This is a genomic window from Lentzea sp. NPDC102401 (genome assembly GCF_044765805.1).
GTDB lineage: Bacteria > Actinomycetota > Actinomycetes > Mycobacteriales > Pseudonocardiaceae > Lentzea > Lentzea sokolovensis.
In genome coordinates, this window is sequence record NZ_JBIWKS010000007.1 from 220685 (window position 1) to 432925 (window position 212241).

The 212241-nt window shown below is 69.2% G+C and carries 182 protein-coding genes and 7 pseudogenes (1 of these 189 running past the window's edge); 101 read left to right on the plus strand and 88 right to left on the minus strand.

Features of this window, described 5'->3' with window-relative positions; all coding sequences use genetic code 11:
- The 13 genes from ACIRG5_RS25295 to ACIRG5_RS25355 form a co-directional block, all read right to left on the minus strand.
- A protein-coding gene (locus ACIRG5_RS25295) for a nickel-dependent hydrogenase large subunit (protein WP_402908646.1) crosses the window boundary here: on the minus strand, positions 1 to 991 show its 5' portion. Its footprint begins 494 nt before the window's first position; the window shows 991 of its 1485 coding nt (coding positions 1–991); its start codon is at positions 989 to 991; its stop codon lies off the left edge, out of view.
- Entirely contained in the window at positions 988 to 2442 is a 1455-nt protein-coding gene (locus tag ACIRG5_RS25300) for a proton-conducting transporter membrane subunit (protein WP_402908648.1), read from the minus strand. The genes ACIRG5_RS25295 and ACIRG5_RS25300 overlap by 4 nt, the downstream gene beginning before the upstream one ends.
- Entirely contained in the window at positions 2442 to 3104 is a 663-nt protein-coding gene (locus ACIRG5_RS25305) for a hypothetical protein (RefSeq protein WP_402908650.1), read from the minus strand. The genes ACIRG5_RS25300 and ACIRG5_RS25305 overlap by 1 nt, the downstream gene beginning before the upstream one ends.
- An 11-nt stretch (positions 3105 to 3115) precedes the next feature.
- The gene (locus tag ACIRG5_RS25310) at positions 3116 to 4063 is read right to left on the minus strand and encodes a respiratory chain complex I subunit 1 family protein (RefSeq protein WP_402908652.1); all 948 of its coding nucleotides are present in this window, start codon (positions 4061 to 4063) and stop codon (positions 3116 to 3118) included.
- Complete coding sequence (locus ACIRG5_RS25315) at positions 4060 to 6060, minus strand: proton-conducting transporter membrane subunit (protein ID WP_402908654.1); 2001 nt, start codon at positions 6058 to 6060, stop codon at positions 4060 to 4062. Before ACIRG5_RS25315 ends, ACIRG5_RS25310 begins: the two co-directional genes overlap by 4 nt.
- Positions 6057 to 6542 (minus strand): NADH-quinone oxidoreductase subunit B family protein, encoded by a 486-nt coding sequence (locus ACIRG5_RS25320; RefSeq protein ID WP_402908656.1) that lies wholly within the window; start codon positions 6540 to 6542, stop codon positions 6057 to 6059. The genes ACIRG5_RS25315 and ACIRG5_RS25320 overlap by 4 nt, the downstream gene beginning before the upstream one ends.
- An 84-nt stretch (positions 6543 to 6626) precedes the next feature.
- Positions 6627 to 6977, minus strand: a complete 351-nt coding sequence (locus tag ACIRG5_RS25325) for an ArsR/SmtB family transcription factor (protein ID WP_402908658.1) — start codon at positions 6975 to 6977, stop codon at positions 6627 to 6629.
- Between the two features lie 326 nt (positions 6978 to 7303).
- Positions 7304 to 9502, minus strand: a complete 2199-nt coding sequence (gene hypF / locus ACIRG5_RS25330) for a carbamoyltransferase HypF (protein WP_402908660.1) — start codon at positions 9500 to 9502, stop codon at positions 7304 to 7306.
- Positions 9499 to 10131 carry a DUF6084 family protein gene (locus tag ACIRG5_RS25335; protein WP_402908662.1) on the minus strand — a complete coding sequence of 211 codons (633 nt, stop codon included), beginning with the start codon at positions 10129 to 10131 and terminating at the stop codon, positions 9499 to 9501. Before ACIRG5_RS25335 ends, hypF begins: the two co-directional genes overlap by 4 nt.
- Positions 10131 to 10778, minus strand: a complete 648-nt coding sequence (locus tag ACIRG5_RS25340; protein ID WP_402908664.1) for a DUF5947 family protein — start codon at positions 10776 to 10778, stop codon at positions 10131 to 10133. Before ACIRG5_RS25340 ends, ACIRG5_RS25335 begins: the two co-directional genes overlap by 1 nt.
- Entirely contained in the window at positions 10775 to 11281 is a 507-nt protein-coding gene (locus tag ACIRG5_RS25345) for a NifU family protein (RefSeq protein WP_402908666.1), read from the minus strand. The genes ACIRG5_RS25340 and ACIRG5_RS25345 overlap by 4 nt, the downstream gene beginning before the upstream one ends.
- Entirely contained in the window at positions 11278 to 13041 is a 1764-nt protein-coding gene (locus ACIRG5_RS25350) for a nickel-dependent hydrogenase large subunit (protein ID WP_402908668.1), read from the minus strand. The genes ACIRG5_RS25345 and ACIRG5_RS25350 overlap by 4 nt, the downstream gene beginning before the upstream one ends.
- A complete protein-coding gene (locus tag ACIRG5_RS25355; protein WP_402908670.1) occupies positions 13038 to 14051 on the minus strand; it encodes a hydrogenase expression protein HypE in 1014 nt (337 codons plus the stop codon). The genes ACIRG5_RS25350 and ACIRG5_RS25355 overlap by 4 nt, the downstream gene beginning before the upstream one ends.
- Positions 14052 to 14248: 197 nt before the next feature.
- Between ACIRG5_RS25355 and ACIRG5_RS25360 the strand changes: the two genes are divergently transcribed.
- The 11 genes from ACIRG5_RS25360 to hypB all read left to right on the plus strand — a co-directional run bounded on the left by ACIRG5_RS25360 (position 14249) and on the right by hypB (position 21613).
- Positions 14249 to 14779 carry a multiprotein-bridging factor 1 family protein gene (locus tag ACIRG5_RS25360; RefSeq protein WP_402908672.1) on the plus strand — a complete coding sequence of 177 codons (531 nt, stop codon included), beginning with the start codon at positions 14249 to 14251 and terminating at the stop codon, positions 14777 to 14779.
- Between the two features lie 158 nt (positions 14780 to 14937).
- The gene (locus ACIRG5_RS25365) at positions 14938 to 15546 is read left to right on the plus strand and encodes an SIS domain-containing protein (protein ID WP_402908674.1); all 609 of its coding nucleotides are present in this window, start codon (positions 14938 to 14940) and stop codon (positions 15544 to 15546) included.
- Positions 15543 to 15761, plus strand: a complete 219-nt coding sequence (locus ACIRG5_RS25370) for a HypC/HybG/HupF family hydrogenase formation chaperone (RefSeq protein WP_402908676.1) — start codon at positions 15543 to 15545, stop codon at positions 15759 to 15761. The genes ACIRG5_RS25365 and ACIRG5_RS25370 overlap by 4 nt, the downstream gene beginning before the upstream one ends.
- A complete protein-coding gene (locus ACIRG5_RS25375; RefSeq protein ID WP_402908678.1) occupies positions 15758 to 16384 on the plus strand; it encodes an SIS domain-containing protein in 627 nt (208 codons plus the stop codon). The genes ACIRG5_RS25370 and ACIRG5_RS25375 overlap by 4 nt, the downstream gene beginning before the upstream one ends.
- Positions 16381 to 17634, plus strand: a complete 1254-nt coding sequence (locus ACIRG5_RS25380; RefSeq protein ID WP_402908679.1) for a hypothetical protein — start codon at positions 16381 to 16383, stop codon at positions 17632 to 17634. The genes ACIRG5_RS25375 and ACIRG5_RS25380 overlap by 4 nt, the downstream gene beginning before the upstream one ends.
- Positions 17631 to 18119, plus strand: a complete 489-nt coding sequence (locus tag ACIRG5_RS25385; protein WP_402908681.1) for a hydrogenase maturation protease — start codon at positions 17631 to 17633, stop codon at positions 18117 to 18119. Before ACIRG5_RS25380 ends, ACIRG5_RS25385 begins: the two co-directional genes overlap by 4 nt.
- A gap of 9 nt (positions 18120 to 18128) precedes the next feature.
- Positions 18129 to 18401, plus strand: coding sequence for a HypC/HybG/HupF family hydrogenase formation chaperone (locus ACIRG5_RS25390; RefSeq protein WP_402908683.1), 273 nt, complete (start codon positions 18129 to 18131; stop codon positions 18399 to 18401).
- 13 nt (positions 18402 to 18414) lie between these two features.
- Complete coding sequence (gene hypD, locus ACIRG5_RS25395) at positions 18415 to 19533, plus strand: hydrogenase formation protein HypD (protein WP_402908685.1); 1119 nt, start codon at positions 18415 to 18417, stop codon at positions 19531 to 19533.
- Positions 19530 to 20609, plus strand: a complete 1080-nt coding sequence (gene hypE / locus ACIRG5_RS25400; RefSeq protein WP_402908687.1) for a hydrogenase expression/formation protein HypE — start codon at positions 19530 to 19532, stop codon at positions 20607 to 20609. Before hypD ends, hypE begins: the two co-directional genes overlap by 4 nt.
- Positions 20610 to 20975, plus strand: coding sequence for a hydrogenase maturation nickel metallochaperone HypA (locus ACIRG5_RS25405; RefSeq protein WP_402908689.1), 366 nt, complete (start codon positions 20610 to 20612; stop codon positions 20973 to 20975). It abuts the gene before it with no gap.
- The gene (hypB, locus tag ACIRG5_RS25410) at positions 20945 to 21613 is read left to right on the plus strand and encodes a hydrogenase nickel incorporation protein HypB (protein ID WP_402908691.1); all 669 of its coding nucleotides are present in this window, start codon (positions 20945 to 20947) and stop codon (positions 21611 to 21613) included. The genes ACIRG5_RS25405 and hypB overlap by 31 nt, the downstream gene beginning before the upstream one ends.
- A gap of 1 nt (position 21614) precedes the next feature.
- Here hypB and ACIRG5_RS25415 read toward each other — a convergent pair whose 3' ends face one another.
- Entirely contained in the window at positions 21615 to 22592 is a 978-nt protein-coding gene (locus ACIRG5_RS25415) for an anti-sigma factor RsbA family regulatory protein (RefSeq protein ID WP_402908693.1), read from the minus strand.
- A gap of 418 nt (positions 22593 to 23010) precedes the next feature.
- On the opposite strand from ACIRG5_RS25415, the gene ACIRG5_RS25420 reads away from it, so the two are divergent.
- A complete protein-coding gene (locus tag ACIRG5_RS25420) occupies positions 23011 to 23229 on the plus strand; it encodes a hypothetical protein (protein WP_402908695.1) in 219 nt (72 codons plus the stop codon).
- A 719-nt stretch (positions 23230 to 23948) separates the two neighbouring features.
- Here ACIRG5_RS25420 and ACIRG5_RS25425 read toward each other — a convergent pair.
- Entirely contained in the window at positions 23949 to 24863 is a 915-nt protein-coding gene (locus ACIRG5_RS25425; RefSeq protein WP_402908975.1) for an NAD(P)/FAD-dependent oxidoreductase, read from the minus strand.
- A gap of 214 nt (positions 24864 to 25077) precedes the next feature.
- On the opposite strand from ACIRG5_RS25425, the pseudogene ACIRG5_RS25430 reads away from it, so the two are divergent.
- Positions 25078 to 25332: pseudogene (locus ACIRG5_RS25430) on the plus strand (IS630 family transposase); the annotation flags it as partial.
- A gap of 412 nt (positions 25333 to 25744) precedes the next feature.
- Here the strand turns inward: ACIRG5_RS25430 and ACIRG5_RS25435 are convergent.
- The gene (locus ACIRG5_RS25435; RefSeq protein WP_402908697.1) at positions 25745 to 26629 is read right to left on the minus strand and encodes a hypothetical protein; all 885 of its coding nucleotides are present in this window, start codon (positions 26627 to 26629) and stop codon (positions 25745 to 25747) included.
- 1420 nt (positions 26630 to 28049) lie between these two features.
- Between ACIRG5_RS25435 and ACIRG5_RS25440 the strand changes: the two genes are divergently transcribed.
- From ACIRG5_RS25440 to ACIRG5_RS25455, 4 genes are read left to right on the plus strand one after another with little or no spacing between them, the layout of a single operon-like run.
- Complete coding sequence (locus tag ACIRG5_RS25440; protein ID WP_402908699.1) at positions 28050 to 28835, plus strand: helix-turn-helix domain-containing protein; 786 nt, start codon at positions 28050 to 28052, stop codon at positions 28833 to 28835.
- Complete coding sequence (locus ACIRG5_RS25445; protein ID WP_402908701.1) at positions 28823 to 29824, plus strand: hypothetical protein; 1002 nt, start codon at positions 28823 to 28825, stop codon at positions 29822 to 29824. Before ACIRG5_RS25440 ends, ACIRG5_RS25445 begins: the two co-directional genes overlap by 13 nt.
- Positions 29821 to 30900, plus strand: coding sequence for a hypothetical protein (locus ACIRG5_RS25450; protein ID WP_402908703.1), 1080 nt, complete (start codon positions 29821 to 29823; stop codon positions 30898 to 30900). Before ACIRG5_RS25445 ends, ACIRG5_RS25450 begins: the two co-directional genes overlap by 4 nt.
- Positions 30888 to 31469: a hypothetical protein gene (locus tag ACIRG5_RS25455; protein WP_402908705.1), complete on the plus strand. Its 582-nt coding sequence runs from the start codon at positions 30888 to 30890 to the stop codon at positions 31467 to 31469. The genes ACIRG5_RS25450 and ACIRG5_RS25455 overlap by 13 nt, the downstream gene beginning before the upstream one ends.
- Here ACIRG5_RS25455 and ACIRG5_RS25460 read toward each other — a convergent pair.
- The 3 genes from ACIRG5_RS25460 to truD are packed head-to-tail and all read right to left on the minus strand — an operon-like array spanning position 31435 to position 34495.
- Positions 31435 to 32115, minus strand: a complete 681-nt coding sequence (locus ACIRG5_RS25460; protein ID WP_402908707.1) for a 2OG-Fe(II) oxygenase — start codon at positions 32113 to 32115, stop codon at positions 31435 to 31437. The two genes, ACIRG5_RS25455 and ACIRG5_RS25460, sit on opposite strands and share 35 nt — an antisense overlap.
- A gap of 29 nt (positions 32116 to 32144) precedes the next feature.
- Positions 32145 to 33470: a hypothetical protein gene (locus ACIRG5_RS25465; RefSeq protein ID WP_402908708.1), complete on the minus strand. Its 1326-nt coding sequence runs from the start codon at positions 33468 to 33470 to the stop codon at positions 32145 to 32147.
- Positions 33470 to 34495: a tRNA pseudouridine(13) synthase TruD gene (gene truD / locus ACIRG5_RS25470; protein WP_402908710.1), complete on the minus strand. Its 1026-nt coding sequence runs from the start codon at positions 34493 to 34495 to the stop codon at positions 33470 to 33472. The genes ACIRG5_RS25465 and truD overlap by 1 nt, the downstream gene beginning before the upstream one ends.
- A 305-nt stretch (positions 34496 to 34800) precedes the next feature.
- On the opposite strand from truD, the gene ACIRG5_RS25475 reads away from it, so the two are divergent.
- Genes ACIRG5_RS25475 through ACIRG5_RS25510 form a run of 8 tightly spaced genes read left to right on the plus strand, consistent with a single transcriptional unit; the run spans position 34801 to position 41830 of the window.
- A complete protein-coding gene (locus tag ACIRG5_RS25475) occupies positions 34801 to 36132 on the plus strand; it encodes a B12-binding domain-containing radical SAM protein (protein WP_402908712.1) in 1332 nt (443 codons plus the stop codon).
- Positions 36129 to 37241, plus strand: a complete 1113-nt coding sequence (locus ACIRG5_RS25480) for an aminotransferase class I/II-fold pyridoxal phosphate-dependent enzyme (protein ID WP_402908714.1) — start codon at positions 36129 to 36131, stop codon at positions 37239 to 37241. Before ACIRG5_RS25475 ends, ACIRG5_RS25480 begins: the two co-directional genes overlap by 4 nt.
- Positions 37225 to 37857, plus strand: coding sequence for a hypothetical protein (locus tag ACIRG5_RS25485; protein WP_402908716.1), 633 nt, complete (start codon positions 37225 to 37227; stop codon positions 37855 to 37857). The genes ACIRG5_RS25480 and ACIRG5_RS25485 overlap by 17 nt, the downstream gene beginning before the upstream one ends.
- A gap of 11 nt (positions 37858 to 37868) precedes the next feature.
- Positions 37869 to 39020: a hypothetical protein gene (locus ACIRG5_RS25490; protein WP_402908718.1), complete on the plus strand. Its 1152-nt coding sequence runs from the start codon at positions 37869 to 37871 to the stop codon at positions 39018 to 39020.
- 5 nt (positions 39021 to 39025) lie between these two features.
- Positions 39026 to 39733 carry a tyrosine-protein phosphatase gene (locus ACIRG5_RS25495; protein ID WP_402908720.1) on the plus strand — a complete coding sequence of 236 codons (708 nt, stop codon included), beginning with the start codon at positions 39026 to 39028 and terminating at the stop codon, positions 39731 to 39733.
- Positions 39730 to 40734 (plus strand): GNAT family N-acetyltransferase, encoded by a 1005-nt coding sequence (locus ACIRG5_RS25500; RefSeq protein WP_402908721.1) that lies wholly within the window; start codon positions 39730 to 39732, stop codon positions 40732 to 40734. Before ACIRG5_RS25495 ends, ACIRG5_RS25500 begins: the two co-directional genes overlap by 4 nt.
- Positions 40731 to 41225: a hypothetical protein gene (locus ACIRG5_RS25505; protein WP_360044672.1), complete on the plus strand. Its 495-nt coding sequence runs from the start codon at positions 40731 to 40733 to the stop codon at positions 41223 to 41225. Before ACIRG5_RS25500 ends, ACIRG5_RS25505 begins: the two co-directional genes overlap by 4 nt.
- Positions 41222 to 41830, plus strand: coding sequence for a 2OG-Fe(II) oxygenase (locus ACIRG5_RS25510; RefSeq protein WP_402908723.1), 609 nt, complete (start codon positions 41222 to 41224; stop codon positions 41828 to 41830). Before ACIRG5_RS25505 ends, ACIRG5_RS25510 begins: the two co-directional genes overlap by 4 nt.
- Before the next feature lie 13 nt (positions 41831 to 41843).
- Here the strand turns inward: ACIRG5_RS25510 and ACIRG5_RS25515 are convergent, their stop codons facing one another.
- Positions 41844 to 42299, minus strand: a complete 456-nt coding sequence (locus ACIRG5_RS25515) for a nucleoside-diphosphate kinase (RefSeq protein ID WP_402908725.1) — start codon at positions 42297 to 42299, stop codon at positions 41844 to 41846.
- 355 nt (positions 42300 to 42654) lie between these two features.
- Between ACIRG5_RS25515 and ACIRG5_RS25520 the strand changes: the two genes are divergently transcribed.
- The 7 genes from ACIRG5_RS25520 to ACIRG5_RS25550 all read left to right on the plus strand — a co-directional run bounded on the left by ACIRG5_RS25520 (position 42655) and on the right by ACIRG5_RS25550 (position 48836).
- Positions 42655 to 43845, plus strand: a complete 1191-nt coding sequence (locus ACIRG5_RS25520) for a M16 family metallopeptidase (protein ID WP_402908727.1) — start codon at positions 42655 to 42657, stop codon at positions 43843 to 43845.
- Positions 43842 to 44630 carry a hypothetical protein gene (locus tag ACIRG5_RS25525; protein WP_402908729.1) on the plus strand — a complete coding sequence of 263 codons (789 nt, stop codon included), beginning with the start codon at positions 43842 to 43844 and terminating at the stop codon, positions 44628 to 44630. Before ACIRG5_RS25520 ends, ACIRG5_RS25525 begins: the two co-directional genes overlap by 4 nt.
- The gene (locus ACIRG5_RS25530) at positions 44627 to 45703 is read left to right on the plus strand and encodes a hypothetical protein (RefSeq protein WP_402908731.1); all 1077 of its coding nucleotides are present in this window, start codon (positions 44627 to 44629) and stop codon (positions 45701 to 45703) included. The genes ACIRG5_RS25525 and ACIRG5_RS25530 overlap by 4 nt, the downstream gene beginning before the upstream one ends.
- Complete coding sequence (locus ACIRG5_RS25535; protein WP_402908733.1) at positions 45700 to 46650, plus strand: ABC transporter ATP-binding protein; 951 nt, start codon at positions 45700 to 45702, stop codon at positions 46648 to 46650. Before ACIRG5_RS25530 ends, ACIRG5_RS25535 begins: the two co-directional genes overlap by 4 nt.
- Complete coding sequence (locus ACIRG5_RS25540; RefSeq protein WP_402908735.1) at positions 46647 to 47414, plus strand: ABC transporter permease; 768 nt, start codon at positions 46647 to 46649, stop codon at positions 47412 to 47414. The genes ACIRG5_RS25535 and ACIRG5_RS25540 overlap by 4 nt, the downstream gene beginning before the upstream one ends.
- Before the next feature lie 10 nt (positions 47415 to 47424).
- Positions 47425 to 48228 (plus strand): ABC transporter permease, encoded by an 804-nt coding sequence (locus ACIRG5_RS25545; RefSeq protein WP_402908737.1) that lies wholly within the window; start codon positions 47425 to 47427, stop codon positions 48226 to 48228.
- A 71-nt stretch (positions 48229 to 48299) separates the two neighbouring features.
- Positions 48300 to 48836 (plus strand): GrpB family protein, encoded by a 537-nt coding sequence (locus tag ACIRG5_RS25550; RefSeq protein ID WP_402908739.1) that lies wholly within the window; start codon positions 48300 to 48302, stop codon positions 48834 to 48836.
- Between the two features lie 42 nt (positions 48837 to 48878).
- Here the strand turns inward: ACIRG5_RS25550 and ACIRG5_RS25555 are convergent, their stop codons facing one another.
- From ACIRG5_RS25555 to mycP, 3 genes are all read right to left on the minus strand, one after another.
- Positions 48879 to 50951 (minus strand): PhoX family protein, encoded by a 2073-nt coding sequence (locus ACIRG5_RS25555; protein WP_402908741.1) that lies wholly within the window; start codon positions 50949 to 50951, stop codon positions 48879 to 48881.
- A 45-nt stretch (positions 50952 to 50996) separates the two neighbouring features.
- Positions 50997 to 51728 carry a methyltransferase domain-containing protein gene (locus ACIRG5_RS25560; protein ID WP_402908743.1) on the minus strand — a complete coding sequence of 244 codons (732 nt, stop codon included), beginning with the start codon at positions 51726 to 51728 and terminating at the stop codon, positions 50997 to 50999.
- Between the two features lie 644 nt (positions 51729 to 52372).
- Positions 52373 to 53854: a type VII secretion-associated serine protease mycosin gene (gene mycP, locus ACIRG5_RS25565; protein ID WP_402908745.1), complete on the minus strand. Its 1482-nt coding sequence runs from the start codon at positions 53852 to 53854 to the stop codon at positions 52373 to 52375.
- Positions 53855 to 54234: 380 nt separating this feature from the next.
- Here mycP and ACIRG5_RS25570 point away from each other — a divergent pair.
- A pseudogene (locus ACIRG5_RS25570) lies at positions 54235 to 54438 on the plus strand (transposase); the annotation flags it as partial.
- A 746-nt stretch (positions 54439 to 55184) separates the two neighbouring features.
- On the opposite strand, the gene ACIRG5_RS25575 reads toward ACIRG5_RS25570, so the two are convergent.
- Together ACIRG5_RS25575 and ACIRG5_RS25580 are read right to left on the minus strand one after the other, a co-directional pair.
- Positions 55185 to 55715 (minus strand): hypothetical protein, encoded by a 531-nt coding sequence (locus ACIRG5_RS25575; protein ID WP_402908747.1) that lies wholly within the window; start codon positions 55713 to 55715, stop codon positions 55185 to 55187.
- A 153-nt stretch (positions 55716 to 55868) separates the two neighbouring features.
- On the minus strand, positions 55869 to 57257 hold the full coding sequence (locus tag ACIRG5_RS25580; protein WP_402908749.1) for an MFS transporter: 1389 nt from the start codon (positions 57255 to 57257) through the stop codon (positions 55869 to 55871).
- A 127-nt stretch (positions 57258 to 57384) separates the two neighbouring features.
- On the opposite strand from ACIRG5_RS25580, the gene ACIRG5_RS25585 reads away from it, so the two are divergent.
- A complete protein-coding gene (locus ACIRG5_RS25585; protein ID WP_402908751.1) occupies positions 57385 to 58278 on the plus strand; it encodes a LysR family transcriptional regulator in 894 nt (297 codons plus the stop codon).
- A gap of 135 nt (positions 58279 to 58413) precedes the next feature.
- Here the strand turns inward: ACIRG5_RS25585 and ACIRG5_RS25590 are convergent, their stop codons facing one another.
- The 4 genes from ACIRG5_RS25590 to ACIRG5_RS25605 all read right to left on the minus strand — a co-directional run bounded on the left by ACIRG5_RS25590 (position 58414) and on the right by ACIRG5_RS25605 (position 61401).
- On the minus strand, positions 58414 to 58908 hold the full coding sequence (locus tag ACIRG5_RS25590) for a cyclophilin-like fold protein (RefSeq protein ID WP_402908753.1): 495 nt from the start codon (positions 58906 to 58908) through the stop codon (positions 58414 to 58416).
- Positions 58905 to 59330, minus strand: coding sequence for a cupin domain-containing protein (locus ACIRG5_RS25595; RefSeq protein ID WP_402908755.1), 426 nt, complete (start codon positions 59328 to 59330; stop codon positions 58905 to 58907). Before ACIRG5_RS25595 ends, ACIRG5_RS25590 begins: the two co-directional genes overlap by 4 nt.
- Before the next feature lie 67 nt (positions 59331 to 59397).
- Positions 59398 to 60414 (minus strand): zinc-dependent alcohol dehydrogenase family protein, encoded by a 1017-nt coding sequence (locus tag ACIRG5_RS25600; protein WP_402908977.1) that lies wholly within the window; start codon positions 60412 to 60414, stop codon positions 59398 to 59400.
- A gap of 111 nt (positions 60415 to 60525) precedes the next feature.
- Positions 60526 to 61401, minus strand: coding sequence for a helix-turn-helix transcriptional regulator (locus tag ACIRG5_RS25605; protein WP_402908757.1), 876 nt, complete (start codon positions 61399 to 61401; stop codon positions 60526 to 60528).
- 102 nt (positions 61402 to 61503) lie between these two features.
- Between ACIRG5_RS25605 and ACIRG5_RS25610 the strand changes: the two genes are divergently transcribed.
- Positions 61504 to 62781, plus strand: a complete 1278-nt coding sequence (locus ACIRG5_RS25610) for a multidrug effflux MFS transporter (RefSeq protein ID WP_402908759.1) — start codon at positions 61504 to 61506, stop codon at positions 62779 to 62781.
- A 64-nt stretch (positions 62782 to 62845) separates the two neighbouring features.
- Positions 62846 to 63949 carry an alpha/beta hydrolase gene (locus ACIRG5_RS25615; protein ID WP_402908761.1) on the plus strand — a complete coding sequence of 368 codons (1104 nt, stop codon included), beginning with the start codon at positions 62846 to 62848 and terminating at the stop codon, positions 63947 to 63949.
- Positions 63950 to 64176: 227 nt separating this feature from the next.
- On the opposite strand, the gene ACIRG5_RS25620 is transcribed toward ACIRG5_RS25615, so the two are convergent.
- The gene (locus ACIRG5_RS25620; RefSeq protein ID WP_402908763.1) at positions 64177 to 64524 is read right to left on the minus strand and encodes a hypothetical protein; all 348 of its coding nucleotides are present in this window, start codon (positions 64522 to 64524) and stop codon (positions 64177 to 64179) included.
- 168 nt (positions 64525 to 64692) lie between these two features.
- Here ACIRG5_RS25620 and ACIRG5_RS25625 point away from each other — a divergent pair, with 168 nt between their 5' ends.
- Positions 64693 to 64971 (plus strand): hypothetical protein, encoded by a 279-nt coding sequence (locus tag ACIRG5_RS25625; protein WP_402908765.1) that lies wholly within the window; start codon positions 64693 to 64695, stop codon positions 64969 to 64971.
- Positions 64972 to 65073: 102 nt separating this feature from the next.
- Here ACIRG5_RS25625 and ACIRG5_RS25630 read toward each other — a convergent pair whose 3' ends face one another.
- Both ACIRG5_RS25630 and ACIRG5_RS25635 read right to left on the minus strand, forming a co-directional pair.
- Positions 65074 to 66555: a carboxylesterase/lipase family protein gene (locus ACIRG5_RS25630; RefSeq protein ID WP_402908766.1), complete on the minus strand. Its 1482-nt coding sequence runs from the start codon at positions 66553 to 66555 to the stop codon at positions 65074 to 65076.
- 5 nt (positions 66556 to 66560) lie between these two features.
- The gene (locus ACIRG5_RS25635) at positions 66561 to 67478 is read right to left on the minus strand and encodes an MBL fold metallo-hydrolase (RefSeq protein ID WP_402908768.1); all 918 of its coding nucleotides are present in this window, start codon (positions 67476 to 67478) and stop codon (positions 66561 to 66563) included.
- 101 nt (positions 67479 to 67579) lie between these two features.
- Between ACIRG5_RS25635 and ACIRG5_RS25640 the strand changes: the two genes are divergently transcribed.
- Together ACIRG5_RS25640 and ACIRG5_RS25645 are read left to right on the plus strand one after the other, a co-directional pair.
- Positions 67580 to 68470, plus strand: a complete 891-nt coding sequence (locus tag ACIRG5_RS25640; RefSeq protein ID WP_402908770.1) for a helix-turn-helix domain-containing protein — start codon at positions 67580 to 67582, stop codon at positions 68468 to 68470.
- A 180-nt stretch (positions 68471 to 68650) separates the two neighbouring features.
- Complete coding sequence (locus ACIRG5_RS25645; RefSeq protein WP_402908772.1) at positions 68651 to 68809, plus strand: hypothetical protein; 159 nt, start codon at positions 68651 to 68653, stop codon at positions 68807 to 68809.
- Positions 68810 to 68847: 38 nt separating this feature from the next.
- On the opposite strand, the gene ACIRG5_RS25650 is transcribed toward ACIRG5_RS25645, so the two are convergent.
- Entirely contained in the window at positions 68848 to 69828 is a 981-nt protein-coding gene (locus tag ACIRG5_RS25650; RefSeq protein ID WP_402908774.1) for a cupin domain-containing protein, read from the minus strand.
- A gap of 137 nt (positions 69829 to 69965) precedes the next feature.
- Between ACIRG5_RS25650 and ACIRG5_RS25655 the strand changes: the two genes are divergently transcribed.
- Both ACIRG5_RS25655 and ACIRG5_RS25660 read left to right on the plus strand, forming a co-directional pair.
- The gene (locus ACIRG5_RS25655) at positions 69966 to 70844 is read left to right on the plus strand and encodes an enoyl-CoA hydratase/isomerase family protein (protein ID WP_402908776.1); all 879 of its coding nucleotides are present in this window, start codon (positions 69966 to 69968) and stop codon (positions 70842 to 70844) included.
- 553 nt (positions 70845 to 71397) lie between these two features.
- Positions 71398 to 72306 carry an FG-GAP repeat domain-containing protein gene (locus ACIRG5_RS25660; protein WP_402908778.1) on the plus strand — a complete coding sequence of 303 codons (909 nt, stop codon included), beginning with the start codon at positions 71398 to 71400 and terminating at the stop codon, positions 72304 to 72306.
- Positions 72307 to 72373: 67 nt separating this feature from the next.
- Here ACIRG5_RS25660 and ACIRG5_RS25665 read toward each other — a convergent pair whose 3' ends face one another.
- Positions 72374 to 72832, minus strand: a complete 459-nt coding sequence (locus ACIRG5_RS25665) for an enoyl-CoA hydratase-related protein (RefSeq protein WP_402908780.1) — start codon at positions 72830 to 72832, stop codon at positions 72374 to 72376.
- 91 nt (positions 72833 to 72923) lie between these two features.
- Between ACIRG5_RS25665 and ACIRG5_RS25670 the strand changes: the two genes are divergently transcribed.
- Positions 72924 to 73301, plus strand: a complete 378-nt coding sequence (locus ACIRG5_RS25670; RefSeq protein WP_402908979.1) for a LysR family transcriptional regulator substrate-binding protein — start codon at positions 72924 to 72926, stop codon at positions 73299 to 73301.
- A gap of 174 nt (positions 73302 to 73475) precedes the next feature.
- On the opposite strand, the gene ACIRG5_RS25675 is transcribed toward ACIRG5_RS25670, so the two are convergent.
- On the minus strand, positions 73476 to 74105 hold the full coding sequence (locus ACIRG5_RS25675; RefSeq protein WP_402908782.1) for an NADPH-dependent F420 reductase: 630 nt from the start codon (positions 74103 to 74105) through the stop codon (positions 73476 to 73478).
- 139 nt (positions 74106 to 74244) lie between these two features.
- Between ACIRG5_RS25675 and ACIRG5_RS25680 the strand changes: the two genes are divergently transcribed.
- A complete protein-coding gene (locus ACIRG5_RS25680) occupies positions 74245 to 74517 on the plus strand; it encodes a winged helix-turn-helix transcriptional regulator (RefSeq protein WP_402908784.1) in 273 nt (90 codons plus the stop codon).
- A gap of 54 nt (positions 74518 to 74571) precedes the next feature.
- Positions 74572 to 74775 (plus strand): hypothetical protein, encoded by a 204-nt coding sequence (locus ACIRG5_RS25685; protein ID WP_402908786.1) that lies wholly within the window; start codon positions 74572 to 74574, stop codon positions 74773 to 74775.
- A 420-nt stretch (positions 74776 to 75195) separates the two neighbouring features.
- Here ACIRG5_RS25685 and ACIRG5_RS25690 read toward each other — a convergent pair whose 3' ends face one another.
- Complete coding sequence (locus tag ACIRG5_RS25690; RefSeq protein ID WP_402908788.1) at positions 75196 to 77388, minus strand: hypothetical protein; 2193 nt, start codon at positions 77386 to 77388, stop codon at positions 75196 to 75198.
- 215 nt (positions 77389 to 77603) lie between these two features.
- Positions 77604 to 77804, minus strand: a complete 201-nt coding sequence (locus ACIRG5_RS25695) for a hypothetical protein (protein WP_402908790.1) — start codon at positions 77802 to 77804, stop codon at positions 77604 to 77606.
- Positions 77805 to 77923: 119 nt separating this feature from the next.
- Here ACIRG5_RS25695 and ACIRG5_RS25700 point away from each other — a divergent pair, with 119 nt between their 5' ends.
- Entirely contained in the window at positions 77924 to 78064 is a 141-nt protein-coding gene (locus ACIRG5_RS25700; protein WP_402908792.1) for a hypothetical protein, read from the plus strand.
- A 24-nt stretch (positions 78065 to 78088) separates the two neighbouring features.
- Here the strand turns inward: ACIRG5_RS25700 and ACIRG5_RS25705 are convergent, their stop codons facing one another.
- Entirely contained in the window at positions 78089 to 78436 is a 348-nt protein-coding gene (locus ACIRG5_RS25705) for a ferritin-like domain-containing protein (protein ID WP_402908794.1), read from the minus strand.
- A gap of 103 nt (positions 78437 to 78539) precedes the next feature.
- Here ACIRG5_RS25705 and ACIRG5_RS25710 point away from each other — a divergent pair.
- From ACIRG5_RS25710 to ACIRG5_RS25735, 6 genes and pseudogenes are all read left to right on the plus strand, one after another.
- A pseudogene (locus ACIRG5_RS25710) lies at positions 78540 to 79286 on the plus strand (transposase); the annotation flags it as partial.
- 315 nt (positions 79287 to 79601) lie between these two features.
- A complete protein-coding gene (locus ACIRG5_RS25715) occupies positions 79602 to 80144 on the plus strand; it encodes a nitroreductase family deazaflavin-dependent oxidoreductase (protein WP_402908796.1) in 543 nt (180 codons plus the stop codon).
- Positions 80145 to 80246: 102 nt separating this feature from the next.
- On the plus strand, positions 80247 to 80480 hold the full coding sequence (locus ACIRG5_RS25720) for a hypothetical protein (RefSeq protein ID WP_402908798.1): 234 nt from the start codon (positions 80247 to 80249) through the stop codon (positions 80478 to 80480).
- A gap of 110 nt (positions 80481 to 80590) precedes the next feature.
- Entirely contained in the window at positions 80591 to 80956 is a 366-nt protein-coding gene (locus ACIRG5_RS25725) for an enoyl-CoA hydratase/isomerase family protein (protein WP_402908800.1), read from the plus strand.
- Between the two features lie 381 nt (positions 80957 to 81337).
- Positions 81338 to 84208: a BTAD domain-containing putative transcriptional regulator gene (locus tag ACIRG5_RS25730; protein ID WP_402908801.1), complete on the plus strand. Its 2871-nt coding sequence runs from the start codon at positions 81338 to 81340 to the stop codon at positions 84206 to 84208.
- Complete coding sequence (locus ACIRG5_RS25735; RefSeq protein WP_402908803.1) at positions 84201 to 86285, plus strand: BTAD domain-containing putative transcriptional regulator; 2085 nt, start codon at positions 84201 to 84203, stop codon at positions 86283 to 86285. The genes ACIRG5_RS25730 and ACIRG5_RS25735 overlap by 8 nt, the downstream gene beginning before the upstream one ends.
- Positions 86286 to 86288: 3 nt before the next feature.
- Here ACIRG5_RS25735 and ACIRG5_RS25740 read toward each other — a convergent pair whose 3' ends face one another.
- The 12 genes and pseudogenes from ACIRG5_RS25740 to ACIRG5_RS25795 form a co-directional block, all read right to left on the minus strand.
- Positions 86289 to 86912: a response regulator transcription factor gene (locus ACIRG5_RS25740; protein ID WP_402908805.1), complete on the minus strand. Its 624-nt coding sequence runs from the start codon at positions 86910 to 86912 to the stop codon at positions 86289 to 86291.
- 304 nt (positions 86913 to 87216) lie between these two features.
- A pseudogene (locus tag ACIRG5_RS25745) lies at positions 87217 to 87663 on the minus strand (peroxiredoxin); the annotation flags it as partial.
- Between the two features lie 33 nt (positions 87664 to 87696).
- On the minus strand, positions 87697 to 88080 hold the full coding sequence (locus ACIRG5_RS25750; protein WP_330275179.1) for a thioredoxin family protein: 384 nt from the start codon (positions 88078 to 88080) through the stop codon (positions 87697 to 87699).
- Between the two features lie 138 nt (positions 88081 to 88218).
- A complete protein-coding gene (locus ACIRG5_RS25755) occupies positions 88219 to 88824 on the minus strand; it encodes a GTP-binding protein (protein ID WP_402908808.1) in 606 nt (201 codons plus the stop codon).
- Positions 88825 to 88850: 26 nt separating this feature from the next.
- A complete protein-coding gene (locus ACIRG5_RS25760; protein WP_402908981.1) occupies positions 88851 to 89282 on the minus strand; it encodes a roadblock/LC7 domain-containing protein in 432 nt (143 codons plus the stop codon).
- Between the two features lie 23 nt (positions 89283 to 89305).
- Positions 89306 to 91147: an ATP-binding protein gene (locus tag ACIRG5_RS25765; protein WP_402908810.1), complete on the minus strand. Its 1842-nt coding sequence runs from the start codon at positions 91145 to 91147 to the stop codon at positions 89306 to 89308.
- Positions 91148 to 91262: 115 nt separating this feature from the next.
- Complete coding sequence (locus ACIRG5_RS25770) at positions 91263 to 91937, minus strand: DUF742 domain-containing protein (protein ID WP_402908812.1); 675 nt, start codon at positions 91935 to 91937, stop codon at positions 91263 to 91265.
- Positions 91937 to 92212, minus strand: a complete 276-nt coding sequence (locus tag ACIRG5_RS25775; RefSeq protein WP_402908814.1) for a hypothetical protein — start codon at positions 92210 to 92212, stop codon at positions 91937 to 91939. Before ACIRG5_RS25775 ends, ACIRG5_RS25770 begins: the two co-directional genes overlap by 1 nt.
- A 31-nt stretch (positions 92213 to 92243) precedes the next feature.
- Positions 92244 to 93464: an NAD(P)/FAD-dependent oxidoreductase gene (locus tag ACIRG5_RS25780; protein ID WP_402908816.1), complete on the minus strand. Its 1221-nt coding sequence runs from the start codon at positions 93462 to 93464 to the stop codon at positions 92244 to 92246.
- Positions 93461 to 94294 carry a 4Fe-4S domain-containing protein gene (locus ACIRG5_RS25785; RefSeq protein ID WP_402908818.1) on the minus strand — a complete coding sequence of 278 codons (834 nt, stop codon included), beginning with the start codon at positions 94292 to 94294 and terminating at the stop codon, positions 93461 to 93463. Before ACIRG5_RS25785 ends, ACIRG5_RS25780 begins: the two co-directional genes overlap by 4 nt.
- Entirely contained in the window at positions 94285 to 95097 is an 813-nt protein-coding gene (locus ACIRG5_RS25790; protein ID WP_402908820.1) for a DUF4142 domain-containing protein, read from the minus strand. The genes ACIRG5_RS25785 and ACIRG5_RS25790 overlap by 10 nt, the downstream gene beginning before the upstream one ends.
- A gap of 205 nt (positions 95098 to 95302) precedes the next feature.
- Positions 95303 to 95929, minus strand: coding sequence for a response regulator transcription factor (locus ACIRG5_RS25795; RefSeq protein ID WP_402908822.1), 627 nt, complete (start codon positions 95927 to 95929; stop codon positions 95303 to 95305).
- Positions 95930 to 96407: 478 nt separating this feature from the next.
- On the opposite strand from ACIRG5_RS25795, the gene ACIRG5_RS25800 reads away from it, so the two are divergent.
- A complete protein-coding gene (locus ACIRG5_RS25800; protein WP_402908824.1) occupies positions 96408 to 96647 on the plus strand; it encodes a radical SAM protein in 240 nt (79 codons plus the stop codon).
- 134 nt (positions 96648 to 96781) lie between these two features.
- Here ACIRG5_RS25800 and ACIRG5_RS25805 read toward each other — a convergent pair whose 3' ends face one another.
- Positions 96782 to 97402, minus strand: a complete 621-nt coding sequence (locus ACIRG5_RS25805) for a hypothetical protein (protein WP_402908826.1) — start codon at positions 97400 to 97402, stop codon at positions 96782 to 96784.
- Between the two features lie 171 nt (positions 97403 to 97573).
- Positions 97574 to 98029 carry a hypothetical protein gene (locus ACIRG5_RS25810; RefSeq protein WP_402908828.1) on the minus strand — a complete coding sequence of 152 codons (456 nt, stop codon included), beginning with the start codon at positions 98027 to 98029 and terminating at the stop codon, positions 97574 to 97576.
- A gap of 277 nt (positions 98030 to 98306) precedes the next feature.
- On the opposite strand from ACIRG5_RS25810, the gene ACIRG5_RS25815 reads away from it, so the two are divergent.
- Positions 98307 to 101093: a BTAD domain-containing putative transcriptional regulator gene (locus tag ACIRG5_RS25815; protein ID WP_402908830.1), complete on the plus strand. Its 2787-nt coding sequence runs from the start codon at positions 98307 to 98309 to the stop codon at positions 101091 to 101093.
- Between the two features lie 502 nt (positions 101094 to 101595).
- On the opposite strand, the gene ACIRG5_RS25820 is transcribed toward ACIRG5_RS25815, so the two are convergent.
- Complete coding sequence (locus tag ACIRG5_RS25820) at positions 101596 to 102540, minus strand: AraC family transcriptional regulator (protein WP_402908832.1); 945 nt, start codon at positions 102538 to 102540, stop codon at positions 101596 to 101598.
- Between the two features lie 212 nt (positions 102541 to 102752).
- Here ACIRG5_RS25820 and fabG point away from each other — a divergent pair, with 212 nt between their 5' ends.
- Complete coding sequence (fabG, locus tag ACIRG5_RS25825; RefSeq protein ID WP_402908834.1) at positions 102753 to 103457, plus strand: 3-oxoacyl-ACP reductase FabG; 705 nt, start codon at positions 102753 to 102755, stop codon at positions 103455 to 103457.
- Positions 103457 to 104089 carry a LuxR C-terminal-related transcriptional regulator gene (locus ACIRG5_RS25830; RefSeq protein WP_402908836.1) on the plus strand — a complete coding sequence of 211 codons (633 nt, stop codon included), beginning with the start codon at positions 103457 to 103459 and terminating at the stop codon, positions 104087 to 104089. Before fabG ends, ACIRG5_RS25830 begins: the two co-directional genes overlap by 1 nt.
- On the opposite strand, the gene ACIRG5_RS25835 is transcribed toward ACIRG5_RS25830, so the two are convergent.
- Complete coding sequence (locus ACIRG5_RS25835; RefSeq protein ID WP_402908838.1) at positions 104073 to 105353, minus strand: beta-ketoacyl-[acyl-carrier-protein] synthase family protein; 1281 nt, start codon at positions 105351 to 105353, stop codon at positions 104073 to 104075. The two genes, ACIRG5_RS25830 and ACIRG5_RS25835, sit on opposite strands and share 17 nt — an antisense overlap.
- 175 nt (positions 105354 to 105528) lie before the next feature.
- Between ACIRG5_RS25835 and ACIRG5_RS25840 the strand changes: the two genes are divergently transcribed.
- Both ACIRG5_RS25840 and ACIRG5_RS25845 read left to right on the plus strand, forming a co-directional pair.
- A complete protein-coding gene (locus ACIRG5_RS25840) occupies positions 105529 to 107211 on the plus strand; it encodes a fatty acyl-AMP ligase (RefSeq protein WP_402908840.1) in 1683 nt (560 codons plus the stop codon).
- A complete protein-coding gene (locus ACIRG5_RS25845) occupies positions 107211 to 108965 on the plus strand; it encodes a fatty acyl-AMP ligase (protein WP_402908842.1) in 1755 nt (584 codons plus the stop codon). The genes ACIRG5_RS25840 and ACIRG5_RS25845 overlap by 1 nt, the downstream gene beginning before the upstream one ends.
- Before the next feature lie 146 nt (positions 108966 to 109111).
- On the opposite strand, the gene ACIRG5_RS25850 is transcribed toward ACIRG5_RS25845, so the two are convergent.
- Positions 109112 to 109513: an SRPBCC family protein gene (locus ACIRG5_RS25850; RefSeq protein ID WP_402908844.1), complete on the minus strand. Its 402-nt coding sequence runs from the start codon at positions 109511 to 109513 to the stop codon at positions 109112 to 109114.
- Positions 109497 to 112430, minus strand: a complete 2934-nt coding sequence (locus ACIRG5_RS25855) for an AAA family ATPase (protein WP_402908846.1) — start codon at positions 112428 to 112430, stop codon at positions 109497 to 109499. Before ACIRG5_RS25855 ends, ACIRG5_RS25850 begins: the two co-directional genes overlap by 17 nt.
- Positions 112431 to 112541: 111 nt before the next feature.
- Between ACIRG5_RS25855 and ACIRG5_RS25860 the strand changes: the two genes are divergently transcribed.
- The 8 genes from ACIRG5_RS25860 to ACIRG5_RS25895 all read left to right on the plus strand — a co-directional run bounded on the left by ACIRG5_RS25860 (position 112542) and on the right by ACIRG5_RS25895 (position 117432).
- Positions 112542 to 112910, plus strand: a complete 369-nt coding sequence (locus tag ACIRG5_RS25860) for a nuclear transport factor 2 family protein (RefSeq protein ID WP_402908848.1) — start codon at positions 112542 to 112544, stop codon at positions 112908 to 112910.
- The gene (locus tag ACIRG5_RS25865) at positions 112907 to 113266 is read left to right on the plus strand and encodes a cupin domain-containing protein (RefSeq protein WP_402908850.1); all 360 of its coding nucleotides are present in this window, start codon (positions 112907 to 112909) and stop codon (positions 113264 to 113266) included. The genes ACIRG5_RS25860 and ACIRG5_RS25865 overlap by 4 nt, the downstream gene beginning before the upstream one ends.
- Before the next feature lie 86 nt (positions 113267 to 113352).
- Positions 113353 to 114057: a flavodoxin family protein gene (locus ACIRG5_RS25870; RefSeq protein ID WP_402908852.1), complete on the plus strand. Its 705-nt coding sequence runs from the start codon at positions 113353 to 113355 to the stop codon at positions 114055 to 114057.
- A gap of 25 nt (positions 114058 to 114082) precedes the next feature.
- On the plus strand, positions 114083 to 114418 hold the full coding sequence (locus ACIRG5_RS25875) for a hypothetical protein (RefSeq protein ID WP_402908853.1): 336 nt from the start codon (positions 114083 to 114085) through the stop codon (positions 114416 to 114418).
- A gap of 10 nt (positions 114419 to 114428) precedes the next feature.
- On the plus strand, positions 114429 to 115037 hold the full coding sequence (locus tag ACIRG5_RS25880) for an RNA polymerase sigma factor (RefSeq protein WP_402908855.1): 609 nt from the start codon (positions 114429 to 114431) through the stop codon (positions 115035 to 115037).
- Entirely contained in the window at positions 115034 to 115264 is a 231-nt protein-coding gene (locus tag ACIRG5_RS25885; protein ID WP_402908857.1) for an anti-sigma factor family protein, read from the plus strand. Before ACIRG5_RS25880 ends, ACIRG5_RS25885 begins: the two co-directional genes overlap by 4 nt.
- Positions 115265 to 115295: 31 nt before the next feature.
- Positions 115296 to 116156, plus strand: a complete 861-nt coding sequence (locus ACIRG5_RS25890; protein ID WP_402908859.1) for a cation:proton antiporter — start codon at positions 115296 to 115298, stop codon at positions 116154 to 116156.
- Positions 116157 to 116193: 37 nt separating this feature from the next.
- Positions 116194 to 117432: a hypothetical protein gene (locus ACIRG5_RS25895; protein WP_402908861.1), complete on the plus strand. Its 1239-nt coding sequence runs from the start codon at positions 116194 to 116196 to the stop codon at positions 117430 to 117432.
- A gap of 1252 nt (positions 117433 to 118684) precedes the next feature.
- On the opposite strand, the gene ACIRG5_RS25900 is transcribed toward ACIRG5_RS25895, so the two are convergent.
- A complete protein-coding gene (locus ACIRG5_RS25900; protein WP_402908863.1) occupies positions 118685 to 118903 on the minus strand; it encodes a hypothetical protein in 219 nt (72 codons plus the stop codon).
- Positions 118904 to 119163: 260 nt separating this feature from the next.
- On the opposite strand from ACIRG5_RS25900, the gene ACIRG5_RS25905 reads away from it, so the two are divergent.
- Both ACIRG5_RS25905 and ACIRG5_RS25910 read left to right on the plus strand, forming a co-directional pair.
- Positions 119164 to 121314 (plus strand): tachylectin-related carbohydrate-binding protein, encoded by a 2151-nt coding sequence (locus ACIRG5_RS25905; RefSeq protein WP_402908865.1) that lies wholly within the window; start codon positions 119164 to 119166, stop codon positions 121312 to 121314.
- A gap of 14 nt (positions 121315 to 121328) precedes the next feature.
- Positions 121329 to 121523: a hypothetical protein gene (locus ACIRG5_RS25910; protein ID WP_402908867.1), complete on the plus strand. Its 195-nt coding sequence runs from the start codon at positions 121329 to 121331 to the stop codon at positions 121521 to 121523.
- Between the two features lie 390 nt (positions 121524 to 121913).
- On the opposite strand, the gene ACIRG5_RS25915 is transcribed toward ACIRG5_RS25910, so the two are convergent.
- The 4 genes from ACIRG5_RS25915 to ACIRG5_RS25930 are packed head-to-tail and all read right to left on the minus strand — an operon-like array spanning position 121914 to position 127148.
- On the minus strand, positions 121914 to 124409 hold the full coding sequence (locus ACIRG5_RS25915) for a CHAT domain-containing protein (RefSeq protein ID WP_402908869.1): 2496 nt from the start codon (positions 124407 to 124409) through the stop codon (positions 121914 to 121916).
- Positions 124410 to 124418: 9 nt separating this feature from the next.
- Entirely contained in the window at positions 124419 to 124877 is a 459-nt protein-coding gene (locus ACIRG5_RS25920; protein ID WP_402908871.1) for a hypothetical protein, read from the minus strand.
- A complete protein-coding gene (locus ACIRG5_RS25925; RefSeq protein WP_402908873.1) occupies positions 124864 to 125466 on the minus strand; it encodes an RNA polymerase sigma factor in 603 nt (200 codons plus the stop codon). The genes ACIRG5_RS25920 and ACIRG5_RS25925 overlap by 14 nt, the downstream gene beginning before the upstream one ends.
- Positions 125463 to 127148 (minus strand): S8 family peptidase, encoded by a 1686-nt coding sequence (locus tag ACIRG5_RS25930; protein ID WP_402908875.1) that lies wholly within the window; start codon positions 127146 to 127148, stop codon positions 125463 to 125465. Before ACIRG5_RS25930 ends, ACIRG5_RS25925 begins: the two co-directional genes overlap by 4 nt.
- Before the next feature lie 185 nt (positions 127149 to 127333).
- Here ACIRG5_RS25930 and ACIRG5_RS25935 point away from each other — a divergent pair, with 185 nt between their 5' ends.
- From ACIRG5_RS25935 to ACIRG5_RS25955, 5 genes and pseudogenes are all read left to right on the plus strand, one after another.
- A complete protein-coding gene (locus ACIRG5_RS25935) occupies positions 127334 to 128965 on the plus strand; it encodes a hypothetical protein (RefSeq protein ID WP_402908877.1) in 1632 nt (543 codons plus the stop codon).
- Between the two features lie 265 nt (positions 128966 to 129230).
- A pseudogene (locus tag ACIRG5_RS25940) lies at positions 129231 to 129497 on the plus strand (transposase); the annotation flags it as partial.
- Between the two features lie 16 nt (positions 129498 to 129513).
- A pseudogene (locus ACIRG5_RS25945) lies at positions 129514 to 129807 on the plus strand (transposase); the annotation flags it as partial.
- Between the two features lie 704 nt (positions 129808 to 130511).
- A pseudogene (locus tag ACIRG5_RS25950) lies at positions 130512 to 130592 on the plus strand (hypothetical protein); the annotation flags it as partial.
- Positions 130593 to 130857: 265 nt separating this feature from the next.
- Positions 130858 to 131235 carry a hypothetical protein gene (locus ACIRG5_RS25955; RefSeq protein ID WP_402908987.1) on the plus strand — a complete coding sequence of 126 codons (378 nt, stop codon included), beginning with the start codon at positions 130858 to 130860 and terminating at the stop codon, positions 131233 to 131235.
- Positions 131236 to 131285: 50 nt separating this feature from the next.
- Here ACIRG5_RS25955 and ACIRG5_RS25960 read toward each other — a convergent pair whose 3' ends face one another.
- Positions 131286 to 131633, minus strand: coding sequence for a hypothetical protein (locus tag ACIRG5_RS25960; protein ID WP_402908989.1), 348 nt, complete (start codon positions 131631 to 131633; stop codon positions 131286 to 131288).
- A 465-nt stretch (positions 131634 to 132098) separates the two neighbouring features.
- Between ACIRG5_RS25960 and ACIRG5_RS25965 the strand changes: the two genes are divergently transcribed.
- Positions 132099 to 132692, plus strand: coding sequence for a lipocalin family protein (locus ACIRG5_RS25965; RefSeq protein ID WP_402908983.1), 594 nt, complete (start codon positions 132099 to 132101; stop codon positions 132690 to 132692).
- A 599-nt stretch (positions 132693 to 133291) separates the two neighbouring features.
- Here the strand turns inward: ACIRG5_RS25965 and ACIRG5_RS25970 are convergent.
- Positions 133292 to 133882 carry a TetR/AcrR family transcriptional regulator gene (locus ACIRG5_RS25970; protein WP_402908879.1) on the minus strand — a complete coding sequence of 197 codons (591 nt, stop codon included), beginning with the start codon at positions 133880 to 133882 and terminating at the stop codon, positions 133292 to 133294.
- 182 nt (positions 133883 to 134064) lie between these two features.
- Here ACIRG5_RS25970 and ACIRG5_RS25975 point away from each other — a divergent pair, with 182 nt between their 5' ends.
- The 5 genes from ACIRG5_RS25975 (at position 134065) to ACIRG5_RS25995 (ending at position 138367) form a co-directional block, all read left to right on the plus strand.
- Positions 134065 to 134952 carry a lysostaphin resistance A-like protein gene (locus ACIRG5_RS25975; protein WP_402908881.1) on the plus strand — a complete coding sequence of 296 codons (888 nt, stop codon included), beginning with the start codon at positions 134065 to 134067 and terminating at the stop codon, positions 134950 to 134952.
- 499 nt (positions 134953 to 135451) lie between these two features.
- Entirely contained in the window at positions 135452 to 136105 is a 654-nt protein-coding gene (locus ACIRG5_RS25980; protein ID WP_402908883.1) for a hypothetical protein, read from the plus strand.
- Between the two features lie 176 nt (positions 136106 to 136281).
- Positions 136282 to 137319 (plus strand): integrase core domain-containing protein, encoded by a 1038-nt coding sequence (locus ACIRG5_RS25985; protein WP_402908885.1) that lies wholly within the window; start codon positions 136282 to 136284, stop codon positions 137317 to 137319.
- A gap of 5 nt (positions 137320 to 137324) precedes the next feature.
- The gene (locus ACIRG5_RS25990) at positions 137325 to 137741 is read left to right on the plus strand and encodes a DUF1028 domain-containing protein (RefSeq protein WP_402908887.1); all 417 of its coding nucleotides are present in this window, start codon (positions 137325 to 137327) and stop codon (positions 137739 to 137741) included.
- The gene (locus ACIRG5_RS25995) at positions 137738 to 138367 is read left to right on the plus strand and encodes a hypothetical protein (protein ID WP_402908889.1); all 630 of its coding nucleotides are present in this window, start codon (positions 137738 to 137740) and stop codon (positions 138365 to 138367) included. The genes ACIRG5_RS25990 and ACIRG5_RS25995 overlap by 4 nt, the downstream gene beginning before the upstream one ends.
- 22 nt (positions 138368 to 138389) lie before the next feature.
- Here ACIRG5_RS25995 and ACIRG5_RS26000 read toward each other — a convergent pair whose 3' ends face one another.
- From ACIRG5_RS26000 to ACIRG5_RS26040, 9 genes are read right to left on the minus strand one after another with little or no spacing between them, the layout of a single operon-like run.
- Positions 138390 to 146834, minus strand: a complete 8445-nt coding sequence (locus ACIRG5_RS26000; protein ID WP_402908891.1) for an amino acid adenylation domain-containing protein — start codon at positions 146832 to 146834, stop codon at positions 138390 to 138392.
- 15 nt (positions 146835 to 146849) lie between these two features.
- Positions 146850 to 148079: an MFS transporter gene (locus ACIRG5_RS26005; RefSeq protein WP_319973839.1), complete on the minus strand. Its 1230-nt coding sequence runs from the start codon at positions 148077 to 148079 to the stop codon at positions 146850 to 146852.
- Between the two features lie 15 nt (positions 148080 to 148094).
- A complete protein-coding gene (locus tag ACIRG5_RS26010; protein ID WP_402908894.1) occupies positions 148095 to 149270 on the minus strand; it encodes a cytochrome P450 in 1176 nt (391 codons plus the stop codon).
- Positions 149251 to 150018, minus strand: coding sequence for a thioesterase II family protein (locus ACIRG5_RS26015; RefSeq protein ID WP_402908895.1), 768 nt, complete (start codon positions 150016 to 150018; stop codon positions 149251 to 149253). Before ACIRG5_RS26015 ends, ACIRG5_RS26010 begins: the two co-directional genes overlap by 20 nt.
- A complete protein-coding gene (locus ACIRG5_RS26020; protein WP_319973836.1) occupies positions 150015 to 150305 on the minus strand; it encodes a phosphopantetheine-binding protein in 291 nt (96 codons plus the stop codon). The genes ACIRG5_RS26015 and ACIRG5_RS26020 overlap by 4 nt, the downstream gene beginning before the upstream one ends.
- Before the next feature lies 1 nt (position 150306).
- On the minus strand, positions 150307 to 150501 hold the full coding sequence (locus ACIRG5_RS26025) for an MbtH family NRPS accessory protein (RefSeq protein ID WP_319973835.1): 195 nt from the start codon (positions 150499 to 150501) through the stop codon (positions 150307 to 150309).
- Between the two features lie 33 nt (positions 150502 to 150534).
- Positions 150535 to 154977 carry an amino acid adenylation domain-containing protein gene (locus tag ACIRG5_RS26030; RefSeq protein ID WP_402908898.1) on the minus strand — a complete coding sequence of 1481 codons (4443 nt, stop codon included), beginning with the start codon at positions 154975 to 154977 and terminating at the stop codon, positions 150535 to 150537.
- Entirely contained in the window at positions 154974 to 159614 is a 4641-nt protein-coding gene (locus ACIRG5_RS26035) for an amino acid adenylation domain-containing protein (protein WP_402908900.1), read from the minus strand. The genes ACIRG5_RS26030 and ACIRG5_RS26035 overlap by 4 nt, the downstream gene beginning before the upstream one ends.
- Positions 159615 to 159659: 45 nt before the next feature.
- A complete protein-coding gene (locus ACIRG5_RS26040; RefSeq protein WP_319973832.1) occupies positions 159660 to 159785 on the minus strand; it encodes a hypothetical protein in 126 nt (41 codons plus the stop codon).
- Positions 159786 to 159806: 21 nt separating this feature from the next.
- Here ACIRG5_RS26040 and ACIRG5_RS26045 point away from each other — a divergent pair, with 21 nt between their 5' ends.
- From ACIRG5_RS26045 to ACIRG5_RS26055, 3 genes are read left to right on the plus strand one after another with little or no spacing between them, the layout of a single operon-like run.
- Complete coding sequence (locus tag ACIRG5_RS26045) at positions 159807 to 160847, plus strand: TauD/TfdA family dioxygenase (protein ID WP_402908903.1); 1041 nt, start codon at positions 159807 to 159809, stop codon at positions 160845 to 160847.
- Positions 160844 to 162514, plus strand: a complete 1671-nt coding sequence (locus ACIRG5_RS26050; protein WP_402908905.1) for an amino acid adenylation domain-containing protein — start codon at positions 160844 to 160846, stop codon at positions 162512 to 162514. Before ACIRG5_RS26045 ends, ACIRG5_RS26050 begins: the two co-directional genes overlap by 4 nt.
- A gap of 8 nt (positions 162515 to 162522) precedes the next feature.
- Positions 162523 to 163287 carry a thioesterase II family protein gene (locus ACIRG5_RS26055; protein ID WP_402908907.1) on the plus strand — a complete coding sequence of 255 codons (765 nt, stop codon included), beginning with the start codon at positions 162523 to 162525 and terminating at the stop codon, positions 163285 to 163287.
- A gap of 48 nt (positions 163288 to 163335) precedes the next feature.
- On the opposite strand, the gene ACIRG5_RS26060 is transcribed toward ACIRG5_RS26055, so the two are convergent.
- A complete protein-coding gene (locus ACIRG5_RS26060) occupies positions 163336 to 166182 on the minus strand; it encodes an AfsR/SARP family transcriptional regulator (protein ID WP_402908909.1) in 2847 nt (948 codons plus the stop codon).
- A 138-nt stretch (positions 166183 to 166320) separates the two neighbouring features.
- Between ACIRG5_RS26060 and ACIRG5_RS26065 the strand changes: the two genes are divergently transcribed.
- From ACIRG5_RS26065 to ACIRG5_RS26085, 5 genes are all read left to right on the plus strand, one after another.
- The gene (locus ACIRG5_RS26065) at positions 166321 to 166686 is read left to right on the plus strand and encodes a nuclear transport factor 2 family protein (RefSeq protein ID WP_402908911.1); all 366 of its coding nucleotides are present in this window, start codon (positions 166321 to 166323) and stop codon (positions 166684 to 166686) included.
- 102 nt (positions 166687 to 166788) lie between these two features.
- Positions 166789 to 167226, plus strand: a complete 438-nt coding sequence (locus tag ACIRG5_RS26070; protein WP_402908913.1) for a cobalamin B12-binding domain-containing protein — start codon at positions 166789 to 166791, stop codon at positions 167224 to 167226.
- Positions 167223 to 168458, plus strand: a complete 1236-nt coding sequence (locus tag ACIRG5_RS26075) for a methylaspartate mutase (RefSeq protein ID WP_402908915.1) — start codon at positions 167223 to 167225, stop codon at positions 168456 to 168458. Before ACIRG5_RS26070 ends, ACIRG5_RS26075 begins: the two co-directional genes overlap by 4 nt.
- Positions 168459 to 168492: 34 nt before the next feature.
- Positions 168493 to 169485, plus strand: coding sequence for an asparagine synthetase A (locus ACIRG5_RS26080; RefSeq protein ID WP_319973824.1), 993 nt, complete (start codon positions 168493 to 168495; stop codon positions 169483 to 169485).
- Positions 169482 to 170744, plus strand: coding sequence for a glutamate synthase-related protein (locus tag ACIRG5_RS26085; protein ID WP_319973823.1), 1263 nt, complete (start codon positions 169482 to 169484; stop codon positions 170742 to 170744). Before ACIRG5_RS26080 ends, ACIRG5_RS26085 begins: the two co-directional genes overlap by 4 nt.
- Positions 170745 to 170817: 73 nt before the next feature.
- Here the strand turns inward: ACIRG5_RS26085 and ACIRG5_RS26090 are convergent, their stop codons facing one another.
- Complete coding sequence (locus tag ACIRG5_RS26090) at positions 170818 to 171078, minus strand: hypothetical protein (protein ID WP_319973822.1); 261 nt, start codon at positions 171076 to 171078, stop codon at positions 170818 to 170820.
- Between the two features lie 181 nt (positions 171079 to 171259).
- Positions 171260 to 172393, minus strand: coding sequence for a helix-turn-helix domain-containing protein (locus ACIRG5_RS26095; protein ID WP_402908918.1), 1134 nt, complete (start codon positions 172391 to 172393; stop codon positions 171260 to 171262).
- A gap of 250 nt (positions 172394 to 172643) precedes the next feature.
- Between ACIRG5_RS26095 and ACIRG5_RS26100 the strand changes: the two genes are divergently transcribed.
- Together ACIRG5_RS26100 and ACIRG5_RS26105 are read left to right on the plus strand one after the other, a co-directional pair.
- On the plus strand, positions 172644 to 172781 hold the full coding sequence (locus tag ACIRG5_RS26100; protein ID WP_319973820.1) for a hypothetical protein: 138 nt from the start codon (positions 172644 to 172646) through the stop codon (positions 172779 to 172781).
- A 123-nt stretch (positions 172782 to 172904) separates the two neighbouring features.
- A complete protein-coding gene (locus ACIRG5_RS26105) occupies positions 172905 to 174626 on the plus strand; it encodes a hypothetical protein (protein WP_402908921.1) in 1722 nt (573 codons plus the stop codon).
- 86 nt (positions 174627 to 174712) lie between these two features.
- Here ACIRG5_RS26105 and ACIRG5_RS26110 read toward each other — a convergent pair whose 3' ends face one another.
- Positions 174713 to 175300 carry a DUF5753 domain-containing protein gene (locus ACIRG5_RS26110; protein WP_402908923.1) on the minus strand — a complete coding sequence of 196 codons (588 nt, stop codon included), beginning with the start codon at positions 175298 to 175300 and terminating at the stop codon, positions 174713 to 174715.
- Positions 175301 to 175400: 100 nt separating this feature from the next.
- Here ACIRG5_RS26110 and ACIRG5_RS26115 point away from each other — a divergent pair, with 100 nt between their 5' ends.
- The 3 genes from ACIRG5_RS26115 to ACIRG5_RS26125 are packed head-to-tail and all read left to right on the plus strand — an operon-like array spanning position 175401 to position 178074.
- The gene (locus tag ACIRG5_RS26115; RefSeq protein ID WP_402908925.1) at positions 175401 to 175919 is read left to right on the plus strand and encodes a helix-turn-helix domain-containing protein; all 519 of its coding nucleotides are present in this window, start codon (positions 175401 to 175403) and stop codon (positions 175917 to 175919) included.
- A 42-nt stretch (positions 175920 to 175961) separates the two neighbouring features.
- Positions 175962 to 176837 carry an integrase core domain-containing protein gene (locus ACIRG5_RS26120; RefSeq protein WP_402908927.1) on the plus strand — a complete coding sequence of 292 codons (876 nt, stop codon included), beginning with the start codon at positions 175962 to 175964 and terminating at the stop codon, positions 176835 to 176837.
- Between the two features lie 58 nt (positions 176838 to 176895).
- Entirely contained in the window at positions 176896 to 178074 is a 1179-nt protein-coding gene (locus ACIRG5_RS26125) for a tetratricopeptide repeat protein (RefSeq protein WP_402908928.1), read from the plus strand.
- Between the two features lie 733 nt (positions 178075 to 178807).
- On the opposite strand, the gene ACIRG5_RS26130 is transcribed toward ACIRG5_RS26125, so the two are convergent.
- The 3 genes from ACIRG5_RS26130 to ACIRG5_RS26140 form a co-directional block, all read right to left on the minus strand.
- The gene (locus tag ACIRG5_RS26130; RefSeq protein ID WP_402908930.1) at positions 178808 to 179776 is read right to left on the minus strand and encodes a restriction endonuclease; all 969 of its coding nucleotides are present in this window, start codon (positions 179774 to 179776) and stop codon (positions 178808 to 178810) included.
- Between the two features lie 411 nt (positions 179777 to 180187).
- Positions 180188 to 181612: an EVE domain-containing protein gene (locus ACIRG5_RS26135; RefSeq protein WP_402908932.1), complete on the minus strand. Its 1425-nt coding sequence runs from the start codon at positions 181610 to 181612 to the stop codon at positions 180188 to 180190.
- A 43-nt stretch (positions 181613 to 181655) separates the two neighbouring features.
- On the minus strand, positions 181656 to 183527 hold the full coding sequence (locus ACIRG5_RS26140; protein WP_402908934.1) for a DNA/RNA helicase domain-containing protein: 1872 nt from the start codon (positions 183525 to 183527) through the stop codon (positions 181656 to 181658).
- Positions 183528 to 184589: 1062 nt separating this feature from the next.
- On the opposite strand from ACIRG5_RS26140, the gene ACIRG5_RS26145 reads away from it, so the two are divergent.
- Positions 184590 to 185144 (plus strand): hypothetical protein, encoded by a 555-nt coding sequence (locus ACIRG5_RS26145; RefSeq protein WP_402908936.1) that lies wholly within the window; start codon positions 184590 to 184592, stop codon positions 185142 to 185144.
- A 72-nt stretch (positions 185145 to 185216) separates the two neighbouring features.
- Here ACIRG5_RS26145 and ACIRG5_RS26150 read toward each other — a convergent pair whose 3' ends face one another.
- Positions 185217 to 186161, minus strand: coding sequence for a hypothetical protein (locus ACIRG5_RS26150; RefSeq protein ID WP_402908938.1), 945 nt, complete (start codon positions 186159 to 186161; stop codon positions 185217 to 185219).
- Between the two features lie 97 nt (positions 186162 to 186258).
- Between ACIRG5_RS26150 and ACIRG5_RS26155 the strand changes: the two genes are divergently transcribed.
- The 4 genes from ACIRG5_RS26155 (at position 186259) to ACIRG5_RS26170 (ending at position 191316) form a co-directional block, all read left to right on the plus strand.
- Positions 186259 to 186393 carry a hypothetical protein gene (locus ACIRG5_RS26155; protein WP_402908940.1) on the plus strand — a complete coding sequence of 45 codons (135 nt, stop codon included), beginning with the start codon at positions 186259 to 186261 and terminating at the stop codon, positions 186391 to 186393.
- A gap of 650 nt (positions 186394 to 187043) precedes the next feature.
- Positions 187044 to 188789 (plus strand): translation initiation factor IF-2 N-terminal domain-containing protein, encoded by a 1746-nt coding sequence (locus ACIRG5_RS26160; protein WP_402908942.1) that lies wholly within the window; start codon positions 187044 to 187046, stop codon positions 188787 to 188789.
- Positions 188786 to 189931 carry a hypothetical protein gene (locus ACIRG5_RS26165; RefSeq protein WP_402908944.1) on the plus strand — a complete coding sequence of 382 codons (1146 nt, stop codon included), beginning with the start codon at positions 188786 to 188788 and terminating at the stop codon, positions 189929 to 189931. The genes ACIRG5_RS26160 and ACIRG5_RS26165 overlap by 4 nt, the downstream gene beginning before the upstream one ends.
- 398 nt (positions 189932 to 190329) lie before the next feature.
- Positions 190330 to 191316, plus strand: coding sequence for a hypothetical protein (locus ACIRG5_RS26170; protein ID WP_402908946.1), 987 nt, complete (start codon positions 190330 to 190332; stop codon positions 191314 to 191316).
- A gap of 6 nt (positions 191317 to 191322) precedes the next feature.
- Here ACIRG5_RS26170 and ACIRG5_RS26175 read toward each other — a convergent pair whose 3' ends face one another.
- The 6 genes from ACIRG5_RS26175 to ACIRG5_RS26200 form a co-directional block, all read right to left on the minus strand.
- Positions 191323 to 192051: an SAVMC3_10250 family protein gene (locus ACIRG5_RS26175; protein ID WP_402908948.1), complete on the minus strand. Its 729-nt coding sequence runs from the start codon at positions 192049 to 192051 to the stop codon at positions 191323 to 191325.
- A 19-nt stretch (positions 192052 to 192070) separates the two neighbouring features.
- Complete coding sequence (locus tag ACIRG5_RS26180) at positions 192071 to 193894, minus strand: serine/threonine protein kinase (protein WP_402908950.1); 1824 nt, start codon at positions 193892 to 193894, stop codon at positions 192071 to 192073.
- A gap of 3 nt (positions 193895 to 193897) precedes the next feature.
- Positions 193898 to 195724 (minus strand): VWA domain-containing protein, encoded by a 1827-nt coding sequence (locus ACIRG5_RS26185; protein ID WP_402908952.1) that lies wholly within the window; start codon positions 195722 to 195724, stop codon positions 193898 to 193900.
- The gene (locus ACIRG5_RS26190) at positions 195721 to 197004 is read right to left on the minus strand and encodes a hypothetical protein (RefSeq protein ID WP_402908954.1); all 1284 of its coding nucleotides are present in this window, start codon (positions 197002 to 197004) and stop codon (positions 195721 to 195723) included. Before ACIRG5_RS26190 ends, ACIRG5_RS26185 begins: the two co-directional genes overlap by 4 nt.
- Positions 197001 to 198305, minus strand: a complete 1305-nt coding sequence (locus tag ACIRG5_RS26195) for a hypothetical protein (RefSeq protein ID WP_402908956.1) — start codon at positions 198303 to 198305, stop codon at positions 197001 to 197003. The genes ACIRG5_RS26190 and ACIRG5_RS26195 overlap by 4 nt, the downstream gene beginning before the upstream one ends.
- Positions 198306 to 198549: 244 nt before the next feature.
- Positions 198550 to 198870: a hypothetical protein gene (locus ACIRG5_RS26200; protein WP_402908958.1), complete on the minus strand. Its 321-nt coding sequence runs from the start codon at positions 198868 to 198870 to the stop codon at positions 198550 to 198552.
- A 681-nt stretch (positions 198871 to 199551) separates the two neighbouring features.
- Here ACIRG5_RS26200 and ACIRG5_RS26205 point away from each other — a divergent pair.
- Complete coding sequence (locus ACIRG5_RS26205; protein WP_402908960.1) at positions 199552 to 201327, plus strand: IS481 family transposase; 1776 nt, start codon at positions 199552 to 199554, stop codon at positions 201325 to 201327.
- 389 nt (positions 201328 to 201716) lie between these two features.
- Here the strand turns inward: ACIRG5_RS26205 and ACIRG5_RS26210 are convergent, their stop codons facing one another.
- A complete protein-coding gene (locus ACIRG5_RS26210; protein ID WP_402908962.1) occupies positions 201717 to 204266 on the minus strand; it encodes a tetratricopeptide repeat protein in 2550 nt (849 codons plus the stop codon).
- Entirely contained in the window at positions 204263 to 205714 is a 1452-nt protein-coding gene (locus tag ACIRG5_RS26215; protein WP_402908963.1) for a hypothetical protein, read from the minus strand. The genes ACIRG5_RS26210 and ACIRG5_RS26215 overlap by 4 nt, the downstream gene beginning before the upstream one ends.
- A 9-nt stretch (positions 205715 to 205723) precedes the next feature.
- Between ACIRG5_RS26215 and ACIRG5_RS26220 the strand changes: the two genes are divergently transcribed.
- The 4 genes from ACIRG5_RS26220 to ACIRG5_RS26235 all read left to right on the plus strand — a co-directional run bounded on the left by ACIRG5_RS26220 (position 205724) and on the right by ACIRG5_RS26235 (position 212168).
- Positions 205724 to 206353 carry a hypothetical protein gene (locus tag ACIRG5_RS26220; RefSeq protein WP_402908965.1) on the plus strand — a complete coding sequence of 210 codons (630 nt, stop codon included), beginning with the start codon at positions 205724 to 205726 and terminating at the stop codon, positions 206351 to 206353.
- A 71-nt stretch (positions 206354 to 206424) separates the two neighbouring features.
- Complete coding sequence (locus tag ACIRG5_RS26225; RefSeq protein WP_402908967.1) at positions 206425 to 208680, plus strand: tetratricopeptide repeat protein; 2256 nt, start codon at positions 206425 to 206427, stop codon at positions 208678 to 208680.
- Between the two features lie 740 nt (positions 208681 to 209420).
- Positions 209421 to 210509, plus strand: a complete 1089-nt coding sequence (locus ACIRG5_RS26230; RefSeq protein ID WP_402908969.1) for an integrase core domain-containing protein — start codon at positions 209421 to 209423, stop codon at positions 210507 to 210509.
- A 273-nt stretch (positions 210510 to 210782) separates the two neighbouring features.
- Positions 210783 to 212168 (plus strand): hypothetical protein, encoded by a 1386-nt coding sequence (locus ACIRG5_RS26235; RefSeq protein ID WP_402908971.1) that lies wholly within the window; start codon positions 210783 to 210785, stop codon positions 212166 to 212168.
- Positions 212169 to 212241 lie beyond the last annotated feature (73 nt).

Consider the following 212241-nt stretch of genomic DNA (forward strand, 5'->3'; position numbering starts at 1 on the left):
AGCGGTCGGCGACCACGGTGTTGGACAGGGCGAGGTCGACGAGCTCGGCGATGTCAGTGCCGATCGCGGCCAGTTCCGCGGGGTCGGGCAGCGCGGTCACGGTGGCGCCGCCGGGGTGGATGGCGCCGCGCAGCAGCCGGTGGCCGGTGACGCGGTCGTTGATCCGCAGCAGTTGTTCGCGTACACGTTGGGCGTGGGCGTTGAGCACGCCGTAGGCGACGTCGTTGCACAGTGCGCCGATGTCGGTGATGTGGTTGTAGAGGCGTTCCAGCTCCAGCAGGATCGCGCGGATCCGTTGCGCGGCCGGTGGCACGGTGAACTGGTGAGCGTCCTCGACGGCCAGGCAGAAAGCCAGTGTGTGCCCGACGGTGGTGTCGCCGCTGACGCGTTCGGCCAGCTCGATCGCATCCTCGGGGCTGCGGCCCTGGAACAGCTTTTCCAGTCCACGATGGACGAACCAGAGGCGGGCCTTGAGGTTGAGGATGGTCTCGCCGACCACGGAGAACCGGAAGTGGCCGGGGCCGATCATGCCGGCGTGCACCGGTCCGACCGGGATCTCGTACACGCCAGGGCCTTCCACCGTCCGGAAGGGATACGGGCCGTCGACGTCACCGAACCGCGGTGGCTCGCCGGCCGCGGCGAGCATCGGGTACCAGCCCTGTGGCCAGTGGAAGTGGCGCACCAGACGCTGTGGCAGCGGATGGTCGGTGGGCACGATGCCGAACAGGTCGCGCATCTCGCGTTCGAACCGTCCTGCCGGGAATGACAGGCGGGCCAGGCTCGGTACCGCGGGATGGTCGAGGTCCAGCGGGACGTGCAGCTCGACCCGCCGGTCCGGGGCGGCCGCGATGAACAGGTACACCGCGCGCAGCCCGCCGGTGTCGCTGTGGCCGCTGTCGTCGTGTCCCGCGGCGAGGGCGAGCCGGAAGCCCTGCTCCAGCAGGGAAACGGCGTGCTCGGGCAGTTCATCGGGAGAGATGGTTCTGATCATCGTGTCACCACCAGGACGTGTGTGGCCGAGTCCAGCAGGACCGGAAGCGGCCCCGCCGCGATGCCCAGTGCGGCGCAGGCCAGCAGTCCCGCCAACAGCGCCACCGGGGTGGGGGAGGCGGCGGGGGGCGCGCCCGCGGGTGCTGTGCCGAGCAGCATCCGGCTTGCGTGGGTGACCAGCGCGGCGGCGATCACGAGGACCAGCGCCAGCGCCACGATGGTCGGCCACGCGAGTCCGGCGGCGAAACCGGCGCGGGCGATGCCGAGCTCGCTGGCGAACAGGCTGAACGGTGGCAGCCCGACCAAGGCGAGCACACCGAGACCGACGGTTCCCGCCAGGACGGGATGACGGGCCATCAAGCCACGAACGCCGTCGACGCGAGTGGTGCCGGTGAGCTGCAGGACCTGTCCGGCGCCGAGGAACAGCACCGCCTTGGCCAGGCCGTGACCGAGTACGTGCAGCAGCGCCGCGGCCAGCGCGAGCGGGCTGCCGATCGCGGCGCCGAACGCGACCAGGCCGAGGTGCTCGATGCTGGAATAGGCCAGCATCCGCTTGTAGTCGCGGATCCCGATGAGCAGCGACGCGGCCAGTATCAGCGATGCCAAGGCCATGACGATCAACAGCGTGCGGGCGAACCCGGCACCCAGCGCGCCGTCAGCGATCACCTTGACCCGCAGGATCGCGTAGAACGCCACCGACAACAGCACTCCTGACATCAACGCCGACACCGGCGCCGGTGCCTGTGAGTGCGCGTCGGGCAGCCACGCGTGCAACGGCGCGAGCCCGGCCTTGGTGCCGAACCCGAGGATCAGCAGCACGACCGCGATCCGGGTGACACCGGCATCCAACCCGTGCGCGCCGGCGGCGAGCGCGGCCAGATCCAGCCCAGCCGCACCAGGTGCGTTGGCGGAGGCGAAGTTGAGCACGACAGCGCCCATCAGTGCCAGCGCGATCCCGGTTGAGCAGATCACCACGTACTTCCACGCCGCTTCGATCGCGGCGCGGGTGCGGCGCTGCCCGACCAGGAACGCGGTGACGATGGTGGTCGCCTCGATCGCCACCCACACCACGCCGAGGTTCGCTGCCAGCACCGCCAGTGCCATCGCGGCCAGGAACAGTTGCACGAGCAGGCTGTGCCGGGCGCCGGTGCGGGCCGTGGCTCTGCCTGCGGTGATCTCGGCTCGCAGGTACGCAGGTGTGGCGGCGGTGGCCAGCACGGCGACCGTGGCGATGACCAGGAGCATGAACGCCGACAGCGCGTCGGCGCGCAGCAGCCCGGCGACCGCGGTCTGCGGACCGGCGCGGGTCACGTGGACAGCGAGCACGACCGCGGCCGCGAGCAGCAGGCCGGAGCCGAGGGCGCTGACCCAGGCGGTGGCGCGGCGCCACCCGAAGACGAGATGGACGAGTGCGCCGAGCACCGGCAGCACGACAGGAACCAGCAGCGTCATCAGTCGCGCAACTCCCGCAGTTCGTCGAGGTCGGTGTCGCCGAAGGTCTCCCGCATCCGGGAGGTGAGGATCTGCAGGACCAGCACTGCCAGCAGCACGTCCAGCGACACCCCCAGTTCGACGGCCAGGCCGACGCCGGCGGTGGTGAGGAACCCGATCGCGGTGATCCCGTTGTCCATCAGCAGGAACCCGACGAGCTGTGACAGGGCGCGGCGTCGGGTCACCAGCACGAAGAACCCGATCAGCACCACCGTCACGGCGACCGGGATCGCACGGGTCGCCGCCGATGGCGCGAGCGTCACCAGCGGCTGTGACACCGCGTAGGCGAGCAGGGCCAGTGCGGCAGCGGCCAGCAACGAGGTCGCCACGTTCACCAGCGGGCGGGTTTCCCGTTGCGCCTCACCGGCACCGGCCATGGCCCGGCGCAGCAGGTAGGGCAGCAGGCCCGCGCGCAGGACCAGCACGCCGGCGGCGACCACCCACAACTCGGCGGCGCCCTCGTGCGCCGCGAGCACCGCCACCAGCACGGCCAGCGCGACTCCCTGCACCGCGAACATCCGGATGATGACCGCGAGTTCACGGCGCCACAGCACGAGCACCGCGGTCAGCAGCAGCCCACCACAAGTCAGGTTGAGCAGCTGTTCGTACAGGGTCTGGTTCACCGGAACCTCTTTCACGCCAAGAAGAACGAGGCCGCGACGGCCAACAGTGCGAGCAGGAAGGAGCCGGCCAGCAGCTCTGGCACCCGGAACAACCGCAGCTTGGCCAGGAACACCTCGCCCGCGGCCAGCGCCGCACCGAGCAGACCGACCTTCACGACCAGGGCCAGCACGCCGGCCAGCAGCGCCATCGGAGTGGCCGTCGTCGCGACACCCCACGGCAGGAACAGGTTCGCCAGCAGCCCGAGGAACACCGACAGCCGCATCGCCGACGCCAGTTCGATCAGCGCGAGGTCGGGGCCCGCGTACTCCAGCACCATCGCCTCGTGCACCATCGTCAGCTCCAGGTGCGTGGACGGGTTGTCCACCGGAATCCGCCCGGTCTCGGCCACGATCACCACGATCAGCGCGACCGCGGCCAGCAGACTCGCCGGCGAGATCACCCGCGCCGGGTCGTGCAGGGTCGAGGACACGATCGCGCCCAGGTTGGTGGAGCCGACTCGCACCGACAACGCGAAGATCGCCACCAGCAACGTCGGCTCCACCAACGCGAGGATCGTCATCTCCCGGCTCGCGCCCATCCCGCCGAACGCCGTCCCGGTGTCCAGGCCCGCCAGCGCCAGCGCCACCGCACCCAGTGCCAGCAGCGCCACCACCGCGAACAGGTCGGCCACCGGATCCACCGCCGAGTCCGTGGTCACGAACGGCACCACCACGACGACCACCAGCGTGGTGGCCACCAGCACCAGCGGCGCGAACCGGAACACCTCGCTGGTGCCGCGCGGAGCGATCGGCTCCTTGCGCATCAACTTGCGCAGATCCCGCCACGGCTGCAAGGCACCAGCCCCGGCACGGCCCTCGATCCTGGCCCGGACCTGCCGCATCACCCCGACCAGCAACGGTGACCCAGCGACGATCAGCACCGGCTGCACCACCCCGCCGACCACGCCCAGCGCACTCACCGCGTCACCGCCAGCAGGATCAGCAGCCCGCACACGCTGTAGAAGCCGTAACCGAGATAGCGGTGCACGCTCCCGGTGGCCAGCCGGCGCCCGGCCTGGCCCCACGCGGCGACCAGCCTCAGCACCGGTTCGTAGAGCCGCCGTTCGATCCGGTCCGGCACCTTCCGCCGGTACTCCACCGCCTGCACGAGGTATCGCGACTCCGCGTGATGGGACACGTCCACATCCAGTTCGGGCTGCACCACGTCGTCGAACACCCGCTGCAACGGCTCGGCGAACGACGTCGCCGTGTACTCCATCCGTGCCGACATCGGGCCACCGCCGCAGTCCCACGACCGCGCCACCCGGCGTACCCGGTGTGTCGCGACCACCCGCACCACACCAGCCGCCGCGACCACGGCCACGACCAGTGCGAGGCCGAGCAGCAGCGGCGACAATGCGCCGGTCACCCCGGCCAGCCGCACCGTCACCGCACCTGACACCGCCGGGTCACCCGCGGCACCGGCGGCGGCGGTGATCGCGGGCAGCACCACCCCAGGCGTCAACGCCAGCACCACGCACGCCACGCCCGCGAGGCCCATGCCGGCCAGCATGCCGGCCGGACTCTCGTGCGCTTCCGCCGCGGCCGGGCTGCGCGGCTTGGCCAGGAACCCGACGCCGAACGCCTTCACGAACGTCGCCACTGCCAGCCCCGCCGTCAACGCCACTACGGCCACCGCCACCGGCATCGCGACCGCCGCCGCCACCCCACCGGAGGGCAGGCCGTGGATCAACGCCTGCAGCAGCAGCCACTCCGACACGAAGGCCGTGCCCGGCGGGAGCGCCGACGCCGCCAGCGCGCCGAGGCCGAACGCTGCCGTCGTCACCGGCATCACCGGCCGCAGTCCGCCCAGCGCGTCGAGATCACGACTCCCGGTCGCGTGCAGCACCGACCCCGCCGCGAGGAACAACAGCGTCTTGAACGCCGCATGCCCGACCACGTGCAGCAAGGCCGCCACCAGCGCCAGCCCGGCCAGCACCCGGTTGCCGGAGGAAGCGAACATCCCGGCCGCGCCGATCCCGACCAGCACCAGCCCCATGTTCTCCGTCGTCGACTGCCCCAGCAGCCGCTTCAGGTCGGTGCTCATCGCGGCCTGCAGAATCCCGTACACCGCCGACACCGCCCCCAGCGCGAGCACCAGCAGCCACCACCACCGCGCCCCACCGCCGAGCAGGTCGAACCCGACCCGCACCAGCCCGTACACCCCGAGGTTGACCATCGCCGCCGACATCAACGCCGACACGTGACTCGGCGCCTCCGGATGCGCCCGCGGCAGCCACGCGTGCAACGGCACGATGCCCGCCTTCGACGCGAACCCCGCCAGCGTCACCACGAACACCACCCCCGCGACTCCCTCAGACAGCCGGGCCTCCCGCAACGCGGCGAACGAGTCGTCCCCGGCATGCGCGACGAACACCATCAGTCCAATGAGGACGGACACGAACCCGAGGTGGGTCATCACCGCGTACCAGCGGCCCGCCGACGCCACTTCCGGTCGGCGTCGATGCTCGGCCACCACCAGCAGCAGCGAGAACAGGGCCATCAGTTCCCAGCACACCAGGAACGTGCCCACACTGGCCGCCGCGGGCACCAGCACCATCGCCACCACGAACAGCGGCAGCACCGCCTGCACACCGCGTGCCCGCAGATCCGGTGCACGGGTGTAGGAGATGCCGTACACACCGGCCGCCACCGCGACGGCCCCGGTCACCGCGACGAACAACCCGCCCAGTGCGTCGAGCGTGAACGACACCCCGGACAGCGGTAGCAGTGCAGGCGCCACCATCGCGAACGACACGCCACCGGTTGCCGCGATCCCGGCGACCATCGCCGCCACACCGGTCAGCACCGTCCCGGCGCCCACCGCCGCCGAACGCGCGGGCACCACCAAGGCTGCCAGTGCGGTCAGCACACCCACGGCCACGGCACACGCCAGGCCTGTCGCCGCGAGGTTCATCGGCCGGTCAGCTTCCGCAGTCCGTCGACGATCGCCTCTGGTCGCGGCGGGCATCCCGCGATCTCCAGGTCGACCGGCACGATGTCGCGCACCGCACCGGCCACTCCGTACGCACCGGCGAACACGCCGCAGTTGCGCGCACAGTCCCCGACCGCCACGACCAGCTTCGGTGCCGGGACCGCGTCGAAGGTGCGCCGCAACGGCTCGGCCATGTTCCGGGTGACCACACCGGTCACCATCAGGGCATCGGCGTGGCGAGGTGACGCCACCAGCCGCGCCCCGTAGCGCTCGCCGTCGTACACCGGCCCGAACGCCGAGCCGATCTCCACCTCGCAGCCGTTGCACGAGCCCGCGTCCACGTGCCGGATCTGTACCGACCCGGACAGCACAGCCGCGGCGGGTGGCTGCTCGCCCGTCGGCAGGGGCGGTGCCGGTTCGGCCACCCGGCCGATGGTGCGGATCTTGCGCCACAACTTCAGCACATCGTGCTCCCGCGAGGAGTTCGGATCAGACGAAGGGGAAGCGGCCACCCCGCCCCGGGGGACAGGTGCGGGATGGCCGCGGGCTCAACCGCTGCGCTGGACAGGAGGGACTGGCGTGTGCAGGTCGGCGAGCAGTTCGATCTGCCCGGACAGCACACCGGACAGGATCTGACGCGCGACGACCAGCAGCTCGGCAACCTGCGGGCTGGTCAGCGTGTAATAGACGGTGGACCCGGCCTTGCGGGTGGTCACCAGGCCCGCCCGGCGCAACACCGCCAGCTGCTGCGACAGGTTCGCCGGCTCGATGCCCACCTCCGCCACCATCTCGGCGACCGCGTGCTCCCGCTCGCTGAGCAGCTCCAGCACCCTGATCCGCGCCGGATGGCCCAGCGTCTTGAAGAACTCCGCCTTGAGCTGATAGAGCGGCGTGCTCATCCGTGGCCCCCCTCCTCGCCGACACCCGAACCGGCGACTGCACACGGTGCACACAGGTTCAGTAATTGCCAACCTTAGCAAGTGCGCAAAGCAGCACGACACGCTGTCGGCTCTCTCTGATCGAGGTGGGCTGTGAGCCGGTGCGGCTGACACCGCGGGCGAACATGCGGCTGGTCACCGTCGTCCGAGGGGTGTCCGGCATCGCCGAACACCTCCCACAGGCCTGCTGCGGGTGCCCGGTGTTCGTCTGAGAGATCGCTTCGGCGTTCGCGGCCAGTGCGCCGTTGCGGACCCAAGGCTGGCCCGAGAAGCCGCTGGGACAGCGGTCAGCCGCCCGTGAGGCGGGCGGCGACGGCTGCCTGGCCCAGGCTGATGCCTCCGTCGTTCGCCGGCACACGCTGATGAGTGAGGACGCGGAACCCGTTCCGGTGCAACCCGGCCACGGTTCTGCGCAGCAGCAACGCGTTCTGGAAGACGCCTCCGGAGAGTGCGACCGTTTTCAGGCCGGTGTTCTCCCGCAGCCGTGCACAACAGGTCACGACAGCATCGGCGAGGCCGTTGTGGAACCGTGCCGCGATCACCGCACGATCGACTCCCGCGTGCAGGTCTGCCACGACCGCGTGCAGCAGATCCTCGCCGCGCACCACCAGGTCGTCGGCACCCGCCGGATAGCCGTCCGAAGTGGACGGATCCGCGCACTGCTCCAACTCGATCGCTGCCTGGCCCTCGTAGGTGATTTCGTCTCGCACGCCCAGCAGGGCGGCGGCGGCGTCGAACAACCGGCCGGCGCTGGACGTCAGTGGCGCGTTCACGCCGTTGCGTGCCATTGTCACCACTGCGGCCCACTGTGTCGTATGGCGTTGTGCCACCGGTAGGTCCACGTCCGGCAGATAGGCGGCTGCCATCCGCCATGGCTGCCTGACCGCCGCATCCCCACCCGGCATGGGGACGGGGCGCAGGTGTCCGGCCCGCTCGTATCCGGACAGGTCGGCGATCAGGAACTCGCCGCCCCAGATCGTGCCGTCGGGCCCGTAGCCGGTGCCGTCGAACGCCACGCCGATGACCGGACCCGTTTCGCCGTTGTCCGCGAGGCAGGACGCGATGTGGGCGTGGTGGTGCTGGACACCGACCAGGTCGACGTCGTCGAGTCCGGTGGCGTATCTGGTGGAGAGGTAGTCGGGGTGCAGGTCGTGCGCCACGACCCGCGGGGTGATGCCGAACAGGCGCTGGAAGTGCTGGATGCTCTCGGTGAACGAGGTGTACGTCTCGTGATCGGTGAGGTCGCCGATGTGCTGGGACAGGAACGCGTGCGAATCCCTGGTGAGACAGAACGTGTTCTTGAGTTCCGCGCCGCATGCCAGCACCGGCTGGGCACAGGACAGCGGCAGGACGAGCGGTTCGGGTGCGTAGCCTCTGGAACGGCGCAGTACCGTGCCCGCGCGCACGACCGAGTCGTCGGCGCGGACGTGGATGGGGCGGTTGTGGGTCAGCACCGCGTCGGCGATGCCGGTCAAGCGGTCCGCGTTCCGGTGGGCGATGGGTTCGTCGGGGATGTTCCCGCTGGTGAGCACGATGGGCTCGCCCAGGTCGCGCAGCAGCAGATGGTGCAGCGGGGTGTAGGGCAGCATCAGCCCGAGTTCGCCCGTTGCGGGCGCCACCGCGGGGGAGACCGCTGCGCCTGGACGGCGTGGCAGCAGGACGATCGGACGGCGAGGGCTGGTCAGCTCGCGTTCGCCCGTCTCGTCCACCTCGCAGAGAGCGGTCGCCTGACGGAGATCGGCGACCATCACCGCGAACGGTTTGTCCGCACGGTGTTTGCGGTTGCGCAACACCGACGCGGCGGTGTGGTGGGCCGCGAGCACCGCGAGGTGGAAGCCACCCAACCCCTTGATCGCGAGCACCTGCCCGTCGGCGAGCCGGGTGACGGCGTCGCCCAGCGGGTCGGTGCTGCCGCCGAGTTCGAGGCGAGGCCCGCAGCGGGGGCAGCACGTCGGCTCGGCGTGGAACCGCCGATCGGTGGGATCGGTGTACTCGGCCCCGCACGCCGCGCACATCGGGAAGTCCGCCATGGTGGTCCGCGGCCGGTCGTACGGCACGTCGCGGACGATGGTGAACCGTGGTCCGCAGTGCGTGCAGTTGACGAACGGGTACCGGTAGCGACGATCCGCGGGGTCGAACAACTCACGCAGGCAGTCCGCGCACGTGGCGAAGTCCGCCGACACCAGGGCGTCGTTCGCGCCGCCGCCCCGGCTCGCGACGATCTCGAACCCGCCGGCTCCGCGAGCCGCGCGGGTCGTGACCTCGACCCTGTCGATCCGTGCCGGCGGAGGGGCGTCGCGGGGGAGCGCGGACAGGAACTCGGTCACGTTCTCCTGCGTGCCCTCGATCTCGATGAACACCCCGGCGACGTCGTTGCCGACGCGGCCCGACAGCCGCAGCCCGGTGGCGAGCCGGTGCACGTACGGGCGGAAACCGACCCCCTGCACGATGCCGGCGACGCGGAGATCCCTTCCTACGCGACTCACCCGTCGGTGGCCGCGAGCATGGCGGTCATCGCGTCGTCCCAGGTGGCGAAGGCGTGCTCGGATCTGAAGCGCTGCAGGGCATCCATCGTGTCGCGCCGGACCCGCAGCCACGCGCTGCCGGGGAAGTGCAGGTCCACGGTCTCCCGCCACACGCTGACCGGCAGCGCGAAGGCGGCCTCGTTGCTCCACGGCACCTGCCACACCCGAAGCTTGCCGTCCTGGCTGCCGAACACCGTGCCGCTGAACAACAACAGCAGCGGGACCGAGCCGTCGTCGAGCGCGTTGAAGTACTTGGTCGACGCGACCTCGAGGTCGTAGGTGCACGGCACGTCCAGGTCGACGGACGTGCTTCCGGCGAAACCCGGCACCATGGTCGAGACAGTCGAGAACGACACCGGTTTGAGGGTCTTCGCCCAACGCCCCGTGTCCCCGAAGAGATCGCTCAAGCGTCGTGCCTCGCCGGCCGAGTACGTCCTGCGTTGCGGTTCGATGCGGATCTGGCAGCGCAGTGCCACCGCTTCGACGGGCGCACCGGATCTCTCGACGATGCGCAGCCGCAGAGTCAGCCCCGGCACGGCCGCGTAGCGGGTGGGCCAGGCGCCCTCGCACTCGAAGTGCAGCATGTCCATCAGCGCGCACCTCCCGCGAACGCGCCCGCCTTGGCGCGGATCTCCGCGAACAGCGCGTCGATGTGGTCGCGCACCTGGTCGCCACCGTCCATTCCGGACCAGTACAGCCGGACGGTGCCGACGAGCCGGTAGCACACGTCGATCGGCACCAGGAAGCAGTCGACCTCGTCCGCGCGGCAGCGGAAGAGGATCGCCTCCACGTCGGATTCCGCGACCGCCACCAGCGGGTGCGCGGCGGCGAACTCGGTCCAGAAACCGGGGTTGAGCGGCCGTTCGGTGGCCCCGGCGGGACTGGGGTGGAACGCGGTGATGCCGGTGTCGGCGCGGAGCACGAACGCCGAGCTCACCGGGATGTCCAGCCGCTCCCACTCGTTCCGGGTGACCGGTCGCGGCGGATCCCACAGGTAGCGCTCCGGCACCGCCCGGTACCTGCTGCGCCGAGCCGCGCCCCTGGTGAACAACAGGAAGCAGGCGCGGCACGCGCACATCAGGCTGCGGCGCTTGGTGTCCACGACGTGGCCGTGGCGGGCGGCGACAGGGGTCCCGCACATCTCGCACTGCTCCAGCTGACGCATCTGCGCGGAACGCTGCTCCAGCAGGGATCCCGGCGGGCCGGCGAAGCGCTGCAGTCCGTGGCTCCCGTTCATGACGCGACCTCCAGCCGCCACCCTGGCGGTGGCCGCATGCCGATCTGCAGCAACGTGGCGGGGGCGGCGGTGACGACCTCCACCCTCGTGGCCTCCGGCACCGCGTCGAGCACCGCCTGTTCGACCGTGCGCACCGCCGCGGACTGGTGGCAGCCGCTCGCGGTGAGGCGGACGCGGACAACCCCTTCGGCGTCGATGCCCAGGTGCTCGAGCGGGCCGAGGGAGGCCAGCCCGTCGAGCACCTGGCGGACGCGCGCCGAGGTGTCGAGCGGGTGCAGGTCGTGCAGCACCAGCAGGTCCGCCAGCAGGTCGTCCCCGGCGAGCCGGGCGACCAGTGCGGGATCGTGCTCGCGCAGGATCGCGAGAACCCGCGCGAGTCCTTCGCCGTACAGGGCCATCAGCAAGCGGACGAGCTCCTCGGCGGTGTCCTTGGCCGACCCGGCCCGCAGGGCCGCGAGCAGCACCTCGATGCGGTCGCCCGCCGCGCGAACGTCGTGGTTCACGACTCACCGCTGAAGGCGTGCGGGGTGTGGATCCTGGTCAGCGTCTTGCCCGCACCGACCGTCATGTGGACACCGCAGGGCATGCACGGGTCGAAGCTTCGGATCGCGCGCATGATGTCGATTCCCTTGAAGTTCTCCTTCGAGTTCTCCTCGAAGATCGGCGTGTTCTGCACGGCGTCCTCGAATGGGCCGGGCGTTCCGAAGCTGTCGCGCACGCTGGCGTTCCACGGCGTCGGCGGATACGGCTGGTAGTTCGCGATCTTGCCGTCCTTGATCACCATGTGGTGCGACAGCCCGCCGCGCACCGCCTCGGTGAACCCGACGCTGAACGCGTCGTCGGGCACCGTGAACTCCGACCAGGTGTCGGTCCGGCCGCCGCGCACCTCGGCCAGCGCCCGTTCGGAGAAGTGCAGTGCGAGCCCCGCCGTGTAGGCCTGGAAGTAGGTGCGGGCCCGGTTGCGTTCGATCGCGTTGCTCCACCGCGGAATCCGCCACTCGAAGGTGGTCTCGGGCTTGGTCATGGTGCGCGGCAACGTGATCCGCACGCTGTGACCGGTCGACTTCACGTAGTCGGTCTGCACCAGGCCCGCCAGCGCGGTGGACCAGAGCCGGGCGAGCGGGCCGCCACCGGTGTCCAGCGGGAGGTGGTCCGTGCCGTCGAACCAGCGCGGTGACATCGTCCAGGAGTACTTGTCGCCGAAGTCGCGTCTGCCCGGCTTCGGGATGGTGTGCTGGTTCCAGGGGTGCCGCGCGTCGATCGGGTTGCCGAGTTCGTCGTGCGTGACGAACCGGTCCATGCCCTCCCAGTCTTCGTAGAAGGAGGAGCCGAGCAGGATCCGCATGCCGAGGTTGATGTCGACGAGGTCGGTCGTGACGAGCTTGCCGTCCACGACGATGCCGGGAGTGATGAACATCTTGCGGCCCCACGTCGCCATGTTGCGATACGTGAAGTCGCAGTGCTCGGGATCGTTGAGGCCACCCCAGCACGCCAGCAACACCCGCCGCCGGCCGACCTCCTCGTAGCCGGGCAGCGCGGCGTAGACGAAGTCGAAGAGGTCGTCGTGCATCGGCACGACCTTCTTCATGAACTCCACGTACCGCATCAGCCGGGTGAGGTAGTCGGTGAACAGCTGCATCGTGGCCACCGTGCCGACCCCGCCGGGGTACAAAGTGGACGGATGGACGTGCCTGCCCTCCATGAGACAGAACATCTCCCTGGCGTGCCGGGAGACCTGCAGCGCCTCGCGGTAGAACTCGCCCTCCAGCGGGTTGAGCGAGCGCATGATGTCGCCGATCGTGCGGTACCCGTGCTCACGGGCGTGCGGCGCCTCGGTGCGGTTGGCCAGGTCGAGCACGCCGGGATTGGTCTCGCGGACCATCTTCTCGCAGTAGTCCACGCCGACCAGGTTCTCCTGGAAGATGTTGTGGTCGAACATGAACTCGGCGGCCTCACCCAGGTTGATGATCCACTCCGCGAGGTGCGGCGGGCGGACGCCGTAGGCCATGTTCTGCGCGTAGACCGAGCAGGTGGCGTGGTTGTCACCGCAGATCCCGCAGATGCGGCTGGTGATGAAGTGCGCGTCCCGCGGGTCCTTGCCCTTCATGAACACGCTGTAGCCGCGGAAGATCGACGACGTGCTGTAGCACTCCACGACGCGCTTCTGAGCCCAGTCGATCTTCGTGTGGATGCCGAGGCTGCCCACGATCCGGGTGATCGGGTCCCAGGTCATCTCGACCAGGCCGGGTTTCTCGGAGCTCATCGCGCCACCCGGATCTCCCGCAGCACGCGGATCGCGGTGCCGGACACGGCACGGACGGGCGCGGGTGTGTTCCCGCCTGCCGGATGTTCCATGAACGGCATGAACTTGTCCGGGAAGCCGGGCATGGTGCAGGCGATGCAGATGCCGCCCACGTTCGGACAGCCGCCGATGCCGTTGATCCAGCCGCGCTTGGGCACGTTGCACTTGACCACCTGGCCCCAGCACCCGAGTTTCACCAGGCACTTGGGCGAGCCGTGCCGTTCGGCGAACTCGTCCTGCTCGTAGTAGCCGGCGCGGTCGCACCCTTCGTGCACCGTCGTCTCGAACAGCCAGCGCGGCCGCAGGGCCTCGTCGAGGTCGATCGCGGGCGCGCGGCCGGCGACCTGGTAGAGCAGGTGCAGGATGGTCTCCGAGAGGTTGTCGGGCTGGACGGGACAGCCGGGCACCACCACGATCGGGATGCCGTCCTTGGACTTCCAGTCCCAGCCGAGGTGGTCCGGCACGCCCATCGCACCGGTCGGGTTGCCCGCCATCGCGTGGATGCCGCCGTAGCCGGCGCAGGTGCCGACGGCGAGCACCGCGGTGGCCTTGGGCGCCAGGCGGTCGAGCCATTCGCTGGTGGTCACCGGCTGGCCGGTGACCGGGTCGGTGCCGAAGCCGCACCAGTAGCCCTCGGCCTTGTTCGTCTCGTCCGGCACCGAGCCTTCGACGACGAGCACGAACGGGTCGAGCTCACCGCGGTCGGCCTTGTGCCACCACTCGATGAAGCTGTCCGCGCCGCTGTCGGGACCGCACTCGAAGTCGAGGAACGGCCAGTGCATGGCGATGCGGGGCAGTCCGGGCAACCCGCCGAGGACTATCTCCTCGATGCTGGGCTGGGTGGCGGCGGTCAGCGCCACGGATTCGCCATCGCAGCCGAGGCCGCCGTTCAGCCACAGCACGTGCACGACGGGTTCGGGGTCGACCTGGGCCTGTGGTCTGTCGCCGGGCTCCTGCTCGGCCCTGGTCATCTCGGTTCACCTCCGCTGGAAACGCCGCGGAGAAGCAAGGACGGTGATTCTATTCCTGCCGGTCCGGGGCGAGGCAACGCTAGACCTTTCCTCGCATCCAGGGCAAGACTGAACTGTCATTGGACTGGACAATGCTGACCCGCTGGAGAATTCGGGCGGAGGGGTAGGCTCGTACGTCGCGGGAAGGGGCCGGGTGCGTGGGTGAGTCGATCGAGATCATGCCGGTCGTGGTGCTCACGCGTGTGTTCCGTGCCAGGCCGTCCTCGGTGTCGGAGATTCACGAGTTCCTGCGCGATTGTTTGGCCGACGCGCCGTTGTCCGAGGTGGACAACCGCGAGCTGGGCAGGACGGTGCTGCGGGTGCTGCTCGAGGCCGCCGGCCCGTCCGGGCAGATCCAGGTTTCCTGCCGGACCTATCCCGACCGGGTCGAGTTCGACGTGCTGCCGTCGGAGACCGCGCACCTTCACTCGGATGGCCGCCCTCCGGACGGGTCTACTACGCCCAGGTCAGAAGTGTCCCAGGCGACGGATCCGGTGGCCGCGGTGGCGAGTTTCGCCGAATGGATCACCGAGGTGCTGCGCCGCGAGGGGATGACCAGGGAGGCGGCCGCGAAGCAGCTCGGCGTGTCGGTCAAGACCGTGAGTCGCTGGGCGGGCGGGGAGACCGAACCGAGGCTGCGCGAGCTGCGCCGTGTCCAGGACAGGTTCGGCGACCTGCCGTTTCGCTGAGTGCCGAAAAAGCATCCGGTGTTTCTGAAACTTCTTCAAGTGCGACCACTGGACTTCTTCTCCACCAGGAATATTCGCGCTCTTGCGTGCGCGTGCGGTCGTGAAGTAGAAATCCTCCCTGCGGCTGCGGAATCCGCTCCGACATCGAAGAAGGGCTCGTGGCAAAACCCTCGACTACAGATCGTGCTGACCGATTCAACGAATTGTCACGACGTCGAACCGGTCCTCTGATCGACCTCGCCGAGCAGGCTGGTGAAATCACGCGAACCTGTCGTCGGATGGCTGAACGGTTCAGGGCCGGCGGCAAGCTCGTCGTCTTCGGCAACGGCGGCCCCAGCACGGACGCCCAGCACGTCGCGGTGGAGTTCGTGCATCCGGTGATCATGGGCAAGCGCGCCCTGCCGGCGCTTTCGCTGACTTCGGACGTCGCCACGCTCACGGGCGTCGCGGCCCGCGCCGGGTTCGCTGAGGCGTTCGCACACCAGATTCGTTGCCTGGGCGAACCTTCGGACATCGCGCTGGGCCTGTCCGCCGACGGCGAGTGCGAGAACGTACTGCGCGCGCTGGAGGTCGCACGAGAAGCGGGGATGCTCACCGTCGCACTGGCCGGCGGCGACGGAGGGACGATCGCCGCGATCGGAGCGGCTGATCACGTGCTGACCGCGAGGTCCGCGGATCCGTTGGTGGTGAAGGAGGTCCACGTGACGACGTACCACCTGCTGTGGGAGCTGACGCACGTGTTCCTCGAACGATCGGGTGTGGCATGAGCACGCCGGGCTGCTCGGACGATGTCTGCGTCACGTGCTCGGACACGGCCACGCCCGCGACGGTGCTGAGCCTGCTCGGCGACGAGATGGCGATCGTGCGGTTCGAGGACGGCGAACGCGAGGTGAGCATCGCGCTCGTGACCGCCGACGTCGGCGACCAGGTACTCGTGCACGCGGGGGAGGCCATCTCCTTACTGCCTGGTGGTACCGCGTGACCGAGTCCCTGTACCCGTTCCTGCGCGCCCCGTCGTCCGATGTGGACGAACTGGTGGCGCTGGTGCGCGCGTCGACGGTGACCAAGGTGCACGAGACGATCCGGTTGCGCGAAGAGGTGTTCGAACGGGAACGGGACCGCCTCGCGGTGTGCGCGCGTGAGATGGCCGAACGGTTCGCGGCGGGGGGACGGCTGCTCGCGTTCGGCAACGGCGGCAGCTCCACCGATGCCCAGGACCTGGCGAGCCTGTTCCTCAACCCGCCCGGGGAGGCGCGGCCGTTGCCCGCCTTCGGGCTGACCAACGACATCGCGGTGATCACCGCGCTCAGCAACGACGTCGGGTTCGACGTGGTGTTCTCCCGCCAGGTCGCGGCCTTCTGCCGAAACGGCGACATAGCGGTGGGACTGTCCACCAGCGGCAACTCGACGAACCTGTTGCCGGCCTTCGACGAGGCACGCAGACGTGGGTTGCTCACCGTGGGCTTCGCGGGTGGCGACGGAGGCAGGATGGCCGAGTCGCCCGCCATCGACCACCTGTTCGTCGTGCCGTCCGCCTCGGTGCACCGGATCCAGGAGGCGCAGACAGCGCTCTACCACGTGCTGTGGGAGCTGGTGGCGTCATGACGGACGTGATGGCACAGGCGAAGGCGATCGCCGATGCCGTCCTGTACGAGGGGTACCTGCTCTACCCGTACCGCGCGTCCGCGGCCAAGAACCAGCTGCGCTGGCAGTGGGGTGTGCTCATGCCGCCGTCGTACGTCGGCACCGGAGAGCACCACGACACGCGGGCGGAACTGCTGATGGTGCCGGCGGCGGCCGCGACCCTGCACGTGCGGCTTCGGTTCCTGCACCTGCAGTCGCGTGTGGTGGAGGTGCCGGATGGAGCCGGGCACCGCGCGGTGCCGTCCGTGACGGTCGCGGGTCTCGAGCACACCACCTGGGAGGAGGCGGTGGAGCGCGAGATCGACCTGGAGGTCGGCGTGACCGACCTCGTCGAGCGCGGCACCCGCGTGCCCTTCGAGGTGGACGGTGGCGGAGAGATCGAGGAGATCGCGGGAGGAGGCGGTGCGCGGGTCGTGCGCACGCGCTGGACCCTGCGGGGTGATCTGCGGCTACGTGCGGATCCGGTGCCGGGGCGCCCCGACGCGCTGCGGCTGCGGGTGTGGGTGCGGAACACCTCCACCTGGACTGCCGCGGAGGTCAGCCGGCAGGACGCGCTCAAGCGGGCGTTGATCGCCACCCACACCCTGCTCAGGGTGTCGGACGGAGGTTTCGTGTCGCTGGTGGACCCGCCGGAGTGGGCGGCCGCCGCGGTGCGTGGCTGCCGCAACGAGCGGACCTGGCCGGTGCTGGTGGGGGAGCCGGGGCGGGACGACACGGTGCTGTGCGCTCCGATCATCCTGTACGACCATCCGAGAATCGCCGAGCAGAGCCCCGGCGAGACCTTCGACGCCACCGAGATCGACGAGCTGCTCACGTTGAGAACCATGACGCTCACACCGGAGGAGAAGCGCCAGGCACGGGCGACCGATGCCAGAGCGGCGGAGTTGCTCGACCGGGTCGACGACCTGCGACCGGAGCAGTGGGAACGGCTGCACGGCACCCTGCGCCGAGAGCCGGTGGAGGAAGAACGTCTGGTGCTCCACGGAGTGTTGGTGGGCAGGGGATCCAGGGTGCGGTTGCGGCCCGTCCGCAAGGCCGACGCGCAGGACATGTTCCTGACCGGCCGCATCGCCGTGGTGCACAAGATCATGTCCGATGTGGACGGTGGCACCCACCTCGCGGTGACGCTGGAGGACGACCTCGGCGCGGATCTGCTCGCCGTGACCGGGCTGTACCGGTACTTCGGCCCGGAGGAGGTCGATCCGCTGTGAGCAGCCCGTCTTCCCGTTCCAGCGGTGTGCTGGTCGCCGGGATCGGCAACATCTTCCTCGGCGACGACGGATTCGGCGTCGAGGTCGCGCGCAGACTGGCCGGCGTCGAGCTGCCGCCGTGGGTCACCGTCGCCGACTACGGCGTGCGCGGCATGCACCTGGCCTACGACCTGGCCGCCGCGGATCACGAACTGACGATCCTGGTCGACGCGACCGAACGGGGTGACGAGGCGGGCACCGTCTACGTCGTCGAACTCGACACCACGTCACGCACCGCGCGGCCGTGCCTGGACGCGCACGGCATGCAACCGGACGTCGTGCTCGACCTGCTGGCACTGCTCGGCCACACGCCGAAGCGCGTGCTGCTGGTCGGCTGCGAGCCCGCGGTGGTCGACCACCGGATGGGCCTGAGCCCCGTCGTCGAGCGGGCCGTCGGTACCGCGGTGGCCGCGGTGACCGAGCTCGTCACGAACCACGACAGGTGAGGAGCGGACATGTGCCTCGGGATCCCAGGGGAGGTCGTGGAGATCCTCACCGACCGCCAGGACCTCGCGAAGGTCGACGTGTGCGGCGTGCGGCGCGCCATCAACATCGGCCTGCTCGCCGACGAGGACGTGCGACCCGGCGACTGGGTGCTGATCCACGTCGGCTTCGCGCTCTCCAAGATCGACGAGGAGGAAGCCCGGGCGGCACTGGACTTCCTCGAAGGTCTCGGCAAGGCCTACCAGGACGAGATGGACGCACTGCGGGACTCCCGCATCGACTAGAAGGTTGCGCGACATGCGTTTCGTCGACGAGTACCGCGACGCCGGTCAGGCCAGAGCCCTCGCGGCCGAGATCGCCGCGCTGTGCGAACCGGGCCGCGAGTACAAGTTCATGGAGGTGTGCGGCGGGCACACGCACACGATCTACAAGCACGGCATCGAGGACTACCTGCCGGAGAGCATCACCCTGGTGCACGGGCCCGGCTGCCCGGTCTGCGTCATCCCGATGGGGCGCGTCGACGACGCGATCCACATCGCCCGCCAGCCCGGTGTGCTGATGACCTCGTTCGGCGACATGATGCGGGTGCCCGGCAGCGGCGGGAACTTCTTCGACGCCAACGCCGAGGGCACGAACATCCGGATGGTGTACTCGCCGCTCGACGCGTTGAAGATCGCACGTGAACAGCCGGACCTGCAGGTGGTGTTCATGGCGATCGGGTTCGAGACCACCGCCCCGTCGACCGCGATGACCGTGCTGCGTGCGGCGAGGGAAGGAATCGACAACTTCGCGGTGTTCTGCAACCACGTCACGATCCTGCCCGCGATCAAGGCCATCCTCGACTCGCCGGATCTGCGGCTGGACGGGTTCCTCGGGCCCGGCCACGTCTCCACGGTGATCGGCTGCGCGCCCTACGAGTTCATCGCCCGTCACTACGGCAAACCGCTCGTCGTGGCAGGTTTCGAACCGTTGGACGTGCTGCAGTCGATCTACCTGCTGATGCGTCAGCTGAAGGACGGCCGCTCGGAGGTGGAGAACCAGTACACGAGAGTCGTTCCGTGGCAGGGGAATCCCACGGCGCTGCGAGTGATCGGCGAGGTCATGGAACTGCGTCCGTACTTCGAGTGGCGCGGCCTCGGCTTCATCTCCCACTCCGCCCTGCGGCTGCGCGCCGCGTACGCGGACTTCGACGCGGAGCTGCGTTACGAGCTGCCGGACGTGCGGGTGGCCGACCCGAAGGCGTGTCAGTGCGGCGAGGTGCTCAAGGGCGTGCTGAAACCCTGGGAGTGCAAGGTCTTCGGGACCGCGTGCACCCCGGAGACACCGATCGGCACGTGCATGGTGTCTCCGGAGGGTGCCTGCGCCGCCTACTACAACTTCGGCCGGTTCACCCGAGAACGGGTGAGCACGAGATGACCACCTCCGACCGCGAGCGCCAGGTGCTGGACCGGATAGAGCGAACCCGCAGACGCCGCCCCAAGGTGCGTGAGGAGCGGATCACCCTCGCGCACGGCGCGGGCGGCAAGGCCACGCAGACACTGGTCGACGCGGTGTTCCTGGAGGCGTTCCGCAACCCGATGCTTGAACCGCTCGGTGACGCGGCGGTGCTGGAGGTCGGCGCTTCGCGGCTGGCGCTGACCACGGACTCGTTCGTGGTGACACCGTTGTTCTTTCCCGGTGGCGACATCGGGCACCTGGCGATCAACGGCACGGTGAACGATCTCGCCGTGTCCGGGGCCAGGCCGCTGTACCTGACCGCCGGCTTCATCATCGAGGAGGGCTTCCCGGTCGCGGACCTGATCAGAATCGCCACGTCGATGAGCGAGGCGGCCGACGCGGCGGACGTCCGCGTCGTCACCGGTGACACGAAGGTGGTGCAACGAGGCAAGGGCGACGGGTGTTACGTCAACACCGCGGGTGTCGGGGTCATCGAGCACGACCGGCGGCTCGGCCCGCCCGAGGTGAGACCGGGTGACGCGGTGATCGTGTCCGGGCCGATCGGCGATCACGGGATCACGATCATGCTGGCCCGTGGGGACCTGGGTATCGAGTCTGACCTGGTGTCGGACACCGCATCGTTGCACGAGCTGGCGGCCGCGCTGCTGGACGCGGCACCTGGTGTCCGGATGATGCGGGACGCCACCCGCGGCGGCGTCGCGACGGTGCTGAACGAGGTGGCGCGGGCGGCCGAGGTGGCCGTCGTGGTGGAGGAGGAGGCGATCCCGGTGCGGCCTGAGGTGCGTGGTGCGGCCGAACTCCTCGGCATCGATCCCCTCTACGTTGCCTGTGAAGGACGGTTCGTGGCCGTTGTGGCCGGTGCCGAGTCGGACCGCGCGGTCGACGCACTGCGTCGTCATCCGCTGGGCGCGCAGGCGGCGGTGATCGGGCGGGTCGGCGAAGCTCCGGCCGGACTGGTGCTGCTGAAGACGGCGTTCGGCGGCACCAGGATCTGCGACGTGCTGGTCGGCGACCCGTTGCCGAGGATCTGCTGAATGCACGAGCTGGCCGTCACGCAGGCGATCATCGACGCGATCACCGAGAAGATGGGCGAGGCCCGGATCTGCTCGGTGCGGCTGGAGATCGGCGTGTTGTCCGGCGTGCTGGTGGACGCCGTGCGGTTCTGCTTCGACCTGGTGGCGGAGGGCACGCCCGTCGAGGGCGCGGTGCTCGTGGTGGACGAGCCACCGGGACGTGCCCGCTGCCGGGACTGCGACGAGGTGTTCGGTTCCGACCACCTGATCCTGTTGTGCCCGGCGTGCGGCTCCGCGCACGCCGAAGTGTTGTCCGGCAGGGAACTGCTGATCAAGTCCGTGGAGGTGAGTCCGGCATGTGCGCCACCTGCGGGTGCTCAGGGGTGACGGTGGAGCTGGAACAGCGGGTGCTGGCCCACAACGACGACCTCGCGCACCGCAACCGTGAATGGTTCGCCGAGCGCGAGGTGCTCGCGGTGAACCTGATGAGTTCGCCGGGCGCAGGCAAGACGACGTTGCTGGAACGCACGATCCGCCACCTGGACGGCGCAGTGGCGATCTCCGTGGTCGAAGGCGACCAGGAGACGGCGTTCGACGCCGAGCGGATCCGGGCGACCGGCTGCCGGGCCGTGCAGATCAACACGGGCGCGGGCTGCCACCTCGACGCGGCCATGCTCGCTCGCGCGGTGCGCGAGCTCGACCCGCCCACTCGGTCGTTGGTGTTCGTGGAGAACGTGGGCAACCTCGTGTGCCCGGCGCTGTTCGACCTGGGGGAGTCCTACCGCGTGGTGATCATGTCTGTCACCGAGGGCGCGGACAAGCCGCTCAAGTACCCGCACATGTTCGGCACCGCGGACCTCGTCGTGCTCAACAAGGTGGACCTGGCGCCACATCTGGATTTCGCCGTGGACGCCTTCGTCCGGTACCTGCGTCAAGTGAACCAGCGAGCCGAGATCCTGCCGCTGTCCGCGACCACCGGTGCGGGCATCGGCGGGTGGTGCGGACAGCTGCGCGACTGGATGTGACTCAGGAGCCGAACGACAACCGGGAGTTCTCCGCCCGGCGCAGGTCATCGGCGGCCTGTGCCGGCATGGCCAGTTCGATGGTGCACCCGGAGGCGTCGGAGGTCACGTCGAGCCACTCGCAGATCTGGTTGGTCAGCCAGAGCCCGTCACCCGGCCGCTCGATGGCACCTGGCGGTCGATAACCCACGAACGGGTGAACGTGGTCGAGCGGTGTGTCGCTGTGCAGCGTGCACACCACCCGGTCGGCGGCGGGACGTACCCACACCGCCGCCCGGTCCACGCCCTGCCTGGCCAGGTAGGTGATGGCCTCGCCGACCGCGATGCCGAACATGCCGACGGCGTCCTCGTCCGACCGCAGCAGGGCAGTGGCCGTGTTCAGCACGTACCGCCGCACCGCCGCCAGTTCGCCCTCGAAGCGGAAGAGATCGGCCGCGATGCTCTGGGGCTGCGAGCTTGACCGCAACCTCGCGAACTCCTCGGGCGCCATGAACTGCGACGAGGGCTCGGCCCGGCCTCCCACCACGCATTCCGGGTGGGTGCGGCGGACGTCCTCGAGGACGTCGGCTTCGACCACCCTGGTGTCGTACGGGCAGATCATCCAGATCTCGGTGTCGGCCAGCACGACGTTGAGCGCCGCCTCCATCCGGTTGAACGCCTCCATCTCGCGGCCGGACCTGCCGGTCCACTCGGGCTCGGCGAGGACGCGCACGGCTCCGGCGGATTGATGGCGGCTCCAGTAGTGGTGGATGGCAGTCGCGTGCTGCGGAGGCCGGTGGCCGAGATGGCCGTCATCGGCGTACTCGACACCCTCTGTCTTCCAGCCGATCACGTCACGCAGCAGGTCCTGGTTCGGCCGCGTGGTGGCCACCAGCACCGGCTCTCCCCGGCGCTGCCCGTCCTGCACGAACGGGACCGCCATCGCGAGGAATTCCGCGTCGCTGCCGTAGATGCAGCCCTGGTGCAGAAAGCTTTCCTTCATCGCACCTCCTGGGCGGCGGAATCGCGAGTCCTGCCGAATTCATCGAACTTGCAGTGCGTAGGGCACTTCAGGGAAATCACGCTCCCACACATCGACTCGCTTCTTCGGTAACTTCCACCGATATGACTCTCGAATCCGTTTTCAGGTTCCGGCGGACGTCGTCACAGTTCAGGCGCGGATCCGCCGGGCAAGACGGAAGCGCCGTGCTGGATGTTAACGGTGTTGCGACAGTTGGGTAACTCCCATTTGTGACCGTGCTGAAGGGCCTGCTCGGCATGGTGCGGGACACTTATGTCCAGGGCAGGACAGCTGTGTCGCAATTCGCGGCCGGACTTCCTTCAAGCAGCTACGGGAAGCCGACACGGAGATCACCCGGATCCGCTTCGCGTTCTTCTTCGGCGCGGCACTCGCCGTCGCCATGACGTTGGGACTGGTCGCGGCGGGTGAAGCGCATGCGGCGATGCGGCTGTCGGCGGGCGCCGGCTGGTACTGGTGGCTCGTCGGGCACAAGTCCGAAGGCCTGGAGCTGATCCTGGCGGCCACCGAGACTCCGGGCGAGGTGTCAGGCTGTAGATCCGTACGTCGTCGGCGAGTGCTTGGCGGCTTGATCAACGAGTACGAACCTGCAGCAGCGTGATCCGCGGGGCAGGCACGTTGAGCCATGTTTTGGCACCCCACAGGGTCATCCACGAGTATCACCGCGCCGCCTGACCAGAGCGGATGCGGTTTTCGGCACGCACAACGGCACCACCGGTGTCCGGTGACCTTGGAGACGTGGTCCGCGGGGTGCACGCGGTGACGCGGTCATCGGCGGTGCAGTCGGCACGCGACTCACTTCCGGCGAGACCCAGGTATCAGCGGGATCGAGACGTTGGTCCTCGATGACCGGGAACCTCCACGCGCAAGCGTGGATGCAGGAGGTGAACCATGATCGCGACATCGACGTCCAGGCTCGTCCGTCAAGCCTTCCCTCATCGCAACGAACTCCCGACACTCGGCGATCGGTTCGAGTCTGTTTCCCTCTGTTCCCTGCTGGTCACGTGAAGGATCAGAGCCGTTCTGCGAGCGACTGCAGCGTGCGTTGGAGGCTGATTGTGCGGTCCAGGCGTCGAGCGCTGCTCGCGATGTGCGACATGTGGGTTCGTTCGCTGCGCCGGAGAACTGTTACCTGGGCCGACTTTTTGCGCTCACAGGCTGACGCGATCCTGGCGAAGGACTTCATCGACACTGTCACGCCGGCCGGGCCGCTCCAGCACGTTCTCGCCGCCATTCACTCACGCGAGCCGGCGGGTATGACTGATGCGACAGTCACCGAGGCCCGGTTCCGGTCGCGGGTGGGCGAGCCGTGACCACTGCTCACCCACTGAGGAGGGCGCTGGCCACGGCGCGGCCGGAGAGCCAGGCCGTTTGCACGCGTGGGCGTCCGAACGCGTCTCCGCACAACCACACCTGGCCGTCCCTCGCGTACGGGGCCTCGGACGCCTTCTCGGGCTGGGCGTAGGTCCACCGGTGCACCTCGATCTCCGGCGGGGCGGTGATGCCGAGCAGTTCCCCCACGGCCGCGGCGATGATCGAACCGGCCCTGGTGGGCGCGTCCAGGTGTTCGGAGGCCAGTTCGGCGGTGGAGTGGGCGACGAGGACCGGAGCGGCGTCGCCTCGGCGATCACCGTCGTCGCACACGGTGGCGAGCACCGGGTGGTCGTTGGCGAACGCGCCGCGAAGTCCGGTCCACGAGCGGGCCGGATAGGTGAGGACTGCGGCGATGACCGGCAGCCAGCTCTGCGAGGCCGCGGCGGAGGTGATCGCCGGCGGCGGGGACAGCCTCAGGGCCTGGGGTCCGGGCATGGCCAGCACCACCGCGTCCGCGTGCTGCGAGACGGATTCGACAGAGGCGACGGAGGCGGAGAGGCGGACGTCGAGTCCGTCGGCGAGATCGGCGGCGAGGCTGCGCAGTCCGCCGGGCGCGGCCCAGCGCACGGGACCGCGCGTGTCCGTGCCCGCGGGGTAGACCCGCAAGGTGTCGGTCCAGGGACGAGCGAGGCCCCGCGCGTGCCAGGACTCGGTCTGCTCCACGAACGCGGGGTCGTCGGCGACCAGGTAGGCGGCACCGATGTCCACGTACCTGCCGTTGACACGTCGGCTGGCCAACCGCCCGCCCACAACACGGCCACGTTCGAGGACCCGTACTCGTGCTCCGCCGTCTGCCAGCGCACGTGCGCACGAGAGACCCGCTATACCTGCCCCGACCACGACGACGTCCACGAAAGACACATTAGGTGCCGCGCCGTGAGGCCACAGGACGACGGCGCCCAGGTGGTGAGCATCAGCATGGGCGTGGACGATCGGCCTGACGCCGACCGACGCCGACCCGATGGGGAAGAGATGATCGACCACCTCGCGCGGGAGCATGGCGCGCTGTTCGTGCTGAGGCCTGCCCCCTAACGCGGACTTCAACGGCGAGACGATGGCCTGAGCGGGCTTGTGACATCCGCGGTTCACCGTGCACTTCACCCCGACGTCGAGTTCCTGACTCGACCTCGTCGAACGCTGGTTCTCCGAGCTGACGACCAAGAGGCCTCAACGCACGAGTCACACCAGCGTCCGCGTGCTCAACCGTGACATCCGCGCGTGGATCGAGACCTGGAACGACGAACCGCGGCCCAACGTCTGGACCAAGACCGCCGACCAGATCCTCGACTCCGTCGCACGCCACCGCACACGAATCAAGAACTCAGGACACCAGACGTCGACGTGCAGACCTTGTGGACAGCTGCGTCGCACTTTTCGTTTCTACAAAGGGCATCGCCACTACTCCGGCAGCTTTGGTCAGCACGCGAGAACGGCCTCGTCCTGCCGAGTCGCGGTTGGAGTTGGCGTGGCTGTTGTTCGCGGACTTCGACCGATCAGTGCGCGGCATCGTCGCGCGGCCGTTCCCCCTGGAGACGGAGATCGACGGCCGGCGCCTCAGACACGTGCCGGACTACCTACTGCTCACCGACTCCGACCGCCACTGTGCCCGCCTCCATGACCTCGGACGCGGGCACGGTGTCAGACGGCTACTCGACGTCGTAGCGGTGCGGATCCTGCGGATCGTCACCAACCAGTGCTGCGATTCGCCCAGTGACGTTCGGGCTGACCTACTTTCGGCCCGGCTACCAGCTGTTGGTCTCGCATTTCTTGGCCGCCAACGACCTGCCGCCATAGCCCGGGAGGTAGGACGAGCCCTCGATCACGGTGCACCACTCCTGGTTGCCGTCCACGTCCGCCTGCGTCGTCGAGCCGTAGCAGGCGATCGTGTCGACACATTTGATGGACGTCCAGCCCTGACGAATACCGTTTCGGTAGCGCAAGACCGCGTACTCGTGCCGCTCGCCGAACAACGCCGAGCCCAGTGGGATGCCGCGACGATCGTCGAAGGTGCGACCCTGGCGGAACGGACGCTCGGCACCGGGCCGATCGGGCAGTACCAGCTGCAGGCGGCCATTGCCGCGGTGCACGACGAGGCCGCCAGCGCACAGGACGCGGATTGGCCGCAGATCCTGGCGTTGTAAGACGTGCTCGCCCAGTGCGCGCCGGGCCCAGTGGTCATGCTCAGCCGAGCGGTCGCGGTTGCCGAGGTGCATGGTCCTCGTGCGGGTCTCGCGGTGCTCGGGACGTTGGAGGGAGATGATCGCCTGGTGCACAGCCACCGTTCGGAGGCGGTACGGGCGCATCTGCTCGAACAGGTAGGAGAGCTGGCCGGGGCTCGTGAGTCGTACGGGCCTCCGAGTCAGTGGCCGCCGGTGAGTTCGCCGCTGAGGGCCATCGGGATGCCGGGCACGACCGGGCCGAACGCGATGTACAGGGATCATCAGGAACGGGCCTGCGAGGGACGTCGAGAGCTGTGTGCGGGCAACGGAGGTCTTCAGGTTGATCATCGTTTGACCGATCATGGCGCCACCGCCCATGTCGCCGAAGAGGCCGATGGCGACGTCGCGATGCCGGCGCTGATTCGTGAGCGCGGTCAGCGCGATGATCGATACCAGGGGTGCGGGCACGATCCTGGTCAGCTTCGGGAACAGCACTATGTGTCGACGACGTGGAAACCGTGCCGGGGGTAGACGCGTCGTGCCGGGTTCTTGTCGATGACCACCAGGCTGACCGTCGACAGCCCCGCGCGCGAGCACCCGCCGGTGTCGTCAGTAGTTCGCTTCCCGCGGCAGTTACCAGAAACCGATGGTGCGCACCGAATCGGGCGTTGGTACGCCCTGTGTTGACGATGCCGGAGTGGGCACGCGGGGTCGCGGACACGATCAGGTGGTCGCCCGGTTGAGGAACCGGGGCAGCAGGGGAGCGGCATCATCGGGCACGGGAACTCAGACGTCGGCACCCAGCCGGGTTGCAACGCGGCGAGGACCGCAGGCACGCCGAGCATCTCTGTCGTGTGCTGTGCGGGCACGCTCGGCGTGTGCGTCGACAGGGCGGTGATCTTGCCGCGGACGCCGCGATACCCATGCCGCGTCCGCGAGTTGCTTGCCTTCTGATGACCTCCTGGGCGGTGGGAATGTGGTGAGAGGGGTGATCCATGATCACTGCGGATCGGAAGACGTCTGCTGATCGAGTTGAGCACCGCACCTGCCCTGTCGAACGCGGAAAGTGAAATCGCTTGAGTGTGGGTCGTAGCGCAAACGGTGAAAGCGCGTTCTCCGCCGGGGCTGGCAGCGGCAAGCGAGAGCGCGTGCGAATGTGCGGAAAGAGCAGAACCGAAGTCAACGCTCGCCGTCCTGGCTGGAGCAATTCGTCACGTCAACCAGGTGTCCGGCAACCGACGGCAATGCTCCCGGATCTGTGAAAGTTTCCTGATGTCCGACCTGGAAACACATCACCTGACTCGCTTGTCGGTACGGGTCGAATGATGCACGACCGATGTGTGCTCGGCACATCGGACATTCCGGCCAAATCCCGTTCAACCAGGCCATTCCCGGCATGTTCGGCGAACGACGAAATCCTTCAGATTTGCTCCGACTGCCAATCGAGACATGTCGCAGATCTCGGCTGGTAGTCGTCTTTTCGTGAAGCCGAAGGACGAACACTCACGTTTCCGCCCTTTGTTCGGCGATTGACGGCGGGGTGAGTGTGCGCGTTCTCCGCGTGCGAATGCTGGAGCCGGGATACGCCTTTCGGGGTAGGTGTACGTCGTTGTCCTGGCCTTTTGCGCGGAAAGGGTTGAGCCGACGCTTCCGCGTGATCATTCGGGTCGTCTTCCGGGGATCGGGAAGGTATTGGAGCGGGAACCGGTGCGGCCACGATCGAAGGTGACGGCAACCACGGAAAACGGGTCGATCGAGTCTCGCAACCGGTCGCCGGCTTCGGTCGCCGGCGCAATTGCACGAATGTGTGGGTTCGTTTGCCCGGATGCTTCCCGTCCGGGTCGTGACCGCGACGTCGGATGTTCCCCGCGAAAAGAGAGGTGGCGTGATGTTCACTCAGGACGCGTCCATTGCCGTGGTGGGGGGCCGATGCGACAGTGGTGGCCCCAAACGATCGATGCTCTCGCGGGCGCTCGCGATTCTCTGCGTTTTCGGTCCCGCGGATGCCACTCTCACCCTCACCGAGCTTTCCCAGCGAGCCGGTCTTTCCAAACCGACGGCGCACCGGCTGGTCGCCGAACTGGTGCAGTGGGGCCTGTTGGAGCGCAGTGGCCGCGACCTGCGGCTCGGTGCCCGGTGCTCGGTGCTCGGTTCCCGGGTCGTCCGGCACCGCGTGCTGCGCGACGCCGCGGTACCGCTGCTGGTCAGGACGAGCGGGCTCACCGGCGGGTCCGCCCACCTGTTCATCCGCGAGGGCAGAGGGGTGGTGCAACTCGACCGGTTCGGGGAGCAGAGCGCGGGCGATGCGGTGCCGGGGGAGGAGCGGAGCCGGGAACGGATCGCTGCTCACGCCGCGATGTCCGCGGTCTCTGCGTTCGACCACCCGGCACGTACGGCCGGTGTGACCGCGCAGCTCGACGCCGAGCGGATCCGTCGCATCAGGACGATCAGGTCTCTGGGCTACGCCGCCGTCGAACACGGACAGGAACCCGGCCGGGTGCTGGCCGTCGCGTGTCCCGTGCTGATCCCCGGCGCGGGCGCGGTCGCCGCTCTCGCCGTCGCCGGTACCGCACCGGGGTGCGAGGTCGGCCGGGTCGCCCCCGTGCTCCTCGCCTCCGCCGGTTCGCTCGGCCGCTCGCTCAGCGAGACCACCGATCTCGAATGGGCGAGCTGATGTCCGTCACGGCGGCGTGGGGACCGTTGAGCTTCCGGTTCGACAGCCCGGACGAGACCGAGCTCGCGTGGGTCGACGCGCATCTGCACGTGAGCACGCTCTCATCATCTCTGCTCCGGCGATTCGCCGGTGTCCAGTCGGTCCGTGACGACGAGCAGCTCGGTTTCCTCGCCGCGCGGCCGTCCGAGCGCAGGCAGGTGCGCATCCGGGACACCTGGTACCGCGATGTCGACGGCGGGCGTGCCTGGGTCACCGAACAGAGCGGGGACCTGCCCGCGCACGCGTTCGTCCGGCACGCCCACGACCGCTGGTCGGTCGTCACGGCCGGAGGACGGCGGACGCCACGGCTCCCCGAGATCCTCCTCCGCGCGCTGATCGTCGACGAGCTGGTGCGCGCGGGCGGCGTGACACTGCACGCCGCCGCAGCGACGAACCCTTCCGGCACAACGGTGTTCTGCGGAGACGGCGGCGTGGGCAAGTCGACCCTCGCGGTGTGGTTCGCCAGGTCCGGCGGACAGCTGATCGCCGGTGATCGGACCGTGGTGCTGCCGGGTGGTACGGCGGTCGGGGCGGCGATCGCGCCCCGGTTCGGGTGGGGCACCGTGGCCGCGCTGGGCGCCACCGGCCGGGTCAGGACCGCCCGCCTCGTCCGGCCGGACGCGGTGCGCGCGGACAAGGTCGTGCTCACCCAGCGGGAGATCGGCGACCTCATCGGTGTCGGCACGGCCGACGCGGCCGAGGTCGACGCCTTCGTGCACGTGGTCAGGGAACCGGGTCCGCCCGTGGTCGAGCGGGTCTCCGCGCGAGAGGCTCCCGCTCTCCTGCTGCGGCATCGGGTGCCCGCGGACGCGGGCTGGACCGCCGAGCGGGACGAGGCCGGGCACGCGTTCGGTCTGCTCGCCGCCGCCCGTCCGGTGTTCCGGCTCCGCTGGGACCCGCGCAGCCACGCCGCCGAGGACGCGCTCGCACGTCTGAGGGAGGCGAGATGACGGTGTTCGCCGTCGTGGCGGCCGGGCTGCCCGCGGCGCTCGCGCCGGTGGCCGCGGTCGTGTTCGCGGCTCACCACGCCTGGGTTTGCTGTGTGCTGGCACTGATGTGTGATCCCGTACTGGCGGAGTGGCGCGACACCCGCGCGCGGGTGCTGGGCAGGAGTGTCAACCGCACCGCCCAGCGGCGGCTGCTGACCGAGATGCGGCGGATCGCGGTCAGGGGTGTGCGGATCGAGCCGGACGGGCCGCTGCGGCACGCCGTGCACGCCGCGGCCGGGGTCGCCATCCGCTCGGAACCGAAGCCCGGCAGCGCCTGGCCCGTCCTGGCCGTCGCGGCCTCGGAGGGCGCGGTGGTGCTGGCACTCGTCACGCTGACGGTCTCGGTAGCCGCCGCCGCGGTCGCCGTACTCGTGCTCTGCGTGCTCGCGGCCTGGCCGGTCCCGGCGGCTCGTGACGCCGCGAGCTGGTGGGCGGCAACGCGTTTCGACGTACGGCGGCGGGGAATGGCGGTGCTGCTCACCGCCGGCTGCGCCGCGCTCGTGGTGTCGGCGGGTTCGTCGGCGTGGCACCTCCTCGCAGCCGTACTGGCCGCCAGGTCGGCGTTCGCGGTCGCGACCTCGACCCTGTCCGGCGTCGCCCTCGCCGGAGCCGCCCGGCGCCGGATCCGTGACGTGGCGGCGTTGGCGTCCCAGTCCCGCACCTCGGATCCGCTGGCGTTCGTCGTTCCGCGTGACCAGCCCCGGCTCGGATTCGCCACTGTCGCGGAGAACGTGCTGCCGGTCTGCGCGCCGGACGACGTGGCGCGGCGCGTGCCGATCACCGTCGAGCTGTGCGGGCTTGAGGACGTGGTCACCGCACTGGACCACGGGTGGGACACGGTGCTGTCGGCGGAGTTCCACGGCGGATGCGACGTCGGCCGGCACGTCTGGGACCGCGTGCTCGCCGCCAGGGTCAGCGCTCGGATCGAGCTGGGGGCGCGACGAGTGCTGCTGGCCGCGGAGCCCGAGGGACTTCTCGCGGCCGTGCTGGAGGAATGGCGGCGACGAGAGGACGTGCGGGTCGAATGGCCGCGATGATCGTGGACGCGCTGAGGCTGACGGCGGGAGCGGCCACCGGTCTCGCCGCGTTCTGGGCGTTGTCGGGCGGTGGCGTGCTCGCCCTCACGCTCTTCGTCCTGTGCGTCGCCTGCCTGGTGACCGCGCCGCGCCGGACGCCGGGCGGGCTGGTGGCCGACCGGTTGCTGCGGCTGGCGGCGGCGGGGTTCGCGGGTGTCGTGTTCGTTCCCGCCTTCCTGCCGTTGCTGCTGATCGTTCCCGCCCACCCGGAGCCGCCTCTCTCCCCGGCCGGGGCCGACGCGTCCCGTGCCGTGCGCAGGATCGTCCGCGCGGCCACCGAACCGGAGGTGGCCGACCCCGGCCTGATCGCCTTTCTCCTGCACCGGCACGAGACGCTGTCCGATGTCATCGCCGCCGACGGCGCCGTTCAGGTGAGAACGGTGTTCCTCCGCCGCTTGCTTCAGCGCGGTCCCCAGGCGCTCACGTTGCTCGTGGTGGCCGTCCTCTGCCAGTTCGGCACACCGCTGCCGGATGCCGGCGTGGTGGCGCTGGTGCTCACCGCGGTGACGGCTCCGCGTTCCCAGGCCTGACGAAGTGCAGCAGCAGCACCCTGCGGTCGACGGGAGTGGACTCCGCCACCGGGGCGACCGCGTGCCACGAGTTCTCCGACGGGCACAGCACGACCGAGTCACCCGCGCCGGGCAGCACCTCGGTCCGCACGTCCGTCACGTCGTCGGAACCCAGGACGAGGAGCTGGCCGCGGTACTCCGGCGACCAGTCGCTGTTGAAGTACCAGGTCTGCGTGACGACCTTGTCGGCCCGGTCGGTGTGCGGGTCGATCCACGCCCCCGCCGGGTAGCGGACGGCCCGGATCTCGAGCTCGCACCCGGTCACGTCCCGGCCGGTCAGCGCGGTCACCGCGGCGCGGTACTCCGGTGACCGCAGGCCGTCCAGCAGCGCCCGCCACAACGGCGTCAGCAGGCTCGCGGCCCGTTCGTCCAGCCTGTCGGCGGTGACCAGGGGCAGGTTGTGGGTCCGGTAGCCCTTCGCGCCGGGCGTGCCGCTCGGCCGCTCGGTCACCACGAATCCCTCGCTCGGGAACTGCTCCTCGATCGCCGATGCGGTGACGGGGTCGAACGTGTCGCGGATCAGGCACCAGCCGAACGGTTCCTCGGCGAGCACGCCGTCGCGCACGGCGGTCCAGTCGATCAGGGGTGTTCCGGTGGTGTGGGTCATGGTCCCTCCTCCTCGAACGGGATGTGTGGTCACGCGGCGATGCGTTCGGACGTCTCGATGTGAGCGCCCAGCCTCGTCAGCTTCTCCGGCAGGCCTTCGTAACCGCGGCCGATGTGCTCGACACCGTGCACGCGGTGCCGCCCGCCCGCGACCAGCGCGCCGAGGACGACGGTCGCGACCGCGCGCAGGTCACCGGCGTGGAGATCCTCTCCACTCGGGCGCAGCGTGCTCGGGCGCACCTCGAGCGCGTGACCGCGCACGGTCAGGTCGGCGCCCAGCTTGCCGAGACCGTCGGCGTAGCCGAACCTGTTGTGCCACACGGCATCCGTCAGCACCGACGGTCCGGTGGCACGCGAGAGCATGAGGGCGAACAGCGGTTGTGCGTCGCTGTAGGCGAGGTGTGAGGCGGCGACGATCCGCGCGGGCCGGATCTCGTGCGCGCCCTCGACGTCCAGCAGGTCGCCGTCCCAGCGCAGTGGCACGCCCATCTCCGCGAGGTGGCCCAGTTCCGGTGCAAGCCCTTCGCGCACCAGCTCCGGCCGGTCCAGTCGCAGTCGCACGGCCCGGCGGGCCGCCACGGCGATCGCGACGAACGTGACGAGTTCCATGAGGTCGGACGGGAGATGCGCCGCGGCGGCGCCGATCGGGCCTCCCGCGCCCTCCACGACGATCAGGTCCCGCTCGACCTGCGCGCCGAGAATCCTGGCCAGCTCGACGGTGTCCGGCTTCGGGTACGGGTTGCGCAGCACCGTGGTGCCCCTGGCCGCGGCGGCCAGCAACAGCGCCGTCTTGCTCGCGCCGGAGTAGTGCGGCCCGGTCAGCGTGCCGCTGACCGGCTCGACCTCCGCGAAGTCGGCCAGGTCGATCTCGGTGCCGCGCAGCCCACCGGCGGGCGCGGTCGCCGTGACCGCGTCACCGTCCACTTCGCACACCGCGCCGAAGCGGCTCATCACCTCGGCCAGGTGGGCGATAGGACGCTTGCCGCTGCCGCCGCCGATCTGGCAGCCGCCGTGCGCCCCCGACTCGGCACGCCCAGTCGCCGCGAGCAGCGCGGGCAGCAGGTAGGTGCCGCCGTGGACCTGGGTGGACCACCTGGAGTCGATCCGGTGGCGCGTCAGCGATCGCGCGTCGACCGTCATCGACCGGTTCGTGGTGTCCAGGACGACCTCCGCGCCCGCGTCGCGCAACATCGCCGCGAGCATGTGGGAGTCCCTGATGTCGGGCACGTTGGTGACCGACCACGGCCGGCCGGACATCGCCGCCGCCGCCAGCACCGGGGCGAGCAGGTGCTTGAAGCCGCCGAGCCGGATCGGCCCGCACTCGCCGAGGAGGTCCCCCGTGACGTCCCAGTGCATCACGTCACCTGCAGGAGCAGCTGGGCGACCGCGTTCGTCGCGTAACAGCCGGACGGCAGGAAGAACGACAGCCCGGCCCGCCACCGGCCGGGGAACAGCTCGTCCCGCGCCGCCGAGGAGACCGTCACCTCTGTCTGGACGACCGTGCGGCGGCTGGACACCGTGTGCCGCATCGCTTCGCCGGTCCAGCGGTACTTGTCGTAGCCGGCCGACCGCTGCTCGCGGGCCAGCGCGAGGACCGCGCCGGGGCTCGTGGGGAGCAGGAAACCGATGCCCTCCTTGGTCGTCGGCACCGCCTGGTCACCCGCGGTCGTGGCGACCAACTCCGCCACGCGGTTGTTCCAGTCGAACGAGGAGTGCGCGCACAGGTAGAAGGACACGACCCGCTGGTCGAGCCCGGCGAAGAACGACTCACCGTCGCCCTCGTGCCTCAGCGCCTTCTCGCCCTCCGCCGAGCCGGACGCGCGGACCAGCTCCAACGCGGTGTCGTGGTCGCCCGCGAGCAGCGCGCCGCCGATCAGGTGAGTCTGCTTCGGTCCGCCGGGGACGCCGAAGCGCTGGGTGTCGTAGTAGTTCACGAAGAACAGGTCGATCGTGCGCTCGTCGCGCAGCCGGCTCACGAGATCCTCGCCGAGGTCGCGCAGGGTCAGCGCGAACACGTTGCCCACCAGCTCGCCGATCTCGACGGCGCGGTCACCGCGGCCCGCCGGGGACACCGTGACCCACCGCGATCCGTCCTGAGTGGACTCGTTGAACGCCGCGAGCGCCTGCGGGGTCGTGGTGCCGTCGAGGGAGATCGTCTGCTCGGTGACTCCGTCCTCGTCCTTGAGTCCCGCCGCGGAGATCGCCGACCGCGGCACGCCGAACCCGGCGGCCACGCGTTCGATCGCCTCGAAGGTGGTGAACCCCCGCTTGCGCAGCCGGAGGTACTCGTACCTGCCCCCGTCACCGGAGCCGGGAGAGGGCAGTGCGGCTTCGCTCACGACGAAGTCCTCTGGCACGGCCTTGAGCACTGCGGAATGCATCGGGTTCTCCTTATGGCTGGGAAACCGGCGAAGCCCATGACCGGGGTATCACTGCGCAGCGGTCTTCCTGGGCCTCCGATGGATGCCGGTCAGGAATGGGTGGCATCGCGCTTCACTCCGTCCGAAGTGGACTCCGCCGGGTTCGCCTCGACCGTACGGGCCCGTGCCGGCCGCTGTCGCGCCGCATTCCGCACTGCGAAACCGGGCGCGGAATCGTTCCGTGGTGAGAAACCGCGGCCCATCGGCGCGCCGGAACGGCCGACGATGACGCCGAAACCTCGGTAGTAGCGAGCGAAGGAGTGGGCATGCTCAGGGTTCTCGTCGTGTGGCCGCCGCACGTGCCCAGCTATTTCAACGCAGGCCACCACACGCCGTTGTTCGGCGTGGCCGGCTATCTGCGCCGGATGCCGGAGGTCGAGCACGTCGACACGTGCGAGGCGGGCGTGCTCAACATGAACTGGAAGGCCGTCGGAGACCTGCTGTACCAGGGCCGCTACGACGTGATCGCGGTGATGAACGACTTCGACGCCGTCGACGGGCTGGACCGCTTCGTGATGTACGCCCGCGAGCTGGCGCCCGCCGCGAAGCTGATCACCTTCGGCAGGTTGAGCAGCATGAACCCGGGCTACTTCGCCAACTACGACCTGGACGCGATCGTGCGGTCCGGTGACTACGAGACGGGCGTCGCCCACTTCGTGCGCGCGGTCGCCGCCGGTGGGCCCGCCGGGGCGCTGCCCGGCACCGCGGTCAGGACCGGTGGCGAGTGGCAGGTGCCGACGGTCGCCGGTGACGCGCTGCAGCCCGACGAGTGGGCGCTGCCCGACATCAGCGAGATCCCCTACGAGGCCTACGACCGGCTCTACGCCCGCGACGACCACAAGTTCTGCGGCATCCCCTTCCGGCGCGAACTGGTCGTCACCGCGGCACGGGGCTGCCCGATCGGCTGCTCGTTCTGCGAGGTCCCGCAGATCTTCGGCCTTCGCGAACGCCGGCTGTCCGTGGACCAGGTCGTCGAGTACATCGGCCGCAGCTTCGCCGTCGCGCCGTTCGAGTACGTCGCGTTCTACGCGCCCACGTTCACGCTCGACCGGAAGTGGACCGAGGAACTGTGCAGGCGGTTCATCGCGGGCCCGGTCTCGCCGAAGTGGAAGTGCGCCACGACCGTCCGCCACCTCAGCGCCGACCTCGTCAGGTTGATGGGGGAGTCCGGGTGCGTGCGCATCTCGGTGGGCCTGGAGACGCTGGAGTCCGACGGCCACGGCAGCCTGCCGCGCGTCAAGCGCACTGAGGAGGAACGCTTCCGGCAGCTGTCCGAGTGGTGCGTGGCGGCGGGGATCGAGCTCAACGCGTTCGTCATCGTCGGGCTGCCCGGCACCACACCGGAAGGCATCCGCCGCACGGTGGAGGTCGCCCGTGAGGTCGGCGCCCGCGTGCGTCCGACGATGTACGCGCCATTCCACGACCTCCACCCGGCGATGACCCCGCTGGAGATCAGCCGGTACAACCGCCAGCTCATCGCCGCGGCCGGGGATCCCGCGGAGAGGGCCGAGCTGTACTCGTTCCTCTTCGGCCGGGAGGACCGGCTGACCGCGGTGCACGAGAACGTCCCGCGGAAGCGGGAGGTGGCACCGCTATGACCGGCCGGCTCGCCGCGACGGCCTTTCCCGTCGTGCCGGGAGCGCGCGGCCTGCGCCGTCCGCCGCGACCGGACACGCCGGGCCTCGTCAACCTGAAGAGCTGCGAGCTCCAGCATCCCGTCGCGGACGACCTGGTGCGCGACGCGATGCGCGACCTGCGGGCCGGGCTCGTGCGGAGCTACCCGCAGCAGCGGGACCTGCTCGCGGCGCTCGCCGCCTACCACGGCGTCGACGAGCCGGCACTCGTGCTGACCGCGGGATCGGACCTCGCGATCGGCCTGCTGGTGGACGCGTTCGCCGTGGCGGCGGGCGGACTGATCCTGCCGGAGCCGTCGTTCGAGGCGTGGCGGTACTACGCGGCGCTGCGCGGTGTCCCGGTGGCCGCCGTTCCTCAGCTCACCGGGCCGCCGCACGCGCTGGACTGCGCGCCGTTGCTCGCGGCGATGCGGTCGAGCCCACCCCGCGTCGTCGCGGTGACCAACCCGGCCAGCCCCAGCGGCCTGCTGTTGTCCCGGCACCAGGTCGTGGAACTGGCCGAGGCGGCGGAGGCCCACGGCCATCTCCTGGTGGTCGACGAGTGCTATGGCGCCTACACCTCGACGACCCACGTCGATCTGCTGGGCAGATTCCGCCGGCTCGTCGTCGTCCGGTCCTACTCGAAGTCCTTCGCGCTGGCGGGCGCGCGCATCGCCGCCGTGTTCGCGCACGAGCCGATCGCGGCGCAGCTCGGTGCCTTCCACCCCGCCGGACCCGTGTCCGGACCCGCCATCGGACTGCTGCGCGGACTGCTGGACCGGGCGGACGAGTTCGCCCGCGTCTGGCGCGACGTGGCGGCGATCAGGGACGACTTCGCCGCCCGCGTCCTGCGCACTCATCCGGCGTGGTCCGCGCTACGGCCCGGCGGCAACTTCGTCACCCTGGCGACGGGCTCGCCCGACGCGCCCGTGCGGGTCGCGGAGTTCCTGCGCGCCAGGGGTTTCCGGATCCGTGCCCTGGACGGGCTACCCGGTCTCACCGGATGCCTGCGGGTGTCGATGGCCGACGCCGCGACCATGAGCCTGGTCGCGGCGACCCTCGCCGAGGTGGACGACGATGGCCTTCCCCTCTGACCTCCCGGCACCCCGCCGCATCGCGGTCCTGGGCAGTCCCGGCAGCGGCAAGTCGGCCTTCTGCCACCGGCTCGCCGCAGCGGGCCCGCCGCTCTTCCACCTCGACGACCTCTACTGGTGGCCCGGCTGGCGCCGGACGCCGGAGCCGCGGTGGCGAGCACTCGTCCAGCGGCTCGCGGCACAGCCCGAGTGGATCATCGACGGCAACTACGCGCCGACGGCGGGCTTCCGGCTGGAGCGAGCGGACCTGGTGGTGCTGCTCGACTACCACCCGCTGCTGTGCGCGTGGCGCGTGTTGCGCCGCAGCGTGCGCCTGCGGCGGGGAAGCGCGGAGGAGTACCTGCCGCGGCGCCTGCGTGCCACCGCCGACCCGTACGTGCGTGACCTGAAGGCGTTGCTGGGCAAGGTGCTCGCGTTCCGCCGGAAGGACCTGGCCGCGATGCGACCCGTCCTGCGCGCGGCGGCCGGGCGCGTGGTGGTGTGCCGGACCCCGGCGCGGGCCGAGCGGGTACTGGCCGAGCTGACGTCCGCGATCAGCGCGTCGCCGCAGCCGGGGGCCACGGCCGGACCAGGCCTGGTGCCCTGCGACTGCGTCGCGCGACCACCGAAACGATGAGGGGAAGAACCATGTCCGCACCGCCGTCCACGAGGTCGGTGTTCGCGTTGTCCTGCCTGACGGCACAGATCGACGTCCACACCGACCTGCCCGAGATCCAGCTGATGGCCACGAGGGCCCTCAGTCCCAACGTGACGGTCCACGACACGTTGCTGGACGCACAGGTGCGCGTCCACGTCACCCAGGAACCGGGGCTGGGGCTGCCCGCCCGGGACTCGCTGGCAAGGCTGCCCCAGATGTGGATCCACGGCGACGGGCCCCGGTTCGTCGTGCTGGAGAAGGACCCGGACCGCACCGTGCTGGTACGCGACAGCGAGCCGGACTCGGAACCGATGCTGGTCTCGACCCGGCCGGGCAGCGGCGACATCCACCTGACCATCGACGGGGAGCTCGGCGCGCCGACGTTGCGGGCGGTCGTCCGCTTCCTGCGGTTCGTGGTCGGGGCACAGCTCGTCGGCGCCGGGGTGCCCATGCACCACGGTTCGTCGGTGTCGGTCGACGGCCGTGCCGTGCTGCTGATGGGCCGCAAGAACAGCGGGAAGTCCACCCTCTCGTTCCTCGCGAGCACTTTGGCGGGCAACGACTTCGTCAGTGACGACACCGTGGCCACCTGGACCGGTGATGCGGGCGGTCTGGTCACCTCCGGATGGCCGAAGAGGGTCGCGATCAGCGTCGCGGTGCTCGCGGAGCATCCCAGCGGTCCGAGGTTCGCGGCCGCGCCCCTGCGCCGGCCGGGCCAGCCGGAGATCCCCCTCCCCGGCGAGGTGACGTCGTGGGCGCTCGGGGACCGGCGGCGCATCCACGTGGACATGGACGAGTTCGTGGAGTACGCGGGGATCAACGCGGTGACCGGGGTCCAGCCGGCCGCCGTGGTCCTGCCGACGGCGGACTTCCGGCAGAAGGGCTGGCGGATCGAGGACGCCACCGGTGAAGGGTGGTGCGGCGAGCACGAGATCACCAACGACGCCCTGCGCGACCTCACCGACTACCTCGGCCTGCTCCCGCCCGCGAAGGCGCATCGCGACACCAGGGCGTGGGTGCTGGCCGAACTGCGCGGCCTGCCGGTCGTGCGGGTGCGGTACGGGCCGGACGTGAACGCGGACTTCCCGGCGTTCTGGGCCGAGGTGACCGGTGCCGCCGGTCTGCCGGGGGGCCCGAGGTGACCGGCGTGACGGCGGCGGGCGGGGTGAACTTCCGCGTCGTCACCGCCGGGGGAGCACCGGGGGGACGGCTGCTGCGCTCCGGTGACAGCACGGCGTTCACCGCCGCCCAGGCCGAGAACCTGGCGGCGGAGCTGGGTTTGCGCACGGTGGTGGACCTGCGTTCCCCCGCCGAGATCGACCGCTACGGCCCGCCGCTCGCGTTGGTCGGCGCAGGGGTGAGGTGGCTTTCCGTGCCGTTGGACGGTTATCCGCGTGAGTCGGTTTCCGCGCGCAGGCCCGGTGTCGGCGACCGCGTCGAGTACCTGCGGGCGATCCTCACGTCTTCGGCGCCCGGCCGGTGGGCCGCGCTGGTCGCGGGGCTCGCGGAGGTGGCGGCCGAGCCGTTCCTGCTCACCTGCCACTTCGGCAAGGACCGGACCGGGGTCGCGGTGATGCTCGCGCTCGCGCTCGCGGGTGCGTCCGAAGAGGACATCGCGGCCGACTACGCGGCGGGTGCCGCCGATCTCGCCGCGAACGTGGACCGCTTCCAGGACAAGTGGATCCGGCGCGGGCACAGCCGCGAGGACTACCTGAGCCGGATGCGCACCAGCCCCGAGACCGCGATCGAGTGGCTGAGCTGGGTGCGGCGGACCTACGGCGGCGCGGAGGCCGCGCTGGTCGCCGCGGGCGCCGCACCGGCGGACGCCGCACGCCTTCGAGAGGTGCTGTCGTGACCGCGCCGGAGATCGTGAGCCCGGCGCCGCGTGACGCCTGGCAGTCCATTGTGGACTCCGACGTGGCCGCAACGCCGGTGTCGCAGACCCCGCAGTGGCGCGACGCGGTCTGCGGCGCCCGGCGGGGCAGGGACGTGAGCCGCCTCTACCGGTGGGACGACGGCACCAGCCTGGTCGTGCCGCTGGTGCGCGGGAGGCTGCGTCCCGCGGCGATGGCGGAGCAGTCGTCCTGGCCGCTCGGCTGGGGGATCGGCGGTGCGCTGACCCGCGGCGACCTGCGCGAGGACAAGGCCGCCGCCGTCGTCCGCGACCTGATGGCGCAGCCGGTGCGGTCCACCTACCTGCGCCCGGACCCCCGTGACGACGCGGTCTGGCGTGCGGTGCTGCCGCCGACCGTCGTCGCGAACCCCCGCATGATGCAGGTCCTGGACCTGTCCGGCGGCTTCGGGCACGTGTGGAAGCACCGCTACACCTCGGCCCGGCGCAACGACGTCCGCCGGGCGGAACGCGCGGGACTGGACATCGAGGTGGACGACACCGGCCGGTCCCTGCCGCTGTTCGAACAGTTCTACCGGCAGGCGGTCGACCGCTGGGCGCGACGCGACGGCGTGCCACTGGCCAGGGCGAGGTGGCAGGCGTGGCGCAGGAACCCGCCGCGCAAGTTCGCCGCGGTCGTCCGCCACCTCGGCCCGGCGTGCAGGTTGTGGGTCGCGAGCCTGCGCGGAGAGCCGGTGGCCGTGACGATGATGTTGCACCAGGGCACGCACGTCACCTACTGGCAGAGCGCGATGGACAAGGAGATCGCCGCGCGCTCGTGCGCCGTTCCCTATCTGGTGTCCCTCGCGATCGAACGGGCCTGTGCGGAGGGCGGGGCCTGGTTCAGCTTCGGCGACACCCATCCCGGCACGTCCGTCACGCGGTTCAAGACCGGGTTCGGCCCCACCGAACACCACAGCGCGGGGTACTGGATTCCCGGCGCCGGGAGGAGCGGCAGGAGATGAAGGACAGGCACTGGAGGACCGAGTACCGGGTCGGGCCGTTCGTGGTCTGGGCGACCTCGCTCGACTCCGAGGAACGCCGCCGCGGCGCCGCCTCGGCCGAACCCGCGGACGTGGGGCTGTACCTCGACGAACGCTGGTACGGCCACGCGGACGCGAGGAATCGCTGGTTCGTGCCGTGGGAACAACTGCGCGCACCGGACGACGTCGACGTTCTGGTCGAGCGGCTCGCGGACGTGGTGCTCGCCCTACGGGGCGGTGCCACCGTCGAGGTCGCGTGCTTCGCCGGGCACGGCCGGACCGGGAGTGTGCTCGCGTCACTCGACATCGCGCTGGGCGCCGAACCGGCAGCGGCCGTCGCGCGCGTCCGCGAGCAGTACTGCGGGCGGGCGATCGGCACCGAGGAGCTGGAGGAGTTCGTCCACCGCGTTCCCGCACTGCTGGCGGCCAGAGGGCCGCAGTCCACGTCCGATGTGATCGAAGGAGTGTCATGACCGCCGACCTGGTCCGTTTCACCTCCGCCGCCCGGCGCGAGGACCCGTTCCCCTGGTACCACGTCACCGAGACGCTGGCACCGGAGTGGGCGGAGCTGTTGCTGAAGACCTTCCCAGAGGACGGTTTCACCAAGGTGGGCCGCGCCGGCGGCGAGAAGTCGTACACGATGCGGGTGCGCCGGCTGCATCCCGCCGCGACCGGCGACCTGCCGCAGCCGTGGGACGAGTTCCTCGGCCACGTCGTCGGGACCGCCTACCGGGAGAACGTCGAGCGGCTCACCGGTCTGTCCCTGGAAGGGCTGCGGATCGAGGTCAACCTGTGGCGCTACGACCAGGAAAGCTGGCTCGACCCTCACGTGGACAAGCAGAACAAGGTCGTCACGCAGGTGTTCTACTTCAACCGGGACTGGCCGTCGGACGGGGGCGGCGACCTGTTGCTGCTCGGCTCCTCCTCGGTCGGTGACGTGCGCGAGCGCGTGGCGCCCGAGCTCGGCAGCAGCGTGATCCTGGTGCGCGGCGAGAACTCGTGGCACGCGGTGGCGAAAGGTGGCCGCGCGGGAGGCGGCGAACGCCTCTCCGCACAGGTCGTCTTCCACCACGACTGATCCGTCACGACAGTCACGGGGTGGACGCCTTCCACGGCGTCCACCCCGTTCGTCGTCTCAGGGCGGTCACGAAGACCGCGCGCTCGTGGTCGCGTTCCCCCACCGTTTCGGGGCAGTGCATGACGTTGTGGCGTTCGTCGGTCGCGAACTCCGCCCGGATGGCGCGCTTGACCGCGCCGGTGCGGCGCAGCGCGTCCTCGCCCAGCACCGCGAGCAACAGCATCGGCCCGCTCACCAGGTACTCGAGGGTGAGCGGGCCGTCGGCTTCGTCGAGCTTGTCCGGGTACCACCGCGCGGCGATGTCCGTGGTCAGCCAGAGCGTGCCGACCCGCTGGACCTCCAGACCGTCGTCGAGCAGTCGCGAGTGCACGGTGCCCGACAGCCCGCGGCGCACGCCGTCGGGCTTCACCAGGGCGTGACCGGAGCCGGCGAGACCTGCCGGCCCGTGGAAGAAAGCCGAGTAGGACATCCGTCCATTGATTGACCGGAAAGCCCGCCGTGTCAAGTCCGGTTTCGAGGTGCGGAATATTGCTCCGGTTTTCCTGTGGATCGCGGAATCGATTGATAGAAATGTCCTGTACCAAAACCGGCCGCCCCCGCGGAGAGCGGGAAGGCCTCTCACGAGAAAGAGGTACCGATATGACCCGCAACCACGCCTCCCTGCTCCGTCCCCGCCTGGACAAGATCCAGCCCCGCAAGGTCTGAGCTGCGGTAACTGATTGACCGCGCCGCCGCGGAAAGGGAACTCCCTTTCCGCGGCGGCGCCGATGAAGCACACTTCCGACGAAGGCGGGATTTCCATGGTTGTATCCGGACGGAGCCCGGTGGAGGCTCCCCGTGTGCCGGTGGTCGCCGTGGTCGACGAAAGGCTCCAGACCACCAGTCTGAGCCTGACGGTCGGTTACGGGGCCCGCAACGACCCGCCCGGTCTCGGCGGTGTCGCCCATTTGCTCGAACACCTGTTGATGTCGGTGCCGGCAGGCGGCGTGCCCTCGTTCTGCGAGCACGTCGAACGGCTCGGCGGCCACGCCAACGCCCTGACCGGCCCGGAGCTCATGCAGTTCTACGCGCAGGTCCACGCCGACGACGCCGACGAGATCGCCGAGCTGCTGCTGACGGCCGTGCTGACCCCGGACATCGGCGCCGGCCACCTCGACGCGGAACGGGCCGTCGTCCTCCAGGAGCTCGCGACCGGTGCGGCCGACCCCGCCGACGCCGTGCAGGACGGCTTCGCCGCGGAGCTGTTCGCGGGCCACGAACTCGGCCGCCCCGTGGGCGGCGTTCCCGCGGAGCTCGGCGCCGTGACCGTTGAGGACGTGCGCCGCGAACACGCGGAGTCCTTCCTCTCCGCCCCGATGACGCTCGTCGTCGTGGGACCACGCGTGCCCAAGCCGCTCATCGGGGCACCCAGCGAGCCACCGGGCACCCGTCTGGCGGCCCGCACGGCACCGGTCCCCGTCCGTCAGACGGCCCCTCCGGTCTGGCCCGCGGGCGAAAGCCTGTGCTGGGTCTGCGTGGGCGCGCCGTCACCTCCGGCGGGTCATCCGGACCAGCCCGCCTTCACGGTGCTCGCGAAGCTGCTGGGGTCCAGCCCGTCGTCCCTGCTCTACCGGGCGCTGCGCGGCGAGGAGGGGCTGGCGTACTCGTTCCAGGCCTGGAACCGCGGCTACAGCGACACCGGTCTCTGGCGCCTGCTCGCGGGCGTCGATCCCGGTAACGCGGGCAGGCTCCTCGAGGTCGTACGTGAGCTGCTCGACGGCCTCGCGAGTGAGGGGCCGTCGCCGGACGACCTCGACGCGGCACGCAGGCAGGCCACGATGAGCCTGGTGTGCGACGCCGAGGTGCCGCTGGAGTACGCGAACCTCATCGGCGCGCGCGGATACGCGGGCACCGTCGCCTGGTCGGTGCGGGACGAGCTCGCGTGCCTGGCCGCGGTCACCACGGACGACGTCCGCGCCGCCGCCGCACGGGTGGCGGCCGGTCTGCGCGTCAGCGTGCGCCCGGAGGCGTCATGAGCGCCCCCGTCGTCTCCGGCTACCTCGCCTGGGCCGGGGAGTCCGGCCTGCTGGGCGACTTCCGCGGACTGTCCTATGTGGCCGATGCCTACACCGACCCGCTGACGGGCCGCAGGCAGGTGCTGGTCGAGCACTGCGAGCAGGCACTGACCGAGGACGCTGATCTCCTGGCGGCCTTCACCTCCGAGCTCGCCCGCCTGCACCCCGGCGCGACGGCCGCGCTGCTGCGCCTGGCCCCCGAGGTCGTCCTGCCCGAGCCGTGGCGCAGGCAGATCACCTACATCCGGCTGGACGTCGACGCCCACCCCGCCGGTGCCCTCGACGTGACGAGGGCGGATGCCCGCCACGACGGGCTGATCCGCGACTGGCTGATGACCGCCTTCGAGGCGGCGTGCCGGGAGACCGCTCAGCCCGTCGCCGACGCCCGCGCGGTCGCCGAGAACCTGCTGTCCCAGCCGGATCGGGTGTCGCTGCTGGTCTGGAACGGGGACGTGCCCGCCGGTCACGTCACGCTGCTGTGCGAGGCGCGGGACGAGGTGACCGGCGAGGACTTCGTCGAGCTGGTCGACAGCCTCGTCGAATCCGTCGTGGACGTCCGTCAGGCCACGACCGCCCTGAGCCGTGCGGCGGCCGACCACGCGACGGCGCTGGGACTGCCGTTGTACGGCAACGTGGTGCACGACGTCTCGACCGGCAAGGCCGACCGCGTCCTCGCCTCGCTGGCGAGGCTCGGCTGGAGGCCGTCCCACCGGTTCTGGCACGCACCGCTGGGGGAGTCGTCATGACGCCGTTCGTGGACCGCCTCGACCTGGGGTTGATGCGCGACCTGCTCGGTGTCGGCGAGCACGAGTCCGATCGCGCTGTGGTGCGCGCGGCCCGGTCCGCGTCGCCACCGCTCACACAGACCGTGATCTCGGTCGCCGCGCGCGGCAAGACGCCGATCGGGACCGGGAGCACCGACGAACTGCGCCGTGCCCGTTCCCGCGCCGCCCGGTACGCGTCGCTGCACGAGGCGATCAGCGCCGTCACGCCGGCGCGGATGCTCAAGGGATCCTCCATCGCCCGCTTCTATCCGCCCGGCCTGGTCCGCGCCGGCAACGACGTCGACCTGCTCGTGCCGGACGAGGTCTCGCTGTGGAAGGCCGCGCGCGTGGTGGGCGACCGTGCCGAGATCACGTCGGCCGACGTCTCGGTGCTCTGCCTCGACGGCCGGGCGCACCTGGTGCTCGGCCTGTCGTGGGAGTCGGAGGACCCGCTGCTGGACCGGGACTTCCGTGCCGAGATCAGCACGCTCGCGCTCGTCGGCGACTACCTCCGGGTGAGGCCCAGGACGACGTTGCCGGACGACGGAGCGCTGGCGGCACTGGTGTGCCTGGCGGAGGAGCGCTTCCAGCGCGAGTTCGGCGTCAGGGACGTCCTGGACACGCTGTTGATGTTCGACCACCACCCGCCGGGGCCCGCCGAGATCGCGGCCACCGCCGCCGAGTACCAGCGCGCCCCGGAACTGCTGGAGCTGCTGACGGCGGCGCTCGCCGTCCACGACTCGCCCGGGCTCGCGCAGGGCGTCGAGGCGCTGCGCGAGCCCGCCGCGACCGAGGAACGGCGGCGGTCCGCGGCGACGCCCGACGTGCTCCCGGTCGTCGACGCCCGGCTCGCGGCAGGACTGCCGGTGTACGGCCTGCCCCTGCGTGAGGCGCGGCGGGACTGGCCGGTGAGTCACCTGCATCGCGCGGACGGCCTGCACCTGCTCCGCACGCCCGTGGGCGACTTCCTGATGGTGGCGACCGAGGTCGTGTCCCCGCAGGACCACGAGGCGGCGTTGCGGGAACTGGACGCGCTGGACGAGGAGGAGCGGTGAACGTCGCCGTCGAGACTCAGGCTCTGCGCAGGGTGTTCGAGGGACGTGGCGGAGAGGTCGTCGCACTCGGCTCGGTCGACCTGGCCATCGGCACGGGCGAGGTGCGCGGCCTGCTCGGTCCCAACGGGGCCGGCAAGACCACGCTATGCAAGATCCTCTCCACCGTACTGCTGCCGAGCGCCGGTGAGGTGCGCGTGCTCGGCCACGACGTGGCACGGGACACCCTCGCCGTCAAACGGCTGATCGGCGTCGTCTTCGGCGGCGACCGCGGCCTGTACGGGCGGCTCGACCCGAAGCAGAACCTCCGGTTGTGGGGCGCGCTCTACGGGTTGCACGGCCGCGCGCTCGCCCGCCGGGTGGACGAACTGCTCGACCGCGTCGGTCTCACCGACCGGGCGAACGATCGCGTCGACGACTTCTCCCGCGGGATGAAGCAGCGCCTGCACCTCGCCCGCGGCCTGGTGAGCGATCCCGGCGTGCTGATCCTCGACGAGCCGACCTCCGGCATGGATCCGGTGGCGGCGCGCGACTTCCGCGTGCTGATCGGGGAACTGCGGACGGAGGGCAGGACCATCCTGCTGACGACGCACGACATGGCGGAGGCCGAGGCGGTCTGCGACCAGGTCACGCTCATCGACAACGGCACGCTGCTCGCGACCGACACGCCACAACGCCTGGCCGTCAGTCTGTCCACAGTGGAACGGATCGAGGCGGACGGGGTGCCGGCGGACGTGGTCGCGCGCATCCGGCCCCTGCCGGGCGTGGCCTCGGTCCGCTCCTTCGCCCCCGACCGGGTCGAGGTCGACACCACGTCCGCCGAAGGCACCCGGGAGGTGCTGACCTGTCTGGTCGGCGCCGGGGTGACGAGCGTGCGCACCGTGCGGCCCAGCCTGGAGGAGGTCTACCTCCACGTGATCGGCGACCGCGGGATGCTGGTGTCCAAATGAGACTGTTCTGGAGTGTCGCCCGGTTCCAGGCCGTGCTCGCGAGCCGGGCGCCGGACACCGTGCACGTGCTCGTCGTCGCGCCGCTCTACACCGTGGTGTTCCTCGCGATCAGCGACCACGCGGACCGCTCCGACCTCGCGCCGTACGCGGTGCTGGCCCCGGTGCTGATGTCGCTGTGGTCGCTCGCGCTCCTGACCGCGGGCGACCTGATCAGACGGGAACGCTCGCGCGGAACGCTGGAGGCGATGGTCGCCACGCCGGCCTCGTTCGCCGTGGTCGTGATCGCGAGGATCACCACGGTCACGATGATCAGCCTGCTCAGCTTCGCCGAGTCGTGGGTGGTCGCGTTGCTGTTGTTCGACACCGTGATCGTGATCGAACACCCGGTGGCGCTGGTGTCCTGCCTGCTGGTGTCGGCACTGGCGATGGCGGGCACGGCGAGCGCCATGGCGGGTTTGCACGTCCTGGTGCCGACCGCGCGCACGCTGCAGAACACGCTGACGTATCCCATCTACCTCCTCGGCGGGGTCCTCGTGCCGGTCAGCTACCTGCCGGAGTGGCTGCAACCGCTCAGCCGGCTCGTGTTCCTGTCGTGGAGCGCGGACCTGCTGCGCGCGGCGCTGGCGCCCCAGCCGGTGACCGACCTGGTGCCACGGCTCGGCGCCATCGCCGGCCTGGGGGCGGCCGGGTGCGCCGTCGGCGTCGTGATGATCGGCCGGATCCTGCGCAGGGTCCGGTTCACCGGAACGCTGGCTCGGTCCTGAGGAGGCCCGGATGACCTCTGTCGCCCACACGTTCGGCGTGATCCGGTACAGCGCGGCCAACGCCTGGGCCGATTTCCGCGCCACGTACACCTGGTGGACCTGGGGGTTCGGCTGGCTCGGCCGCATGCTCGCCCAGGTGACGTTCTGCGCCTTCATCGGCGTGCTGCTCGACGACCCGGCGCGGATCCGCTACCTGGTGATCGGCAACGCGATCATGGTCTGCGTCGTCGAGACCATGAGCGTCGTCGCGTCGAGCTCATGGGAACGCGCGGAGGGCACTCTGCCGTTGCTGAGCGCGGCGCCCGCGCGCATGGGCTGGGTGTTCTTCGGCCGCAGCCTCCAGTGGCCGATCAGCGGGTCGCTCACCGCGCTGGTGTCGTTGTTCGTGCTGTCGCCCTTCTTCGGTGTGCACTGGACGGTGGCGCAGGTTCCCGCACTGGTCGGGCTCGTGCTGCTCACGACGGTGTCGACCTATGCCGTGGGACTGTTCCTGTCGCCGTTCGTGCTGACCGCGGCCGGGGCGCGCAACATCGTGTCGAACTCGGCGTACCTGCTGATGATGGCGATCTGCGGGGTGGTGGTGCCGGTCGGGTACTGGCCGGGCTGGGTGCGCGCGGTGGCCCAGGCGCTGCCGCTGACGCACACGCTCGCGGCCGTTCGCGCGGTCGACGCCGGTGCTCCCGCCGCGACGGTGCTCGGTCAGGCCGGTCTCGCCGTCCTGTGCGGCGCGGGATGGCTCGTCGCCGCGCTGGTCGCGTTCGCGGTGCTCGAAGAGCGTGCGCGACGCAACGACTCCTTCGACTTCACGGTCTGATCCCCTGCGGGTCACGATGTCGTCCCGCGTGCCGCACCGGTCGCGGGACGACGTCCTGGCAGGCTGACCTGATGATCGAGATCGTTGACCACGACCCCGGCTGGCGGGAGTGGTTCACCCGGCAGGGCGGCGCGCTGCGCATAGCGCTCGGCCCGGTGGCGGTGCGCATCGACCACATCGGCTCCACCGCCGTGCCCGGTCTGGCCGCGAAGCCCTACCTGGACGTGCAGGTGTCGGTGGCCTCGTTCGACCCGCTCGCGCTCTACCGAGATCCGCTGGAACGGCTGGGACTGCGGTTCCGGGCGGACAACCCCGAGCTGACGAAGCGCTACTTCCGGGAACCGGTGGGCGCGCCGCGGGTCCACGTGCACGTGCGCAAGGCCGGCAGCTTCTCCGAACAGCTTCCGTTGCTGATGCGGGACTTCCTGCGCGAGGACGACGCGTCCGCGCGTGAGTACGAGACCGTGAAACGCGAGGTCGCCGATCGGTGCGCCGACGCGCCGCAGCGGTACGCCGAGGAGAAACAGCCGTTCGTCTGGACGCTCGTCGCCCGCGCGGACGCCTGGGCGCAACGGATCGGCTGGGAACCCGGCCCCAGTGACGCGTGAAGGCCCGGCCAGCGTGGCCGGGCCTCTCACCTCGTCGTCCGCTCAGCCGCAGATCCGGCCGCGGTCCTCGCGCCACACCACGGCGACGGCCGGTCGAGGCTGCGACGAGCCGCCGTCCGGCCAGTGTGAGAACGGGTTGGCCGCCGTCGACCCGTCGATCTCGCCGGGATGCTGGACGGACACGAGGACGAAGTCGTCGGTGACGACCGGCCCGCACGGTTCCCCGCCCGCGGGCACGGTGAGGAACTGTTTCACGTGGCCGCGGTGCTCGCCCTCGACCGGCACCGCGAACAAGCCGTCGTTGGACCGCAATCCGTTGCCGTCACTGGTGATCCACAGATTGCCGAGTGAGTCGAACGTGACGTTGTCCGGGCAGGAGATCGGGCTGACCTGCGACTTGTCGTACCCGGCGAAGTAGGTGTCCGGTGCGTTCGGATCACCGCAGACCAGCATGAGCCGCCAGGTGAACGTCGTCGCGGTGTTGTCGGATCGCCGTTCCTCGATCTCCAGGACATGGCCGTGCCGGTTGTTGTGACGTGGCGCTACTTCCGTGGCGCCTTCCTTGCCGGGAGTCACGCCCCGGCGGGTGTTGTTGGCGAGCGCGGCGTACACGCGGCGGTTGCGAAGTGAGGGCTCGACGTCCTCGGGGCGGTCCATCTTCGTGGCGCCCGCCGCGTCGGCGGCCAGCCGGGTGAAGACGTAGACCTCCTCCGCGGTGAAGCCCGGGACGAACGACCTGTCGTTGTGTGCCAGGGGGAGCCACTCGCCGGTGCCGTCGAACTCGCCGTCACTCGGCAGCTTTCCCGTGCCGTCGATCTCGGCGGCGGGGCTGTTGCCGGTGAACCTGCCGACGTAGAGGGTGCCGGAGTCGAGCAGACGCTTGTTGTGCTCACGCGCCCGCTTCGAGTCGCCGGGGAGGTAGTGCCCGTCGGAGACGAACTTGTAGATGTACTCGAAACGCTCGTCGTCACCCATGTACGCGGCCACCCGGCCGTCCTTGGCGACGATGACGTTCGCGCCCTCGTGCTTGATGCGGCCGAGCCCGGTGTGCTTGACCGGCGTCGATGACGGGTCGAGCGGGTCGATCTCGACGATCCAGCCGAACCTGTTGGCCTCGTTGGGTTCCTTGCCGAGGTCGAACCGGTCGTCGTGGTCCTCCCACCTGCGGGTCGTGGGGCCGGGGGCGAAGCCGTAGCGCGCGAGCCGAGTCCTGGTCGTCTCGTCGGTGACCTGGTCGGCGTTCGCGAAACACAGCTGCAGGGCCTCCTCGCCGGACAGGATCGTGCCCCACGGCGTCACGCCGCCCGAGCAGTTGTTCTGCGTGCCGAGCACCCTCCTGCCCGACGGGTCGGCGTTGGTCCTCAGGTACTTCGAGCCCGCAGCCGGTCCGCGCACCTCGAACGGCGTGGTGAGCGTGATGCGGCGGTTGTAGCGCTTCCGGTCCCGCGACACGACGAGTCCGCCGGTGGTGCGGTCGAGTTCGACCTGCACGACCGACAGCCCGTGCGCGGCCCAGCCGATCTCCGCCTGGAGTCTCGTGCCGCCGCTCTTCTCCGACCAGTCAAGGAACATCGAGGACTCGGTCGTGTACTCGTGGTTGCTCACCATGAGCCAGCGGTCCCAGGCGCCCGGCACCGGGACCAGGCCGCAGTAGTCGTTGTTGTAGCCGAACTGCATGGCCTGCGCCTGCGGCGTCTGGGCGGCGAAGTCGAACTCCGGCGCGCCGTCGAGCACCGGGTCGCCCCACCGGATCACGATGTCCTGACGGAACCCCTCCGGCACGACGATCTCGTCGAGTGTGTTGGGCCCCACCGGTTCGAAGCGCAGGCCGGCCGGGTCCGCGCCGGGCCCCGTTATGCGCGGTGCGGCGGCGGCCGTGCCGGAGAACGCGAACGCGCCGGCGGCCGCGACGACCGCACCGGCCTTCAGCACACCTCGGCGGCTCGCGACCTGGTGCACGACGTCGCCGAAGTACGGGTTGCCCGAGGTGTTCGGCGCTTCGTGCGAGCAGGCGTCCCCGCAGCGGAACTTGCAGGTGAGAGCCTGCCGCCCGAGCGGATGGCCGACCGGGACCAGGGGCAGCATCCGGCGGCCCCGGCCGATGGGTGAGGACATGCGAAACCTCCGAAGTCGCGTGGTGGAAACGAAGACCGGGCCCGATCACCCGGTGGCGCGCTTGTACCGGGGCACGAAGCTCTGCTGGGTGGAGTAGATGCTGAGCACCCCGCCCCATTCGTGCCAGAGGAAGTTCGTGTCGATCGACGAGATCAGCCGTGCCCCGAAGTCGAGCGAGTCACGCTTGTGCAGCTCGATGTACGACCGGTCGACGCCTTCCCCGTGCCGTGGGCCGTGGAACTCCACGCCGTCTACTCCGTCGAGGTAGTCGGGCAGAGGCAGGAGCTCGCCGTCCCGCCAGATCTCCCAGCTGTGGTTGTACCGGTGCTCCGGCAGTTCGGTGTTGAGGAAGTGCAGGGACGGGTTGACCCTCGCCACGCCGTCCTCCGCGAGGATCCTGTTGCACTCAGCGAGAAACGCCAGCTTGTCGTCATAGAGGTACAGCGAGGCCATGCTGTAGACGACGTCGAACGACCCGTCGTCGAACGGCAGTGGCTTCGACGCGTCGCAGAACACGATCCGCGGCAGGTGGTCGATTCCCCGCCCGGAGGCGAGCGCGCGCAGCCGCTCCTCGTCACCGTCCACGACGGTCAGGTTGAAGCCCGTGATCTCGAGCGCCGAGCCGAACTCCTCCGCGAGGTCGAGCATCGCGACCCCGTGCCCGCACCCCGCCTCCAGCACGCGCGCCCGGCCCCTGCGCTCGATCACCCCGGACACGAGCCTGCGGAGATCACCGAGGTACAGCTGTCCCTTGTCGAGCCCGCGATTGCGAACCATTGTCGTACCTCCCGGTGATCGCTGAAGTCGAACGACGACTTCGGTATCGGTGCGCGCCGGAGCCCGTCAGCGCGAACGGCGACAGGTGGGTGTGTTCTCCGGACACCGTCTTTGTAGACCGGCGGAAGCGAGGACCGCGGCGGACGGCGCCGGATTTCCGTGCGGCGGAACCGGCCTTGACGACGGCAGCACGCGCTACCGATGTGGGTTTCTCGTCGACGCCGGGCTGGGCGGCGAAGCTGGGCACGTCGAGGGGAGATGACCGCGTAGCTCCGCGCTTGCGGTTGTCGCGCCAAACCGGGCAAGTCGACGGCGCACGCGTCAAACGTCGCCACCGCTACCCCAAGAGTTGATCGTGACAATCTGCTGGTTGATGACCCGGTACCGCAGGTGGTTGACGGCGGGAGTGTGGCATCTGCATCACCCTGGCGCCGTGCAGACCGACCCACTTGTCGGCCGCCGGCTCCGTCGCCGAACAGGTTCTCGCGGCTGGCGTTCGGGCCGGTGACGTAGCCGTCGAGTGAGACTGACGTGTCGCAGATGAAGTCGTGGGCTCACCAGGTCTACCGCATGCCCAGGTCGCGGTGGACGCTCGGACCGGTGTGCTCCGGTGGCCGGATCGAGATAAGCGACCCCGCGCAGATTCACGTCGGCGAAGGTGGCACCCCGCGGGTCTTCGGGGTGGCTGGGATTCGGCGTGGGTCGACTTGTCCTCCGAGTTCGGCACGACGTCCGCGGTTGATCGAGTTGAGGACGAGCAACGTCAGCATCAGCAGCCCGAACCCGATGCTGATGCCGCTCAGGGCCACGATGATCGGCGGCCAGTCGCGGTCCGGCGGCGCGGTGACGGTCGTGACCAGGTCCCTGGGCGGCGGACTGGAGAAACCCGTGGACTCGGAGGGCAGCACTGCGGTCAGGGCGGCCACCGGGTTCACCATGCCGAAGCCGATCCGGTGGTCCCTGCCGGACGTGTTGCCGGGATGCAGCGCGGTGGCCTTGAGCCGGTCCATCACCTGGCGCGCCTTGAGGTCTGGAAACCGCTCGCGCACCAGCGCGGTGATACCCGCGACGTACGGGGCGGCGAAACTCGTCCCCTGGATCTTTCCCACGCCGTCGGCCTTCACGTTCGCGTTGGTCAGGCCGGTGCCCTTGGGGTCGACGGAGATGATCTCCTCACCAGGTGCGGCGATGCTGACCCAGGGGCCCCAGACGCTGAAGCCCGACACCTCACCGGAGCGCGCCATCGACGCCACCGACAGCACGTCGTCGGCGAACCACGCGGGCGACGAGACCGAGTTGACGGTCGCCGGGTCCAGGTTGTTGTTCTGCAGTGGACAGCCGGCTTTGCTGTCGAGGTTGCCGGCCGCCGTCACGATCACGGTGTTCTTGACGTCGACCGCGTACCGGATCGCGGCCTGCAGCGCCCGGTCGTCCGCGCTGAAGTCCTTGGGGGCGCCGCAGTTCGTCAGGGAGATGTTGACGACCCCGGCGCCCTGGTCCGCGGCGCGCACGACGGCCTGTGCCAGCGTCGAGACCTTGCCGGCGGACGTCCGCTTGTCCCTGGTGGCGTCACCCTTGAACTCGAAGCGGTCGCTGGTCTGGCGGATCGCGAGGATCGTCGCTTCCGGTGCGGCGCCGACGAAGTCGCCCTCGGTCCTGGCCGCCGCGGCGACGCCGGCCACCTCGGTGCCGTGGCCGTCGCAGTCGTCCGCGCCGTTGCTGTTCCCGCTGACGTACTCACCGCTGGGCACGACCCGCCCGCCGAAGCGAGGGTTGCGCGGGTCTACACCCGTGTCGATGATCGCGATCTTGACGCCCTTGCCGGTCGCGAACCGGTGTGCCTGCTGGAGGTTCAGGTGGACCTGGCCCCACGGCATGTACTCGATCAGTTCGTTCTTGGTGTCGGACTCGACGCAGCCCTTGCCGGTGGGTGTGTACGGCACGTCCGGCCCGCCCGTGTCCCACGGCGGCTGGGTGCCGGGCGGTAGCGCCGGCGGCACCGAGTTCGGCTGGACCGCGGATGACGGCGGTGGTGCGGAAGCCGCTGGAACCGCTCCCGTCAGCAGCAACAATGCGGTGATCGCCGTCGCCGTGGCATGGCGGAACCCCGTGGTAACGATCTTCATCTGTGACCCCCCGGTCTTCACCCACCGACCCCCCGATCGGTGATGACCGAAGTCCACCACGGAAAGCCTGGAGCCGCAAAAATCGGGGCGTCCCTACCTGAAACCGGCTTCAGGTAGGCGGTTCCGCGGAGCGAGGCGGCTACGCGCCGCACCTCGTCAGAGAAAGCGTGCTGAGGATCGCACGTCGGTGCGGATGTGGGACGCAGGACGGGATGCGCCGCGCGTTCATGCGTGAACTCGGTGTCTCACCTACGGAGTACCGCCGCGGTCAGCTCTGATCTCTGCCGGATGGCACCGTTCTTGACCAGCGTGTCCGCAGCGCTACTGCGACCGCCCCGCGGCGATGACCAAACGCCGAGGGTTCCAAGCCTGCAACCGGTATGGACGGCTTGGATGAACAGCTCGTCGCGCAGCTGCTGAGCAGGGCGAAGGCCAGCGGGCTGAAGCTGACCGGTGAGGGTGGGGTGCTGCAGCGGCTGACCAAGCGGGTGCTGGAGTCCGCGCTCGAGGTCGAGATCGACGTGCCGCGTGACCGCGACGCCAGTTTCGAACCGAAGATCGTGGCCAAGCGGCAGAGGCGCCTGGGTGCTGCTGCCCGCGTGACATCTCCAGGGAAAGCAGTACCGCGACTCCGGGAACCGCGCTGTGTGTGCGGTTCCCGGAGTGTCCCTTGTCGCGCGCAGCAGACTCGCCCACGAGCCACAGTCGGTGGGTGCGGTCGAGCGGCAAGGTGTGCAGGCAGTCTGCGAAGAAAAGCATCTCGTCGCGACTGCCCAGCACAGCTGCGCTGCCTGCTCATCAGATCTCCCACGATGACGAGCTGCAGATGTGGCGCGGCTCGTGGCGGCCTGGACGGCGGGATAAGTCATCACGCTCTACGACCACCTGCCGCGGTCCACCACTTCGTCCGCGCAGGCTTGGCGCTGCCCAGATGTGCTTCGAACTCCGCGTGCTCGGTGCGTTTCCGGCTTTCGCGCCACTACGTCGACGCCGCCCGCTGACCGGATTGCCTCACCTGTGGAACGCCCTCCCATCTCTTCCGGCGCGACCGCGACGAGAAGAGTCCGAAGTGGACTTTCCGGCGCGAGTGTCGCCGGACTCGTCGGCAGGGTTCGCCTTCGCCTGACGAACGCCGGCGTGGTCGAGCGACAGGTCGTTGCCCCCGCGTTGCCGACGGCGGAGGTGATGCTGCCGCGGAGCACGTACTCGACACCCAGGTCACCGGTGTGGGCGTTGTTCGTCGCTGACCGCCTGGAGGACGAAGCGCGTTCCCAGTCCTGCGTTTGCTCCGGTGCCGAGGACGCGGTGCGAGAAAGCGCCGATCAGTTTCTTACTCGTCTTCGTCGTTGGGCAAGGTGCCGACAAGCCACATGCGAATTCGGTATTTTTCGAATCCGCCGGGTCGGGCGTCTGTGAGCGCTTGTTGTCGGCCGATGATGTCTTCGTGTTCCAGGACTTCCTGGCGTGCGGCGAGTGCTTGTTCGCGTCCGTGGTGGGCGACCTCGACCGCGTAGAGGCCGGGTCCCGTGGGGAGTTCTGTGCCAAGGGCATCGCCTGTGGGGGAGCTGAGCTCGAGCAGGCCGCTCGGGCACTCGAGTTCGAAGGTCTGAGGTGCCGACCAGACAGGATCGCTGGACTCGACGGGGTGTGCCGACCATGCTTCCAGCGTCGCCGATACGGGCAACAGGTCCTGTGCGCAGCTGATGACGAGTTCGAAACCGGTTGATGCGGCGTTGGAGGCCTGGGCCTGCGTGATCGCCTCGTCCGCACCCAGGCCGGCGTCGTTGTCCTGGTCCCGCACGGTGAGCAGCCGATAGCTGGGCACGGTGATCAGTTCGGCTTGTCCGAGCAGTTCCGGCACGATGAACCTTCCTGGTGATGACGGGGCGAATGCTCGGGGCCGGCTGTCCGGACCTCCGTCGAAGGTCCGGACAAGTCCTGGTCGCTGACCGAGTTTCCTTCACCGACAACCACCGGGTCCAGTACACGACATGGGCGAGACATGTCGGAATGCTCATGACACCGGCAGCTCGGAACGCCGCAGCAGGCCCACCGCGACCGCGAGACCACACGCCACGAGCACCGCCGCGACTCCGAACGTCCAGCGCGTCCCGCGTGCGACCTCCGCCGCGCCGGCCGTGACCACCTCTCCCGTGCCGACAGCGAACGCGAAGACCGCGCCCATCACCGACGCACCGGTCATCAGGCCCAGATTGCGCGACAGGTGCAGCGTTCCCGACACGACACCGCGCAGCCGCGCCGGGACGGTGCTCATGACGGCGGTGTTGTTGGCGGCCTGGAACACCGCATAGGAAGCGGTGATCACCACCAGCGGCAGCACGTACCCGGCGACACCGGCCGCAGCGGGCATCACGGCCAGCACCGCCGATCCGGCGATGACACCGCTCAGCCCGACCACGACCATCGTCGCGCGGCCGAAGCGGTCGGCGGCGCGGCCCGCCGGGACGCCGGTGAGCGCGGACACCACCGGGCCCACCGACATCGCCAGACCGGCCAGTGCCGGGTTCAGACCCAGCGCGCCGACCAGATGGAACGGACCCACCACCAACGTGGCCATCATGACGGTCGAGACCAGCGCGCTGGTCGTGAGTCCTGCGGTGAGAACCGGGTCGCGAAACATCGCGAGGTCCACCAACGGCGAGGGCACCCGGCGCTGAACGAACAGGAACAGCCCCACGCCCATCGTCGCGACCACGAGCAGCACGACCGCGGACGAACCCTTGTCCACGGTCACCGCCAGCGCGTACGCGCCCAACGTGATCCCCAGCACCACCGTGCCCATCACGTCGAACCGCCCGCCGTCCGGCGCCGACTCGGGTAGCACGCGGTGCACCAGCACGAGCGCGAGCACGCCCAGCGGCACGCAGACCAGGAAGATCGACCGCCATCCCGACAGTGCGATCAGCGCACCGCCCAACGACGGGCCCAGTGCCGTGCCGATCGCCGACATCGTTCCCATCAGCCCCATGACGCGGCCGGTGCGGTCCTTGGGCACCGTCTCGCCGACAAACGCCATGGCCAGTGCCATCATGCAAGCGGCACCCACGCCTTGGAGCGCGCGGCCGGCGATCAGCAGCGGAAGGGTGGGCGCGAGCCCGCACAACAGGGTGGCCAGCGTGAACACGGTGATGCCGCCCAGCAGGAGGCGGCGTCTGCCCAGCAGGTCGCCGAGCCTGCCGAGGCCGACGACCAGTGTCGTGATCGCGAGCAGGTAGGCGATCACCACCCACTGGACGGCGTTGAAGGGCGCGTTGAAGGCCACAGCGATGGTCGGCAGGCCCACGTTGGCGATGCTGATGCTCAACGACGGCAACAGCATGGTCAACGAGAGCGCGGTGAGCGCCCCGGCGAGGGGCGGGGACGGTTTGGTGGTTGATCTCATGGACGGCTCCTTCTACATCCGGGTCTTCATGGGTCGTCCCGAACGTAAATCCGCCTGAGGCATGGCGGAAGGCGCAAAGATCGCAACCGAATTGTGCACCAGACGCCATGTCAGCGATGCTGGTCGCATGGCACGACCCGATCTGAACCTGCTGGTCACCCTGGACGTCCTGCTCGAAGAGGGCAGCGTCACGCGAGCAGGAGAACGACTCGCCCTCAGCCCATCGGCGATGAGCCGCGCGCTGGCACGACTACGACGGGCCACCGGTGACCCGCTGCTGGTGCGCGCCGGCCGCGGGCTGGTACCCACGCCACGCGCGGTGGAGTTGCGGGAGCGGGTCCGTGCTCTGGTGCGGGAGGCCGAGGAGGTGTTGCGGCCGTGCGAGGAACTGGACCTGGCGAACCTGGAGCGGACCTTCTCGTTGCGCAGCAGCGACGGGTTCGTGGAGCGATTCGGTCCCGCGCTCGTCGCAGGGATCGCACAAGAGGCACCGGGTGTACGGCTGCGGTTCCTGCAGAAGACGAAAAGGGACACCGGGCCCTTGCGGGACGGCACTGTCGACTTGGAGACCGGCGTGGTCCAGGAAGCCCTGCCGCCGGACGTGGTGAGCACGCCGCTGTTCACCGACCGGTTCGTCGGGGTGGTGCGCGACGAGCACCCGTTGGGCAGCGCAGCGGTGACGTTGGCCCAGTACGCCGCGTCCCGGCACGTGCACGTGTCCCGCCGCGGTCTGTCCGAGGGGTTGGTGGACGAGGCGCTGTACCCGACGGGCCATCGGAGGCAGGTCGCCACGGTCGTGGACAGCTTCGGCGCGGCATTGGTGCTGGCGCGGGCGTCGGACCTGGTCGCCTCGGTGCCCGAGCGGCACAGCGCGAACCTGCGGCAGGGGATGCGTTCGTTCGAACTGCCTTTCCCGGTTCCCGAGGTGACGGTGTCCCTGCTGTGGCACGTCCGTCTGGACAGCGACCCCGCCCACCGCTGGCTCCGCCGCCGCGTCCTGGACGCGACCCGCCAAAGCTGACCTGCTCACACCGAACTCGGCCGCGGCGAAGGCGCGGGAAGTGGCGGGCCCCCTTCGGAGCCTGCGCAGATGATGGCGACCTTGCCGGTGAGGTCGTAGACGGGATTCGACGCTTTTCTCTGGTGGCGAGTGTGCTCAGGGCTGCGGGATGACGGTGACCGGCCCTTGTTCGAGACGGTCGAGGCGGTCCATTCCGGACTCAACGGTGCCGAGGGTGATGAGGTTGTCGTCGTGGCCACCGGTGGCGTTGTAGTAGAAGCCGAGGTTGCCCCACGGCTTGTAGTAGACAAGCGTGCCGTCGCGGGGCGCGCTGCCCGGTGAGCCGTCGGTGGTCAGGAGTTCGGTCAGGTAGCTGATCTTCTCCCGGCCGGAGAACTCCTCGAACTCCAGCGTCAGTGGGAGCCTGGTCAGCAGGTCGCGGCTCGTCGGGTTGTCCTCGAGGTGGACGACGACGTAGGCGTCGCTTGCGGTGAAGCTGATCCGTGTGGCGGTCAGGGCCGGGTCTCCTGTCGCCGGGACGGTCGCGGACGCCTGGGGTGATCGAGTCGTCGCGGCGCCTGGGTCGGGGGAGGGTGCCGAGCAGCCCGCCACGGCGAGGACGGCCACGGCCGGGAGCAGTGTGCTTCTCATTGGTGTGCCCTTGACGTAGATCGCGCGCGTGCCTGATATTCCTCGTCGGTGACGGGGGTCAGCCAGTGCACGACGTCGTGGTCGGCGTCGCCCTCGTTGATGGCCAGGTGGACCATCAAGCGGTTGGGTGTGGCGCCGTGCCAGTGCTCTTCCCCGGCCTCGAACAGGACGCGGTCACCGGGTCGGATGACCTCGACGGGGCCGCCCCGGCGCTGGCACAGGCCGATCCCCTCGGTGACGAAGACGGTCTGTCCCAACGGGTGGCGGTGCCAGTGGGTGCGCGCACCGGGCATGAAGTGCACCAGGCTGGCGGTGACCCTGGACGGGGCGGGCGCCGCGGCGACGGCGTCGATGTAGACGTCGCCGGTGAACAAGTCGGCCGGGCCTTTGGCGGTGTCGATCGAGCTTCGGGTGATCTGCACGGTCTCTCCTTCTCCGTGAGCGTCATGGACCTGTCTGGGCGCACCTTCCGGCGTCGCGGGCGGCAGGTCAGGGCTTGAGGAGTGCTTTGATGGCGCGACGTTCGTCCATGGCGCGGTAGCCCTCGGCGACCTGCTCCAGGGGCAGGGTGAGGTCGAAGACCTTGCCAGGGTCGATCCGGCCCGACAGGACGCGGTCGATCAGGTCAGGCAGATAGCGGCGTACGGGGGCAGGGCCGCCGCGCAATCCGACGTGGGAGAAGAACACTTCCTGCCCGTCGACGGCGACCTCGTGGGGGACGCCGACGAAGCCGACGCTTCCGCCGGGCCGCGCCGAGTGCAGGGCTTGCCGCAGGGCCTGGGCGGTGCCGACGCACTCCAGAACGGAGTCGGCGCCGATCCCGCCAGTGAGGTCCCTGATCCGGGCGATGCCGTCCTCACCTCGCTCGGTGACGATGTCGGTGGCACCGAACTGCCGGGCGAGGTTCTGCCGGGAGGTGTGCCGCGACATGACGATGATCCGCTCCGCGCCCATCTCCTTCGCCGCGATCACCCCGCACAGACCCACCGCGCCGTCCCCGACGACCACGGCGGTCGAGCCGGGCTCGACCTCGGCGGCGTCTGCCGCCCACCAGCCGGTGCCCATCACGTCGGACACGGCCAGCAGACCGGGCCACAACTGCTCGGCGGGCACCTCGTCGGTGGCCACCAGAGTTCCTTGGGCGTGGGGGATGCGCACGTACTCGGCTTGGCAGGTGCTCATGAACTCACGGTGCAGGCAGTTCGACTGGAAGCCGTTGCGGCAGTTCGCACAGGTGTTGTCGGAGGTGGCGAAGGAACCGACGACGAACTGGCCCGGTTCGACCGAGGTGACCTCGGCGCCGACCTCCTCGACGAAGCCGACGTACTCGTGTCCCATCGGGTGTGCCCCGCCGATCGGCTCCAGCCCGCGCCAGGGCCACAGGTCCGAACCGCAAACACAGGTGACAGCCGTGCGGATGACCGCGTCGGTCGGGTGGAGGATCTTCGGGTCGTCCAGGGTTTCGAAGCGGACATCGCCGGGGGCGTGGATCACTGCTCCGCGCATGAGAGTCCTTTCGGTGGTGACGCGAGCGCTGCCGCCGCAGTTCGCGACGTGCATCACCGGGGCGTGACTGAGCACAACGGTGCCGTCCACTTGAGACAGTGGGGAGAAAGGCTAGCGTTCGGGCGCCGACAAGATGCTGGTCTCGGAGGCTGCCCAGGAGGCGAGCAGCGACAGTGCCTGTGCGGTCGACGAGCCGGGTTCGGCGGTGTAGATCGTCATGATGAGATCCGGCTCGGCCCGCAGTTCCATGCTCTCGTACGCGAGGTCGAGGTCGCCGACCACGTGGTGGTGGAAGGTTTTCATGCCGGTGCCGTGAATGCGGACGTTGTGCGCGCCCCAGCGTCGGCGGAACTCTTCGCTGCGAGTGGACAGTTCACCGACGAGGTCGTGCAGGCCTTTCTCGTGCGGATCGACGCCCGCGGCCGTGCGCAGGTTCGCCACGAGCATGTCGGCGGCGAGGTTCCAGTTCGGGTAGAACCGGCGCGCGGCGGGGTCGAGGAAGGTGAACCGGCCGAAGTTCGGTACGCCGGCCGAGTCGGTGTAGACGTCGCTGTACATGGCCCGGCCGAGCAGGTTCGCGGCGAGCAGGTCCTGGCGCAGGTTCACCACGATCGCCGGTCCGGTGATGCTGTCCAGCGACCACTGCAGGCTGGGCCGGATCGTGCGCTGTTTCGGCTTGCGGGTGGGGCGCGACAGTGCGCCGCTGCCGTTGGCCTCCTGGGCCAGACGCAGCAGGTGGGCGCGTTCGGCGTCGTCCAGTCGCAAGGCGCGGGCGACTGCCTCCAGCACACCGGGTGAGACCCCGGCGAGCTGACCGCGCTCGAGCTTGGCGTAGTACTCCACGCTCATCCCGGCCAGCGCGGCCACCTCGGTGCGGCGCAGCCCGGGAACGCGGCGCTGCCCCGCGGTCGGCAGGCCGGCCTGCTCGGGCGTGACCTTGCCACGCCGCGAGGTGAGGAAGTCGCGCACTTCGGCTCGGTTGTTCACGTTCTCGACCGTACGACGCATCGCGCTGAACTGGGATGTACTGCCGGTACACCTATGGCTGGTGTCTTCTTGGTGCCGCGCGGTGCGGGTTTGCTCGAACACATGCCCGCATTGATCTCCGCGCCGGCGCCGCCGGCCGACAGTGGCGTGTCCGGTCTGGTGCGTCGCCGGGCGCGGCTCACCGCCGGCCTGGTCGTCTCCGTGATCTTCTTGACCGCGATCGCACCCCTGGCCACCGACATGTACGTGCCGGCGTTCCCTCGTGTCGCGGGTGACCTGTCGGCGACGGCGACGCAGGTGCAGCTGACTCTGACCACGTTCTTCGTCGGCATGGCCCTCGGACAGCTCATCGGCGGCCCGGTGTCCGATCAGCACGGCCGGCGGCGGCTGCTGATCGCCTCGATCGTCGTCATGACGGTCGCCTCGGTCGTGTGCGCTCTCACTCCCTCCCTCACGGTCATGATGGCGGGACGCTTCCTGCAGGGCTTCGCCGGCGGCTGGGCGATGGTTATCGGCCGGGCCGTCATCGTCGATCTCGCTCGTGGCGCCCGGCTGGTGCGCATCTTGAACGTCATCGCGGCCGTCGGCGGCATCGCGCCGATCGTCGGGCCGTTGCTCGGCGCGGTCATCCTGCAGCTGTCGCAGTGGCGAGTGTCGTTCTGGGCCGTCGCGGCCATGGGCGTGGCGATGATCCTCGCCGTGCTGGTGGCCGTGCCGGAGACGTTGCCGGTCGAGCGGCGGCACGGTGGCGGCCTGCGGGCGTTCGTGATCAACGGACGGCAGGTGTTGCGGCAGCGCCGTTACGTCGGTTACGTGCTGGTCAGCGGGTCAGCGATGGGTGCGGTGTTCGCCTACGTGGCGACGTCGGCGTTCGTGCTGCAATCGATGAACGGGATGTCCCCGGTCGCGTACTCGGCCGACTTCGCCGCCAACGCCGCCGGCATGACGATCGCCGCGCTGATCGCCGCCCGGCTCGCCGGACGTGTCGCGACACGCAAGGTCATCGCCGCCGGACAGATCGCCGCCCTGCTTGCCGGCGTGGCGATGCTCGCCGGTGCGCTGTGGTGGGACACCCCGCTGCTGCTTGCGATCGTCTGCTTCGCCGTGCTCATGACCGCGCAGGGCCTCATCGGCCCCAACGGCGGCGCACTCGCCGCCGCGGAGGTACCCGAGCACCCCGGCACCGGCTCGGCGGTTCTCGGCTTCGTCCAGTGGACCGCCGCCGGCGTCATCGCCCCGATCGCCGGGCTCGGCGGCGAACACACCGCGGTGCCGATGGCTCTGCTGATGATCACGTGCGTCGCGCTGTCCATGGTGGGCCTGCTCATTCTCGCCCGACCCGCGAAGACGTCCACCGGACCAATGGGTGCGGCCGCCTGAACAGCCACCGCCACACCACCGACCGTCGCACCCTTTCCCACCAATCGAATGTGAGGACCAGTTCATGGAACGTCGCAAAGCGCTAGGACTGTTCGCCGCGACCGCCGCCTCCTTCACGGTCGTGCCCTCGCTCGGTGCGGGGACCAGCGTCGCCGAAGACGTCACAGGACAGGGCAAGGGCGGCTACACCTTCGCACTGGACAAGAACGTCAAGCGGACATCGGTGCGGTTCAAGAACCGCTACGGCATCCAGGTCGCCGGGGACCTCTACGTGCCGAAGAACGCCAGGGGCAAGCTGCCCGCGCTGGTGGTCAGCGGGCCGTTCGGCGCGGTCAAAGAACAGTCCTCGGGCCTCTACGCCAACGAGTTCGCCCGCCGCGGCTACGTCGCCCTCGCCTTCGACCCCTCCTTCACCGGCGAGAGCGGCGGCACGGTCCGCGACGTGGCCTCACCCGACATCTACACCGAGGACTACAGCGCCGCCGTCGACTTCCTCGGCCTGCAGAAGATCGTCGACCGCAAGAGGATCGGCGCGCAGGCCATCTGCGGCTTGAGCGGTATGGCGCTCACCGCGGCGGCCGCCGACAGCCGCATCAAGGCGGTCGCCACGACCTCGATGTACGACATGTCGCGCAGCATGTCCCGTGGCCACCAGGACCACTACACGCGTGAACAGCGCCAGAAGGTCGTGGACCACCTCAGCCGGCAGCGCTGGATCGATGCCGAGAACGGCACCTACGCGCGGCTCTCCCACGAGGTCCCCTTCGACGAGAACGGCAACGTCGCCCCCTCGGACACCGTCCTGCCCAGGACTCTCCCGCCGGACGCCGATCCGATCACGAGGATCTTCTTCGACTACTACCGCACCGAGCGGGGCCATCACCCGCGCTCGATCAACTCGAACACCGCGTGGACCGCTACCACGCCGATGTCGTTCTTCGCCTTCCCGCTGATGACGAACATCGACATGTTGGCGCCCCGCAAGGCCCTTCTGGTGGCCGGTGCCGACGCGCACTCCCGCTACTACTCCGAGGACGTCCAGGCGAAGGCCCCCGGCACCGTCGACCTCGTGATCGTCCCCGGCGCGGACCACGTCGACCTGTACGACCGCAAGGACCTCATCCCCTTCGACAGGCTCGACGAGTTCTTCACCAAGAACCTCGCCTGACCGCATGCGCCTTCCCTCGACGCCGGCGCTCACCGACGACCAGCTGCGGGCTCTGGTCCGCCGGTGGATCGGGCCCGCCCTTCAGCAGCCGCCGCTCCGGTGGCGGCCATGTTCCTCAAGCACGGCAAGCCGTACATCGACAAGTACGCCGAGCAGGACTTCTTGACCCGCGGAACGCCGGCGCGGTCCGTGAGGCGCCGGACGACCACCGAACCGGCCTTCGCGGATCAGTCGGCGAGGCCGGGCAGGTGGTAGCCGGTGTGGTCGTCCCACTCGATCTCGTAGTCGTCGAGGGTGAAGGTCCAGTCCGCGTCCGGCACAGCGCTGCGCAGCGCGGTAACCGCAGCCAGCCAGTGCACCAGCGACGGGACCGCCCGGTCATCCGCGGTGGGCAGCTTGGTCGACCCGTCGAGCACCGTTCCCGGCCCCAGCCGGTCGTAGAGGTACAGGCCCTCTTCCTCCGAGCAGAACGGCGCGTTCGAGTTGTGGGTGTCGACGACCTGACTGACCGCCGTGAGTTCTGCGTTGGTGAGCGGGGTCGCGCGGCGAGCCGTGTAGTAGAGGGAAACGCCCATGCGGGCCATCCTAGCGGGCTCCACTCAGGACAGATCCGAAAGGACAGATTCGCGCGCACCCGCCCTGCCTGACCGTCTTTCAGGATCTGATCCGTGCACTCGGACTCATCCTGAGGCCATAAAATAAGATCAAGAAGTACTTCGAGCGAAACTGACGGAGCTATTCGGATGAGTGACCGGGTTTTCCTTCTCTGGCACGTACATCACGTTGCCGAAGATGAGAACGGGGCGGTCAGGCACTTCGAACCCGACGGCGAGTTCTCGGCTCACGAGGAGAAGGGTGACGACGTGAAACTGCTCGGCGTCTACTCCTCACGGGAGAACGCGTCGGCCCGTGCCGAGCGAGCCAAGGAGCTCGACGGGTTCCGCGACGAGCCGGAGTGCTTCTACATCGATGAGTGCACGCTGGACGAAGACAAGTGGACCACAGGGTTCCTCACGATCTGACGAACGGCGGAACCAGTTGACCGCGGTGGCGGGCAAGGGGGATCTCGTGTGGTTCCGCCGCTCGACCTGTCGGTCGCACCGCTTCCGAGGTCACCGTCGCACTCAGCTGTGCGAAGACCGGCCCCACAGCCGGCGTTCCGCTGCGCGGGGGTCGTCGATCGGTCCACCGTCCACGTCGAACTGCATGGTGGTGCGCTGGTCCACCGTGTAGGGCGGCCAGCCGGGATCCCCGGTGCGGGCGAAGCGGACCCAGCTGTCGTGGACCTGCCGCACGAGGGACGACGGCGGCTCGTCGTCGCCGAGCAGCCGATCAGGCCCGCGCAGGGAGGCGAGGCTGGTCTGCCCGAACACGAACGGGAGCTCGACCGTGTGCGTGGCGCCCAGTTCGCCGTCGAGCGCGGGCGAACGCCAGGCGAACTCGTAGGCGAACGTGCGTGCCTGGCCGGCGTGCGCCTCGGTCAGCGCCCAGGTGCCCGCGCCGAACAGGGCGTCACCCGTGACAGCCGAACGGATCTGCGCGTCGGTGGCGGTCGGCCGCTCTTCGCGGTAGGTCTTGACGAGCCGCACCGGATCGGGGTGTGCCCTGGCGGCCACGGCGTCGACGTCCGCACCGGTCGAGCCGGCGTACTTGCCGGTGGGCACCAGGTAGAGGTTGCCCTCCTCGGCGTTCGTGCCGATGAGCAGGTCGACACCGGTGCCGCGTCCGTCGCGGATCGCGTCCGCCGGTTGCGTGCCGAGGACGAGGCTGAACGGGCTCAGCCCGAGCAGCGGGTCGGTGTGCGTCTCGGTGTGCAGATCGATGCCCGCGAGCCGCGACGCCGCCTCGACCAGCCGGTCGTCGGAGATCTCCGCGAATGCTCCCGCGTTCGCCTCGACACCGAGGAACTCGGCGGCGGCGCGGGTGACGAGGGACGCCTGCTCGGGGGAGAAAGCGCCCAGGCCGCTTCCACTTTGGACGATCGCGCGCCGGAACAGCCCGCCGGCCTCGGGTGTCGCCAGGACGCCGCCGACGATGGTGGCCCCTGCGGACTGCCCGGACAGCGTGACGTTGCCGGGGTCGCCGCCGAACGCCGCGCTGTTGTCCCGCACCCAGCGCAGGGCCGCGACCACGTCGAGCAGGCCGCGGTTGGCCGGTGCGCCGGGGAGGTCGAGGAATCCCGCGATGCCGAGGCGGTAGTTCACGGTGACGAGCACGACGCCGTCGCGAGCGAACGCCGTCCCGTCGTACAGCTCGGCGCGGCCCGAGCCCGCCACGAAGCCGCCGCCGTGCACGAACACCATGACGGGCAGGCCGGTGGCGGTGGGATCCGGGGTCCAGACGTTCACGGTGAGGTAGTCCTCGCCGCGGTGCCAGCCTTCACCGAAGTAGGCGCGCATGTCCATCGTGCCCAGCACGCGCGGCGACTGCGGGGAGGTGGGCCCGAACGCGGTCGCGTCGCGCACTTCCTGCCACGGCTCGTGCTCCGCGGGCGGTGCGAACCGGGCGGCACCGGTGGGGGAGGCGGCGTACGGGATGTCGCGGAAAGCGGTTACCCCGTCAAGGGTTTGCCCGCGCACGGCACCTCGGGTGGTGACGACGTCCATCCGCCTCACCTCTGCCCGTACGGGGTGAGGGGCGCCCAGTCCTTGATGGTGAAGCTGCCCGCGTCACGGGCGACCTCCACCGCGCCGCCGCCGGGGAAGTGCGCGGGGAAGACGAGGGTGCCGGTGTCCGCGGCCTCGCCCAGGATCCTGCGGCGGGTGGCGCGGGCCTCGGCGGGGTCCTCGCAGAAGCAGCTGTTGGCGTCCGGCTCGAAGATCTGCACCGGGGAGTGCATCAGGTCGCCCACGAACACCGCGCGGTCGGTGCCGGAGGCGAGGGTCAGGACGCTGGAACCGGGGGTGTGGCCGGGTGCCGGTTCCAGGCGCAGGTTGGCGTCGATCTGGTGGCTGCTCTCCCAGAGGAACGTCAGACCCGCCTCGTGCACGGGAGCGACGCTGTCCTCGAAGACGTTCTGGTTGCCGCGGTCGAGCACCGTCCTCCTGGCGTTCGCGGGGTTCCAGAAGTCGAAGTCGTCCCTGGGCATCAGGTAGGTGGCGTTGGGGAAGGTCGGCACCCATGCGCGGTCCTCGAGGCGGGTGTTCCAGCCGACGTGGTCGACGTGCAGGTGGGAGTTGACGACGACGTCCACGTCCTCGGGGCGGACACCGGCGCGAGCCAGGTTGCCGAGGAAGTCCGTGTCGAGGTGGCTCCAGACCGGCGAGTACGGGCGTTCCTTGTGGTTGCCGACGCCGGTGTCGACGAGGATGGTCTTGCCCTCGCTGCGCAGCAGCCAGGTCTGGATCGCGGCGCGCACGGTGCCGGTGGCGCTGTCGAGGAAGTCCGGCACCAGCCACGGCGCCTGCTCCTCCCAGACCTGGGGAGAGGTCTCGGGGAGGAAGACCTCCGGCGTCATCTCCACCGTGCCGCAGTACTCCCACACACGGGTGACGGAGACGTCACCCAGTTCGATCGTGTCCGTGGTCATGCGGTCAATGCTGGGAACCCCGGCCGTGGACAACCAGACCCGCTCCTGGCTACCACTGGCGTGGTCAGGCTCGGCGCGGGCATCGTGCGGATACTGGTCCCATGAGCGGAAAGGGACAGCTCGCCGAGTACCTCCAGGCCTGCCGGGCACGGCTGCGGCCGGACCAGGTCGGACTGCCGGACTACGGCGAGCGGCGCAGGGTCCCCGGCCTGCGCCGGGAGGAGGTCGCCGGTCTGGCCGGCGTCAGCGCCTCCTACTACGTCCGGCTCGAACAGGGACAGGCGCAGCACGCCTCGCAGGAGGTCGTGTCGGCGCTCGCCCACGCGTTGCAGCTCAACGCCGACGAACACGCGCACCTGCTCGAACTGGCCAGGCCTCGCCGTCAGCGGCCCACGCCGAAGCCACCGGCCGAACGGGTCTCGCCGGAGACCGCCGAACTGCTCGCGACGCTCGCCCACGTCCCGGCGATCCTGCTCGGCAGGCGCGGCGACGTGCTGGCGTGGAACCCGCTGGGCCACGCCTTCTTCGCCGGGCACCTGGACCATCTCAGTCCACAACGACCGGCGGATCGTCCGAACATGCCGAAGCTGGTCTTCCTCGACGCGCACACCCGCGCCCTCTATCCGAACTGGACGGTCAAGGCCCGTGCGGTGGTCGGCAACCTCCGCGTCACCGCAGGCAAGTACCCGGACGACCGGGAGTTGAACGCGCTGATCGGCGAACTGGCCGCGAGGAGCTGCGAGTTCGCGACGATGTGGGCCGACCACCGGGTGCGCGTCTGCAACAGCACCGTGTACCAGATGCACCACCCCGTTGCAGGAGAGCTCGTGGTGAACCAGCAGACGCTCCGCGTCCCGCAGGCCCCTGACCAGACCCTGACCGTCGTCACGGCGCCACCGGACTCGGCCGCCCAGGGCGCGCTCACCCTGCTCGCCCAGGCAGTGGCCATGGGACACGACCGACCGGCTCAGGCGAGGCACTTCCAGCTGTGAGGATCGGCGACGGCGGTCGTCCTGGCGAAGACCGCCTGCTCGTGCGGGTTCTGGCGCTGGCACGCGTCGTCCTGTGGGGTGTCAGAACTCCGCAGTCACACGCCGCTGTCCTTCCGCGACGCGCGAAAGGACGTCCGGGCCAGGGGACCGCGGCGACGTCAGGACAACTGGACGGAGGTGGTGCTCGACCATGAGACCGGGGTCAACGCCCTCGTTTTTCCCGTGCACGAGGCTGAATACCTGACCGGGTACGAGATCGTCGTCGACGACGGCGACCTGCAACCCGGAGCCGGCCTCGCGCTGTACGGCGGCGACATGACCCGAGCAGGGCAGACGTGAAGGGGCCGGAGCGGCTCGCTGCCCGCTGCTCGGACCGGTCAGCCGACCGTGAGGCTCGACGTGGGGGAGGAGTCCAACTGGAATGCCGAACCCGCGTACTTCCGCGTGTCGTTGCGGTACCGGCCGGGCGTGCGCCCGAACACGCGGGTGAAGGCGCGGGTGAACGCAGGCACCGATCCGTAGCCGACGGCCTCGGCGATGGTGTCGAGTGAGTCGTGGCTGTCGCGCAGCTGAACGGCGGCCAGTTCCATGCGCCAGTTCGCGAGATAGGCCGCGGGGGTGTGTCCCGTGGCGGCGGGGAAGCGGCGGGCGAGGGTTGCCCGGGAGACGGCGATGGCCTTCGCGAGCGACGAGGTCGTCCAGGGAACGGCCGGATTCGCGTGCAGGTGGTGCAGTGCCTTGCCGATCACGGGGTCGTAGAGGGCGCCGAGCCAGGTGCCGAAGCACTCGGGTGGGTTGGCCGCGAGCCATGCGCGGAGCATCTGCACGAGCATGATGTCGATGAGGCTCTTCAGCACGGCCGAGGTGGCGAGCTGGGGTTCGGCGAGCTCGCGGGCGAGCATGCGCACCGCGTCGGCCAGACCTGGGGTTCCCGTTTCCGCGCGCACGTGCACGAGACCGGGCAACAGGGCCAGGACCTGGGTGAGTGCCGCCGGATCGCAGTCGTAGTGGATGGTCACGACTCGCGTGGTCGCGGGCTGTGCCCCGAGGCTGATCACTTCTCCGGTGCCGCGTCCGCGTGCGATCACGTGCTCGCAGCGGCCGTGCGCGGTGTCTGCCGCGGGGTCGTTGGTGAGGATGTGCGGGGTGTCGCCGGGCAACAGGACCACGTCGCCGGCGACCAGTTCCACCGGCTCGTGGTCTGGGACGGCGAGCCAGGCGCTTCCCGCGGTCACGGCGTGCAGGGCCGTGCCCGGGTAGTCCTCGAGCGCGATCGCCCACCGGCCGCCTGCCTCGACGCGTGTGCTCAACACTCCTTTGACGCCGGACATGGCCAGGGCGTCCGCCAAGGGGTCCACGATTCGACGCTAGCACCGAACCCACGGCGATGAGGCAGACGATCAGCAATTCGAGACTAGAAGTCATGGTGTGTCTCAGTCATCGCTACATACGGTTGTTGGGACGAAGCCGATCGGGTTGACGAGAAGGAGCTACCGTGGACTACAGCAGCTGGGCGGGTCTTGAGATCACCGTGACCGATGGGGTGGCCGTCGTGTCGCTCGACCACCCTCCGCTGAACCTGATGGACGGCGTGTTGCTGCCGTCGTTGCGTGGGTTCGTGCACCAGGTGCGCACCGACGCGGAGGTGCGCGTGATCGTGTTCCAGAGCGCCGACCCGGAGTTCTTCAGCGCTCACGGTGACATGGCCTACCTCACCGACCCGGAGGCGCTGCCCGCCGCGACTCGCGCCGCCGTCGAGGCCGCGCCGGGTGCCGTGATCCCGGAGGGGATGAACGTGCTGCAGGCCTTGGGTGTCGAGGTCCGCGACCTGCCCCAGATCACCATCGGCAAGATCGCCGGCTTCGCCCGCGGCGCCGGCAACGAGTTCCTGTTGTCCCTCGACCTGCGGTTCGCCGCGATCGGCAAGTCTGGTCAGGCCCAGCCTGAGTCCTCCCTGGCGATCCTCGCCGGCGGCGGTGGCACGGTGCACCTGGCCCGGTTGCTCGGCCCGGCGCGGGCCTTGGAACTGCTCGTCGGTGGCCAGTTGGTCGGAGCTGAAGTGGCGGAGCGCTATGGTCTGGTGAACCGGGCGCTGCCCGCCGACGAGATCGACTCGTTCGTCGACGACCTGGCCCGCCGGATGGCGAGGGTGCGTCCCGAGGTCGTCGCCGCGATCAAGGCGACGGTTCGTGCAGCGGTCCCGCCGCCCTCGACCGACCCCTACGTGGTCGAGAACGGCTTTCTGTACTCGCTCTTCACCGAGGACATGGTCGCGGGTGCGCACGAGCAGCTTGCCGCCGGTGTGCAGACCCGCGAGGGCGAGCGGGACCTCGAGGCACTGCTCGACCGACTCTCGGTGCGAGCCGGCGAGTAGCTCGCGGTGGTGGACGCCTGTGGGGTGTCAGAACTCCGCACTCATACGCTGAGCTGCGGTGATCAGGTTCTGTCGTCCTGCAGGCATGATCGTGGGCGGGCGCTGCGACTGCTGTGCCTTCGGCGAGCTCCTCCCGCCGCACGCCGCGGGTCCGCCGCTCACCCTGCGGCAACCCGATCGCGGCCGGGTCCGTGTTCTCACAGCCGGCGCACCTGCGCGCCGAGATCCTGCAAGGCCATGGTGCAAGTGTCCTCTGCGGAGGGCGGCCTCTCAATGCCGGTATTTCCGCGATTCGTCCAAATGTACGGACAATCCTGGAGTCGTGGAATATTCGGACCGGGCGCTGGAGCAGCACTCGTTTACGCCGGATGACCGCGTTGACGCACCCGGCGGCTGATGGCACTCTTGCAATGGTAAATAAAGCGCCGGACAATTTCTGGGATGCGCTGAAATCCCCTTTCTGGCTGCTTGAAAAATCCACGTGTGTGTCCATTTGGCTGCCCAAAGGTGCACGTCTCGCACGTCCTGCGGGCAGTCGTCGAGAGGTGGGGAAATGGCGAACACAGTGCGAATCCGTACCACGCGGGCCGCTTTGCGAAGATCGTTCTTCGCGGTCGTGACGGTGCTGGTCACCATGGTCGCGACCTCGTTGCCCGCGCTGGCGACGATCGCCGACAAACGCAACGATTACACCGGCGACGGAATCAGCGACATCGTCGCCGTCCAGGCCACCAGCGGCTGCCTGTACCGCTGGTCGGGCACGGGCGGCGGCGGTGTCGGCGCCGGCACCCAGCTCGGTTGCGGCTGGGAGCCCTACACGGCCTCGCTCGCGAGCCCCGGTGACCTCAACGGGGACGGGGCCGGCGACCTGGTGGCCGTCAACTCGGGCACCGGGTGCCTGTTCCGCTGGCTCGGCAACGGCAGCGGCAGCTTCGGTGCCGGCGCCCAGGTCGGCTGCGGCTGGGGCCCCTACGCGTCGACGCTCGTCGGCGCCGGTGACCTCAACAACGACGGCAGCGGTGATCTCGTGGCGACCAACGTGAACACGGGCTGCCTGTTCCGCTGGCTCGGATCCGGGGGCGGCGGCTTCGGGGCGGGCGTCCAGGTCGGCTGCGGCTGGAACCCGTACGCCACCACCCTGACCGGGGTCGGCGACCTCAACGGTGACGGCAACGCGGACCTCGTCGCCGTGAGCAACAGCACCGACTGCCTGTTCCGCTGGTCGGGCACGGGCAACGGTGGCCTCGGAGCCGGCACTGAGCTCGGCTGCGGCTGGGGTCCGTACGCCTTCACGGGTTCGTTGAGCGGCATGGGCGCGCTAAACGGTGACAGCGCGGGTGATCTCGTGGCGATCAATCTCACCACGGGCTGCCTGTTCCGCTGGTTCGGCAACGGCAGCGGCGGTCTGGGCGCGGGCGCTCAGGTCGGCTGCGGCTGGTCGCCGTACTTCCTGTCCGCCTGACGGATGCCGGTAGAGCGGCGGTCGGCCCAGGTGAGCCCCCGGCCGACCGCCGCCTAATGGGTGCGGGTCAGGCGACGCCGCGAACAAGTCCTTCGAGCTCCCGCTCGCTCTGCACGGTCTGCGCACCTGCCTTGAGCGCGTCGCTCATGAGCCTTCGGGCAGCGGGACCGGGACCAGTGACGCCCACGCGTCGTTCTCCGCGATGAGCCCGGCCCCGAAGTCCTTCGCCGGCGAGGACCAGTTCCAGGGCGCGGTTGCGGCCCACGCGGTCCAGCAGGTACTGGGTGTCGCCGCCACCGGGGGTGATGCCCATGAGCGCCGCGACCTGCCCGAGGCCCGCGGTCTCCTTGGCGGCGAATGCGAGGTCGGCCGCGGCGACGAGCTCCGCGCCCCCGCCGCGCGCCTTGCCGGCCAGCAGGTGGCCCCCGCCTCGCTCTCGCCGACGAGGACGTCGCCCAGGACCGCTTCCCTGCTCTGACCCGTCACTACGACCTCGTGCTCGCCCACCGTTTCGACCACGGTCCACAATGGCTGGATTCGGTGATCGCCATCACGCTGCTGCACGAGCCTCTCGACGTGGCCCTGCCGATCGGCACCCGCTGACCGCGAAGCCACGGCTGTCGCCGCAGGACGTCGCGGACCAACCGTGGATCACCGTCAAGGACGGGTTTCCCCTCATGGCGATCATCGACGCGATCGCCAGCGTCGCTGGCCGCTGGCTCGACATCGCCCACCGCATCAACGACTTCACGGTGAATGCCGAAGCGGTGGCCGTCGGCGCGGGCATCGGGTTGATGTCGCGCTGGACCGCCCGTGCCCATCCGGACGTCGTGCTCAGGCCGTTGAGCGGAGTCCAGGCGCACCGCGACATCGACGTGCTGCACCGGCCGGAACGGACGGCGCGCAAGGCCGTTCAGACGGTGCTGGCCGAGCTGCGCCGCATCGGTCGCGGGACATCACCAACGGCAGCACTACGGCCGGCACACACGCGGTGATGCCGGTGTCGAGGTACACCGCGCCAGCGTGCGCCGAGGTTGGCCAGGACACCGAGCACCAGTCCGGCGGGAAGCGCGTAGATCGCGTGATCATGATCGCCGGATCGTCCTGGTGCGACATCGGGAGATCGGCCGACCTCAGGTGCTGGAAGTGGTCCTCACGGCCGACCGTGCTCAGCGTGCCGGTGACGACCGCGGCACCGCCGAGCCGGGGTCGACGCCGGAGAACGCCAGCCCGATGACGAATCCGGCGACCTCCTCGAGCTGCCGGGCGCGGCTCAGCCCTCCGAGCACCGCCGGCCGTGCGCCCACGTCGCGGACCAGGCCGGAGGTGATCCGCAGCGCGTCCTCGTGGTCACCGGCCAGCACCACCGTCACCGGCTCGCGGCCCTCATCCCACTGGTCGGCGGCGAACAGGTGGAACGCCTTGACCACCTGGGCGCCCGGCGCCCGGTCGGCGACGTGTTCGGCCGCCGACCGGCCGTCCGGGACAAGTAGCTCGCCGACGCCGTGCGCGACGGCGTTGGTGGGGTCGATCAACGGCGTGCCGGCCAGTGCTCCGTCGGCCGCACCGGCGGCGCCCAGGGCGTCCGGCAGTCCCTGCCAGGACACGGCGAGCAGCACCGCGTCCCGCCCGGTGACCGCCTCGGCCGGGGAGACGGCTGGCGTCGCTCCCATCCGCGTGGCCGCGGCCGCTGTCTTGTCCGGTGAACGACCGCCCACCAGCACTTCGTGCCCGGCACGGCACCACGCCGCGCCCAACGCGACGGCCATCATGCCGGTGCCCAGGATTCCGATTCGCATGAGGTTCAACGTTAGGAAGCCGACGCACACCGATCGGTAGGGAACGGACCCGCGAGAATGGCACCGTGAACGACGAGCTGCTCGTGGACTGCCGGCTGCGCGCGGCCACAGAACTGTTGTCCCACACCTGGGACCGGTCGTGCTCGCCGGACCACGGCGCCGTTCCGAGCTGCTCGACGCAGTGGGCGGTCTCAGCGACAAGGTGCTGACCGAGACCCTGCGCCGGCTGCTCGCCCACGGCCTGGTCGAGCGCCGCAGCCACCCGGCAGCGCCGCCCCGCGTCGAGTACCGGCTGAGCGCACTGGGGGAGAGCCTCGTCGAAGGCCCGCTGCGCGAGCTGGGCCGGTGGATCGCCGAGCACGGCGACGAGCTGCTGGAGGCGCAGGACCGGGGTGGAGCCTGCTCCACCTGACCTCGGCAGTCTGCGGTATCGGCGGAGCCGGCGAACGCACCTAGTTTCATTGCCATGAACACGGAAACGAACTCCTCGCCCGTCCGCAACCGCGCCCTCCTGGCGATGCTCCTGGTCGGCAGCCTCGCCGCCAACGTGACCGCTCAGGCGTTCGGCCTGAGCCTCTTCATCAGCGCCGCGTTCGGGCTGATCGCCCTCGCCAGCGGTGTCACGCTCTTCTCCAGCTACCGCAGGAACCGCGGAGACGCGCGGAACTGAAGCGGCCACCTGGTGGTGGCCGAAAGCGCAGGTCGGCAAGACCCATCCCGGCGCGACGTCCCCGCTCGGCATGGTGTCCGCCTGCGCCTACTCCGGTGCCTACCCGACCGGATACGGCCTCTACATGAAGAACACCGAGGGGCAGCCGGAGGAACTGTTCGACCAGCTGCAGGCGGCGGGCCTGCCGCTCAAGCCGCTGGATCGGATCACGCCCTGCAGCGAGGGCATCACCGTGGAGCGCCCGGAGCCGGTAGGCGACTACCGAGTACCCGACGGCCGATACCTGGCCGGGCTGACGGGACGCCTGGTCGAACTGCTCGCCGAACCGGTCCCGACCACGTGCATCTCGATGTACCTGGCTCCCCTCTACGAACGGGTTGGCGTTGCGCCCGACTCAGGCTCCGTGACCATCGGTGAGGTTCAGCGACTCAGGATCTTGCGTACCTTGTCGCGGGCGCGCGGGGAGAGCCGGCGTTTCGCGACCAGGTCTCGCAGAGCCTGCTTCCCGCGTTCCTCGTTGAGTTCCACAGCCTTCTCGCCCGCCTCGGTGAGAACGTCGTCGTGATCCTGATCGCCAGCGATGTGGAGCAATGCCTGGAGAGCGTGCTTGTCAGGTAGCAGGCAGGCGGCTCTCACCCGGATTTGACCGCCCCGACGGGTCTTGACGATCTTGTTGATCACCTCGGCGCCGAGCTTCCTGTCGATGTCGAGAAGTGCGGTGATGGCCCTCAGCCGCGGGTCGACCGGCCCCGCTCGCAACGCCTGTTGGCGTAACACGGTCTTTCCCGGCGCGCCTGCCTCCAGCGCGAGGCTCAGTTGGAAGGCGTGGTCTGCGGTGAACTTGCTCGCCAGGCGCGCCATCAGCTGTTCGCCTATGTCCTGGTTCATTCCGACGACCTTGCGTGCGGCCGTGCGAGCAGCTTCCTTGTCTGTGGTGGTGGCCGCGATGTGCTGGTAGAGCTCGAGGGTCTTGGTCTTGTCGAAGATGCCGAGTTCGACGGTGCGGATGCGGAACCGCGCCGGCCTTCGAGTGTCCCGTGCGATCTCCTCGAGAGCCGCCCCAGCGGCTGAGGGTGCGAATGCATGTGCCTCGGAGAGCAGCGTCAGCTGGCTGGGATCCGTCGACCTGTAGCTCTTCGCGATGTCGACGAGCAACCGGCCACCGATGCGCCTGTCGACCTTGGCGACCCCGCGGGCTGCCTTGATCCGACGATCGCGGTCCTTCTTCGAGTTCGCAGCGAAGTCGCGTAGCGAGGTGATGGGTCCGCCCTGCTCGACGATGCTGAGCGCGGCCTTGAGCTGTGTCTCCTCGTCCTCCACCTCGCGCGACAGCCGGGCGAGGTCCGAGAACCGGCGGGTCGGCACGAGCTCGCCGATCAGGTGCACCGCGGCCAACCGCACCGGACCGGCGATCTTGTGCCCCGTCGGCCAGGCGACGTCGTCCGCGATGCGCAGCGCGACCTCCGCGTCCACGTCGCGGATCGCCTTGGCGATCTGCACCGGCGTCGACTCGGAACTCGTGGTGCTCGCGAACTGCTCGGCCGTGGGGATCGCCCTCGCGGGGTTGGCGTCGACCAACGCGGCCAGCAGCCTCAGACGTGCCGCGTCGGAGATGTTGCTGCCACTACCGACCTTGACCGCCCAGAGTTCGGTGTCACCGGTGAGCTTTGCCGCCTCCGCCTGCAGATCGCCCATGTCCGAAGCGTCCGCGAGACCGCGCAACGCGTGGTCACCGAGTGCTTCGTCGCGCTTCCGGATCGTCTGGGCTACTTCGAGCCGCTCGTGCGGATCACCGGACAGCGTCTCCGCCAACACGCTGAGCACCTGCTCCGCGCGAGCGGGATCGTGCTTGGCCAACTCGTCCACGGCGTCGAGCCGACGCAACGAGGAGCCTGTCCGGAGCCGGCCCAGCCGTTCCAGCGCGTCGACGGTCTGCACGGGCTCGAGCATGCGCAACGTGCTGACCGTCGCCCGCCAGGCGTCGATCTCCCGTCCGGGCTGGGTGAGGTGTTCGTGCAGGATCTCGACCGTCTTCACCCGGAGGTCGTCCGCGCTCACCAATCTCCGGTGCAAGAGCTCGGCGACGAAGTGCACGTTGGGATCGCAGTGCTTCCGGCTCAGCAACGCGTTGAGCCTTTTGCGCATCGCGGTCTCGGCGTAGCGCCACCACAACGCCACCCGGTAGAGCTGCGTCTCGCTGTCCGGCCACGGCCACGTGGTGAGGGGACGGAGAAACTTGCGCAGCGGCCGCCACAGGCTCGGACCGCGTGGATTCTCCCGGACGACGTGACAGGCGGCGAGGTAGTCAGCGACGCCGTCAGGCATGAACTGGGTCACGCCGCCGCGGTTGGCGACGACACCATTTTCCACCAGCAACTGATGGAGCGGGGCGCCCTGGCCGGACTCGTCGAGCAGATTGGCGGCCGCTGCTTTCGCCAGTGCGTCGGCGAAGTCAAGCTCAAGCCCGCGGAAAGCGACCTCCTCGAGGAACGGACGCGCCTTGCCATTGACGAGCGGCGATGCCTCCACCGCCGCGACGTGCCGCATCACTGCCGCTTCGAGCGACTCGATCTGCCCGGGCCCTGTGCGAGGTGGCTCGTCGGCTGTCGTCACACGGAAACATGCTAGGGCCATCCAACGATTCGATACTGGACAACAACATGACATTCCCGGCCACGCAGTTCGACTGGGGCGCAAGGAATTCCTGCGATTGGACGATTGCGGCGAGCTGGCTCGTGGCTCTGTGAACGATCCGACCAGTTTGTCACGCCCAGTGCTGCGGCCCGGTCCCGCGATGTGATCTCAGTGCCGTTGTGGTTCCGGAAAAGTCAGCTCCGCTGTTCGGCGACAAACCCGGAACCATGCGGCAACGGCAGCCGGTGGACCCGCAGGTAGTCGCCGAGTACGCGCCGTACGTCGACAACAGCCAGCTTCAGGTCCTGCAGCGACATGTCGGGCAACGGACCGCCGTCGTAGGAGACCACCCGCCACATCTGCCCCTCGAGCCGGTACAGCGTCCATCTGTCCATGTGGGACAGCTGTCGAGCGCACCTGACAGATCGCCCCGAACGGTCCGGGGCTGGCCGGTGCCGTCCAGTCAGGGCGGTGGGTCCACGTGTGACGTCGGGACGACCGCGCGCTGAAAGCAGTGGCGGACGGACGGCTCGCCCTGACCGAGGCACTGGCCTCCTACGAGCGCGACGAGCTGACCACCTATGGCTTCTCCGTGGTCAGGGAAGCCGCTCGGATCGGGGAACAGCGAATGGCTCAGAACCCCCTGCCCGAGTAGTCCGCACTGACGGCAGTCATGCGATCAAGGTGCGTTCGTACGTGCTGCGCGGTGCGCATCGCCGGTCATTATCCCTTGCTGCCGAACCATTTCGAGCGTCTGCACGACGAACTGCCAACGGCCGACACCGAGTTGTCGCAGCCCTGGCCCGTGGTCGTGTGCGACCGTCACCACGGCCCCGGCGAACAGCAGCCACCAGAACGCCCGGCTGGGCCAGGAGACCTGACCCAGCCGGGCCTGGTGGAACGGAACGTGCCGCTCCTCGTCGTGCAGGATTCGATCCACGACCTCGGCGGTGAGCGGGTCACGACTGCCGCCGCGCAACGCCCGGTAGTACCGCAGCGCCACGGTTTCCGCTATGAGCAGCACCATCAGCTCCAGCCGGAGTCCCAGCGCACGACGTAGCCGCACGAACACCGCGTCCGTCCAATGTGAACTGATCGTCGGCTGGCCGGCAGCCCGCAGCAGATGTTCCAGCCCCGGCGGCGTTCACGAGCAGACCACTCGCGAACGTTGGAACAAGATTCACGATTTGCTCGGCCAAGGGGTCGGTCTGCTCGCCTGCTCCCGCCGTCTCGGCGTTGCCTTGAACACAGTCAAACGCTACGCCCGCATGCCCGAACCTCAGTCCCTGCGCATCACCCCGACCTACCGTCCGACCCTGGTCGACCCCTACCGTGATCATCTGCGTGCCCGCCGCGCGGCCGACCCCGCGGTTCCTGTCACCCAGCTGCTCGCGGAGATTCGGGAATTGGGCTACACCGGCAGTGCCAACCTTCTGGTCCGCTACCTCAACCAGGGCCGCGCCGAAGGCGACCGCCCCATCACGACCTCCCGTCACGCCAGCCGCCTCCTGCTCACCAAACCCGGGAACCTGCACCCGAAGGACACGACCCTGCTGGAGACAATCGCCGCAGCCTGCCTAGAAATGACCGCACTCGCCAGCCTGGTACGCGGCTTCGCCGCGCTGCTGACGCCGACTGCGGGTAACGACGTGAAACTCACCGAGTGGATCGCGGAGGCTCGCACAGTCGATCTGCCGCATCTACGCAGTCTCACCAACGGTCTCGAGATCGACCGGTCCGCTGTGGACGGTGTCGTCACCTTGCCCTACCACAACGGCTGCACCGAAGGCGTCAACACCCGCACCAAGAGGATCATGAGACAGATGCACGGACGCGCCGGATTCAACCTTCTCCGCCACCGCATCCTTCTGCCCTGACCGCCACTCCGTGTCACCACCGACTACGAGCCAGAGCCAAACGAGCGGTGTAACTCGGGTTGAAGGAACCTACTTGCGTCCGGCGGCCAAGTCGAACCTCGCCGGATCGCGACTTCACGCGGATTGGCGGCGAGGCCGGCTGTAGCCGAGATCGCTCGTTCACAGCATCGACGCACTGCCGGTGGCGCCTTGCCTGACTCGAGGGTCCCCTGTGGCGAGGGGCTTTCGCCCCTGCCCAGACCGCCGGGCGCGGTCGAGCGTGGAGAGTGAGACGTCCTTTCGACACGACGGGAGATAGGTCCGGTGAGAGGGATCGTGCGCGGTCTGCATGAGTTGCGGGACCGGTACTACCGGTGGATGTACCGGGGCAAGCGCCCGAACTGGTGGGCACGCTGGCAGAACCGGCTGTCCGCGAGCCAGTTCTCGAAGGGCTGGTTCCTGCGTGAGCGTGTGGCGGCGCTGGAGGTGCGTGGCAGGCGCACGGGCCGGATCATCTCGTTCCCGGTGGCTATCGCGGATTATGCGGGTGAGCGATACCTCGTGGCGATGCTCGGCGAGAACGTGAACTGGGTGCGCAACCTCCGCGCGGCGAAGGGCCGCGCGGTGCTACGGCATGGCCGCGTCGAGTCCGTGCGCCTCGAAGAGGTAGCCCCTGGCGCACGGGCGCCCATCCTGCGCCGCTATTTGGAGATCGCGCCAGGTGCCCGCCCGCACGTGCCGGTGGACCGGCGGGCTCCGCTGGCAGAGTTCGAGCGGATCGCCCCGCGTTTCCCGGTCTTCCAGGTGTGCTCGGGCCTAGGGAACGCTTCACCCCCAGGCGCTCTGAACGACGGTGCCGGCACGGATCACACGACCTGACCGGACGGCACGTCTGCAGAGCACAACCCAGGGGATGGCCTCTCGCGGCCGGTCCAGGTGCCTCATGGCACCGGTAGGGGAGCCCGGTCTCGTGCTGGGAAGGTGGAGGCTCGGCCGCCGTGCGTCGCGACCGTCACCCTCGACCAGCCGCCGCTGAACCTCATGGACGGCGTCCTGTTGCCACCGCTGCGCGGCCTCGTCAACCGAGTGCGGCACGACGCCGATGTGCGGGTCGTCGTGTTCGACAGCGCCGATCCGGAATTCTTCAGCGTCCACGGCGACATGCGTTACCTCACCGACCCGGAGGCGCTGCCTGCGGCCCCAGGGCGCCGGTAACGAGTTCCTGATGTCCCTCGACATGCGGTTCGCCGCGATCGGCCGGTCCGGCCCAGGCGCAGCCCGAAGCCGTGATGGCGATCCTTCCTGGGGGCGGCGGAACGGTCAACATGGCCCGCCTGCTCGGCCGGGAACGCGCGCTGGAGCTGATCCTGGGCGGCGAACTGGTCGGCGCCGACCTGGCTGAACGCTACGGCCTGGTCAACCGCGCATTCCCCGCTGACGAGGTCGACGCCTTCGTCGACAGGCTGGCGCGCCGGATCGCCCGCCTGCGCCCCGAGGTCGTCGCCGCCATCAAGGCCACTGTCGAGACGGTCACCCCGAAGATTTCCCACCAGGCGTACGCCGCGGAGAATGCCGCGTTGTTCTCGCTGTTCACCGAGGACATGGTCGAGCCGGCCTGCAAGCAGCTGGCCGCGGGCGTGCAGACACGGGAGGGCGAGCGCGAGCTGGAGCGCATCCTCGACAGCCTCTGAGCGGTCGCGCGTCCTCGTCGGAGCAAGGATTCTCACCGTCCAACAACGACGGTGAGACCGTCCCGGCTGAGACAACGCGTCCAGCAGGGGATGAATGTCTCAGTGTGCCTCTGTTCCAGCATCCTGCTCGGTGCTTTCACACATATCCAGATCTTGCAGTGTGATGGCGTCGTGTCCGCCGAGTGCCGCGGATCGACCCGAAAGGGCTCGCCCGTCACGGCCGCGAGGTCACGCTTTGTGATCGGGTGGCCCTTGACGAGTAGTCGTGGTAATCCTAGATTCATTGCCAGCTGACAACGACTGTCCACAACGGAATACGCGCCCCAACCTGCGCTTGGCTGCTGTTCACGTGGTCTCCCGACCGCGCCGGAAGGGTGGGAAATGACACTCTCGTACGATCCGAAGGCGCGACGTCCGACGACCGGCATCGGCTCCGATCCCACCGCGGTGCGGATCTCCCTGCTCGGCCCCGTGAGAGCGTGGAGTGTCGACGGCGAGGTCGAACTCGGTTCCGCGCAACGCAAAGCGGTGCTGGCGGTGCTCGCGCTGCAGGCAGGTCACTCGGTCAGCAAGAGCGAACTCGTGGACGCTCTCTGGGGCGACGAGCCGCCCGCGAGCGCGTGGGGCAGCATCTACACCCACATCTCCGGCCTGCGCGCGTCACTCGAGCCACACCGGGCACGGCGTTCCGAGGGAACGCTCCTCATCTCCGTGGGGGCGGGCTACTGTCTGATGTTGCCAGGAGACGCTGTCGACGTCAGTCACTTCCAGCGGCTGCGCGACGAGGCGAGGACGTGCCGCAACAACCGCGACACTCTTGGGGAGCTGGCGGCTCTCGAGACCGCGCTCGAGTTGTGGCGCGGCGACGCGCTGCACGGCACACCTGGACCTTTCGCGGCCAGGCAGCGGGCCCGGCTCGCCGAACTGAAGCTCGACGCCGTCGAGCGGCGTGCGCGTGTCCTGCTCAACGCGGGCAGGCCGCACCTGCTCATCGACGACCTGCACGAGCTGACCAGGAGACACCCGCTGCGCGAGGGCCTGCACGGGCTTCTCATGCAGGCCCTGTACTTGACCGGGCGTCGCCAAGCCGCCATCGGTGTGTTCCAGCGGCTGCGCGGCGCCACGGTCGAGAGCCTCGGCACCGAGCCGGGCGGATCGCTGACCACGGTGCACGACAAGATCGTGCGCGACGACCCGGCGCTGCGCTGGACCGTCGACGGCGTTCCAGGCATGACCCGGCCCATCCCGCTCGTCACGAAGACGCTGCGCCCCACCACCCGTCGCCTGATCGGGCGCGTGTCGGAGATCGCGGCGGTGCGTACCGCGGTCACGTCGGTCACCAGGGGGACAGGCGGGGTTCTCTGGCTCGAAGGAGAGCAGGGCATAGGCAAGACGGCGGTGCTGAACGAGGCGCTCGCCGACGTGCGGGGCTGCCAGCTCGCCCGGGTCACCGCCGACGAGTTCGGACAGGTCGTGCCCCTTCGCGCACTGGTGGACGGCCTGGACGTGACGAGGTTGTCGCCGGATCCGCGCCGGGCCTCGCTCGCAGGCACCGTCCGCAGGGTGGAACTCTCGACGACCGCACAGGACTCTTCGGGCACCGTGGCCGCTGTCGATGGTGTGCTCGCCCTCGTCCGCCAGTTGTGCGAGGACGGACCGCTGGTCCTGGTGGTCGATCAGCTGCACTGGGTGGACCCGGTGAGTCTGCACGTCCTGCGCCGGCTCGCGACCGAGACCACGGCGATGCCGTTGCTGCTCGTCGTGGCGCTGAGGCCGGTGCCGAGGCGGCAGGAGATCGATCGGACGCGTGCGGTGCTGCGGCAGCACGGCCAGGTGATCACGCTGGGACCGTTGGCCGACGCCCAGGTCGACGACCTGGTCACCGCACTCGCCGGAGCCACGCCGGGTCCGGCTCTGCTCGAACTGTCTCGTCAGGCAGCGGGAAACCCCTGGCTGGTCGAAGTGCTCGTCGAGTACATGACCAGCTCTGGGACGCTCGTACCTCAAGACCACCAGGTCGATCTCAAGGCCTGCTCGCCACCACCGAACCACTGCACGATCGTCGACGTGATCGAAGACCACATGCAGACGGTGCCCAAGCACATCCGGGACCTGCTGGGCTGGGCGTCGCTGTGCGGCGACGGATTCACCCTCGACGAGATCGCGGCGGCGCTCATGCTGCCGGCCCACGAGGTGTCCACAATGGTCGCCGACGCCGTCACAGGCGGCTACCTCGTCGTGTCCGGTGACGAGTTCTCGTTGCGCCACAAAATGATTCAACGCGCGTTCTACGGCAGGTACGCGTCGGCGATCCGCGGGTCGCTGCATCGCCAGCTCGCGGAGGCGTGGATCGCCATCGGCAGGCCGCCGGAGCGGGTGGCCCAGCAGTTGATGCTCGTGCCGATCGACAACGGCTCGTGGCTGAACCACTGGCTGACCGAGAACGCCGCGGCGCTGTCGGTGCGTGCGCCGCGGCTGGCCTCGACCCTGCTCGGCCGGCTCGTGTCGTCGGATGCGATCTCGTCCACTCGCAAGGACAGCTTGTCCGCGCTGCTCGTGAAGCCCACGGTGTGGTGTGAAGACACTTCGGACTTCACGCGTGATCTGCTCGCCTGGTACTGGGGCGGGCAGTGGGAGGAAGCGCTGACCGCGCTGACCGCGGTGCGGCTGACGCACGGTACCGCCGCCCTGATCTGCGCCCATCGAGGTGAACCGGACGAGGCACTCGCCACGCTGGAAGCCGTTGGGCGAGAGGCGGATCAGCGCGAGTCCGCCGTGGCTCGCGCAGCGAGCGCACTTGTCGCCGAGCAGCGGGGCGAACCGGTCGCGGCCTACGACGTGCTCGTCGGGCTGCTCGACGACGAGTCGGTTCCGGCGGACGACTGTGCCCGCTGGCTTCCCTGGCTGGTACGTCTCGCCGTGGACCAGGAGCGTGAGAGTGCCGCGCTGCGCGCCATCGCGGTGGCCGACAGCCTGCCGGAACAGCGGGCAACCGCTCTGCACTGCCGCGCGTTGCTGGCCCAGGATCCCGAGGCGGTGCTCGTCGCGTCGGGGGAGTACCGGAGGGCCGGCTGGGAGTTCGCGTACGCCCAGGCCGCGGAGGACGCGTCGGTTCTCCTCGTTGCACAGGAGCAACCGGAGAAGGCGGCGGAGGCGCTCGATGCCGCGGTCCAGTGCTTCACCCAGGTGCGGGCCCGGTGGGACGTGCGACGCGCGTTCCTGCGTTTCGACCGTGCGGCTGATCATGTTTGAGACAACGTTGCGGATCGATCTGCTGGGGCACCTGCGGATCCGGCTGGAGCAGCAGGAGATCAAGCTCGGCCCGGCACGTCAGCAGGCGATCCTCGCCGTGCTGGCGGATCACCTCGGCCGGGTCGTTCCGCGTGACGAGCTGATTCACAGCGTGTGGGGAGCCTCACCGCCCGCGAGCGTCGATGGCAACGTGCACACCTACATCTCCGGTCTGAGGCGGGTGCTGGAACCTGAGAGAGCACGCTGGTCCGGTGGCGAGGTGCTGTTGTCGGAGCCGCCGGGCTATCGGCTGCGACTGCCGCCCCACAGCATCGACCTCGCCACCTTCCACGACCTGCGCGACAGGGCGAGCGAACGGCGCACCGCGGGTGACCACGAAGGAGTGGTGCAGCGGCTCGACTCCGCACTCGCGCTGTGGCGCGGTGAAGCGTTCGGTGGGCTGCCCGGTCCGTTCGCGGAACGACGCCGCGCCGAACTCTCCGAGGAACGTCTCGCCGTGGTGGAGCAGCGCCTCGAGAGCCTGCTCGCACTCGGAGAGCACAGCGACCTCGTCCCCGAACTCGAAGCTCTCGTCCAGGAACACCCGTTGCGCGAGTCCCTGTGGGAGACGCTGATAACCGCCTTGCATCGAGCCGGACGCAGAATGGAGGCACTGGAACGGATCGCCCATCTCCGCGGCGTCCTGCGCGAGCACCTCGGAGTCGAACCGGGTACCGCGATCCGCTTGCTGCACCATCAACTGCTCGCCGGGGATCCGGCACTCGCGACCCCGGAACCGAACGTCCGCCGCCGCTCGAAACCCGGGCTGCTCTCCGTGATTCCCGAAGGCGTCACCCGGCCACAGCTGGCGGGCCGGGAGCTCGAAACGGCGAGACTGCGTTCCTGCATAAGGGACCTCGAGACCAGACGCGGACGTTCGGTGCTCGTGGAAGGGGATGCGGGAATCGGCAAGTCCGCGCTGCTGTCCGCGGTACTGGCCTCGATCGAGCCCCGCTGCCACCACCTCGCCTGGGCCGTGGCGGAGAAGTCCTGCCTGGAGCCGCTCGGTGCGCTGAGCCGGGCGCTGGGCATGGAGAGTGACGTCTCGATCACCATGAACGACGTGCTCAAGCGAGTCGAGCAGCTGTGCGCCAACGCATCACTCGTGTTGGTCATCGACGACCTGCATCTGGCGGACGATGCCAGCTTGCTCGTGTGGGACCAGCTTTGTCTTGCCACCAGGTCGTTGCCGGTGCTGATGATGGCGACCGCCAGGTCCGATGTGGACAGTTCGGCGTTCGCACGGCTGCGGCGCGGCATCGCCACGCGTGACGACGTCATCATGCCGTTGCGGCCGTTGAGCCGGGCCGCCTCCTGCCAGCTGATCCATCAGGTCGTCGGCATGCCACCGGGACCGGCGCTGCATGCGCTCACCACCAATGCCCTGGGCAATCCGCTGGTGCTGCGGCAGACGATCGCGATGCTGTTACGCGACAACGCCATCCGTGCCGAGGGCGGTGCGGTCGACCTGCACGGTGACGGCGGGGTGGGCTCAGCCGAGCGTGCGCTGGCGGCGTCGATGACCGCGCGGCTCGACCGGCTGTCCCACGACGCCCTGGAGACACTGCGCGCGGCCGCCGTGCTCGGACAGCGGTTCACCACCAGTGAGCTCGCCGCCGTGGTCGGCCGATGGCCGTCACAGCTGCTCGACGTGCTGGACGAGGCACTGCGCGCGAAGGTGCTCGCGCACGTCGGTCAGAGCCTGACGTTCGCCCACCCCGCGCAACGCCGGGCCCTCTACGACGGAACCCCGCTGGACATGCTGCCGCCGTTGCACCGCAGGGCGGCGAGGTCTCTGGCCGATTCGGGAGCACCGGTCGAGCGCGTCTGCGACCAGCTCGCGGCCGTCAGCGACGGGCAGCTCGACTCCTGGGTGGTCGAGTGGCTGGTCTCCCACGACGATGAGCTCACGGCCTGCGCGCCACTGCCCGTGTTCTGGGTTCTCAACCAGGCACTGGACACCTGTCCGGCCGATCACCCGCATCGCGGCGTGCTGGTGGCGACGCGGGCACGCTTCCTGTGCCAGTTCGGCACCTGATGATCAGATGACGCCGGCCCGCATCGCGCAGGCGACGGCCTGTGGCCGGTTGCGTGCGCGCAGCCGGGTGGTGATCGCGAAGATGATCTTCTTCACCGTACGCTCCGAATAGGACAGATTACGCGCGATCTCGTTGGTGTCGAAGCCGTCCGCCATCAGCCGGAGCACCTCGATCTCCCTCGGTTCCAGACGCACGTCGGCCAGGCCGCGCGGTTCGAGCATTTCGCGGTAGAGCTGCTCGACGTGCTCGACGAGCTTTCCGAGCACGTTCGGAGGCATGTTCGCCCCTCCCGCCGCCACGGACGTCACCGTGTCTCCCAACCGGCCGTCCACCGCGGCGGCCCTCGGCAGGATCGCGACGACACGGCAGTCCACCGCCGTCAGCAGGTCGCCGTCCTTGATCTCGTTGATCAGCAGCACCGTCGGCCTGCGGATCTCGGCGGCGCCGGCGCGCATCGCCTGCAGCTCGGGGGCAGACAGCCGTTCGAACGCGGCCACGACCACGTCCGCGCGCAATCGCTGATGATCAGGAACGACGATCAGGCCCGACTCCGTCGCAAGGCAGGCGGACACGCCCACCCTCGTGATCGGATCAAGCGCACGAACAGCGACCCGCAGCTCGTTCACGTTGCACTCCCGTCGTTCCGCCTGTCCCGGCGAAGCATCGGCGGAGGGACTTCACGCGGTCTCTGCTCCGCCGCATCCGAATCGAGCAGATCGCGGCATCCGACCCGGCCGAGTCGGTGGCAGCTCCAGTGGTGGCCGGCGCTCGTCGCACCCGCCGGCCACCACCCACTCGCGCAACGAGGTGCGCGGACGTCCCAGCCGCGTCCGGAGCTCAGACGGGCGACTCCGGTGGCAGGTCGATCCAGTTGCCGGCCGCCGTGGGCACGGACAGTCCTGAGCCGATCCTCGGTTCGAGAGCGCTCACGATCGCGGCCTTCCACGCGGACTGGCTGCGCGCCTGGTCCGCTTTCTGCACCTCGGCGAACCGGATGATGCCCTCCGTGTCGATCAGGAACGTGCCACGCCGGGCCACGCCGGCGTCGTCGTTGAACGTTCCGTACGTCGTGGCCACCTCGCCGTGCGGCCAGAAGTCGGACAGCAGCGGGAACGGGTACTTCTGCCTCTGCGCCCACTCGTTGAGACAGAAGGGCGAGTCGACCGAGACGCCGAGCACCTGGACGTTGTAGTCCCGGTACACCTCTATCTCGTCGCGGATCTGACACAGCTCTCCCTTGCAGATGGGAGTGAACGCGCGCGGGTAGTACACCAGCAGCACGCTCTTCTCGCCGGCGAACGAGGACAACGTGACCGGCTTGAGCTTGTTGTCCTCCAGCGTGAAATCGGGAGCCCGTGAACCGACTTCCAGCACCATGACCTGTCTCCTTGGTTCCTCGTGGCGTCGCGGTCAGGACGTGGCCGCGCGGGCGATGACCGACTGTCGCACCTTCTCGACGTCGAGTGCTCGTGCCTGCCTGATCACGTCCGCGAGCGCCTGCTCGCTCAGTGAACCCTCGTGTACGAAGATCAACGCGCCCGCCCGCATGACCGCGACCGTCGGAATCGTCTTGACGTTGAACGCGGCGCCCAGCTCCAGCTGTTCGTCGGCGTCGACCGAGGCGAACACGACGTCCTCGTAGGACGCGGCCGCGTCGCGGAAGGTGCTCGTGAACGCCTGGCACGGACCGCACCACTCCGCGGAGATGTCGATGACCACCACATCATTGGTCTTGATCAGTTCCTGGAACCGGGGCACGTCCAGTGCGATCACTTCACGGCTGACGTTCGGCATAACCAACCATCCCTGCTGATCTCTCGTATCTCTCACCGTTCGGAACACCCGCGTGCCGTGGCCCGCGAGTGAAGACCCGATGCGCCCGTGCGGAGACTTCGTGCGCGATCGGCTGACCGCGAGCGCCCGGAAGGGGCGTCACACCGTCAGAGGTTCAGCGACCTGCTCGACTCGCTGCATCACGTACGCGATCAGCTCCAGCAGTGTCCTTCGCACCTCGCCCCGGTCGCGTGCGTCGCAGCGCAGCAGCGGGACGCTCGGGTTGATCGCCATCGCCCGCCGCACGTGTTCGAGAGGGTGGTGCAGGATTCCGTCGAAGGTGTTCACCCCGACGACGTAGGGAATCTTGCGGCTCTCGAAGAAGTCGATCGAGCTGAACGAGTCGGAGAGCCTCCGGGTGTCGGCCAGCACGACCGCGCCGAGCGCACCTCGCACCAGGTGGTCCCACATGAACCAGAACCTCTCCTGGCCGGGCGTGCCGAACAGGTAGAGCAGGAGGTCGTCGTCGAGCGCGACGCGGCCGAAGTCCATCGCCACGGTGGTCGCGACCTTGTTCGGAATCCGGCTCGTGTCGTCCAGCTCGTTGCTGACGACCGTCATCATCGCCTCGGTCGTCAGCGGCTGGATGTCGGACACAGCGCCGACGAACGTCGTCTTTCCCACTCCGAACCCGCCGGCCACCACGATCTTGGTGGAGGTGACCGAACCGGACTTCTTCACAGGACCGAACTCAAGCCTCTTCATCTCGCGTTCCTCTCCTTTCCGGTCCCTCAGTTCGAAGCGGGGCCGGCGGCCATCGCCGCCTCGTCCGCGCGTTCACCCGGTGTGAGCTGACGGCCGAACCGGTCCACGAGCAGAGCCATCTCGTAGGCGATCTGGCCGATGTCGTAGCCGGGATCAGCCAGAATGGACAGACACGAACCGTTGCTGATCGCCATCAGCAGCATGGTTCCCGCGTCCATCTCGACGATGGTCTCCCGGACGTTGCCCGCCTCGAAGCACCGCGCCGCGCCGTCGGTGAGGCTCAGCAGGCCCGACGAGACCGCGGCGAGCTGGTCGGCCCGGTCGTCGGGAAGCGTGTTCGACGCGGCCAGGAGCAGACCGTCCGCGGACACGGCGACGCCGTGTGCCACGCCGGGCACTCGGTCCACGAAGTCGTTGATGAGCCACGAGCTCTCGTTGACGAGTTCTTCGTAGGTCATGGCCTGCTGCTTCGGCTCTCCGCTCATTTCGTTGCCTTCCTCTCCAACACGGTCCAACCGCCTGCCTGTTGTTGCCGGCCGCGCATCCGGTCCTCTTGTTCCTTGGCCTTCTGCACACCCAGCTGGTAACTGGACAACCTGCGCCGCATGTGTGCCGGGTCGCGTTCGACGGCCCTGATCTCCTTCGGCATCTCCGGTGCGGGATCGCCGGTCGCGATCGTCGCCTGCAGATGCGCTCCCTGCCGCCGTAAAGGCAGACCGTCCTCGGTGTAGTCGCACGGAGCCGGGTCCGTCGCCGGCTCGGCCGTCCGCGATGCCTGCTCCTGCTCCGGTTGCCCGGTCCGCGCCGGTAACGCGGGTTCGTCCGCGTTACCGCGAGCCTTGAACCACCGGGAGGCCACCCTGGTTCCCCGGTCTTCCGGCAGGGGCTCGGGTTCGCGGGTCCTCGGTGCCGGTGCCGGTGCCGCACGCTCTGGCACGTCGGTGGGCTCCGCCGGCGGCTCGGCGGCCTGGGACTCCGCCGCCAGCGCCTGCTGTCGCACCGCGGTCTCGGCGGCGAGTTCCACCGCACGCTTGCCCGGCACTCGCATCGGCAGCTCTTCCGCCACCCCCTCGTGGGTCCGGTCTACCTGCTGGGCTCCGGCATCCGCCCCGGACGGACCCTTGCGCACGTTGTCGCGCTCGGCCCGCCAGGCCTGCGACCTGCCGTACCAGGAGGACATCCGGCGCCGGCCGGAGGCGGGGTTCCCGGTGACGTGCGGCGTGCTGGTCCGGCGCACGCTTGTCGTCACCGCCACCGAGGGCCCGGTGGAACTCGCCTGCTTCGCACCGGTGGTCGTCCGCCTCGAGTCTCCCGGCAGCATCGCGCGCATCGCGTCCTCCTCCAGCAGCACCGAACTCGGCACCGAGATGAGCGCCGACACGCCCTCGACGTCGTCGCCACCGAACAGCTCGACCTTGAAGCCGTTGCGACCGGCGAGTCTTCCGACCACGAACAGCCCGACCCGGCGCGATCGGGCGATCTCCTCCGAGCCCAGTTTCTTCAGCTGCTCGTTCGTCTTCCGGATGTCCTCGTCGGACATGCCGATCCCGTTGTCGAAGACTCCGATCGACAGACCGTTGTGCCGCCCGAGCTCGGCGTTGATCGTGACCTCCTTGGTCGGCGCGCTGAACGACGTGGCGTTGTCCAGCAGTTCGGCGATGATCCTGATCAGGTCGCCCGCCGCGGTGTTGGAGACCCTTATCGACGGTGTGCCCAGCACCCGGATCTTCTGGTACTTGTCCACTTCGGACATCGCCGCGCGGAACACGTCCGCGATCGTCACGGGGTTCTTGGTGGCGCGCACCAGTTCGGTCCCGGCGAGGACCAGCACGTTCTCGTTGTTGCGTCGCATCCGGGTCACGAGGTGGTCGAGCTGGAAGAACAGGTGCATGTCCGCCGGTGAGCGGTTGCCCTGCTCCAGCCGCTCGATCACCTGCAACTGACGCTGCAGCAGGGTCTGCGTGCGGCGGAACATGTTGACGAAGACCTCTGTGTAGCCCACCCGCAGGTCCTCGTGCTCCACTGCCATCCGCAACGCGGTCGCGCACGCCTCCTCGACCCGGTCGGTCAGCTGGGCGAGCCCGGCGTCGGACACCGCGGGAAGGCGCTTCCGGAACTCCGCGATGTTCCGGCTCTTGACGACGTCGGCCAGCATCTCGGTCAGCGGCTGCATCGCGAGCACGTCGATCTCGCCGCGCACGGCGTCCTGGGACCGCGACACCCGGCGCGACCAGATGAACAGCACCGCGCCGGCGCCGAGAGCGCTGATCGCGGCCAGCAGCGCGGTCAGCCGCATCCCACCGTCGGTCTGGACCACGGCCATGGCGACCAGGGTCACCGTCGTGATCTGTGCAAGTGAGAGGACGGCGAACCCGATAGTCAGTGGTACCGGTCGGCTTCTGCGTTTCAGTTGCGCGCTCATCACGTCTCCTTCGGACTCATCGCGCATCGGAGAGCTGGGCGAGACCGGAGTAGACCCGGCGCAACAGATCCATCGGAGGCAGTCCGTCCACAATGGAGATCCGCTGGTGGACCCGCAGGTATCCCCTCTCGATGCTCTCGCTGATGATCGTGCGTGCGAGCCCGAGCGGTGCGGAGATCGCCACCGCGACCTCCGCGACCGACTGCGGTACCACGCACACACGGCAGATGTGCCGCTGATCCTCTGTCAGGTCCTTGGCCGGCAGGGACGCGTACGGGCGAGCGGCCTCGACCAACGTCTCGAACTCGAGGTCGTACTTGACCTCGGACCGGCCGCCCGAGCGCACGTACGGCCGGATGATCGCCGAGTCCTCGACGTCGAGCTCCGGCTCGGGTTCGAGGTCGGTCATCGCCAGACCGCTCGACGGAATCAGACAGCCCTTCCGCGAGCCCTGCGCGTTCTCCTCCAGCAGCACCTTGATCGGCACCAGATCGGTCAGCGCCTCCACCACGATCGCGCCCTGGGAGGCCGCGCCGGGTTCCTCGGCGGGAGCCCGATCACGGAAGTCGTGCTCGGCCCACTCGCGGTAGTCGGTCCAGCCGCCGAACCGGACCGCCTCGGACGAGGCCGGGGAGTGTCGTTTGTGTGGCCTCGGCGAAGGGTGCGACGCGGTGTTCTCCCAGTTCATCATCAGCCCTCCGTCGCGTGATCGGTTCGCATGCCTATCCCTCGCTCGGACAGCGGCCAGGTGACGTCGAACCTGCTTGCCGGAACCGGCGCCAGCAGGGTTCGCTGTGGCTCCCGGTAGGGCAGCGGAACGGTGACCTGGAAGGAGTGCGTCGAGTCCGACGTGAGCACGTTGACCACGGTGGTGAGCGACGAGAAGTTGGGCGACTGCGCGACCGCGACGGCAACGCCTGCCAGGAATGTGAGCGCCATGACGAACGCTCGTGGACTCAGCCGCACGACGGACCTCCTTTCTTCAGCCACTGACCGGTCAGGCGGACAGGAGTGGCTGCGGGTGTGCTGCCCCGGTCATGAGACTCTTGCTCTGCAGCTTCTTGGCGTAGTTCAGCACCGCCACCGACCGGTCGAAGCCGATGACGCCCACGAGTTCGTCGTCGCGCAGGTAGCCGGTCAGTGATCGCTCCGAAGTGGACACAGGATCGAGTGAGACGCGTTCGGTTCCTGTCGCGGGCATGCCGGCCGCCTGGATGCGCAGGCCGTGCTGTTCGGACCAGAACCGGGGGATCGGTGTGAACGGTGTCGCGGACTCCCGGCCGCTCAACAGGCTTTCCGCTGCCGCACGACCCATCTCGATCGCGTTCGTCCAGTGTTCGACGCGTCGCGGGGTGGTCTCGAACCGCAGGTTCGGCCAGGACGCGACGTCGCCGGCGGCGACCACGTCCTCCAAGCCCTCGACGTGACAGGTGGCCTCGCACACCACGCCGTTGTCCAGCCTGGCACCGGAGTCGCGCAGCCACGACACCGCCGGGACCGAGCCGACCGCGACGATCACGCAGGCGGCGCTGAGGCTCCGCCCGTTCGAGAGCAGCAGGTCGATCCGTGACGAGCCGCCTGCCCACGAGTCCACCTTCGCGCCGAGCTCCAGCCGCACCCGGTTGCGCCGGTGCAGATCCGTGAGCCGCGTCGCCAGGTCGTTGTCGAGCAGGTTGTTCATCAGCACGTTGGCTCGGCCGACCACGGTGACGGGCCGGTCCACGTGCCGCAGACTCGACGCGACCTCGCAGCCGATGAAGCCGGTACCTATCACCACGACGGGTTCTCGTGATCCGTCGATCAGCTGGCGCAACCGCCGTGTGTCCGCGCGGGTGCGGATCACCGCTGCCCGCGGATGCCCGTTCAGCCCGCCGGGGTGCCTGCGCGACTCGACCCCGCTCGCGATGATCAGGCCGTCGTACTCCAGTTCCTCTCCGCCGGGCAGGTGCACGACCCGCCGGCGCGGATCCAGCTGGGACACCGACGTGTTCAGCCGCCAGGTCGCGCCGAGATCCTCGGCGGGTGCCGTCAGCACGTCCTTGGAACCGAGTTCGCCCGTGAGGAACTGCTTGGACAGCGACGGGCGGTACACCGGCATCGTCGGTTCGGATCCGACGATGACGACCTCACCGTCGAACCCGAGTTCCCGCAACCGTTCCGCGGAACACAGTCCGGCGATCCCCGCTCCGACGATCACGATTCGCGGCAGCTCGCTCACGATTCCCTCCCCGCAATCTCGATGGCCCGCATCGGGCACGACCGGGCCGCCGAGAGCACGTCCAGGTTGCGCGACACCTCGGGGCTCTGCCGGTAGGCGAGCCGTCCGTCCTCGCGCAGCTGGAACACGTCCGGAGCCTCGGACTGACAGAAGCCGTAACGGTGACATCGCTGGTTGTCGACGCTGATCTTCAGCGGCGCCGCCTTGTCGATCGGTGCCACCTCGCTCGCGTCACCCTCGATCAGGCCGATCCTGACCAGAACCCTGGGCGGCACGAACCGGACCGCGGCCAGCGCGAGCGCCGGGGCGGACACCGTGATCCCGGCCAGCCACATCAACTCGAAGTTGCCGTTCGCCCAGGCGCCCCACCACGCGTGGGTGACTCCGAGCGCGAAGACCACGTACGCGGTCTGGTGAAACCGCAACCAGTTCCGGTAGCGGAACAGGCGGTGCATGCCCGCGGTGACGATGATCGCCACCAGCAGGTCGAAGGCGATGATTCCCAGCGCGTGCCGCACGTACCCGTTCAGGAACGGGATGAACACCTGTGCGCCGACCACGATCTGCTCGTCCAGGAACCAGAAACCGAGCCCGTGCACGGCTGCCGTCGCCAGCGTGAAGGTGGCGAGCATGGCATGTCCGCTGCGCAGCGCGTGATGTCCGGTGAAGCGACGGATCCAGCCGGTGGCGGTGAAGATGCCCCAGCACAGCGTCAGGCACATCGACAGGTAGGACAAGCGCGCGGAGAACGCGACCACACTGCGGACACCGTTGTCGTTGCCCGTGTAGCCGACCGCGAGCACTGTCTCGTGCAGACTCGTCAGGCCCATTGCCCCGCCTCCTCGTCTTCCTCGGCGGCTTCGACGGGCCGCATCCGCGAACCGAGCCGGACGAGCACCAGGGTTCCGAGCCCGACCGCGACGGCCAGGCTGATGCCGAGCCCGAGGTCCATCGGAGCCGGGACCGGTTGGTACCGCGCGTCCGTTCCGGAATGGACGGCCAGAGCGTCGAAGGTGGCGAGTCCGGTGCTCTCCAGCAGGGACATGTGCCGTGCGACGTAGTCCTCGGCGATCGCCGCCATCGAGCGGATGACGTCGTTCTGAGTAGTGGAACGGACGGTCGTGATGGCCATGTACACCGAACCGTGCGCGGCCCTGGTCAGGTTGACGTAGGTTCGGTCGAGCTCGTCACCGCTGGCGGCCCTGATCTCGTCCTGCCAGCCCTTCTGCTGCGGGGTGGGGGCCTGCGGCAGCTGCACCTGAAGCCGGTCGGCGGCGGCGATGTTGCTCTCGTGCAACGCGTGGTGCTCGGTGGCGAGCTGCTCCGCGACCTTGCGCACTTTCGGGTTGGTGCTGCGACGTGCGACGTCCTCACTCGCCGGCGCCTCCCACAGACCTGCCTGGGCGACTGCGACGAGCAGCTTGACGTCGGCCGGGTACAGCGGGCCGTGCGGCGAGTCGAGAGTGGTGTGCTTGCGGACGTGCTCGCCGGGCACCTCCCCGTGCCAGCCTCCGGTGGCGGAGACACCGCACGACGTCAGCATCAGGGTGACCGCGAGAACGAACAGCAGCCGAACCGCAAGAGGCTGCCGCTCGTCGCGAGATGTTGTCGCGGCACGCGAGAAGACGTGCATTCATGCGCTCCGTTCCACGAGTGTCCTGGTCACTGTTCGGCAGTACCGAGTAGACACTCGGAACCACTCCTCAGGAATGGTTATGCCCTTTTCTGTCGGTTCTTGTTCCCGAACGGGATCGCCCTGTTTTTGGGCGCGCTAAAGGTGTTTGTGCAGCTCAAGATTCTGCGCAAACAGCTTGCTTGACCGTTTTGCTAATTCCGGGTCATGTCAGTGCGCCGGATCGGAACGAGTAGGCGACCGCGTGGGAGTGGTTGTTCAGGTTGAGTCTGCGCATCATGCGACTCAGCGTCTTTCGGATCGTTCCCTCTGGGCAGCCGATTCTCGTCGCGATCTCGTCAACGTTCTTCCCGTCTGCGATGGAGCCGAGCACGTCACGTTCGCGGGCGTCCAGCAGGGCCAGTGACAGGCCGTTCGCCTCGAGCACGGTCGAGCGCATCTCGTCGAGTTCGCGCAACAACACCGCCTGCAGATCTGCGGGGAGTAGCGAAATCCCTCTGGTCACCCCCAGCACGGCGGCGGCCAGGCGACTCTCGGTGGCCCGTGAAGCGGACAGGATGCTCTTCACGCCCATGCGTACGGCAGGCAACACGCTGCCCGCGTCGAACCGATCGGTCACCACGACCCAGGCGGCGTTCTTCCCCGCTCCACGCTGGATGATCGCGTGCAGACGTCCGGCACTCACCACCCGTTCTGCCAGGACGACGACATCAGCGTCGTCCCTCGCCGCCTCGCCGAGCACGTCGATCTGGGCGCAGGCGCTGAGCATCGCGCCGATCCCGGCGTGGACGAGCGGATCCGAAGCCTTGACCAGCACTGTGATCCGGCGCATCGCCCCTCCTCTGCTCCGTTCGACCTGGTTGCTGCGCACAGCCTGGCTCCGCGGACTTCATTTCTTCTCGGAGCGTCTCTGCTGGCGCTGTCGCAGGCGAGGTTTCGCCGTGGAGGGTGCACACGCGGTCGCCACCGGCCGGCGGCGGGATCGGCCAGGTCTGAGGCTGTCAGGTGGCGCAGGCCAAGACGCCGGGCTGCTTGCTGTTCGGAACTGCCGAGACTTCTTCTACGCGTTCTGCGCGTTGCGACGATTCGTCAGTTCTGAGCGCGGCTGCCGCCTGTTGCACGCGGGATCGCAACCACTGGTGGGCAGGGGAGCGAACGCTGCGGGGCAGAACATGGTCGTGGTCAGTTTGGGCAGCGGCGTCGTCACCTCGACCTCCCGCAGGCCGAGGGAGTCGCGCTTCAGGTCGAACAGCCCTCCAAGAACTACGCAGGTTGCACGGCGGACCCGAGTTCGAGAAGCAGGGGAACAAGTGGAGGCTCAGCTCAACCCGCAATCGCGGGTGACGTTCGCGTGGCTCGAAGTGACAGGGAAGTGCCAGCTTCAGTGCGACCACTGCTATGCCGACTCTGGTCCAGCTGGTTCGCACGGGCCGATGGCAGCCGAAGAGTGGACGAGTGTGATCGACCAGCTCGCCGATCTTGGCACGAGGATGGTGCAGTTCATCGGTGGCGAGCGCCACTATTCGAAAAGTTTCTGGTCGGCGACTTAAGGCGATCTTGTTCTGCACGAGTAGCGGCAGACCGTGTTCTGCTCGATGATGATGGCGACCGGCGGTGAGGTACCAAACCGCGTACCCCGCCGCCGGTCGATCAGGACCCGTCAACTGCCCGTCGAACAACGCTTTCAGCAGACGATTCTGGCCCCGTCCCAGGCATCCGCTGTGTAGAGCCGACCATTGAGAACCAGGTCGCCGCCCGTTGCGCCCTGGTAGGTGTAGGTAGTGCCGAGGCAGCGGTGCTTGGCCTCGACCACCAGGGTCTGCGACGTCGACGTCTCGTCGTACTTGCTGGCCACGGTTTGCCACCACGTGCCCCGCCACCGGGCGAGTTGGGCTTTCATCGCGATTTCGGAGGGCCTGGAGTTGCACGAGGTCAGGGAAGAGTTGACGGCGTAGTTACCCATCTTGATGACCAGCACCCAGAGCCCGCATCCGCTGGGATAGGCGAAGGCACTGGGCTCTGACCCGGACGGGGCGTAGTCCGCGCTGGCGATCGACACGATCTTCGCGCCGTTTCTCGTCGCCTCTGCCGCCTTGTCCTTGACCACCTGCGGAGCGTTCGCCAACTCGACGGAGAAGCGGGAAGCCGCCGCCTGGGATGGGGCGCCGATATTCGCCGCACCCTCGTCCGCCTGTGCCGCACCGCCGGGAAGCAGAGCGGCGAACAGCGCGAGAACGGCCAGCAGCCCGAACGATCCCGCGACTCGGCGTTTGTTATTCAACATATGAATCCTCCGTACTTTCAACGATCGAGCTGACTTGTGGAGTTGTCATCGAGTGCTGGTCGTCGATCCCTGGTCCTGGCGGGGTTCGGACGAATTGGGAAGCCGGGTACAGGAACGGCGCCAGCGGTCCGTTTGGAACGGGTGGGCGTGGACCGTCTGGTGGGCGATCACCGTTGGGTGGCAAAGCCGTGCTCAGGGGGCCGTGGCCAAGATGCAGGAGATGGGTGCGACCACCCCGCCCACCCCTGTGGCCAGGAGGGCGGCGGTGCAGGTGGCGATCCGGACTTGCTGGCTCGGGAACGGGAACGAAGCCAGACCACAGATCAGGTACCGCTTCTTGGTGACTTCGTAGCCCCAGGTCTCGAGGTAGTCGGTGCAGTCAGAGCGGCTCTTGGACGTGATGGGATCTTCGGTCTGGGCTGCGTGCGACATACCTGAGGACGAGAGCACCACAGGCACCCGCGCATCGGGCGTGTACGCGCTGCCCAGTCCGTTCACAGTGTGTGCTGGAGTTGACTGGGCTGACGCTGTCGGCGTCGTCGGAGCGGCGGTGGCAGCTCCGGCGGTCTGTGCCAGGCCCAAAGCGGCCAGGCCGGCGATCGTCACGATCACGGCGCCACAGTGAATCGTATTGATCAGTCGGTGCATTCTCGTCTCCTTGGAATTGCGGCGTTCGGAACCGGATTTCAACTCCGGCCTGCTGCGAGAATGGGTGCACCGCCTCCCGGGAACGCACCAGGATCGTGTAACAAGCCGGTAGGAGCGCTTGTGGAGAGTCGCCTCCGATCTTGAGGGAATTCGGGCAAGGTGTTCGGGCGGGACAGCGACGGGGGTTGTTGTGGTGGTGGAACTGAGGGTGTTGGGGGATGTCGGGGCCTGGATCGAGGACCGACGGTTCGAGGTAGGGCACCCGCGGCAGCGGTGTGTGTTCGCGGTGCTGGCGGTGGAGGCCAACCGGGTCGTCACGGTGGACCAATTGCTGGAGCGGGTGTGGTCGCAGGATCTGCCGCTGCGGGGTCGGCAGGTCCTGAGGAACTATCTGTCGCGGCTGCGGCTGCTGCTGGCGCCAGCAGGCATCGGCATCGAACGCCGCTCCAGCGGTTACGTGCTGCTCGCCGACCCAGGCGTCGTGGATGTGCTCCGATTTCGCCACCTGATCACCTGCAGTCGTGATGCAGACGATGAGCAGGCTCTCGGCTTGTACGACCAGGCATTGGCACTATGGCGGGGTGAACCGTTCGCTGGCCTGGAAACCCCCTGGCTGGCTGCGGTGCGCACCGGCCTCGAGCGGGAACACATCGCCGCCCGGCTCGACCGTGTCGAGGTGGCGTTGCGCTGCGGTCGGCACACCGAGGTGCTGCCTGAACTGTTCACGCTGGTGGAACAGCAAGACCTGGACGAACGCGTCGCCGCCCAGTTCATGCTGGCCCTGCACCGCGCCGGACGCACCGCCGAAGCGCTGGCCCACTACCGGCATCTGCGCGACCGGCTGATCGAGCAACTGGGCACCGAGCCTGGTACCGCACTACAGGTGTTGCATCAGCGCATCCTCGACACCGATCCCGCCCTCACCCCGGCCTCGACAGCGATCACGCGCGGAACAGCCCCGAAGGCGGAGCAGCCGATGCCCCGGCAGTTGCCCGCGCCACCACGGTGGTTCACCGGCCGCGGCACCGAATTGGCCCGCCTGGACCACGCGCTGACCGCCGAACCGGAGGAGGACCCGATACCGTCCGGGACCAGTTCGGGGACACCAGCCGCCGCCACGGTGATGATCTCGGCGATCGGCGGGGCAGGGGGAATCGGCAAGACCTGGCTGGCCCTGGCGTGGGCGCACCAGCGCACCGAGCGGTTCCCCGACGGGCAGCTGTTCGTGGATCTGCACGGGTTCAGCCCCACTGAAGAGCCGATGGCGTCAGCGGTGGCGGTACGCGGATTCCTCGACGCCCTCGGGGTCGACCCCGGCCGGATCCCGCCCAACCCAGGCGCACAAGCCGCGCTGTTCCGTAGCCTGGTCGCGGGCCGGCGGATGCTGATCGTCCTGGACAACGCCGCCACCGCCGACCAGGTCGTCCCGCTGCTGCCCGGCAGCCCGTCCTGCACCGTGCTGATCACCAGCCGCACTAGGCTCGCCTCCCTCGTCGACCGGCACGGCACCCGGCACTTCACGCTGGATGTGCTCACCCATGACGAGGCGCGCGCCCTGCTCGCCGCACGTCTCGGCACAAACCGTGTCGCCGCTGAACCCGGCGCCGTCGACGAACTGATCGACCTGTGCGGGAGCTACCCGCTGGCCCTGTCGATCACCGCCCGCGACGCCGCCACCCGCCCGGCCCTCCCGCTGGCCGAGGTTGCCGCCGAACTGCGCGAGCTCGGCCTCGAGATGCTCGACCACGACACCGACCCCGCCGCCAGCCTGCCCGCAGTTCTGTCCTGGTCCCTGCACCGGCTCACCGACGAGCACCGCACGGTGTTCACACTGCTGGGCGTGTCCCCCGGCCCTGACACCACCCTGCCCGCGGTCGTCGCCCTCACCGGCCTGCCGTCTGTCCGTGCACGCAAAGCGTTGTCGGCGTTGGAAGAGGCATCCCTGCTCGAACGGCAGCCGCGCGGCCGGTACGCGATGCACGACCTGGTCCGCGCCTACGCCACCACCGCCCACGACCTGCCCGACAACATGCGGGAGATGGCATTGGTGCGGGTGCTGGACTTCTACCTGCACACCGCTTTCGCCGCCGGTCGTCTCCTGGAACCCTTCCGCGCACTCGTGCAACCCGAGCCGCCCGCGCCTGGCGTGCACCCGTACCCGCTGCCAGACGCCGCGGCCGCGTTGGCGTGGCTGGAGGCCGAGCACACCACCCTGCTGGCCGCCCAGCGCACCGCCGCCGCTCTGGAACGCCATCACGTCGTCTGGCACCTCGCCTGGGCACTGGACACCTTCCTCTACCGGCGGGGGTACCGGCGCGACGCGCTCACCGCGTGGCGAGCCGCGGTGGACGCCGCCGCACACCTGCCCGACCCCGCCGCCCGCAGCCGCGCCCACCGGGGCCTCGGCTCCGCCTGTGCACTGCTGGGCCTGCACGAGGAGGCCACCGGGCACCTGGACCGGGCCCTCGACCTGGCCATGCGCCACCACGACCCCACCGAACAGGCACACACCCACCGGGCGCTCGCGATCTCCTGGGAACTGCGGGGGGATGACCGGCGGGCCTTGGACCACGCCCGGCACGCCCTCGACCTCTACCGCGCCCTCGGCCAGTCGGTGCAGGAAGCCGACGCGCTCAACGGGGTGGGCTGGTGCGCCGCGCGCCTGGGCGACTTCGACACCGCCCGCGACCACTGCCACGCCGCACTCACCCTGAATCGGCGCCACCAGGACCTTGAGGGTGAGGCGGCCGCCCTGGACAGTCTCGGCTTCATCGCCCACCGCACCGGCGACCACCAGCAGGCCCTCGACCACTATCACCAGGTCCTCATCCTGTTCCGCACCCTCGGCCACACCTACGAGGTCGCTAGCACCCTCGACCGCGTGGGCCACCCTCACGCGGCCCTCGGACAGCACGAGCAGGCCAGCCAGGTATGGCAGGAGGCGCTGGAGCTGTACCGGGAACAAGGCCGCGACGATGACGCCGCGCGTGTACAACGGCAACTCGACGACCTTGGTTCGGCACTGGAGTCGATCAGGCCGTCGGGCCTGAACGAGACAACGTAGCGGGCGTGAAGCTCGGCATGCCGAGCCTCGGGCTCCAGCTTGAGCGTGCGCTCGCAGCCCGCGCGCTGGGCACCAGCCCCGACGACACACGATTCCGCTTCGACCCCGGATCACCCATCCCCGACAGCCGACGGTGTTCGTTGCCGGTGAATGTTGTCCCAGTGCCATCGCAGTCTGTCCGGACGCGGGTTTCTGCCACTCAGTCTGGTTCGGTTGAGCGACTGGGTGATGGAGTGTCTGGGTTCTGCGCGTCCAGGCCCACGCAGGAAGGCTGGCTGTATCTGGCCACTGTGATCGATCTGCACAACAGGGAGGTCGTCGGTCCTGCGATAGCAGGGCACGCGCGCGCCGGACTCATCCGTGACGCGATCACGCTGGGCTGCCCGTCCGCGGGACTGCGGTCGGCCGGCCCCTCATAATCAGCCCTCTCCAGTAGTCATGATCAACTTGTCGGCCACGGCCAGCAGGAGCAGAACGATCCCGGCTGGCCTCGAACAGCGACTCAGCTCGGCGGATACGCGCCGGGGGTGGTACCCGTCCACCTGCGGAAGGCGCGGATGAACGTGGCGGCGTCGGTGTAGCCGAGTCGTAACGCCACCTGCTCGACGCCGAGGCGGTGCGTGGTCATGAGCTCGATCGCGCTGGCGCGGCGGGCTTCGTCGACGAGCCGGCGCAGTGACGTCCCTTCGGCGGCAAGATGTCTGCGCAGGGTGCGGGGCGACAGGTGCAGGCGGGCGGCGACCGCGCAGGCTTCGGTCACGCCATCGGCGATGACGGCCCGCACGCTCTGTGCGACGCAGGGGGAGCAGCGTTCTCTCAGCAGCGAGCGGCATGCGCGCTCGCAGGCCGCCATGGTGAGCGGATCAGCCTGGGGCAGCGGGAGATCCAGCACCGCGGTGTCGGTGACGATCGCGTTGCCCGGCGCGCCGAACCGCACCGGGGTGCCCAGCGCCTTCTCGTAGCCGGTGCAGACGCGGGGGAGGCTCAGCTCCACGCGCATGGAGCGCGGTGACTCGCCGAGGATCGTGCGCAGAATGCCAGCGGTGGCAGCGATCTCGCGCCCGACCACGAAGGGACGCAGCGCCGCTGGACATCCGTGGTCGTCGACGACGATCAGACGGGCCTCGTCGCCGGACACCCGCATGCGCAGTCCGGCCACCGCGTACGTGAGCGGCAGGTAGCGCAGTCCGAGCTCGGCCGCGTCCCGCAGCGTCGGGCTGGTCAGCAGGGCGAAACCCCAGACCCCGTAGGTGCGCAACGACAACCGCTCGCCGACCGCGATGCCGAGCCCGGACGCCTGGCCGGCCGCGGTGACGAGGTTCGTCGCCACGGCGAGCTCCTGCGCACGGCTCACCACCGCGTGACCGAGCAATGTCTCGGGCTCGATTCCGGTGCCGCGCAGGCACTCCCGCACGCCCACTCCGCGCTCGACCCCGACCTCGACCATGGCCCGCACCCCGGCGACGCCGCGGCGGAAACCGAGCGAATGGCCGGAAACATCAACTCGTCGGCCATCCGGGCCAGAGGGCAGCACCGTCGATCTCCCTAACCTCGAAGCAGGTTGAAGGGCGCCGCTGCCCGAAGCCGAACCCACGATAGGGGCGGCCGGGGCGCATACCTGCGGCATCACCCGGACGCCGATGGCCCGAAAGGAGCACCATGACCAGGACAGTGCTGGTGACCGGAGGAAATCGAGGCATCGGCCGGTCTGTCGCGGAGGCGTTTCTCGCCGAAGGAGCGCGGGTGGCGGTGACGCATCGCGGTGACGAGTGCCCGCAGGGGACGTTCGGCGTGAAATGCGACGTGACCGACGGCGGGCAGGTGGACGCGGCGTTCGCGGCGGTGGAGGCGGAGCTGGGCCCGGTGGACGTGCTCGTCGCCAACGCCGGGATCACCGACAGCACGCTCATCACCCGCATGACCGAGGACAGTTTCACCTCCGTGCTGGACACGAACCTGACCGGTGCGTGGCGCTGTGCCCGGCGCGCGGCAGCGCCGATGGTGCGGGCCAGAAGCGGGCGGATGATCTTCATCTCCTCGGTGGTCGGGATGTACGGCAGCGCCGGCCTCACGAACTACGCCGCGAGCAAGGCGGGGTTGATCGGACTCGCCCGGTCGCTCGCCCGTGAGCTGGGCAGCCGCGGCGTCACCGCGAACGTCATCGCACCGGGGTACGTCAACACCGACATGACCGCGTCACTGCCCGAGCAGTACGGCAAGCAGTACCGCGACTCGATCCCGTTGCGCCGCTTCGGCGAGCCCGCCGAGGTCGCCGGCGCGGTGACCTGGCTCGCGGGAGAAGCGGCGCGGTACGTGACGGGTGCCGTCATCCCGGTGGACGGCGGGCTGGGGATGGGGCACTGATGCCCGCCTCCGTGCTGCTGATAGACGACGAGGTCCTGGTTCGCCGAGGATTCCGGCACGCGCTGGAGGAAGCGGCGGACGTGGTAGTGCTGGGAGAGGCCGGGCGTGCGGCCGACGGATTGCTTCTCGCACAACGACATCGGCCCCAGGTGGTGCTCACCGCGGACGTCACCCAGCTGACGAGGCTGTGCGGATGCGCGAGTGGTGGAGTCATCGTGCTCGCCACCGAAGGCACCGACGAACACCTGCACCGCGTGCTGACCGACGGCGCACGTGGGTTTCTGCTCAAGCGCGCGAGTCATGAGGAACTGGTCGCCGCAGTGCGCGCCGTAGCACAGGGACACGCGTTTCTCTGCGCGGAGATGACGGCACGTCTGCTCGACCGGTTCGAGATCCTGCCCCCGATCGAGGAGCTGGACCGCGGCCTGGGCTCGCTGAGCGACCGGGAGCGCCAGGTGCTCGTCCGGATGGCGCGCGGCCGCAGCAACGAGGAGATCGCGCGGGAGCTCTACCTCACCTGTGCGACGGTGAAGTCCCACGTCTCGCACGTCCTCGCGAAGCTGGGACAGCCGAACCGGATGCACGCGGCGCTGCTGGCGCAGCGAATGGGACTGCTCAGCCGGGCCGGGTGAAGACGAGCACCACGTTGTGACCGCCGAAGCCGAAGGAGTTGGAGATCGCCGCACCGATCCGCGCCTGCCGTGGCTGGTCGGTGACGATCTCCAGCTTCACCTCGGTGTCCTGATCGTCGAGGTTGCGCGTCGGAGGGACGACACCGTCGCGCACCGCCAGCACGGTGAAGATCGCCTCGACCGCGCCCGCACCCCCGATGAGGTGACCGGTCAGCGACTTCGTGGCGGTGACCAGCGGGTGCGGTCCCAGAGCCTCCAGGATCGCGGCCGCCTCGACCCGGTCGCCCACCTGCGTGCCCGGTGCGTGGGCGTTGACGTGCGTGATGTCGTAGGGGCTCAGCCCGGCGGAGCGCAACGCGTGCCGGATGGCGCGGATCTGGCCGTCCGGGGACGGCGAGGTCATGTCGTGGGCGTCCGAGGTCATACCGGTGCCCGCGAGCCGCGCGGAGATTCGCGCCCCTCGTGCGCGGGCGAACGAAGCGCGTTCCAACACGAGCGCACCCGCGCCTTCACCCATGACGAACCCGTCGCGTCCGGAGTCGAACGGCCGGGACGCTCCGAGCGGGTCGTCATGCCTGCGCGACAGTGCTCCCATCCGCGCGAACGCCGCGATCGAGAGTCTGCCGAGACACGCCTCCGTGCCACCCGCGACGACGACGTCCGCGAGGCCGCGGCGCAACAACGCGGCGGCGAGCGCGATCGCCTCCGCACCGGACGCGCACGCGCTCGTCGGGGCATGGGCGCCGCCTCTCGCGCCGAGGTCCATGCTGACCGCGGCGGCGGGGCCGTTGGGCATGAGCATCGTGACCGTGAACGGGGAAACCCGGTCGGGGCCGAGCTCCTGGCATCGGTCGTACTGCTCCACGAGCGTGCCGCCACCACCCAGGCCGGTGCCGAACACGACCGCGAGCCGCTCGGGTTCCACGTCCGGTGACCCGGCGTCGCCCCAAGCCTGGCGGGCCGCGACCACGGCGAGCTGCTGACAGCGGTCCATCCGGCGGCGGGCCACGCGGTCCAGCAGCGGCCCCGGATTCTCGTGCGCGGGTGCGCCGAGCCGCACCGGCAGGCCGGCCGACCACGGCTCGTCGAGCAGCCGGACACCGGACGTACCCGCGAGCAGCGCGTCCCAAGTGGACGGAACGTCGCCGCCCTGCGGAGTGGACATGCCGAGGCCGGTGACGGCGATCTCCTCTTCTCCTCCCGGCAGCGGAGGAAGCGACGCGTGCAGCAGGGAGAAGTCGAGGAACGTGCTCTCGTGGGACATCTCGGCTCCGGAGGTTCGAGGAGTGGACCCATTGAGGAGAACACCGGAACCGGCGTGGCGGCAGCGGCCGCGGGACTGACCGCGCACTCCGTCGCGCGACCGATTACAGGGCTGTTCGATCTCCGTAACGTCCGCACCGCAACGGAAATCCCCGAGCAGCGGGAGTTGATCAGCAGTGGGTGCGGACACCGTGGCGGACGTGGCGAGCCTGGTCGATCTGTGTCGCAGGCAGGCGGCACTCAGAGGTGAGGAACGCGCGTTCGTGTTCCTCGACAGCGGCGTGGTGGAGTCAGCGGCGCTGACCTACGCCGAGCTGGATCTTCAAGCCCGTGCGATCGCCGTGCGGCTGCGCTTGCACGCGCCGCCTGGATCTCGTGCACTGCTGTGCCATCCACCGGGACTCGACTTCGTCACGGCGTTCCTCGGCTGCCTGTACGCCGGCATCATCGCCGTGCCCGCACCACCGGTTCGCCGGGCGTCGGGCGACGCGCGCCACACCCGGCTGGTCGCCATCGCCGACGACTGCCGCCCCGCTCTGCTGTTGTCCACAACGGACACACTGGCCGGCGTGCACGCGATTCTCGGGGATCGTCCCGTGACGCCGCTCGCCACAGACCAGATCACCGACGGGGACTCCGACTGGTCCGCACCGGAGGGCGCGAACGAGATCGCGTACTTGCAGTACACCTCCGGCACCACGGGCAGGCCCAAGGGCGTTGTGCTGACCCACACGGGTGTCCTGCACAACCTCGCGCTCATCGTGAACAGCGGCTCACGGCCCGACGAGGACCACACGCGTCTCTCGCCGACGGTGTCGTGGCTGCCGGTGTTCCACGACATGGGCCTCATCGGAGGCGTGCTGCAACCGCTCTTCCTCGGCCAGCTGTCCGTCCTGATGTCCGCGCAGTCGTTCGCACGAGTGCCGGCCAACTGGTTGCGCGCGATCTCCCGCTACGGCGCGGAAATCGCCGCGTCGCCCAGCCTCGGGTACGAGCTGTGCCTGCGGCGGGTGAGCGACGAGCAGCGCGACGGGCTCGACCTGAGCCGGTGGCGAATCGCCGCGATCAGTGACGAGCCGCTGCGCGCGTCGACGATCGACCGGTTCGCGTCGCGGTTTCATCCCTGCGGGTTCCGCAGGGAGGCGTTCTTCCCCAGTTACGGCATGGCGGAGTCGACCGTGCTGATCAGCGGAGGTCCTGTCGAGGGGCCGCCGTTGGTGCGCCCGTTCGACGCCACCGCGCTCGAACGCGGCAGGGTCGCGCCCGCGACCAGCGGCGCGGGTGCGCGGTCCCTCGTCGGATGTGGTGAGCCGGACCCGTCGCTCCAAGTGCTGATCGCCGATCCGGAGACCAGCGTTCCCTGCGGGCCCGACGAGGTCGGCGAGATTCTCGTGTCCGGGCCGAGCATCGGCGCGGGGTACTGGGGGGATCCCGCCGGCACCGAGCGGACGTTCGGCGCGGTGGTCGACGGCCACCGGTTCCTGCGCACCGGCAACCTCGGATTCCTGTTCGAGGGCCAGCTCTTCGTCGCGTGCCGGATACCGGATCTCCTCGAAGTCGACGGCCGTCAGCTCTACCCGTACGACGTGGAGAAGACCGCCGTGGACTGCGACCCGGCGGTGCACTCGGCCTGCGTGGTGGCGGACGGCGCGGACGTGGTCGTGTTCGCCGAGGTCGGTCATCGGTACCGCACCACACCTCAGGATCAGATCAGGAACGCGATCACCTCAGCTGTGCGCACCGAGCACGACCTCCAGCCCGCCCGCGTCGTCCTGTTGTCACCCGGCACGTTGCCGCTCACCACGAGCGGCAAGCTCCGCCGCGCCGCCTGCCGATCGATCATGTTGGGAGAGAAGTGATGCAGACCGACGGCGGGGTCCGGTTGCCGAAAGGTGTCGCGGGCGGCAGGCGCAAGCTCACGACGCTGGTCGACCTCTGCACGGCTCGGGCGGCGGCCGAACCAGGCTTGCACGGTTTCTCGTTCTTCGCCGACGGCCGGACGGAGTGGGAGGCGCTGACGCTGGCCGATCTGGACCGCCGGGCACGGGCACTCGCCGTGCTGCTCACCGAGCTCGCGCCACGCGGCACCCGTGCGCTGCTCTGCTTCGAACCCGGACTGGACTTCCACATCGCCTTCCTCGGCTGCCTCTACGCCGGCCTGATCGCCGTCCCGGTGGCGCCGCTCGACGGCACCCGCACCAGCCTGAAGATGGGCCGGATCGAGTCGATAGTCGCGAGTTGTGGGCCGGAGCTGCTCCTGTCCACCGGTATGACGTTCGCGAAGTGCCTTGCGGTGGTGGAGGAGTCCAAGGCGCTCACCGATCTCGTGCGGCTCGCGGTCGACGAGGTCGACCCCGCGCTGGCGGAACGCTGGACGCCGCCTGCCATCGGCATCAGCTCGCCCGCCTACCTGCAGTACTCCTCCGGCTCCACCGGTGAGCCGAAGGGCGTGATATTGACGCACGGCAACGTCCTGCACAACCTCGCCCTGATCCACGGCAACCTCTACCGGCCGTCCGACGAGGCCGGCCTGCCCCGCCCGCCGAGCGTGTCGTGGCTCCCGTCGCACTACAACATGGGGCTGATCGGCGGCGTGCTCGATCCGTTGTACTCGGGCAGGCCGGCCACCCTGTTCCCGGCCGGGGTCTTCGTGCGCAGCCCCGTCAGCTGGCTGAGGCTGATCTCGCAGCTGGGCAGGGCGGACAGTTGCGCGCCGAACTTCGCGCTCGACCTGTGCGTGCGGCGCGTGTCGGAGGTGCAGATGGCAGGCCTTGACCTGAGCGGCTGGGAGATGGCGCTCATCGGCGGCGAACCGGTCAGGGCCAGGACCCTCGACCGGTTCTGCGAGGTGTTCGCTCCCGTCGGTTTGCGGAGAGGCACCCTCGTGCCTGGATACGGCCTCGCCGAGTCGACGGTGATGGTCACCAGCGCCCTCGTCGGCGAAGGACCGGTGACCCTGCGGTGCGACGCGGACGCGCTGACCCGAGGGCGGGCCAGGCCGGTCGACCCGCCGGGAGGCAGGCGGCTGGTGAGCTGCGGCCCGATCCCGCCGACGATCACACTCGTCGTTGGCGACCCGGTGACCCGCGAAGAGTGCGCGGACGGCGAAACGGGGGAGATCTTCGTGCAGGGCCCGAGCGTCGGCGCCGGCTACTGGAACCGGCCTGACGACGTGTTCCACGCCGAGCTGCCCCGCAGGAACGGGCTGTTTCTGCGCACCGGCGACACGGGCTTCCGCTGGGACGGTGAACTGTTCGTCACCGGACGGGTCAAGGAGGTGATCATCGTCGCCGGTGCCAACCACCATCCGCACGACCTGGAGGCGACGGCCGAAGCCGCGCATCCGGCCGTGCGCGGGTGCTGCGTGCTCGCCGTCGACGACGGGCAACAGGAGCGGGTCGTCGTGCTGGTGGAGGTGCTCGGCGACACGGACGAGAGTGAGATCGTGATGGCGGTGCGCCGCACCGTTCACACCGGACACGGGGTGCGCGTGGACGAAGTCGCGCTGGTGCCGGCCGGTTCCTTACCTCGCAGCACGAGCGGCAAGCTGCGACGAGCCGATTGCCGCGACGGCTACTCGGCAGGCGCGTTCAACTCGACGACCCGAAGTTGACGGTTTCACCGCCGTGAACGGCAGGAGAGGGGGCGAGTCCTGACGCGAACTCCTCGTGGGTGTTCCCTCGCAGGGAACACCCACGAGGATGGTCAGCACCACAAACCCGACAGGGCCGAGCGTTCGTCGCGAGTGGCCATGTCGTTTCACTCGCACTCCTGGGCGGCGAGTGCGGCGAGCGCGCGCACCGACCGGTGGATCACGTCCCGCTGGGTGTCCAGCCGGTGGCTCTCGGAGTCGGGGATCTCGACGTGCACGTCGATCCGCGTGCCGCCGTCCACCACCTGCAGCCGCCAGGTGAACACGAGGTCCGACACCAGGCAGGAGATCGTGACGTTGCCCAGTTGCCGGTCGCCGTGCAGCAGTTGTGGCATTGGGAAGTCCGGGTAGCCGTCCGGGTACATGGTGTAAGGCCCACTGTCCTCCGTGGACGGTTCGACCGTGCCGACCCCGGCCCACCACTGCGGGAAGCGGCTCGGGTCGTACAGCAGCTTCCACACCTCTTCCGGTGGGGCGGCGCTGTGTGCGGTCTCAGCGAACGTCGGCATCGATGCCTCTCAGGTCGGCGGTCACGGCGGCCAGTTCGCGGTCGGGCTCCACCAGCGCGGTCAACGGTGGGCGGCCCAGGTCGATCAGCGCGGCGACATAGCCCGGGCCGGTGTCCCCGGCGCGGCGCTGCCACCCGCGCACCGCCTCGCTCAGCCGCCGCCTGGCCAGCTCGGGATCGCGCCGGCGCGCCGCGATCAAGCCTTGGACCGCCGACATGCGGGCGACGAGCGTGTCGGGGAAATCGGCGGGCGACACGGGTTCCTGCGTGACCGCGCGCAGCTCTGCCTCCGCCTCCTCCGGCTTGCCCGCGCGGGCAAGGGCGTCGGCGCGGTGCAGGCGGGTCAGTGCGCGGCCGACCGGGGCGTTCAGGTCGATCGCGGCGGCGAGCTCGTGGGCGGCGCTGTCCCAGTCGCCGGTGGTGCGGGCGATGGTGGCTCGATCGTGGTGGATGAGGCCTATCAGGTCGGGCAGGCTCAGCCGCTCCGCCAGTACGGCGCCCTGGTCGCAGCTCGCGGCGGCCTCACCGACCCGGCCCAGCCGGCACAGCACGGACACCTGGGCCGAGTGCGCGTAGACACCCAGGCGAAGCAGTCCGTTGGGTGCCGCGAGTGGCATGCTGCGGTCGATGAAGTCCAGGGCGCGGTCGAACGCGCCGAGGCAGCTGGCGGCCGACGCGGCGTTGAGCAGGCTCGGGAAGGCCAGGTCGGGACGCCCTGCCCGGTTGGCCGCCGAGGCGGCCGCGATCAGTGGCGCGTAGCTGTCGGCGAACCGGCCCGTCCGCAGCAGGATGTGCGCGCGGGCGACGCTGACGTCGTGCGCCAGCAGGTCCCCGACGGGCTTGCGGTGGGTGAGCACGTCGACCTCGACCAGCAGTTCCTCCGCCGCGGCCACACCACCGGTCACCGCCTCCGCCCAGGCCATGCCCGCGAGTGCTTCGATCCGCGCGTCCGGGTCGGTGTCCGGGTCGCGGTCGAGCACGTCCAGCGCGGCGGCGTAGGAACGGCGGCACTCGCGAGGGATGCACAGCCCGCCCCGCAGCCACTTCCCCCGGCGCAGCCAGGCGCTGACCAGTGCGCCCCGGTCGAGCGGGACGATCAGCTCCAGCGCCCGGCCGAACGCGGCGTCCGACTCGCCGAGCAGCCCGCGCCAGGCCTGGACCTCGGCGAGTTCGACGAACGTGTCCGGGTCGTGAGGGTCGATCTCGGTGACCTCGGTCAGCAGATCCGCGGCTTCGACGAACGCGCACACCGAGCGCGCCGCGGCGGCGGCCTTCACCAGATGCGCGACCGCTTGCTCGTCGTGCCCAGCCAGCCGCAGGTGCCGGGCGATCTCCGCCGCCCGGCGCGGTGCGTTCGCCCGTGCGCGGCGCAGAGCCTCCGCGATGGCGGCGTGCCTGCGGGAACGGAGCGGGTCCGGCAGGTCCGCGGCCACCGCGTCGGCGAGCAGCGCGTGCCGGAACCCGATCGTGCCGTCGCGTTCGCGCAACAGCCCGGAGCCCAGTGCTTCGGCGGCCGCCTGTGCGGGGTCGGTCAGCCCCGGCAGCGCGGCGATCTCGGCGCGGTGCAGGTCATGGCCCGCCACCGCGGCGAGCTCGACGAACACCCGCGCGGAACCGTGCAACCGGCCGGCGGCCCAGCGGGTCGCGGAGCGCAGACCCTCGGCGGCGTCCGCGCCCGCGGCCAGCGCGCGGGCCAGCTCGACGGTCAGCAGCGGACTGCCCGACGCCACCGCCACCACCTGCTCGGCCTGCCCGGCGGACAACGGTGCGGTCGCGCGGGCCAGCGATCGCACCGACTCGAGGGGCAGCGGCGCGAGGTCGACCTCCACCGACAGGGCCCCGCCGGCCCGCAGAGCGGCACACACCCGGTCGACGTCCGGGCGCGGTGGCAGGCGGCGGCGCGTCACCACGAGCAGCACGGGCAGCTTGGTCACCCGCCTGCCCGTGTAGGCGAGCAGTTCGAGGCTCGACGGGTCGGCCAGGTGGAGATCCTCCAACACGATCGCCACGGGACCCGACCGGCAGGCCCAGGTCAGCAGAGAGACCACGGCCTCGAACACGCGGACCCGGTCGGTGCTCGACGGCCGGCCCGGCGCGGCACCGGGAACCAGGCAGGACAGAGCCTGCGGCCACCACGCGTCCGGCAGCGGGTCGTCGGCCAGCGTTCGCAGCGCCTCCAGCCACACTCCGAACGGGACGGCCGGCCCCGCGCCACCCACAGCACAGGCCCCGTCCAGACCCGCGATCGCCAGCACCTCCTCGGCCAGGCGGGTCTTGCCGATCCCGCCGTCACCGGTGATCGCCACTACCGTGCCCGACCCGGCGCGTGCCGAGTCCCAGCACCGGCGCACCACAGCCAGCTCGGCACCACGGCCCACGAGATCGTGCTCCGGCACCGTCGGCGCGGTGTCGGAGGGCAGGTCGAATCGGCCGTGCGGGCGGTGGGCGCGGTCCGGGCCGCCGTTCTTGTCGAGCAGCGCGGCGAACTTGTCGTCGTACTCGGCCCGCAGTTCGAACACCCAGTCGCTGTCGTAGAGATGCAGGACCTCTCCACGGCGAACCCGCTCGGCCTCGGCGAGCTTCCCCGCTGCGACCAGTTCGTCGAACTCGCGCAGGTCCGTGGTCAGCCCGTTCGCCCGCAGCTCGACTCGGTCGCGATCGGTCAGCAACCACGCCCGCGCGGGCCCGAGTGCGCCGCGCAACGTCCAAATTGCACTGCGCAGGCTCGCGCGGGCACTGGCATCGAGCACGTCCGGCCAGAACCGGGCAGCCAGCCGTGACCGGGAGTGCTGGCCCGGATGCACCGCGAGCCAGGCCAGCAGCTCGCAAGCTTTGCGCTGGCGCGGCAACGCGACGGGCGTCCCGTCGGCCACGACCTCGAACGCGCCGAACAGGCGCACCGCCAGCGAAGTGCTCACCGCGTCAGTGTCGATCCGCCACGCCGCCACGGCAACGCGCGCTTTCGGCGTTGACGGTGCTTTGACGGTCGCCGCGCACGCTTCTCCCACGCCACTGGAAGGAGCGGAACCGTGAGTACCACCGAACAAATGACGTTCGACGTCGAGGCACTGCGCCGCGGCATCGAGGAACGCGACGCGGCCACCCTGTCCGCGCTCTACACCGACGACGCGGAACTGAGCATCGTGGACACCGTCAACTCCCCGAGCGCCCCGAGGATCCTGCGGGGCAGCGAGATCGGCGCCTACCTGCACGACATCGCCGCCCGCGACATGACCCACTCACTCGACCGCGTGGTGGTCACCGGCGACCACGTCGCCTACCTCGAGTCCTGCCGCTATCCCGACGGCACCGGGGTGCTGTGCGCCGCGGTGCTCGACCTGGCGGACGGCCGCATCAGCCGCCAGCTCGGTGTGCAGGCCTGGGACGGTGCGCGATGACCACCTTCGACCACCGCGACTTCCAGAAGCCCGACGAGGTCCGCGAATTCGACTGCGGACAGGTGGAACTGCTCCGCATCGACTCCCGCGAGGTCGGCAGGCTGACGCTCAAGCCGGGTTGGCGCTGGTCCACCCATGTCAAGCCGATCGCGGGCACCGACCTCTGCGAAGCACCGCATTTCCAGTACCACGTGTCGGGCACGCTGCGGATCCGGATGGCCGACGGCACCGAGTTCGACGCCACCCCCGGCCAGGTCACGAGCCTGCCCGAAGGACACGACGCATGGGTCGTCGGCGACGAGGACGTCGTCGTCGTGGACTGGTGGGGCGCCACCCATTACGCCGAACATCAGTAGCGCGTGTAACGCCCGGCGGTGGCTCGGGAACTGAGCCACCGCGGGACACACCGTCCCGAGAGGCCGTGTTGTGAGGAGCGTTGGGCATGACCGACTACCGCGATCTCAGGGCGATGTTCATCAACTGCACGCTCAAGCGCTCACCGGATCGCAGCCACACCGAGGGGCTGGTGGACGTCAGCCGGGCGATCATGGAGAAGCAGGGCGTCCAGGTCGAGGTCGTGCGCGCGATCGACCAGGACATCGCCATCGGCGTGTGGCCGGACATGAGAGAGCACGGCTGGGCGACCGACGCCTGGCCGGAGATCTACGCACGGGTGATGGCCGCCGACATCCTGGTGATCGCGGGACCGATCTGGCTGGGAGACAACAGTTCGGTGACCAAGCAGGTGATCGAACGGCTCTACGCCTGCTCGCACCTGCTCAACGACGCCGGCCAGTACGCGTACTACGGGCGGGTCGGTGGTTGTCTGATCACCGGCAACGAGGACGGCGTGAAGCACTGCGCCATGAACATCCTCTACAGCCTGCAGCACCTCGGCTACACGATCCCGCCGCAGGCCGACGCGGGCTGGATCGGCCCCGCCGGACCCGGACCGTCCTATCTGGACCCGGGATCGGGCGGCCCGGAGAACGACTTCACCAACCGCAACACCACGTTCATGACGTGGAACCTGCTGCACCTCGCCCGGATGCTCAAGGACGCCGGAGGGATTCCGGCGCACGGCAATCAGCGGTCGGGCTGGGACGCGGGCTGCCGGTACGACTTCGACAACCCCGAGTACCGGTAGCTCAGGTGCCGCCTTCGAGACGCGGGTGGTCGGCCGCGAGTTCGTCCACGGCTACGTGGTGACCGAACACGAGCCGGACCGGCTGGTGGAGATGAAGGTCGACCGGCCGTTCCCGATGACCGTGCGCCACGAGCTGGACGGCACGCTGGTCGCGATCCGGGCCAGCGGGTCGCCGGGCAGGTTCTTCGGCTGGGCGAAGCTCGGCCGTGTCGTCCCACACCTGCCAGACGGTCACCCGTCCATCCCGCTCGCCGGAGACCCAGATGACGCCGAGCGCGAGCTCCTCGCGCCAGGGCTGGACGATCGCACGGTTCTTACAAGAGCCTTGTCAAAGCCGGTCCACCGCCCGCTCCGGGAGTAGGTTCCGGCGTGTGTTGCCCGCGGATGACGTGCTCGTCGCCGGACTCCGGTCCGGCGACGAAGCCGTGTTCGCTTCGGTGCTGGACTCCTGGTCGGCGTCCATGTTGCGGCTGGCGCGGGCGTTCGTGTCGACGGACGCCTCGGCCGAGGAGGTCGTGCAGGACACCTGGCTCGCCGTCATCCGCGGTGTGCACGGGTTTCACGGCGTGTCGTCGTTGCGCACGTGGGTGTACCGGATCTTGGTCAACACCGCGAAGAAGCGAGGTGTGAAGGAGAAGCGGACCGTTCCGTGGACCAGCGTCGAACCCGATGGCGGCCCGACGGTCGATCCGTCCAGGTTTCGCGGCGCGGACGACGCCTATCCGGGCCACTGGCGGGAGTTCCCGGAGCCGTGGGTGCTCGACGGCGAGCTCCGCGCCGTGGTGGGCCAGGCGCTGGACGAATTGCCGCAACGACAACGCACGGTCGTGGCGTTGCGCGACGTGGAGGGGCACACGTCGGAGGAGGTGTGCGCGATGCTGGAGATCTCGCCCGCGAACCAGAGAGTGTTGCTGCACCGGGGCCGAGCACTCGTCCGCACCCGGCTGGAGGCCTACTTCGCGACCGGGGGAGCCGCATGACCTGCGAGGAGTTCGTCGAGCTCGTCACCGCGTTCCTGGAGGGCGCGCTGGATGAGCCGGCTGAACACGCCTTCGTCGAGCACCTCGCGGAGTGCCCCGGCTGCGAGCGTTTTCTCGACCAGTTCCGCACCACCATCTCCCGGCTGGGGGAGCTGCCACCGGAGTCGCTGTCGGACGACACCCGCGAGCGCCTGCTGGACGCTTTCCGCGACTGGCCGCACGCGTAACGCCAGAGGGCGTGGGAAGCACAGAACTCCCATGCCCGATGTGGAGTTCGTGAACCTGCTGATCATCGCGGTGATCGCGGTGACGGCACCGTTGCTGCTCGGTTTCGCGCCGCGGCTGCGCGTCCCGGCGGTCGTGCTGGAGATCGTCGCCGGGATCGTGGTCGGTCCGTCAGGGCTGGGCTGGGTCGAGATCGACCTGCCGGTGCAGATCGTCGCACTGCTGGGTCTCGCGTTCCTGTTGTTCCTGGCGGGGCTGGAGTTCGATCCGCGCCGGCTGCGCGGCCCGACGACGTGGCGTGCGCTGCTCGGCTATGCGATCAGCATCGCCGTCGGACTGGGCGTCGGACTCGGGTTCGGCGCGGCCGGGTGGGTGCGGGACCCGCTGCTGCTGGCGGTGGCGTTGTCCGCGACCTCGCTGGGCCTGGTCGTCCCGGTGCTCAAGGACACGGGGCGGCTCGGCTCGGCCGCGGGGCAGTCGACGATCACCGCCGCCTCGGTCGCGGACTTCGCGGCGATCGTGCTGCTGTCACTGGTCTTCTCGACCACGGGCGGCACGGTGACCGGCCGGGCGGGCGCGTTGGCGGTGTTCGCCGGGCTCGTCGTGGTCACCGGACTCGTGCTCGCGTTCGCCGGCCGGTCGGGCCGGCTCGGGGACGTGCTGTCGCGGTTGCAGGACACGACGGCGGAGATCCGGGTGCGGGCCGCAGTGGTGCTGCTGGTGGCGTTCGTCGCCCTCGCGGAGCAGTTCGGGCTGGAGACCATCCTGGGCGCGTTCCTGGCCGGTGTGGTGGTGAGCGTGGTCGACCGCGAGCTCGGGTGTGCTCGCCGATCGCCGCCTCGACGTCCACAAAGGACTGATCTTGGTAACGTGTTCCCGGGACGCTGCGACTAGGTGGATGTCCAGTGGTCGAGCGATACCGGCGGTATCTGTGAGCAATCCCGAGAGCGTGGTGGCGTCGTGTGCGGTGGCATTGCACGGCGAGTGGAGCCTGGGCTTTCCCGCCGGCGCCCAAATCGACGGCCGGCTGTTCGTCACGACCAATGCGATCGTCGTCAACTGCGACGACGGCACGGGAGAGATCTCGTTCCCGCTGGGAAACCTGCTCGCGCCCGTGTGGCGCACGGCCGGATTCCCCGGCTTCAGCATGGGCGCCGTCGAAATGCGCAGGATAGATGATCAGAAGGCGTTCTACCTGCTTCTGATGACCGATACCAGAGAGGCACATCGCATCCACACGGTCATCACCCAGGTCTGGCACACCTACTACCAGCAACGAGCGTCCAGGCCGGGGCTGGGGCGGCTCGCGCCGTCGACGCTCGATGTGGTGCACGCTCAGATCAGCCGCTACTTCGAGGCGTCGCGGAGCCGGCTGGGCCTCCCACCCGCCGGATTTCCCGTCCACGTTCAAGTGGCGCCCACACCCCACTGCCTCGTCGTCGAGGTGGTGGCCGTCGCCGGGTACGGAGTGCGCCTGGACCGGGCAACGCCGACAGCACTCGCCGAACTGGCCGCGGTCGGCGGCGACTCCAGCGCGTTACTCCGTGTTGTACCGGTGGACGGCAGGTACAACTTGGTCGCCACGAGCGCGATCACCGCCCACCCGCTGCTTCTCACTGACCTGGACGAGGCGGTCAGGGCAGTCGTGGCCAGGGCGAAGGCTGCGGCTCCGCTCGTGGCAGTGTTGGGCGGAATCTCCGCCGCCTCCGCTGACGCATCGTCCCCGACCACGACACCGGACCCCACCGAACTTCCGTTGCCGGCGAACGAGGAAAGCACTCTCCTGCGCGTACTCACCACGGTGGAATCGCTGGGCGTGCCCGTGTCCGACTACCGCTGGTCGGCGATGAGCGGCGAATTCTGTGCAGGGCCGTTCACCATCAACCTTCGATGTGGCCCGGTCGCCGTCGTCACGCTGCGACTGCTCTTAGGTGAGACGAGCACGGCGGCGCTGTCCAGTACGTCCGTCTGGGAGTTGGTCGGGCCGCAGTCCGGTCCAGTCCGCCTCGCCTGCGTGAAGTCGCTCGGCTCGGATTCGGTCTGGCTGGTTAGGTCCGCCGACGTCGCGGTGTGCGAGCCGGCCGGCAACAACATCATCACCACTATGGAGTTGCTGGCGACCCCGAACGCTGCCATCGACTCGTTGCGCGTCCGACTCGGCTGCCGCTGATCCGCGGCCCTTTTGCTGGCGTTGCCTCGACATTGGGGAACTTGAGCAAGCGCTGCGCGAGTGCGAGCGGCATTACAACGAGCACCGGACCCACCGATCACCCGCCACCGCAGAACCCCTGAGAGCCCGGCCCAGCCTCTCGAACCTGGCCAGATCAAACGCCGCACCGTAGATCGGCAAGACTGTCTCGGCGGAGTCATCGACGAGTATCGCCATGCTGCTTAACCTGCATGGATGTAGTTTTCGGCACGCACAACTGCAACGAGCACCGAACCCACCGATCACTTGCAGCCGCAGCGCCCTTGCGGGCACGGCCGCAGCCTCTGAACCCGACCAGATCGAACGCCTCAACATAGATCGACAGGACCGTCTCGGCGGAGTCATCCATGAGTATCGTCATGCGGCTTAACCTGCCCAGACGCGGTTTTCGGCACGCACAACCCCCTCCAGGCGGTGCCACCCGAGGTTCTCGAACTGGCGAAGGACGCCGAGGTCAGCCTCGTCGAACTCGGCGTCGCCGTTCGTGCCCGGTAAGTCGCGACTCGATCGTCCAGGAGCTGGGGCGGAGTTCTATCGTGCTCGACCGGTGGAGGCGTAGCTCAATGCAGGTAGGTCTGTGTGCTGACGGCCATCGGCAGCGCCCCGGAGATCGCTGAGGGGAGCCTTTGTTGACGCTCGCTACGAGCCTGCAGGTGAACCGCCGTTCAAATGGAGACTTGAGTCCCCATTTGTAGCAAGCTTGCGCAGTTCGTGTGTTCATGCGCTATTGGATAGCTCGACTCCACTATAGAGGGCCAGTTGACATTAATCAATCTTTCGCCGCTGAGAACACTGCTCCTTGGTGGCGGCGAGCAGCCTGGCGATGAGCGACTCGAGCTTTCCGTGCGCGATGATCGGCTGGACCACAACTACGTCGGCATCAGGTGGATGAATGCAACCGACTACTTCGCAAGCAACCAAGCCTCACGCGATCGACGTGATTGTGTTGGCGGAGTCATCCATGAGTATCTCTATGCCGCTTAACCTACACGGATGAGGTTCTCGGCAGGCGCAGGGCCAGAGCGGTCCAAGGGATTGAGATGGCATCGAGCAGGCCGCCACCCAGCGAGAACGCCAGTGCGCCAACGGCTGAGTGATCAGGCCTCCTCGATGGAGATGTTGATCTCTTCGAGGTCGATGACGACTGCTTCTCGCGTGACGCGTGCGTGCGGGAACGAGACCGGCATCGCCGCGGGTACGCCCGCGCAGGTGATCACCCGTTGTGAGTCCACCAGCAGGCCGAGGCGCCGAGCGCCGAAGTGAGCCACGGCGGCCGCTGGGTCAGGCGCTGAGTGATCGTCGCGGGCCTGCGGCGGACGGGTGCGCTGTGGTCGTGCAGATCGCCGTGGACCGCGCCGGTCTGCACGACGGTCCCGAACACGTCGCCGACCACCACGTTCGACGTGGTGGCGTCGTCCAGGTCGTCGGCCATCCACTGATTCTGGATCGCTGGCCCTACCAGGAGACAGCGCCCGTTCGAGGTGTGGTCGCGAGGCCGGGTGTTCGTAGCACCTTGGAGGCGTAGATGGGATCGCTGTCGACAGTGACGGCGCCATGGTACTTGGATGGCCCGGTGCGCCACCTCACACTCGAGCGGCGTAACGAAGCTCCAGGTCAGCTGCGATCACATTTGCGGTACTCATCAGTACCGTTTCTGGGGATTCTCACTGAAAGACGCTCATGCACAAAGTCATGCGTTCGATCATCGCGCCCGTCCTGGTCGTTCTCTCGCTGCTGACGGTCGTCCAGCCTGCGGCGGCCGACATCAGCTACCTGCGGGCCGCCCTCTACGCCTCGTGCGCCGACGAGGCGCCGGTGTACTCGGTGAAGGACAACGGCGACCTGTGGCTCACCGCCCACACCGGCGCCCGGTCCGGCCGCAACACCTGGGGCACCGCCAAGCAGATCGGCGCCGGCTGGTTCGGCAGGGTGCTCGCCGCGCCGGACGGCGTGCTGCATGCCGTCGAGCTGGACGGCACGGTCAAGCGGTTCCGCTGGAACGGCACCGGCTGGGACAACGGCCTGGGCACCGTCACCGGTTCGGGCTGGGGTGCCTACGCGACGGGTGCCGGACGTGACCGCATCACCGTCGACTCCGACGGCGTGTTGTTCCGCCTCGACGGCGGCCTGCTCTGGATGCACCGGTTCGATGGCATCCGTTGGTCGGACGGCGAGATCGTCGATGACGGCTGGGGTTCGTACACGTCCGTCGTCGCCGCGGGCTCCGGCGTGCTCTACAGCCGCATGGCGGACGGCGCCGTGTATCGCCATCACCTCGAGACCGCGTCCCGCACGTGGTTGCAGCGCCACCTGAAGACCGGCCGCGACCTGGGCGCCGGCCGCCTGTTCTCGGCGGGCGCGGACACCCTCTACCGCCAGAGCGCCACAGGTGACCTGGTGTGGCAGCGGTTCGTGCCCGCCAAGGGCGAGTGGGTCTCGACCGGCCGTGCCGACGGCACGACCGTCGGCACCGGCTGGGCGGTGCGCGAGCTGGCAGTCGCGCCGGACGCCTGCTCGCTGCGCAACCCGCTCAAGCCCGTGCACCAGCTCATGCAGCTCGGCCTCGGCTCCATCGCCGCGGGCGAGGTCGTCACCGTGCTCAAGACCGCTCTGGCCGAGAGCGGCGTCGACCGCGCCCGGCTGCGCGTGCTGGCCGGTGAGGTCGCCGCCTACGCCCAGGTCAACTGGCCCGCCGTCGAGCAGGCGAAGTCCGAACTGGACGCGCTTCTCGCGTCACCGAACCCAGAGCAGGCGCTCGTCGCCGCCGCTCGCGGCAAGCTCGCCGCCGCGCAGGGCCTGGAGCTGCCGCAGTATCGCGAGCTCGACGCCCTGCTGCGGAAGGCACGCGCCGAGGCACCGAAGATCCTCCAGACGATCGACCAGTACCGCGGCTTCGCAGAGGTCTTTGTCGACGAGGGACGTAAGGTGGTCGTGGCGCTGCGCGACACCGCACAGGCGTTCCGCGAGATCCCGCCGTTCACGCTGCCCGCCGACTTCAAGATCGACGTGGATGTCGCCGCCCTGGAGGCGATGGGCCGCGGCTGGGACCAGATGAACGTCAACCTCACCCGGATGAATGAGTCGATCACCGCGTCCATGGCCCAGCTCGACGCGTCCATGGCGTCGTTCAACCGCTCCATGGACAACTTCAACAGCGGCATGGCCGAGTTCGACCGCTCGATGACCGAGTTCAACACGGCGATGAAGCAGTTCAACTCCGGCACGCCGTGGTGGCCGCCCGCCGGTGGCTTCTCGTTGAAGGGCCTGAAGTTCGACTTCGACCGGGTGTTCCCCGTCGGCACGACCCCCGAGCAACGGGAGACGACCGACCGCAAGGTCTCCACGCTGGTCGGCTTCGTCCCGTTCGTCGGCACGGGCAAGGGGGTCGCGGACGCGATCAACGGCCGCGACGTGCTGACAGGTGAACAGCTCGGCGGCCTCGACCGCGCGATGAACCTGCTGCCGATGCTGCGCCCGGTCAAGCAGCTGATGAATGGTGCCGACGCGGTCAACTCCGCCGAGCGCATCCACGACGCCACACGCGGCAACGTCGTGGATGGCGTGCGCCTGAACGCCCGCCTCGCCGGCCAAGAGATCGCAGGTGGCCACGCGTACCAGAAGCACGTGGTGGAGCAGGGCGAGTTCCCCGGCGTGCGCACCCGCTCCGAGTTCGCCACGCTGGTGGAGAACACCATCGTGCAGGGCGAGATGCGCCCGCTGTCCGGCAACCGCCTTGGCTACTGGCACAACGGAATGGTCGTCATCCGCAACCCGCGAGCGGGCGACGGCGGCACAGCGTTCGCGCCGCGCGACGGATACAGTTACTTCCAGAATCTGCACTAACAAAGGAGAAGCGCGTGGACATGCTCCGTTCCGAGGACGAGGGCATCACGCTGTCGTTGACCAAGGAAGAGTTCTACACCCTGGCCAACTGCGTCAACGAGACCCTCGAAGCCGTGCAGGACTGGGAGTTCTCGACCAGGGTCGGTGTGGACCGATCCTTCGCGGTCGAGCTGCGCTCGGCGCTGGGGAACATCGCCCGCAGTCTCTGAGCCCTTCACACGGGGCATCCTCATGTGGCACTCGGGCGGCTGCAACGAGCGTGCGCCGCCTGGCGGGAGGCGTTGGAGCTGTACCAGGAGCAGGGCCGGGACGACGACGCCCAACGGGTGCGACGACAGCTCGCCGGCCTGCCTCACCGGCGGCAGCGGCCACCACGCCGACGCTCAGGTTCGCACACCCGCTCATTTGCGGGCCGCAGCTCGGGCACCCGACCAGGGCTTGAAGCACAACGCGAACTACAACTCGGAGTCCGTGGCGAGGCGGAACCGTTCATCCTCGCCCTTCGTCCGTTCTCGGAACCCGATCGCAAACGCGTCGATCCTCGCCGGCGTCGGCCGCGAGGCCTCCCGTGTACTCCATGTTCTTCAGGAGTCAGGCGATTAGCCACGGCCGAAGCAGACCAGGGGAACGAGGGTCTCGGCGCAGGCTTCGGCGAGCGCTGCGGCCGGCGGTACATCACGCGCCCGCAGGGCGTAGAACTGGGACATCACGTCGGCCGAGAGGTCGTCCGGTACCCGCGCGACGGCCGCGATCACCGTTGCGGTGCCGCTGTACAGCAGTGCGGCGGTGAAGCCGAGCATCTCGTTCCCGGTCCGCACGACGTTGCGGCCGATGTCGCACGAGGACAGCACCACCTGCTGCGGCACCGTATCCAACTGGTGCACGTCGTAGGCCATCAGCGGGCCGTCGGCGAGGTCGAGGCGCGAGAACAGGAAGTTGCCCGGCTCGTGGTGCCCGTGTGCGGCGAAGTGCACGCAGTTCCTGCGGCCGAGGGCTGTGAGGGTGGCGGCGACGCTGGCCTGTGGTCCACAGAGGACTTCGCTGTCCGGGAACGTCGCCGCGATCTTGCGCACCTCGTCGTCTGCGTGCCGCAGGTGAGGTCCCGCCACGAGCAACGGGTCCACGAACGGTGCGTTCGCGTGTGCTGTCCTGGACCACGCCGACGCGGACATGGCCACCGTGAGCGGTCGGCCGCGCAGACCGGGCAGCAAGTTCCACGGCACGGCGGCGAGTGCTCCGGTGGGCACCACGACGAGATCGTGATCACCGAGCAGCGACCGCATCGGTGCGACGAGAGCATCAGCCAGGACGGCGATCTGGCGCTGGGCCGAGGCGGTCACCACCGCCGCCAGCGCGGACGGCAGCGCTCGTCCGCACATCGCGTCGAGATCACCCCTCAGCAACGCCGCCGTTTCCGTGATCGCGGACAGCCTGCCCATGCGCACGATCCGGCCGGTGCGGTTCGTGATGACCAACGCGCCGAGGTGCTCGCCCTCGGTAAAGAAGCTGACCAGCACGGCGTTGGCTTCGTGCAACGCCTGCGTGACGTCGGTGAACCGCGCGGGCACGAGGTGGCTGCCGCTGCCGTCGGCCTGCCAGCCGTGGGACCGGATCTCTCGCTCCAGTTCCGCGCACCGGCGCCGGGCGGCATGGTCCGGCCGACCGGCGAGTTCGGCGCTGCGGGCGGCCACCGCTGCCTGCCGCAACGCCGAGACGGCGTCGGCGACCACCGGATCGGTCCGCACGCGTGCCTGACGAACCCCGAACGCCTGCGCTCGGGTGCGTTCGAGCCAGCTGAACACGACGTGCGGCCGGCCGGTGCGCAACGAGGTCGACAACCCGAGGCGAGCCAGGTCGTTGCCGAGCGTGGCCGTACTGGTCTGCAGGTCCACACTGCCCAGTCTGCCGCGGTAGTCCCTGAGCAGCACGAGCCCGGCGCGTGCCTCGGCGAGGGACCCGGCTACCTGGCCGGTCGCTCGCCGCAGCTCCGCGGTGGCCAGGCGGCGCAACAACCTGACCTCCAACCGCGGCCTCCGCGTCCGGTACTGACCGAGCTGCCGTTGCGCGGCACCGAGATCGCGGGACCGGACGTACGCCCGCACCGCCAACAGGGAGGCGACCTCGGCGTCGTGGCGCAACCCGAGGGTGGTGAGCGAGCTCGCCAGTTCCTCGGCGCGCTGCGGAATCGCGCTGATCTGCCGTGCCTCGGCGAAGTCGGCGCGCAACCGGGTCAACACTGCCAGTTTGGCCCAGGTCGCGTTGGCGCGGCGGGTGAACCTGCGTTCCGCCCGGCGGGCCCAGCGGCGCGCCTCAGCCGGTTTGCCTTGCGCCAGTGCGACATGGGCACGGACGAGCTCGGCCTCCGCACGTTCGTGGGTCGGCCGTGCTCTACTGAGCGCGGCGAGCACGCCGTCCAGTTCGCGGGCGGCCTCCGCGGTCAGGCCGACGCCGAGCAAGGCCCGCGCCTTGTCCATTCCGACCTGGGGCAGGACCGCGGGTGCGTGCTCGGCGAGTGCGGTGCGGGCACGTTCGAACGCCCGCAGTGCGGCGGGGACGTCACCAGCGAGCATCTCGCAGTAGCCGAGGTTGAGCCGCGCCTTGGCGAGCACTCGAGGCAGGCGCGCGGCGTGCGCGACTTCCTCACACCGCTGGAGATCCGCTTTGCAGAGCCGGACGCGCCCGGCCAGTTCGTGCGCCATCGCGCGGTTGAGCAGACAGCTCGCGTGTGCCTGCGGATCGGAACCCGCCTCGAGCAGGGGGAGCGCCAGGCTCATGCACCGCACCGCGTCGTCGAGCTCGCCGAGGTAGAGGTGCACCCAGCCACGCTGGTCCTCGAGGATCGCGAGGTCCTGTGGTGCGACGAATCCCTGCGCACGGTCGAGCAGCGCGATCCCGACCTGGCTGTGACCGAGCAGCACCTCCGCCGCGGCCAAGCTGATCATCAGCCTGGCCGCGAGCGCGTGCTCGCCGAGATGCGGTTCCAGCAACTGCAGCCCCGTGCGCAACAACCGGGCACCGCGATCCGGCCGACCGGCACCGACCGCGCTCCTGCCTCTGGCATGCAGACTCCTCGCGCGTTCGGCGGCATCCGGCATCTTGTTCTCCTACAACACGATCGACGGTGTGGCGACGCCGTCGCCGCTGCGCACGAACAGCTGGGCTACCCCGTGCGGGACCCCGTCGAACACGAAACGCCCGCCCTCGTCCGACGTGGTGGACCGGGCTGCCACGGGGGTGCGCAGCTCCACCGGGACACGGGTGGGCGGGGTGATCCAGCCGTCCACCCGGACGGAGTCGTCGGAGTTGACCGTGATGTCGACCAGGACGGTGATCGTCGAGCCGGTGAACGTGATGAGCCGCGTCTGCTCGCCGCGTGCCGCCGCGGGCGCGTCCCTGGCGGCGAGGCGGAGGAACTCGACGGGTTCGGCGAGTTCGAACGCGAAGGTCACCAGCGTCACCAGGTCGGCGGGCATCGGGTCGACCTCGTTCCACATCTCCCGGACGCCGCCCAGCACCACTTCGTCTCCGGAGTCGAGCGGGCCGTTCGGATCACTCCCGTCCACGGCTGCCTCCTGTCGACGCGTCCGAGGTGAGCAGCGTGCGCAGCTTCGCGAGGCACCGTCCCCTGGTCGGGCCGATCGTGCCGTGTTTCATGCCGAGCGTGGCACCGATCTCGCCGTAGTCGGGACGGTGCGTGAACGCCAGCATCCGCAGCAGGGCCTGGCATCGCGAAGGCAGCTGACGCACCAACGCCCAGAGGTGCTGCTGCGACGCGTCGGTGACGACATGCTCCTCCGGTGTCGGCAGGTCGTCCACGATCATCTCGAACGCGCTGCCGTCGACCAGGTCCTCCTGCCCGCGTGCGCGGCGCGCCCGCCACGACTCCCGTTTCGTGACGGTGACGAGCCAGCTGATGAGCGCCTGGGGCGACCGGATGTCCGACCACGACACGATCAGCTTCAGCCACGCGTTCTGCACGACGTCGCTCGCCGCGTCACGGTCGAGGCCCTGCGCCCTGGCCACGTGCCACATCATCGGGCTCAGCTCGCGGACGATCTCGTTGAGACTGTCGCGCGAGCCGTGCCGTGCGGCCTCCAGCAGCTGCCCCATCCGGACAGCCGCTGGAGACGCCGACGGTTCGTCGGGTGTCACGACGGTTTCCCAGGGTTCGCACTCTGTCGCAACGCGGCCACCACGGCCTTGGCGCGGGCCATGTCAGGTACCGGCACCTCGGCCTTCTCGACCTCCTCGGGCTGCTCAGCTTCCGGTGCTGGTTTGAAGAGTTGGTTGGCGATCTCTGCGGCGACGACGGGCGTGGCGAACGACGTTCCTGACCACGAGGCGAACCCGCTGACGAAGTCGTCCGAATCGAACCCCTCCCGGGCGATCCTCGGTTCGGCGTTGTCGGGCAGCCGGCCGACAACCGGCCGGTTCGAGCCTCGGACGTCGTCGGGGAAGGTGCTGATCAGGTTCGAGCCGGGTGCGTAGACGCTCACGGACTCACCGGTGTTGCTGAACCACGCCACGGTGCCGTTCGTGTTGAGCGCGCCGACGCCGATGACCCGCTCACCCGTCCATTTGTCGGCCGGAACCGCCGCGAGCGCTGCGGGCATGAAAGGACGGGAGGTGGTGTCGTTGCCTGCCGCTGCCACGACCAGGACACCGTGCGCGGTGAGGAGCTCGAGCACTTCGCCGATGCGCGTGGTCCTGGCCTGTTCGTGGTCCTCCCGGTAGTAGCCGAGCGACAGGGAGATCACGTCCACCCAGCCGGACGGATTCGTCCGATCCTTTTGCTTGGCCAGCAGGACGTAGAGGGCGATGAGGACGTCGGCCTCGTATGCGACGTCATCCGCGCGCAGGGCGCGGATGGACAGCACGTCGGCGCCAGGAGCGGCCTGGTGGATGAGGCCGGCGATGAACGTGCCGTGCCCGATTCCCGTCGAGAGCTGCTGGGTGATGGGGTCGGCGTAGACCGGGCCTTCGCGGTCTGAGTCCAGGACATCGCTGACGGTGAGGCCCTGCACGTGGGTCAGCTGGGCCTGGATGAGTTTCTGAGTGATGGGGGAGACCTTGAGGAAATGGTCAGGGTCGGTGGACAGCGCCTGGCCGCCGGAGGTACCGAACCATTCGTGGGCGCCGTACCCGGTGTCCACGACTGCGATCACCGGTCGGCGCGTGCCGGTCTTCGGCTTCGGGCGACACGGTGGTGCGCCCACGTACATGACGGGCCGACGGCCGTATCCGCTGCGCACGGCGGCGGGTTCCTCATCACCTGTGCCGGGATGCGGTTCGCTGGCGGGGGCCGGACCGATGATCACACAGCCCGAGAGCGCGTGTTCCAGCGAGATCCGGTCGACGTCGTCGCGATCGTCCTGGGGGAGGCGCTCGAATTCTCTCGCGACCACCGCTCGGCGCAGCGCCTGCAGGGAGGTCCAGGCATCCGGTGGCGAACCGTCCGCGGTGTGCAGGACCGCGGGTCTGGGCAGACCGGCGAGTGTGTCCAGATAAGGCTGTGCTTCCTCGACCTCGCTCAGCGGTGCCGGCGGCGTCAGTTCCACGTTTCCGTTCGTCCGCAGCACCTGGCGGACCATGTCGAGCGCGGCCGACTCCTTGCGAAACAGACGTTCTGGGATGAGCAGGGTCGCCGCGCGGTAGACGGTCGAGCGCGGCTGTGTTCCTGGGCCGTTGTCGCTTGGAATCCGTGTGGCCTCAGCGGGTTTGAGCTGCCGCAGGCCGTGGCGGTCGAGCACCTCCTGCGGCCAGGGACGAGGTTCTCCCTGCAGTCCTTCGGCGACTGGCTGGGACTCGGTGATCCACACGAAACGACTCGGCATGGCTCTTCCTCTCCAAACGAACTATCGCCCGCAAGACGGAGAGCGTTGCGCCGATCCCTCAGATGCGCGCATACGTCACGAAGAGGACACGAATTCGCTTTGGCGTCACATGTATCCGGGCGCTCGCCGGAAGACACATGTCAGCGCAGGACCTCATCAGTTCCGTCCACAGTGGAGAGTGAACGATGTCAGACGACGACAGTGCGGTCGCCCTGGAGCGGCTGCGCCCCCATCCCATCCACCTGCGACCGTGCCGGGTTCGAATCCTGATGGTGATCGACGGCATCGGCTCGTTCGACACCGGGGACTTCGGGCTGAGCTCTTTGCTGGAGGCGCTGTCCGTGCCACCGGGGCCGTGGGTGCGATTCGACGTCACGACGGCTCATCGGACGGGCCACGAGTCGGCGTCGCTGCCGGAGCCGTTCAAGTTCGACGCCGTGGACCTCACGCAGTACGACCAGATTTGGCTGTTCGGCGTGGACAGGGCTGGCGCCGAACTGACCGAGACCGAGCTGCGCGCGCTGGCGGAGTTCATGGACGGCGGTGGCGGGGTGTTCGCCACCGGCGACCACGAGAACCTCGGAGTGAAGATGTGCGGCCGGGTTCCGCGAGTGCGCAGCATGCGCAAGTGGCACTGGCCGACGCCAGGTCCCAACGGTGAGCCGATCGCGCCGAAGGTGGACGGGCCGGATCGCCGTGACACGCTGAGCAGGGGCAACGATCTGGTCGTCCAGTTCGATGACCAGTCCGACGACGTGCCGCAGTGCATCACGCCGAAGACGTATGCCACGTGGCACTGGAATCCCTACTGGCACAGGGAACGTCCGCATCCGTTGCTCTGCGGGCCGCGAGGCGTGATCAGAGTGCTGCCCGACCACCCGCACGAGGGCGAGTGCTACGTGCCGGCCGACCTCACGGCGACCTTCACGTTCGACGGCTACACGACCACGGAATACCCCGGTGAGCCGGCGCCGGAAGTGATCGCGTGGTCGCGCAACGGTTGCCGGATGCCGGCGGACGTGAAGGGTGTGCTCAACCCAGCGACGTTCGGCGCGATCGGTGCCTACGACGGGCATCGGGCCGATGTCGGCCGCGTGGTCGTCGACGCGACGTGGCACCACTTCTTCAACATCAACCTCGTCGGTGTCGCGGGAAATGCCGACCCGATCAAGCGCAAGGGCTTCACCGCCACGCCGTCCGGGCAGGAGGCCTACGAGGACATCAAGTCCTACTTCCGCAACATCGCGGTGTGGCTGGCCCGCGAGTCCACCCAGCGCCGCATGTGGTGGTGCGCGGTGTGGTGGGCGCGGTGGCACCACCGGGTCGCGATGGACCTGCGTCCGCACTACCTGGCCTCGGTGGACCGGCTGGACCTCGCCGAACTGCTGCGCATCGGCAGTGAGGCGCGGGACGCGCTGGGCCGGGTGGCGTCCCAGTGCACGATTCAGGACTGGGCCGCCAAGCGCCTGATCCGTCCGGCGTTCCCGCGGATCTGGGAGGAACTGGCCGACGTCCTCGACCCGTGGCGGCCACGACCGCCGCTGCCGGACGTCTTCCCGTCGCCCGATCCCCGCATCGTGGCGTCGCTGCACGGAGAACTGCTGGTGGACGCCTGCCTCGGAGCCGTGATGCACGCCGTCGCCGCCAGATTCCCCCAAGCCAGCGAGGAGTCACGCCTGCTCGCGGAGGAGACCGACTTCGGCGACGTCGTAGACGACCACGTGCACCAGGCCGTGCGACTGCTGGCCAGGCACTCCGCCGACGAGAGCGAGGTGCTGCGGCGAGTGGCCACCGCCGCCGGTGATCGGGAGGAGTGAGGGGCAGGCCAGTAGTTCGTCCAATTTGATCGGCAGATCGCGGACCCGGACACCAGTCGCGTGGTGGACGGCGTTCGCGCCGACCGCGCCTGCGGATCCGACCACCCCGACACGCTGACCACCCGAGGCAGTGTCGCCCGCTCGCCGGGTGTAGCTGGTGACCCCGCAGGCACAGCCACCATGTTGGAGGAACTGCTCACTGAGGTTCCCCCGGTAGCTCGGAGACTTTCAAGCATGGTCCGATAGGGCCTGAAGGGAGTCGTCCGTGGCACCACCGAAGAAGTACCCCGACGAGCTGAGGGCTCGTGCGGTCCGGCTGTATCGGGAGTCGGACCCGAAGCCGGTGATCCGCCGGTTGGCCGAGCAGCTCGGGGTGCATCACGAAGCACTGCGTAACTGGAACCGGCAGGACGAGGCCGACCGCGACGACCGGCCCACGACCAGCGAGTCGGAGGAGCTGCGCCGGCTGCGGCGGGAGAACGCGGAACTCAAGCGTGCCAACGAGATCCTCAATGCCGCGAGTGTTGCCTTGACCGGTTGAATCTAAGCAGTTCACCTCCTGGGTCTTCGGCGAGAAGATCCGCTCAGCCGGTCTGCTGCCATCCTTCGGAACCGTCGGCGACGGCCTCGACAACGCGATGATGGAATCCTTCTGGTCATCGATGCAGATCGAGCTGCTGAACCGTCAACGATGGAAGACCCGCGTGGAGCTGGCCAACGCGATCTTCGACTACATCGAGATCTTCCACAACCGACGCCGACGGCACGCCGCCCTCGGCTACCTCACCCCACTCGAGTACGAACTACGCTCTGACCACGACACCACCACCGCCGCCAGTTAGCCACCACGACTGGAACCCTTCCGGTGGGGCAGGTCACAGATGCCACCAATCCGTGCAGCAGAACCGGCAGCACCGCCGCACCGGTTGAAACCCTCCCCTCTGACAGACAAACCACGGTTCGTCATCCTCAGGGTGAGGGGGAGTACCTCAGTGATCGAGTCCCGCGTCATCGGGCGGGGGCACCAGCCGGGCGGCAGACTGATCACGTGCTGCTTCCCACTCCCGCCCCTGGGCCCGACGCCGCGGCGCTGTGGGTGCGCACGCACCTCGGCGACCTCTGCGGTGACACTCCGGAGGCCTCGCCGACGTTCCGGGGTGGTCAGCAGGCCGCCGACGCTGCGCTCGTCACCCTCGACCTCGCCGGGTACGCGGCGCGGCGCAACGATGTGCTCCCGCGCGGCAGACGCGGCGCCAGTCGCCTCTCGCCCTACCTGCGGCACGGCCTGATCGACCTGCCGCGGGCGTGGGCCGCCGCCGCAGCGGCACCACCACGTGACCGCGCGAAGTTCCGCGATGAGCTCGCCTGGCAGGAGTACTCCCGCCACCTCTACGCCCGGCTCGGCACGCGCGGTGCCGCCGCACTGCGCGCCGCACCGGCCCGCGCGGCCGTGCGGTGGACCGACCCCTGGCCCGAGCGGATGCGCTGCGTGTCGTTCTGCGTCGAGGAGTTGGAAACCGACGGGTGGCTCGTCAACCAGACCCGGATGTGGCTCGCCTCGCAGTGGACCGTGCGGGCGGGGGCGGAGTGGACGGGCGGCGAGGACCGGTTCTTCACGCACCTGCTCGACGGGTCCCGCGCGGCCAATCGGGTGGGCTGGCAGTGGACGATCGGCGCGGGCACAGGCAAGCCCTACGGCTTCTCGCGCTGGCAGGTGCGCAAACGGGCTCCTCAGCTGTGCCGGGAATGTCCGCTGAGCGCCGACTGCCCGATCGAGGACTGGCCCGCCTCCGGCCGAGCAGCCGGAGCCGGAACCCCTGCTGCGCCACGATCCCGACCCCGAGTCGACCGGTGGACCCCGCAGCCCGGCCGGGCACGGCAGGCCGGAGGCCGTGTGGCTCACCGCGGAGTCGCTGGGCGACGCCGACCCGGCGCTGGCCGCGCACCCGGACCTGCCCGCCGTGTTCGTGTTCGACACGCCCCTGCTCGCCCGGCTCCGCCTGTCGGGCAAGCGCCTGGTGTTCCTGACCGAGACCCTCGCCGACCTCGCCACCCGTCGAGAGGTGGCGATCCACCGCGGCGACGTGGTCCAGCAGCTGCGGGAACGCGACGTGGCCGTCACCTTCGCGCCGGTGCCGGGGTTCCGATCCCGCGCCGCGGCCGTCGAACCGAGCACCGTGCACCCCTGGCGCTGGCTCTTCCGCCTGCAAGGGGGACCGGTCAGCTCGTACAGCGCCTGGCGCAAGAAGACGGCCGCGCACCCCGGCTGACCGGCACCCGCGCGAGCCGGCGACCGCACCGCGTGGCGGTCCCGCCGGACTCAGGACGGCGCGGGCCGCCCAGGAGCCCCGCCGGACGGCCGATCCCGGTCGCCCACCTCGTCTGGTCCTGTGCGCACTCGCGCTTCGCCGATCCGGTCCTGCTCGGCGTCGGGTCGCACCGCCGTGTCGACCTGCTCGCCGGGCGCGAGTGGCCTGGCGACCCCCTCGCCCTGCTGAACGAGATGATCGCGACCGGTGTCGAGGCGGGAGGGCTGCCGCCCGCTCACACCCGCGGTGACGTCGTCGCCCTCGTGACCGGCCTGGCCGGAATCGCCACCGTGTACGAGAGCGCGATCGCCGACGGCCCGCTCATCCTCGACTACCTGCGCGAGACCGTCGCCGAGCACGATCCGGCGAGCCGCATCCGGTTCCGGTACCGGGTCGTGCGGGCCTCATGGGACAGCGGGCGCGAGGTGGACGCTGACGGTCGAGCGCGTCGTCGTCAGCCGGGAAGCCCGCCGGGCTCGTCACCATGCTCCAGCGCACCCCGACGTACCTCATGCCGCTCGGCCGGGTGGACAAGAACGCCGTCTGGCTGCTCCTTTGTTCTGCGGACGTTCTTCGGGATCTGGGTCACAGCTGCCTGTGGGGAGGTGACCGTGCACTCTCTCGGGTGCGCTGTGGTGCACCGTGCACCACCCGCGAGTGCGTCGGGATTGTCCATTGTGGACGCGAGCGTGGTAGGAGCGGAGGCGAACCGCAGTGCGAGACGTCGTGCACGACGGCGGGATCGACTTCCGGCCATCATGCGAGTTGGCGGACGCGCCCATAGCGTTGACGTCGGTCAAGTGCTTAGGGCGAAAGGTGTTCTCATGAGGTTCATCGCGGCGGCGGCAGCGGTCGTGCTCGGGTTCTCCCTGGTTCCCGCGCAGGCTTCAGCGGAGACGACCGGCGGAGAGGTGCGTCCGGTGCGCTCGGTCGACCTTGAGCGGTATCAGGGGCGCTGGGTGCAGGTGGCGGCGATCGCCCAGCCGTTCCAAGCCCAGTGTGCCCGCAACGACGGTGCTCGGTACACCCTCCTGCCGGACGGACAGGTCCAGGTCGTCAACTCCTGCACCCGCGCGGACGGCACGACGACGTCGCTCGAGGGCAGGGCCCGGCAGGAGAGCCCGGACTCGACGTCGAGGCTGCAGGTGTCGTTCGTCAAGATCGGCGACACGTGGAACTTCGACCGGCCGGGCGCCTACTGGGTGATCGGTCTGGACCGCGACTACCGCTGGGCGGTGGTCGGCGCACCGGACCATCGTTCCGGGTTCGTGCTGGCGCGCACTGCCACGCCGTCCAGGAAGGACGTCGCGGGTATGGCCACCGCGTTGCTGCGCAACGGGTACGACCTCTGTGCCTTCAAGATCACGGCACAGGACGGCGGCGCGCCGGAGTCCGTCTCGCTGTGTCCCGTGAGCTGACCGGACGTACCGATCCCGAAGCGGTGCCCGCCCGTGCGGGTGCCGCTGGGATGGATCGTGCTCCCGCTCAGCGCGAGCGCCTGGCGGCGGAGTGTGATCGCTGAGGACGTCGGCGTGCGGGAATGGGTTGGTGCGCCGGGCGCCTCGGCGGGCCCCGGGAGGTCGCTGTCCGGGCTCCACCTGAGTCGCCGACGAGGTCGACCGACCCGGTGGCGGGGACGGCGCCGACTCCGGGGTCGACCTCGTGCTATCGCTGGCGGAGTGAGGCCGAAGCGCCGCGGGTCGCACTGCATCGCAAGTGTCCGAAGTGGACAGGAGAAGCGCCTCGTCGTCCACAGAGTCACCAGCTTGGACGGATCGGGCGGGCGTTCGTCTCTCCGCTGCCTGAGTTCGGACACCCCGGCGCTGCAGGCGGCTCCTCGCCGCACCTGGGGCGATCTCGTCATCGTGGCGATCTGCTTGTGCCGCAGGTCCTCATGGGAACGCGAGCGCCGAGAGCGTGCCGTTGTTCGCAGGGCAGTCCACTGATCGCCTCCTGCGCGGCCCCTCGAGCTTGTGCGACACCGCATCTGGTCCTGACGCGGCAGGTGGCTCGTGCGTCAGGGCCGTCGGTGCAGGACGGCTGAAGCGGCGGTTGTGAGCGTGCGCTCTTCGAACTCCAGTCGTGCCAGGTCGCCAGGGAGGGCTCGTTCGGTCAGCAGGCCGTTGACGACGGTCAGGAGGAACCGGGCGTGGTGTTCGAGTTCTCCGGGTGCGAGGGCCCCCTCGTCGTGCAGCGTGGAGAGCCATCGCACGACCCTGTGTACGGCGAACTGTTCGAGAGCCAGGAAGACGTGGCTGTCGTCCTCGGACGCAGGCGACGCCACGTAGGCGTTGTACAGCGAGCCCCAGTGGTTGCGGGCTTGTTCTCCTGTGCCCACCTGTGACAGCACCAGTCGCAGGCACGCGACCAGGCGCTCTGCGGGTGTCCGTGTGAGGTCCTGCATCGGGTCGTCCGGGAGGTCCACCTCGTGCAGCCCCGCGACCACCTCGTCGATCAACGCCCGCTGGGTGGGGAAGAAGTGCCGCAGCGACCCGGTGCTGACGCCCGCTCGTGTGGCCACGGCGCGCACGCTCAGCCTGACCGTCGGATCCTCGCCGAGCATGGTCGCCGCGGCGATCAGGATCTTGTCTCGTGTGCTGTGAGTCATGTGCTGGTTCACCTCGTGCGATTGTCCTGCTTCTTCTTATCACGGCGTGCTAGATGTGCGCTCTAGTACAGTGTGATAGAAAGTAGTACAGCGTGATAGAAGATGATCGCGCAGCGACACGAGGAGTGGAAATGTCCGGCCACGGCCGATCTTGGCTTCTGCAAGGTGACCAACCGGCGCCTGTGCGCGGTGTGCCGGCGGGCACCGAGTACCACCGCGCGTACGCGGGGGAGGGGCGACGCGTCCTCCGGGGAATCCTCGCGATCGTGCTCCTGGTAGTGGGGTTCGTCGGTTTCGCCGTCCTGTTCCAGCGGCTCTCGGAAGTCGCCGATGCCGCCCTGTTCGATCGTTCGGGACCATCGACGCCACTGCGCCAGGCGGCCGGCGCGCTGGGGCTGGCCGCGCTCATCCCGTACTCGATGCTGGTGCAACGCATCGTCTATGGCGTGCGGGCGGGGTCGTTGCACTCCGTGGCGGGCCGGTTCCGGTTCGGAGTTCTCGGTCGCGCACTGCTGGTGTTCGGACCGCCGCTGCTGCTGGTGGTCTCGGTTGTCGCCTTGAGCGGCGTCAAGTCCGTCCCGTGGACGACCGTCGATCTGATCTCGTTCTTCGTCATCGGGATGCTGCTGAACCCTCTCGCCGCCGCGGGGGAGGAGTACGGATTCCGCGGACTGCTGTTCCGCGTGTTCGGTGGCTGGACCCGCGGGGCGCGGTCCGGCGCGATCTTCGGCATCGTCATGACCACCGTGCTGTTCTCGCTCGCCCACGGAACGCTAGACCCGTTCCTTTTCACGTCCTATCTCGTGCTGTTCTCGTCCATGGCGATCGTGACCTGGCGTACCGGTGGTCTTGAGGTAGCGGTCGTCCTGCACAGCGTCTACAACGTGACCGCCCTCGTGCTGGCCACGACGTTGCACGTCGACGTCGGCGCCGAGTTGGCGAACCGGGGCGCGGCGGTCGGTTCCTGGAACAACCTCGCGCCCAGTGCCGTGCTCGTCGTCATCACGGCGATCGTCTGGTGGATGACGCGCAAGGACGGGCCCGCGTGCACGCCTGAGACGGCTGCGTGATCCTCTGCTCTGCCGGGCGATGACGCGACCTCACGACGACCAGGCTGGACGGGAGACATCGGCTCGAGTTCGAGCGAACGCCGCCTGTCCAAGCGTGCGATGCCGGGTGACGGGCGGCCATCGGCACCGTTCGCTGGTGGCAGATGACACGCCATTCGGCGTTGTCGAGGTCCGAGGACGACCGGCTGTGCACGCGGTGCGCATCACGGACGAAGGTGGGCGCATCGAGGTCGGCAGGGGCAAGGGCGGGGCTTGGCCCTCGCCTCGCGGATGTCCCGAAGCGTTACCAGGAATGTCCGCGTGACCTGAACTGTGCGGCTGGCTCTGGTTTCAGGCACTCACACCCTTCGTCCTCGGAGCAGCGCACCAGGCCGTCGAGATCCTGTTCCCCGGCCAGCCGGAGCTCGGCCCGATCCACCTGACACCACCAGACCAGCGCACTTTGTTCGCACCGAATCCACCTGCGCCGGCGATGCCCGGCGGATAAGGAGAAGCTGTCATGCACGAGTGGAGCCGCCGTCGTGCGGAACGACGGATCAGGCCCGGGACCGGGAAGGAGCTGAAGCCGTTCCGCTGGTGGCAGCTCCTGTCCCGATCGCTGTACGGACTCGCGCTCCGCCGCGACGACGGGCAGCGGGCGGAGTACGCCGTGGACGTGCGCCAGCGCCGCCGGTTCTTCGCGAGCGACGGCAAGGGCACCGCTGACCTCTACCTCGACGGACACCACCACGCCGAGTCCAAGCTCCCCGCCGCCTTCCCCGTCCCCGGCGGCACGATCGAGGTCGCCGAGTCCCCGTTCGGACTGAAACGCTGCCACTACGTCACGGCGAACGGAGCAGAACAGCAACTGATCCCGGATCGCAGATCGGCCGAGGGACGCCGAGCGCACCTCGACCGCACGCGCCCCGTACTGAGCCGCTCGATCAGCGCCACGTCGATCGCCCTGCTCGTGACCTCGGTGCTCCTGCTCATCCCACAACTCGTGGAGATCGCTTTCAAGTTGCCGCCTGTCGCGGAGCGTTTCGGGACGTTCACCTCGCCTGTCTCGCTCCCGGCATGGCTCAACTCCCTGCTCGCCGTCGCCGCGACACTGGCCAGCATCGAACGCGCCCTCCGCCTGCGCCACAACAGGTTCCTCGACACCGTGGGCTAGATCGAGAACTGACCGAGGTTGTTGACAGTCTGGTCTCCTGAACCGGAGGAGGCCCATCCGTGCAGGTCGGCAGGCATCAGCAGGTTACCGATCGTCATCCGGCATGATCGCGGCCGTGCTGGTCCGCTTCGCCTACCTCGCCGTCTCTCGCCTTCACCGCGCTGTGGCTGATGCGCATGACCGATCGGGAGAAGGACGTCGAGATCCTCGCGGTACGCCACCAACTCGGGGTCTTGCACCGACAGCTCGGTAATCAGCGCCCACGATTGCGGTCAGAGGACAGGGCGTTGCTCGCAGCCTTGCTCATGCCCTTGGCCCGTGCGACGTTGCGCAGGCTCCAGCTGTTGGTCAGCCTGGACACGGTGCTGAGGTGGCATCGCGACTTGATCAAGCGCCGCCATGCCCGAGTGAGCGTGAACCGGGCGCCCGGACGTCCGCGCACTGTCGCTTCGATCCGCTGGCTCGTCCTGCGCCTGGCAAACGAGAACCCCTCGTGGGGGTATCGACGCATCCACGGTGAGCTCGAGCTGCTTGGTGTCGCGGTCGCGGCGTCGACGGTGTGGGAGCTCCTCAAGACTGCCGGCGTCGATCCGGCTCCGAGCCGGACAACTGTTACTTGGGCTGACTTCCTGCGTTCGCAGACGGAGGCGATCCTGGCGATGGACTTCGTCGAGGCGGTCACGCTGACCGGGCAGCGCCAGTACATTCTCGCCGTAATCCACCACGCCAGTCGGCGTGTATGGATAGCCGGCACGACCGCGCACCCGACCCATGTCTGGGTCACCCAGGCTGTCCGCAACTTGCTTATGGATCTCGAGGACACCGGACACGCTGCGCGGATTAGGTTTCTCATTCGTGATCGAGACGCCAAACATCCCGCGTTGATCGACGACGTCCTAGGTTCCGCGGGGATTGCGACGGTACTAACCGGTGTTCGGATGCCCCGTATGAACTCCGTCATGGAACGCTGGGTGAAGACCCTGCGCGCCGAACTGTTGGACCGCACGCTGATCTGGAATCAGGCTCACTTACGGCACGCGCTGCGTGAGTACGAGAGGCACTGTAACGAGCACCGCACCCACCGATCACTCGCCGCCGCAGCACCCTTGCGAGCCCAGCCCCAGCCTCTTGAGCCCGCCCAGATCGAACGCCTCACCATAGGTCGGCACGACCGTCTCGGCGGAGTCATCCATGAGTATCGCTATGTCGCTTGACCCGCATGGATGAGGTTTTCGGCACGCACAAGGTCGGCGTGGTCGACCGGGACGGCATGGCCGCGGCCTGGACCGGCGCGCAGTGCGGGGCCTTCGCGGGCGCCAGGCTGGGCGAGGGGTACGCGGTCCTGGGCAACCTGTTGGCGGGCGAGGAAGTTCTCGAGGCGATGGAGTCCGCCTGGCTCAGCGCTGACTCCGCCACTCCGCTGGCCGACCAGTTGCTGGCCGCGCTCGCCGCCGGAGACGAAGCGGGCGGCGACCGGCGCGGCTGGCAGAGCGCGGCCGTGTTCGTCGTGGGACTAAACGGAATCGGCCACGGGACTCACGTCGAGGCGGACCTCCGCGTGGACGACGCGCCGGCACCGATCAGCGAGCTGATCCGGCTCCGCCAGCTCCACAGACAGCTCCACGACATGTCATGAGCACCGGTCCCCGGAACTACCGGTCGCGTCAGCTCCGGCTCAGGTGGCATCTGGCAGGCCCGCTGTTCCGCCTGCTCGCCCAGGCGGGCGTCGTGGCGGTGGCCGCCGTCGTCGGGTTCGCCTTCCTCAGCATCGGCAACGTGATCAACGAGACGGCGTCGGTGCTGGTGGCGGTCGTCTTCGGCGTCGCGACCGTCCTGCAGTTGCGGCAGGCCCAGCGCCGGCACTACACGGTCGGGTTGCTCATGAACCTGCAGAGCACGCTGACGTTGTCGGCCGCGGACCTGTGGATGGCCCACCGCGAGATCGACGACGAGGTCCCGGCCGAGGACATGCAGCACGTGATCGCCCTGCTGGACTACTACGAGTTCCTCTCCGCGCTGGCTTTTCGCGGTTTCGTCGAGATCCCCCTTCTCATCGATCTTCGCGGCGGAGCCATGACCCGGTGCTACGACCTTTACCGCTCCTACATCACCAAGTGCCGTGCCGAGATCGGCTCTGTGCTCTACGTCGGCCTCGAGACCTTCGTCGACGAGTACGCCCGCCACGTGAAGCACCGGATCCTGACACCCGTTGCCGCACCGCCGGACACGCTCGACGGTGCGGCCCCGACCACCGCCGGCTGAGTGCGCCGGTTCCGTTGGGGTGTCAGCGGTTCAGGTGGACGGCGATGGTGCTGGCGATCTCCGCCATGGGGACGGGATGGGTCATGTCGCCGTGGGTGGTGGCGACGGGGTGGAGGTGCAGAGTGCCGGTGATGTGGGGGGCCCACGCCTCGGGGTGCGGTGAGGAGTCGGTTCGGCCCTCGGTGGCCTGGAAGAACAGGGCGTCGCCGCGGTAGGCGGTCGTGGGGGTGTGCGTGTCGGAGAGATGGCGGTTGTGGGCGAAGACGGCGGGCAGGGCGGCCACGGCGCGGGCGCCCAGGACGGGGACGAGGTCGTCGAGAGAGGTGCGGCCCAGGGAGGCCAGGAGGTCGGCGGTGGGGTCGGAGGGCATCGCAGGAGAGGAGTCCGCGGGGGTGCCGGGGTAGCCGTCGAGGAGGGCCAGGAAGGCCACTTCCGCGTTCTCGGCCTGCAGGCGGCTGGCGATGGCGTGGGCGACCTGGGCGCCGAAGGACCAGCCCAGGAGGTGGTAAGGACCCTCGGGCTGGACGGCGCGGATCTCGGCCACGTAGTCCTTGACCATCTCGTCCAGGGTGCCGGTCCACGGTTCGGTGAGAGCGCGGGACTGCAGGGCGTGGACGGGGCGGTCGTCGAGGTGGCGGAGCAGTCCTGAGTAGACCCAGCCGATGCCCGCGGCGGGGTGGACGCAGAACAGGGGTGCCCTGGAACCGTTGGAGCGCAACGGGAGCAGGACGTTGAGGGGATCGGTGTCGGTCTCGTCGAGGCGGGTGGCCAGTCCCGCGGGGGTGGGGGCGTCGAAGACGGCGCGGATGGTGGCGCGCACGCCGAGGGCGCGGTGGACGCGGTCGACCAGGCGGGTGGCGAGCAGGGAGTGGCCGCCCAGGTCGAAGAAGTCGTCGTCGACACCGATGGAGTCCAGGCCGAGGACGTCGGCGAACACGGCGCAGAGGACGCGTTCGCGGTGGTCGCGCGGCGGGCGGGTGGGAGTGCGGGTGAAGTCGGGGGCGGGCAGAGCCTTGCGGTCGAGCTTGCCCGACGGGCTCAGCGGCAGTTCCGCCAGCGCGACGACGGCCGCGGGGACCATGGCCTCGGGTAGCGACCGCGCCGCGAACTCGCGCACCGCAGCCGGGTCGAAGACAGACCCCGCGGGCACGGTGTAGACCACCAGGCGTTTGTCGCCGGGGCGGTCTTCGCGGACCACCGCGGCCGCCTGGGCCACCAACGGGTGAGCGGAGACGGCGGCGGCGACCTCGCCCAGCTCGATCCGCACGCCGCGGATCTTGACCTGGTCGTCGGTGCGACCCAGGTACTCCAGCACCCCGCCGTCGTGCCAGCGGACCAGGTCACCCGTGCGGTACATCCGCTCGCCGGGGCGGTGGGGGTTGGGGACGAAGCGCTGGCCGGTGGTGGCGGGGCGGTTGAGGTAGCCGGTGGCGAGCTGGGTGCCGGAGAGGTAGAGCTCGCCGGTCGCGCCGGCGGGCACCGGGGACAGCGCGGGGTCGAGGACGTAGACCTGGGTGTTCCACACCGGACGTCCAATGGGGACGGACGCGGTCGGGTCGTGCTGGAACCGTTGCCAGGTCACGTCGACGGACGCCTCGGTGGGGCCGTAGAGGTTGTCGAGGTGAGCGGTGAAGCCCGCCGCGAAGCGCTCGGCCAGCGGGGTGGGCAGGGCCTCACCGCTGCAGACGACCTGGCGCAGGCTGCGGCAACGGCCGGGGGCGACGGAGGCGGTGAAGACCTCCAGCATCGACGGGACGAAGTGGGCGACGGTGACGCCGGCGCTCTCGATCAGGCCGGCCAGGTAGTCGGGATCCTTGTGGCCCTCGGGTTTCGCCACGACCAGGAGCGCGCCCGTGATCAACGGCCAGAAGAACTCCCACACCGACACGTCGAAGCTCGACGGGGTCTTCTGCAGGACGCGGTCCGACGGCGTGAGGTGGTAGCGGTCCTGCATCCACAGCAGGCGGTTCACGATGCCGGAGTGGGGGACGACCACGCCCTTGGGCTTGCCGGTGGAGCCGGAGGTGTAGATGACGTACGCCGCGTCGTCCGGCGTCGCCGTCGGCAGCGGGATCTCCTCGGTGGCAAGAGGAAGAGCGGCCAGCGACTCCGGGGTGAGCATGAGCACCGGTGCGGCGTCGGCGACCATGTGCGCCACCCGGTCGGCCGGGTAGCCGGGGTCGACGGGCAGGTAGGCCGCGCCCGTCTTGTGCACGGCGTACAGCGCGATGATCAGGTCCAGCGAACGCGGCAGCGCCACGCCGACCGTGCGGCCACGGGTTGCCCCCGCGCGGTGCAGGGCGTGGGCCAGCGCGGTGGCGCGCTCGTCCAGTTCGGCGTAGGTCAGGCCGGTGCCGTCGAACTCGACCGCGGGGGCGTGCGGGGTGCGGGCGACCTGGGCGGTGAACAGGGCGGGCAGGGTCGTGGCGGGCACGTCGGCGGCGGTGTCGTTCCAGTCCTGAAGGATCAGCGTGCGCTCAGCTGGGTCGAGGACGTCGATCTCGCGGGTGCGCAGGCCGGGGTCGGCGGCGACCGCGGCCAGCACGCGGAGGAACCGGTCGGCCAGGCTCCGCGCGGTGCCGGCGTCGAACAGGTCGGCCGCGTAGGCCAGGGAGCCGTCCAGCCCGCCGCCGGGCGCCTCGGCGAAGCCCAGCCCCAGGTCGAACTTGACGCTCTGGGCGCCGATCTCGTGCTCGGCGACTGAGAGGCCCGGCAGGGACAGGTCGGCCTGGTCGGTGTTCTGCAGCACCAGTGAGACCTGGAACAGCGGGTGCCTGGCCAGGGACCGGGCCGGGTTCAACTCCCGCACGAGCCGCTCGAACGGAACGTCCTGGTGCTCGAACGCGCGAAGGTCGGTCTCCCGGACCCTGGCGAGCAGGTCGGTGAAGGCGGGGTCGCCCGCGGTGTCGACGCGCAGCACGAGGGTGTTGACGAAGAACCCGACGACGTCGTCGAGCGCGCGGTCCGCGCGGCCGGCGACCGGGGTGCCGATCGGGATGTCGGTGCCCGCGCCGACGCGGGTGAGCAGGGTGGCGAGCGCGGCCTGCAGGACCATGAACAGCGTCACCCGGTGCTTCCCGGCCAGCTCCAGCAGCCGGGCGTGCAGGGCGGTGTCGATCTGGACGGGCACCGTGCCGCCCCGGTGGGTGGCGACCGCGGGGCGGGGGCGGTCGGTGGGCGGCGCCAGTTCGTCGGGCAGGCCCGCGAGCGCGCCGCGCCAGTGCTCGACCTGGCCTGCCAGCAGGGAGTCGAGCAGGTCGCGCTGCCAGAGGGTGTAGTCGGCGTACTGCACCGGCAACGGCGTCCAGCCGGGCTCGGCGCCCGCCAGCCGCGCGGTGTAGGCGGTGCGCAGGTCGCGGACCAGCGGGCCCAGGGACGCGCCGTCGACGGCGATGTGGTGCAGCAGCAGGAGAAGCACGTGCTCGTCGGGGCCGGTGACGAACAGCGTGGTGCGCACGGGCGCTTCGACCGCGAGGTCGAACTCCTGGCGTGCCGCATCGGTGAGCGCGGCGTCGAGGTCGGTGTGGCCGACGACGTCCAGCGCGGGCCGCCACTCGTCGAGCACGACCTGGCAGGGGGCCCCGTCGACCTCGGGGAAGACCGTGCGCAGCGCCTCGTGCCTGCCGACGACGTCGTGCAGGGCGGCCTCAAGCGCGCCGCGGTCCAGCGCACCGGTCAGGCGCAGCGCGTACGGGACGGCGTAGCCCGCGCCCTGGTTCTCCAGGCGGTTGAGGAACCACAGCCGGGACTGGGCGGGCGACAGGGGCAGCAGCCGCGGCCGGGGGCCCGCGACCAGGGCGGGGCGGACGGGCCTGCCCGCGGCGCGGTCGACGGCGGCGGCGACGCCCTCGACGGTGGGGTCGGCGAACACGTCGGCCAGCGCGATCTCCGCGTCGAAGGTGGTGCGGACACGGGCGATGAGCTTGGCCGCCAGCAGCGAGTGGCCGCCGAGGTCGAAGAAGCCGTCGCGGACGCCGACGCCGTCGACGCCGAGCAGGTCGGCGTACATCCCGCAGAGGATCTCCTCGCGGGCCGTGCGCGGCCGTGTGTGGTCGGTGGCGGCCTCGGCCGACGGGGCGGGCAGGGCGCGGCGGTCGAGCTTGCCGTTGGGGGTCAGCGGGAGGGCGTCGAGCACGACGAACGCGCCGGGCACGAGGTAGTCGGGCAGCGCGGCGGCGGCGTGCGCGCGGACTCCGGCGGTGTCGAGCGCGCCGTCCGCGGGCACCAGGTAGGCGACCAGACGCTTGTCGCCGGGGCGGTCCTCGCGGACGACGACGGCGGCCTGGGCGACGGCGGGGTGGCGGGTGAGCACCGCGCCGACCTCGCCCGGCTCCACCCGGAAGCCGCGGATCTTGACCTGGTCGTCGGTGCGGCCGACGTACTCCAGCACGCCGTCGGCGCGCCAGCGGCCCAGATCGCCGGTGCGGTACATGCGTTCGCCGGGACCGTCGAACGGGCTGGTGAGGAACCGGCCCGCGGTCAGGCCGGACTGGCCGAGGTACCCCTCCGCGAGGCCGAGACCGGACAGGTAGACCTCGCCGATGACGCCAGGCGGTACCGGCTGGAGGGCGGCGTCGAGCACGTGGGTGCGCTTGTTGGCGAGGGAGCGGCCGATCGGGACCGACCGGCCGAGTGCGTCGGCCGGCGTCAGCGCGTGGCTGGTGCCGATGATCATGTTCTCCACCGGGCCGTAGCCGTTGACCAGGCGCACGTGCGGGTGGCGGCGCAGCAGTTCGCCGACGTGGCGGGTGGAGGCGGCCTCACCGCCGGTCATCACCTGGCGCAGCCCGGCGAAGACCTCCGGGTGCTCGTCGACCAGGTAGTTGAACAGGCTGGCAGACAGGTAGGCGGTGGTGACGCCGTGCCGGGGGATGAGCCGGGCGACGACGGCGGGTTCGGGTCGCGATCCGGGGTGCAGCACGCAGGCGGCCCCCGACAGCAGCGGTCCGAACAGCTCCAGCACGAAGGCGTCCCACGACGCCGGCGAGCACTGCAGCCACACCTGTTCCGCGTTGAAGTCCAAAAAGGACTGCGACAGCAGGCTGGCCACGATCGAGCGGTGCGAGCCCAGGATTCCCTTGGGGCGCCCGGTGGAGCCCGAGGTGAACATGACGCACGCCGCGTCGGTGGGCGCGCCGGGGATGTCGACCGGCGCGGCGGAGAGTCCGGCGGCTTCAGCCATCCGTTCAGGGGTGAGCGTGGTGCCGACGCCGGCGTCGGCACCGATCTCGCGGACGCGCGCGGCGGGCAGCGCGGGGTCGAGAACGGTGTAGGCGGCGCCCGCCTTGAACACGCCGAGCACGGCGGCGACGAGGTTGACGCCGCGTTCCAGCGCGATGCCGACGACGTCCCCGCGCCGCACGCCACTGTCGCGCAGGTGGCGGGCGACGCGGTTGGACCGCTCGTCCAGCTCGCGGTAGCTGATCTGCGCGTCGTCGGTGATCAGCGCGACGGCGTCGGGCCGGGCGGCGGCGTGAGCGGAGAACAGGGCGTGCACGGTCTCGTCCGGGAAGGCCGCGCCGGTGTCGTTCCACTCGTGCAGGACCAGTGCGCTGTCGGCGGGGTCGAGCACGGGCAGGCGGTCGACGGCCCTGCCGGGGTCGGCGGCGACGGCGGTCAGGACGAGGGTGAGGGCGGTGAGCAGACGCCGCGCGGTGGCCGGGTCGAACAGGTCGGTGCTGAACTCCAGCGTGCAGTCCAGGCCTCCGGCGTGGGGCTTCTCGTCGACGGTCAGGGTGAGGTCGAACTTGGCGTTGCCCTGCGTGCCGTCGGCCAGCCGGACGTCGAGTCCGGCCAGCCGAGGTCCGGCCTCCTCGCCGCCGGTCAGCGACAGCGCCACCTGGAACAGCGGGTGACGGGCGAGCACGCGCGGCGGGTTGAGCTCCTTGACCAGCCGGTCGAAGGGCACGTCGGCGGCGGCGTACGCGGCCAGGTCGGTGTCGCGGACGCGGCTGAGCAGGTCGGTGAACGCGGGCCCGCCGGCGGTGTCCACGCGCAGCACCAGGGAGTTGACGAAGAACCCGACCAGGTCGTCGAGGACCTCGTCGGCGCGGCCGGCCACGGGGGTGCCGACGACGATGTCGGTGCCCGCGCCCATGCGGGTCAGCGCGGCGGAGAGTGCGGCGTGCACGACCATGAACAGCGTCGCCTGGTTGGCGCGGGCCAGGGCTGCCAGGGCGGCGTGGGTGCCGGCGCCGACCTGGGCGGTGACGGCGTCCTTGGCGTGGGTCGGGTCGGCTGGGCGGGACCGGTCGTAGGGCAGGGCCATCTCCTCGGGCAGGCCGTCCAGCGCGGTCTTCCAGAAGTCCACGCGGCCGTCGAGGTCCAGTTCCTGTTGCCAGAGGGTGTAGTCGGCGTACTGCACCGGCAGCGGCGTCCAACCGGGTGCGCAGCCGGCCAGCCTGGCCTCGTAGGCGGTGCCCAGGTCGCGCAGCAGCGGACCGCTCGACACGCCGTCGCCCGCGATGTGGTGCAGGGCGAGCACGAGCACCGACGCGGTGTCGCATGTGGACAGCAGGGTGGCGCGCAGCGGGAGGTCGGCGGCGAGGTCGAACGGTGCGCCGGCGGCCTCGTCGACGAGCCGGTCGAGGTCGGCCGCGGCGCAACGGCGCGCGGTGAGCACGTCGCCGAACTCGGCGAGGACGTGCTGGCGCGGCTGCCCGTCGACGGCGGGGAACACCGTGCGCAGGCTCTCGTGACGGGTGACGACGTCGCGCAGGGCGGTGGCGAGGGCGGGCACGTCGACGCGTCCGGTCAGGCGCAGGGTCAACGGGATCGTGTAGGCGCGGTCCTGGCCGCGCACGCCGGCGAGGAACCACAGGCCCTGCTGGGCGGGTGACAACGGCACCGCCTCCGGGCGTGGGCGGGCCACCAGCGGCGGGTGGGTCGTGCCGGAGGCCTTGTCGAGGGCGGCGGCGACCCCGGCGACGGTGGGCGCGCGGAAGAACGTGCGCAGGCCCAGCTCGAAGCCCAGCGCCGCGCGGACACGACTGATCAGCCGCGTCGCGAGCAGGGAGTGCCCGCCCAGGGCGAAGAACCCGTCGTGGACGCCGACCGACTCCAGGCCGAGCACGTCCGCGAACAGTCCACAGAGGACGCGCTCGCGTTCGTCGCGCGGCTCCCGGCGGACCGGGGCCTCCTCGGCCGGCGCCGGCTTCTCCACGTGCGCCGAGGCGGCCGGCGCGGCGGGCAGGCCGAGGCGGGACAGCGGGACGTCCGGAGTGGACAGTGCGAGGTCGAGCAGACGCACCAGGGTGTCGCCGAGGTGCGCCACGAAGGCGCGGTCGAGCCGGTCGGCCGCGTACTCGAGCTGGCAGTCCATGCCGCCGTCGGTGCGGCGGGCGAACACCACGCTCAGGTCGAGCTTGGCCGCGGCGAGGTCGAGCGGTTCCACGGTGACGCCGAGCCCGTCGAGCCGCGGCGGGGCCGAGTCCTCCTGCAGGACCAGCATGACCTGGTAGACCGGGTGCGCGGGGGAGCCGCGGTCCACGCCGAGCCGCTCGACGACCCGTTCGAACGGCACGTCCTGGTGGGCGTAGGCGTCGAACGCGGTCTCCTTGGCCCGGCGCAGCAGCTCGGCGAAGCCGGGGTCGCCGACGAGGTCGGTGCGCAGCGCCAGGGTGTTGCCGAAGAAGCCCACCAGGTCGTCCAGCGCGGGGTCCTGCCTGCCCGAGACCGGGGTGCCCAGCACGACGTCCTGCCCGGCGCCGTTCAGGCCCAGCAGAGCGCTGACCGCCGCCTGCAGGCCGACGAACGGGGTGCAGCCTGCCGCGCGCGCCGCGTCGGCCAGCCTCGCGCAGAGCGGCGCGGGCAGCTCCACCTCGACGATCCCGGCGCCCGTGCCCTGTCCGTTGGCGGGCAACGAGATCCGCTCCGGAAGGCCGGCCAGCCTGCCTTCCCAGTACGCCAGCTGCTCGGCGAGCAGGCTGTCCGGGTCGTCCTCGGCGCCGAGCACCTCGCGCTGCCACAGGGCGAAGTCGCCGTACTGGACCTCCAGCGGCGCCCAGTTCGGGGCGACGCCCGTCGCACGGGCGGTGTAGGCGGTGTCGAGGTCGCGCAGCAGCGGGCCGAACGAACCGCCGTCAGCGGCGATGTGGTGCAGCAGCACCAACAGCACGTGCTCGTCGGGCGAGACGCGGAACAGCGTGGTGCGCAACGGGATCTCGGTGGAGAGGTCGAACGGCCGCGACGCCGCCGCGACGAGCGCTGCGGGCAACTCGGCGTCGACGACCTCGAAGGGCGGTCGCGCGTCCTCGATCACGCGATGCCCCGGCGTCCCGTCCACGATCGGGATGACCGTGCGCAGCACCTCGTGCCTGTCCGCCACGTCGGCGACGGCGGCGCGCAGGGCGGTGACGTCCAGTGGTCCGCGCAGCCGCAGGGCGACCGGGACGTTGTAGGCGGCCCCGGGACCGTCGAGCTGGTCGAGGAACCACAGCCGTTGCTGGCCGAACGACAGTGCGGACATGGTGGGCTTTCCTTTCTAGACCGACGGGATCCGCAGCGCGCGGGCGGCCGTGATGGGCCCGCCGAACGCGACCAGCGCGGTGACCGCCCAGGCGAGCTCGGGCGAGGTGAGGCCGGCGAGGGCGCCGGAGAGGGCGTAGGCGAAGGGGGCGCAGCCGATGCCCGCCAGCGCGAGCATCGCCATGGCGGTGCCGAGCCGGTCGGCGGGGGCGGCCTTCTGGTAGAGCGTGACGGCCGCGGGCCCGTTGAGCCCGGAGCAGACGCCGAGAGCCGCCGACAGGACGGCCATCAGAGCCAGGGTGGGAGCGAACACCATCGCCACCAGCAGCACGCCGATGCCGACGCCGCTGCCCACCAGCCGAATCGACAGCGGTACCCGTTCGCCGACGACGGCGCTGATCCCCGCTCCGGCCAGCGCACCGCCCGCCCAGCAGGCGATCACCAGGCCCACGGCGGAGACCTGCCAGCCGCGTTCGATCACGAGCACCGGCAGGCCGGGGTTCATCGGCCAGGCGAAGGCGAAGTCGAGGCACAGCGCGGAGAGGAACAGCAGACGCAGCTTGCGGTCGGAGCGGAGCAGCTTCAGCCCGTCGCCGGTGCGCTTCCACATCGGCACCCCGCTCGGCGCCGCGGTGGGTGCGGAGATCTCCTTGGTGACCGGCGCCAGGCACAGCAGCGCGACCACACAGCCCACCGTCACCACGCCCAGGGCGATCGGGAGCTGTCCCTCCGCGACGAGCCACGCACCGAACGGGGACCCGATGATCGGAGCGAACCGGGCCACCATGGTGCGGATGGAGTTCGCCCTGCCGAGCTGGTCGCCCTCCACCATGCGGGGCATGAGCGTGCCGAACGACGGCGTGCCCAGGCCCAGCAGCGCGCCTTCCAACGCCGCCACGACGACGAGCAGCCACACCGACGGCGAGTTGAGCGCGATCACGGTGGCCACGGCGAGCACCGCGATCCGCACGGACGTGGTGCGCAGCAACACGACTCGCGGTCCCAGTGCGTCGCACAGCACCCCGCCGAAGATCATCGCCAGGGCGCGGGGCACCGACTCGGCCAGGGTGACCAGGGTGACGGCCGTGGTCCCGCCCATCTGGGCGGCCGCCCACACCGCGGCGATGAAGAACACCTGGTCGCCGATCAGCGACACGCCCTGGCCGCCGAGCACGACGCCGACGCGCGGCCAGCCAGGCCTTCGGGGAGGGGACGGGCGTGCGTCGCTGACTGTCGTCTGGGACATGGGAAGGGACCTCTCTCAGCGCGCGTGCAGGGTGACGGGCAGGTGGTCGAAGCCGAAGTTGATGATCGACTGGTTGTGCACCGGTTCCCCGGTCACCTCGATCTCGGCGACTTGGTCCAGCAGCGCCCGGTAGACCGCGCCGAGCTCGGCCTTGGCCAGCGGCGCGCCGATGCAGTAGTGCGGGCCGACGCCCAGCGCCAGGTGCCGGTTGGGCGAGCGGTCCAGGCGCAACTCGTGCGGGGCGTCGAACGCGGCCGCGTCGTGGTCGGCGGCCCACGTCCACACCGCGACCTTGTCGCCGGCCTTGATGTCGACCCCGCCCAGAACCGCGTCGCGCGTGGCGGTGCGCAGCACGTGCAGGCCGACGGAGGTGTAGCGCAGCAGCTCGTCCGTGGCGGAGTCGACGTCGACGGCGCCTTCACGCAGCCGCTGGAACTCCGCGGGGTTGTCCAGCAGCGCCATGATGCTCATCGCCGCGGTGTGCCGGACGGTCTGCACGCCGCCGACGATGATGTTGTCCAGGTTGAGGACGACGTCCTCGATCGGCAGCAGCCTGCCCTTGACCTTGTGCGTGGCGAGGACGCTGATCAGGTCGCCGGCCGGTGCCATCCGGCGGCGCATCGCCTGGTCGAACAGGTACGGCAGCAGCCGCTGGTGGGCGGCCCTGCGGTCCTGCGGGGTGGTGCCCAGGAACGCCGCGTCGCACACCGACACGACCATGTCGCGGTCGGACTCGGGGATGTCGAGGACGTCGCACATGACCACCAGCGGGACGGTGGCCATGACCTCGACCAGGTCGACCTGTCCCTTGGCCACCGCACCGGCGACCACCTGCGCGGCGAGGTCGTCGATGCGCTCGGCGCTGCCGCGCACGCCCTTGGGGGAGAAGAACGGCAGCAGCGGGGCCCGCAGGTCGCGGTGGTGCTTGCCGTCGGTCAGCGCCATCATCTTCCCGGCTCCGGCGGGTGCGCCACCGGTGCCGAGCAGGGACCCGCCGGTGGAGCCGTAGGTGGCGGCGTCGGTGAGCACCGCGGAGGAGTGCTCGTAGGACAGCACCGACCACACCGGACCGTCCTGGGCGGTGTGGGTGAGCTGCACCGGGGCGAGGGCGCGCAGGTCGTCGACGAGCGCACCGATGCCGGGGTCTGCCCAGAGGCGGGCGTCGGTCAGGTCAACGGTCGTGGTGGTCACTGCGCGCTCCCAGGCAGAGGGTTCGGAGGAGGTCGGCCGGCCCGGGGTCGCCGGGTGCGACGAGCAGGTGCCCGCCGGGCAGCACCGCCGAGGTGAACGGGCCTGCCGTGGTGTTCGCCCACGTCCCGGGCGGACTGGCGCCGTGGTCGGCGGCGCCCGCCAGGGCGTGGACGGCGAACCGGGCCGGTGGGCCCGGCCGGTGCCGATAGGTCGCGCCGACGGCGATGTCGGCGCGCAGCACGGCCAGCACCATGGCGCGGACCGCGTCGTCGTCGGGCACGGTCAGCCCGCACTCGGCGAGCAACCGCTCGGCTCCGGCGGCGGGGTCGGCCACGACGTCCCGGACGGTGCGTTCCCAGTCGGCCGGGGCGGGAGCCGAGGCGGCCACGACCGCCGCGGGACCCTTGCGCCCCAACGCCACCGCCACCTCGTAGGCGAGCAGGGCGCCGAAGCTCTGGCCGTAGAACACCGCGTCCTGGCCGATCCGGGGGCCGACGCCCACGGCGACCGCGGACGTCAGCTCGGCGAACGTCCCCGGCAGCGGGTGGGTGAAGCGCCCGCCCCGGCCGGGCAGGCGGACGGCGAGAACCTCGACGTCCGGTCCGACCGCGGCGGCGAGCTCCGCGAAGGTGCCGACGTCGCCGCCCGCGTGCGGGAAGCACACCAGGCGCCGGGCCCGCGGCCCTTGCGGACAGGGCAGGTAGGACCAGTCGTCCAGCACGACCGGGCGGGCGACGGCAGTGGTCATCGCGTGCCGCGCCTGCCGGTCAGGCGCGGCATCGGCCGGGCGGGCGCGCCCGCCTCGGCACGGACCCGCACGGCGGCGGTGAAGTCGGCCAGCGTGCTCGCCGACATCAGGTCCCGCAGCGTGACGGCCACGCCCAGGCGGTCGCGCAGCAGGTGCACGGTGCGCACCGCCTGCTGCGAGTAGCCGCCCAGCGCGAAGAACCCGTCGGTCGGCGCGACCCGCTCGACGCCGAGCACGTCGGCCCACACAGCGGCTACCACGTCCTCGATGTCGGTGGTGGCGGTCATGTCAGACCCCCAGCGCGGTGCGCAGGCTCAGCGGGCGGATGTCGGTCCACACCTCGTCGATGTAGTCGAGGCATTCCTGCTGCGCGCCGCTCTTGCCGACCGTGTGCCAGCCCGCCGGCACGTCCAGCTCGGTCGGCCAGATCGAGTACTGCTCCTCGTGGTTGATCACCACGGCGAAGTCGGTGAACGCGTCCATGGGTTTTCCTTTCCTTGACGGGAAAATCTGGGGCTAGCGGGCGAGCTCCGGGGCCCGCAGGTCCGCGGTGGCGTCGCCGGCGAGCACGTGCAGCGCCTCGACGTAGGCGTCGGTGTAGGCGTCGGCGACGTCGTCGGGGACGACCGAGGGCAGGTGGTCGACGGCGAGGAGAACCCGTGCCGACGAGGGGTCCTGCACCAGGGCGGCGCCGAGGGCGAAGCTGGTCGGCTCGTAGCGCATGGTCGGCTCGCAGCCGATGCGGTCGTCGAGCAGGCGGGTCGGGGAGTCGGCCAGCCTGCCCAGCGAGTGGAAGCGCAGGAAGGCGAAGCAGGCCTCCAGCCGGGTGTCGGCGAGGTGGCGGGCGATGCGGGCGAACGGCATGCGGCGGTGGGGGAGCATCGCCGCCTCGGCCTCGTGCATCGCCGTGATCAGGCGGGTGGCGTCCGCGCCGGTCTCGGCGAAGTCGACCACCAGGGGAACGGTGTTGAGGAACAGGCCGTACGCCTCGGTGCCGCCGTCGGTCTCCAGCCTGCCGTTGACCGACAGTCCGGTGGTGAAGCGCGGCAGGCCGGTGACCCGGTGCAGCGCGGCGACGTGCGCGGCGAGGCCGACGGTCTTCACCGTGACGCCGTGCCGGCGGGCGGTCTCGCGCAGCATCGCGTCGGCGCCGGGGACGACGCGTTCGATCGTGCGCGGGATCTCCGGCTCGTCGAGCGCCGGTGGCCCGCTGGACCAGATCGCTCCGCTCGTTCCGTCCAATGTGGACTTCCAGTACCGCTCGCTGTCCTGCGAGGCCAGCGCTTCCCGTTCGACGGCGACGAACTCGCGGAAGGTCGACCTGGGTTCGGGCAGCGGCTTGTGGCCGGGGTCGGCGGAGAGAGCGCTGTGGCGTTCGAGGACCTCGGCGAGCAACGAGGTGAAGCTCCAGCCGTCGAGGATGGCGTGGTGCTCGGCGACGGTGAGCTGGAAGGCGTCATCGGCCAGGTGCTGGGCGGTGACCCGGAACAGCGGGGCGGTGCGCAGGTCGAACCGGGCGGCGACGTTGTCGTCGAACACCTCGGCGACCGCGGCGTCCTGCTCGTCGGGGCTCAGCCCGCGCAGGTCCTCCACGTGCACCGGAATCGGTGCCTCGGCGTGCACCAGCTGCAACGGCTCGCTGTAGCGCGAGACTTCGAGGGTGGTCCGCAGCACGGGATGCCGGGTCATGGCGTCGCCGACTGCTTGCCGCAGCGCGGTTTCGTCGAGCGTGCCGGCGACCCGGTAGCTGTTGACGTTGTGGTAGCCGCCCGCGTCGTCGGACAGTTCCATGTGGAAGATCATCGACATCTGCATGGCCGCCATCGGGTAGGCGTCCACGACGTCGGCGGGCAGCTCGTTGCGGTCCACTTCGGACACCAGGTCGAACGGCGCTGACCGCTTCTCCCGGCCGCTGCAGGCCTTCAGCAGCGGGCCGAGCTCGGCCGGCGTCGGCGCGCCGAACAGGTCCGGCAGCGACAGGGTCCAGCCGCGTTCGCGCAGCTTCCCCGCGAGGTGCACGGCGCGGATGGAGTCGCCGCCCAGGTGGAAGAAGTTGTCCCGGGCACCCACCCCGTCGACACCGAGCACCTCGGCGTAGACCTCGGCGAGCGCGTGCTCCTGCGGCGTGGCGGGGTCCACGTGCGCGTCGGTGTCGCGCACGGACCCGAGGTCGGGGGCGGGCAGCGCGGCCCGGTCGACCTTGCCGTTGACGGTCAGCGGGATCACCGCGAGCACGGTCGCCGTCGCCGGGATCATGTGCTCTGGCAACGTTTCCGCGAGGAACGCGCGCAGTTCGGCGTACGACGGTGGCGTGCCGTCGACGGTGACGTAGGCGGCAAGCCTGTCGTCGTGCACCGTGACCACGCACGAGGTGACCGAGGGGTGGGCGGCGACGGCGTTCTCGACCTCGCCGAGCTCGATGCGGAACCCGCGGACCTTGACCTGGTCGTCGCAGCGGCCCACGTACTCCAGGCCGCCGCCCGGCAGCCGCCGCGCCACGTCCCCGGTGCGGTAGAGCCGGCCACCGGGCACGACGCCGTACGGGTCGGGCAGGAACCGCCGTGCGGTGAGCCCCGGCCGTCCCCAGTACCCGTTGGCCAGCGACCCGCCGCCGATGTACAGCTCGCCGGCGACGCCGACCGGGCACGGCTGCAGGCGCTCGTCGAGCACCAGCGCCGACAGGTGCGGCATGGGCTCGCCGACCAGGCTGCGGCTGAACGCGGCCGCGTCGGGCAGGTCGAGGGTGGTGACGTGCACCGTGGTCTCGGTGATGCCGTAGAGGTTGCACAGCACCGCGGGCGGGCAGTGTTCCAGTGCGAACCAACGGCGGACCACGGCCGGGTCGAGCGCCTCGCCGCCGAGCATGACCGAACGCAACGCGGGCAACGGAAGCGGCCACGTGCGCAGCACGCCCTCGAGCGTCCGCAGCGCCGACGGGGTCAGGCACAACCGTGTGACACCTTCGGAGGCCAGCAGATCAGCGAACGCCTCGGGCGAGCGGCTGACGACGCGGGGTACCACGACCAGCCGTCCGCCGTGGTGCAGCGGCCCCCACAGCTCCCAGACCGTCCAGTCGAAGGCGTAGGAGTGGAACAGGGTCCACACGTCGGTCTCGGCGAACGCGAAGTGGTCCGCGCCCGACCGCATCAACCTGCCGACGTGCTCGTGCGAGACCGCGACGCCCTTGGGCCTGCCGGTCGAGCCGGACGTGAAGATCACGTAGGCCAGGTCGGCCGGCTCGACGGACACCTCCGGCCGGTGCGACGGCGCCTGCGCCAGCCGCGGCCCGGCCAGGTAGTCGTCGGTGACGACCACGTCGACGCCGGTGTCGGCGAAGACGAACTCGGCGCGGTCGCGGGGAGTTGCCAGGTCGACGGGCACGTAGGCCGCGCCCGCCTTGAGCACGCCCAGGATCGCCGTGACGACCCGCTCGCCGCGCTCCAGCAGCACCCCGACCCGGTCACCTCGGCGCACGCCGTCGGCGGCCAGCGTGTGGGCGACGCGGTTGGCGGCCGCGTCGAGCTCCGCGTACGTCCACGACCGCTCCCCGCAGGTCAGCGCGAGGCGGTCGGGGTGGGCGTCGGCAGCGGCCTCGAACGCGCGGTGCAGCGGAAGAGGAGTGGCCGACGACGGCAAGGCGGCCAGGGCGGCGCGCGGAGGTGCGAGCGCGGCGGCGGTCTCGGCGGCGTCGAGCGGGCTCAGCCGCCACAGCGGGTCCTCCGGCGCGTCCAGCGCCGCGGCGAGCAGGGTGCGCCAGTGGCCGACCATGCGCAGCACTGTCTCCCGGTCGAACAGGTCGGTGGCGTACTCCACCTCGCCGCGCAGTTCGCCGTCGTCGAAGGTCGACCAGGTCAGGTCGAACTTGCTGGTGCCGTTGTGGTGCATGCGCCGAGTCGCGGTGGCCGCGCCGAAGCGCAGTGGGGCCGGGTCCTCGGCGTGCGCGCCGAAGACGACCTGCACCAGCGGCGCGTGCCGGGCCGAACGTTCCAGCGCCAGCGCGTCGACGACCTCGTCGAAGGGCACGTCGAGGTAGGCGTAGGCGTCGAAGGCCGCGTCGCGGACCTGCTCGACCAGGTCCGCGAAGGTGGCGGCTGGGTCGACGGTCACGCGCAGGGCGACGATGTTGACGAAGTAGCCGACGACGTTCGCCAGTTCGGGGCGGTCGCGGGTGGTGACGGGGGTGCCGACCACCAGGTCCCTGGTGCCGGTGTAGCGGTGCAGCAGCGCGGCGAACGCGGCCACCTGCACCACGAACGGCGTCGCGCCGAGGTTGGCGGCCAGGTCGCGGACGCGGCCGGCGGTGCCCACCGGCAGGCCGAACGCCTCGGTGCCACCCGCGAACGTCCGGCTGGACGGGCGGGACCGGTCCGAGGGAAGCGTCAGCTCGGCGGGCGCACCGGCGAGCCGCTCGGCCCAGTAGGCCAGCGAGTCCTCTGTGGACACCGCGATGTCGTGAACGGGGGCCAGAGGGGTGAGGTCGGGCTCCCGGTCCGCGGCGAGGGAGGTGTACGCCGCGGCCAGCTCGCGTTCGAACACCCCGGCCGACCAGCCGTCCCACACGATGTGGTGCACGACGAGGACGAGCGTGTCCGGCACCCCCGGTCCGGTGGCCAGGGTGGCCCGCAGCAGCGGCCCCTCCGCCAGGTCGAACCCGGTGCGGGTCTCGGAGTCCAGCAAGGCGTCCAGGGCGGCCTGCCCGTCGACGGCGACCGAGGCGAACGGCAGTCGGACTCCACTGTGGACCGTCCTGACCGGACCATCCGGGCCGAGGTCGAACGTGGTGCGCAGGGCCTCGTGTCGTCCGACCAGCAACCGCAGCGCGCGGTGCAGGACATCGGCGTCGACCGTGCCGTCGAACTCGAAGACCCACGGCACGAGGTAGGCGGGAGACCCCGGGTTCCAGCGGTCCATGAACCACAGGCCGCGCTGCAGGCCGGAGACCGGCGTCGTGGTGCTCACTGTGCTGCTCCAGTCGTCTCGAGCGTGCGGGCGAGGGCGCTCACGGTCCGTGCGGCGAACACCTGCCGTGGCAGGACGCGGGACCCGGTCGCGCTGGACAGGTGCATGGCGACCCGTACGGCGGCCAGGGAGTTGCCGCCGACGCGGAAGAAGTTGTCGTGCGGCCCGACCTCGGCGAGCCCGAGCACCTCGGCCCACACCCGCGCCACCAGCCGTTCGGCGTCGGTCGCGGCCGGTCCGCCTGAAGGAGCGGCCACGGTCTCGGTGGGGATGGGCAGCGCGGCCCGGTCGAGCTTCCCGTTGGGGGTCAACGGGAGCGCGTCGAGAACGGTCACGCTGGACGGCAGCATGTAGTCGGGCAGCAGGCCCGCCAGGAAGTCGTGCACGCCGGTGAGATCCGGGACGACGTCGCCGCGGGCGGTGACGTAGGCGGCGAGGCGGGGCTGTCCGGGCACCGGTTCGTGGGCCACGACCGCGCAGTCACCGACCGCGGACCACCCCGCGAGCACGGTGGCCACCTCGCCGGGCTCCACCCGGAACCCGCGGATCTTGACCTGGTCGTCGGCGCGGCCGGTGATGGCGAGCGTGCCGTCCTGGTTCCAGCCGCCGATGTCGCCGGTGCGGTACATCCGGGACCCCGGCGGACCGAACGGGTCGGGCAGGAAGCGTCCGGCGGTGATCCCCGGCTGGGCGACGTAGCCCAGCGCGAGGCCCGCGCCGGTCACCCAGATCTCGCCCTGCTCGCTGCCGCCGACCGGCTGGAGCTTCTCGTCGAGGACGTGCACTCCCTTGTGCACCACGGCCCGGCCGATGGGCACCGCCGCGCTGGGATCGATCGAAGCCACGTCGTGGGTGGTGGTGAAGCCCATGCTCTCCACCGGCCCGTAGCCGTTCACGACCCGCACGTGCGGGTACCGCTCGGCGAGGCGGGCGATGTGGGCGGCCGAGGCGCGCTCACCGCCGGTGAACGCCACCCGCAGGCCGGCGAAGACCTCCGGGAGCTCGTCGACCAGGAAGTTGAACAGGCTCGACGACAGCTGCAGCTGGGTGACCCCGTGCCGGGCGACCAGCTCGGCCATGGTCTGCGGGTCGGGCCGCTGGCCGGGGTGCAGCACGCACGTCCCGCCGAACATCAGGGCCCCGTAGAGCTCCAGCCCGAACGCGTCCCACGACACCGGCGAGCACTGGAGCCAGACCTCGTCGGAGGCGAAACCGGCGTAGTCCTGGCCGCTGTAGGTGGCCGCGAGCGCCCGGTGCGTGGCGGCGACGCCCTTGGGACGGCCGGTGGAGCCGGAGGTGTACATGACGCAGGCGACGGCATCGGCGTCGACCGGCACCGCGAACTCGCCGGTGTCGTCCGAAGCTCCTGCCACCGTGCCGGCGGTGACGACCAGCCGCACACCCGCGTCGGTGATCACCTGCTCCTGGCGGGCGGCGGGCAGGTCGGGGTCGAGCAGCGTGTAGGCCGCACCCGCCTTGAGCACGGCGAGCAGCGCCACGACCAGGGCGGTGTCGCGGGGGATGCGGACGGCCACCACGTCGCCGGGGACGACCCCGAGCGCGGCGAGGTGCCGGGCGACGCGGTTGGCGGCGGCGTCGAGTTCCGCGTAGGTCAGCGACTCCGCGCCGGAGACGAGAGCGGTCGAGTCAGGGGTCCGCCCGGCCTGCTCGGCGATGCGGAAGTGCACGGGGGTGTGGATGTCGACGGGCTCGGCCGGGGCGGGCAGTTCCGCGTCGAGGTCGGCGACCAGTTCCTCGACCACCGTCCGCCACTGGGCGCCCAGCGCCTCGGCGGTGGCGGGGTCGAACAGGTCGGCGGCGTACTCGACGCGGCCGTGGAAGCCGACGCCGTCGTCCTCGACCGACCAGGACAGGTCGAACCGGGAGAACTCGTTGGAGTGCAACCGCTTCTCGACGGCGACCGCGCCGTACGGGGCCGTCGCGGCGTCGGCGGTGTGCATCTCGAAGACCAGCTGGAACAGGACGGTGCCCGCGCCGCTGCGCTCGCCGGACGTCGCGGCGACGATCTCCTCGAACGGCACGCCCTGGTGGCGGAAGCCGTCCAGCGCCACCGAACGCACGTGGTCGAGCAGGTCGCGGCCGGTCAGCTCCTCGCCGTCGGGCCGGAAGCGCAGCGGGACGAGGTTGATGAAGTAGCCGACGAGCGCGTCGAGTTCGGCGCGGTCGCGGACGCTGACCGGGGTGCCGATCACCACGTCGGCGACCCCGCGGCGACGGTGCGCTTCGACGAGGGCGGCCAGCAGCACGAGGTACGGGGTGGCGCCGGCGGCACGGGCCAGGGCGCGCACTCCCTCGGCGAGCTCCGGTTCGAACGCGAAGGGCAGGACTCCGCCACGTCCGGTGGCGGCGGTGCCGTCGTGGTCAGGACTGATAGCGGGGGCCGACGGCGCACCACGCAGGTGCTCGACCCAGTAGTCCACATCGGACTCAAGCGAGTCCTCAGTGGACCAACGTGCGTAGTCGCTGTACTGGACGGTCAAATCGGCCAGGCGAGGCGCACGGCCCTCGATGGTGGCGAGGTAGCACTCGCGGAGCTCACGGTCGAGCACCCGCAGCGAACCCTCGTCCCAGACGATGTGGTGCAGCACTAGCACGAGAGTCGCCTCGCCGGGGCCGGTGTGGACCAGGCGGGCCCGCAGCAGCGGCCCTTCGGCGAGATCGAACGGGAGCTGCGCGACGTCGGCGACCTGGTGCTCGAGCTCCGCGTGGGACTCGGTGAACGGGACCTCCATGCGGTCGTGGACGACCAGCACGGGTGCCATGTCCGCGTCCGTGCCGACGGTCGAGCGCAGCGCGTCGTGCCGGTCGGCCACCGACTGCAGGGCCTGGCGCAGCGCGGCGGTGTCGAGCGGACCGGAGAAGTGGAACAGCCAGGGCACGTTGTAGACCGAGCCGCCGGGCTCCCAGCACTCCCGCAGCCACAGGCCGCGCTGGAACCGGGACAACGGCGCGGGGGAGCCGGGCAGAGCGACCGGGCCGGGCCGGGCGGGCGTCGAGCCGGCGCGCAGCGCGGCGGCGAACTCGGCGAGGGTGGGGGCCTCGAAGACCAGGTAGGGCGAGACCGGGCCGAACGCCTCGAACACGCGGCTCGCGACCCGGACGGCGGTCAGGGAGTCGCCGCCGAGGTGGAAGAAGTTGTCGTGCAGACCGATCCGGCGAACCCCCAGGACGTCGGCCCAGATCCCGGCGAGCAACTGCTCTGTGTGGTCGCGAGGAGCGTCGTCATCGGGGACGGCTTCGGAAGTGGCGGGAACGGGCAGCGCCGCACGGTCGACCTTGCCGCCGTCGGTGAGAGGCAACCGGTCGAGCACGGTGACCGAGGCGGGGACCATGTGCGCGGGCAGCCGACGGGTGAGGAAGTCGCGCACCTCGGCGGTGTCCGCCGTGCCGGTGACGTAGGCGGCCAGGCCGGTGCCGTGCGGGACGACCGCGCAGGTCTCCACGGCCGGGTGCGCGGCGAGGGTGTGCTGCACCTCGCCCAGCTCCACCCGGTAGCCGCGGACCTTGACCTGGTCGTCACCGCGGCCGACGAAGTCGAGCACGCCGTCAGGGCCACGGCGGACGGTGTCGCCCGTCCGGTACATGCGCGACCCCGCGGGGCCGGACGGGTCGGGCAGGAAGCGCGCGGCCGTCAGCGCCGCACTACCGAGGTAGCCCACTGCCAGCTCGGGACCGCCGAGGTACAGCTCGCCCTCGTCGCTCGGGCGCAGACCGTCGAGGACGTGCGCGCGCCGCCCACCGACCGGCGTGCCGATCGGCACCGAACCGGTCTCCCCGGCCGTCTCGTGCACGGTCGCGGTGATCACGGTCTCGGTGGGGCCGTAGGCGTTGAGCAGCCGCACGCCGGTGCGCCGGGTCCACTCGGCCGCCGCGGCCGGGGACAGCCGGTCGCTGCCGGAGACCATGAGACGCAACGACGGCGGCACCCGGTCCAGAGCGGCGGCGAAGTCGTGGAAGTAGCCGGCGGGGAGGTTGGCCACGGTGACCTGCTCGTCCTCGATGAGGCGCAGCAGCTCGTCGACCGACAGCAACCGCCGTTCGGGCAGCACTAGGCACGCACCCGAGGTGAGCGCGGTCAGCATCTGCTCGACGGCAACGTCGACGGACGGGCCCGCGAGCTGCAGCACCACGTCCTGGCCGGTGATCCCGAAGCGTTCCGCGATGGCAGGGACGTGCGCGGCCAGCGCGGTGTGGTCGACGGCGACGCCCTTGGGACGGCCGGTGGTACCGGAGGTGTAGATCAGGTACGCCAGGCCGGCGGTCGCGCCGCGGGCGGCAATGCTGGTCTCGCGGACCACGCCGTCCTCGACGAGCAGGGCCGCGCCCGCGTCGTCGAGCATGTCCTGGGTGCGCCCGGCGGGGGCTTCGGGGTCCAGCGGCAGGTACACCCCGCCCGCCCGCCACACGGCGAGCATCGCGGTCACGTAGTCCGCCCGCGCACTGCAGCGCACCGCGACGACGCCGCCGGGCCGCAGCCCCGCGCCGGTGAGTGCCGCGGCCAGCGCGCCCGCCAGCCGGTCGAGCTCGGCGTAGCCGGTCGACCTTCCCCCGGTCCGCATCGCGGTGCGATCCGGTGCGGCGGTCGCGATGCGGCCGACCTCCTCGTGCAGCGACATGTCACCCTCCGGATCGGTGTGCGCGGTTGACGTTCGAGTCGAAAGCTAGGCGCGCGCCGGTGGCCGGATCGGCAGGTCGAGCGGCACCTTGGGGGAAGCCCGCACCTGCCCCAGCAGCTGCCGCACCGCCTGCCGCACAAGGGAACGCCGCGTGCCTAGCGTCGGCACCACGCCAGCAGAGAGGAAAGTGCGATGAGCCCCACCGCTTTGTCAGGTACGACGCCGTTGGTGTGCACGTTCGAGCCCGGCGCGCCCGCCACCGTCGACGCCGAGAACGTGCACTCGATCGAGCAGGCCACGGAGTGGTTGCGGGCCAACGCCGACGCCCTGCGCGGCCTGTTGCACGAGCACGCCGCGGTGTACGTGCGAGGCCTGCCCGTGCACGACGTCGACGACTTCGGCCTCGTGCGCGACACGCTCATGCCCGAGCGCACCCCGTACCGGGAGAAGGCCACGCCGCGCAGCGACTTCGGCAACGGTGTGTTCTCCTCCACCGACCTGCCCGCCGCGCAGCCGATCCACATGCACAACGAGAACAGCTACACCCTCACGTTCCCCGGTCTGCTCATGTTCGCCTGCCTGATCGCTCCGCCGGAGGGAGGCGCGACCCCGGTGGCCGACTGCCGCAAGGTGCTCGCGTCGCTGCCGGCGGAGCTGGTGGCGAAGATGCGCAAGGTCGGCTGGCTGCTCAACCGCAGCTATTCCGAGCACATCTCCACGTCGTGGCAGACCGCGTTCGCCGCGTCCACAAAGGACGAGGTCGAGGAGTACGGCGCGGAGAACCTGGTGTCCTGCCAGTGGCAGTCCGACGGCCACCTGCGCACCACCCAGCTGCGTCCCGGGATCATCACGCACCCGGTGACCGGCGCCGAGGTGTGGTTCAACCACATGGCGTTCTGGAACGAGTGGGCGCTGGACGAGGAGCTGCGCGACGCGCTGGTCGACGAGTTCGGCGTCGAGGACCTGCCGTTCAACACCGCGTTCGGCGACGGCACCGCGCTCAGCCGCGAGGAGCTCGCCATCATCCAGGCCGCCTACGAGGCCGCCACCACCCGCCGCCGCTGGGAGCGCGGTGGCCTGCTCCTCGTCGACAACATCCTGTCCACGCACGGCCGGGACCCGTTCCGCGGCGACCGCAAGATCGTCGTCGCCATGGGCGAGCCGGTCTCCGTGCTGGACTGCGCGCCCACCGTCGCCCCGTCGGCGACCCCGATGAGCGGAGAGGACCGATGACGGGCCAGGACCTGGTGTCCCGCTTCCACGACGTCGTGCGGGCCGCGCCCGAACGGGTCGCCGTGCGCGACACCGAGGGCGCGCTGACCTTCGCCGAACTGGAAGCCCGCACGGCCGCGCTGGCCGCCGTGCTCGCCGAGCGCGGAGTGGTCCGCGGCGACCGCGTGGGCGTGAGCGTGCCGCGTGGCAGCGGACTTCTCGTCGCGCTGCTCGCGGTGTGGCGGGCCGGCGCGGCGTACGTGCCGCTCGACCCGGCCTACCCCGCCGACCGCCTGGACCACATGACCACCGACGCCGCCGTGCGCACGACCGTGATGCCGGACGACCTGGCCGGGGCTCACGACGGCGCGCACACCGACGTCGCCGTGTCGGCCGACGACGCCGCCTACGTGATCTACACGTCCGGCTCCACCGGTCTGCCCAAGGGAGTGCAGGCCACCCGCGGTGGCGTCGCGTCCCTTGTGGACGGACTGGAGGAGATGGCCGTGTATGCGGCCGAGCCCCGTGTCGTGGCCTGGAACGCCAGCGCGTCCTTCGACGCGTCCGTGCAGCAGTGGGCCCGCGTCTGCCGCGGCGACACGATCGTCGTCCTGGAGGACGCGCACCGCACCGAACCCGCCAAGCTGGCCGCGTGGCTCGACGAGTGCGGTGTGTCCGATGTGGACATGACGCCCACACACTGGGAGATGCTGCGCGAGCACCTGCTGCCCGGACGCCCCGACGGCAGGCGGCTGCGCCTGTTCATCGGTGGCGAGCCGATCAGCGTGCCGGTGTGGCGGGAGCTGGCCGCCGCCGGCACCGTGGAGGCGTTCAACCTCTACGGCCCGACCGAGTGCACCGTCGACGCGACGGTCGCCGTCGTCGAGGGCGACCACCCGAGCATCGGCAAACCGTTGCCCGGCAACAGACTCCTGGTTCTCGACACCGCGCTGCGCGAGGTCCCCGACGGTGAGATAGGCGAGCTGTACGTCGCCGGCCCTCGTGTCACCCACGGCTACCTCGGCCGCGCCGGCCTGACCGGCGCCCGTTTCCTGCCGGACCCCTCCGGTGAACCGGGCGCGCGCATGTACCGCACCGGCGATCTGGTGCGCCGCACCGCAGACGGCCTGCTGGAGTTCCACGGCCGCGCCGACCGCCAGGTGAAGATCCGCGGCCACCGGGTGGAGTTGGGGGAGATCGAGACCGTCGTGCGGTCCTCTCCTGCCGTCGCCGCGGCCGCCGTCGTCGTCCGCGACGACCTGGCCGGCCAGCCCGTCGCCTACTACGTGCCCTCGGGCCTGGCAGGCGCGGAGCAGCTGCGCGAGCACGCCGCGGCGTCCCTGCCGGAGGTCATGGTCCCGGCCGCGTTCGTCGAGGTCGCCGCGCTGCCGCTGACCCCCGGCGGCAAGCTCGACACCGCCGCCCTGCCCGCGCCGCCCGCCGCGGCCGGTACCGCTCCGGAGGGTGAGTTCGAGCAGTTCATCGCTCACGTGTGGGCAGAGGTCCTCGGCCGTGACTCGGTGAACGCCGACGACGACTTCTTCGCCCTCGGCGGCCACTCCCTGGTCGCGCTGCGGGTGGTGTCGAAGGTGAAGAAGACCTTCGGCCTCAAGATGTCCACCCGTGACGTCTACCGCCACCCCCGCCTGACCGACTTGGCCAGGCACGTCGAGTCCCTGCGCGTCTAGGAGAAACTGTGGACAACATCGACAACGTGGTGGTCCGCCCCCGCCGCAAACCGGAGGCCACGAGGTCGTTGGTGTGCCTCGGGTTCTGCGGTGGCGGCGCGGGGCCGTACCTGCCCTGGGCCGACGTCCTGCCGGCGGACGTGGAGCTCGCCGCGATCTGCTACCCGGGGCGGGACGGGCGGTTCCTGGAGGACCACGCCGAGGACTGGCAGGCGCTGGCGGCCGACGCCACGCAGGCCGTGCTCGCGGCGGCGACCCGGCCATACGTCCTTTTTGGACACAGCATGGGCGGGTGGATGGCGTTCGACGTCGCCGCCAGGATCGAGAAGGCGGGCGGGCGCCGCCCGGACGCCCTGGTGGTGTCGTCGGCCAACGCGCCGAGCCGCGGACTGACGCCACGCGACATGTTCCCCGCGCAGAGCGACACCGACGCCGGGCTGCTGTCGTGGATGACGGTCAACGGGCTGCTCGCGGACTACGTCCTCGGCAACGAGGAGCTGCGGGAGATGGCGCTGGAGCTCATGCGGGCCGACATCCGCGTCCGCGACACGTTCGCCTACACGGACGGGACGAGGGTCGGTGTGCCGCTGCAGGTGCTGACGGGGGCCGACGACGACGTGATCGTCGCGGACACGGCGGCGCAGTGGCGAGCGCTGGCGGGCGGCGAGTACCGGCACGCGGAGCTGCCGGGCGGGCACTTCTACACCGAGGAGGTGTGGCGGTCGCTGCCCCGGTTCATCCCGGCGCTGGAGCCCGTCCCCGCCGGGGTGTGATCGGGTGGGGGAGGTCGCCGTCCTGTCGACCTCCCTCCGGCCGGCTGGTCAGCCCGTCGGCACCAGGGTGTGAGGATCGGTCTCCCGTGCGGCCAGAACGGCCAGTTCGGCGCGGATCGTGGTCGCGGCGGTGTGGTCCAGTATCCGTTCGCGGATGGAGAGGGCCTGCTCGAGGTAGCCGCGGGCTTCGGCGTAGCGACCGGCGGCGGTGCTCACCTGGCCCAGGTTGCGCAGCAGCTGGCCCTCGCCGATGACGTCGCGGGCTTCGCGGACCATGTCGAGCACGCGGCGCATGGTCGTGGTGGCGGCGGTGTGTTCGCCCGCCATGGCCTGGACCTGGCCGATGCGGCTGAGCGTGCGGGCGGCGCCTCCGGTGTAGCCGACGGCCTCGTGGACCGCCATCGCCTCGGCGAGGTCGGTGCGGGCCTGGTCGGCCCCGCCGTTCCTGGCCAGGATGAAGGCGCGCTGGGTGAGGACGATCGCGCGGCCCACGATGTCGCCGACCTCGGTGAAGCCCGAGAGGGAGCGGTCGTACAGGCCGAGCGCGGTGGTGTCGTCGCCGGTGTTGCGGGCGATCAGGGCCAGGTCGCGGTGGCACAGGGCCAGGCCGTGGGTGTCGCCCAGGTCCTCGAACAGCTCCGCGGCCGGAAGCAGCACGGCACGGGACGCGTCGAGGTGGCCGCGGTTGATGTGCAGGGTGCCCAGCGAGCTCAGCACCGCCGCGATGCCGCGGGTGTTGCCCGCCGTGCGCACGGCCTTCAGTGCCACGGCGTGGGTTCGTTCCCAGTCGTCGAGGTAGCCGCGCGACTCGAACAGGGTGACGGAGGTGACCGCGAGGTCCCAGCACAGCTCGTCCAGGCCGGCGGCGGCCGCCTGCTGGACGGCCGCGCACAGGTTCGCGAGCTCACCGTCCATCCACTCCAGGGGGTCGGCGAGGACGGACGGGGGCCGCCAGCGCGGCGCGGTTCCGTGCAGCACGGTGTAGTCACCGCCGTAGATGTCCCGATGCGCCTGCTCGGCCAGCGCGAGCCACCCGCCGAGCAGACGGGACACCGCGGCGGCGCGATCGTCGGCGGGGATCTCCTGCGCGGCCTTCTCCCTGGCGAACAGGCGCAGGACGTCCTGGTAGCGGTAGCGGAACTCGCCGGTCGGCTCGACCGAGACCACGTCGAGCACCTGCACGTCCACCAGCGGTTCGAGCAGGTCCGACGGGAAAGGCCGGTCGTCGTCGAGGACCGCGCCCGCGACCCAGCCGGGCACGGCGGGCCCTTCGGCCAGGCTCAGCAGCCCGAACAGCAACCGGGACCGGCGGTCGAGGCCGTCGTGGGTGAGCGAGAGGCTGGCGCGGATGGTCAGCTCGCCGTGGGCGAGCTCGTCGAGCCGGTGCCGCTCGCTGGCGAGCCGTTGCACCATCGACGCGAGCGTCCAGTGCGGCCGGGCGGCCAGGCGGGCGGCGATGATCCGCAGCGCCAGCGGCAGTCCGCCGACGGTGCGCACCAGCGCCGCGGCGGCCTCGGGCTCGCGAGCCACCCGATCCTCTCCGACGACCAGGCCGAGCAACCGCAGCGACTGCCCGGCGTCGAGGACGTCCAGCTCGACCTGGCGGGCACCGGGGAGACCGGTCAGCCGCGACCGGCTGGTCACCACCACCGCACACGTGCTGCTGCCCGGCAGCAGCGGCAGGACCTGTCCCTCCGAGGCCGCGTCGTCCAGCACGACCAGCACCCGCCGGTCGGCCAGCAGCGTCCGGTACATCTCCAGCCTGGCGTCGAGGCCGTCGGGGATCACATGCCCTGGAATTCCCAGTGCCAGCAGGAAACGGCCCAGCACATCGTCCACAGCGGACGGTTGGTCGGTGCCGTGCAGGTCGCAGTAGAGCTGCCCGTCGGGGAAGTGCTCCTGCGCCACCCGGTGCGCGAGGTGGGCGGCCACCGTGCTCTTGCCGACGCCGGGCCGCCCCGTGATCACCACGACCCCCACGGCCGTGCGCGCGGTGCTCCCGACGAGCACGGACTCCGCGCCGCGCAACATCTCCTCGTCGGCGACGAAGTCGGCGGTGTCGGCGGGCAGCTGCCGTGGCCGAACCGGTCGTGTGGTGTCGGCGCTCTGCGGTGCGGGCGCCGCGGTGCCGGCACGGGGCTGGGCCGGGATCTCGCCGGCGAGGATCGCCGCTTCCAGGCCGCGCAACCGTTCCCCCGGCTCCAGACCCAGCTCGTCGATCAGCAGGGTACGACCGGTGCGGTAGACGTCGAGGGCCTCGGCCTGCCTGCCGGAACGGTGCAGCGCCACCATCAGCAGGGCGCGCGGACGCTCCCGCAACGGGTGCTCGTGGACCAGGCGCGTGACCTCCCCGACGAGCTGGTGGTGCTGGCCCAGTTCCAGCTCCAGTTCCAGGTGGTCCTCGACGCAGGTGAGCCGTTCCTCGTCCAGCCGCAGCGCACGGGTGCGCAGCGACCGGTTGGGGGCCCCACCCAGGCACGGCCCGCTCCACAGCGCCGAGGCCTCCCGCAGCAGCGCGGCCGCCTCGGCGGTGCGGCCCTCCTTGACCAGCACGCGGGCCTCGGTGGTGCGGGAGAGGAAGTCGGCGAGGTCCAGCGTGTCCCCGTTGAGCCGCAGCTCGTAGCCCGGCGGACGGGTGTCGATGACCGCGGACATGGCCGCCCCTGCCAGGGTGCGGCGCAGCCGCGAGACGCAGATCTGCACCTGCGTGCGGGCGGTGCCCGGAGGGTTCTCCTCCCACAGGGCGTCGACCAGCGTCTCGGTGCTCACCATCCGGTTGGCCTCCACGAGCAGCAGCCCGAGGATCATCTGCTGCCTGCCGGGCGGGATCCGCGCCGCGCTTCCGGGACCGTCGACCTCCACCGGGCCGAGAACCCGGAACCTCCCTGGAGACATGCGGCCACCCTTCGAGGTCTGAGACACCCCGAGGTAATCAGACGGTTACGAAGAAGTACAACCCGGCGATAGCGTGGAGATATCGGCAGGTTGCCCGGCGGCGGGACGGTTGTCGTTCATCGCGTGAGGAGAACCGCCATGAGCTCCGCCGCAGGCGTCGACCACGTCCGCCTCTCCTACGACTACCTCGACATGGGGGATCTGGACGGCTACGCCTCGCTTCTGCACCCGGACATGCAGCTCAAACGCCACGACGCGCCACCGGGACACGGCCGGGAGGACACCGTCCGGCTGCTGAACGCCATTCCCGCCCTGCGGGGGCGGCACCACATCCACAAAGTCGTGGCCTGCAAGGACACCGTGGTCGTCGTGGGCCGCTACACCCCGCCTCCGGAGGCGGAGAGCGGCACCCCGTCCGAGTTCGCCGACGTCGTGACCCTGTCGGACGAGGGACTGCTGCTGTGCAGCCGGCGCTTCTACTACTTCGATCCGCCGTCCCTATAGCGCCAACTGCCGGACGGCTGCCGTCGCCGCTGCCTGGCGGCGCGGGGCGGGGCTTCTAGTTTCGGGGCAGGGAACCACCCCGCGACACAGGGAGCTCGCCCCATGGAGTTGGACGCCGCCCGGCCGGACGCAGCCCGCCTCGACATCGTGGTCTCCGGGCTCGCCTCCGACGCGCACACCTGGAACCTCGTCTACCTGCAGCTGGTGCTGGAGGAGATGGGCCACCGCGTGACCAACCTGGGTGCGTGCGTCCCCGACGGACTGCTCACGTCCCGGTGCGGACAGGTGACACCGGACCTCGTCGTGCTCAGCAGCGTGAACGGCCATGGGTTCCAGGACGCCAGGCGCGTCATCGGACCGCTGCGCGCACGGCTGGCGAGCACCCCGGTCGTCATCGGAGGCAAGCTCGGCGTCGACGGCAGCGGCGGCCACGCGCAGGAGCTGCTGGCCGCCGGGTTCGACGCGGTGTTCGAGGACGCCGACGCGATCACGTCGTTCCGCGGCTACGTCGACCGGCTCGCCGCGGGAGTGCGGTCGTGACCGGTGGCTCGTTCGGCGACTTCGTCGCCCGTGCCGCCGTCGCGGGCGAACTGGTCGTGCAGCCCAGGATGGGCGTGCCCGGCCCGGCGGAGATGCGGGCAGGTCTCGCCGCGGTGCACGGGGCCGGGGTGCGGACAGCGGGCACGATCACCGTGGACAGCTTCACGCGCGTGGGGGACCACGTCGCCGTGCGCAAGGCGTTGGCCGCCGGCACCGACCTCAACGGCTATCCCATCGCCACCCACTCGCCCGAGATGACCCGGTCCGTGCTGAACGGCCTGCACGGACCGGACTTCCCGGTGCAGGTGCGCCACGGCTCGGCGTGCCCGCAGAAGATCGTCGCGGCGCTACTGGCCGCCGGTCTGGATGCGACGGAGGGCGGGCCGCTGTCGTACTGCCTGCCCTACAGCAGGGTCCCGGTCGCCGAGTCGGTGCGCGCGTGGGCCGAGTCCTGCCTGCTGCTGTCCGACGCCCGCGAGCGCGGCGCCCGGCCGCACCTCGAGTCCTTCGGCGGCTGCATGATGGGCCAGCTGTGCCCGCCGAGCCTGCTGGTGGCGATCAGCGTGCTGGAGGGCCTGTTCTTCCGCCAGCACGGCGTGGACAGCATGTCGTTGAGCTACGCCCAGCAGACCGACCAGGACCAGGACGCCGAGGCCGTGGCGGCACTGCGCGCCCTCGCCGCCGAACATCTGTCCGATGTGGACTGGCATGTCGTGCTCTACACGTACATGGGCGTGTTCCCGCGCACCCCGCGCGGCGCGACCGCCCTGTTGGAACGTTCTGCGGAGCTGGCCGTGCGCACCGGTGCGGAGAGGCTGATCGTCAAGACGACGGCGGAGGCGCACCGCATCCCCACCGTCGCCGAGAACGTCGCCGCGCTGGTGGCCGCCGGGGCAGCGGCGGCGCGTGCCGAGCCGGGTGGCGTGGTCGAGGACACCGGCGTGCTCGCCGAGGCCCGCGCGCTCGTGGAGGCCGTGCTGGACCTCGCGCCCGACGTCGGCATCGCCCTGGTCCGCGCGGTCGAGCGCGGCTACCTCGACGTGCCCTACTGCCTGCACCAGGACAACGCCGGCCGCACGCGGGCGTTCGTCGACGGCGACGGGCGGCTGCAGTGGTCGCGCCTCGGTGCCCTGCCGTTGCCCGCGGACCGTGCCGTCCCCGCCGCCACACCCACCGCTGACGAACTGCTGCGCTCGCTCACCCACGTCGAGCGCACCTTCGACCGAGGCTGAAACCCCCCGTCCCCGTCCCCAAGGAGTGACCACGATGGACACCACCACCCCGGCGCCGGCGGACCCGCGCGCCCATCTGACCTCACCGGCCACCCGCGCGGTGCTGCGCGTGCAGCACCGCGTGCTCGACGCCGTGCGCGAGCACCTGGGCGGGCAGGGTTTCACCGAGATGCTTCCCCCGGTCATCGGCCCGGTCACCGACCCCGGCGCGCGCGGGGCCAAGCAGGTCGACGTCGACTACTACGGCCACCGCTACAAACTGATGACCAGCGCGATCCTCTACAAGCAGGCGTCGCTGACTGCCTTCGACCGCATCTTCTGCATCGCCCCCAACGTGCGCCTGGAGCCGCTCGAGACCAGCTCGACCAGCAGGCACCTCGCCGAGTTCCACCAGATCGACGTCGAGGTCGCCGGCGCCTCTCGCGACGACGCCACGCGGGTGGCCGAGAACCTCGTCGTGCACGTCGTGCGCCGGGTCGTCGAGCGCTGCGCCGCCGAGCTGGAAGTCCTGGGCCGCGACCCGGATGCCTTCGCGGATCTGCTGTCCGGCCGCGCCTTCGAGCGACGCACCCACGCCGCCGCGGTCGCCGACCTGCACGACACGGGGCACGCCCAGAACCCCGACGCCGAGATCGACTGGGTCGGGGAGGCGGTTCTGTCGTCCAAGGCCAGCAGGCCGTTCTTCCTCACCGACTACCCCAAGGGCTCCCGCGGCTTCTACGACCGCGAGAACCCGGCCGACCCCGGCCACCTGCTCAACTTCGACCTGCTGGCCCCCGAGGGCTTCGGCGAGCTGTGCAGCGGCAGCGAACGCGAACACGAGTACGCCGCCATCATCGCCAGGATGCGCGAAACCGGCGAGAACCCGGCCAAGTACGCCTGGTACCTGAAGATGGTGCGCGAGGGCGTCCCGTCCAGCGCGGGCTTCGGCATCGGCCTGGAGCGGCTGGTCCGCTACCTGTGCGGGCTGGACGCGGTCTGGCAGGCGAGCGCCTTCCCGAAGATCCCCGGCGTGGTGTCCCCGTGACCGCGCTGCGCGCGGACACCTTCCCGGAACAGGCCGTCCGGGAGCGGGCCCGCACCGGTGCGGCGGCGGCGTTCCCCCCGCTAACCGACTACGGCCGCGCCCTGCTGGGCGAGCCGGAGGGCTCTTCGCCGGGCGACGCCCTCGACGCCGTTCGCCTGGTGCCGCCGGTGTTCATGCCGCGGCGCCTGGAGAAGCTCATCGACCTGGCCCGCGAACCGTTGCACGGCGACGTCGACCTGGAGACCACCGTCGGCGGTTTCGCCGCACGGCTACCGCTGTACCTGTCCGCCTTCGGGTCGACCCGTGCCGTGGGCACCGACCTGGGCCGTGCCGCCGCCGCCCAGGCGGGTGCCCTCGGCATACCGATGGTCGTCGGCGAGAACGTCGTCCCGGTCGACGGCTACACCGGCGAACGGTCCCTGCTGGCCAGGATCTCCGCCTACGCCGGCCACGTCCCGGACGGGGTGGGCGGCGTCGTGGTGCAGCAGAGCACGGAGGACGCCGACGCCGAGGTCTGGAACCGCGTCTACAGCGACCCGGCGACGCGTTCCCTGCTGGAGTCGGGACGGCTGGGCTTCGAGCTCAAGGTCGGTCAGGGCGCGAAACCCGGGATCGGCGGCCTGACCGTCGTCGATCGCGCCCAGGCGGACCGGCTGGCCGACCAGTTCGCCCTGGAAACGCTGATCGACCCCGCGGGGGACCGGGTGCTGCGCTGCGCCAGCCCTGGGACGTTCACCGAGGAGATCCTCCGGCAGCAGGTCCGCCTGATGCGCAACAACTATCCGCGTGCGCGGGTGTGGGTGAAGCTTCCGCCGGGACGCGACGTCGCCGCGGCGGCGGACGTGGCGTGGCAGGCGGGCGCGGACGCGGTCACCGTGGACGGTGCCGAGGGTGGCAGCGGTTGGGCCCCCACGGCGTCGCTGGCGGGCGTCGGCCTCCCACTCGCAGAATGCCTGCGCCGCATCGGTTCCCCGCGTGGCTGTCTCCTGGTGTCGGGCCGGGTCTGGGAGGGGCTGCGCGCCGTGAAGTGCCTGGCGGCCGGGGCCACCGCCACGGGCCTCGGCCGGGCGGCCCTGCTGGCGGTCGACGAGAACCCCGCTTCGGGCCTGACCCGCCTGGTGGAGGCGATGATCCTGGAACTGCGTCTCCTCATCAGCGCACTGGGCAAGTACGACCCGGCCGCTTTGTCCACTGAGGACCTGTGGTCCCCGGACGGCTGGTCGGTCCCCGCCGGCAGACCGTTGGTGGCGCAGGGATAGCTGACGTCCTCTGTGGCCTGGGAACACCACGTGCCCGCACCGATGTCCGGTGCGGGCACGTGATGTTCCTGGCTCAGTCGAGCCCCGCGGCGGCACGAAGGCCGCACAGGTGGACCGGGTCGGCGCGCAGGCGGACGGCCAGGTCCGGGAGTGGTCCCGGTGGCCGGTGCCCGCCGGCTGCCGCGTCGGCGACGGCCAGTGCGGTGGCCAGGCACTCCGCGCGGGCGTCGGAGGTGGGGGCGATCAGGCAGACCAGGCCGCCCAGGTGGTTGTACCCCAGCGTCCGCAGGGCCCACGCCGCCGCCCGGCGGGCGTGCGGGGTGGGTGGCCACACGCTGAGGACCTCCGGGCCGGAGGGAACGAAAAAGGCGTGCACAGGGGATGCCGTTGCGACGCCTATCGGACCGTTGTCGGTCATGTGGGCCATGGTCACGCTCCCGTGCTCGGCGCCGAAGACCAGTCCACCACGAGGAAGGCGGCGTCCTCGGCAGTCGCGGAGGCAGACCGGGGGCGTGTCAGGGCGTCGGCGGCGTGGCCGCCAGCACCGAGCGGATCAGAGGGGAGACGGTGAAGCTGCGGCCGGTCTCGGTCTCGACGGGCCGCACCAGGCCGCGTTGGAGGAGGTCGCGCAGCAGGCGGCCGGTGTCGGCCGACGGGCCGAAGCGCGGCGGGAGGTTCTCCAGGATCCGGCGGTAGGGCTCGGCGGCGCCGGCCAGGGCGCGCAACAGGGTGTCGTCGAGCAGGCAGGTCGGGTCGGTCGCGGCCAGTTCCGGCAACGGGTAGACCGACAGCCACGAACCGACGGCGGCGAGCGCCGCGGGCAGTCCGTCGAGGGCACGGCACAGGCGATCGACGTCCACCGGGTCCGCTGCGCCACCGTGGTCGGCGAGCAACAGCCGGGCACTGTCGGCGGGCTCCAGGCCCGAGAGGAGGAACACCCGTTCCCCGGCGAGTCCGAGCGGCGCCGGCGCGGTGATCAGCACCCGCACCCCGGGACAGTCGGCGAGCAGGCGCAGCACGCTGTCCCCGCAGACCGGCCCGTCGACCCCGTCGAGAACCAGCAGCGCGGACCGAGCGCCGACCACCTCGGCGAGGTCGTCGTCCACCCGTCCACCCGTGCGCACGGCCGTAGACCACGCCGTCACCAACTCGGCCAAGCGCGGGTCCCGCAACGGCGTGCCATCCGGCCCTGCCCACAGCACCGGCATCCTGGCGTGCATCACCCCGGCCACCGCCGCAGCGAACCGCGTCTTCCCCACACCGGGCAACCCCACGACGGTAGCGAGCCGACACCCGTCGGCCAGCTCAGCCGCCAGCGCACCGGTCTCGAGGTCACGCCCCACCTGCGCGGCCAACGAGGTGGGCGGCACCGCAGCGGCTGAGTCGACCTCAGCGCGCCGGTCAGGGTCAGCGGCCACCTCCAGGTCGTGCCGAGCCCGGCTGCCCAGCCGCAACCCCTCGGCGATCAACCGCACGGTGTCCGGCCGCGGCCGCAACGCCCGCCCCTGCTCCAGATCCCGGATGGCCCGCACGCTCACCGTCGACAGATCGGCCAGCTCCCGCTGCGTCAACCCGACCCGGCTGCGGTGCCTGCGCAACAGCCGGGCGAAGGGCGGAAGTCCAGGGTCCAAGGCGGGCGGAATGGCCATCTCGGCATCCTCTTTCACGGGGGCGATTTGTCGTGCCAATCGTCTGCACCCCCGCTATCACGCTGACATCCCCGCGTATATCTCGACTGCAAAACACCGGCACAATCCCGCATTTTCCCAGCTCAAAGCCTGTCTTGTGTCACCATTCTCGCGGTGATAGCGCTGGGATAAACCACGTGATAGCTCCGAGATTATCGAGCCTCATAACGTTTGCCTCGTCGCCGGAGAAAACAACTTAGGAGAGCCCCAAATGACCCGCACCGTCATCGCCAAAATCGCCGCCGCCACCCTCGTCCTCGCGGCCCTGACCACCCTCGGCGCCACGACCGCCCACGCCGTCACCGACACGACCCCCACCACGGTGGCCGGCAGCAACCCCTGGGAGTGAGCTCGCCACCACCGGTTGCTCAATCCCGGTAAACTCGGGCTGTCCCCAAGGCATGGAGCCGTAGACTCCTGCGGTCAACGCCGACGAGGCCCGGCCGTTGCGCGCCGGTGGGGAGACGATCGCATGCAGGACCCTTCGGACTCGATGGAGATCGCCGAGCCTGAGGAGAGTGGTCGGACAGATACCGCCGACTCGCCCGTTGAGGATGACTCGACGTCGACGCTCCTGGTGGAGGTGCTCCCAGGGGTGGCTGTTGTCGCCGGTGAGGTCCCGCCGGACCTGAAGCCCGACCTGATCGACTTCGGGATCGTGCCGGCCGCCGACCGCAAACAGATCTCAGCGATCCTCGCCTCGATCGGGAACACGGCGACCGTGGCCGGCAACCTCGGAAACGCGTTCGCCAGCGTCCAGGGGCTCCACAGGCTCGGCCACACGACACAGGCTCTGCTGAGGAGCGGCGCGACGCTCGCCGTCAAGGACGGCGCGAACCTCGGAACTGTTATGAGTTCAGGCCGCATCGTGCACCAGGCACGCTTGGTCCCAGTGACTGCGGCGAGCAAGGCGTCGATCGCGGCCTCGGTCGGTCCGGCACTGGCCATGGTCGCGTTGCAGATGATGCTGAACGAGGTCTCGGGCCTCGTCAGGACCAACCTCGCGGTGACGAACCAGGTCCTCACCACCGTCCGCAAGGATCAGTGGGCCGAACTGACGGGACTCGTCGCCGTCGTCGATCGCGCGGTCGACCAGGCCAGAGAGATCGAGTCGGTCCCTGCGTCGTTGTGGGACAACATTGCGGGCAGCGGAGCGCTGCTGCAGAAGCAACTCGAGCTCTACCAGGGAAACGTCCGCGCTCACGTCAAGCAGATCGGCCGGACCGACGCACGCGCCCACCGCGAGTACCTGCAGACCAACGCCGAGGTCATCGCCTTCGACGTCCGCGCCCTGCTGTCCTCCCTCAACGCGTGGACGGGGTACCACGCGCTCCGCGCCGCAAGGGCGAGAACCGCCGGACGCGAAGACGCCGCCGAGGCGCAGTACGCCGAGGTGATCGCCCGCGACACCCGCGTGGAGTTCGACTCGACCCTCGCCGAGATGACAAGCCTCGTAGACGCGCTGGTCCGCGAACTCCGGCTCACAGTCGAGCTCCGCGACCCCGACGCATGGCCGCTGTCGGGCAAGCGCAAGGACGTGAAGGCAGCCCGCGAAACCTCTGCCCGGCTCCTGGAAGTCATCGAGCCTCTAGCCGACGCTCTCCACCCGCCGATCCCACCGCTCAACGCCCCCGACGTCATCTGCGGACCCAAATCGCTGGACCCAGAGCCGTACCTTCGCGTCCTGCGCTGGCTCTTCGAAGACGGCGAGGCCCTCCGCGCCCTCGGCTTCCCCGAACAGCTAGACGACGACGGCCCCATCTCCGCGATCGTAGGCGGAGCGATGGGGATCTTCGCGGCAGCGATGGACAAGACCACGGATAGGACACTGGTCGCCGTCACGGATCGCCGCATCATCCTGGCCACGACGAACACGTTGCTAGAGCAGGCCGAGATCCACCAGGACATCCCGACAGACCAGGTGCGCTACGTCCGCGCCCCAACCGCACCGGACAGCAGCTCGCGCTCGGCGATCGACCTCATCACACGCGACGAGAACATCCGCTGGCTCTTCCACGCCGACGTCGACAACACCCAAGTGGCCGCGCTCGCCGCCGTGCTCGCCGAGTCGATGACGATCCCGGACGCCGAACGCGATGAGCTCCAACGGCGGCGCCACCCCTCCGTCGAGAGTGCCGGCACGGGGCCGACCGGACCAGCCGGCCTCGAGGCCACAAAGCGCGCTGCCGAGTAGGCCCTGAGCTGAACGGGGTTCCTGAGGGAGGCCCGTTCAGCCGTTGCGGCGACCCTGGGCGGAGGGTTGCCGCCAGGTCGGATGAGCTAGACGCGCGTAACTGCCTCGGCGATGAGTTCCAACGACGCGCCTTCGTCGAGCGACAGCGCACGCAACGCTGAGAACCGCTCCGCCACCAGCTCGATCTCGGCATGAGGCTCCACGTACTCGGAGCGCAGGAACATTTGTGCGTATGCGACATCGTTGTGCTGTCGGTGCGGGAAACTCAGCCACGTGAACGGGCAGCTCATCGCAGGGTAGACAGCAGCCGAGTGAGGCACGACTCGAACGCTCACTTCTGGCAGCTCGCTCACTTCCATGAGGCGCAACAGTTGTGCCTTCAACACACGCCTGCCACCCACAACCTGGCACACCGCTTCCGGGAACACTGCCTCTACGGCAAGGGGATCGTCGCTGTTCGATCGCGTTGCCCACGTCTCTCTGACGCGCGAGAGCTGCGCGGCTTTGGTCGGGTCGTCGCGCTGCATCGTTGCCGTCGTGTATTCGACGAGTTGGAAGATGGCTGGCACCGTGTCCACGGCGAACGTTCGCAGTTGTGGCGCGTCGGCCATCAGAAGAGGGAAGTCCTCAGCCGGGTCGAAGATGGCCCTTTGTGGCCGCTGGAGCGTCCTCACCTGCACAGCGTGTTGCGCCTGCGACATCACGAACTTGTGCGGCCCGGAAAGTCATCGGTGCTCTGAGCGGTGCGGTATTCCCAGCTGAGAGCATGTCTGGGTGGTCGGTTCGCTGTTGTATCGGGTGGTCTGCAAGTTGGTGTCTGTTCCGGCGGTGCTGCTTCGAGGTGAGGCGGCTAAGGATGCGGAGCTTCTTGTACTGCGGCACGAGAACGTTGTGCTTCGTCGGCAGTTGACTGGTCCGGTTCGTTACGAGCCTGCGGAGCGGTTCTGGTTCGCGGTGCTGTCGAGACTGGTGCGTCGCGCGCGCTGGCAGGAGGTCTTCCCGGTTACCCCTGGGACGTTGCTCGGCTGGCACCGCAGGTTCATCGCCCGGAAGTGGGATCACACCGCGTGCCGGCGAACCGGGCGACCCGCAACCGCAGCAGCGATCAAGACGCTCGTGCTCCGACTCGCTAGAGAGAATCCGCGGTGGGGTTATCGGCGGATCCATGGCGAGCTGCTTCGGCTTGGTCATCGCCTGGGCGCCTCGACGGTCTGGGAGATCCTCAACCGCGCGGGCATCGATCCGGCGCCGCGGCGATGCGGCCCGACGTGGCGGGAGTTTCTGACTGCGTAGGCCGAGGGGATCATCGCGGCGGACTTCTTCCACGTTGACACCGTGCTCGGCGCGCGTCTGTATGCGCTGGCGTTTCTCGAACACGGCACCAGGCGCCTGCACATTACTGGCGTGACCGCGCATCCGACGCGGGAGTGGACGGTGCAGCAGGCAAGGAACCTGGCCGGCGAGCTCGGGGTGCGGTTGGAGTCTCTCCGCTTCTTGCTGCGTGACCGTGACGGTAAGTATGGCGACGCGTTCGACGCCGTATTTGAAGCAGAGGAACTGCGGGTTGTCGCTAGTGCGCCTCGAGCTCCGCGGATGAACGCGCATTGCGAACGGATCATCGGCACCATCCGCCGTGAGATTCTCGACCAAGTACTCATTCTGGGAGAGGGCCATGCGTGCCTGCGTTCGCAGGCGGAGGCGATCCTGGCGATGGACTTCGTCGAGACGGTCACGCTGACCGGGCAGCGCCAGTACATTCTCGCCGCCATCCACCACGCCAGTCGGCGTGTATGGATAGTCGGCACGGCCGCGCACCCGACCCATGCCTGGGTCACCCAGGCTATCCGCAACTTGCTTATGGATCTCGAGGACACCGGATACGTCGCGCGGATCAGGTTCCTCCTCCGTGATCGAGACGTCAAATATCCCGCGTTGATCGACGACGTCCTTGATTCCGAGGGGATTGCGACGGCGCTAACCGGTATCCGGATGCCCCGCATGAACTCCATCATGGAACGCTGGGTGAAGACCCTTCGCGTCGAACTGCTAGACCGCACGCTGATCTGGAATCAAGCACATCTACGGCACGCGCTGCACGAGTACGAGCGGGACTACAACGAGCACCGCACGCACCGTTCCCTAGCAGCCGCACTCCCTTGCGAGCCCAGTCCCAGCCTCTCGAGCCTGCCCAGATCGAACGCCTCACCATAGGTCGGCACGACCGTCTCGGCGGAATCATCCATGAGTATCGCGATGTCGCTTGACCTGCATGGATGAGGTTTTCGGCACGCACAGCCTCATCAGTGCTGGTGCTGTCGACGTCGCTACAGAAGAGTTTGACCGAGTCGTGAAGGGGCGGCTGGCGCCGCACTCGGCGCGCTGGGAAGTCGCCCAAGTGTTGGGGCTGTTGGGGAAACACGGCGATGCTGAGCGCGAGTATCGCGAGCTGATCACACATATCCGTGACGCCGGCGAGTTGTACAGCCATCGGCATAGTCTCGCAGTGAGCCGACTCGCCGTCAGCCTGAACAATCAAGGGCGTTTCGACGAAGCAGTGACGTTCTTCCGCGAGGCGCTTGAAGGCTGGCCTGCGGACGATCCCGACCATGAACGCTTGTGGCTGCAGTTTGACCTGGCGCGGCTATATGTGACAGCGCAGAGGTGGGAGCTGGCCGATCGGGAGCTTCTGGACGTGCAGATGCGCTGTCGTGCGATTGGTGAGGAAGCAGCAGATCTGCTGGATCGCGCGTTGTGGAGATCGTCCCAGGTTCTGGATATCGCAGACCAGCTAGACCAGGTGCTCTTGGCTTGCAGGGAGCGCCTGGCTTTGGAGCAGAAAAATCCGGGAGACGAAGGGCGATCTCGTGTGCTTGCAACGCGAGAGAGGATTATCTATCTCGCGGAGAAAGTTTCCGAAATCGACAAATCTGAGGCGATTGAGCAGCTCGAGGAGCTGGTTTCGGAGGTTAAGGATCACTTCGGTGATGATTCTCTTAATGCTTTGTGGACCACGGAGCGGCTGGCCGAGCTTCAGGAGGAATCGAGAGATCTGACTGGCGCGGAGATCAGGTTCCACGAGGTTGTAAGGAAAAGCAGAGAGTGCCACCCCAGACGTTCCGTATTCAGATTTTCGCTGTGGGGTCTGAGTCGCCTGATGGTAAATCGGCAGCGGCACGACGAAGCTTTACTGGTGTTGGAGGAACTTCTGGAACGCGAACTCGAGGTGTGGGATGAGGACGGCAGGGATCCGTTGATGACGAAGCTCAGGATGGTGACCTGCCGCTACAAGATCGGTGAACTCACCACTGCGGCTGCTGCATCCGAATTCCGCTCGCTGCTGACGAAGCTCGAGCAGAAGACGGACGAGGATGCGTTTACCAGGAACGCCCGGCAAGAGCTTGCCCGAATGGAGCAGGAGCTGAAGCAGCCGCCGGGTGCCGGCGTCTGACTGGCTTGGGCGTATCGTAACGGCGACGCATTCCGTACGAGCTTGGGATGGGATCCCGACAGGAGCTGCGAGTTCAAGATTGCCGGGAGGATCGCGAAGTCCAGCTGCTCGCGGACGTCCCGCGCGATATCGGCGGGCTCGCCGACGCTGTGGGCGTTGGTAGCCTCCTTCAGCAGGTTCTCAACACCAAGCTGAAGCTGTCTAGGAACTGTGTAGCGCCGAGATGCGTGCTCGACAGCGGGTAAACAGTACATCGATGGACGCCATGAAGAAAAAGCGGACAAGGATCGAAAATCCTCATCCGCTTGATCAACTCCGATGTCCGAGGACGAAGTCGCACACTATTCACCCACGTAGCTCTCCCTGACCGCGAGTAGGCCAACCTGGCCCGCCCTGCACATGAGGTCCATCCCGCAGTGGCTGCGCGGGACGGGCCTCCTACGTGGCGTCCCGCGCGCTCTATCTGGGGTTTTAGGCTTATGGGACGCGCGGGACACGCTGACTGAACCCGTCCCTGGTGCGTAGCACCAGAACCCGAATCTCAGCCATTCGTGTGTGCGCAGAGGACAGGACACCGCACTCGGTGAGATGCGGGACCGGCGATCGCCAACGGACTGAACCGCGACCTGCTGAAGGGGCAGCAGGATCCTTGCGTGTTCCCGCCCGCCGTATGGCATGTGTCGCGTGAGGCAACCTCAACCGTCGTATGCGGGGCAGGTGTGGCACCCTGTAGTCAGGGCCGCTCGGCAGTGATTGCGTGCACTCGTGCTGGCCAGGTCCAACCCATGTGCTCGTTCAGCAGGACCACCAGCTCGTTCCCCGTCACTAGCTCCATTCTTGCATCAGTGGCGAATTCTTGCCGAGCCGAATTTGTGAACCCGGAAGCGGATACCACAACCCCTTTATTGACTGGCCCGTTGAAGATCGGGCTCGATGCTCCGGATGACGTCTCCACGACGCTACGTAGGTTTCGCACGTCGCGTACGCCGACGTTGCCTGACTTGCGCTTACATTCGATTCGCAGGTACTCGCGACGCCCCATTTCTTCGCGCTTTGCTTCAATGTCGCGGCCGCCATCTCGGCTCGCGCGTGTTAGGGAAGTTTGATAGCCAAGGTCTCGGTAGAGTTCCTCAATGAGGCGTTCGAATTGGCGTGGACTGATGTCGAAGAACGTCTTCCTGCGATCGTTGACTGCTTCCGGAATGCCGATGTACTTAGCGCGAATAATCGCCTCGATATCAGAAAGACCGTGAATCTCGTCATTCGAAATGTGTCGCAAGTTTGCATCGAAGTATGCGTTCAACGCTTGGATCGCTTGTCGAGGGTGGTTGGGGAGCAGCTGCCCTATCCATTTAATTCCCTCTCGTGGCTCGGGTCCTTCCTTTTCGTAATATGCAAGGAATCGCTGGAAGTGCGGACTCTCCTCTAGCGCCTTAAGGTGGCTTCTGGTACCTTCCGTGCTTCCGTGAGCCTCAATTTTCCCTCTGTATATTTCGTGCATTTGGCGATCGGAGTAGGTGGCGCGTGGCTGGAACAGCATGGCGATCACCAGCCTCCGAACTTCGGGTTCGTCGCGATCGCCTACGGTCGTCAAGTAAAGCTCAAGCATTTCGTCACTAGGAAATCTCAAGTCGGAAAGCAGCGAAGACTCTGCCATCACTCGCTGGGTGATCCACTTTTCGAGTTCCGACTCGGTTTCCATTCTAGTGATCATGGAGAATATTCCTTTGATTAGTGCTCGTCGGAAATGTGGCGCTGGCTTTGCGCTGTCTAAGGTAGTTTGTCGACGTACGAGGCGAGTCACGTCGAACGCTTGCTGACAGGGGGCATCCCAGGGTCAGGCGGAGCGTGGAGCCGTACGCGTTGGCGGAGGTGCTGCCGGCTCGGAGGCCGGCCGTTCGACGGCGGGAGCTTCGGTGCGATTCCGACGTAGAGCAGCGTGCTAAACGCGCCGGCGGTGCGGCCCTGATCGGGAACACCTGGCGGCAGTTCGTCGAAGTACCACGCGTAGACCCCAGGCCTGGCGGGGATGGCTGAATCGCGTGCCAGCACCTCGTCCCGCGAGTGCACCTGGCCCGGACTGAGCAACGGCCTCGTGTGCTCGCGGTAGGTGTCATCGTTCAACTGGAGCTCCTTGAGCGGTCAGCGGCGCTCGCGTCGAGTGGAAGGTTCCGTCTTCGCGGTAGATCAGCTCCATCCCCGTGGCCTTCAGCAGGTCGATCAGGCTCGGTGCCGGCCGGGCGGGAAGGAGAATCGCGAGGCTCGCGTCGGGTCGCAGGTGGTGCTGGTAGTCGAGGAGCTGGCCGATGGCCATGCGGACGTCCTGCCTGCTGGTGGACGCCTTGGCCTCGATGATCATCGTCTGCCGGTCGTCGAAGACGTCGCAGACGAGTTCCTCGCCCGTGGGCAGCCTGCCCACGAGACAGCACAACTCCCGTCCCAGGAACTCGCTGTACTGCTTGATCAGCCTCGCCTCGGGGTAGGTGACGGTGCGCGGGCCGCTGTTGTTGCTCGCTGTCGTGTCCTCGGGAACGGCACCGACCGGCCGGGAGGTCAGCACGGTCTCGGAGCGGCGTGGGCGGTCCGTCCTGCTGTGGGCCGCGTTCGCTTCGAGCACCTGCCATTCGGCCGGAGTGAGCGGGAACGGGTTGGCGCCGCCGGGCATCCGCAGGATCCTCGCCCGTGCGAAGTCCGGGTTGGACTCGAGGCGTCGCTTGGTGATCGGTGCGTCGAACAGATAGCGGTCGAAGCGTAGGCCGACGACGTCCGCCTCTGACGGCGGCTGCTCCTTCCAGTACGGGTCGAAGTCGGTCGTGCGGTGGACCGCTGAGGTGATCTCGCCCAGCCCGTAGACACCCGCGGCCGAGCCGGAGATCCAGAACGCGAAGCGGTCGCCTGGCCGCAGGTCCTGGTGGTGCACGGCGACGGTCCACCTGTCGAGGTCCATCGTGTTGTCCTGCCACCAAGCCCAGACGTCCCACACGGCTGGGTTGCACTGCAGGAGCCAGTACCGCGGCGAAGCCTGCTCGGCGTGGAGGTCGCCGAGCCGTGTGTGCCGGTCTGCGGGAATCAGCGTGATGCTGCGCAGCGGTGCGGATAGGCCCAGAGGCGTCAGCACGCGGTCGGCTGGGATGGCCGACTTGTACTCCTGGACGTCGCCCAGCGCGACGATGTGCTCCCAGGTCGCGCCTTCCTCGTCCGCGCCCCACACGCCCCTCGCGACGTCCGCGTTCCGGAACACGTGCAGGATGGTGGCTTCGGCGAAGAAACCCATGTCGGCGTAGAAGAGGATCCGGTCGCCGGCTCGCCGGTTCCGCAGTGCGACGGCCTTGGCGTTGCCGGTCGACGCGGTGGGGGTGGAGCCCCACAGCCGGGCAATCCCGTCCGGGAACAGCCGACTCAGTGCGGGGAGGTCGTCGCCGAGCTCGGACGCGATGTCGGAGATCCGGACCCCGCGGCGGACGGACCGCTCGAAGTTCTGCGGCCCGTTGTGCCGCGAGCCGCCGCGGGGCTGCAGGACGAGCTGGGCGTTGGTCATGATCACGAGGATAGGGACGGGCCCCGACAATTTTGGGCGCGCGTCACTGGTCGAGCACTGCGCGCAGGTAGGCCTGGGTGTCGTTGTCGGTGGAGTACAGGCGACACCCTCGGGCTCCGCGGCTGGCCAGGACCCAGTAGGTGTTCGCCGCGAGCCGGAGGTACTCGTCAGGACTCACGTCCTTCATCGCCGGATCGTGGCTGTACTCGGGGCGAGCCACCCAGCGGTCGCCACGGCGAACGACGTCCGGTCCCATGATGACGCCGGCGTAGTCGTACTCGAGTCCCAGACAGGTGTAGATGCAGCCGACCTGGTTCTCGCCGCCGGCATCCGTGGCCCAGTACTCCTTGCGCGGCGCGAGAACCATCGCGCCGTCGCGATGCGTGTCGAACGCGTTCCATGGCCGGACCCAGCTGCGCCGCGCGCCGGCCGGATCAGTCCAGCTGATCGACACGTCTGGAATTAGTGAGCGGCCGCGTGGTTTCTTCGTCCATGGCCAGCAGAAGCCTGCGGCGATCCGCGCACTGTGGCCGCCGCGGACGTGCTCGTCGGCCCAGCGCGCCAACTCGCCTGGGTCGGCCGCGATGCCGAGATCGTAGTCGGTGCCGTGCCACTGGGGATGCGCCTGGTCGAACAGCAGCCCTTCGAGCCAGCGGAGGTAGGGCTGTGAGCCGCCGCACCGAAACTGGCTGGTCAGGTCGAACGAGGTGAACCGCGCGCCCAGGTGGTGAGCCTGCTGCTTCAGTTCTTCGACGGTGAAGCCCTCACCGGGGTTGACGATCTGCCGTTCGTCGAGGAACAGCACGACCACCGAGGTGCGGTCCAGCAGCCCTTCGACACACCGGTTTCCGCGCTTCATGCGCTGCGCCTCGTCGACGAGCAGAACTTCCCTTACCGTGGGTCGCTGCTTGCCCAGGTAGGTCTGCAGGTTGGCGAACAGCCCCTTGGCTGCGGGGTCAGCGGCTGCCCGTTCCAGTTGCCACCGCAGGGTTCCCGACGGCGTGAGGTAGCGGGCTTCGACCTCGCGGAACATTCTCGGGATATCGGCGAGCAACCGTGCGGCGATGACTGTCTTGCCCGTGCCCGGCCCTCCCCGGACCACGACGAGATGCGATGTCTTGCGTCGGTCGCGCACAGCCCTGCCGATCCTGCCGAGCACGTGCAGTTGTGCGTCCTGCTGGGCCCCGATGAGAGTGAAGGACCGCTGGCCCGCCAGAACCGCCGCCAGCCGGTCGAACACCCGTCCCGAGGGCGAATGCGGCGCCGCCAGAAACCGCGCGACCGCCTCGTCGCTCGGTGCGGCCAGGTCGTTCGACAGGAGCGCCTTGGCCAACGTCGCGGAGCCGGCGGTCTCCTCGACGTCGGCTCGGCCGAGCACCGCCACATCGCGGCTGCCCTCGCTCGTACGTACCGCGTCGCGGAGTTGTTCGACGGTCGCGGGTGGTGCGTTGTGCAACAGGGCGACGGCACGGAACTCGAGACCGAGCGCCCGATGGTCCAGCCAGTCGACGAAGTAGGCGACGTACCCGGCAGCCTGGCGGCACGGGTGCGTGTACTCACGTCCCCTGACGGCGACCAGCAGCGCGTCGGCCCACTCACAGCTGTCCCACTGCTTCAGTTCGACGACGATCGCGGCAAGCCCGCCGTCCTCGCGCGCGCCCAGCAGCAGCGCGTCCACGCGTTGACCGGTCCCTGGCAACTCGTACTCGAGGAACAAGCGCAAGTCGCCGAGCCGAGCCCGCGTCAGCGCGCCGAGCAGCTCGGGCCAGCTGTTGCGCCAACTAGCCTTCTCCGACTCGCTGAGCTCCTCGGCTCTTGTCCGCTCGAACTCCGCGACACAACCGTCGATGAAGCCATCGAGTGACTCCTGCATGGCGGTACGTGCGCCGCTGACCGTTCCCCCGAAGACGTACACGATCTAGAGCTACCAGATCACGACAGTTCAGGCTCTGGCGGGACGGCCGAAGGATCCTCTGCACGCGCGCCCAGTGAGCCGGCCGTCCGGGAGTCGGCAGTCGACCTGATCCACGGCTGGTTTGTAGTTGCTCTTCTGCGGGTTTAGGTAGCGAGCTGACGCTGCCCCAAAATGATATGGAGGCCGTATTGCGTCCAGAGCGTGCTCGATAGCGGGTCCACGCGCCCAGCGGTTGACGCCATGAACGAAAAAGCGGATGAGGATTGAAGAATCCTCATCCGCTTGATCAACTCCGATGTCCGAGGGGGGACTTGACCCCCCACGTGTAGCAAGCTTGCACAGTTCGTGTGTTCATGCGCTATTGGATAGCTCGAATCTAGTATAGAGGGCCAGTCGACACGATTCAATCTCTCGCCGATGAGTTCTACCGACCGGGCCAAGAACTTTCGCGGCGACCTATTGAACCTCACGCTGACCTGGAATCAGGCTATCTGCGGCAAGCGCTATGCGAGTACGAGCGGCACTACAACGAGCACGGAACCCCCCGATCACTCGCTCGCGCGGCGCCACGAGTACCACCATGCGCCTTAATCTGCATAGACGTAGTTTTCGGCGCGCACAGGGTTCGGTGCTCGAGTCGGTAGACGCGGCGGCCTTCGTCGCGCCGCCGTTAGTCCCGCCGCGCCTCAAGGAAGAGGCTGGCGACGGAGCTGGTGCCGACTGCGGCCGACCTGGTGAGGAGCACGAGTTGGCTTATGAGCAGCTGCAGTGCGCACCTCGTTCCGACAGGAGCTGGCGGCAAATAGTAATAGCAATGGCAGGAACAGTGAGCATCTAACCCTCTCGGCCGAAGTTATTAGAAATCACAGAGAAGTGGCCGTTTAGACTACTGTGTGAGGCGCGTCGCTACGATCCTTTGCCGCACGAGTTGTGGAAGATTGCAATCGCGAGATGCTGAAAACTAGTTGCGGTGGCGTGCTTCGTTTGTCATTCGTCTGGCGGAGTGTCACCACCGCAGAGGCAGCGTAAGACCCTTCGCCCGATGAGCGAAGGTGACTGACCATGGGCTATGGGACTGCTGGCGACGACCATGACGATCTCGAAGTAGTCGGTGGCATTCTGGCTGCCGTCTTCTCGATGATGGTGGTTGGGGCCGTTCTGATCTCCGTCGTTGGGCCGATCGTCAAGAGTTCAACCAAGGACGGTGTCTGGGAGCGGGTGCAGATTCAGGCTGACTGCGCTTGGAGTCAAGAAGGTGGCGAGTGGCATGACTGTCAGCGGGACGCGGTTCCGAATCGCGAGGTAGCTTATTTGATCCGTATAACCCTGCGTGGATCGCCTTTGAGTGAGTGGGACAAGGTGAAGGAGACTAATGCTGGCCTGATATTGCCTGAGGGATGTCGTGCTCAAATTGAGGATCGAGGCGGTCCGGGCGGGCTGCGTTTCATGCACGAAGCGGCGCGTGAGGTTGAATTGCAGATTGAGGCCCTGCAATTTAGTTCAGAAATGTTTGCCTTAGGACCGGATAAGTCTCAATATCCAGCCGAATTTCGTATCGTCTGTCACCCCGACTTGATTATGGTAACGAGCTTCAGGTTTATCGTAAGGGCGGAATAGATCCTAAGTTTGGTACCTGCCGTGCGCTGATCCGAAAGTGGCGGACCTCTGCAGCTGAGCTGAACGACGTAATCAGGATAGTCCCAGCGGTCCGAGATTCTGCCTGGCGAGCTTCAGGCACGCCTTCGCTCCGCTGCGGACGTTCGGACTCTCCGTGTACTCGGCGACGGTCTCCTCGTCGAACGGTTCGAAGATGATGATGCCCTCGTAGTTCTCCTCGATGTCGGGAAAGATTTCGTCAAAGGTTTCCGCATCGAACACGGCCACGGTCAGAATTTCGGGCTTTAGGCTCAGGGGATCCAGTCCTACGCCGAAGGCTGATATCGTGAGATTCCCGCTGTTGCAGGCGGCCTTGAGGGAGCGGTACGGCTCGGAGTTGTCGTAGTCGATCATGCGGGCGCCGTCGCCCTGAGCGTCCTTGTGGTTAAGGAACTCCTCGGCGTACTCCCGGAAGATGTTCTTCCTGAGGTTGAAGTCGTTGCGCACGGCGGTGAAGCTGATGTCGGACGGTGTGAACTCGCCGGCGGGCACCACGTGGTAGAGGTTGGACGCGAGAACCACGTTCGCGGATCGCTTGTGCATGAGGAACATGCAATCCTCGGCCCCCTTCACGATGGTGAGGGTGAGAACTCCGAGGCTGGCGACCCGGTTCATCAGTTCGAACGGGTTGGTCAGCTCTTTGCGGTACTTCGAGTGCCCGTGCTCCTCGAGTTCCTTGTACGCAAGAACTTCACTGGTATCGAGGTAGTCGAAGTACTTCGCGATGTGAAAACCCAGGGACAGTGCGCCGTCGTTCACGTCGATGCTCGTGGGACGATAGATCTGACCGTTGGTGAAGTGTGTCATCTTCGCTATGTCGACTATCGCGTCGCTGTACGTCATCGGGCCGTTCAGGCTCAGGTTCGTGATCAGGGCATTCGGGCTGACATGGTGGTCGATCGTCCTGTTGATGAGCTCGATCTCGACCGCGAGGATCGGGACGGGCGTGGTGAAGATCCAGCCTTCCAGCGTGATCATCGGCAGGTCGTAGTGCTGGAACTGACCTGTTCGCCTGAGGACGTCCAGACTGAGCGCGGTCTGCTTCGCTTTGACCAGGTCGAACCGGGACTTGAAGGTGGCGATTCCTCGCTGCACCTTCGCCGGACTGCTCGCGATGAAGGTCGGCCCGATCACCGCGATGGCCGCCACCAACGCTCCGGCGGCGACGAGCAGGCCGATAGTTGCCACGTCCATGTGGTCGGTCTCCTAGCGGTGGCGGGGGAGAACTGCGCGGGCATGCAAGTGAGATCGCTCGGTGTGCCTTAGATGTCACAGGGCGAGCTCAACCTTCTTGCGCCGCCCGATACACCCCTAGCGTCTGCCTCCATCGTGTGCCCGGACGCGCTCATCGTCGCCCACCTGCAGCGGTGAGCCGTCTGGGTGACGGCGCACCGCTCAATTCGATCATCGCCTGAAGTAGCCTGGCGGAATAGGTGCGCCATTGGGGATAGCGGGCGATCTGGGTGACCTCCTGCCTCGTTTTCCAGTCCAGTTTGTTGGCCATGGCGTTGGTCGCGCCGCCGCAGGAAACAGCGCCCATTCGAGGCGTGGTCGTCCGACCCGCTGCCGCTGCGGCCCAGCCCCGCTGCGGCCACCTGGAACGCCGTTGCTACCGGACCGCGCGATACGAGCGAGCACACTGCGAAGTCTGCGCGGGTCGCTCAGCAACGCCCGCAACAGCTTCGCAGGCCGGGGACCTCGTAGGGGAGCTCGGAATTCCATATGATTTGGACTACGTGGTAGTGCGTGTCAGCTTTGTTCCTAAACGTCCTCGCAACCGACGCGGGTTGGCTAGGATGATCGATCTGCCTGACGAAGTGCAGGTAGTGCGTGTGGCAACCACGAGAAGAAGGATCGCCTGTGCAACCTCGCGTCTACGAACTGGCCAGAGAACTGGGCATTACGTCCACCAAGGTTCTTGACCGGCTGGCGGAGATGGGAGTGCGGGTGCCGAGCGCGTCCAGTCTCGTGGAGACCGAGATCGCCATACGGGTCAAGGAGTCGTTCGGTCAGTACGCGGCCGCAGCGCAGGCCGGGGCCACGACGCCTCGGCAGTCCACGTGGAACGCCAACGCGGTAAAACCCCCGACGCACCCCGATTGGCAGTTCAACCTCGATCGCCTCAAATCGGCCTTTCCGATCGTGGAGGAACATCAGCGGATCCTCGGTCAGCTCGGTTCGCAGTTCGTCTACTCCTTGCATGGTCGTCTACCGAAGTTCGAGCAGTGCGGATTCGGATTGGTCCGGTTCAGCGGGGCAATCGAGGCGGCGTTCGGTCTCACACGGGAGGTTTTCTTCTTCTACAGTCCGCACAAAGATCTGCAGATGAGGACCTTCCACGCGGCCAAACAGGCTCTGGTTGGGCTACAGCGTGAGGTCACGCCGGACATGATGTTCGTCTGGTCTCCGGATCCGCGGCTGCGTGCAAAGCTCGACGACTGGTCTTCCGGGAAATTTTTGGCGATCCCGCTGGAGTTGCCGGAGGACGGAAACCCGATCTCGTTCATCACGCTCCTGCGCGATTACGTCTTCGCCCGCGACCTGTTCTACGAGACCACCCCAGTGCGGGGCGATCGCTTCTTCGGCCGGCGGAGTCTCCTGCAGTCGCTGCGCGAAGACATCCGCAACCAGCGCGTCTCGGGCGTCTTCGGCCTGCGCAAGGCGGGCAAGACGAGTGTCATGTCTGAGCTCGCGGAGTTGCTCAGCAGTCCGGAGACGGTGTTCATTCTGCGTGACCTCGAGAGCCTGCCGTCGCCCCCAGAGGACCCGGTGCCGATCCTGCTCCGGGATCTCGCTGACGACCTAGTCGCCAAGTTCAAGGGGCGTCGCAAGGACGTGGCGGAGATGACCAGGCTTTCGGACAGCCCGTCGATCCCGGAGTTCAAGCGGGCCCTGCAAGCAACCTTGCGCGGGCTTGACGAGGACGGCATCACCGTCGTCCTCATGCTGGACGAGATCGAGTACCTGACCCCGTCCGACCGGATTGACATCCACGAAGGCGACATGACGTCGATCTCGCAGTTCCTGGGGACGCTGCGCAGTCTGGTGCAGGAAAACCCGAACTTCACGTTTCTGCTGTCCGGGCTGACGAGCGCGATCATCGAGAGCGGAAGGCTGTACGGCAGGCCGAACCCGTTGTTCTCTTGGGCGAAGGCGAACTTCCTGACCCCGTTCGAACGGCACGAGGCTGACGAGCTGGCCCGATCAGTCGGGCAGAAGATGGGCATCAGCATCGACGACAAGGCACTGGAGGCACTGTTCGAGGCAACTGGTGGCCACGCGTTCCTGTACCGCCACCTGGCGTCCAAGGTGGTGAAGGACCTGCCTGTCGACGTGTTCCACCGCGAGATCAAGAACCCGCTGGTGCTGCGCACGGTGAACTCCTGGCGCCTCGAGGTCGCGGGCAACATGCGCGAGATGCTCGACCACGTCAAGAGGTACTACCCCGACGAGTCGTACCTGATCGAGATTCTGCGGACCGAGCCGGACTCCTTCGCGATCGTCGCAGACGACGCCCCGCTCGCCCTAGGCCATCTGATCAACCTCGGTCTCGTCCAAGAAGTCGACAACTCCTACGAGCTGACCCCGGTGCTGCAGCTGCTATGACCGACAAGATCAAAGAAGCCGCACGGTGCCGTGCGGAGGAAGTTCGCCGCCGGATGAAGCGGTTCAAGCTCGTCTTCGTTCAGTGCGGAGCTGTGTTCGACGTCATCCGGGAACCCCTGCTCGAGGAGCTCGGTGGGATGCGGATGAAGGCCGACGAGTTCGCTGCTGGTGACTGCGAAGTCGACGAGAACACGACCACGGTCATCCTGGACGACGTGGAGGCCTTCGCTCCCACCGGAATCAGCCGAGGCACGACGCTGGGCGCGTTGCGTCAGAAGGTGAACGAGCTGTGCGACAAGGACGTCACGGTGTGCCTGGTTTCGCGCAGGCCCAGAAACGCCTTCGCGCCGGTGACCGGTAGCCATCTGCTGGAAGACGCTTCTCCCTATTACCTCCCGCTGCTCGAGGAGCACGAATGCCTTGACGGCAAGCACAACGTCGGCGGTCCGACGTTGCCGGCGGCCGGTCTCAATGAGAGCCTCGACCTCGACGAGCTGATTCGGTCGGCTGTCGGTGAGCTCGGCGTCAACGTGCTCACTGAGCTGGACTTCGCGCTCTTCGAAGCCCGCCAGGAGCAGAACTTCGCGACGGAGATCGACCCGTCGGTCAGGGACGCCCTACGGAGCGCCGGGTTGCTTCACTTGGTGGGCGAGGAACCGCGGTTCGCCCTGACTCAACTGTGGCGGCTCAAGAAGGCAGTTGCGGACGCTATGGCCGAGATCGTGACGCCGCAATCCGACCTGGCAGCGGTGTCCGGCGACCTGTGGCAGATCGAGCGCACGATCCGCAGATTCCTCCGCGATGCCGCGATCGCAGACTCTCCGACAAAGTGGCGCAAGGGACTCCTCAACGAATCGTTGGCCGCCGAGGTGCTGAAACGGGCGCGCGGGGATGTCAATGTGACCGCCGCGAGCGTTGCCGACCTGCGCGATCCGATTGAGTGGCTCAGCCTTGGTGAGATGTTGGACATCGTTCAGTCCAAGAAGTACGGGGGGCTCTTCTGGGACGAGGTCACCTGGCGGCGCTTCAGGAACGACGTACTGCCCATCCGCAACCGGCTCTCTCACATGCGATTGCTCAAGAGGGGCGACAGGGCAACGGTTCGGATGTGGGCGCTGCACGCGGCGAGGATCAAGGCCTGAAGACTGGGGAGCGCTAAATCAACCAGGGTGCGCTGTGCCTCGCGCTGATCGATGGTGCCGCAGGGGGGACTGTGTGGAGCCGGCCTGGGTGAACCCGTCCGGCGATGCCCCGCAGGTCTGTGCCGCCTTCGCCACGCTGTCCTACAGCGATCAGCGGCAGCGGTCGGGCCGGTGCCGGCGAAGCAACCCAAGACCCACATGCGGCGGACCGAGAAGATCATGACCGAACTGTCCTGACGACCAGCTGCGTCAGGAGTCCACAAGGGACTCCTGACGGGCCTTCAGTTCTCGTCACTGGCTGCTGTGCGGTTGCGGTGACACCGGCCGCCCCGCGCGCAGCCGTTCGGCGCGTTCGTTCGGGCTGTAACGTTTGGTCCTGCGGCTGTGATGAATAGCCTATGTCTGACAGCACCAAGGGATACGGCGGCTGTGCACTCGCGCTGTTCGCCACGTGTTTGGGCATGTCTCTGTACTCGTTCCTCATCACGATCCTGCTCGCGCCGGCGATGGTGGCGCGCACGGTCGTCGCCGGCTCGACGGACGTCCTGCCCCAGTGGCTGGCGTTCGCGGCGTTGTCACTGCCCCTCGCGACAGGCCTGGTCCGGCTCGTCCTGAGCAAGAACGGCCGCGTGCGCACCGCACCGCAGGCGACCCGGTGGGCGTGGGCGTTCAACCTGGGCGCGGCGCTGCTCGGTGTGCTGAATGCTCTCGCGTTCGTGATCTCCTCCGCCACCGGGAGGATCGGCGCCGACCTGGACATCGCCTTCACGAGCGGCGTGCTCGGCGGCGTGATGCTGCTGGCGATCTTCGTGTGGGACCGGAGGCCGCGACCGGACCCCATCACCCCGGCGGAGATCCGGTACACCGTCGAGCAGGTCGACCGGACCCTGCACCAGGTCCGCGCCGCGAACGACCAGGTGCACCGGCAGGTCCTGCAGGTGCAGCAGCGTCTGGCGGAGATCCGCGCGTCCGCACCGCCCGCGCAGGCGACGGGCAGCGGGTGGAACCCGGAGGCCGTGCCGGTCAGGCCCGTGCAATCCCAGGTGCAGCTTCGCCTGCTGCAGCTTTGTCACTTCGAGTCGTTCCGCTGCGCCGACAGCGTCCACGTCGTCTACCAGTCGGCCCGAGTCTCGATGAACACGTTGTCCCACATGGAACAGCGGGCCCTGCGGGGTCGCGCCGAGTCACGGGAGCTTGCGGGACACCTCGCCTGGGGACGGAACCGGCTGAGCGCGGAGGTGGATGTCGGCCTCCGCCGGGTCCAGTCCCTGAACGCCGACACCCACGAGCTCAAGCACGAGATCCGTGACACCTGCGGCGCGCCAGGGCAGCGCTGGTTCACCCAGCTCGAAGCCCGCACCGCCGAGCGGCGCGCGTTCGGCTGAAACCGCTCAGGAGCCCGGCCGGGCACGGCGCAACAACAAGGGCGAGCCGATCACGATCTCGCGGTCGTCCGGGCCCGGCACGATCGCGCTGACCACGGCGCATCCGGCGAGAGTCGGTGCGCTGGCGCGGAACCAGGATGTCCGCACCACCTGCTTGTCGAGTGCTTCGAGGTTCTTCCGCAGGTTCTGCTCCGCTGCCGAGGCGTCCTCACGGCTGAAGTGACGCCAGAACTTCCAGACCGGATCGCCCTGCTGCTGCGACAGGGTGTGCACGATGCCGGGGAACTCGCCGGGTTCGGAGAAGGGCGAGGACGTGGCCGAGAGCGCCACCCCGTCTCCCGCCGCTCTGCTGGAGAGGTGCTTCGCCGACCCGTGCAGCAGGATCCTGCGGTTCGTCGTGAACTCGGTCTGGCAGAACAGGACGGCGCCCGGTGAGGGTTCCAGATCCACGACGTGGCAGCCGATCCTTCCCTCGAAGAACATCCACTCGCCTGGGGTGAGCGTGTCGTCGTCGTACCACTTGCCGGTGACGCAGGCGTGGCCCTCGGCGGCGTTGATCCTGGCACCGATCCGCGCCGGTTCGTTCGAGTCCAGGTCGATCTGGACCTTGACCCCGGCGTTGAGGCCGACCTGGGCGCGACCCGGTCTGAGCCGAGCCCACCAGCGTGGGTCCTGGGGGATCAGGCTGCGGAGCTTGGTGTCCGAGACGTACACGTACGAGTCGTGTTCGGGCATCGAGGTTTCTCCTTGTCGTTCACAGAGCGGTGAGTCCCATCGACCAACCACCGTTGAAGTCCTCGCACGCGACCACCGCGCGGCCTGCCACGAGCCCGGCGAGCCACAGCCGCCAGGCCGAGCCGGTGGTGAGGGAGAGGGCGTTGCTCGGCTGGTCGCTGAGCGTCAGCCACGGGCCGAAGCCGTGGTCGTCGTGGTTGGCCAGGTACAGCCCGTCCTGGCCTGCCAGTGCCACGGTCACTCCGTTGCGGTGCCCGGCGCAGGCCACTGCGGAAGGCACGATGGGCGCTTCCACCTCGTCCACCGGAGCCCACGCTCCTGTGCTCCGGTCGAAGCACCGCAGTGCGGACTTACCGGCGGTGATCTTGTAGCACCGCAACTCACCCCAGTGGTCGAGGCAGGCCGCGACGTCGAGGGCGCCGCCCTGGTCGATCCTGCCGACCCCCTCGGCGCCGACGCAGGCGAGCCCGCCGTCGACCGCGAGCACGAACAGGGCCGCGCTGCCGTCACGGTCGGCGGTCGCGGTCAGCACGCGACGCACGACTCGTCCTGTCGCGTAGACGGTCGTGTCTCCGTCCAAGCCGACGGTGATCGTGGTCATTTCATGCGTGTCGTGCCTGACCACGTGCGCGACGGCACGGCCATGGGAGTCACGGGTCGCGGCGAGGCCGCTGCCCGACACCACCTGAACCTGCGGGCTCCACTCGCCGGACCGGCCCACGAGCACCGATCCGCCGTCGTCGACGGCGAAGGACACCTGGGTGCCGGAGCCGTCCGTGACCGTCGCGAGCGCGGTCACCGCCGAGGGACCGCCCGCGTCGCTGCGCAGTCGCCAGGCCATCCCCGCGCCGAGACGGCCTCCGGCAACACCGTCCACGCCGCCCGCGATGATCACCGGCGTCGCGGTCCCGTCGACCGTGAGCGCGGCGGCGCGGTACGTCCTGGGCGCGCTTTCCTGCTGGCCCAACGCGCGCAGACCGGTGACCCAGTCGACCAGGTTGGTGGGCCGCTGCGCCGGGTCGGCCGCGAGCAACGTCGCGACGTGGCCCGCCACCTCGGCGCCGAGCCCGTTGCGCAGCAGGACGGCGTGACATTCCGCGGCCGCGTTGGTGACGGCTGGTTCGGCGCCGGCGAGCAGGTAGAAGGCGACTGCGCCGAAGGAGTACCGGTCGGCGGGGAGATCGGCGTGCCCCATGACCATCTCAGGAGCCGAGTAGCCCCTTTTGTGCACCGTCTGCGTTCCCGCAGCCGTGTTGGGCGGACGGGTGAACGTGAAGTCGATCAGGCGCACCTGTCCGTCCGGCCTGATCATCACGTTGTCGGGCGAGATGTCGCGGTGCACGGCCGGGTGCTCGTGGTTCGCCATGGCGTCCACAACGGACGCGAGCTGACCGAGCACATCGCAGATAGCGGTGAAGGACGGGCTGTGTTTGAACCGCCACTTCCCGAGGTCCTCGCCCTTGATCCAGCTGGAGACGACGTAGACACATCGTTCCGGCACGCTTTCACCCGGTGGGTGGGGTGCCTCGCCGTGGAAGATGCGGGCGGCGCCGACTATCCCCGGGATGTCCTCCTGCAACTGCGTGGTCTGATGGTGCGATTCGCGCAACCGGTCGAGCCAGTACCGGAGTGAGGCGTTGGGCGTTACGTCACCCGAGTGGGGCACGTGCCGGGTGTGCAGGATCTTGACGGCCCACAGGTGTTCGTCGATGCCGGTCAACTGCTTCGTGGCTGCCTGCCACACCACGCCCTCGCCGCCGTCGGGCTTGACCTCCTTGATCAGTTCGTAGACGTCGGGTCCGTCGTCGTCGCCGATCCGGTAGCCGGCCTGCGGTTCGGCCATCGATCAGTCCCGGTAGGTGAAGCCGCCAGCGGACGGCGGTTCCTGCGGCGGGGCATCGTGGTCGGGAAGGCGGCGCAGGCCCGAGCCGAGTTCCGCCAGTTCGTCGTGGACGTGCTGCATGACCTCGACGTGCACGTCCGCGGGCGTGCTCACCACGATGCCGAACTCCGGCCCGAACCGAGCCGCGATCGGGCCGGAGTGCCGGGACAGCGACTCGAGCCGGTTCAGCACACCGGTCCACGGCCCGGTGACGTCCGTGACGCCCGCCGCCAACGCGTTGGGGCGCAACGTTCCCACGATCTTGGCGAGGAAGGTCGTCAGCGCCTGGTCCGAGTCGATCGGCTTGACCATGAACCGCTGGCAGAGCTTGCTCACCTCGACGACGTCCCAGATCGGCCCACCGAGCCCGCGAACGGCCTCGTTGTTGCACAGCCCGACCTTCTCAAGGACCTGCACGCGCAACTCGTCGCGCCTGATCTCGTGTTTCGGCTCGCTCTCGGCGGTCAACCGGCTCAGCGCGAGGCGGGTCGGTTCGGGCAGCGGCCCGGGCTTGCGCGCCTCCGTGAGGCGCTCCCGGACCTGGTGGACCATTCCCGTTGCCAGACCGGAGAAGTAGTCCTCCAGCACGTCCAGGCCGCCGACCTTGGTCGGGTCACCACCACCGACCTTGACCAGTTCCCTGAGCAGGGTGTGGTTGGGAATGGACGCCGGATGCGGCTGCCAGGTGCCACGCCGGTGGAAGAGCTCGGCGGTGCTGACACCGATCGCGTGCAGCCGGATGCCCATGTCGCGGTGGAGGTGGGCCATGAGGCTCACCGGTTCGGTCGTGGCGAGGACGAGCTCGCCGCTCCCCTTTTCGCCCTTGGGCGACCACTCGGCCCCGTCGCTGACGAGCACGATCAACTTCTCGTTGCCCGTGTGCCCGTGCTCGTAGAGGAGGTTCGCGGCCTCGTGCAGGGCGTTGCCGATATCGGTGGTGCCATCGGGGCGGAACAGCGCCACGCCGTGCCGGAACTCGTCCACCTCGTGCGGTGACGACTCGGCGTCGAGCTGGGCCATGCCCCCGGTGCGCGGGAAGCGTTGCCGCGTGGTGTGGTTGAACTCCAGCACGGCCAGCCGCGAGATCCTGCCGGAGATGTGCAGCCTCATGCGCAGCATGTCCTGCAGAGCGCGCTGCAACGCTTCCATCCGGGTCAGCCACCGGCTCCCACCCGGCCGCAGCCTCGACGCCTCGCCGTTCTCCGGCAGGTCGTCGATCTGCATGGAACCGCTGCAGTCAGCCAGCACGACGATGTCGACGCCCGCGCGCACCGCCGAGGCGTACAGCGTGATCTCGGTGTTCCTGGTGATGCTCGCCAGCACCCCGGTGCGCCCGTCGGCGTTGATCGAGCGGACGCGGTGCGGCACACCGTTGACGTCGAGCCACTGCTCCGCGCCACCGGCCGGGATCCAGAGCAGCTCACCGACCAGACCCGCCTTGGCGATCTCCACCGCCGTGGAGGCGGGGTCTCGTTCCGTGGGCAGCTCCAGGGTCAGAGAGCTCACCGGCACCGGCTCACGCCGCTCCAGTCTCCACTGGGTGCGGTCCAGGTCGACGTCCCAGGCCGAGGCGAGGTCGTCACCGATCGCGACGACACCAGGCGGAACCTCGTTCAGGGCGACGGTGCGCACTGCGGCGTGGGTCTCACCTTCGTTGGTGCGCAAAGTGATGACGCACGCGCCCGCGCCGCTCGCGGTGCTCGGCACGCCGATCGAGCCTCCGCTGATCGGACCCCCGGTGGGGACCTGGGCCAGGCGGTGCGTAGTGGAATCTGCGACGTAGGTGCTCATCGGCGGCGCCGCCCCCCTTCGAAGTCGATCTCTACCCCCAGTTGTTCGGCGTACTTCTGCTTGCGCACGCCGCTCGTGCCGATGAACGGGCCTCGGAGGTTGTCGGGAAGATTGATGAACAGCACGGGAGTCGGGATTCCGTTACGCAGGATGGAGGGTTTGAACTCGCCCAGCGAGATCGCGCCGGCGATGGCGGCGCCGAACTTCCGGTCGTCTCTCAGGACGATCTGCTTCAGCTTTTCGACCAGAAGCTCTCCCTGCTCCTTTGCCGCGGCGGTGTTCACCCGCTGTTCGCGCCACAGCTTCTGCATGTCCGCCATCGCGTCACTGGCAGGCGTCCGGCCGCCGCGGCCCAGCGTGGTGGCGATGTTGCCGAGCATGCTGTGGATCAGCGGGTAGTCCACCGCCTCCTTCGGTCTCTTGGCGTGACGCAACGCGTGGCCGAACCCTTGCAGGCTGGGCAACCGTTCACGTCGTCGGCGGGCGGTGGCGCCGAGGATGATCTGGAACAGCACCTGCTCCGGCGAGAGTCTCGTCAGGTCTCCGTGCTGCGAACACCGTCCGAGGCCCATCCGTTCTCCGCCGAACACCTGCCAGCGCAGGGCGTGCCGAGTGCAGATCTTGCGACCGCACCGGTCGGTCACCGACGTCATGTGCTCGCATGTGACCGTGCCGATCGCCGCGCACCCGCCCGCCTCGCAGCGCGGGAACTCCTCCGCGAGACAGGAAGGGCAGTACGCGACGTCTTGGTCTCGGGGGTGTGGGCGGCGGTGCCGGTCGCACCAGGCGCGGTCGCGGTGGCAGGCCTTTCCAGCGCAGCGGAACGTGGCCGGAAGTCCACACTCGCTGCATCCCGGCCGATGTTCGGCGCAGGTCGCGGCCAGGGCGCCGTCCAGGATGCTCACGTGGGCGTCACACGCCCGGTGCTCGACCCCGTCCGTTCGTGAAGAGCAAAGGAAAGGGCCGTACCGGGTCAGTCCTTCACTTGCGCACTGAGCGCATCGGTAGCGCAGCTGGGCCGGTTCGCGCACCGCGACGATGCTGAACCTGGTCGCCGCGGACACGACGCCCTGGTGATCGGCCACCCGGACGACCTCGATCTGCACGGTGCCGTTCGGGCCGTCGAGGTTGTGCACGGGCCTGGTTCGCAGGTCCCGGCCGGACAAGGCCGGTTCGATCTGGTTCCACAGCGCGCCGAACTCCTCGGACGTGCCTGGCACCTGTCGCATCCCGCGCAGGTCCAGGACGAGCTCGACGTCTGCTGCTGGTGCACGGGTCATGCGTTGCCATCCCGGTCTCGTCCACCGCGCCGGTCGCCGCCGCGGTGTGTGCTCTGGGCGCGGTCGCCCCTCGACCCGCTGTCGCTCCTGTGATGCCGTCCGCCGGTCCGCTCGCCGCGATGTGCGCGTTCGCCGCGTTTGTCCTTGTCGCGGCCCTGGCGCTGGGTGTTGTCTTTGCGTTCGCCCGCGATGTTGGCGCGCCACAGGTCCATCACCACCGATGTCCGCCCCGGTGCGGCCTGGGTGGCCTGCGCGAGTAGGAAGCCGCCGGGCACGGGGTTGCGCAGCTCGTCGCCGGCGGCTCTAACCAACGCGGACTCGCCGCCCGCCGCCCACGACGCCAGCAGGTCCGCCTCCGTGGAGAACCTGCGCAACCCGAGCCGGGGCAGCTCCACCGGAAGGACCACCGGCATGAGCTCCTCGACCGCGACGTCGAGGTTGCCGAACTCGGGACACAGGTCGAGGAGCAGTTCCCTGACGGCGGCCCGCCCCTCCACCTGGCGGACCTGCTTCGTCTGGCCCTGGCGAGGACGCCCGGTCCGGTCCTCCAGGGTGAAACGCGCCCGCAGGCCGTCGGCGACCGCTCTCGCGCGGTTCTCCTCCAGCTGACGTTGCGGGGAGTGCCCGATCCGCTTGCCGTCGCGGACCATCCTGCGCGCACGTAGACCGAGTGCTGCCAGGACGATCATGTGCGCCCGCGTGACCGCGAGGCTCGCGGCGGCGTCGATGCAGCGCACCGTGACGGACAGCCCGTTGTCGAAAGCCTGGTCGGGCACCACGTCCATGCGGTCCAGCCGCGCGACCCCGTCCCGCCGCCGCAGTTCGGCCTTGACCCGTTCGAGGTGCTCGGGCGTGGTGGAAGCGACGAAGCGCGAGGCCAGATGAGAGCGCGAGGAGGTCAGCCACCGGGAGCCGATGCGGTCACGAGGCGAGTTCGCAGCGGTGGTACCGCGGCCGGCCATGGCGATCAGGACGGGAACCTTGCTGCGCAGCAGGTTGCAGAAGACTTCCTGCTCCACTGGCGTGAGAACCTCGAACACGTGCGTGTCACCACCGAACACGGCGGGCCGGGCGCTCAGCCCCACCGCGGTGGGGGCGAGGAACCCGCCGGCGGACCGCGCGGCGTGCGCGAGCAGCTCGACCGATCGAGCGAGCCCGGTGAACACCTGGTCCCGTGCGGCGCGGGTGCCGGCCCACGCCATTGGCTGACGGACCACGAACAGTCCGTTGGTGCCACCGACCTGCGCGATCCGGTGCGCGTCCTGCGCGCTGGTCGCTGAACGGGCGACTTGGTCGATCACCCTGGCGGGGTCAGTGCCCAGGACAGCCACACTCTTGTCCAGGCACTGACGCGTCGCTCCGATTCGCGTCAGACTCAGCAACATGCAGTGACCATCGCGGCCGGTGTGGATCTGTTACGGGCTCGTACATGGCAATTCCTGGCCACAGCGGCAAAAACCTTTCCATCCCGCCAGGAATCGTCCTATGTGGATGGTGGCGCGGATTGGATCAAGTTCGGCCATTGTGTCCACAATGGACTGCGAGCTACCGGTAACTCCGGATCGCGGTCGCGGCCAGCCCCGTCTCGAACGTCACAAGCGCCCACGCGGCCGGGGCCTGGAACAACGGCCGCACGTCTTCCGGGTCCACCTTCGGCTCGCTGACCATCCCGACGTGGTCCGGCTGTGCTCGGTGGTGGTCGGCCGGCCGGGGCCAGCGCGTCTGGACCACCGTCCACAGCGCCAGCGTCTCCATCGGCACCGGGTTGCCCTTCAGTGTCCGGACCCTCCTGAGTACCGAGTACGCGTTGGGGAACAGCTTCAGGCTGTGCGGGTTCGGGCTCAGCAACGGCCCGAACTTCTGCACTCGCCACCTAAGTGCCCATCTGGGCCTGGCCTCAGCATCTTCAACTCGGCCCGATCGAACGCCTCACCGTAGATCGACGGGATCGTCTCGGCGGAGTCATCCCTGAGCATCGCCATGGGGCTTAACCTGCATGGATGCAGTTTTCGGCACGCACAGGACTGCTGGACCCGTAGAAGTAGGTGTGGGCGAAGGGCTGGTCAATCAAGTCCGTGAGCAATGCTTGCGGATTCACTACGACGACCATCGTCTTGAAATTCGACCCGCGCGGCCAATGCTGAAACCTGCTCGTCAGCAGGCGCTCGCGTTGGATTTGTGTGCGGATTTAACGCGGCCGAAACATGAATTATCCCACGGGATCCTATGAATCCCGTGGGGTAAGAGAATGTCCGAGGGGGACATGAACCCCCACGCGTAGCAAGCGTGCAACATTCGCGTGTTCATGTGGATATGGATAGCTCGGCGCCAATTTAGAGGGCCAATCCAAGTAGTTCGCGTAAACCCTTCGCTGGAAGCTGCTCTCCTATCTCGTTCAACTCTGCTATGTTAGGTTCACGAGCGTTTTTGTCGGTGTGTGGGCTCAGGAGATCCTTGACGTTTGGTCGTCGGGACATGCTTGACGTGTCCGCGCGATCATGATCTTGTTCGTCCTCGATCAAGCAGGCAGGCTCGGGGCGGGCGGTTGTGGATCAGCAGGCGACGGTGGAGTACCGCTACCGGGCAGTGTGCGAAGTGCTGGGCGGGTCGCCGATCGGCGAGGTCGCAGCCAGGTATGGGACCTCGCGGCAGTCGCTACACACCTGGCGGCAACGCTTCCAGCAAGAAGGCATGCCGGGCTTGGCGGATCGGTCGCGGCGTCCGCGTACCAGCCCGAATCGCACGGCAGCCGAGGTGGAAGCGCTGATCTGCCAGTTGCGGCGTGATCATCCTCGGTGGGGTGCTCGCCGGATCAGCTATGAGCTCGGCCGCAGTGGTGTCGAGCCGACGCCGTCGCGGGCGACCACGCACCGGGTGCTGGTGCGCAACGGCCTGATCGATCCGCAAGCCCAGCAGCACAAGCGCAAGTACCGGCGCTGGCAGCGTGCGGAGCCGATGCACCTGTGGCAGCTTGACATTGTCGGTGGCGTGCCCCTGGCCGATGGGCGCCAGTGCAAGATGGTCACAGGGATCGACGACCACTCCAGGTTCGTGGTGATCACGACAGTGGTCGCGGTGCCCACTGGCCGGGCGGTGTGCGAGGCGTTCACCGCAGCCATGCGCCGCTACGGAGTTCCCTCGGAAGTGTTGAGCGACAACGGAAAGCAGTTCACCGGCAAGTACACCAAGCCGCTGCCGGTCGAGGTGCTGTTCGAGCGGATCTGCCGGGACAACGGCATCACCCAGCGGCTGACCAAGCCCCGCTCACCCACGACAACCGGCAAGATCGAACGGTTCCACAAGACCCTGCGCGAGGAGTTCCTCGACCACGTCGCACCGTTCGAGTCCATCACCGCGGCGCAGGAAGCCATCGACGGCTGGGTCGCCGGCTACAACCAGCAGCGGCCGCACCAGTCACTGGACATGGCCACCCCGGCCAGCCTGTTCCGCCCCAACGGCCCCACCCGGCTTGAAGTTCCTCAGTCCACATCGGACGAACCTACGCCTGACCTGGCGATCGACGTGATCGAGCCGCCCACGCCCGCCCCGGACGGGATGGCCGTGGAGTTCGAGGCCCGCGTGCCGCCCAGCGGCGAGCTGAGCGTGCTGTCCGGGCGGCAGAAGGTCTCGCTGCACCAAGCAATGGCCGGGCGAACCGTCACCATCTGGGCCGACCAGCGCAGCGTCCACCTCAGCTGCGACGGGCACGTCGTGCGCACCATCGCATCCCGGCTGCGGCCCGAGGACCTTCGCCACCTGGTGATGCGCGGCGCCCGCGCCGCCGGCCCACAACCCGCACTACCCGCCCTGCGCCGACGCGACGGCATCCCCGTGCTGCCCGAGGGCGGCGCGGTCGAGATCGAGCGCACGGTCAACAAGGACGGTGTCGTCACCATCGCCGGCACCACGCACCTGATCGGGTTCGCCCACGCGAGCCGCAGAATCGCGCTGCGACTGGACGGCCATCTGATGCACGCCGTGCTCGACAACGCCCTCATCGGCAGTTGGCCCTGCCCGATCCCCGCCGAGCAGCTCGCCCGGCTGCAGGGCGCCCGCACGCCATCCAGCCCGTTGCCTCCGCCACCATTGCCCGCGGGATCGCTGCGCGCCCAACGACGGGTCCATGCGAGCGGACGCATCCTCGTCGGCGGCCAGCGGATCAAGCTCGGGCCGCGTCACCGCGGCAAGCTCGTCACTGTCGTCATCGAAGACACCCACCTGCGCGTCCTGCACGGCGACGAAGAGATCGCTGTCCGGCCCCGTCAGAGCCTCAAACCCATCACCCGCCTGCACGTCACAGGCAAGGGCGTCACGCCCGGCTGAGGTCAAGCATGTCCCGACGACAAAACGTCAAGCATGTCCTGAGTCCATACATTGACAGCGTTTTCCGCAGGGCGATAGGAATGCCGACAGGGTAGATGTCGATCGGGCCGAGTTGCGGCGTACATGCCCGAATCTTGGTAGTGGCAACGAAGATATTCTTGAGCCCGCCGTACATGTGTTGAGAAGGCCGTGGTCGGTGTCGCTGACGCCACAACCAACCGCGTCACCGCTGACCTGGCGCAGCACGAATACGAACCTGTGACAGCCTGATACGCAGGTCAGACGGATTAGGCCATGTTTGGCACCCCGCAGGCTTATCCCATGCTGATCGTTTAGGCCCTGAGTTGCGTGTCGTGAAGACACGCCGTGGGATTGAGGGCTTGGTCGCCTCAGCTCGTGAAGGTGCCGATAGGTAGCAGCGGTGCCCAATCGCGAACAGGCAGTGCCCACATGCCAGGTGCGCCCATCAACTTCGCCGTGGCGTGGTGGATCGCCAGGCTCGCGGGAACTGTCCTGTTGTCGAGTTGGCCGAGGACCCATTCGACGTACGTGTTGCTGATGGTGGTGTCACCGAACTCGCCGATGGTCGCCAGGACTTCGACTGTGCCTTTCGTCAGAGACAAAGTGGCGATGGTGAGAGGTTCGGTCATCGCCTGCCCTGGCACTCCCGCGCCCCAGCACGTGATCAGGTACAGGCGAGCGGGGGCGTTCGCGGTCAGGATGTCCGCAGGCAGCAACCAGACGTCGAGGTCGAGTTCGAGATAGTGGCCAGGTCCATCCGTAGGGCGACCATGACACATGAGGATCATGGTGTGCGTACCGGTGGCCAGGGCTTCTTTTGCTCTGATCGCGCTCTCCGCGAACTCCGCGGACGAGGTCGTCGGCATGGAGATGCGCAGTGCCTGCATGACCGGGCTGCGCCAACAGGTCGTGTGGCGATCGTCGGGCGCGGTCGTGAGGGGCCGTTCTCGGAGAACGCGCTGAAGCCCGAGCGTGGGGCAGACGACGAACTCGGCGAGCTGTCCAAGCATCAGCCGGTCGCCGATCGGGATCGCGCCCCAGGGCACCAGCCACATCTCGCCGACGGGCAACACGAGCACACGGCGTGCCGAGGAGCTGACGGCTTCGCGCAACAGCTCCGGGATCAGCTCCGCCAGCGGCACGAGCTGAGAAGGCCGCAGTCCGCTGTGTTCGTCGCTGTTCTGCTGCAGCACAGCGATCAGCTCCCGGCACTCGTCGGAAAGCTGGACTGTGTCGAGGTGCGTCCGGCCTTCGACATCTCGCCACAACCGGTGGACGAGCTGCGGGGCAGCTGGATCCGGTACCACCTGCAGTGCATCGCAGTTCGTTGGCAGCGCTTCCAACAGCTCGGCGCCGTCATCGGCTGGTGGCAGGTAGACAGCGGCCAGCAACTCCTCGAGCGCTGCTTTCGCCGGACGTGGCAGGGCGCCTGAGAGTGCGCGAGCCCCGATCATCCGTTGAACGCGCTCCCGCGCCGACAGGTCAGGTGACAGCTGCATGCCTCCTGACCCGGCTGGGCGTTTCGCGGCGATCCACCGCTGATCCGCGCTCGCGAGCACGTGCTGGAGCAGGACGAGCTCGTCCGCGGCTCCAGGAGGCAGAGACGCCGCAGCCAATCCCACGAGTCGCCTGCCGGCCAAGCTGTCCGCCACAACGACGAAGGACGGAGCGTCCTGAGCGTTGACGGCGGCCCGTAGCGCGAGTGCGTAGACCTCGGCGAACCGGCTTCGGTACTCGTGCTGACTGGCGGCGTCCTGATGTGCGGCGCGGAACTCCTCGACCGTGAACACGGCCTCGACGAGCGCGGTCACCTCATCCTGCTGTTCACCGAGTTCCCCGTGCATCTCGGCGCGTTTCGTCAGCGCCGTGCATCTGCCGAGCAGATCACCGGCGTCTCGGTAGGCAGCTGCAGCGGTGGAGAAGAGGCCAGCGGCCTCGGTCCAGTTCGCGCGTGCTCGTGCCACCCGTCCGAAGTTCTGAATGCAATGAGCTTGTGCATGCGACAGTCCGTGTTCGACAGCGACGTCGTATGCCGCGCGGTACTGCACCTCCGCCAGGTCGGGGTCGTCGGTGTCGAGGAGGATGTCACCCAGCCCCTCCAACACGTTGACGACGCCAATCGGCTCGTGTGCGTCCTTGAAGTCCTCAGCGGCCTTGACGTACCAGGTGCGCGCCGACTCGAGATCGCCCAGGAGGTGCCAGACAGCGCCGAGTCGTTGCGCGGCGTTTGCCTGGCCGGTGAGTGTCCGCACCTCGACGAACATGTTGTACGCGCTGAGATAACCGGTGGCAGCGTCGTCAAGCGCCCCGGAGCGCTGGGCACACTCGGCAGCCCCCATGCGTGCATTGGCGAGGTAGACGCGGTCTTCGAGTTCTTCCGCCAGCTTGGCCGCCTTGCCGAACAGTACTTCTGCCTGTGTGACCGAGTGGTGGAACAGCGTGAGGTAGGCCAGCGGGACCAATGCGCGGAGCCGGCCGAAGCGATATCCGGCTTGAGTGGAGGCGACCAATGCAGACTCGTACGCGTCGATGGCGGCGCTCGACGCTCCGCGCGAACGATGGACATCAGCGATGCCTACACGGGCGTTCGTGACGGTGATCGGATCGAAGCGCTGGTCGTCCGCGAGTTCAGTGAACAGGTTGAGCGCGCGGTCGTACTCGCCGGTGCGGATCGCGTGATCGCCGAGCGTCTCGGCCGTGATCGCGTGGTTCCACCTGTCGATGTCGACGGGCGCCAGGGTCCCGTCACGCGAGGCGTCCATGACGTGAAGATAGCGAGATCGGAGCGCTATCGGGCCTGGCGGTTTGTGCTGTGCGAGGGTCTCCGCGGCTGCCGGTTCTCCCATCCAGGCCGCATGCAGCACAGTGGCCAACGGGTGCTCGGCGATGTCGCCGTGGTAGGCATCGCTCTTGCTCATGCCGGGTCCTCGTTGCTCTTCGTGCCGCTCCGGCGGCCGATCAGCGTCCCGTCCACCGGGTACTTCCCCTCGCCCGCACCCGGAATGGGCGCTTGCGGAGTCCGAGGATCAGCCGCGTCGACGAACGGGTTGTTCAGCCGCTGTGGTTTGTCCTCGGGAAGCTGCTGACCGGTGATGTCCAGATGGGCCTGGGTGGCCCGGCACGCCAGCTCGACCAACCACCACCTCAAGTCCGCCGGGTAGTCCTCGAACGTCGTGGACCGCAACGCGGCGGCGGCGAGCTCGACCGGGTACTGCACTCGCCAGGACTGCTCGAACCCGTTGCTCTCGACCGAATTCAAGGTGGCCTTGAAGACGCGGGTCACGAGACCTCCCAGCAACTGGTCCTGACGCGCGTCCTGCTTGAGATCAGGCCTGGTCAAGTCGCCGAGAAGCGCTCGGCGCTGATGTTCCATCAGGGTCGGCCAGAACACCGAAACGACGGACAGAAGCAGCGTGATCGGGTCCCGTCCTCGCGGCGCGGTCGCCTGGTAGGTGGCGAGGTCGATCAAGCAGTACGACTTGGGAACCACGCCGCTGTGGTTGATCAGCACCAGGACGTTCCCAAGGTGGAGATCACCGTGACCCTGTCCCCGCAGCACCTCGAGTTTCCGGGCGCCGACCTCCGTTCGGTCCGTCATCAGCAGCCATGGATTCGCAAGAGGATCGGCGCCGTCGTTCAGCAGGACGCGGGCGCCAGCGGACGCCATGCCGAACATCGTAGTGAGGCGCCGGACCGAGCCGTTGGTGGTCACGGGGTGGTGCAGCTCCTGATGAGCGAGCTCCCACACCGACGTCTTGGCGCCGCGTGGGGCAAGGTTCCATTCAGTGGCGACGTCGTCGACCACCGCGCAGCAGAGGTCCGTGAGCTCGACGAGCCGTTCGGCCAGCTCTTTGGCAGGGCGGTACCGAGAACTGCGGCCGGCGAGATCCTGGAAGTACACGACTGTGTCGCGGTCGATCTGGACCGGGCCGTAGCGGAGCTGCACCAGGTGACTTCTCATGAAATCAGCTGGCGCCTGGTCCAAAGCCGCCTGGTGCACGGCGATCTCGCTGCGTTCGGCCCTGCTGATGACCTTCGCCACGACGTTGCGATCACCCTCCGGCGGCTCGTCGGGCGTGTCGCGCCCCCTGATCGTGAGCGAGGCGGTGATCGCGCCGGTGTAGCCCTTGCCCAGCCACGCGTCGACCGACGGTTCGATCGCGCGCCCGGAGAGCTCTGCCCAGTCGACAAGCCCTTGTGCGACAACAGGGCGTCCGAGCAAAGAGGTGAGACCCGCGAGGTCTGAATTCCGGGGCTGCTGGTGCAACGCCATCTCCACGTCACTCGGTGCATGCTTTCGCCGCGAGAGGCGCAAGTCTGCCATGGGACACCAGCGGGCGTGGTCTAAAGTCTGCTCCTTCGACAAGGGAGTCCGATGGTCAAAGAAGTCGGGAACGGCGAGCCTCTGCCGGACGACCAGATCGCGGGGCGGGAGAATCTGTACTCGCGCGTTCCGGTGGCGGGCAACGACCACAGGCTCGAACTCCAAGGCCAGATCGCCTTCGGTAAGGCGCACATCACCATTCCGGACGCCAAGACCGAGCGCGAGTTCGCGACTCAGGTAGGTGTGGAGCGCTGGTCGCGGGAGTTCGTGTGGTTCCCGTTCGACCTGGATCCGTTGGAGGAGGTAGGGCACTACCTCCGGATGGCGGTGCGGATCACCTTCCTCGACCCGGACTTCATCGCCCTCTACCTGGCGCCGGGAAACGGCAGCACCGACGTGCCGTTCGACGGGCAGGCGACCCCGTTCGGCCTGGGCAGGCCGGCCCTGCGCTGGGAACTACGCCCCGGCGAAGGCGCCGAGTTCCTGCGGCCACAGGGGCATGCGGTGCTGTGCCTGATGCAGCGTCCCAAAGACGTCTTCGAGGTCGACCTGCACATCGAGGTCGACGTGACGATCTTGCGGACGCTCTGGGGTCGTGAGGAGCGACTGGCGGCCACGACGAGCCCTGGCCGGTACCGGATCTCCTTCGAGAACGGGGATTTCACGCGATTGCCGGACTGACCGACGTTGCGCTCGGACCTCGGCACGGGTAGCCAGGAGATGCCGTCCCTGAGCCGATTCCGGTGGTGACCATGGAGTCCAAGTCCGAGCCTGATCCTTCGGCTACCGACTTCGGCCCGGAACTGCGCCGGCTCAGGCTGGCGAAAGGCATGTCGCTCAGCCAGCTCGCGGAGAAGACCCACTACAGCAAAAGCCAGCTCAGCAAAGTCGAGAACGGCGTTGTGCCCGCCAACGAGTCGATCGCGCGAGCGTGTGACGGCGTGCTGGGCACGGGCGACCGGTTGTTGCGCCTGGTCGCTCGCATGAATTCGGTTCGTCGCCGCAATCGGCTGCCGGGCAACAACTTCTTCAGCGGACTGCCGAGGGAGACAGCGCACTTCGTCGGACGTGGGACCGAGTTGGGCGACGTGATGCGACTGCTGACGGCGCGAACCGGCCCGCGATCGGTCCCGCGGATCTGCGTGATGCACGGCATGCCTGGAGTCGGCAAGACTGCACTCGCCGTTCGGGCGGCCAGAGAGACTCTGGGACTCTTCCCCGACGGATGCCTGTTCATCGATCTGCACGGTCACACACCAGGCATGGTTCCCGTTCCGCCGGCTGACGCGCTCGAACGTTGCCTGCGTCGACTAGGAGTCGCCGGTGAGCACATTCCGCACCACGTGGACGACCGCGCCGGCATGTTCCGGGACAGGATTGGCGATCGCCGGATGCTGCTGGTGTTCGACAACGTCGCGCACGTCGAGCAGGTCGAGCCGCTCATGCCCGCGTCGTCCTCCTGCGGCGTCCTGATCACGAGCAGGAACCGCATGGCTTCGCTCGACGATGCGTGGCAGGTCGAGGTCGACGTGTTGCCCGTGGTGGATGCGGTGACCCTGTTCCAGTCGATCAACTCGGCTGGCGTCGGCGAACCGGTAGTCGACGTGATCGTGCGTCAGTGTGGGCTGCTGCCCCTCACCGTGCGAATCGCCGCGGTGCGGCTGTCCCGGCGTGACGGCGCCGAGCTGCGGAGATTCGCGGACCGGTTGGCGAGCGGTGATGCGGACCGGCTCCACGAGCTGGACGACGGTGGCCGAACGGTGGTCGAGGTATTCGAGTCGTCAGCGAGGATGCTCGCCCCGTCGCAGCGGACTGCGTTCCTGCTGCTCGCCGGTCATCCCGGTGCGGACTTCGATCCGGTTGCTGCTGCAGCGATCGCCGGAGTCGCGGCGCCCGCCGCAGAGATCCTGCTGGAGCGGCTGACGGACGAGCATCTCCTCATCCGCGGGCAAGACGGCAGGTTCAGGTTCCACGACCTTGTGCGCGAGTACGCGCTTCGGGTCGCGGACCGACAAGATGTCGAGCACGCTTTGGGGCGGTTGGCCGGCTATTACGCTACGGCGGCGCGAGCTGCGGACAGGCGCATCGCACCGCACCGGTACCAACGGCCGGCACCGGAGGGTTTCTCCTCGGGATTGCCGCTGGTGGCGTTCGCCACGATGGAAGAAGCCGTCCTATGGATGGACGACGAGTTCGACAACCTCGTCGCGACGTGTCGTCTGGCCGGTCAGCTGCGGCTGGATGAAAACTGCTGGTACATCGCGCACGCATTGCAGGGATTCGCATTTCTGACGAAGTCCTGGGACGCGTGGCTCGCCGCGCAGTCGATCGCCTTGGAAGCAACGCTGCGACTCGGGGATCGTGAGGCGGAAGGGTATCTGCTGAACGGACTGGGCCTGGCCTACCTGGAGCGGCACGATCGCGCACTGGCAAAGGAGTCCTTCGAGGCCGCACGCGACGCGTTCCGCTCGATCGATGATCATCGCGGGCTTGCGAACACTTCGGGCAATCTGGCGTGGGTGCACCATGCGGCGGGTGAGCACGAGATGGCGTTGACAGAGCACCAGCACGCGTTGCGGTTCCACCTGACAGCGGGTTCTTCCGTCGCCGTCGCCGTCACGTTGCGCGGCATAGCCTCGGCGGAGGTGGGGCTGGGACGATTCACCGAGGCAGTCGAGCACCTCGAGCAGGCGTTGCGCACGTTCGACGCACACGAGCTTCCGTTCGACCGGGCGATGGCGCTCAACTGCCTTGGGCTGGCGCATCTGCGCAGCGGTGAACTGGACGCTGCCTGGACTGCCTACGAGGCAGCGGTCGAGTGCAGCAGAGCTTGCGGTAGCAGCTTCGAACTCGCACGTGGTCTCGAAGGCATGGCAGCGGCCACCACTGACCGTGACGCGATGATGCGCTTGCTGGCGGAGTCGGCCTCCGTGTACGCGAAACTCGGCGCCGCGGAAGCCGTACGCGTGAGTCGGCTTCTCGACGAGGTGCGTCAGCAGGCCGTGTAGTGGCGACCGGCCTGTGGGTGCCAGAACCCTACACTCGCCCGCTGAGCTGGAGTGATCGGGTTCTGTCGTTTCGACGGCATGATCGTGGGGGTGGCGCTGAGACTGCTGTAGCTCGTCTTTGTCCAGCTAGGTGGCTGGTTGGTTCTGCTCGGCCGGTCGTCGGTGGCCAAGGACGTGGAGTTGTTGGTGTTGCGGCACGAGGTCGCGGTGTTGCGTCGAGGTCATCGTCGTCCTCGGTTGGATTGGGCTGATCGTGCGCTGCAGGCCGCGTTGGTGTGGCGACTGCCTGTCTGGTTGCGGGATCACCGGCTGGTGTCTCCGGGAACCGTGTTGAGTTGGCATCGGCGTTTGGCCGCGAAGAACTGGACCTACCCGAACCGGACTGGGCGCCCGCAGGTCGACGAGACCGTCGTGGCGTTGATCGGGCGGATGGCGCGGGAGAATGCCAGCGAGGCTATCGCCGCATCCAAGGTGAGTTGCTCAAGCTCGGCCCCCGGACATCCGCGTCAACTATCAGTCGTGTGCTCCAGCGGCTGCGGATTCCGCCCTCGCCGATCCGTGGTACCGACACGTCGTGGCGGCGGTTCCTGCGTGCTCAAGCGGCGAGCATGCTGGCCTTGGAACGGGGCCTTTCGCGGCGAACTGCTGGACCGCCGCTGATCTTAAATTAGACCCTGTGCCGCCCGGAAAGGCATCGCTGCTCTGAGCGGTGCGGTTCTGTCGGCTGCGAGCATGTCTGGGTGATCGGTTCGCTGTTGTACCAAGTATTTTGCAAGTTGCTGTCTGCTCCGGCGGTGCTGCTTCGCTGTGAGACGGCCAAGGACGCGGAGCTTCTTGTGCTGCGGCACGAGAACGTCGTGCTTCGTCGGCAGTTGACCGGCCCGGTTCGTTACGAGCCTGCGGACCGGTTCTGGTTCGCCGCGCTGTCGAGAATGGTGCATCGCTCGCGTTGGCAGGAGGTCTTCCCGGTTACTCCTGGCACGTTGCTCAACTGGCATCGCAGGTTCATCGCCCGGAAGTGGGATCACACCGCGCGCCGGCGAGCTGGGCGACCTTCAACCGCAGCGCCGATCAAGGCGCTCGTACTTCGACTCGCTAGGGAAAATCCGCGGTGGGGACATCGGCGGATCCATGGCGAGCTGCTTCGGCTTGGTCATCGCCTGGGTGCCTCGACGGTCTGGGAGATCTTGGACCGCGCTGGCATCGATCCGGCGCCGCGGCGATATGGTCCAACCTGGCGCGAGTTTCTGACTGCGCAGGCCGAGGGCATCATCGCGGCGGACTTCTTCCACATCGACACCGTGCTCGGCGCACGTCTGTACGCGCTGGCGTTTCTCGAACACGGCGCCAGGCGCCTGCACGTCACCGGCGTCACCGCGCATCCGACAGGGGCCTGGACGGTGCAGCAGGCGAGGAATCTGGCTGGCGAGCTCGGAGCGCGCATGGAGTCTCTGCGCTTCCTGCTGCGTGACCGCGACGGTAAGTATGGCGACACGTTCGACGCCGTATTTGAGGCAGAGGAACTGCGTGTTATTGCGACCGCGCCTCGAGCTCCGCAGATGAATGCGCACTGCGAACGGATCATCGGCAGCATCCGCCGCGAAGTTCTCGACCACGTCCTCATCATGGGAGAAGGCCATGCGCATCAAGTCCTCGCGGCTTACCAAACGCACTACAACAGGCACCGGCCTCACCAGGCCCGCGACCAGCTACCGCCAGACGTCCAAGAGCACTCCGGAGCGGCGAATGATCTTGACGGCGCTGGTCGTCGACCCATCCGCACGCGGATCCTCGGTGGGGTGATCAACGAGTACCGATATGTCGCTTGAGCTGCAGCGATGACTTTTCGAGTGGCATAGGCTTACCGGGTCTTCTCGATTGCGATACCACGTGGCGGGGATCGCTACCTTCGCGCTGACGCCCGTTGCGCCGAACGGGTGCACATTTGTGGACAAATACAGGACAGGCGATAACAGCTCGTCCTGGCACGGCGATGACCGCGCTAAGCACCATCGCCAAGCACGGCAGGTACCGCCATGACAGGACGAACACCGACCAAGCTCGAGCTGGAACTGATCAACGCCGCCAAATCGGGTGGCGAGGTGGATCGCGGCGAGATCACTCTGGACAGTCTGAAGAGCACAGATGACGAGGACCGCGTGATCAACGCGGAGATCATTCACGGGCTCCTCGCCGGCACCTACGGCAACGATCTCCACCCGCATGGCATTCGCATCAGGTACGCGCGTATCGCCGGCTCGCTCAACAACGTGGGCGAGCCTCATCCGTCCTTCGAATTCAACTCTCGCACGTTCCCCGTCGGGATCAAGTTCGAACACTGCTGGCTGGATCATCCAATGCTCGCACACGACGCACGTGTGCCGTGGCTGCACTTGGACAACTGCGTGATCCCCTACTTCCATGCTGATCGGGTCAGGGTCGACGGATCGCTGTACCTGCGTGGGCTCAAGGCGGGCGGCGGCACCGACCTCGGTGCGGTTCGCTTGCTGGGCGCGCACATCGGCCGCAATCTGGAGCTGGACAGAGCAGTCCTGCACAACAAGCAGGGGCCCTCACTTCATGCCGAAGGAATCCAGGTCGACCGTGCCCTCCGGTTCCGAGCGGCCAGCCTGGAGTCCACATGCGACACGGGAGCGGTGCAACTCGTCAACGCACACGTACGGGGCGATTTCTGGCTCGACGGTACGCACATCCACAACGAGAAAGGCCCCGCGCTCAACGCGGAAGGGCTCGAGGTGGGAGGTTCGCTCCTGCTCTGCTCGGGCTTCGTCGCGACCGCGAGGTCCAAGGAGCTCGCCACCGTCCACCTGATGTGCGTGCGCGTCGGCTCAAGGCTCGACTTCGGCGAAGGCCGGGACGCCACAGGACACCTCTGGGACACGCCGCGAGGCGAAGAGCGCGAGCTGCTTCCGAAGAAGGCGGCCGTGATCAAGAACGACGAAGAGAACGAGTACAAGAACCATCTCACTGTCGATCTTGGTTGCGCTTCGACCGACGACCTCCGTCTCCCAGCGGAAACTGTTTGTACGCATAAACGTCCTCGTTGGCACATAAGGAAGAAGTGCTCGAACAACAAGATCATCGTCGTCGGCCTGAAGTACGCGATGTTGTCCAGGGAGTCGGCGCACAGGCACTGGTCGCACTGGCTGCGAGACCACGCGGATCGATTCGAGGCCCAGCCGTACCAGCACCTCGCAAAGACATTGCGGGACAACGGGCACACCACCGAAGCTCGGCGACTTCTGATCCGGCTCGAGAACGCCCGCCGCAAGCACGGCAAGGCCCACTGGTGGTCCTCCTGGAGCTCGTGGCCGTGGCACCTGGCCAAACGGGCTTTCATCGGACACGGCTACCGGCCAGGACGTGCCCTCATCGGGTTGCTGGTGGTACTCGCGACCGCAACGTTCGTCATGTGGCAAGCGCAAAGCGCGGGCTCGATCCAGAAGCCGGGTCTGCTGCACCTTTAGGTGACATCTGAGTTGGCTTGCCGTGATGGTGAGCTGGGAGGATGTCGCTGTGCCCAAGCCCTACCCCCAGGAG

Bases quoted from the DNA above. Each gene is read 5' to 3' on its own strand.
- ACIRG5_RS26050 (WP_402908905.1), top strand. From the start codon at position 160,844: ATGACGGGCCAGGACCTGGTGTCCCGCTTCCACGACGTCGTGCGGGCC.
- ACIRG5_RS25795 (WP_402908822.1), bottom strand. From the start codon at position 95,929: ATGCGCCGGATCACAGTGCTGGTCAAGGCTTCGGATCCGCTCGTCCAC.
- ACIRG5_RS25480 (WP_402908714.1), top strand. From the start codon at position 36,129: ATGACCGGCCGGCTCGCCGCGACGGCCTTTCCCGTCGTGCCGGGAGCG.
- ACIRG5_RS26145 (WP_402908936.1), top strand. From the start codon at position 184,590: ATGGGCTATGGGACTGCTGGCGACGACCATGACGATCTCGAAGTAGTC.
- ACIRG5_RS25930 (WP_402908875.1), bottom strand. From the start codon at position 127,148: ATGCCGAGTCGTTTCGTGTGGATCACCGAGTCCCAGCCAGTCGCCGAA.
- ACIRG5_RS26095 (WP_402908918.1), bottom strand. From the start codon at position 172,393: ATGGCCATTCCGCCCGCCTTGGACCCTGGACTTCCGCCCTTCGCCCGG.
- ACIRG5_RS25455 (WP_402908705.1), top strand. From the start codon at position 30,888: ATGGCCGCGATGATCGTGGACGCGCTGAGGCTGACGGCGGGAGCGGCC.
- ACIRG5_RS25450 (WP_402908703.1), top strand. From the start codon at position 29,821: ATGACGGTGTTCGCCGTCGTGGCGGCCGGGCTGCCCGCGGCGCTCGCG.
- ACIRG5_RS25850 (WP_402908844.1), bottom strand. From the start codon at position 109,513: ATGCCGACGTTCGCTGAGACCGCACACAGCGCCGCCCCACCGGAAGAG.
- ACIRG5_RS25370 (WP_402908676.1), top strand. From the start codon at position 15,543: ATGAGCACGCCGGGCTGCTCGGACGATGTCTGCGTCACGTGCTCGGAC.
- ACIRG5_RS26070 (WP_402908913.1), top strand. From the start codon at position 166,789: ATGGAGTTGGACGCCGCCCGGCCGGACGCAGCCCGCCTCGACATCGTG.
- ACIRG5_RS25615 (WP_402908761.1), top strand. From the start codon at position 62,846: ATGGAACGTCGCAAAGCGCTAGGACTGTTCGCCGCGACCGCCGCCTCC.
- ACIRG5_RS25515 (WP_402908725.1), bottom strand. From the start codon at position 42,299: ATGTCCTACTCGGCTTTCTTCCACGGGCCGGCAGGTCTCGCCGGCTCC.
- ACIRG5_RS25540 (WP_402908735.1), top strand. From the start codon at position 46,647: ATGAGACTGTTCTGGAGTGTCGCCCGGTTCCAGGCCGTGCTCGCGAGC.
- ACIRG5_RS25600 (WP_402908977.1), bottom strand. From the start codon at position 60,414: ATGCGCGGAGCAGTGATCCACGCCCCCGGCGATGTCCGCTTCGAAACC.
- ACIRG5_RS26025 (WP_319973835.1), bottom strand. From the start codon at position 150,501: ATGGACGCGTTCACCGACTTCGCCGTGGTGATCAACCACGAGGAGCAG.
- ACIRG5_RS25735 (WP_402908803.1), top strand. From the start codon at position 84,201: ATGTTTGAGACAACGTTGCGGATCGATCTGCTGGGGCACCTGCGGATC.
- ACIRG5_RS26220 (WP_402908965.1), top strand. From the start codon at position 205,724: ATGGTCAAAGAAGTCGGGAACGGCGAGCCTCTGCCGGACGACCAGATC.
- ACIRG5_RS25590 (WP_402908753.1), bottom strand. From the start codon at position 58,908: ATGAGAAGCACACTGCTCCCGGCCGTGGCCGTCCTCGCCGTGGCGGGC.
- ACIRG5_RS25460 (WP_402908707.1), bottom strand. From the start codon at position 32,115: ATGACCCACACCACCGGAACACCCCTGATCGACTGGACCGCCGTGCGC.
- ACIRG5_RS25660 (WP_402908778.1), top strand. From the start codon at position 71,398: ATGGCGAACACAGTGCGAATCCGTACCACGCGGGCCGCTTTGCGAAGA.
- ACIRG5_RS25965 (WP_402908983.1), top strand. From the start codon at position 132,099: ATGAGGTTCATCGCGGCGGCGGCAGCGGTCGTGCTCGGGTTCTCCCTG.
- ACIRG5_RS25465 (WP_402908708.1), bottom strand. From the start codon at position 33,470: ATGCACTGGGACGTCACGGGGGACCTCCTCGGCGAGTGCGGGCCGATC.
- ACIRG5_RS25475 (WP_402908712.1), top strand. From the start codon at position 34,801: ATGCTCAGGGTTCTCGTCGTGTGGCCGCCGCACGTGCCCAGCTATTTC.
- mycP (WP_402908745.1), bottom strand. From the start codon at position 53,854: ATGAAGATCGTTACCACGGGGTTCCGCCATGCCACGGCGACGGCGATC.
- ACIRG5_RS25510 (WP_402908723.1), top strand. From the start codon at position 41,222: ATGACCGCCGACCTGGTCCGTTTCACCTCCGCCGCCCGGCGCGAGGAC.
- ACIRG5_RS25335 (WP_402908662.1), bottom strand. From the start codon at position 10,131: ATGGACATGCTGCACTTCGAGTGCGAGGGCGCCTGGCCCACCCGCTAC.
- ACIRG5_RS25725 (WP_402908800.1), top strand. From the start codon at position 80,591: ATGGCCCGCCTGCTCGGCCGGGAACGCGCGCTGGAGCTGATCCTGGGC.
- ACIRG5_RS25390 (WP_402908683.1), top strand. From the start codon at position 18,129: ATGTGCCTCGGGATCCCAGGGGAGGTCGTGGAGATCCTCACCGACCGC.
- ACIRG5_RS25730 (WP_402908801.1), top strand. From the start codon at position 81,338: ATGACACTCTCGTACGATCCGAAGGCGCGACGTCCGACGACCGGCATC.
- ACIRG5_RS25505 (WP_360044672.1), top strand. From the start codon at position 40,731: ATGAAGGACAGGCACTGGAGGACCGAGTACCGGGTCGGGCCGTTCGTG.
- ACIRG5_RS25760 (WP_402908981.1), bottom strand. From the start codon at position 89,282: ATGACCTACGAAGAACTCGTCAACGAGAGCTCGTGGCTCATCAACGAC.
- ACIRG5_RS25995 (WP_402908889.1), top strand. From the start codon at position 137,738: ATGAGCACCGGTCCCCGGAACTACCGGTCGCGTCAGCTCCGGCTCAGG.
- ACIRG5_RS25640 (WP_402908770.1), top strand. From the start codon at position 67,580: ATGAGCGGAAAGGGACAGCTCGCCGAGTACCTCCAGGCCTGCCGGGCA.
- ACIRG5_RS26165 (WP_402908944.1), top strand. From the start codon at position 188,786: ATGACCGACAAGATCAAAGAAGCCGCACGGTGCCGTGCGGAGGAAGTT.
- ACIRG5_RS25315 (WP_402908654.1), bottom strand. From the start codon at position 6,060: ATGAACCTCGCGGCGACAGGCCTGGCGTGTGCCGTGGCCGTGGGTGTG.
- ACIRG5_RS25420 (WP_402908695.1), top strand. From the start codon at position 23,011: ATGACGTTGGGACTGGTCGCGGCGGGTGAAGCGCATGCGGCGATGCGG.
- ACIRG5_RS25900 (WP_402908863.1), bottom strand. From the start codon at position 118,903: ATGGCCGACGACCTGGACGACGCCACCACGTCGAACGTGGTGGTCGGC.
- ACIRG5_RS25695 (WP_402908790.1), bottom strand. From the start codon at position 77,804: ATGGACAGATGGACGCTGTACCGGCTCGAGGGGCAGATGTGGCGGGTG.
- ACIRG5_RS25905 (WP_402908865.1), top strand. From the start codon at position 119,164: ATGCGTTCGATCATCGCGCCCGTCCTGGTCGTTCTCTCGCTGCTGACG.
- ACIRG5_RS25560 (WP_402908743.1), bottom strand. From the start codon at position 51,728: ATGGTTCGCAATCGCGGGCTCGACAAGGGACAGCTGTACCTCGGTGAT.
- ACIRG5_RS25635 (WP_402908768.1), bottom strand. From the start codon at position 67,478: ATGACCACGGACACGATCGAACTGGGTGACGTCTCCGTCACCCGTGTG.
- ACIRG5_RS25620 (WP_402908763.1), bottom strand. From the start codon at position 64,524: ATGGGCGTTTCCCTCTACTACACGGCTCGCCGCGCGACCCCGCTCACC.
- ACIRG5_RS25765 (WP_402908810.1), bottom strand. From the start codon at position 91,147: ATGGCCGTGGTCCAGACCGACGGTGGGATGCGGCTGACCGCGCTGCTG.
- ACIRG5_RS26190 (WP_402908954.1), bottom strand. From the start codon at position 197,004: ATGACCCGTGCACCAGCAGCAGACGTCGAGCTCGTCCTGGACCTGCGC.
- ACIRG5_RS25980 (WP_402908883.1), top strand. From the start codon at position 135,452: ATGCACGAGTGGAGCCGCCGTCGTGCGGAACGACGGATCAGGCCCGGG.
- ACIRG5_RS25300 (WP_402908648.1), bottom strand. From the start codon at position 2,442: ATGACGCTGCTGGTTCCTGTCGTGCTGCCGGTGCTCGGCGCACTCGTC.
- ACIRG5_RS25820 (WP_402908832.1), bottom strand. From the start codon at position 102,540: ATGGTCGAGGTCGGGGTCGAGCGCGGAGTGGGCGTGCGGGAGTGCCTG.
- ACIRG5_RS26015 (WP_402908895.1), bottom strand. From the start codon at position 150,018: ATGACCACTGCCGTCGCCCGCCCGGTCGTGCTGGACGACTGGTCCTAC.
- ACIRG5_RS25890 (WP_402908859.1), top strand. From the start codon at position 115,296: ATGCCCGATGTGGAGTTCGTGAACCTGCTGATCATCGCGGTGATCGCG.
- ACIRG5_RS25985 (WP_402908885.1), top strand. From the start codon at position 136,282: ATGACCGATCGGGAGAAGGACGTCGAGATCCTCGCGGTACGCCACCAA.
- ACIRG5_RS25865 (WP_402908850.1), top strand. From the start codon at position 112,907: ATGACCACCTTCGACCACCGCGACTTCCAGAAGCCCGACGAGGTCCGC.
- ACIRG5_RS25445 (WP_402908701.1), top strand. From the start codon at position 28,823: ATGGGCGAGCTGATGTCCGTCACGGCGGCGTGGGGACCGTTGAGCTTC.
- ACIRG5_RS26210 (WP_402908962.1), bottom strand. From the start codon at position 204,266: ATGAGCAAGAGCGATGCCTACCACGGCGACATCGCCGAGCACCCGTTG.
- ACIRG5_RS26225 (WP_402908967.1), top strand. From the start codon at position 206,425: ATGGAGTCCAAGTCCGAGCCTGATCCTTCGGCTACCGACTTCGGCCCG.
- ACIRG5_RS26060 (WP_402908909.1), bottom strand. From the start codon at position 166,182: ATGTCTCCAGGGAGGTTCCGGGTTCTCGGCCCGGTGGAGGTCGACGGT.
- ACIRG5_RS25610 (WP_402908759.1), top strand. From the start codon at position 61,504: ATGCCCGCATTGATCTCCGCGCCGGCGCCGCCGGCCGACAGTGGCGTG.
- ACIRG5_RS25340 (WP_402908664.1), bottom strand. From the start codon at position 10,778: ATGAACGGGAGCCACGGACTGCAGCGCTTCGCCGGCCCGCCGGGATCC.
- ACIRG5_RS25625 (WP_402908765.1), top strand. From the start codon at position 64,693: ATGAGTGACCGGGTTTTCCTTCTCTGGCACGTACATCACGTTGCCGAA.
- truD (WP_402908710.1), bottom strand. From the start codon at position 34,495: ATGCATTCCGCAGTGCTCAAGGCCGTGCCAGAGGACTTCGTCGTGAGC.
- ACIRG5_RS25970 (WP_402908879.1), bottom strand. From the start codon at position 133,882: ATGACTCACAGCACACGAGACAAGATCCTGATCGCCGCGGCGACCATG.
- ACIRG5_RS25845 (WP_402908842.1), top strand. From the start codon at position 107,211: ATGCAGACCGACGGCGGGGTCCGGTTGCCGAAAGGTGTCGCGGGCGGC.
- ACIRG5_RS25555 (WP_402908741.1), bottom strand. From the start codon at position 50,951: ATGTCCTCACCCATCGGCCGGGGCCGCCGGATGCTGCCCCTGGTCCCG.
- ACIRG5_RS25675 (WP_402908782.1), bottom strand. From the start codon at position 74,105: ATGCGAATCGGAATCCTGGGCACCGGCATGATGGCCGTCGCGTTGGGC.
- ACIRG5_RS25705 (WP_402908794.1), bottom strand. From the start codon at position 78,436: ATGGTGCTGCTCATAGCGGAAACCGTGGCGCTGCGGTACTACCGGGCG.
- ACIRG5_RS25935 (WP_402908877.1), top strand. From the start codon at position 127,334: ATGTCAGACGACGACAGTGCGGTCGCCCTGGAGCGGCTGCGCCCCCAT.
- ACIRG5_RS26020 (WP_319973836.1), bottom strand. From the start codon at position 150,305: ATGACCGCCACCACCGACATCGAGGACGTGGTAGCCGCTGTGTGGGCC.
- ACIRG5_RS25415 (WP_402908693.1), bottom strand. From the start codon at position 22,592: ATGAAGGAAAGCTTTCTGCACCAGGGCTGCATCTACGGCAGCGACGCG.
- ACIRG5_RS25380 (WP_402908679.1), top strand. From the start codon at position 16,381: ATGACGGACGTGATGGCACAGGCGAAGGCGATCGCCGATGCCGTCCTG.
- ACIRG5_RS25835 (WP_402908838.1), bottom strand. From the start codon at position 105,353: ATGTCCCACGAGAGCACGTTCCTCGACTTCTCCCTGCTGCACGCGTCG.
- ACIRG5_RS26035 (WP_402908900.1), bottom strand. From the start codon at position 159,614: ATGTCGCTGCACGAGGAGGTCGGCCGCATCGCGACCGCCGCACCGGAT.
- ACIRG5_RS25810 (WP_402908828.1), bottom strand. From the start codon at position 98,029: ATGCACCGACTGATCAATACGATTCACTGTGGCGCCGTGATCGTGACG.
- ACIRG5_RS25870 (WP_402908852.1), top strand. From the start codon at position 113,353: ATGACCGACTACCGCGATCTCAGGGCGATGTTCATCAACTGCACGCTC.
- ACIRG5_RS26185 (WP_402908952.1), bottom strand. From the start codon at position 195,724: ATGAGCACCTACGTCGCAGATTCCACTACGCACCGCCTGGCCCAGGTC.
- ACIRG5_RS25485 (WP_402908716.1), top strand. From the start codon at position 37,225: ATGGCCTTCCCCTCTGACCTCCCGGCACCCCGCCGCATCGCGGTCCTG.
- ACIRG5_RS26135 (WP_402908932.1), bottom strand. From the start codon at position 181,612: ATGACCAACGCCCAGCTCGTCCTGCAGCCCCGCGGCGGCTCGCGGCAC.
- ACIRG5_RS25325 (WP_402908658.1), bottom strand. From the start codon at position 6,977: ATGAGCACGCCGCTCTATCAGCTCAAGGCGGAGTTCTTCAAGACGCTG.
- ACIRG5_RS25630 (WP_402908766.1), bottom strand. From the start codon at position 66,555: ATGGACGTCGTCACCACCCGAGGTGCCGTGCGCGGGCAAACCCTTGAC.
- ACIRG5_RS26080 (WP_319973824.1), top strand. From the start codon at position 168,493: ATGGACACCACCACCCCGGCGCCGGCGGACCCGCGCGCCCATCTGACC.
- ACIRG5_RS26105 (WP_402908921.1), top strand. From the start codon at position 172,905: ATGCAGGACCCTTCGGACTCGATGGAGATCGCCGAGCCTGAGGAGAGT.
- ACIRG5_RS26175 (WP_402908948.1), bottom strand. From the start codon at position 192,051: ATGCCCGAACACGACTCGTACGTGTACGTCTCGGACACCAAGCTCCGC.
- hypE (WP_402908687.1), top strand. From the start codon at position 19,530: ATGACCACCTCCGACCGCGAGCGCCAGGTGCTGGACCGGATAGAGCGA.
- ACIRG5_RS26000 (WP_402908891.1), bottom strand. From the start codon at position 146,834: ATGTCCGCACTGTCGTTCGGCCAGCAACGGCTGTGGTTCCTCGACCAG.
- ACIRG5_RS25990 (WP_402908887.1), top strand. From the start codon at position 137,325: ATGGATGAGGTTTTCGGCACGCACAAGGTCGGCGTGGTCGACCGGGAC.
- hypD (WP_402908685.1), top strand. From the start codon at position 18,415: ATGCGTTTCGTCGACGAGTACCGCGACGCCGGTCAGGCCAGAGCCCTC.
- ACIRG5_RS26065 (WP_402908911.1), top strand. From the start codon at position 166,321: ATGAGCTCCGCCGCAGGCGTCGACCACGTCCGCCTCTCCTACGACTAC.
- ACIRG5_RS25790 (WP_402908820.1), bottom strand. From the start codon at position 95,097: ATGCACGTCTTCTCGCGTGCCGCGACAACATCTCGCGACGAGCGGCAG.
- ACIRG5_RS25685 (WP_402908786.1), top strand. From the start codon at position 74,572: ATGAACACGGAAACGAACTCCTCGCCCGTCCGCAACCGCGCCCTCCTG.
- ACIRG5_RS26125 (WP_402908928.1), top strand. From the start codon at position 176,896: ATGGATGAGGTTTTCGGCACGCACAGCCTCATCAGTGCTGGTGCTGTC.
- ACIRG5_RS26100 (WP_319973820.1), top strand. From the start codon at position 172,644: ATGACCCGCACCGTCATCGCCAAAATCGCCGCCGCCACCCTCGTCCTC.
- ACIRG5_RS25355 (WP_402908670.1), bottom strand. From the start codon at position 14,051: ATGACCAGGGCCGAGCAGGAGCCCGGCGACAGACCACAGGCCCAGGTC.
- ACIRG5_RS25755 (WP_402908808.1), bottom strand. From the start codon at position 88,824: ATGAAGAGGCTTGAGTTCGGTCCTGTGAAGAAGTCCGGTTCGGTCACC.
- ACIRG5_RS26045 (WP_402908903.1), top strand. From the start codon at position 159,807: ATGAGCCCCACCGCTTTGTCAGGTACGACGCCGTTGGTGTGCACGTTC.
- ACIRG5_RS26005 (WP_319973839.1), bottom strand. From the start codon at position 148,079: ATGTCCCAGACGACAGTCAGCGACGCACGCCCGTCCCCTCCCCGAAGG.
- ACIRG5_RS25580 (WP_402908749.1), bottom strand. From the start codon at position 57,257: ATGAGATCAACCACCAAACCGTCCCCGCCCCTCGCCGGGGCGCTCACC.
- ACIRG5_RS25350 (WP_402908668.1), bottom strand. From the start codon at position 13,041: ATGAGCTCCGAGAAACCCGGCCTGGTCGAGATGACCTGGGACCCGATC.
- ACIRG5_RS25585 (WP_402908751.1), top strand. From the start codon at position 57,385: ATGGCACGACCCGATCTGAACCTGCTGGTCACCCTGGACGTCCTGCTC.
- fabG (WP_402908834.1), top strand. From the start codon at position 102,753: ATGACCAGGACAGTGCTGGTGACCGGAGGAAATCGAGGCATCGGCCGG.
- ACIRG5_RS25750 (WP_330275179.1), bottom strand. From the start codon at position 88,080: ATGCCGAACGTCAGCCGTGAAGTGATCGCACTGGACGTGCCCCGGTTC.
- ACIRG5_RS25440 (WP_402908699.1), top strand. From the start codon at position 28,050: ATGTTCACTCAGGACGCGTCCATTGCCGTGGTGGGGGGCCGATGCGAC.
- hypB (WP_402908691.1), top strand. From the start codon at position 20,945: ATGTGCGCCACCTGCGGGTGCTCAGGGGTGACGGTGGAGCTGGAACAG.
- ACIRG5_RS25830 (WP_402908836.1), top strand. From the start codon at position 103,457: ATGCCCGCCTCCGTGCTGCTGATAGACGACGAGGTCCTGGTTCGCCGA.
- ACIRG5_RS25770 (WP_402908812.1), bottom strand. From the start codon at position 91,937: ATGATGAACTGGGAGAACACCGCGTCGCACCCTTCGCCGAGGCCACAC.
- ACIRG5_RS25490 (WP_402908718.1), top strand. From the start codon at position 37,869: ATGTCCGCACCGCCGTCCACGAGGTCGGTGTTCGCGTTGTCCTGCCTG.
- ACIRG5_RS25405 (WP_402908689.1), top strand. From the start codon at position 20,610: ATGCACGAGCTGGCCGTCACGCAGGCGATCATCGACGCGATCACCGAG.
- ACIRG5_RS25545 (WP_402908737.1), top strand. From the start codon at position 47,425: ATGACCTCTGTCGCCCACACGTTCGGCGTGATCCGGTACAGCGCGGCC.
- ACIRG5_RS25785 (WP_402908818.1), bottom strand. From the start codon at position 94,294: ATGGGCCTGACGAGTCTGCACGAGACAGTGCTCGCGGTCGGCTACACG.
- ACIRG5_RS25915 (WP_402908869.1), bottom strand. From the start codon at position 124,409: ATGCCGGATGCCGCCGAACGCGCGAGGAGTCTGCATGCCAGAGGCAGG.
- ACIRG5_RS26150 (WP_402908938.1), bottom strand. From the start codon at position 186,161: ATGATCACGCTGGAAGGCTGGATCTTCACCACGCCCGTCCCGATCCTC.
- ACIRG5_RS26170 (WP_402908946.1), top strand. From the start codon at position 190,330: ATGTCTGACAGCACCAAGGGATACGGCGGCTGTGCACTCGCGCTGTTC.
- ACIRG5_RS26130 (WP_402908930.1), bottom strand. From the start codon at position 179,776: ATGGAAACCGAGTCGGAACTCGAAAAGTGGATCACCCAGCGAGTGATG.
- ACIRG5_RS26180 (WP_402908950.1), bottom strand. From the start codon at position 193,894: ATGGCCGAACCGCAGGCCGGCTACCGGATCGGCGACGACGACGGACCC.
- ACIRG5_RS25530 (WP_402908731.1), top strand. From the start codon at position 44,627: ATGACGCCGTTCGTGGACCGCCTCGACCTGGGGTTGATGCGCGACCTG.
- ACIRG5_RS25885 (WP_402908857.1), top strand. From the start codon at position 115,034: ATGACCTGCGAGGAGTTCGTCGAGCTCGTCACCGCGTTCCTGGAGGGC.
- ACIRG5_RS25525 (WP_402908729.1), top strand. From the start codon at position 43,842: ATGAGCGCCCCCGTCGTCTCCGGCTACCTCGCCTGGGCCGGGGAGTCC.
- ACIRG5_RS25550 (WP_402908739.1), top strand. From the start codon at position 48,300: ATGATCGAGATCGTTGACCACGACCCCGGCTGGCGGGAGTGGTTCACC.